Annotated in this window: 200 protein-coding genes, 4 tRNA genes, 2 pseudogenes and 1 riboswitch (1 of these 207 only partly in view); of the genes and pseudogenes, 150 read left to right on the top strand and 56 right to left on the bottom strand. The window is 62.4% G+C overall.

Features of this window, described 5'->3' with window-relative positions; all coding sequences use genetic code 11:
* Nucleotides 1-476: 476 nt before the first annotated feature.
* From birA to bfr, 50 genes are all read left to right on the top strand, one after another.
* Nucleotides 477-1,436 carry a bifunctional biotin--[acetyl-CoA-carboxylase] ligase/biotin operon repressor BirA gene (birA, locus tag FB481_RS15730; protein ID WP_093507717.1) on the top strand — a complete coding sequence of 320 codons (960 nt, stop codon included), beginning with the start codon at nt 477-479 and terminating at the stop codon, nt 1,434-1,436.
* A complete protein-coding gene (locus FB481_RS15725) occupies nt 1,426-2,187 on the top strand; it encodes a pantothenate kinase (RefSeq protein ID WP_147176964.1) in 762 nt (253 codons plus the stop codon). Before birA ends, FB481_RS15725 begins: the two co-directional genes overlap by 11 nt.
* Complete coding sequence (locus FB481_RS15720) at nt 2,187-2,876, top strand: SPOR domain-containing protein (RefSeq protein WP_093507719.1); 690 nt, start codon at nt 2,187-2,189, stop codon at nt 2,874-2,876. Before FB481_RS15725 ends, FB481_RS15720 begins: the two co-directional genes overlap by 1 nt.
* Nucleotides 2,877-3,021: 145 nt before the next feature.
* Nucleotides 3,022-3,106 (top strand) — tRNA-Tyr (locus FB481_RS15715).
* 25 nt (nt 3,107-3,131) lie between these two features.
* Nucleotides 3,132-3,205: transfer RNA gene (locus tag FB481_RS15710), tRNA-Gly, on the top strand.
* 27 nt (nt 3,206-3,232) lie between these two features.
* Nucleotides 3,233-3,308, top strand: a tRNA-Thr gene (locus FB481_RS15705).
* Nucleotides 3,309-3,392: 84 nt separating this feature from the next.
* Nucleotides 3,393-4,586, top strand: a complete 1,194-nt coding sequence (gene tuf / locus FB481_RS15700) for an elongation factor Tu (RefSeq protein WP_013789746.1) — start codon at nt 3,393-3,395, stop codon at nt 4,584-4,586.
* A 54-nt stretch (nt 4,587-4,640) separates the two neighbouring features.
* Nucleotides 4,641-4,716: transfer RNA gene (locus FB481_RS15695), tRNA-Trp, on the top strand.
* 43 nt (nt 4,717-4,759) lie between these two features.
* A complete protein-coding gene (secE, locus tag FB481_RS15690; protein ID WP_013789747.1) occupies nt 4,760-5,128 on the top strand; it encodes a preprotein translocase subunit SecE in 369 nt (122 codons plus the stop codon).
* Between the two features lie 13 nt (nt 5,129-5,141).
* Entirely contained in the window at nt 5,142-5,675 is a 534-nt protein-coding gene (gene nusG, locus FB481_RS15685) for a transcription termination/antitermination protein NusG (RefSeq protein ID WP_013789748.1), read from the top strand.
* 116 nt (nt 5,676-5,791) lie between these two features.
* Nucleotides 5,792-6,223, top strand: coding sequence for a 50S ribosomal protein L11 (gene rplK / locus FB481_RS15680; RefSeq protein WP_013789749.1), 432 nt, complete (start codon nt 5,792-5,794; stop codon nt 6,221-6,223).
* The gene (rplA, locus tag FB481_RS15675; RefSeq protein WP_013789750.1) at nt 6,223-6,918 is read left to right on the top strand and encodes a 50S ribosomal protein L1; all 696 of its coding nucleotides are present in this window, start codon (nt 6,223-6,225) and stop codon (nt 6,916-6,918) included. Before rplK ends, rplA begins: the two co-directional genes overlap by 1 nt.
* A gap of 213 nt (nt 6,919-7,131) precedes the next feature.
* Nucleotides 7,132-7,632: a 50S ribosomal protein L10 gene (gene rplJ, locus FB481_RS15670; RefSeq protein WP_147176962.1), complete on the top strand. Its 501-nt coding sequence runs from the start codon at nt 7,132-7,134 to the stop codon at nt 7,630-7,632.
* Between the two features lie 80 nt (nt 7,633-7,712).
* Nucleotides 7,713-8,084 (top strand): 50S ribosomal protein L7/L12, encoded by a 372-nt coding sequence (rplL, locus tag FB481_RS15665; RefSeq protein WP_027904610.1) that lies wholly within the window; start codon nt 7,713-7,715, stop codon nt 8,082-8,084.
* Between the two features lie 220 nt (nt 8,085-8,304).
* Complete coding sequence (gene rpoB / locus FB481_RS15660) at nt 8,305-12,378, top strand: DNA-directed RNA polymerase subunit beta (RefSeq protein ID WP_013789753.1); 4,074 nt, start codon at nt 8,305-8,307, stop codon at nt 12,376-12,378.
* Between the two features lie 61 nt (nt 12,379-12,439).
* The gene (gene rpoC / locus FB481_RS15655) at nt 12,440-16,639 is read left to right on the top strand and encodes a DNA-directed RNA polymerase subunit beta' (protein ID WP_093507699.1); all 4,200 of its coding nucleotides are present in this window, start codon (nt 12,440-12,442) and stop codon (nt 16,637-16,639) included.
* 158 nt (nt 16,640-16,797) lie between these two features.
* Nucleotides 16,798-17,169 carry a 30S ribosomal protein S12 gene (gene rpsL, locus FB481_RS15650; RefSeq protein ID WP_003186084.1) on the top strand — a complete coding sequence of 124 codons (372 nt, stop codon included), beginning with the start codon at nt 16,798-16,800 and terminating at the stop codon, nt 17,167-17,169.
* A 117-nt stretch (nt 17,170-17,286) separates the two neighbouring features.
* Nucleotides 17,287-17,757, top strand: coding sequence for a 30S ribosomal protein S7 (gene rpsG, locus FB481_RS15645; RefSeq protein ID WP_002555493.1), 471 nt, complete (start codon nt 17,287-17,289; stop codon nt 17,755-17,757).
* A gap of 30 nt (nt 17,758-17,787) precedes the next feature.
* Nucleotides 17,788-19,917: an elongation factor G gene (gene fusA / locus FB481_RS15640; RefSeq protein ID WP_074890258.1), complete on the top strand. Its 2,130-nt coding sequence runs from the start codon at nt 17,788-17,790 to the stop codon at nt 19,915-19,917.
* A gap of 30 nt (nt 19,918-19,947) precedes the next feature.
* Entirely contained in the window at nt 19,948-21,141 is a 1,194-nt protein-coding gene (gene tuf / locus FB481_RS15635) for an elongation factor Tu (RefSeq protein ID WP_013789746.1), read from the top strand.
* Between the two features lie 182 nt (nt 21,142-21,323).
* Nucleotides 21,324-21,635, top strand: coding sequence for a 30S ribosomal protein S10 (rpsJ, locus tag FB481_RS15630; RefSeq protein WP_013789756.1), 312 nt, complete (start codon nt 21,324-21,326; stop codon nt 21,633-21,635).
* Nucleotides 21,636-21,717: 82 nt separating this feature from the next.
* The gene (rplC, locus tag FB481_RS15625; protein WP_013789757.1) at nt 21,718-22,353 is read left to right on the top strand and encodes a 50S ribosomal protein L3; all 636 of its coding nucleotides are present in this window, start codon (nt 21,718-21,720) and stop codon (nt 22,351-22,353) included.
* Between the two features lie 12 nt (nt 22,354-22,365).
* Nucleotides 22,366-22,968 (top strand): 50S ribosomal protein L4, encoded by a 603-nt coding sequence (gene rplD / locus FB481_RS15620; protein ID WP_013789758.1) that lies wholly within the window; start codon nt 22,366-22,368, stop codon nt 22,966-22,968.
* Nucleotides 22,965-23,267 (top strand): 50S ribosomal protein L23, encoded by a 303-nt coding sequence (gene rplW / locus FB481_RS15615; RefSeq protein WP_013789759.1) that lies wholly within the window; start codon nt 22,965-22,967, stop codon nt 23,265-23,267. Before rplD ends, rplW begins: the two co-directional genes overlap by 4 nt.
* A 14-nt stretch (nt 23,268-23,281) precedes the next feature.
* Nucleotides 23,282-24,106, top strand: a complete 825-nt coding sequence (gene rplB, locus FB481_RS15610) for a 50S ribosomal protein L2 (RefSeq protein WP_013789760.1) — start codon at nt 23,282-23,284, stop codon at nt 24,104-24,106.
* Nucleotides 24,107-24,122: 16 nt separating this feature from the next.
* Complete coding sequence (rpsS, locus tag FB481_RS15605; protein WP_013789761.1) at nt 24,123-24,398, top strand: 30S ribosomal protein S19; 276 nt, start codon at nt 24,123-24,125, stop codon at nt 24,396-24,398.
* Nucleotides 24,399-24,409: 11 nt separating this feature from the next.
* Nucleotides 24,410-24,742 (top strand): 50S ribosomal protein L22, encoded by a 333-nt coding sequence (rplV, locus tag FB481_RS15600; protein ID WP_003103908.1) that lies wholly within the window; start codon nt 24,410-24,412, stop codon nt 24,740-24,742.
* A gap of 13 nt (nt 24,743-24,755) precedes the next feature.
* Nucleotides 24,756-25,442 (top strand): 30S ribosomal protein S3, encoded by a 687-nt coding sequence (gene rpsC / locus FB481_RS15595; protein WP_013789762.1) that lies wholly within the window; start codon nt 24,756-24,758, stop codon nt 25,440-25,442.
* Nucleotides 25,443-25,454: 12 nt separating this feature from the next.
* Nucleotides 25,455-25,868: a 50S ribosomal protein L16 gene (gene rplP / locus FB481_RS15590; RefSeq protein WP_003243901.1), complete on the top strand. Its 414-nt coding sequence runs from the start codon at nt 25,455-25,457 to the stop codon at nt 25,866-25,868.
* Nucleotides 25,868-26,059 (top strand): 50S ribosomal protein L29, encoded by a 192-nt coding sequence (gene rpmC, locus FB481_RS15585; RefSeq protein WP_013789763.1) that lies wholly within the window; start codon nt 25,868-25,870, stop codon nt 26,057-26,059. The genes rplP and rpmC overlap by 1 nt, the downstream gene beginning before the upstream one ends.
* A 2-nt stretch (nt 26,060-26,061) precedes the next feature.
* Nucleotides 26,062-26,328, top strand: coding sequence for a 30S ribosomal protein S17 (rpsQ, locus tag FB481_RS15580; RefSeq protein ID WP_003243904.1), 267 nt, complete (start codon nt 26,062-26,064; stop codon nt 26,326-26,328).
* Nucleotides 26,329-26,351: 23 nt separating this feature from the next.
* A complete protein-coding gene (gene rplN, locus FB481_RS15575; protein WP_002555479.1) occupies nt 26,352-26,720 on the top strand; it encodes a 50S ribosomal protein L14 in 369 nt (122 codons plus the stop codon).
* An 11-nt stretch (nt 26,721-26,731) separates the two neighbouring features.
* The gene (gene rplX, locus FB481_RS15570; protein WP_003463290.1) at nt 26,732-27,046 is read left to right on the top strand and encodes a 50S ribosomal protein L24; all 315 of its coding nucleotides are present in this window, start codon (nt 26,732-26,734) and stop codon (nt 27,044-27,046) included.
* 19 nt (nt 27,047-27,065) lie between these two features.
* On the top strand, nt 27,066-27,605 hold the full coding sequence (gene rplE / locus FB481_RS15565; RefSeq protein ID WP_013789764.1) for a 50S ribosomal protein L5: 540 nt from the start codon (nt 27,066-27,068) through the stop codon (nt 27,603-27,605).
* A 13-nt stretch (nt 27,606-27,618) separates the two neighbouring features.
* Nucleotides 27,619-27,924 (top strand): 30S ribosomal protein S14, encoded by a 306-nt coding sequence (rpsN, locus tag FB481_RS15560; protein WP_013789765.1) that lies wholly within the window; start codon nt 27,619-27,621, stop codon nt 27,922-27,924.
* A 185-nt stretch (nt 27,925-28,109) separates the two neighbouring features.
* On the top strand, nt 28,110-28,502 hold the full coding sequence (gene rpsH / locus FB481_RS15555) for a 30S ribosomal protein S8 (RefSeq protein ID WP_013789766.1): 393 nt from the start codon (nt 28,110-28,112) through the stop codon (nt 28,500-28,502).
* Nucleotides 28,503-28,514: 12 nt separating this feature from the next.
* Nucleotides 28,515-29,048 (top strand): 50S ribosomal protein L6, encoded by a 534-nt coding sequence (gene rplF / locus FB481_RS15550; RefSeq protein ID WP_013789767.1) that lies wholly within the window; start codon nt 28,515-28,517, stop codon nt 29,046-29,048.
* Between the two features lie 11 nt (nt 29,049-29,059).
* Nucleotides 29,060-29,410 (top strand): 50S ribosomal protein L18, encoded by a 351-nt coding sequence (gene rplR / locus FB481_RS15545; RefSeq protein WP_003293038.1) that lies wholly within the window; start codon nt 29,060-29,062, stop codon nt 29,408-29,410.
* A gap of 3 nt (nt 29,411-29,413) precedes the next feature.
* Complete coding sequence (rpsE, locus tag FB481_RS15540; protein WP_013789768.1) at nt 29,414-29,914, top strand: 30S ribosomal protein S5; 501 nt, start codon at nt 29,414-29,416, stop codon at nt 29,912-29,914.
* Between the two features lie 2 nt (nt 29,915-29,916).
* Nucleotides 29,917-30,096 (top strand): 50S ribosomal protein L30, encoded by a 180-nt coding sequence (gene rpmD / locus FB481_RS15535; protein ID WP_013789769.1) that lies wholly within the window; start codon nt 29,917-29,919, stop codon nt 30,094-30,096.
* 3 nt (nt 30,097-30,099) lie between these two features.
* Complete coding sequence (gene rplO, locus FB481_RS15530; RefSeq protein ID WP_013789770.1) at nt 30,100-30,534, top strand: 50S ribosomal protein L15; 435 nt, start codon at nt 30,100-30,102, stop codon at nt 30,532-30,534.
* Nucleotides 30,535-31,863, top strand: a complete 1,329-nt coding sequence (gene secY / locus FB481_RS15525) for a preprotein translocase subunit SecY (RefSeq protein WP_013789771.1) — start codon at nt 30,535-30,537, stop codon at nt 31,861-31,863.
* A 28-nt stretch (nt 31,864-31,891) separates the two neighbouring features.
* Complete coding sequence (rpmJ, locus tag FB481_RS15520) at nt 31,892-32,008, top strand: 50S ribosomal protein L36 (protein WP_002555468.1); 117 nt, start codon at nt 31,892-31,894, stop codon at nt 32,006-32,008.
* Between the two features lie 131 nt (nt 32,009-32,139).
* The gene (rpsM, locus tag FB481_RS15515; protein WP_074890145.1) at nt 32,140-32,496 is read left to right on the top strand and encodes a 30S ribosomal protein S13; all 357 of its coding nucleotides are present in this window, start codon (nt 32,140-32,142) and stop codon (nt 32,494-32,496) included.
* A gap of 30 nt (nt 32,497-32,526) precedes the next feature.
* Nucleotides 32,527-32,916: a 30S ribosomal protein S11 gene (gene rpsK, locus FB481_RS15510; RefSeq protein ID WP_013789773.1), complete on the top strand. Its 390-nt coding sequence runs from the start codon at nt 32,527-32,529 to the stop codon at nt 32,914-32,916.
* Nucleotides 32,917-32,933: 17 nt separating this feature from the next.
* Nucleotides 32,934-33,554 (top strand): 30S ribosomal protein S4, encoded by a 621-nt coding sequence (rpsD, locus tag FB481_RS15505; protein ID WP_013789774.1) that lies wholly within the window; start codon nt 32,934-32,936, stop codon nt 33,552-33,554.
* A 22-nt stretch (nt 33,555-33,576) separates the two neighbouring features.
* Nucleotides 33,577-34,578 (top strand): DNA-directed RNA polymerase subunit alpha, encoded by a 1,002-nt coding sequence (gene rpoA, locus FB481_RS15500; RefSeq protein ID WP_013789775.1) that lies wholly within the window; start codon nt 33,577-33,579, stop codon nt 34,576-34,578.
* 43 nt (nt 34,579-34,621) lie between these two features.
* Nucleotides 34,622-35,008, top strand: a complete 387-nt coding sequence (gene rplQ / locus FB481_RS15495; protein WP_013789776.1) for a 50S ribosomal protein L17 — start codon at nt 34,622-34,624, stop codon at nt 35,006-35,008.
* Between the two features lie 171 nt (nt 35,009-35,179).
* Nucleotides 35,180-37,471: a catalase/peroxidase HPI gene (katG, locus tag FB481_RS15490; protein WP_093505556.1), complete on the top strand. Its 2,292-nt coding sequence runs from the start codon at nt 35,180-35,182 to the stop codon at nt 37,469-37,471.
* Between the two features lie 142 nt (nt 37,472-37,613).
* A complete protein-coding gene (gene bfr, locus FB481_RS15485; protein WP_093505554.1) occupies nt 37,614-38,078 on the top strand; it encodes a bacterioferritin in 465 nt (154 codons plus the stop codon).
* 57 nt (nt 38,079-38,135) lie between these two features.
* On the opposite strand, the gene uvrA is transcribed toward bfr, so the two are convergent.
* Complete coding sequence (gene uvrA, locus FB481_RS15480; protein ID WP_013789779.1) at nt 38,136-40,970, bottom strand: excinuclease ABC subunit UvrA; 2,835 nt, start codon at nt 40,968-40,970, stop codon at nt 38,136-38,138.
* 132 nt (nt 40,971-41,102) lie between these two features.
* Here uvrA and FB481_RS15475 point away from each other — a divergent pair, with 132 nt between their 5' ends.
* Nucleotides 41,103-42,491 carry an MFS transporter gene (locus FB481_RS15475; RefSeq protein ID WP_093505552.1) on the top strand — a complete coding sequence of 463 codons (1,389 nt, stop codon included), beginning with the start codon at nt 41,103-41,105 and terminating at the stop codon, nt 42,489-42,491.
* Between the two features lie 15 nt (nt 42,492-42,506).
* Nucleotides 42,507-43,001 (top strand): single-stranded DNA-binding protein, encoded by a 495-nt coding sequence (locus FB481_RS15470; RefSeq protein WP_013789781.1) that lies wholly within the window; start codon nt 42,507-42,509, stop codon nt 42,999-43,001.
* Between the two features lie 54 nt (nt 43,002-43,055).
* On the opposite strand, the gene FB481_RS15465 is transcribed toward FB481_RS15470, so the two are convergent.
* On the bottom strand, nt 43,056-43,403 hold the full coding sequence (locus FB481_RS15465; protein WP_093505550.1) for a hypothetical protein: 348 nt from the start codon (nt 43,401-43,403) through the stop codon (nt 43,056-43,058).
* A 240-nt stretch (nt 43,404-43,643) separates the two neighbouring features.
* Here FB481_RS15465 and FB481_RS15460 point away from each other — a divergent pair, with 240 nt between their 5' ends.
* Both FB481_RS15460 and FB481_RS15455 read left to right on the top strand, forming a co-directional pair.
* Nucleotides 43,644-44,528, top strand: a complete 885-nt coding sequence (locus FB481_RS15460; protein ID WP_093505548.1) for a sugar nucleotide-binding protein — start codon at nt 43,644-43,646, stop codon at nt 44,526-44,528.
* The gene (locus FB481_RS15455) at nt 44,521-45,450 is read left to right on the top strand and encodes an NAD-dependent epimerase/dehydratase family protein (RefSeq protein WP_147176961.1); all 930 of its coding nucleotides are present in this window, start codon (nt 44,521-44,523) and stop codon (nt 45,448-45,450) included. Before FB481_RS15460 ends, FB481_RS15455 begins: the two co-directional genes overlap by 8 nt.
* Before the next feature lie 179 nt (nt 45,451-45,629).
* On the opposite strand, the gene FB481_RS15450 is transcribed toward FB481_RS15455, so the two are convergent.
* From FB481_RS15450 to FB481_RS15430, 5 genes are all read right to left on the bottom strand, one after another.
* A complete protein-coding gene (locus FB481_RS15450) occupies nt 45,630-46,322 on the bottom strand; it encodes an OmpW family protein (protein ID WP_147176960.1) in 693 nt (230 codons plus the stop codon).
* A 179-nt stretch (nt 46,323-46,501) separates the two neighbouring features.
* The gene (locus FB481_RS15445; protein ID WP_075931528.1) at nt 46,502-47,023 is read right to left on the bottom strand and encodes a DUF3299 domain-containing protein; all 522 of its coding nucleotides are present in this window, start codon (nt 47,021-47,023) and stop codon (nt 46,502-46,504) included.
* 56 nt (nt 47,024-47,079) lie between these two features.
* Nucleotides 47,080-48,342 carry an ABC transporter permease gene (locus FB481_RS15440; protein WP_147176959.1) on the bottom strand — a complete coding sequence of 421 codons (1,263 nt, stop codon included), beginning with the start codon at nt 48,340-48,342 and terminating at the stop codon, nt 47,080-47,082.
* A gap of 1 nt (nt 48,343) precedes the next feature.
* Nucleotides 48,344-49,051: an ABC transporter ATP-binding protein gene (locus FB481_RS15435; protein ID WP_147176958.1), complete on the bottom strand. Its 708-nt coding sequence runs from the start codon at nt 49,049-49,051 to the stop codon at nt 48,344-48,346.
* Nucleotides 49,052-49,179: 128 nt separating this feature from the next.
* Nucleotides 49,180-49,746, bottom strand: coding sequence for a DUF2796 domain-containing protein (locus tag FB481_RS15430; protein WP_147176957.1), 567 nt, complete (start codon nt 49,744-49,746; stop codon nt 49,180-49,182).
* A gap of 131 nt (nt 49,747-49,877) precedes the next feature.
* On the opposite strand from FB481_RS15430, the gene FB481_RS15425 reads away from it, so the two are divergent.
* Nucleotides 49,878-50,231 (top strand): hypothetical protein, encoded by a 354-nt coding sequence (locus FB481_RS15425; RefSeq protein WP_147176956.1) that lies wholly within the window; start codon nt 49,878-49,880, stop codon nt 50,229-50,231.
* 241 nt (nt 50,232-50,472) lie between these two features.
* Here the strand turns inward: FB481_RS15425 and trxA are convergent, their stop codons facing one another.
* Genes trxA through FB481_RS15410 form a run of 3 tightly spaced genes read right to left on the bottom strand, consistent with a single transcriptional unit; the run spans nt 50,473 to nt 52,504 of the window.
* Nucleotides 50,473-51,345 carry a thioredoxin gene (gene trxA / locus FB481_RS15420; protein WP_093505532.1) on the bottom strand — a complete coding sequence of 291 codons (873 nt, stop codon included), beginning with the start codon at nt 51,343-51,345 and terminating at the stop codon, nt 50,473-50,475.
* A gap of 59 nt (nt 51,346-51,404) precedes the next feature.
* Nucleotides 51,405-52,067, bottom strand: coding sequence for a 50S ribosomal protein L11 methyltransferase (locus FB481_RS15415; RefSeq protein WP_093505530.1), 663 nt, complete (start codon nt 52,065-52,067; stop codon nt 51,405-51,407).
* Nucleotides 52,064-52,504 carry a YbaY family lipoprotein gene (locus FB481_RS15410; protein WP_093505528.1) on the bottom strand — a complete coding sequence of 147 codons (441 nt, stop codon included), beginning with the start codon at nt 52,502-52,504 and terminating at the stop codon, nt 52,064-52,066. The genes FB481_RS15415 and FB481_RS15410 overlap by 4 nt, the downstream gene beginning before the upstream one ends.
* A gap of 148 nt (nt 52,505-52,652) precedes the next feature.
* Between FB481_RS15410 and nrdR the strand changes: the two genes are divergently transcribed.
* From nrdR to FB481_RS15355, 11 genes are all read left to right on the top strand, one after another.
* The gene (gene nrdR, locus FB481_RS15405) at nt 52,653-53,117 is read left to right on the top strand and encodes a transcriptional regulator NrdR (protein ID WP_013789794.1); all 465 of its coding nucleotides are present in this window, start codon (nt 52,653-52,655) and stop codon (nt 53,115-53,117) included.
* A gap of 1 nt (nt 53,118) precedes the next feature.
* Entirely contained in the window at nt 53,119-54,237 is a 1,119-nt protein-coding gene (gene ribD / locus FB481_RS15400) for a bifunctional diaminohydroxyphosphoribosylaminopyrimidine deaminase/5-amino-6-(5-phosphoribosylamino)uracil reductase RibD (protein ID WP_147176955.1), read from the top strand.
* Nucleotides 54,238-54,460: 223 nt separating this feature from the next.
* Nucleotides 54,461-54,755, top strand: a riboswitch (FMN riboswitch).
* 92 nt (nt 54,756-54,847) lie between these two features.
* Nucleotides 54,848-55,309 (top strand): 6,7-dimethyl-8-ribityllumazine synthase, encoded by a 462-nt coding sequence (locus tag FB481_RS15395; RefSeq protein WP_013789796.1) that lies wholly within the window; start codon nt 54,848-54,850, stop codon nt 55,307-55,309.
* Between the two features lie 12 nt (nt 55,310-55,321).
* Entirely contained in the window at nt 55,322-55,984 is a 663-nt protein-coding gene (locus tag FB481_RS15390) for a riboflavin synthase (protein WP_147176954.1), read from the top strand.
* 13 nt (nt 55,985-55,997) lie between these two features.
* Entirely contained in the window at nt 55,998-57,089 is a 1,092-nt protein-coding gene (gene ribBA, locus FB481_RS15385; protein ID WP_147176953.1) for a bifunctional 3,4-dihydroxy-2-butanone-4-phosphate synthase/GTP cyclohydrolase II, read from the top strand.
* A gap of 98 nt (nt 57,090-57,187) precedes the next feature.
* Nucleotides 57,188-57,664: a 6,7-dimethyl-8-ribityllumazine synthase gene (gene ribE, locus FB481_RS15380; protein ID WP_013789799.1), complete on the top strand. Its 477-nt coding sequence runs from the start codon at nt 57,188-57,190 to the stop codon at nt 57,662-57,664.
* Nucleotides 57,661-58,140 carry a transcription antitermination factor NusB gene (gene nusB / locus FB481_RS15375; RefSeq protein WP_013789800.1) on the top strand — a complete coding sequence of 160 codons (480 nt, stop codon included), beginning with the start codon at nt 57,661-57,663 and terminating at the stop codon, nt 58,138-58,140. Before ribE ends, nusB begins: the two co-directional genes overlap by 4 nt.
* 5 nt (nt 58,141-58,145) lie before the next feature.
* Nucleotides 58,146-59,111: a thiamine-phosphate kinase gene (gene thiL, locus FB481_RS15370; RefSeq protein WP_147176952.1), complete on the top strand. Its 966-nt coding sequence runs from the start codon at nt 58,146-58,148 to the stop codon at nt 59,109-59,111.
* Complete coding sequence (locus tag FB481_RS15365; protein ID WP_093505516.1) at nt 59,104-59,637, top strand: phosphatidylglycerophosphatase A; 534 nt, start codon at nt 59,104-59,106, stop codon at nt 59,635-59,637. The genes thiL and FB481_RS15365 overlap by 8 nt, the downstream gene beginning before the upstream one ends.
* Nucleotides 59,638-59,645: 8 nt before the next feature.
* Nucleotides 59,646-60,374 carry a transporter substrate-binding domain-containing protein gene (locus FB481_RS15360; RefSeq protein WP_093505514.1) on the top strand — a complete coding sequence of 243 codons (729 nt, stop codon included), beginning with the start codon at nt 59,646-59,648 and terminating at the stop codon, nt 60,372-60,374.
* A 15-nt stretch (nt 60,375-60,389) separates the two neighbouring features.
* Nucleotides 60,390-61,034 carry a TIGR02281 family clan AA aspartic protease gene (locus FB481_RS15355; RefSeq protein ID WP_147176951.1) on the top strand — a complete coding sequence of 215 codons (645 nt, stop codon included), beginning with the start codon at nt 60,390-60,392 and terminating at the stop codon, nt 61,032-61,034.
* 33 nt (nt 61,035-61,067) lie between these two features.
* On the opposite strand, the gene FB481_RS15350 is transcribed toward FB481_RS15355, so the two are convergent.
* The gene (locus FB481_RS15350) at nt 61,068-62,342 is read right to left on the bottom strand and encodes a sodium:proton antiporter (RefSeq protein WP_147176950.1); all 1,275 of its coding nucleotides are present in this window, start codon (nt 62,340-62,342) and stop codon (nt 61,068-61,070) included.
* Between the two features lie 308 nt (nt 62,343-62,650).
* On the opposite strand from FB481_RS15350, the gene FB481_RS15345 reads away from it, so the two are divergent.
* From FB481_RS15345 to FB481_RS15330, 4 genes are read left to right on the top strand one after another with little or no spacing between them, the layout of a single operon-like run.
* A complete protein-coding gene (locus tag FB481_RS15345; RefSeq protein ID WP_093505508.1) occupies nt 62,651-63,364 on the top strand; it encodes an ABC transporter permease in 714 nt (237 codons plus the stop codon).
* A gap of 11 nt (nt 63,365-63,375) precedes the next feature.
* Nucleotides 63,376-64,266 carry a glycine betaine ABC transporter substrate-binding protein gene (locus tag FB481_RS15340; RefSeq protein WP_093505506.1) on the top strand — a complete coding sequence of 297 codons (891 nt, stop codon included), beginning with the start codon at nt 63,376-63,378 and terminating at the stop codon, nt 64,264-64,266.
* 1 nt (nt 64,267) lies between these two features.
* On the top strand, nt 64,268-64,927 hold the full coding sequence (locus tag FB481_RS15335) for an ABC transporter permease (RefSeq protein WP_093505504.1): 660 nt from the start codon (nt 64,268-64,270) through the stop codon (nt 64,925-64,927).
* Nucleotides 64,928-64,937: 10 nt separating this feature from the next.
* Nucleotides 64,938-66,092 (top strand): ABC transporter ATP-binding protein, encoded by a 1,155-nt coding sequence (locus FB481_RS15330; protein ID WP_093505502.1) that lies wholly within the window; start codon nt 64,938-64,940, stop codon nt 66,090-66,092.
* A 45-nt stretch (nt 66,093-66,137) separates the two neighbouring features.
* Here the strand turns inward: FB481_RS15330 and FB481_RS15325 are convergent, their stop codons facing one another.
* Complete coding sequence (locus tag FB481_RS15325) at nt 66,138-66,497, bottom strand: cupin domain-containing protein (RefSeq protein ID WP_093505500.1); 360 nt, start codon at nt 66,495-66,497, stop codon at nt 66,138-66,140.
* A gap of 247 nt (nt 66,498-66,744) precedes the next feature.
* On the opposite strand from FB481_RS15325, the gene FB481_RS15320 reads away from it, so the two are divergent.
* Nucleotides 66,745-68,238: an aldehyde dehydrogenase gene (locus FB481_RS15320; protein WP_147176949.1), complete on the top strand. Its 1,494-nt coding sequence runs from the start codon at nt 66,745-66,747 to the stop codon at nt 68,236-68,238.
* A gap of 93 nt (nt 68,239-68,331) precedes the next feature.
* Nucleotides 68,332-69,474, top strand: coding sequence for an MFS transporter (locus FB481_RS15315; protein WP_093505496.1), 1,143 nt, complete (start codon nt 68,332-68,334; stop codon nt 69,472-69,474).
* Here FB481_RS15315 and FB481_RS15310 read toward each other — a convergent pair.
* Both FB481_RS15310 and FB481_RS15305 read right to left on the bottom strand, forming a co-directional pair.
* Complete coding sequence (locus tag FB481_RS15310; RefSeq protein ID WP_147176948.1) at nt 69,469-71,037, bottom strand: phospholipase D family protein; 1,569 nt, start codon at nt 71,035-71,037, stop codon at nt 69,469-69,471. The genes FB481_RS15315 and FB481_RS15310 overlap by 6 nt on opposite strands.
* A 47-nt stretch (nt 71,038-71,084) precedes the next feature.
* Nucleotides 71,085-72,518 carry a PLP-dependent aminotransferase family protein gene (locus FB481_RS15305; protein WP_147176947.1) on the bottom strand — a complete coding sequence of 478 codons (1,434 nt, stop codon included), beginning with the start codon at nt 72,516-72,518 and terminating at the stop codon, nt 71,085-71,087.
* 177 nt (nt 72,519-72,695) lie between these two features.
* On the opposite strand from FB481_RS15305, the gene FB481_RS15300 reads away from it, so the two are divergent.
* Complete coding sequence (locus tag FB481_RS15300; protein WP_147176946.1) at nt 72,696-72,935, top strand: DUF1127 domain-containing protein; 240 nt, start codon at nt 72,696-72,698, stop codon at nt 72,933-72,935.
* A gap of 99 nt (nt 72,936-73,034) precedes the next feature.
* Here the strand turns inward: FB481_RS15300 and FB481_RS15295 are convergent, their stop codons facing one another.
* Entirely contained in the window at nt 73,035-74,348 is a 1,314-nt protein-coding gene (locus FB481_RS15295) for an FAD-binding oxidoreductase (protein ID WP_147176945.1), read from the bottom strand.
* A gap of 152 nt (nt 74,349-74,500) precedes the next feature.
* Here FB481_RS15295 and FB481_RS15290 point away from each other — a divergent pair, with 152 nt between their 5' ends.
* A complete protein-coding gene (locus FB481_RS15290) occupies nt 74,501-74,854 on the top strand; it encodes a YkgJ family cysteine cluster protein (protein ID WP_093505486.1) in 354 nt (117 codons plus the stop codon).
* A 1-nt stretch (nt 74,855) separates the two neighbouring features.
* Here the strand turns inward: FB481_RS15290 and dadR are convergent, their stop codons facing one another.
* On the bottom strand, nt 74,856-75,344 hold the full coding sequence (dadR, locus tag FB481_RS15285; protein WP_013789818.1) for a transcriptional regulator DadR: 489 nt from the start codon (nt 75,342-75,344) through the stop codon (nt 74,856-74,858).
* Nucleotides 75,345-75,500: 156 nt separating this feature from the next.
* Here dadR and dadA point away from each other — a divergent pair, with 156 nt between their 5' ends.
* From dadA to FB481_RS15255, 6 genes are all read left to right on the top strand, one after another.
* On the top strand, nt 75,501-76,799 hold the full coding sequence (gene dadA, locus FB481_RS15280) for a D-amino acid dehydrogenase (protein WP_147176944.1): 1,299 nt from the start codon (nt 75,501-75,503) through the stop codon (nt 76,797-76,799).
* Nucleotides 76,774-77,124, top strand: coding sequence for a RidA family protein (locus tag FB481_RS15275; RefSeq protein WP_075931558.1), 351 nt, complete (start codon nt 76,774-76,776; stop codon nt 77,122-77,124). Before dadA ends, FB481_RS15275 begins: the two co-directional genes overlap by 26 nt.
* A 134-nt stretch (nt 77,125-77,258) precedes the next feature.
* A complete protein-coding gene (gene alr / locus FB481_RS15270; protein ID WP_147176943.1) occupies nt 77,259-78,332 on the top strand; it encodes an alanine racemase in 1,074 nt (357 codons plus the stop codon).
* 97 nt (nt 78,333-78,429) lie between these two features.
* The gene (locus tag FB481_RS15265) at nt 78,430-78,978 is read left to right on the top strand and encodes a cupin domain-containing protein (RefSeq protein ID WP_013789822.1); all 549 of its coding nucleotides are present in this window, start codon (nt 78,430-78,432) and stop codon (nt 78,976-78,978) included.
* 137 nt (nt 78,979-79,115) lie between these two features.
* Nucleotides 79,116-79,538, top strand: coding sequence for a cytochrome c5 family protein (locus tag FB481_RS15260; protein ID WP_147176942.1), 423 nt, complete (start codon nt 79,116-79,118; stop codon nt 79,536-79,538).
* 129 nt (nt 79,539-79,667) lie between these two features.
* Nucleotides 79,668-81,800, top strand: coding sequence for an acetyl-CoA hydrolase/transferase C-terminal domain-containing protein (locus tag FB481_RS15255; protein ID WP_147176941.1), 2,133 nt, complete (start codon nt 79,668-79,670; stop codon nt 81,798-81,800).
* Here FB481_RS15255 and FB481_RS15250 read toward each other — a convergent pair.
* The 3 genes from FB481_RS15250 to rep all read right to left on the bottom strand — a co-directional run bounded on the left by FB481_RS15250 (nt 81,784) and on the right by rep (nt 85,154).
* Nucleotides 81,784-82,356 carry a xanthine phosphoribosyltransferase gene (locus FB481_RS15250; RefSeq protein ID WP_013789825.1) on the bottom strand — a complete coding sequence of 191 codons (573 nt, stop codon included), beginning with the start codon at nt 82,354-82,356 and terminating at the stop codon, nt 81,784-81,786. The two genes, FB481_RS15255 and FB481_RS15250, sit on opposite strands and share 17 nt — an antisense overlap.
* 117 nt (nt 82,357-82,473) lie before the next feature.
* The gene (locus FB481_RS15245; protein ID WP_147176940.1) at nt 82,474-82,944 is read right to left on the bottom strand and encodes a UPF0158 family protein; all 471 of its coding nucleotides are present in this window, start codon (nt 82,942-82,944) and stop codon (nt 82,474-82,476) included.
* A gap of 200 nt (nt 82,945-83,144) precedes the next feature.
* Entirely contained in the window at nt 83,145-85,154 is a 2,010-nt protein-coding gene (gene rep / locus FB481_RS15240; RefSeq protein WP_147176939.1) for a DNA helicase Rep, read from the bottom strand.
* A gap of 256 nt (nt 85,155-85,410) precedes the next feature.
* Here rep and FB481_RS15235 point away from each other — a divergent pair, with 256 nt between their 5' ends.
* Complete coding sequence (locus FB481_RS15235) at nt 85,411-87,081, top strand: bifunctional diguanylate cyclase/phosphodiesterase (RefSeq protein ID WP_093505468.1); 1,671 nt, start codon at nt 85,411-85,413, stop codon at nt 87,079-87,081.
* 18 nt (nt 87,082-87,099) lie between these two features.
* Here FB481_RS15235 and FB481_RS15230 read toward each other — a convergent pair whose 3' ends face one another.
* Nucleotides 87,100-88,476 carry a NorM family multidrug efflux MATE transporter gene (locus tag FB481_RS15230; protein WP_147176938.1) on the bottom strand — a complete coding sequence of 459 codons (1,377 nt, stop codon included), beginning with the start codon at nt 88,474-88,476 and terminating at the stop codon, nt 87,100-87,102.
* Nucleotides 88,477-88,615: 139 nt separating this feature from the next.
* Between FB481_RS15230 and FB481_RS15225 the strand changes: the two genes are divergently transcribed.
* The 9 genes and pseudogenes from FB481_RS15225 to FB481_RS15190 all read left to right on the top strand — a co-directional run bounded on the left by FB481_RS15225 (nt 88,616) and on the right by FB481_RS15190 (nt 98,418).
* Nucleotides 88,616-89,536, top strand: a complete 921-nt coding sequence (locus FB481_RS15225) for a LysR substrate-binding domain-containing protein (RefSeq protein ID WP_093505464.1) — start codon at nt 88,616-88,618, stop codon at nt 89,534-89,536.
* Between the two features lie 184 nt (nt 89,537-89,720).
* A pseudogene (locus tag FB481_RS23635) lies at nt 89,721-90,842 on the top strand (Cache 3/Cache 2 fusion domain-containing protein); the annotation flags it as partial.
* Complete coding sequence (locus tag FB481_RS23630) at nt 90,837-91,697, top strand: methyl-accepting chemotaxis protein (RefSeq protein ID WP_372239573.1); 861 nt, start codon at nt 90,837-90,839, stop codon at nt 91,695-91,697. The pseudogene FB481_RS23635 and the gene FB481_RS23630, both read left to right, overlap by 6 nt.
* Before the next feature lie 523 nt (nt 91,698-92,220).
* Entirely contained in the window at nt 92,221-93,384 is a 1,164-nt protein-coding gene (locus FB481_RS15215; RefSeq protein WP_093505460.1) for a type III PLP-dependent enzyme, read from the top strand.
* Between the two features lie 133 nt (nt 93,385-93,517).
* Entirely contained in the window at nt 93,518-95,986 is a 2,469-nt protein-coding gene (locus FB481_RS15210; protein ID WP_093505458.1) for a Lon protease family protein, read from the top strand.
* Nucleotides 95,987-96,166: 180 nt separating this feature from the next.
* Complete coding sequence (locus FB481_RS15205; RefSeq protein ID WP_093505456.1) at nt 96,167-96,508, top strand: hypothetical protein; 342 nt, start codon at nt 96,167-96,169, stop codon at nt 96,506-96,508.
* A gap of 182 nt (nt 96,509-96,690) precedes the next feature.
* Complete coding sequence (locus FB481_RS15200) at nt 96,691-97,179, top strand: TIGR00645 family protein (RefSeq protein ID WP_013789835.1); 489 nt, start codon at nt 96,691-96,693, stop codon at nt 97,177-97,179.
* 106 nt (nt 97,180-97,285) lie between these two features.
* Nucleotides 97,286-97,591: a DUF6482 family protein gene (locus tag FB481_RS15195; protein ID WP_093505454.1), complete on the top strand. Its 306-nt coding sequence runs from the start codon at nt 97,286-97,288 to the stop codon at nt 97,589-97,591.
* A gap of 209 nt (nt 97,592-97,800) precedes the next feature.
* Complete coding sequence (locus FB481_RS15190; protein WP_093505452.1) at nt 97,801-98,418, top strand: FKBP-type peptidyl-prolyl cis-trans isomerase; 618 nt, start codon at nt 97,801-97,803, stop codon at nt 98,416-98,418.
* Nucleotides 98,419-98,582: 164 nt separating this feature from the next.
* Here FB481_RS15190 and FB481_RS15185 read toward each other — a convergent pair whose 3' ends face one another.
* Together FB481_RS15185 and FB481_RS15180 are read right to left on the bottom strand one after the other, a co-directional pair.
* Nucleotides 98,583-98,810, bottom strand: a complete 228-nt coding sequence (locus tag FB481_RS15185; protein ID WP_070887188.1) for a hypothetical protein — start codon at nt 98,808-98,810, stop codon at nt 98,583-98,585.
* A 167-nt stretch (nt 98,811-98,977) separates the two neighbouring features.
* Nucleotides 98,978-99,946 (bottom strand): polyprenyl synthetase family protein, encoded by a 969-nt coding sequence (locus FB481_RS15180; protein WP_093505583.1) that lies wholly within the window; start codon nt 99,944-99,946, stop codon nt 98,978-98,980.
* Between the two features lie 273 nt (nt 99,947-100,219).
* On the opposite strand from FB481_RS15180, the gene rplU reads away from it, so the two are divergent.
* From rplU to FB481_RS15150, 5 genes are all read left to right on the top strand, one after another.
* Nucleotides 100,220-100,531: a 50S ribosomal protein L21 gene (gene rplU, locus FB481_RS15170; RefSeq protein WP_013789840.1), complete on the top strand. Its 312-nt coding sequence runs from the start codon at nt 100,220-100,222 to the stop codon at nt 100,529-100,531.
* A 38-nt stretch (nt 100,532-100,569) separates the two neighbouring features.
* A complete protein-coding gene (rpmA, locus tag FB481_RS15165) occupies nt 100,570-100,827 on the top strand; it encodes a 50S ribosomal protein L27 (RefSeq protein WP_013789841.1) in 258 nt (85 codons plus the stop codon).
* A 224-nt stretch (nt 100,828-101,051) separates the two neighbouring features.
* The gene (cgtA, locus tag FB481_RS15160; RefSeq protein ID WP_027909436.1) at nt 101,052-102,275 is read left to right on the top strand and encodes an Obg family GTPase CgtA; all 1,224 of its coding nucleotides are present in this window, start codon (nt 101,052-101,054) and stop codon (nt 102,273-102,275) included.
* A 99-nt stretch (nt 102,276-102,374) separates the two neighbouring features.
* The gene (proB, locus tag FB481_RS15155) at nt 102,375-103,493 is read left to right on the top strand and encodes a glutamate 5-kinase (RefSeq protein WP_093505581.1); all 1,119 of its coding nucleotides are present in this window, start codon (nt 102,375-102,377) and stop codon (nt 103,491-103,493) included.
* Between the two features lie 17 nt (nt 103,494-103,510).
* Nucleotides 103,511-103,975, top strand: coding sequence for a CreA family protein (locus tag FB481_RS15150; protein ID WP_147176936.1), 465 nt, complete (start codon nt 103,511-103,513; stop codon nt 103,973-103,975).
* Between the two features lie 24 nt (nt 103,976-103,999).
* Here FB481_RS15150 and FB481_RS23625 read toward each other — a convergent pair whose 3' ends face one another.
* From FB481_RS23625 to rpsT, 3 genes and pseudogenes are all read right to left on the bottom strand, one after another.
* On the bottom strand, nt 104,000-104,863 hold the full coding sequence (locus tag FB481_RS23625; RefSeq protein WP_372239572.1) for a methyl-accepting chemotaxis protein: 864 nt from the start codon (nt 104,861-104,863) through the stop codon (nt 104,000-104,002).
* Nucleotides 104,858-105,625: pseudogene (locus FB481_RS23620) on the bottom strand (MCP four helix bundle domain-containing protein); the annotation flags it as partial. The pseudogene FB481_RS23620 and the gene FB481_RS23625, both read right to left, overlap by 6 nt.
* A gap of 171 nt (nt 105,626-105,796) precedes the next feature.
* Nucleotides 105,797-106,075, bottom strand: a complete 279-nt coding sequence (gene rpsT / locus FB481_RS15140; protein WP_070882692.1) for a 30S ribosomal protein S20 — start codon at nt 106,073-106,075, stop codon at nt 105,797-105,799.
* Between the two features lie 259 nt (nt 106,076-106,334).
* On the opposite strand from rpsT, the gene murJ reads away from it, so the two are divergent.
* From murJ to FB481_RS15045, 19 genes are all read left to right on the top strand, one after another.
* Entirely contained in the window at nt 106,335-107,879 is a 1,545-nt protein-coding gene (gene murJ, locus FB481_RS15135) for a murein biosynthesis integral membrane protein MurJ (RefSeq protein WP_093505446.1), read from the top strand.
* A 107-nt stretch (nt 107,880-107,986) separates the two neighbouring features.
* On the top strand, nt 107,987-108,937 hold the full coding sequence (gene ribF / locus FB481_RS15130) for a bifunctional riboflavin kinase/FAD synthetase (RefSeq protein WP_093505444.1): 951 nt from the start codon (nt 107,987-107,989) through the stop codon (nt 108,935-108,937).
* On the top strand, nt 108,934-111,768 hold the full coding sequence (gene ileS, locus FB481_RS15125; RefSeq protein ID WP_147176934.1) for an isoleucine--tRNA ligase: 2,835 nt from the start codon (nt 108,934-108,936) through the stop codon (nt 111,766-111,768). The genes ribF and ileS overlap by 4 nt, the downstream gene beginning before the upstream one ends.
* 30 nt (nt 111,769-111,798) lie before the next feature.
* Nucleotides 111,799-112,305 (top strand): signal peptidase II, encoded by a 507-nt coding sequence (gene lspA / locus FB481_RS15120; RefSeq protein ID WP_093505440.1) that lies wholly within the window; start codon nt 111,799-111,801, stop codon nt 112,303-112,305.
* A complete protein-coding gene (locus FB481_RS15115) occupies nt 112,298-112,735 on the top strand; it encodes a peptidylprolyl isomerase (protein ID WP_093505438.1) in 438 nt (145 codons plus the stop codon). Before lspA ends, FB481_RS15115 begins: the two co-directional genes overlap by 8 nt.
* Before the next feature lie 111 nt (nt 112,736-112,846).
* Nucleotides 112,847-113,791 carry a 4-hydroxy-3-methylbut-2-enyl diphosphate reductase gene (gene ispH / locus FB481_RS15110; RefSeq protein ID WP_147176933.1) on the top strand — a complete coding sequence of 315 codons (945 nt, stop codon included), beginning with the start codon at nt 112,847-112,849 and terminating at the stop codon, nt 113,789-113,791.
* A 1,297-nt stretch (nt 113,792-115,088) separates the two neighbouring features.
* On the top strand, nt 115,089-115,964 hold the full coding sequence (locus tag FB481_RS15105) for a sigma 54-interacting transcriptional regulator (RefSeq protein ID WP_256662756.1): 876 nt from the start codon (nt 115,089-115,091) through the stop codon (nt 115,962-115,964).
* A 40-nt stretch (nt 115,965-116,004) separates the two neighbouring features.
* Complete coding sequence (locus FB481_RS15100) at nt 116,005-116,901, top strand: sigma 54-interacting transcriptional regulator (RefSeq protein ID WP_075931585.1); 897 nt, start codon at nt 116,005-116,007, stop codon at nt 116,899-116,901.
* Nucleotides 116,902-117,025: 124 nt separating this feature from the next.
* Nucleotides 117,026-117,334 carry a hypothetical protein gene (locus FB481_RS15095; protein WP_093505432.1) on the top strand — a complete coding sequence of 103 codons (309 nt, stop codon included), beginning with the start codon at nt 117,026-117,028 and terminating at the stop codon, nt 117,332-117,334.
* A 46-nt stretch (nt 117,335-117,380) separates the two neighbouring features.
* Entirely contained in the window at nt 117,381-118,337 is a 957-nt protein-coding gene (locus tag FB481_RS15090) for a DNA-binding protein (protein ID WP_147176930.1), read from the top strand.
* A gap of 91 nt (nt 118,338-118,428) precedes the next feature.
* The gene (gene sctI, locus FB481_RS15085; RefSeq protein WP_147176929.1) at nt 118,429-118,803 is read left to right on the top strand and encodes a type III secretion system inner rod subunit SctI; all 375 of its coding nucleotides are present in this window, start codon (nt 118,429-118,431) and stop codon (nt 118,801-118,803) included.
* A 23-nt stretch (nt 118,804-118,826) separates the two neighbouring features.
* On the top strand, nt 118,827-119,612 hold the full coding sequence (sctJ, locus tag FB481_RS15080) for a type III secretion system inner membrane ring lipoprotein SctJ (RefSeq protein WP_372239571.1): 786 nt from the start codon (nt 118,827-118,829) through the stop codon (nt 119,610-119,612).
* A 528-nt stretch (nt 119,613-120,140) separates the two neighbouring features.
* Complete coding sequence (gene sctL, locus FB481_RS15075; protein WP_143103609.1) at nt 120,141-120,761, top strand: type III secretion system stator protein SctL; 621 nt, start codon at nt 120,141-120,143, stop codon at nt 120,759-120,761.
* A complete protein-coding gene (locus FB481_RS15070; RefSeq protein WP_093505422.1) occupies nt 120,758-120,982 on the top strand; it encodes a type III secretion protein in 225 nt (74 codons plus the stop codon). The genes sctL and FB481_RS15070 overlap by 4 nt, the downstream gene beginning before the upstream one ends.
* Nucleotides 120,969-121,382 carry a type III secretion protein gene (locus tag FB481_RS15065; RefSeq protein ID WP_147176928.1) on the top strand — a complete coding sequence of 138 codons (414 nt, stop codon included), beginning with the start codon at nt 120,969-120,971 and terminating at the stop codon, nt 121,380-121,382. The genes FB481_RS15070 and FB481_RS15065 overlap by 14 nt, the downstream gene beginning before the upstream one ends.
* Nucleotides 121,383-121,394: 12 nt before the next feature.
* Nucleotides 121,395-123,494: a type III secretion system outer membrane ring subunit SctC gene (gene sctC, locus FB481_RS15060; RefSeq protein ID WP_147176927.1), complete on the top strand. Its 2,100-nt coding sequence runs from the start codon at nt 121,395-121,397 to the stop codon at nt 123,492-123,494.
* Nucleotides 123,494-123,703 (top strand): HrpT family type III secretion system protein, encoded by a 210-nt coding sequence (gene hrpT, locus FB481_RS15055; protein ID WP_075931594.1) that lies wholly within the window; start codon nt 123,494-123,496, stop codon nt 123,701-123,703. The genes sctC and hrpT overlap by 1 nt, the downstream gene beginning before the upstream one ends.
* 2 nt (nt 123,704-123,705) lie before the next feature.
* Nucleotides 123,706-124,053: a type III secretion protein HrpV gene (locus FB481_RS15050; RefSeq protein ID WP_075931595.1), complete on the top strand. Its 348-nt coding sequence runs from the start codon at nt 123,706-123,708 to the stop codon at nt 124,051-124,053.
* 240 nt (nt 124,054-124,293) lie between these two features.
* Nucleotides 124,294-124,950, top strand: a complete 657-nt coding sequence (locus FB481_RS15045) for a hypothetical protein (RefSeq protein WP_093505416.1) — start codon at nt 124,294-124,296, stop codon at nt 124,948-124,950.
* A 57-nt stretch (nt 124,951-125,007) separates the two neighbouring features.
* On the opposite strand, the gene sctU is transcribed toward FB481_RS15045, so the two are convergent.
* The 12 genes from sctU to FB481_RS14985 are packed head-to-tail and all read right to left on the bottom strand — an operon-like array spanning nt 125,008 to nt 135,437.
* On the bottom strand, nt 125,008-126,084 hold the full coding sequence (sctU, locus tag FB481_RS15040) for a type III secretion system export apparatus subunit SctU (RefSeq protein WP_075931596.1): 1,077 nt from the start codon (nt 126,082-126,084) through the stop codon (nt 125,008-125,010).
* Complete coding sequence (sctT, locus tag FB481_RS15035; protein ID WP_093505414.1) at nt 126,081-126,881, bottom strand: type III secretion system export apparatus subunit SctT; 801 nt, start codon at nt 126,879-126,881, stop codon at nt 126,081-126,083. The genes sctU and sctT overlap by 4 nt, the downstream gene beginning before the upstream one ends.
* Entirely contained in the window at nt 126,882-127,148 is a 267-nt protein-coding gene (sctS, locus tag FB481_RS15030) for a type III secretion system export apparatus subunit SctS (RefSeq protein WP_075931598.1), read from the bottom strand.
* Nucleotides 127,149-127,155: 7 nt separating this feature from the next.
* Nucleotides 127,156-127,809, bottom strand: coding sequence for a type III secretion system export apparatus subunit SctR (gene sctR, locus FB481_RS15025; RefSeq protein WP_093505412.1), 654 nt, complete (start codon nt 127,807-127,809; stop codon nt 127,156-127,158).
* Nucleotides 127,806-128,270 (bottom strand): FliM/FliN family flagellar motor switch protein, encoded by a 465-nt coding sequence (locus tag FB481_RS15020; protein ID WP_075931685.1) that lies wholly within the window; start codon nt 128,268-128,270, stop codon nt 127,806-127,808. The genes sctR and FB481_RS15020 overlap by 4 nt, the downstream gene beginning before the upstream one ends.
* Nucleotides 128,257-128,973 carry a type III secretion system protein gene (locus tag FB481_RS15015; RefSeq protein WP_147176926.1) on the bottom strand — a complete coding sequence of 239 codons (717 nt, stop codon included), beginning with the start codon at nt 128,971-128,973 and terminating at the stop codon, nt 128,257-128,259. Before FB481_RS15015 ends, FB481_RS15020 begins: the two co-directional genes overlap by 14 nt.
* Nucleotides 128,970-129,527 (bottom strand): type III secretion system HrpP C-terminal domain-containing protein, encoded by a 558-nt coding sequence (locus FB481_RS15010; RefSeq protein ID WP_256662755.1) that lies wholly within the window; start codon nt 129,525-129,527, stop codon nt 128,970-128,972. The genes FB481_RS15015 and FB481_RS15010 overlap by 4 nt, the downstream gene beginning before the upstream one ends.
* Nucleotides 129,517-129,963: a type III secretion protein gene (locus tag FB481_RS15005; protein ID WP_075931602.1), complete on the bottom strand. Its 447-nt coding sequence runs from the start codon at nt 129,961-129,963 to the stop codon at nt 129,517-129,519. The genes FB481_RS15010 and FB481_RS15005 overlap by 11 nt, the downstream gene beginning before the upstream one ends.
* Nucleotides 129,964-129,965: 2 nt before the next feature.
* Nucleotides 129,966-131,315: a FliI/YscN family ATPase gene (locus FB481_RS15000; RefSeq protein ID WP_093505572.1), complete on the bottom strand. Its 1,350-nt coding sequence runs from the start codon at nt 131,313-131,315 to the stop codon at nt 129,966-129,968.
* A gap of 5 nt (nt 131,316-131,320) precedes the next feature.
* Entirely contained in the window at nt 131,321-132,265 is a 945-nt protein-coding gene (locus FB481_RS14995) for an FHA domain-containing protein (RefSeq protein WP_256662754.1), read from the bottom strand.
* Nucleotides 132,262-134,358 carry a type III secretion system export apparatus subunit SctV gene (sctV, locus tag FB481_RS14990; protein ID WP_147176925.1) on the bottom strand — a complete coding sequence of 699 codons (2,097 nt, stop codon included), beginning with the start codon at nt 134,356-134,358 and terminating at the stop codon, nt 132,262-132,264. Before sctV ends, FB481_RS14995 begins: the two co-directional genes overlap by 4 nt.
* Complete coding sequence (locus tag FB481_RS14985) at nt 134,358-135,437, bottom strand: TyeA family type III secretion system gatekeeper subunit (protein WP_147176924.1); 1,080 nt, start codon at nt 135,435-135,437, stop codon at nt 134,358-134,360. Before FB481_RS14985 ends, sctV begins: the two co-directional genes overlap by 1 nt.
* 228 nt (nt 135,438-135,665) lie before the next feature.
* Between FB481_RS14985 and FB481_RS14980 the strand changes: the two genes are divergently transcribed.
* Nucleotides 135,666-136,220, top strand: a complete 555-nt coding sequence (locus FB481_RS14980) for an RNA polymerase sigma factor (RefSeq protein ID WP_147176923.1) — start codon at nt 135,666-135,668, stop codon at nt 136,218-136,220.
* Nucleotides 136,221-136,354: 134 nt separating this feature from the next.
* Here the strand turns inward: FB481_RS14980 and FB481_RS14975 are convergent, their stop codons facing one another.
* From FB481_RS14975 to FB481_RS14965, 4 genes are all read right to left on the bottom strand, one after another.
* Entirely contained in the window at nt 136,355-137,689 is a 1,335-nt protein-coding gene (locus FB481_RS14975; protein WP_256662753.1) for an HrpF/NolX family T3SS translocon protein, read from the bottom strand.
* 466 nt (nt 137,690-138,155) lie between these two features.
* Entirely contained in the window at nt 138,156-138,320 is a 165-nt protein-coding gene (locus tag FB481_RS23210) for a hypothetical protein (RefSeq protein ID WP_178109888.1), read from the bottom strand.
* A gap of 781 nt (nt 138,321-139,101) precedes the next feature.
* Nucleotides 139,102-141,366, bottom strand: coding sequence for a hypothetical protein (locus FB481_RS14970; protein ID WP_147176921.1), 2,265 nt, complete (start codon nt 141,364-141,366; stop codon nt 139,102-139,104).
* Complete coding sequence (locus FB481_RS14965) at nt 141,366-141,845, bottom strand: CesT family type III secretion system chaperone (RefSeq protein WP_178109887.1); 480 nt, start codon at nt 141,843-141,845, stop codon at nt 141,366-141,368. The genes FB481_RS14970 and FB481_RS14965 overlap by 1 nt, the downstream gene beginning before the upstream one ends.
* Nucleotides 141,846-142,083: 238 nt before the next feature.
* Here FB481_RS14965 and FB481_RS14960 point away from each other — a divergent pair, with 238 nt between their 5' ends.
* Complete coding sequence (locus tag FB481_RS14960) at nt 142,084-143,118, top strand: hypothetical protein (protein WP_147176919.1); 1,035 nt, start codon at nt 142,084-142,086, stop codon at nt 143,116-143,118.
* Nucleotides 143,119-143,185: 67 nt separating this feature from the next.
* On the opposite strand, the gene FB481_RS14955 is transcribed toward FB481_RS14960, so the two are convergent.
* The gene (locus FB481_RS14955; RefSeq protein WP_147176918.1) at nt 143,186-145,378 is read right to left on the bottom strand and encodes a type III effector HopM1; all 2,193 of its coding nucleotides are present in this window, start codon (nt 145,376-145,378) and stop codon (nt 143,186-143,188) included.
* 10 nt (nt 145,379-145,388) lie between these two features.
* The gene (locus FB481_RS14950; protein ID WP_147176917.1) at nt 145,389-145,856 is read right to left on the bottom strand and encodes a CesT family type III secretion system chaperone; all 468 of its coding nucleotides are present in this window, start codon (nt 145,854-145,856) and stop codon (nt 145,389-145,391) included.
* A gap of 310 nt (nt 145,857-146,166) precedes the next feature.
* Between FB481_RS14950 and FB481_RS14945 the strand changes: the two genes are divergently transcribed.
* Together FB481_RS14945 and FB481_RS14940 are read left to right on the top strand one after the other, a co-directional pair.
* A complete protein-coding gene (locus tag FB481_RS14945) occupies nt 146,167-146,913 on the top strand; it encodes a dienelactone hydrolase family protein (RefSeq protein ID WP_147176916.1) in 747 nt (248 codons plus the stop codon).
* Nucleotides 146,914-147,164: 251 nt separating this feature from the next.
* The gene (locus tag FB481_RS14940) at nt 147,165-147,926 is read left to right on the top strand and encodes an SDR family NAD(P)-dependent oxidoreductase (protein WP_093505385.1); all 762 of its coding nucleotides are present in this window, start codon (nt 147,165-147,167) and stop codon (nt 147,924-147,926) included.
* Nucleotides 147,927-147,987: 61 nt separating this feature from the next.
* Here the strand turns inward: FB481_RS14940 and ppa are convergent, their stop codons facing one another.
* The 3 genes from ppa to FB481_RS14925 all read right to left on the bottom strand — a co-directional run bounded on the left by ppa (nt 147,988) and on the right by FB481_RS14925 (nt 149,946).
* Nucleotides 147,988-148,515 (bottom strand): inorganic diphosphatase, encoded by a 528-nt coding sequence (gene ppa, locus FB481_RS14935; RefSeq protein ID WP_013789856.1) that lies wholly within the window; start codon nt 148,513-148,515, stop codon nt 147,988-147,990.
* 38 nt (nt 148,516-148,553) lie between these two features.
* Nucleotides 148,554-149,423 (bottom strand): zinc-dependent peptidase, encoded by an 870-nt coding sequence (locus FB481_RS14930; protein WP_147176915.1) that lies wholly within the window; start codon nt 149,421-149,423, stop codon nt 148,554-148,556.
* 67 nt (nt 149,424-149,490) lie between these two features.
* The gene (locus FB481_RS14925) at nt 149,491-149,946 is read right to left on the bottom strand and encodes a GNAT family N-acetyltransferase (protein ID WP_075931613.1); all 456 of its coding nucleotides are present in this window, start codon (nt 149,944-149,946) and stop codon (nt 149,491-149,493) included.
* 229 nt (nt 149,947-150,175) lie between these two features.
* Between FB481_RS14925 and mpl the strand changes: the two genes are divergently transcribed.
* The 4 genes from mpl to FB481_RS14905 are packed head-to-tail and all read left to right on the top strand — an operon-like array spanning nt 150,176 to nt 152,897.
* Nucleotides 150,176-151,537 (top strand): UDP-N-acetylmuramate:L-alanyl-gamma-D-glutamyl-meso-diaminopimelate ligase, encoded by a 1,362-nt coding sequence (mpl, locus tag FB481_RS14920; RefSeq protein WP_093505381.1) that lies wholly within the window; start codon nt 150,176-150,178, stop codon nt 151,535-151,537.
* Nucleotides 151,538-151,542: 5 nt separating this feature from the next.
* A complete protein-coding gene (locus tag FB481_RS14915; protein ID WP_147176914.1) occupies nt 151,543-151,992 on the top strand; it encodes a hypothetical protein in 450 nt (149 codons plus the stop codon).
* Nucleotides 151,979-152,611, top strand: a complete 633-nt coding sequence (gene ubiX, locus FB481_RS14910) for a flavin prenyltransferase UbiX (RefSeq protein ID WP_093505377.1) — start codon at nt 151,979-151,981, stop codon at nt 152,609-152,611. The genes FB481_RS14915 and ubiX overlap by 14 nt, the downstream gene beginning before the upstream one ends.
* Nucleotides 152,604-152,897 carry a YceK/YidQ family lipoprotein gene (locus FB481_RS14905; RefSeq protein ID WP_093505375.1) on the top strand — a complete coding sequence of 98 codons (294 nt, stop codon included), beginning with the start codon at nt 152,604-152,606 and terminating at the stop codon, nt 152,895-152,897. Before ubiX ends, FB481_RS14905 begins: the two co-directional genes overlap by 8 nt.
* A gap of 181 nt (nt 152,898-153,078) precedes the next feature.
* Here the strand turns inward: FB481_RS14905 and FB481_RS14900 are convergent, their stop codons facing one another.
* The 4 genes from FB481_RS14900 to FB481_RS14885 all read right to left on the bottom strand — a co-directional run bounded on the left by FB481_RS14900 (nt 153,079) and on the right by FB481_RS14885 (nt 156,317).
* Nucleotides 153,079-154,011 (bottom strand): 2-hydroxyacid dehydrogenase, encoded by a 933-nt coding sequence (locus tag FB481_RS14900; RefSeq protein WP_147176913.1) that lies wholly within the window; start codon nt 154,009-154,011, stop codon nt 153,079-153,081.
* Nucleotides 154,012-154,038: 27 nt separating this feature from the next.
* Entirely contained in the window at nt 154,039-154,626 is a 588-nt protein-coding gene (locus tag FB481_RS14895; RefSeq protein ID WP_147176912.1) for a YigZ family protein, read from the bottom strand.
* The gene (locus FB481_RS14890) at nt 154,626-155,285 is read right to left on the bottom strand and encodes a TetR/AcrR family transcriptional regulator (RefSeq protein ID WP_147176911.1); all 660 of its coding nucleotides are present in this window, start codon (nt 155,283-155,285) and stop codon (nt 154,626-154,628) included. The genes FB481_RS14895 and FB481_RS14890 overlap by 1 nt, the downstream gene beginning before the upstream one ends.
* 108 nt (nt 155,286-155,393) lie before the next feature.
* Complete coding sequence (locus FB481_RS14885) at nt 155,394-156,317, bottom strand: aldo/keto reductase (RefSeq protein WP_147176910.1); 924 nt, start codon at nt 156,315-156,317, stop codon at nt 155,394-155,396.
* Nucleotides 156,318-156,514: 197 nt separating this feature from the next.
* On the opposite strand from FB481_RS14885, the gene FB481_RS14880 reads away from it, so the two are divergent.
* Together FB481_RS14880 and FB481_RS14875 are read left to right on the top strand one after the other, a co-directional pair.
* The gene (locus FB481_RS14880) at nt 156,515-157,033 is read left to right on the top strand and encodes a hypothetical protein (protein WP_093505365.1); all 519 of its coding nucleotides are present in this window, start codon (nt 156,515-156,517) and stop codon (nt 157,031-157,033) included.
* On the top strand, nt 157,030-157,398 hold the full coding sequence (locus FB481_RS14875; RefSeq protein WP_147176909.1) for a DUF3140 domain-containing protein: 369 nt from the start codon (nt 157,030-157,032) through the stop codon (nt 157,396-157,398). Before FB481_RS14880 ends, FB481_RS14875 begins: the two co-directional genes overlap by 4 nt.
* 25 nt (nt 157,399-157,423) lie before the next feature.
* Here FB481_RS14875 and FB481_RS14870 read toward each other — a convergent pair whose 3' ends face one another.
* A complete protein-coding gene (locus tag FB481_RS14870; protein ID WP_147176908.1) occupies nt 157,424-158,344 on the bottom strand; it encodes a LysR family transcriptional regulator in 921 nt (306 codons plus the stop codon).
* A 186-nt stretch (nt 158,345-158,530) separates the two neighbouring features.
* Here FB481_RS14870 and FB481_RS14865 point away from each other — a divergent pair, with 186 nt between their 5' ends.
* The 5 genes from FB481_RS14865 to FB481_RS14845 all read left to right on the top strand — a co-directional run bounded on the left by FB481_RS14865 (nt 158,531) and on the right by FB481_RS14845 (nt 163,693).
* A complete protein-coding gene (locus FB481_RS14865) occupies nt 158,531-159,877 on the top strand; it encodes an aspartate aminotransferase family protein (RefSeq protein ID WP_093505359.1) in 1,347 nt (448 codons plus the stop codon).
* Nucleotides 159,877-160,164 (top strand): cupin domain-containing protein, encoded by a 288-nt coding sequence (locus FB481_RS14860; RefSeq protein WP_093505357.1) that lies wholly within the window; start codon nt 159,877-159,879, stop codon nt 160,162-160,164. Before FB481_RS14865 ends, FB481_RS14860 begins: the two co-directional genes overlap by 1 nt.
* A gap of 67 nt (nt 160,165-160,231) precedes the next feature.
* A complete protein-coding gene (locus FB481_RS14855; protein ID WP_093505355.1) occupies nt 160,232-161,731 on the top strand; it encodes a CoA-acylating methylmalonate-semialdehyde dehydrogenase in 1,500 nt (499 codons plus the stop codon).
* Nucleotides 161,732-162,198: 467 nt separating this feature from the next.
* Complete coding sequence (locus FB481_RS14850) at nt 162,199-162,762, top strand: hypothetical protein (protein WP_147176907.1); 564 nt, start codon at nt 162,199-162,201, stop codon at nt 162,760-162,762.
* Between the two features lies 1 nt (nt 162,763).
* Nucleotides 162,764-163,693: a hypothetical protein gene (locus tag FB481_RS14845; RefSeq protein WP_147176906.1), complete on the top strand. Its 930-nt coding sequence runs from the start codon at nt 162,764-162,766 to the stop codon at nt 163,691-163,693.
* Nucleotides 163,694-163,729: 36 nt separating this feature from the next.
* Here FB481_RS14845 and FB481_RS14840 read toward each other — a convergent pair whose 3' ends face one another.
* Nucleotides 163,730-164,554, bottom strand: coding sequence for an NYN domain-containing protein (locus FB481_RS14840; RefSeq protein WP_147176905.1), 825 nt, complete (start codon nt 164,552-164,554; stop codon nt 163,730-163,732).
* 214 nt (nt 164,555-164,768) lie between these two features.
* Between FB481_RS14840 and FB481_RS14835 the strand changes: the two genes are divergently transcribed.
* The 7 genes from FB481_RS14835 to azu all read left to right on the top strand — a co-directional run bounded on the left by FB481_RS14835 (nt 164,769) and on the right by azu (nt 172,167).
* Nucleotides 164,769-165,659, top strand: coding sequence for an MBL fold metallo-hydrolase (locus FB481_RS14835; protein WP_147176904.1), 891 nt, complete (start codon nt 164,769-164,771; stop codon nt 165,657-165,659).
* A 418-nt stretch (nt 165,660-166,077) separates the two neighbouring features.
* Nucleotides 166,078-167,199 carry a branched-chain amino acid ABC transporter substrate-binding protein gene (locus FB481_RS14830; protein ID WP_147176903.1) on the top strand — a complete coding sequence of 374 codons (1,122 nt, stop codon included), beginning with the start codon at nt 166,078-166,080 and terminating at the stop codon, nt 167,197-167,199.
* Nucleotides 167,200-167,536: 337 nt separating this feature from the next.
* Nucleotides 167,537-168,451, top strand: a complete 915-nt coding sequence (locus FB481_RS14825; protein ID WP_147176902.1) for a branched-chain amino acid ABC transporter permease LivH — start codon at nt 167,537-167,539, stop codon at nt 168,449-168,451.
* A gap of 4 nt (nt 168,452-168,455) precedes the next feature.
* Entirely contained in the window at nt 168,456-169,730 is a 1,275-nt protein-coding gene (livM, locus tag FB481_RS14820; protein ID WP_147176901.1) for a high-affinity branched-chain amino acid ABC transporter permease LivM, read from the top strand.
* Nucleotides 169,727-170,599, top strand: a complete 873-nt coding sequence (locus tag FB481_RS14815) for an ABC transporter ATP-binding protein (protein ID WP_027904479.1) — start codon at nt 169,727-169,729, stop codon at nt 170,597-170,599. The genes livM and FB481_RS14815 overlap by 4 nt, the downstream gene beginning before the upstream one ends.
* Nucleotides 170,596-171,324, top strand: coding sequence for an ABC transporter ATP-binding protein (locus FB481_RS14810; RefSeq protein ID WP_147176900.1), 729 nt, complete (start codon nt 170,596-170,598; stop codon nt 171,322-171,324). The genes FB481_RS14815 and FB481_RS14810 overlap by 4 nt, the downstream gene beginning before the upstream one ends.
* Before the next feature lie 393 nt (nt 171,325-171,717).
* Entirely contained in the window at nt 171,718-172,167 is a 450-nt protein-coding gene (gene azu / locus FB481_RS14805; protein WP_013789880.1) for an azurin, read from the top strand.
* A gap of 525 nt (nt 172,168-172,692) precedes the next feature.
* Here azu and FB481_RS14800 read toward each other — a convergent pair.
* Both FB481_RS14800 and FB481_RS14795 read right to left on the bottom strand, forming a co-directional pair.
* Nucleotides 172,693-173,328: a TetR family transcriptional regulator gene (locus FB481_RS14800; RefSeq protein WP_147176899.1), complete on the bottom strand. Its 636-nt coding sequence runs from the start codon at nt 173,326-173,328 to the stop codon at nt 172,693-172,695.
* Nucleotides 173,329-173,415: 87 nt separating this feature from the next.
* The gene (locus FB481_RS14795) at nt 173,416-173,856 is read right to left on the bottom strand and encodes a YhcB family protein (RefSeq protein WP_147176898.1); all 441 of its coding nucleotides are present in this window, start codon (nt 173,854-173,856) and stop codon (nt 173,416-173,418) included.
* A 173-nt stretch (nt 173,857-174,029) separates the two neighbouring features.
* Between FB481_RS14795 and FB481_RS14790 the strand changes: the two genes are divergently transcribed.
* The 3 genes from FB481_RS14790 (at nt 174,030) to zapE (ending at nt 177,343) form a co-directional block, all read left to right on the top strand.
* Nucleotides 174,030-174,659: an alpha/beta hydrolase gene (locus tag FB481_RS14790; RefSeq protein WP_147176897.1), complete on the top strand. Its 630-nt coding sequence runs from the start codon at nt 174,030-174,032 to the stop codon at nt 174,657-174,659.
* Nucleotides 174,660-174,721: 62 nt separating this feature from the next.
* Nucleotides 174,722-176,071: a tryptophan--tRNA ligase gene (locus FB481_RS14785; protein ID WP_147176896.1), complete on the top strand. Its 1,350-nt coding sequence runs from the start codon at nt 174,722-174,724 to the stop codon at nt 176,069-176,071.
* Between the two features lie 177 nt (nt 176,072-176,248).
* The gene (gene zapE / locus FB481_RS14780) at nt 176,249-177,343 is read left to right on the top strand and encodes a cell division protein ZapE (protein WP_027904474.1); all 1,095 of its coding nucleotides are present in this window, start codon (nt 176,249-176,251) and stop codon (nt 177,341-177,343) included.
* A gap of 72 nt (nt 177,344-177,415) precedes the next feature.
* Here the strand turns inward: zapE and FB481_RS14775 are convergent, their stop codons facing one another.
* Nucleotides 177,416-178,327 carry a GlxA family transcriptional regulator gene (locus FB481_RS14775; protein ID WP_178109889.1) on the bottom strand — a complete coding sequence of 304 codons (912 nt, stop codon included), beginning with the start codon at nt 178,325-178,327 and terminating at the stop codon, nt 177,416-177,418.
* A 489-nt stretch (nt 178,328-178,816) separates the two neighbouring features.
* Here FB481_RS14775 and nfi point away from each other — a divergent pair, with 489 nt between their 5' ends.
* Nucleotides 178,817-179,524, top strand: a complete 708-nt coding sequence (nfi, locus tag FB481_RS14770; RefSeq protein WP_147176894.1) for a deoxyribonuclease V — start codon at nt 178,817-178,819, stop codon at nt 179,522-179,524.
* A 218-nt stretch (nt 179,525-179,742) separates the two neighbouring features.
* Here the strand turns inward: nfi and FB481_RS14765 are convergent, their stop codons facing one another.
* The gene (locus tag FB481_RS14765; RefSeq protein WP_147176893.1) at nt 179,743-180,780 is read right to left on the bottom strand and encodes an NADP(H)-dependent aldo-keto reductase; all 1,038 of its coding nucleotides are present in this window, start codon (nt 180,778-180,780) and stop codon (nt 179,743-179,745) included.
* Between the two features lie 246 nt (nt 180,781-181,026).
* Between FB481_RS14765 and rplM the strand changes: the two genes are divergently transcribed.
* The 10 genes from rplM to FB481_RS14715 all read left to right on the top strand — a co-directional run.
* Nucleotides 181,027-181,455, top strand: a complete 429-nt coding sequence (gene rplM, locus FB481_RS14760) for a 50S ribosomal protein L13 (protein WP_013789889.1) — start codon at nt 181,027-181,029, stop codon at nt 181,453-181,455.
* A 14-nt stretch (nt 181,456-181,469) separates the two neighbouring features.
* Nucleotides 181,470-181,862, top strand: a complete 393-nt coding sequence (rpsI, locus tag FB481_RS14755; protein WP_013789890.1) for a 30S ribosomal protein S9 — start codon at nt 181,470-181,472, stop codon at nt 181,860-181,862.
* A gap of 476 nt (nt 181,863-182,338) precedes the next feature.
* A complete protein-coding gene (gene petA, locus FB481_RS14750; protein WP_093505321.1) occupies nt 182,339-182,932 on the top strand; it encodes a ubiquinol-cytochrome c reductase iron-sulfur subunit in 594 nt (197 codons plus the stop codon).
* Nucleotides 182,932-184,158 carry a cytochrome bc complex cytochrome b subunit gene (locus tag FB481_RS14745; RefSeq protein ID WP_013789892.1) on the top strand — a complete coding sequence of 409 codons (1,227 nt, stop codon included), beginning with the start codon at nt 182,932-182,934 and terminating at the stop codon, nt 184,156-184,158. The genes petA and FB481_RS14745 overlap by 1 nt, the downstream gene beginning before the upstream one ends.
* Nucleotides 184,158-184,940, top strand: coding sequence for a cytochrome c1 (locus tag FB481_RS14740; protein WP_147176892.1), 783 nt, complete (start codon nt 184,158-184,160; stop codon nt 184,938-184,940). The genes FB481_RS14745 and FB481_RS14740 overlap by 1 nt, the downstream gene beginning before the upstream one ends.
* A gap of 263 nt (nt 184,941-185,203) precedes the next feature.
* Nucleotides 185,204-185,821 (top strand): glutathione S-transferase N-terminal domain-containing protein, encoded by a 618-nt coding sequence (locus tag FB481_RS14735; protein WP_013789894.1) that lies wholly within the window; start codon nt 185,204-185,206, stop codon nt 185,819-185,821.
* A gap of 48 nt (nt 185,822-185,869) precedes the next feature.
* The gene (locus FB481_RS14730) at nt 185,870-186,280 is read left to right on the top strand and encodes a ClpXP protease specificity-enhancing factor (protein ID WP_147176891.1); all 411 of its coding nucleotides are present in this window, start codon (nt 185,870-185,872) and stop codon (nt 186,278-186,280) included.
* 295 nt (nt 186,281-186,575) lie between these two features.
* A complete protein-coding gene (locus FB481_RS14725; RefSeq protein ID WP_147176890.1) occupies nt 186,576-186,941 on the top strand; it encodes a BON domain-containing protein in 366 nt (121 codons plus the stop codon).
* A 53-nt stretch (nt 186,942-186,994) separates the two neighbouring features.
* Entirely contained in the window at nt 186,995-187,192 is a 198-nt protein-coding gene (locus FB481_RS14720; RefSeq protein WP_093505313.1) for a CsbD family protein, read from the top strand.
* 149 nt (nt 187,193-187,341) lie between these two features.
* Nucleotides 187,342-187,987, top strand: partial view of a hypothetical protein gene (locus FB481_RS14715; RefSeq protein ID WP_147176889.1) — the 5' portion only. 254 nt of this gene lie beyond the right edge of the window; the window shows 646 of its 900 coding nt (coding positions 1-646); it begins with the start codon at nt 187,342-187,344; its stop codon lies off the right edge, out of view.

The following is a 187,987-nucleotide window of genomic DNA, read 5'->3' as shown; positions in this document are numbered from 1 at the left end:
CGAACTCAGTAGTGAAACGACGCATCGCCGATGGTAGTGTGGAGCTTCTCCATGTGAGAGTAGGTCATCGTCAAGCTTCTATAAGAAACCCCAGACCTCGACAGAGGTCTGGGGTTTCGTCTTTTCGCGCTGGAAAATACCATTGCCCACTAGTCAGTGGCGCCAGGCAGGCGCGCACGCACATGCAACACGCTATCGCCTCGCTCAACTGCAGGCTACGCATTTGGGCTTTTGGTGGGCTGCGAATGCAGCGGTGGAAGGGGAAGCGTCTTCCGCCCTACGGTGATTCGCGAGCTCTTTTAGCCTGGGTTAGCCGAAGGCGTAACCCGGGGGCTGGTCGGGGCATTGAACCGTCTAACTATCCCTTGCCTAAGCGCAACGACACGTAATTCCCATCATGGTGAATGCTCTTGGTCTTGTAGGCAGCGGCCGAGTGCATCGCTATCATGCGCTCCTTAAGGCAGGGCAGGTTAGGCATGCAGTCATTATTGCGACTTCTACAGGACGGGCAGTTTCACTCTGGTGAAGAGTTGGGGGCGGCTGTCGGTGTCAGCCGGGCGGCGATCTGGAAGCGCCTGCAGGCACTTGAGGCCGAATACGACCTGCAGATCCACAAGGTTCGTGGGCGTGGATATCGGCTCAAGACGCCTTTATCCCTGTTGAGCCGTGAGGCGCTTAACGATTGCTCTCCCTATCCAATCACGCTGCAGCAGCAGGTCGACTCCACTAACGCCGAGGCATTGCGTCATCTGGCGTCAGGTGCAGTTCCGCCGTTCCTGGTTGTCGCCGAGCAGCAGACTGCCGGGCGTGGGCGGCGAGGACGGAGTTGGACGAGCCCTTTCGGTGAGAATCTTTATTACAGCCTGGTGCTGCGGGTGAGTGGCGGAATGCGTCAGCTCGAAGGTCTTAGCCTGGTTGTCGGGCTTGCGCTGCTGCAGGCGCTGCGCGATGGGGGCATCACAGATGCCGGTTTGAAGTGGCCCAACGATTTGTTGGTTGGCGGTCGCAAGATCGCCGGTATCCTTCTGGAGCTTTCCGGTGACCCAGCTGATGTATGCCATGTGGTGATCGGCATTGGTGTGAACATCAATATGCGCAATGCGCCTCAGGGTGAGGCCATCAGCCAGCCCTGGACATCCATGCGCCGGGTTCTGGGGCAGCAGGTTGATCGCAACCGGTTCGTTACCGCTCTCAGTGGCCAGCTTGAGCGCTATCTTCAACTGCATCAGGCGCAGGGCTTTGCCTCTCTGCGTGAGCTATGGGAAGCCAGTCATCTCTGGCAGGGACGAATGGTGGAGCTTGCTGCTGGGGCGCAGGCCATTCATGGGCGTGTTCTAGGCGTAGACGAGACAGGGGCTTTGCGGCTGGAAGTCGACGGCCAGGAAAAAGTGTTCAGTGGTGGTGAGCTCAGTCTGAGGTTGCATGATGATTCTTGAGCTTGACTGCGGTAACAGCTTTATCAAGTGGCGTGTTCTGCCGCGGGCGGGCACGGGTGCGGCGGTTGCCAGTGGTGTTGCCGATAACGTTGACGAGCTTATCGCTGCATTGGCAGATCGGTTTTCGCGGCAGCTGTCGGCCTGTCGTCTGGTAAGTGTGCGCGCCGATGATGAAACGCGTCTGCTTTGCACGACCTTGTCCGAGCGGTTCGCAATCGAGTGCCAGGTGGCAAGGCCGGCCCAGGAGCTGGCGGGTGTGCAGAACGGCTACGAGGATTACCAGCGCCTCGGGCTCGACCGATGGCTTGCCGCGGTCGGAGCCTACAGCCTGGAGCAGGGCGCTTGTCTGATTCTAGATCTCGGTACGGCCATTACTTCGGATTTCGTGAGTGCCGATGGTGCTCACTTGGGCGGTTTCATATGCCCCGGTATGCCACTGATGCGCAATCAGTTGCTTACCCATACCCGGCGTATCCGATATGACAGCGCTGCTGCTGAGCAGGCGGGCGATAGCCTGGTGCCAGGGCGCTCCACTGCTGAGGCGGTCGAACGTGGTTGTCGGCTGATGCTGCGCGGCTTTGTCGCGACGCAGCTTGAGCAGGCGCGGCAGCAGTGCGGAGCGGATGTGGCCGTATTTCTGACCGGGGGCGATGCAGCAATGGCTGCCGAATGGGTGCCGGCAGCGCGCGTGGTACCCGATCTGGTGTTCATCGGGTTGGCGATCGCCTGTCCTGTGACGGGGGAGAAGTGATGCGTTGGATCTTCATGTTGTTGGTCGTGCTCAACGCCTTCTATTACGTGTGGCATCAACAGCAGGCGCCAATGCAGGCCAAAGAGGTCGCGCCGCTGTCCCTGTATCAGGACAGTCGGCGGGATATCCAACTGCTAAGTGAGTCCAAGCCCCAGGAGCGCCGCACCTCTGCTGCCAAGGATGAGACGAAGGAAGAGGTGCCAGAGCAGGCGGTGTGTCTTTTTCTGGGGCGTTTCGATGACGAGGCGCAGGCTCAGCAGGTGGAGCAGCGCTTGCTGAGTCTGGATATCCGCTCGCAGGTTCAGGTTGTCGAGTCGGCCGGCTCGGTCGATTACTGGGTCTATCTGCCTCCACTGGCATCACGGCAGGCGTCGCTTCGCCAGTTGCGTGAACTGCAGGCGCGCAAGATCGACAGCTACATCATCAGTCAGGGCGATCTTGCCAATGGCATCTCCCTAGGGATTTTTCCCCGCCATGATTCGGCCGATAGCGTGATATCCCGCCTGCGCCGCGCCGGTTACGAGCCATTGCTGCGTGAATTGCCGCGTGCCAACCGTAGCCATTGGGTGCGTATCGCCCCGGAAAGCCGCCGTTTGGTCGATGATTCGCTGCTTGAACGTTTGTCTTTGGACTTCAATGGCTTACAACATCAATTAATGCCATGCGAGGGGGTTGCAAGCGTTCGATAGAATGCATAGAATGGCGCCCGCTTCGCAGGGTGGACATCTCAAGAGATGAAATGCGAAGTTGCTGTTAGTGACGCTAAGCTCAGGTTTTTAAATGAGAAAGTGCTTGACAGTAGGGTGGCAGATAAAGAGAATGCCGCCTCCTTATGGAGGGATTCCCGAGCGGCCAAAGGGATCAGACTGTAAATCTGACGTCATAGACTTCGAAGGTTCGAATCCTTCTCCCTCCACCAGATTTAAGCGCGAGCTGCTAGCTCCGCGGGCATAGTTCAGTGGTAGAACCTCAGCCTTCCAAGCTGATGATGCGGGTTCGATTCCCGCTGCCCGCTCCAGCTTTTGTTGTTCGCGCAATGTGTTTCGCTCATGTAGCTCAGTTGGTAGAGCACACCCTTGGTAAGGGTGAGGTCAGCGGTTCAAATCCGCTCATGAGCTCCATTTAATAGAGGCAGATATGAAAATATCTGCCTTTGTTTTAATGGCGGTATCGCTAGCTGAATTCTTCGTTCGGGGACGGTCAAAATGGCTAAAGAAAAGTTTGAACGTAACAAACCGCACGTCAACGTTGGCACCATTGGTCACGTTGATCATGGCAAAACCACTCTGACCGCTGCTCTGACTCGCGTCTGCTCCGAAGTATTCGGCTCGGCTCGCGTCGACTTCGACAAGATCGACAGCGCTCCGGAAGAGAAGGCTCGTGGTATCACCATCAACACTGCACACGTAGAGTACGATTCCAACATTCGTCACTACGCGCACGTTGACTGCCCGGGTCACGCTGACTACGTCAAGAACATGATCACCGGTGCTGCCCAGATGGACGGCGCGATCCTGGTTTGCTCGGCCGCTGATGGCCCGATGCCGCAAACCCGTGAGCACATCCTGCTGTCCCGTCAGGTAGGCGTTCCGTACATCGTTGTCTTCCTGAACAAGGCTGACATGGTTGACGACGCTGAGCTGCTGGAACTGGTCGAGATGGAAGTTCGTGACCTGCTGAGCACCTACGACTTCCCAGGCGACGACACTCCGATCATCATCGGTTCAGCGCTGATGGCTCTGAACGGCCAAGACGACAACGAGATGGGCACCACTGCCGTCAAAAAGCTCGTCGAGACTCTGGATACCTACATCCCTGAGCCGGTTCGTGCCATCGATCGTCCGTTCCTGATGCCGATCGAAGACGTATTCTCGATCTCCGGCCGCGGTACTGTAGTGACCGGTCGTGTAGAGCGCGGTATCGTCAAGATCCAGGAAGAAATCGAGATCGTTGGTCTGCGTGCTACCACCAAGACCACCTGCACCGGTGTCGAGATGTTCCGCAAGCTGCTCGACGAAGGTCGTGCTGGTGAGAACTGTGGCGTTCTGCTGCGCGGCACCAAGCGTGACGACGTAGAGCGTGGTCAGGTTCTGGCCAAGCCGGGCACCATCAAGCCGCACACCAAGTTCGAAGCTGAAGTGTACGTTCTGTCCAAAGAAGAAGGTGGTCGTCACACCCCGTTCTTCAAGGGCTACCGTCCGCAGTTCTACTTCCGTACCACTGACGTCACCGGTTCGTGCGAGCTGCCGGAAGGCGTTGAGATGGTAATGCCGGGCGACAACATCAAAATGGTTGTCACCCTGATCAAGCCGATCGCCATGGAAGACGGCCTGCGCTTCGCCATTCGCGAAGGTGGTCGTACCGTTGGTGCCGGTGTTGTAGCAAAGATCGTCGAATAATCGATTGATCTGTCCCCGTCAGGTCGGCATAATGGTCGGCCTGATTTTAGTTCTAGGTCAGTAGCTCAATTGGCAGAGCGGCGGTCTCCAAAACCGCAGGTTGGGGGTTCGATTCCCTCCTGACCTGCCATTTTCTAACGAATTTGGCGTGTCTTCTCACAGGATCCTTGTTCATGAATGTTAAGGCTGAAGCCAAAGACTCTCGTTTTGATCTGCTTAAGTGGATCGCGGTGGCCCTGCTTGTGGTCGCTGGAGTGGTCGGTAATCAGTACTTTTCGGGTGAGCCGATTCTGTACCGTGTGGTGGGTGTTCTGGTGCTGGCAGTCGTTGCCGCGCTGATCGCTCTGCAAACCACTAAGGGTCAGTCCTTCTTTGGGCTGGCGAAGGAAGCTCGCGTCGAGATTCGCAAGGTTGTCTGGCCGACCCGTCAGGAAACCACGCAAACCACGCTGATCGTCGTCCTGGTCGTGCTCGTCATGGCTCTGGTGCTTTGGGGGCTCGATTCGCTCCTCGGTTGGCTTGTGTCGTTTATTGTAAGTTGAGATAGGGTGTCCCGTGGCTAAGCGTTGGTACGTTGTGCATGCTTACTCGGGTTACGAGAAGCATGTAATGCGTTCGCTGATCGAGCGCGTAAAGTTCGCCGGAATGGAAGATGAGTTCGGCGAGATTCTGGTCCCCACCGAAGAGGTGGTGGAAATGCGTAACGGCCAGAAGCGCAAGAGTGAGCGCAAGTTCTTTCCAGGCTACGTGCTGGTGCAGATGGAAATGAACGAGGCGACTTGGCACTTGATCAAGGATACGCCGCGGGTGATGGGCTTTATTGGTGGTACCGCCGATAAGCCTGCCCCGATTACCGAAAAAGAGGCTGACGCCATTCTGCGTCGCGTCGCCGATAGCGGTGACAAGCCCAAGCCCAAGACGCTGTTCGAGCCGGGCGAGATGGTTCGTGTTATCGATGGTCCGTTCGCTGATTTCAGTGGCGTCGTCGAAGAAGTGAATTACGAGAAGAGCCGCATCCAGGTGGCAGTGACCATTTTTGGTCGTGCCACTCCGGTCGAGCTGGAGTTCAGTCAGGTCGAGAAGTCGTAACTGACACACGCATCCCATACCCCGCAGTCATAGGCTGCGGGGTTTTGTTGTCACTGGGATAAACAGGCAATAGTCGGGGAGCTGAAAGGCGCTAGAACCCGTAACTGGAGTAGCTAATGGCTAAGAAAATCACGGCTTATATCAAGCTGCAAGTAAAGGCCGGTCAGGCCAACCCGTCGCCACCCGTTGGTCCCGCTCTGGGCCAGCACGGCGTCAACATCATGGAATTCTGCAAGGCGTTCAACGCCAAGACCCAGGGCATGGAACCTGGTCTGCCGACTCCAGTGATCATCACTGTTTACAGTGACCGTAGCTTCACTTTCGAAACCAAGAGCACCCCGGCTTCCGTGCTGCTGAAGAAAGCGGCCGGTCTGACCAGCGGTTCGGCTCGTCCGAACACTGTCAAAGTCGGCACCGTTACCCGTGCCCAGCTCGAAGAGATCGCCAAGACCAAGCAGGCCGATCTGACTGCAGCTGATATGGATGCAGCCGTGCGTACCATCGCCGGTTCTGCTCGTAGCATGGGCCTCAACGTGGAGGGTGTGTAATGGCTAAGCTGACCAAGCGCCAAAAGGCTATCGCAGCCAAGATCGAGCCGGGCAAAGCCTACAGCTTCAACGATGCTGCTGCGCTGCTGGCCGAGATCTCCGCTGTCAAGTTCTCCGAGTCCGTTGATGTTTCCATCAACCTCGGCGTTGACCCGCGTAAGTCCGACCAGGTTGTTCGTGGTGCTACCGTTCTGCCTAACGGCAGCGGCAAAACCGTTCGCGTTGCTGTCTTCACCCAAGGTCCCGCAGCTGAAGCTGCTCTGGCTGCTGGTGCTGACCGCGTAGGCATGGACGATCTGGCTGCTGAAATGAAAGGTGGCGACCTGAACTATGACGTCGTCATCGCTTCCCCGGACGCCATGCGCGTTGTTGGCCAGCTGGGCCAGGTACTCGGCCCGCGCGGCCTGATGCCTAACCCGAAAGTCGGCACCGTAACTCCGGACGTAGCCACTGCAGTCAAGAATGCCAAGGCTGGTCAGGTACGTTTCCGTACCGACAAGAACGGCATCATCCACGGTTCCGTCGGCAAGGTTGGCTTCGAAGCCGACAAGCTGAAGCAGAACGTGGAAGCCCTGCTGGCCGATCTGAAGCGCCTGAAGCCGTCGACCTCGAAAGGTGTCTACGTCAAGCGCGTGACTCTGAGCACCACCATGGGCCCGGGTCTGCTGATCGACCAAGGTTCGCTGGACGCTTAATGCATGATGGCAGGCGCACTTGGTGCGTCTGCCGCGAAAAAATTGGGGTCCCTGCCTGGCGGGGGCTATCCAAGACCGTAGGGGGCGCAAGCCTCAAACCAGAAGAGCGATCTTCCACCCTACGCAGATGGTGCTCCCGATTCTTACCGAATCAGACACCAAAACGCCGTCCGGCCTAGGTCGGGCGAAACGGTAACATCCAGGAGTAAACCCGTGGCAATTAAACTCGAAGACAAGAAGGCCATCGTCGCTGAAGTCAACGAGGCTGCCAAAGCTGCCCTGTCCGCTGTCGTGGCTGATGCCCGTGGCGTGACCGTAGGTGCTATGACCGGACTCCGTAAAGAGGCCCGCGAAGCTGGCGTATACGTACGTGTCGTACGTAACACCCTGCTCAAGCGCGCCGTTGAAGGCACTCAGTACGACGTGCTCAACGACGTGTTCAAAGGCCCGACCCTGATCGCATTCTCCAACGAACACCCGGGCGCTGCTGCTCGTCTGTTCAAGGAGTTCGCCAAGGGTCAGGACAAGTTCGAGATCAAAGCAGCTGCGTTCGAGGGCAAGTACCTTGCAGCCAATCAGATCGACGTACTGGCAAGCCTGCCGACCCGCGACGAGGGTATCGCACAGCTGATGAGCGTTATCCAAGGCGCCACCAGCAAGCTCGCTCGCACGCTGGCAGCCATTCGCGACCAGAAAGAAGCCGCTGCAGCCTAAGGCCGCATAAGCACTTTCGAAATCACATGTTTAATTTGATGGTCGCGTAGGCCGTCACCCCAATACAGGAATTCATAGTCATGTCTCTGACTAACGAGCAAATCATCGAAGCGATCGGCCAGAAATCCGTTATGGAAATCGTCGAGCTGATCAAGGCGATGGAAGAAACCTTCGGCGTTACCGCTGCTGCCGCTGTTGCCGCTGGCCCGGCTGCCGGTGCTGCTGCCGCTGCTGAAGAGCAAACCGAGTTCACCGTTGTTCTGGCTGAAGCTGGCGACAAGAAAGTGAACGTGATCAAGGCAGTTCGCGAACTGACCGGTCTGGGTCTGAAAGAAGCCAAAGCAGTGGTTGACGGCGCTCCTGGCGTGGTCAAAGAAGGCGTGTCGAAAGACGAAGCCGAAGCTGCCAAAAAAGCTCTGGAAGAAGCAGGCGCCAAAGTCGAGCTCAAGTAAGCGACGACCTTGCGTCTACAGCCCGCGCGACTCGCATAAGGCTGACGGCTGGTGGCTCTTGCCACCGGCCTTTTTCCGTTCTAGCTCGGCTGTTCCACAGCCCTGGGCCGGAACGTGAAAAACCCACCAACGAGGTGGCGCAAACCTAGGGTTTGCACGAGTTTCTGGCTGCTCCCGTCGGAGAAGCCAAATAAGCAGGTGACCAAGCTGGGGAACGCTGATGGCTTACTCATACACTGAGAAAAAACGTATCCGCAAGGACTTTAGCAAGTTGCCGGATGTCATGGATGTGCCTTACCTCCTGGCCATCCAGCTGGATTCGTACCGCGAATTCCTGCAGCAAGGCGCGAGCAAGGAACAGTTCCGCGACATCGGCCTGCATGCGGCCTTCAAATCTGTATTCCCGATCATCAGCTACTCCGGCAACGCTGCTCTGGAATACGTCGGCTACCGCCTGGGTGAGCCGGCGTTCGACGTCAAAGAGTGCGTGCTGCGTGGTGTGACCTTCGCAGTGCCGCTGCGCGTGAAAGTGCGCCTGATCATTTTCGACAAAGAGTCGTCGAACAAAGCGATCAAGGACATCAAAGAGCAGGAAGTGTACATGGGCGAAATTCCGCTCATGACCGAGAACGGTACCTTCGTCATCAACGGTACCGAGCGTGTAATCGTTTCCCAGCTGCACCGTTCCCCAGGTGTGTTCTTCGACCACGACCGTGGCAAGACCCACAGCTCGGGCAAGCTGCTGTACTCCGCACGCATCATTCCTTACCGTGGTTCCTGGCTGGACTTCGAGTTCGACCCGAAGGACGCGGTATTCGTGCGTATCGACCGTCGCCGCAAACTGCCGGCCTCGGTACTGCTGCGCGCGCTGGGCTACAGCACCGAAGAAGTGCTCGATGCCTTCTACACCACCAACGTTTTCCATGTGAAAGCCGAAGGCCTGAGCCTGGAGCTGGTACCGCAGCGTCTGCGCGGTGAAATCGCCAGCCAGGACATCAAGGATGGCAGCGGCAAGGTGATCGTCGAGCAGGGGCGTCGTATTACCGCTCGCCACATCAACCAGCTGGACAAGGCTGGCATCAAGGAGCTGGACGTACCGTTCGACTACCTGATCGGCCGTACCACCGCCAAGGCGATCGTGCACCCGGCTACCGGTGAAATCCTCGCCGAGTGCAACACCGAGCTGAGCGTCGAGCTGCTGGCCAAGATTGCCAAGGCTCAGGTCGTTCGCATCGAGACCCTGTACACCAACGATATCGATTGTGGTCCGTTCATCAGCGACACGCTGAAGATCGACAGCACCACCAACCAGCTCGAAGCGCTGGTCGAGATCTATCGCATGATGCGTCCTGGCGAGCCACCCACCAAGGATGCCGCCGAGACCCTGTTCAACAACCTGTTCTTCAGCGCCGAGCGTTACGACCTGTCCGCCGTTGGCCGCATGAAGTTCAACCGTCGTATCGGTCGTACCGAGATCGAAGGTTCGGGCGTGCTGAGCCGCGAAGACATCGTCGAAGTGCTCAAGACCCTGGTCGACATCCGTAACGGCAAAGGCATCGTCGATGACATCGACCACCTGGGTAACCGCCGTGTACGTTGCGTTGGCGAGATGGCCGAGAACCAGTTCCGCGTTGGCCTGGTGCGTGTAGAGCGCGCGGTCAAGGAACGTCTGTCGATGGCCGAAAGCGAAGGCCTGATGCCGCAGGACCTGATCAACGCCAAGCCGGTTGCGGCGGCGGTGAAGGAGTTCTTCGGTTCCAGCCAGCTCTCGCAGTTCATGGACCAGAACAACCCGCTCTCCGAGATCACCCACAAGCGCCGTGTCTCCGCACTCGGCCCGGGCGGTCTGACCCGTGAGCGCGCCGGCTTCGAAGTCCGTGACGTACACCCGACCCACTACGGCCGCGTGTGCCCGATCGAAACGCCGGAAGGTCCGAACATCGGTCTGATCAACTCCCTGGCGGCCTACGCCCGCACCAACCAGTACGGCTTCCTGGAAAGCCCGTACCGCGTGGTCAAGGAAGGTCAGGTCACCGACGAGATCGTGTTCCTGTCCGCCATCGAAGAAGCCGACCACGTTATCGCTCAGGCGTCCGCGACCCTGAACGACAAAGGTCAGCTGATCGACGAACTGGTTGCCGTACGTCACCTGAACGAGTTCACCGTCAAGGCGCCGGAAGACGTCACCCTGATGGACGTTTCGCCGAAGCAGGTCGTTTCCGTCGCTGCCTCGCTGATTCCGTTCCTCGAGCACGACGACGCCAACCGTGCACTCATGGGTTCGAACATGCAGCGTCAGGCGGTACCGACCCTGCGTTCGGACAAGCCGCTGGTCGGTACCGGCATGGAGCGCAACGTCGCCCGTGACTCCGGTGTCTGCGTGGTCGCTCGTCGTGGCGGTGTGATCGACTCGGTCGACGCCAGCCGTATCGTGGTTCGTGTTGCCGATGACGAAGTCGAAACCGGTGAAGCCGGTGTGGACATCTACAACCTGACCAAATACACCCGCTCCAACCAGAACACCTGCATCAATCAGCGCCCTCTGGTACAGAAAGGTGACGTGGTTGCGCGTGGCGACATCATGGCCGACGGCCCGTCCACCGACATGGGTGAACTGGCGCTGGGTCAGAACATGCGCGTCGCGTTCATGCCGTGGAACGGTTACAACTTCGAAGACTCCATCCTGCTCTCCGAGCGCGTGGTTCAGGAAGACCGCTTCACCACGATCCACATCCAGGAACTGACCTGTGTGGCCCGTGACACCAAGCTCGGCCCAGAGGAAATCTCTGCGGACATCCCGAACGTGGGTGAAGCTGCACTGAACAAGCTCGACGAAGCCGGTATCGTCTACGTCGGCGCCGAAGTCGGCCCGGGCGACATCCTGGTCGGCAAGGTCACCCCGAAAGGCGAGACCCAGCTGACGCCGGAAGAGAAGCTGCTGCGCGCGATCTTCGGTGAGAAGGCCAGCGACGTTAAGGACACCTCCCTGCGGGTGCCGACCGGCACCAAGGGTACCGTCATCGACGTACAGGTCTTCACCCGTGACGGCGTCGAGCGTGATGCACGTGCGCTGTCGATCGAGAAGAGCCAGCTGGACGAGATCCGCAAGGACCTCAACGAAGAGTTCCGCATCGTCGAAGGCGCGACCTTCGAGCGTCTGCGTTCGGCTCTGGTCGGCAAGATCGCCGAAGGCGGCGCTGGTCTGAAGAAAGGCACCGAGATCACTGACGAAGTGCTCGACGGTCTGGAGCGCGGCCAGTGGTTCAAGCTGCGCATGGCCGACGACGCCCTGAACGAGCAGCTGGAAAAGGCCCAGGCCTACATCTCCGACCGCCGTCAGCTGCTCGACGACAAGTTCGAAGACAAGAAGCGCAAGCTGCAGCAGGGCGATGACCTGGCACCGGGCGTACTGAAGATCGTCAAGGTCTACCTGGCCATCCGCCGTCGCATCCAGCCGGGTGACAAGATGGCCGGTCGTCACGGTAACAAGGGTGTGGTCTCGGTGATCATGCCGGTCGAAGACATGCCGCACGATGCCAATGGCACGCCGGTGGACATCGTCCTCAACCCGCTGGGCGTACCGTCGCGTATGAACGTCGGTCAGATCCTAGAAACCCACCTGGGCCTGGCGGCCAAGGGGCTGGGCGAGAAGATCAACCTGATGCTCGAAGAGCAGCGCAAGATCGCTGAACTGCGTGGCTTCCTGAACGAGATCTACAACGAGATCGGTGGTCGTCAGGAAAACCTCGACGAGCTGAGCGATCAGGAAGTGCTGGCTCTGGCCAACAACCTGCGCAAGGGCGTTCCGATGGCCACGCCGGTGTTCGACGGTGCCAAGGAAAAAGAGATCAAGGCCATGCTGAAGCTGGCTGATCTGCCGGAGAGCGGCCAGATGCGCCTGTTCGACGGCCGTACCGGCAACCAGTTCGAGCGCCCGACCACGGTCGGTTACATGTACATGCTGAAACTGAACCACCTGGTGGACGACAAGATGCACGCTCGTTCTACCGGTTCCTACAGCCTGGTTACCCAGCAGCCGCTGGGTGGTAAGGCGCAGTTCGGTGGTCAGCGCTTCGGGGAGATGGAGGTCTGGGCGCTGGAAGCCTACGGCGCCGCCTACACCCTGCAGGAGATGTTGACCGTCAAGTCGGACGACGTGAACGGCCGTACCAAGATGTACAAGAACATCGTGGATGGCGATCACCGCATGGAGCCGGGCATGCCCGAGTCCTTCAACGTGTTGATCAAAGAGATCCGTTCGCTCGGTATCGACATCGATCTGGAAACCGAATAACACGACGTGAATCGGCAGCGGGGCTTCAATCCCGCTGCCTGCTCCGCCAGGAGGAAAGGCCTTGAAAGACCTACTGAATTTGCTGAAAAACCAGGGTCAAGTCGAAGAGTTCGATGCCATTCGCATCGGCCTTGCTTCGCCTGAGATGATCCGTTCGTGGTCGTTCGGTGAAGTTAAAAAGCCGGAAACCATCAACTACCGTACGTTCAAGCCTGAGCGTGACGGCCTGTTCTGCGCCAAGATCTTTGGCCCGGTCAAGGATTACGAGTGCCTGTGCGGTAAGTACAAGCGCCTCAAGCACCGTGGTGTGATCTGTGAGAAATGCGGCGTCGAAGTCGCCCTGGCCAAGGTTCGTCGTGAGCGCATGGCGCACATCGAACTGGCTTCTCCCGTTGCCCACATCTGGTTCCTGAAGTCCCTGCCGAGCCGTATCGGCCTGCTGATGGACATGACCCTGCGTGATATCGAGCGCGTGCTCTACTTCGAGAGCTACGTGGTGATCGATCCGGGCATGACCACCCTCGAGAAGGGCCAACTGCTCAACGACGAGCAGTACTTCGAAGCGCTGGAAGAGTTCGGTGACGACTTCGACGCCCGCATGGGTGCCGAGGCCGTTCGCGAGCTGCTGCACGCTATCGACCTGGAGCACGAGATCGGCCGCCTGCGCGAAGAGATTCCGCAGACCAACTCGGAAACCAAGATCAAGAAGCTGTCCAAGCGTCTGAAGTTGATGGAAGCCTTCCAGGGTTCCGGCAACCTGCCAGAGTGGATGGTGCTGACCGTTCTGCCGGTTCTGCCGCCAGATCTGCGCCCGCTCGTTCCGCTGGACGGTGGCCGCTTCGCCACTTCCGACCTGAACGACCTGTATCGCCGCGTCATCAACCGTAACAACCGTCTCAAGCGCCTGCTCGATCTGTCCGCGCCGGACATCATCGTGCGCAACGAAAAGCGCATGCTGCAGGAAGCGGTCGATGCCCTGCTCGACAACGGTCGTCGCGGTCGCGCCATCACCGGTTCGAACAAGCGTCCTCTGAAATCCCTGGCCGACATGATCAAGGGTAAGCAGGGTCGTTTCCGTCAGAACCTGCTCGGTAAGCGCGTTGACTACTCCGGCCGTTCGGTAATTACCGTAGGTCCGGCCCTGCGCTTGCACCAGTGCGGTCTGCCGAAGAAGATGGCGCTCGAGCTGTTCAAACCGTTCATTTTCGGCAAGCTGGAAATGCGTGGTCTGGCGACCACCATCAAGGCTGCCAAGAAGATGGTCGAGCGCGAGTTGCCGGAAGTGTGGGACGTTCTCGCCGAAGTGATTCGCGAACACCCCGTACTGCTCAACCGTGCACCGACTCTGCACCGTCTGGGTATCCAGGCGTTCGAGCCAGTATTGATCGAAGGTAAGGCGATCCAGCTGCACCCGCTGGTCTGCGCCGCGTACAACGCCGACTTCGACGGCGACCAGATGGCCGTTCACGTGCCGCTGACGCTGGAAGCCCAGCTCGAAGCGCGCGCGCTGATGATGTCGACCAACAACATCCTGTCGCCCGCCAACGGTGAGCCAATCATCGTTCCGTCGCAGGACGTGGTACTGGGTCTGTACTACATGACCCGTGAAGCCATCAACGCCAAGGGCGAAGGTCGCGTGTTCGCCGACCTGCAGGAAGTCGACCGCGTATTCCGCGCCGGCGAAGCCTCGCTGCATGCCAAGGTCAAGGTGCGCATCAACGAGACCGTCAAGCAGAAGGACGGCAGCCTGGTCAAGAACACCCGCATCGTCGACACCACCGTCGGCCGCGCGCTGCTGTTCCAGGTCGTGCCGGCTGGCCTGTCGTTCGACGTGGTCAACCAGTCGATGAAGAAGAAGGCGATCTCCCGTCTGATCAACCAGTGCTACCGCACCGTGGGTCTGAAGGACACCGTCATCTTCGCCGACCAGCTGATGTACACCGGTTTCGCCTACTCGACGATCTCCGGTGTGTCGATCGGCGTGAACGACTTCGTCATCCCGGATGAGAAGGCGCGCATCATCGACGCCGCCACCGAGGAAGTGAAGGAAATCGAATCGCAGTACGCCTCCGGCCTGGTAACCCAGGGCGAGAAGTACAACAAGGTGATCGACCTCTGGTCGAAGGCCAACGACGAAGTCTCCAAGGCGATGATGGCCAACCTCTCGAAAGAGAAGGTCATCGACCGCGAAGGTAACGAAGTCGATCAGGAGTCCTTCAACTCCATGTATATGATGGCCGACTCCGGTGCGCGTGGTTCCGCTGCGCAGATCCGTCAGCTGGCTGGTATGCGTGGTCTGATGGCCAAGCCGGACGGCTCGATCATCGAGACGCCGATCACCGCGAACTTCCGTGAAGGCCTGTCGGTACTGCAGTACTTCATCTCCACTCACGGTGCTCGTAAAGGTCTGGCGGATACCGCACTGAAGACCGCGAACTCCGGTTACCTGACTCGTCGTCTGGTCGACGTCGCCCAGGATCTGGTAGTGACCGAGATCGATTGCGGCACCGACCAGGGTCTGCACATGACCCCGCACATCGAAGGCGGCGACGTTGTAGAGCCGCTGGGTGAGCGCGTACTGGGCCGTGTCATCGCCCGTGACGTGTTCAAGCCGGGCACCGAGGACGTCATCGTTCCGGCCGGTACTCTGGTCGACGAGCAGTGGGTCGAGTTCATCGAGCTCAACAGCATCGACGAAGTGGTCGTACGTTCGCCGATCAGCTGCGAAACCCGCTACGGCATCTGCGCCAAGTGCTACGGTCGCGACCTGGCTCGTGGTCACCAGATCAACATCGGTGAAGCTGTCGGCGTTATCGCGGCACAGTCGATCGGTGAGCCGGGTACCCAGCTGACCATGCGTACGTTCCACATCGGTGGTGCGGCAAGCCGTACTTCGGCTGCCGACAGCGTCCAGGTGAAGAACGGTGGTGCGATCCGTCTGCACAACCTCAAGCACGTCGAGCGTCTGGACGGCAACCTGATCGCGGTATCGCGTTCCGGTGAGCTGGCCGTTGCCGACGAGTTCGGTCGCGAGCGCGAGCGCTACAAGCTGCCGTACGGTGCGGTCATCTCCGTGAAGGAAGGTGACAAGGTCGAAGCCGGCGCCATCGTCGCCAAGTGGGACCCGCACACCCACCCGATCGTGACCGAAATGAAGGGTACCGTGACCTTCGTCGGCATGGAGGAGGGCATCACCATCAAGCGCCAGACCGACGAACTGACCGGTCTGACCAACATCGAGGTTCTCGATCCGAAGGATCGTCCTGCTGCTGGCAAGGACATTCGTCCGGCCATCAAGATGGTCGATGCCAACGGCAAGGAACTGCTGCTGCCGGGTACCGACGTTCCTGCCCAGTACTTCCTGCCCGCCAACGCCCTGGTCGGCGTGGCGGATGGTGCGCAGATCGCGGTCGGTGACGTTATCGCCCGTATCCCGCAGGAAACCTCGAAGACCCGTGACATCACCGGTGGTCTGCCACGCGTTGCCGACCTGTTCGAAGCCCGTCGTCCGAAGGAAGCTTCGATCCTGGCGGAAATCAGCGGCACCATCTCGTTCGGTAAGGAGACCAAGGGCAAGCGCCGTCTGGTCATCACCCCGACTGATGGTAGCGATCCGTACGAAGAGCTGATCCCGAAATGGCGTCACCTCAACGTGTTCGAGGGAGAGCAGGTCAACAAGGGTGAAGTCATCTCCGACGGTCCGAGCGATCCGCACGATATCCTGCGTCTGCTGGGCGTCAGCGCGCTGGCCAAGTACATCGTCAACGAGATCCAGGACGTTTACCGTCTGCAGGGCGTGAAGATCAACGACAAGCACATCGAGACCATCCTGCGTCAGATGCTGCGTAAGGTCGAAGTGTCCGAGTCCGGCGACTCCAGCTTCATCAAGGGTGATCAGGTTGAACTGACTCAGGTACTGGGCGAGAACGAGCGCCTGGTCGAAGAGGACAAGTTCATCGCCAAATACACCCGCGTGCTGCTGGGTATCACCAAGGCGTCGCTGTCCACCGAGTCGTTCATCTCGGCGGCATCCTTCCAGGAAACCACCCGCGTCCTCACCGAAGCGGCGGTCACTGGCAAGCGCGACTTCCTGCGTGGCCTGAAGGAGAACGTGGTCGTGGGTCGTCTGATCCCGGCGGGTACCGGTCTGGCCTATCACAGCGAGCGCAAGCGCAAGCGTGATGCCGAGAAGCCGATGCGCGTCAGCGCCAGTGAAGTGGAAGCAGCGCTTACCGAAGCGCTGAACTCCAGCGAAAATTGAGAGCGCGTCCCGGCTGCCTGGCAGCCGGGGCACGTGTCTTGACTAGGGGGGCGAGTCTCTTTAGACTCATGCACCCCTAAATATGGCAGGGCTTCAGCCCTGCCATTTATTTATGGTGTAAATAAATAGCGTCGAAAGACGGACAGTGGAGCTAGTAGATGGCAACTATCAACCAGCTGGTGCGTCAGCCGCGCAAGCGTATCGTCGAGAAATCCGACGTACCTGCGCTGCAGAACTGCCCCCAGCGTCGTGGCGTGTGCACTCGCGTGTATACCACCACGCCGAAAAAACCTAACTCGGCACTGCGTAAAGTTTGCCGTGTACGCCTGACCAACGGTTTCGAGGTTTCCTCGTACATCGGTGGTGAAGGTCACAACCTGCAAGAGCACAGCGTCGTGCTGATCCGTGGCGGTCGTGTAAAAGACTTGCCAGGTGTGCGTTACCACACCGTTCGCGGCTCGCTGGACACCTCGGGTGTCAAAGGCCGTAACCAGGGTCGTTCGAAGTACGGTACCAAGCGTCCGAAGTGATCGGTCGTCGGTACTGAATGCAGTTTCTAATTTTATTGAGTCGATAAGAGTAAGGTCGGGCGTAACCAAATGGTTGCAGTTCCGGGCTAACCTGAAGACCGTTTGAGGGCTTATCAAATGCCAAGACGTCGTGTAGCAGCCAAGCGCGAAGTGCTTGACGATCCAAAATACGGAAGCCAAATCCTGGCCAAGTTCATGAACCACGTGATGGAAAGCGGCAAGAAAGCCGTTGCCGAGCGTATCGTTTATGGCGCCCTGGAGAAGGTTAAAGAGCGTAAGAACAGCGATCCCCTGGAAATCTTCGAGAAAGCTCTCGACGCCATCGCTCCGCTGGTCGAAGTGAAGTCGCGCCGTGTAGGCGGTGCTACTTACCAGGTTCCGGTCGAAGTTCGTCCGTCCCGTCGTAACGCTCTGGCCATGCGCTGGCTGGTGGATTTCGCCCGTAAGCGTGGCGAAAAATCCATGGCTCTGCGCCTCGCTGGTGAACTGCTGGACGCCGCCGAAGGCAAAGGCGCCGCAGTCAAGAAGCGTGAAGACGTGCACCGTATGGCCGAGGCCAACAAAGCGTTCTCGCACTACCGTTTCTAAATCCGGCATCACTCAATTTGCGAGGGCTTTATGGCTCGTAATACAGCAATTAACCGCTACCGTAACATTGGTATTTGCGCGCACGTCGATGCGGGCAAGACCACGACTACCGAGCGGATCCTGTTCTACACAGGTCTCAGCCACAAGATGGGTGAGGTGCATGACGGTGCAGCCACTACCGACTGGATGGTGCAGGAGCAGGAGCGTGGTATCACCATTACTTCCGCTGCGGTTACCACTTTCTGGAAGGGTTCGCGTGGTCAGTATGACAACTACCGCGTAAACGTCATCGATACCCCCGGCCACGTTGACTTCACCATCGAAGTAGAGCGTTCGCTGCGTGTACTCGACGGCGCTGTCGTCGTGTTCTGTGGTACTTCCGGCGTTGAGCCGCAGTCGGAAACCGTATGGCGTCAGGCCAACAAGTACGGTGTACCGCGCGTTGTCTACGTCAACAAGATGGACCGTGCAGGCGCCAACTTCCTGCGCGTCGTCGGTCAGATCAAGAACCGTCTGGGCCACACTCCGGTGCCGATCCAGCTGGCCATTGGTGCAGAAGAGAACTTCGAAGGTCAGGTCGATCTGATCAAGATGAAGGCTATCTACTGGAACGATGACGACAAGGGCACCACCTACCGCGAGGAAGAAATTCCGGCGGAGATGCTCGAGCTGGCCAACGAGTGGCGCAGCAACATGGTCGAAGCTGCTGCCGAAGCCAACGAAGAGCTGATGAACAAGTACCTCGAAGAGGGCGAGCTCTCCGTCGAGGAAATCAAAGCCGGGCTGCGCCTGCGCACCCTGGCCAGCGAAATCGTTCCGGCCGTCTGTGGTTCCTCGTTCAAGAACAAGGGCGTTCCCCTGGTTCTCGACGCGGTCATCGACTTCCTGCCTGCTCCTACCGAAATCCCGGCGATCAAGGGTATCCACCCTGATCTGATCGAGAAGCCAAAGGAAGAGCTGGTCGACGCCGATTTCGACGAGCGTCACGCTTCCGACGACGAGCCGTTCTCGGCTCTGGCGTTCAAGATCGCGACTGACCCGTTCGTGGGTACTCTGACCTTCGTCCGCGTTTACTCGGGCTTCCTGACCTCCGGTGACTCCGTCATCAACTCGGTCAAGGGCAAGAAAGAGCGCGTTGGCCGTATGGTGCAGATGCACGCCAACCAGCGTGAAGAGATCAAGGAAGTGCGCGCTGGCGACATCGCTGCATTGATCGGCATGAAGGACGTCACCACTGGTGACACCCTGTGCAACGCCGACAAGCCAATCATCCTCGAGCGTATGGACTTCCCGGAGCCGGTTATCTCGGTAGCCGTTGAGCCGAAGACCAAGGCTGACCAGGAGAAGATGGGTATCGCACTGGGCAAGCTCGCTCAGGAAGACCCGTCGTTCCGCGTCAAGACCGACGAAGAGACTGGCCAGACCATCATCTCCGGTATGGGTGAGCTGCACCTGGATATCCTCGTTGACCGCATGAAGCGCGAGTTCAACGTCGAAGCCAACATCGGCAAGCCGCAGGTTTCCTACCGCGAGAAGATCACCAAGAACTGCGAAATCGAAGGCAAGTTCGTTCGTCAGTCCGGTGGTCGTGGTCAGTTCGGTCACTGCTGGATTCGCTTTGCTCCGGCAGACGAAGGTCAGGAAGGTCTGGTATTCGTCAACGAAGTCGTGGGCGGTGTGGTTCCGAAGGAATACATCCCGGCCATCCAGAAGGGTATCGAAGAGCAGATGAAGAACGGCGTCGTTGCCGGCTATCCGCTGATCGGCCTGAAGGCGACCGTGTTTGACGGTTCCTACCATGACGTCGACTCCAACGAGATGGCGTTCAAGGTGGCAGCTTCCATGGCGACCAAGCAGCTGGCCCAGAAGGGCGGCGGTGTTGTGCTTGAGCCGATCATGAAAGTAGAAGTGGTAACCCCTGAGGACTACATGGGTGACGTGATGGGTGACCTGAACCGTCGTCGTGGTCTGATCCAGGGTATGGAAGACTCGGTTTCCGGTAAGGTTATCCGTGCCGAGGTTCCGCTGGGTGAGATGTTCGGTTACGCAACCGACGTTCGCTCCATGTCCCAGGGTCGCGCAAGCTACTCCATGGAATTCTCCAAGTACTCCGAGGCTCCGGCGAACATCGTCGAGGCTCTGGTTAAAAAACAAGGCTGATTCAGCCCTTTAGGCAAGAGGTTCACTGTCGTGGCTAAAGAAAAATTCGAACGTAACAAACCGCACGTCAACGTTGGCACCATTGGTCACGTTGACCATGGCAAAACCACTCTGACCGCTGCTCTGACTCGCGTCTGCTCCGAAGTATTCGGCTCGGCTCGCGTCGACTTCGACAAGATCGACAGCGCTCCGGAAGAGAAGGCTCGTGGTATCACCATCAACACTGCACACGTAGAGTACGATTCCAACATTCGTCACTACGCGCACGTTGACTGCCCGGGTCACGCTGACTACGTCAAGAACATGATCACCGGTGCTGCTCAGATGGACGGCGCGATCCTGGTTTGCTCGGCCGCTGATGGTCCGATGCCGCAAACCCGTGAGCACATCCTGCTGTCCCGTCAGGTAGGCGTTCCGTACATCGTTGTCTTCCTGAACAAGGCTGACATGGTTGACGACGCTGAGCTGCTGGAACTGGTCGAGATGGAAGTTCGTGACCTGCTGAGCACCTACGACTTCCCGGGCGACGACACTCCGATCATCATTGGTTCGGCGCTGATGGCTCTGAACGGCCAAGACGACAACGAGATGGGCACTACTGCCGTCAAGAAACTCGTCGAGACTCTGGATACCTACATCCCTGAGCCGGTTCGTGCCATCGATCGTCCGTTCCTGATGCCGATCGAAGACGTATTCTCGATCTCCGGCCGCGGTACTGTAGTTACCGGTCGTGTAGAGCGCGGTATCGTCAAGATCCAGGAAGAAATCGAGATCGTTGGTCTGCGTGCTACCACCAAGACCACCTGCACCGGTGTCGAGATGTTCCGCAAGCTGCTCGACGAAGGTCGTGCTGGTGAGAACTGTGGCGTTCTGCTGCGCGGCACCAAGCGTGACGACGTAGAGCGTGGTCAGGTTCTGGCCAAGCCGGGCACCATCAAGCCGCACACCAAGTTCGAAGCTGAAGTGTACGTTCTGTCCAAAGAAGAAGGTGGTCGTCACACCCCGTTCTTCAAGGGCTACCGTCCGCAGTTCTACTTCCGTACCACTGACGTAACCGGTTCGTGCGAACTGCCGGAAGGCGTTGAGATGGTAATGCCGGGCGACAACATCAAAATGGTTGTCACCCTGATCAAGCCGATCGCCATGGAAGACGGCCTGCGCTTCGCAATTCGCGAAGGTGGTCGTACCGTTGGTGCTGGCGTGGTTGCCAAGATCGTCGAGTAATCGATTGATCTGATCCAAAAAAGCCCCCGCCCAGCGGGGGCTTTTTTATGGGTGGAAGATATCTGCTGGTTATTTTCTAACCGGGTTGACACTCCCTGGGGGCGTCTATAGAATCACGCCTCCTTTTAACGGGCGTATTGCGTCCGTTAACTGGGAATCGCAGCTTGGAATCTGAGGTCAAAATGCAAAACCAACAAATCCGTATACGGTTGAAGGCTTTTGACCATCGCCTGATCGATCAATCAACCCAGGAAATCGTGGAAACCGCGAAACGTACTGGTGCTCAGGTGCGTGGTCCGATTCCTCTGCCAACTCGCAAAGAGCGGTTCACCGTTCTGACTTCGCCACACGTCAACAAAGACGCTCGCGATCAGTACGAAATCCGCACTCATAAGCGCGTACTGGACATCGTCCAGCCAACGGATAAAACCGTTGATGCTCTTATGAAGCTCGATCTTGCGGCTGGCGTGGAAGTGCAGATCAGCCTCGGCTAAAACCTGACGGTTTTAGTCGTGTAACGCTCTGAAATGGGCGGCCATAGCGGGTGAAAGCCCCGTACACTCATGAGGTTACAACATGACTATTGGTGTAGTCGGTCGTAAGTGCGGCATGACCCGCATTTTCACCGAAGAAGGTGTCTCCATTCCGGTTACGGTCATTGAGATCGAGCCGAATCGCGTCACCCAGTTCAAAACTGAGGAGTCCGATGGCTATCGTGCAGTGCAAGTCACTGTCGGCGAGCGTCGCGTTTCTCGTGTCAGCAAGGCTCAAGCCGGTCACTTCGCCAAGGCGAACGTCGCGGCAGGTCGTACCGTTCTGGAATTCCGTCTTGAAGAAGGCGACTACCAGGCTGGCGATCTGATCAACGCTGAAATCTTCCAAGCTGGTCAACTGGTCGACGTGACCGGTCAGTCCAAAGGTAAAGGCTTCGCCGGTACCATCAAGCGTTGGAACTTCCGCGGCCAAGACAATACCCACGGTAACTCCGTGTCCCACCGCGTTCCGGGTTCGATTGGCCAGTGCCAGACGCCGGGCCGTGTATTCAAGGGCAAGAAAATGTCCGGTCACATGGGTGCTGAGCGCGTGACTGTGCAGTCCCTGGAAGTAGTGCGCGTGGATGCTGAACGCAACCTGCTGCTGGTCAAGGGTGCCGTTCCTGGCGCTACTGGCGGCAACCTGGTTGTGCGTCCGGCTGCCAAGGCTCGCGGTTAAGGGGAAGCTGACATGCAATTAAATGTAAATGGCGCTCAAGCGATCGAAGTCTCCGATGCGACTTTCGGTGGCGACTACAACGAGACCCTGGTTCACCAAGCTGTCGTCGCCTACATGGCTGGCGGCCGTCAGGGCAGCAAGCAGCAGAAGACTCGTTCCGACGTTTCCGGTGGCGGTAAGCGCCCGTGGCGTCAGAAGGGTACTGGCCGCGCGCGTGCTGGTACTTCCCGTGGTCCGATCTGGCGTGGCGGTGGTGTGACCTTCGCAGCACGTCCGCAGAACCATGATCAGAAGCTGAACAAGAAGATGTATCGCGCTGCGATCCGTTCGATTCTTGCTGAGCTGGTCCGTAGCGACCGTCTGGTAGTGGTTGAAGACTTCGCTGTCGAAGCTCCGAAAACCAAAGAGCTGCTGGGCAAGCTGAATGGTCTGGGTCTGAGCGACGTTCTGATCGTCTCCGACGCCGTAGATCAAAATCTGTACCTGGCTGCTCGCAACCTGCCACACGTCGACGTTCGTGACGTGCAAGGTTCCGATCCGGTCAGTCTGATCGCGTATGAAAAGGTACTGGTTACCGTTTCTGCCGTGAAGAAATTCGAGGAGCTGCTGGGATGAACCAGGAACGCGTATTCAAAGTGCTGCTTGGCCCGCACATCTCCGAGAAGGCCACGACTCTGGCAGACAAGAAAAGCCAGTTCGTTTTCAAAGTTGCGACTGACGCAACCAAGCTGGAAATCAAGAAGGCCGTCGAAAGCCTGTTCAGCGTGAAGGTTCAGCATGTCACTACCCAGAACGTTCTGGGCAAGAGCAAGCGCACCGCTCGCGGTCTGGGCAAGCGTAACGACTGGAAGAAGGCGATCATCTCCCTTCAGCCAGGCCAAGATCTCGATTTCGCCACCAGCAGTGCTGAGTAAGGAAGGGGTGCATCATGGCAATCGTTAAATGCAAACCGACTTCCGCGGGCCGCCGTTTTGTGGTCAAGGTGGTCAATCAGGAGCTGCACAAAGGCGCTCCTCATGCTCCACTGCTCGAGAAGAAGTCGAAGTCTGGCGGTCGTAACAACAACGGCCGTATCACCACCCGTCATATCGGTGGTGGTCACAAGCAGCACTACCGTCTGGTCGATTTTCGTCGCAACGACAAAGATGGCATTCCTGCCACTGTCGAGCGCGTTGAATATGACCCGAACCGTACCGCGCACATCGCTCTGCTGAAATACGCCGACGGTGAGCGTCGTTACATCATCGCGCCGAAAGGTGTGAGCGCCGGCGATCAGCTGGTTGCAGGTTCGATGGCGCCGATCAAGGCCGGCAACAGCCTGCCGCTGCGTAACATTCCGGTAGGTTCGACCGTTCACGGTATCGAGCTAAAGCCGGGCAAAGGTGCTCAGATCGCTCGTTCCGCTGGTGCTTCGGCTCAGCTGATCGCTCGTGAAGGCGTCTACGTCACCCTGCGTCTGCGCAGCGGTGAAATGCGTAAAGTGCTGGCCGAATGCCGCGCGACCCTGGGCGAAGTCTCGAACTCCGAGCACAGCCTGCGTTCGCTGGGTAAAGCTGGTGCCAAGCGCTGGCGTGGCGTTCGCCCGACCGTTCGTGGTGTTGCCATGAACCCGGTCGACCACCCACACGGTGGTGGTGAAGGTCGTACCTCTGGTGGTCGTCATCCGGTGTCTCCATGGGGCTTCCCGACTAAGGGCGCGAAGACTCGTGGTAACAAACGCACCGACAACATGATCGTCCGTCGTCGCAAGTAACTAGAGGGATACGACAGTGCCACGTTCTCTGAAAAAAGGTCCTTTTATCGATCTTCACCTACTGAAGAAGGTCGAAGTGGCAGCAGAAAAGAACGATCGCAAGCCGGTTAAAACCTGGTCGCGTCGTTCGATGATTCTGCCGCAGATGGTCGGTCTGACCATCGCCGTGCATAACGGTCGTCAACACGTCCCCGTTCTGGTGAACGAAGACATGGTCGGCCACAAACTGGGCGAGTTCGCCGGTACCCGCACTTATCGTGGGCACGTGGCTGACAAGAAAGCCAAGCGTTAAGGGGTAAGGAAATGGAAGTAGCCGCTAAGTTGTCGGGCGCTCGCATCTCCGCCCAGAAAGCCCGCTTGGTCGCCGACCAGATCCGCGGGAAGAAGGTGGGCGAAGCGCTCAACCTGCTGGCTTTCAGCAGTAAGAAAGCCGCGGAAATCATGAAGAAAGTGCTGGAGTCGGCTGTGGCCAACGCCGAGCACAACGAAGGCGCCGACGTTGATGACCTGAAGGTCAGCACCGTTTTCGTCAACGAAGGGCGTTCGCTGAAGCGCATCATGCCGCGTGCCAAAGGCCGCGCTGATCGCATCGTCAAGCGGTCTTGCCATATCACTGTCAAGGTTGCGGACAAGTAACGGAGTCGATCAGATGGGTCAGAAAGTACATCCCACTGGCATTCGCCTGGGAATCGTCAAGGATCACACCTCCGTCTGGTACGCAGACGGCCGGACTTATGCGGACTACCTGTTCGCTGATCTGAAGGTGCGTGAGTATCTCCTCGACAAACTAAAAAGCGCGTCCGTAAGCCGTGTCGACATCGCTCGTCCGGCCCAAACCGCACGCATCACCATCCACACCGCTCGTCCCGGCATCGTGATCGGCAAGAAAGGTGAAGATGTTGAGAAGCTGCGTCAGGACCTGACCAAGCAAATGGGTGTGCCAGTGCACATCAATATCGAAGAGATCCGCAAGCCGGAGCTCGACGGTATGCTGGTTGCGCAGAGCGTAGCTCAGCAGCTGGAGCGTCGCGTTATGTTCCGTCGCGCCATGAAGCGCGCTGTACAGAACGCCATGCGTATTGGTGCCAAGGGCATCAAGATCCAGGTGAGTGGTCGTCTCGGCGGTGCGGAAATCGCACGTACCGAGTGGTACCGCGAAGGTCGTGTGCCGTTGCACACCCTGCGCGCTGACATTGACTATGCCACCTACGAAGCGCACACCACTTACGGTGTGATCGGTGTGAAGGTTTGGATCTTCAAGGGCGAGGTCATCGGTGGCCGCCATGAAGAGCTGAAGCCGCAAGCACCTGCGCCTCGTAAAGCTGCTAAGAAATAAGGAGTACGCATCATGTTGCAACCAAAGCGTACGAAGTTCCGCAAGCAGATGACCGGCCACAACCGTGGTCTGGCTCAGCGCGGTAGCAAGGTCAGCTTCGGCGAGTTCGCGCTGAAGTCCGTTGCCCGCGGTCGTCTCACCGCCCGTCAGATCGAGTCCGCTCGTCGTGCTCTGACTCGTCACGTTAAGCGTGGCGGGAAGATCTGGATTCGCGTTTTCCCGGACAAGCCGGTTACCAAGAAGCCTCTCGAGGTGCGTATGGGTAAAGGTAAGGGTGGCGTTGAATATTGGGTAGCCCAGATCCAGCCAGGCAAGGTCCTGTATGAGATCGAAGGCGTTTCCGAAGAGCTGGCGCGTGAGGCTTTCGCCCTGGCTGCTGCAAAGCTGCCGCTCGCCACCACCTTTGTTAAACGGACGGTGATGTGATGAAAGCGAAAGAACTTCGTGAAAAAAACGCAGAGCAGCTGAACGAGCAACTGCTCGGCCTGCTGCGCGACCAGTTCAATCTGCGCATGCAGAAAGCAACTGGCCAGTTGGGGCAGTCTCACCTGCTCTCGCAAGTTAAGCGCGACATCGCTCGTGTGAAAACTGTGCTCAACCAGCAGGCAGGTAAGTGATCATGGCCGAAGTTGAAAAAACAGTCCGTACGCTGACCGGCCGCGTCGTCAGCGACAAGATGGACAAGACCATCACCGTTCTGATCGAGCGTCGCGTCAAGCACCCGATCTACGGTAAATACGTCAAGCGTTCGACCAAGCTGCACGCTCACGACGAATCCAACCAGTGCAAGATCGGCGACAAGGTTTCCATCCGTGAAACCCGTCCGCAGTCCAAGACCAAGTCCTGGGCTCTGGTTGAAGTCGTCGAACGCGCCGTCGAAGTCTAAGAGCTAAGGGTCGGAGAAATTTTATGATTCAGACTCAATCCATGCTCGATGTGGCTGACAACAGCGGTGCACGTCGTGTCATGTGCATCAAGGTGTTGGGCGGTTCGCATCGTCGCTACGCCGGCATCGGCGACATCATCAAGGTCACCGTCAAGGAAGCAATTCCGCGCGGTAAAGTGAAGAAAGGTCAGGTCATGACCGCAGTGGTCGTTCGTACCCGTCACGGCGTTCGCCGTGCCGACGGTTCGATCATCCGCTTCGACGGCAACGCTGCTGTTCTGCTGAACAACAAGCAAGAGCCGATCGGTACCCGCATCTTCGGGCCAGTGACCCGTGAACTGCGTACCGAGAAGTTCATGAAGATCGTCTCGCTCGCCCCTGAAGTGCTTTAAGGAGATCCGACATGCAAAAGATTCGTCGTGACGACGAGATCATCGTGATCGCCGGCAAAGACAAAGGTAAGCGCGGTAAGGTGCTCAAGGTTCTCGCTGACGACCGTCTGGTCGTCGGTGGCATCAACCTGGTGAAGCGTCATACCAAGCCGAACCCGATGTCGGGCGTTCAAGGCGGTATCGTCGAGAAAGAAGCGCCACTGCACGCTTCCAACGTTGCCATCTTCAACAGCGAAACCAACAAGGCTGATCGCGTTGGTTTCAAAGTCGAAGACGGCAAGAAAATTCGTGTCTTCAAGTCCACCCAGAAGCCGGTTGGCGCTTGAGAATCCGTAGGTAAATACCATGGCACGACTGAAAGAGATTTACCGGAAGGAAATCGCGCCCAAGCTGAAGGAAGAACTGAAGCTGGCGAACGTGATGGAAGTTCCGCGCATCACCAAGATCACCCTGAACATGGGCCTGGGCGAAGCGATCGGTGACAAGAAGGTCATCGAGAACGCCGTTGCCGACCTCGAGAAGATCACCGGTCAGAAAGTCGTTGTGACTCATGCCCGCAAGTCGATCGCAGGTTTCAAGGTTCGTGAAGGTTGGCCGATTGGCGTCAAGGTCACTCTGCGTCGCGAGCGTATGTACGAGTTCCTGGATCGTCTGCTGTCCATCTCCCTGCCGCGCGTGCGTGACTTCCGCGGCCTGAATGCCAAGTCCTTCGACGGCCGCGGCAACTACAGCATGGGCGTGAAAGAGCAGATCATCTTCCCGGAAATCGATTACGACAAGATCGATGCGCTGCGTGGTCTGGACATCACCCTGACCACCACTGCCCGTACGGATGATGAAGGTCGCGCTCTGCTGCGTGCTTTCAAATTCCCGTTCCGCAACTGATTGGAGTAGGAACATGGCCAAGACGAGCATGAAAAACCGCGAGCTGAAGCGTCAGCGCACGGTTGCCAAGTACGCCAAAAAGCGTGCCGAGCTGAAAGCCATCATCGTGGATCAGAACGCAACTCCAGAAGCGCGTTGGGAAGCCAGCGTCGCCCTGCAGAAGCAACCTCGTGATGCCAGCGCTTCGCGTCTGCGTAACCGCTGCCGCATCACCGGTCGTCCGCACGGTGTATTCCGCAAGTTCGGTTTGTCGCGTATCAAGCTGCGTGAAGCAGCCATGCGTGGCGACGTACCAGGTCTGGTCAAAGCCAGCTGGTAAGCCGACGCGGCAAACGCCGGGGCTAGCTCCGGCGTTCAAGCAATATGAATCAAGCCCCTTTTGGGGCTTGATTCATTTTTGATCAGTCTCTAGAATGCCCGGCTCTCCTGAGCCCGGATTTCCGTGAGCTCTGGTGATTCTTTAGCCGAGAGGCTAATTCTTTTTGTATCAGGAGCGTCTAGCCCATGAGTATGCAGGACCCGTTAGCGGACATGCTAACTCGTATCCGTAATGCCCAGATGGCTGAAAAGTCCGTCGTAAGCATGCCTTCTTCTACCCTGAAGGTGGCTGTAGCCAAAGTTCTCAAAGACGAAGGTTATATTGCGGGTTATCAGATCAGCGGCGAAGCAAAGCCGCAGCTGTCCATCGAGCTGAAGTACTTCGAAGGCCGTCCGGTTATCGAAGAAGTCAAGCGCGTCAGCCGTCCCGGCCTTCGCCAGTACAAATCCGTCGATGATCTGCCGAAAGTTCGCGGCGGTCTCGGTGTTTCCATCGTCTCCACCAACAAAGGTGTGATGACGGACCGCGCTGCGCGCGCTGCCGGTGTCGGCGGCGAAGTGCTTTGCACTGTGTTCTAAGGGGGGATAAGCATGTCTCGCGTTGCTAAGAACCCCGTCAAGCTGCCTGCTGGTGTAGAGATCAAGCTCGCCGGTCAGCAGCTTTCGGTGAAGGGTGCCAAGGGCACTCTGGAACTGAACGTTCACTCGTCCGTTGAAGTGCTGCAGGAATCCGGTGAGCTGCGTTTCGCTGCTCGCAATGGCGACCAGCAGACTCGTGCGATGGCCGGTACTACCCGCGCTCTGGTTAACAACATGGTCATCGGCGTAAGCCAAGGCTTCGAGCGCAAGCTCCAGCTGATCGGTGTTGGTTACAAGGCGCAGGCCAAGGGTCAGGTGCTGAACCTGGCGTTGGGCTTCTCTCACCCTATCGACTACCAACTGCCGGAAGGCGTTGTGGCCGAAACCCCGAACCAGACCGAGATCCTGATCAAGGGTGTCGACAAGCAGCTGGTTGGTCAGGTTGCCGCGGAGATTCGTGACTTCCGCCGTCCTGAACCTTACAAGGGCAAAGGTGTTCGTTACGCTGACGAAGTCGTCCGCCGTAAAGAAGCCAAGAAGAAGTAAGGGGCTAGGAAATGACCGACAAAAAAGTTACTCGTCTGCGTCGCGCTCGCAAAGCACGCCTGAAAATGCACGAGCTCGAAGCCGTGCGTCTGTGCGTGTATCGCTCTTCGCAGCACATCTACGCCCAGGTCATCTCGGCCGACGGCAGCAAGGTTCTGGCCAGCGCCTCTACCTTGGACAAAGCACTGCGTGACGGCGCCACCGGCAACGTCGACGCGGCCAAGAAAGTTGGTGAGCTGGTTGCCGAGCGCGCGAAAGCCGCTGGTGTGACCCAGGTTGCATTCGACCGTTCTGGCTTCAAGTACCACGGCCGCGTCAAGGCGCTGGCTGATGCTGCTCGTGAAGGCGGGCTGGAGTTCTAAGTTATGGCAAATAACGACCAAAAGCGCGACGAAGGCTATATCGAGAAGCTGGTTCAGGTGAACCGCGTTGCCAAGACCGTAAAAGGCGGCCGTATCTTCACCTTCACCGCGCTGACCGTGGTAGGTGATGGCAAGGGCCGTGTAGGTTTCGGCCGTGGCAAATCCCGTGAAGTGCCGGCTGCCATCCAGAAGGCGATGGAAGCTGCTCGTCGCAACATGATCCAAGTTGATCTGAACGGCACCACTCTGCAGTACGCCATGAAGTCCGCCCACGGCGCTTCGAAGGTTTACATGCAGCCTGCTTCCGAAGGTACCGGCATCATCGCTGGTGGCGCCATGCGTGCCGTCCTGGAAGTTGCTGGTGTTCAGAACGTTCTGGCCAAGTGCTACGGCTCTACCAACCCTGTGAACGTGGTTCATGCCACTTTCAAAGGTCTGAAGGCTATGCAGTCTCCGGATTCGGTTGCAGCCAAGCGTGGCAAGAGTGTCGAGGAGATTCTCTAACCATGGCTAACACCGTCAAAGTGACTCTGATCAAGAGCACCAATGGCCGTCTGGCCAATCACAAAGCCTGCGTCAAAGGCCTCGGCCTGCGTCGCATCAATCATACCGTTGAAGTTCTGGATACTCCGGAAAACCGCGGCATGATCAACAAGGCTTATTACCTTCTCCGTGTGGAGGGTTGATCCATGTACCTGAACGATTTGAGTCCAGCGCCGGGTTCCCGTCGCGAGAAGCACCGTCCGGGCCGTGGTATCGGTAGTGGTTTGGGCAAGACCGGTGGCCGTGGTCACAAAGGTCAGACCTCCCGCTCCGGTGGCACCATTGCTCCGGGTTTCGAAGGCGGCCAGCAGCCTCTGCACCGTCGTCTTCCCAAGTTCGGTTTCGTGTCTCTGAAAGCTATGGATCGCGCAGAAGTGCGTACTTCCGAGCTGAACAAGATCGAAGGCGACGTAGTTACTCTGCAGGCGCTGAAGGATGCCAACCTGATTAATCAAAACGTACAGCGTGTGAAAGTCATGCTGTCCGGTGAGATTACTCGCGCGGTCACCCTCAAAGGTATCGCTGCCACCAAAGGTGCGCGTGCGGCTATCGAAGCAGCTGGCGGTAAGTTCGAGGAATAAATGGCTAAGCAAGGTGCTCTCTCTGCTCTGGCTGGTGGCGGGTTGTCCGAACTCTGGGCTCGTCTGCGCTTTCTGTTCATGGCGATCATCGTCTATCGAATCGGCGCGCATATCCCAGTTCCCGGTATAAACCCTGACCGTCTGGCCGATCTGTTTCGACAGAATGAGGGGACCATTCTTAGCTTGTTCAACATGTTTTCCGGCGGCGCGCTGGAACGGATGAGTATCTTTGCACTGGGGATCATGCCGTACATCTCGGCATCGATCATCATGCAGCTGATGACCGCCGTGAGCCCGCAGCTGGAGCAGTTGAAGAAGGAAGGTGAGGCTGGTCGTCGCAAGATCAGTCAGTACACCCGCTACGGCACCTTGGTTCTGGCGTTCGTCCAGGCTATCGGCATGTCCGTTGGCCTGGCGAGCCAGGGCGTAGCGTTCTCGGTCGATTTCGGCTTCCACTTCGTTGCAGTCACCACCTTTGTGGCGGGTGCGATGTTCATGATGTGGCTGGGCGAGCAGATCACCGAGCGCGGTGTTGGCAACGGTATTTCGATGCTGATTTTTGCGGGCATCGTAGCCGGTCTGCCGTCGGCGATCGGGCAGTCTTTCGAGTCTGCACGGCAGGGCGATATCAACATTTTCGCTCTCATCGCCATCGGTTTGCTGGCAGTAGCGATCATCGGTTTTGTGGTGTTCATTGAGCGTGGCCAGCGTCGTATCGCGGTGCACTACGCCAAGCGTCAGCAGGGCCGCAAGGTCTTCGCTGCGCAGACCAGCCACCTGCCGTTGAAGGTGAACATGGCGGGCGTAATCCCGGCCATCTTCGCCAGCAGCCTTCTGTTATTCCCGGCCTCGCTGGGTGCCTGGTTTGGTCAGTCCGAAGGTATGGGCTGGCTGCAGGATATTTCACAGGCTATCGCTCCTGGTCAGCCGTTGAACATTTTGCTGTTTAGTGCAGGGATCATTTTCTTCTGCTTCTTCTATACAGCGCTGATGTTCAACCCGAAAGACGTAGCGGAAAACCTGAAGAAGTCCGGTGCCTTTATTCCGGGTATCCGTCCCGGTGAGCAGTCTGCACGCTATATCGATGGCGTTCTGACTCGCTTGACCATGTTCGGTGCTCTGTACATGACGGCCGTATGCTTGTTGCCCCAGTTCCTGGTGGTGGCGGCCAACGTACCGTTCTACCTTGGCGGGACCTCGTTGCTGATCGTGGTAGTGGTTGTGATGGACTTTATGTCGCAAGTACAATCGCACCTCGTTTCGCACCAGTACGAATCCCTGATGAAGAAAGCCAACCTGAAGGGCTACGGCAGCGGCATGCTCCGCTGAAGTGTCCATAAGGTTCGAGGAGTTGGTGATGAAAGTTCGTGCATCGGTGAAAAAGCTGTGCCGCAACTGCAAGATTATTCGCCGTGAAGGTGTAGTGCGAGTGATCTGCAGCGCGGAACCGCGTCACAAACAGCGCCAAGGCTGAATGTGATCGACGCTATAAGCCCGGCAGCTAGTGCGCTGCCGGGTTGATTATTTGTTTTTACAGCGATAATATCTCGCGCCCCATTTCTTGGCTTCCGGGGCGTAGGTAGCTGTCAATTGGAGTTCCACTGAATGGCCCGTATTGCAGGCGTTAACATTCCGGATAACAAGCACGCTGTTATCTCGCTGACCTACATCTTTGGTGTTGGTCGCACTACTGCACAGAAAATCTGTGCCGCTACCGGTGTAAACCCGGCAGCAAAGATCAAGGATCTCTCTGACGAGCAGATCGAGCAGCTGCGTGGTGAAGTCGCCAAGGTGAATACCGAGGGTGATCTGCGCCGTGAAGTGAACATGAAAATCAAACGCTTGATGGATCTGGGTTGCTACCGCGGCCTGCGTCATCGTAAAGGTCTGCCGGTTCGCGGTCAGCGCACCAAGACCAACGCACGCACCCGTAAGGGCCCGCGTAAGCCGATCCGCAAGTAATCGCGTTCGCGAATCGACAGGAATTTAGTCATGGCAAAACCTGCTGCTCGTACTCGTAAGAAAGTCAAAAAGACGGTGGTTGATGGCATCGCCCACATCCACGCTTCTTTCAACAATACCATCGTGACCATCACCGACCGTCAAGGTAACGCCCTGTCCTGGGCTACTTCCGGTGGTTCGGGTTTCCGCGGTTCCCGCAAGTCCACCCCGTTCGCTGCCCAGGTGGCTGCTGAGCGTGCTGGTCAAGCTGCGCTGGAATACGGCCTGAAGAACCTCGACGTCAACGTCAAGGGCCCAGGTCCGGGTCGTGAGTCCGCTGTCCGTGCTCTTAACGGCTGCGGTTACAAGATCGCCAGCATCACCGATGTGACGCCTATCCCGCATAACGGGTGCCGTCCTTCGAAGAAGCGTCGCGTGTAATCAGGAGACAGTGAGAAATGGCTCGTTACATTGGTCCCAAATGCAAACTGTCTCGTCGTGAAGGCACTGATCTGTTCCTGAAGAGTGGCGTCCGCGCTCTGGAATCGAAGTGCAACATCGAAGCAGCCCCAGGTATTCACGGCCAGCGCCGTGGCCGTCAGTCCGACTACGGCACCCAGCTGCGTGAGAAGCAAAAAGTTCGTCGTATCTACGGTGTACTGGAGCGTCAGTTCAGCGGTTACTACAAGCAGGCAGCCAGCCAGAAAGGCGCTACCGGCGAGAACCTGCTGCAACTGCTCGAGTGCCGTCTGGATAACGTCGTTTACCGTATGGGTTTCGGCGCTACTCGTGCCGAGTCCCGTCAGCTGGTTTCGCACAAAGCGATCAGCGTAAACGGCAAGACTGTCAACGTACCGTCCTACCAGGTCAAAGCTGGTGACGTGGTTGCAGTTCGCGAGAAGTCGAAGAATCAGCTGCGCATCGTTCAGGCTCTTGAGCTGTGTGCTCAGCGTGGCCGTGTTGAGTGGGTAGATGTAGACACCGAGAAGAAATCCGGCGTGTTCAAAAGCGTTCCGGTTCGTGGTGATCTCTCCGCTGACATCAACGAGAGCCTGATTGTCGAGCTCTACTCCAAGTAAGGGCTAGAAAATAGGTGCATCCATGCAGATTTCGGTAAATGAGTTCCTGACCCCCCGCCATATCGATGTGCAGGTGGTCAGTCAGACCCGCGCCAAGATCACTCTCGAGCCTCTCGAGCGTGGTTTCGGCCATACCCTGGGCAACGCGCTGCGTCGCATCCTGTTGTCCTCCATGCCTGGCTGTGCAGTAGTCGAGGCCGAGATTGACGGTGTACTCCATGAGTACAGCGCCATTGAAGGTGTTCAGGAAGACGTCATTGAAATCCTGCTCAACCTCAAAGGTCTGGCCATCAAACTGCACGGTCGAGACGAAGTTACACTGACTCTGGCGAAGAAGGGCTCTGGCGTCGTAACCGCTGCCGACATTCAGCTGGATCATGATGTTGAAATCGTCAACGGCGACCACGTAATCGCCAATCTGGCCGCTAATGGCGCGCTGAACATGAAGCTCGTTGTAGCTCGTGGTCGCGGCTATGAGCCGGCCGATTCGCGCCAGAGCGATGAAGACGAGAGCCGCAGCATTGGTCGCTTGCAGCTCGATTCTTCCTTCAGCCCGGTGCGTCGCGTGTCTTACGTGGTGGAAAACGCTCGCGTCGAGCAGCGCACCAACCTGGACAAGCTGGTTATCGATCTCGAAACCAACGGTACCCTGGATCCTGAAGAGGCCATCCGTCGTGCCGCTACCATCCTGCAACAGCAACTGGCTGCATTCGTCGACCTGAAGGGCGACAGCGAGCCGGTTGTGATCGAGCAGGAAGACGAGATCGACCCGATCCTGCTGCGTCCGGTTGATGACCTTGAACTGACCGTCCGTTCGGCCAACTGCCTGAAGGCAGAGAACATCTACTACATCGGTGACCTGATCCAGCGCACCGAAGTAGAGCTGCTCAAAACGCCGAACCTGGGTAAGAAGTCCCTGACTGAAATCAAGGACGTTCTGGCTTCCCGTGGTCTGTCCCTCGGTATGCGCCTCGACAACTGGCCGCCGGCAAGTCTGAAGAAAGACGACAAGGCGACTGCCTGATCGTCATCATCACCGAACGTGTAGTTTGGTAAGGAATTGAACCATGCGTCATCGTAAAAGTGGCCGTCACCTCAGCCGCACCAGCGCTCACCGCAAGGCCATGTTTCAGAACATGGCGGTATCGCTGTTCGAGCATGAGCTGATCAAAACTACTCTGCCGAAAGCCAAGGAACTGCGTCGCGTTGCCGAGCCGCTGATCACCCTGGCTAAGGAAGACAGCGTTGCTAACCGTCGTCTGGCTTTCGACCGTACTCGTTCGAAAGCTATCGTTGGCAAACTGTTCAACGATCTGGGCAAGCGCTACGCCACCCGTCAGGGCGGTTACCTGCGTATCCTCAAGTGCGGTTTCCGCGCTGGTGACAATGCCCCGATGGCTTATGTCGAGCTGGTCGACCGTCCGGTCGGCGGCAAGGTAGAAGCTGCCGAGTAAGGCATCGTTGCAAGAAGAACCGGGCTCAGGCCCGGTTTTTTTATGCCTCTCGTTTAGCCAAAATCTATCGCACTGTAAGTTGTTATTCATTTGTCGCTTCGCTTGTGCTCGTCAATACTCAACGCCAATCCCGCTCAGTCGGGAACGATCAGGCCAGGTAAGGAGAGAGACATGAGTGACAAGACCGAAGGCAAATGCCCATTCTCGGGTAAAGCCTCTCCAGAAACCCCGAAGCATGCCGCTGGCGGCGGTACAGGCAACCGTGATTGGTGGCCCAATCAGCTGCGCGTCGATTTGCTGCACCAGCATTCCTCCAAGTCCAACCCGTTGGGTGAGGACTTCAATTACGCCGAAGCCTTCAACTCGCTGGACTACGAAGCCCTGAAGAAAGACTTGCGTGCGCTGATGACCGACTCGCAGGACTGGTGGCCCGCCGACTTCGGCCATTACGGCCCGCAGTTCATCCGCATGGCCTGGCACGCCGCTGGTACCTACCGCACGGGCGACGGTCGTGGCGGTGCTGGTCGTGGCCAGCAGCGTTTCGCACCGCTTAACAGCTGGCCGGACAACGTTAACATCGACAAGTCGCGCCGCCTGCTGTGGCCGATCAAGCAGAAGTACGGCCAGAAGATTTCCTGGGCCGACCTGCTGGTGCTGACCGGTAACGTCGCCCTGGAAACCATGGGCTTCCGAACCTTCGGTTTCGCCGGTGGCCGTGAGGACACCTGGGAACCGGATCAGGATGTTTACTGGGGCACCGAGAAGACCTGGCTGGGTGGCGATGAGCGCTATGGCAAAGGCGCTGCCGGCCGTGAAGACGACCAGGGCGTGCTGGTCGCCGATGCCGAGCTGCATGGCCAGGAGCAGGACCGTACCGACAGCCAGGGGCGTAACCTGGAGAACCCGCTTGCCGCCGTGCAGATGGGCCTGATTTACGTGAACCCGGAAGGCCCGGAAGGCAACCCTGATCCGCTGGCTGCCGCCCATGACATCCGCGAAACCTTCGCGCGCATGGCGATGAACGATGAGGAAACCGTTGCTCTTATCGCGGGTGGTCACACCTTTGGCAAGACCCACGGTGCCGGCCCGGCTGACCACGTAGGCGCTGAGCCGGAAGCGGCTGGCCTGGAAGAGCAGGGCCTGGGCTGGGCCAGCTCGTTCGGTAGCGGCAAGGCTGGCGACACCATCACCAGCGGGCTGGAGGTGACCTGGACCACCACGCCTGCGCAGTGGAGCAACAACTTCTTCGAGAACCTGTTCAAGTTCGAGTGGGAGCTGACCAAGAGCCCCGCCGGCGCCCACCAGTGGATCGCCAAGAACGCCGACGCGATCATCCCCGATGCACACGACCCGTCGAAGAAGCATGTGCCTACCATGCTGACCACCGACCTGTCGCTGCGCTTCGATCCGGCTTACGAGAAGATCTCCCGTCGCTTCCTGGAAAATCCTCAGGCTTTCGCCGAAGCATTCGCCCGCGCCTGGTTCAAATTGACCCACCGTGACTTGGGCCCACGTTCGCGCTACCTCGGCCCGGAAGTGCCGAAAGAAGAGCTGCTGTGGCAGGACCCGCTGCCGGCGGTACATCACCCGCTGATTGACGACGCGGACGTGGCCACCCTCAAGTCCCAAGTGCTGGCTTCCGGGCTGTCGGTATCCGAGCTGGTGGGCACCGCCTGGGCCTCGGCCTCGACCTTCCGCGGCTCCGACAAGCGCGGTGGTGCCAATGGTGCGCGTATTCGCCTGGCCCCGCAGAAGGATTGGGCCGCCAATCAGCCCGAGCAACTGGCCAAGGTGCTGGCGAAGCTGGAAGGCATTCGCGCCGAGTTCAACCGCGCAGCCACTGGTGGCAAGCAGGTGAGCCTGGCCGACCTGATCGTGCTGGCCGGTAACGCCGGTATTGAGCAGGCTGCCAGCAAGGCTGGGCGTACCGTGAAGGTGCCGTTCTCGGCAGGGCGTAGTGACGCCTCCCAGGCGCAGACCGATGTGGAGTCCTTCGCCGTGCTTGAGCCGATCGCCGACGGCTTCCGCAACTACCTCAAGGGTCGTTACAGCGTGCCAGCCGAGGCGCTGCTGATCGACAAGGCGCAGCTGCTGACCCTGACCGCGCCAGAACTGACGGTGCTGGTCGGTGGCCTGCGGGCGATCAATATCAACGTCGGCGGCGCGAGTCATGGTGTGCTCACCGACAAGCCGGGCGCGCTGAGCAACGACTTCTTCGTCAACCTGCTCGACATGGGCACGGCGTGGAAGGCGGTGGCCGGTGACTCCAACCTGTTTGAGGGGCGTGACCGCAAGACTGGCAAGGTCAAGTGGACCGGGACCCGTGTCGACTTGGTGTTCGGCTCCAATGCGATCCTGCGTGCCCAGGCCGAAGTCTACGCCAGCGCCGATGCGCGTTTTATCGACGACTTCGTAGCGGCCTGGACCAAGGTTATGAACCTCGACCGTTTCGATCTCGCCTGATCCATGATCGGGCGCTTGCGCCCGGTCGGCGAGCTGCTCCAACACAACGCCTCCGTTATGGGGGCGTTGTGCTTTTTGCTTGACCCGGCCGGGTGATGGGTCGAGCATTCACCCATTCATTCGCAGCACCAAGGATTTCCCCATGAAGGGCCATATCGAAGTCATCGACTACCTCAAGTTCCTGCTTAAAGGGGAGCTGGCCGCGCGCGATCAGTACTTCATCCACTCGCGTCAGTACGAAGACTGGGGCTTCAACAAGCTCTACGAGCGCATCAACCACGAGATGGAGGAGGAGACCGAGCACGCCGACGCGTTGCTCAAGCGCATTCTTTTCCTCGAAGGTGTGCCGGACATGGTGCCGGATGCCTTCACCTTCGGGCAGACCGTGCCGGAGGCGCTGAAGCTGGACCTGGCGCTGGAGTACCAGGTACGCGCTGCGCTGAGCAAGGGCATCGAGCTGTGCGAGCGCCATCAGGATTACCAGACCCGCGACATCCTGCTGCTGCAGCTCAAGGACACCGAGGAAGATCACGCTTATTGGCTGGAAATCCAGCTGCAGCTGATCGACAAGCTGGGTCTGGAGAAGTATCTGCAAAGCCAGATGTAACTCACCACCCAAGAAAAAGCCCCGCATTCGCGGGGCTTTCTCGTTTCAGCGCGGCGCTCAGGCGCGATCACGTTCCAGCAGCGGCTTGAGGAAGTGCCCCGTGTGGGACTGCGGCATCTCGGCCACTTCCTCCGGCGTGCCGCAGGCGATGATCTGACCGCCCTTGGAGCCACCTTCCGGGCCGAGGTCCACCAGCCAGTCGGCGGTCTTGATCACGTCCAGGTTGTGTTCGATCACCACCACCGTGTTGCCGTGGTCGCGCAGGCGGTGCAGCACGTCGAGCAGTTGCTGGATATCCGCGAAGTGCAGACCGGTAGTCGGCTCGTCGAGGATGTACAGGGTCTTGCCGGTGTCACGCTTGGAGAGCTCGCGGGACAACTTGACCCGCTGCGCCTCGCCCCCGGACAGGGTGGTCGCCGACTGGCCGAGCTTGATGTACGAAAGGCCAACGTCCATCAGCGTCTGCAGCTTGCGCGCCAATGCCGGCACGGCATCGAAGAACGCGCGGGCATCCTCGATGGTCATTTCCAGCACCTCGTGGATGCTCTTGCCCTTGTACTTGATCTCCAGAGTTTCACGGTTGTAGCGCTTGCTCTTGCAGACGTCGCAAGGCACGTAGATGTCCGGCAAAAAATGCATCTCCACCTTGATCAGACCGTCGCCCTGGCACGCCTCGCAGCGGCCACCCTTGACGTTGAACGAGAAGCGCCCCGGGCCGTAGCCGCGGGAGCGAGCTTCCGGCACACCGGCGAACAGCTCGCGGATCGGCGTGAACAGCCCGGTGTAGGTCGCCGGGTTGGAGCGCGGCGTGCGGCCAATGGGGCTTTGGTCGATGTCCACCACCTTGTCCAGATGCTGCAGGCCGTCGATGCTGTCGTGGGCGGCGGCTTCCAGGGTCGTGGCGCCGTTCAATGCCGTGGCACTGAGCGGAAACAGGGTGTTATTGATCAGTGTGGACTTGCCCGAGCCAGACACACCGGTCACGCAGGTCAGCAGGCCGATGGGGATTTCCAGGTTGACGTTCTGCAGGTTGTTGCCACGAGCACCCTTGATCTTCAACGACAGCTTTTTGTTACGCGGTGTGCGCTTGGCCGGCACGACGATCTTGGTGCGGCCGGACAGGTACTTGCCGGTCAGCGAGTCCGGATGGGCCATGACTTCCTCGGCCGTGCCCTCGGCGACGATCTGCCCGCCGTGTACGCCAGCACCCGGGCCGATGTCGACCACGTAGTCAGCCATGCGGATGGCGTCCTCGTCGTGCTCGACCACGATCACCGTGTTGCCGATGTCGCGCAGGTGACGCAGGGTGCCGAGCAGGCGTTCGTTGTCGCGCTGGTGCAGGCCGATGGACGGCTCGTCGAGGATGTACATGACGCCCACCAGGCCGGCGCCGATCTGGCTGGCCAGGCGGATTCGCTGGGCCTCGCCGCCGGACAGCGTGTCGGCGCTGCGGTCCAGAGTCAGGTAGTCGAGGCCGACGTTGACCAGGAACTGCAGGCGTTCGCAGATCTCCTTGAGAATCTTGCTGGCGATCTCGCCGCGGCGACCGTCCAGGGTCAGGCCACCGAAGTAGTCGCTGGCTGCGCCAATCGGCAGGCCGGTGACGGCCGGCAGGGTCTTCTCGCCCACCCACACATGGCGGGCCTCGCGACGCAGGCGGGTGCCGCGACAGTCAGGGCAGGGCTGGGTGCTGAGAAACTTGGCCAGTTCCTCACGCACGCTGGTCGACTCGGTCTCGCGGTAGCGGCGCTCGAGGTTGGGCACGATGCCTTCGAACGGGTGCGAGCGCTTGACGATGTCGCCACGGTCGTTGAGGTATTTGAAGTCGACGTTCTGCGAACCGCTGCCGCCGAGGATGACTTTCTGGTGCTCGGCGTCGAGTTCGGCGAATGGTTTGTCGAGGCTGAAGCCATAGTGCGACGACAGTGAGCCGAGCATCTGGAAATAGTAAACGTTGCGCCGGTCCCAGCCGCGGATGGCGCCTTCGGCCAGGGTCAGCTCACCGTTGACCAGGCGCTTGGCGTCGAAATACTGCTTCACGCCCAGGCCGTCGCAGGTCGGGCAGGCGCCAGCCGGGTTGTTGAAGGAGAACAGCTTGGGCTCCAGCTCGCTGATCGAATGGCCGCACACCGGGCAGGCGAAGCGCGCGGAGAAAATGATTTCTTCGCCTTCTTCCCCTTCCATGGGCGCGATCAGCGCCAGGCCGTCGGCCAGCTTGAGCGCGGTCTCGAAGGATTCGGCCAGGCGCTGTTGCAGATCGCCGCGGGCCTTGAAGCGATCTACCACGGCGTCGATGCTGTGCTTCTTCTGCTTGTCGAGCTTGGGCAACTCGTCCAGCTCATACAGTTTGCCGTCGACCCGCACGCGCACGAAACCCTGGGCGCGCAGCTCGTCGAACACCGCCAGGTGCTCGCCCTTGCGCTCGCGAATCACCGGAGCCAGCAGCATCAACTTGCTGCCCTCCGGCATGGCCAGCACCTGGTCGACCATCTGGCTGACCGTCTGGGCTTCCAGCGGCAGGTCATGGTCGGGGCAGCGCGGCGTACCGGCGCGGGCGTAGAGCAGGCGCAGGTAGTCGTAGATCTCGGTAATGGTGCCGACCGTCGAGCGCGGGTTGTGCGAGGTGGACTTCTGCTCGATGGAAATCGCCGGCGACAGGCCTTCGATGGTGTCGACATCGGGCTTTTCCATCATCGACAGGAACTGTCGGGCGTAGGCCGACAGCGACTCCACGTAGCGGCGCTGGCCTTCTGCGTACAGCGTGTCGAAGGCCAGAGACGACTTGCCCGAGCCGGACAGGCCGGTGATCACGATCAGCTTGTCGCGGGGCAGGGTGAGGTCGATATTTTTCAGATTGTGGGTGCGGGCACCCCGGATCAGGATCTTGTCCAAAACAGCCTCGCGTGGCGGGCGGATAAACCGCCGAGTATAAGGGGGGCAACGGGCGTGCGGCAAAGCGCCGCTGCTGTGCCAGTAGGGTTTCGACTGGTAGAATCGTCGGCTTGTTTCAACAGGTTACTGACGATGGGCGATTCGCACAGCGAACGCATGAGTGGCGCGGAAACTCGTGCAGCCGGTGGGCTGGCGTTGGTGTTCGCATTCCGCATGCTGGGCATGTTCATGGTGTTGCCGGTATTGGCTACCTATGGGCAGGAGCTCGCCGGTTCAACCCCGGCGCTGATCGGTCTGGCGATCGGCGCCTACGGCCTGACCCAGGCCTTTCTACAGATTCCCTTCGGCGTGATCTCCGACCGCATCGGCCGGCGGCCGGTGATCTACTTCGGCCTGGTGATCTTCGCCGCCGGTAGTCTCTTGGCAGCCAATGCCGATTCCATCTGGGGCGTGATCGCCGGACGCGTGCTGCAGGGCGCCGGGGCGATCTCCGCGGCGGTGATGGCGCTGCTGTCCGACCTGACCCGCGAACAACACCGCACCAAGGCTATGGCGCTGATCGGCATGAGCATCGGCCTGTCGTTCGCTATCGCCATGGTGGTTGGCCCGCTGCTGACACGCGCCTTCGGCCTGTCCGGCCTGTTCCTGGCCACCGGTGCCATGGCGCTGCTGGGGATTGTCATTGTCGCGGGGCTGGTGCCGTCCAGTGCCGGACCGCTGCAGCACCGTGAGTCGGGGGTGGCCAAGCAGGCCTTGTGGCCGACCTTGAAAAACCCGGATCTGCTGCGCCTGGACTTCGCCATCTTCGCCCTGCACGCGACCCTCATGGCCAGCTTCATCGCCTTGCCGCTGGCGCTGGTGGAGCAGGGCGGGCTGCCCAAGGAGCAGCATTGGTGGGTGTACCTCACCGCGCTGCTCGGCGGTTTCTTCCTGATGGTGCCGTTCATCATCTATGGCGAGAAGAAGCGCCGCATGCGCCGTGTGCTGATAGGCTCGGTCGTCGTGCTACTCGCCTGCGAGCTGTTCTTCTGGCTGTTCGGCCATGGCCTGCGCAACCTGATGCTGGGCATCGTGGTGTTCTTCACCGCGTTCAACCTGCTCGAAGCCTCGCTGCCTTCGCTGATCAGCAAGGTGGCGCCGGCCGGTGGCAAGGGCACGGCGATGGGCGTTTACTCGACCAGTCAGTTCCTAGGCTCGGCGCTGGGCGGCATTCTCGGCGGCTGGCTGTATCAGCACTTCGCCCTGGCCGGCGTGTTCGGCGGCTGTGCGTTGTTAACGGTTCTCTGGCTGGCCATAGCTGTTACTATGCGCGAACCGCCGTATGTGACCAGCCTGCGGTTGCCGCTCTCCAGTGCGGCGTTGCAGGAAGCAGGTCTGGCCGAGCGAATTCAGGCGGCGCCGGGAGTAGCGGATGCCGTTGTGGTGGTCGAAGAGGCCGCCCTCTATGTGAAAGTGGATACCCAACAATTGGATCGCACGTCGCTGCAGCGCTTGATCGAAGCGGCGCCGGGGACGTGCTGAAAGTAGGAGAGCGTTATGGCCCGTGGGGTTAACAAAGTCATTCTGGTCGGTACCTGCGGACAGGATCCGGAAACGCGCTATCTGCCCAGCGGCAATGCCGTGACCAACCTGAGCCTGGCAACCAGCGAGCAGTGGACGGACAAGCAGACCGGTCAGCGCGTCGAGAAGACCGAATGGCACCGTGTGTCGCTGTTCGGCAAGGTTGCCGAGATCGCCGGCGAGTACCTGCGCAAGGGCTCCCAGGTGTACATCGAGGGCAAGCTGCAGACCCGCGAGTGGGAAAAGGACGGCATCAAGCGCTACACCACCGAGATCATCGTCGACATGCAGGGCACCATGCAGCTGCTCGGCGGCCGTCCTGACGGCGCCGGTGGTGGTGAGCAGCGTCAGTCGCGTCCGGCACCGCAGCGCGAGCCGCAGCAGCAGGCGCCACGTCAGTCCGCCCCGCAGCAACAGAAGCCGCAGCCGGCCCAGGACTACGACAGCTTCGACGACGACATTCCGTTCTGATCGAGCGCTGACTGCAAAAGGCCCCGCACTGCGGGGCCTTTTCGTTTGTGCCGCTCAGGCTGTGCTGAACAGCCGCTTGCGCAACAGGTCCTGGCAGACCCAGAACAGCAGGGCGAGCGCGATGCCGCAGAAGTTGGCCAGTACGTCCATGGTGCTGAATTCACGGGTCGGCTGCAGCAGGTGCTGCAGCCATTCCGAGAGCGGCGCCTGAATGAAAAGTAGCGGCCAGAGCAACCAACCGGGCGTACCGGGGAAGGCGAAGCGGGTGACCAGCGACAGACCGCCAAAGGCGATCAGGTGCAGGAATTTGTCCGACTCATTGAACAGGTCCGGCGGCGGCTCGGGGCGAAACAGGCCATAGGCGAGTAGCGCGCAGCAGGCCAGGAACAGCAATTTTTTCACGTGGTTTTCCTTGGTTTCTATCGGCTCTACATCAGGTCATTACTGCCCTGTAGGTTGCCAGGAGTGTGCTCTGACAAGGGCCAGGCGCGTCAGGATAAAGCCCGGTGATGACGCCGAGGGGTAAAAACAGCAAAATGCAGGCCATGGGGCTGAACCATTCGGGCTCTGCCAAGAGCCGGCTGGCCGTGCAGCATTGCCGGGCGTCGGCTCAAATCTGATTGTGGAGCTTCTAGTTTCGTTATGCGCATGCGCCTGTTGTTGCTGGGTGGTGGCAGTACGCTGGGCCGGGCGTTGATTCGCCTGGGCGCCGAGGAAGATATCGGCTTTCTCGCCCCGCGCCCGCCGACCCAGGGTTGGGATGCCGCCAGCCTGACTCAGTTGGTCGACGATACCCGCCCTGATGCGGTGATCAACCTCGCCTACTATTTCGATTGGTTTCAGGCCTCCAAGGTCAGCGTCGAGCGTTTCGCTGCTCAGGAACGCGCCGTCGAGCGCCTGGCCGAACTCTGCCAGCACCATGATATTCGCCTGCTACAGCCTTCCAGCTATCGGGTGTTCGATGGCGCCCGCGCCACGGCCTACAACGAGAAGGACGAAACCCAGCCACTGAGCACGCGTGGCCAGGTGTTGGTGCGCATGGAACAGAGCGTGCGCGCGCTGTGCCCACGCCATGTGCTGCTGCGCTTCGGCTGGATTCTCGATGACAGTCCGGACGGCCTGCTGGCGCGTTTTCTGGTGCGTGCCGAGCGCGACAAGGCGCTGTTCCTGGCCGATGATCGGCGGGGCAACCCGACGCCGGTGGACGATGCCGCGCGGGTGATTCTCGCCGTACTCAAGCAGCTCGATTGCGCCGCCCCGCTATGGGGTACCTACCATTACGGCGGCCACGAGGCGACCACCGCCCTGGCGCTGGGTCAGGCGATTCTCAGCGAAGCCCGTCACCTGCGGGAAAACCTGCTGGAAGAAATTTGCGGCCAGGCCCATGCCGCCCGCGGCGATGCCTCCGATGAACCGCAGCACGGCGTACTGGCGTGCAAGAAAATCCTTCACACCTTCGGCGTCAAGCCGCGCGCCTGGCGTGCTGGCCTGCCGAGCCTGCTGGAGCAGTATTACCGCCATGTCTGATCAACCCGTTCTCGTCACCGGCGGCGCCGGCTTTATCGGCTCCAATCTGGTCGACGCCCTGTTGGCGCGCGGGCACAGCGTGCGCGTGCTGGACAACCTGTCCATGGGCAAGCTGAGTAATCTGCCGCTCGATGATGCTCGTCTGACCTTCATCGAAGGCGACGTGGCCGATGCCGCGCTGGTCAGTCGCGCGGTGGCCGGCTGCAGCGCCGTGGTGCACCTGGCCGCGGTGGCGTCGGTGCAGGCCTCGGTGGACGATCCGGTCAGCACCCACCAGAGCAACTTCATCGGCACCCTGAACATCTGCGAAGCGATGCGCGAGCATGGTGTGCGTCGTGTGGTCTTTGCCTCCAGCGCCGCGGTTTACGGCAACAACGGCGAAGGCGTGGCCATCGACGAGGATACCGCCAAGGCGCCGCTGACACCCTACGCTTCGGACAAGCTGGCCAGCGAACATTACCTGGAATTCTACGCGCGGCAGCACGGGCTGGAACCGGCGATTTTTCGCTTCTTCAACGTGTTCGGCCCGCGCCAGGATCCATCCTCGCCGTATTCCGGTGTGATCAGCATCTTCACCCAGCGCGCCCAGCAGGGCCTGCCGATCAGCGTGTTCGGTGACGGCGAGCAGACCCGCGACTTCTTCTATGTCGCCGATCTGGTCGAGCTGCTGCTGCAAGCACTGGACGCCAGGCAGCCGCCACCCGGTGCGGTTAACGTCGGCTGGAACCAGGCGGTGAGCCTCAAAGAGTTGCTGACGCAGATCGGTCAGCTGCTCGGCGGCCTGCCGCCGGTGACGCATCTGGACGCACGAGCCGGCGATATCCGCCATTCCCGTGCCGACAATGGCCGCCTGGCGAACGAGTACCGGCTGCCGGTGCAGACCTCGCTGCGTGATGGATTGGCGGCGTTGCTCAATAGCTGAGTCGTTAAGCGCTGCATAGCAAAAAGCCGGCGATGCCGGCTTTTTGCGTCTTGGAGTTGGTGAGCCTAGCGCTGAACCTGTGAGAGCGCGCCGTGCGCGCGAATCGCGGGCATCGACTAGGCGTCCCCGGCCGCTCCCACAAAAGCAGATCGCTGTCAGCCCGCTTCTTCGAGCTGTCCTTAGAACTTGTAACCCAACCCCACCATGTACACGAACGGATCCACATCCACGTCGACCTTGGCGCGCACGCCCAGGGCGGTGTTGTCCACATAGGCGGTGGTGTCGATGTCGATGTAGCGAGCCTGGGCGTTGATCATCAGGTTGTCGGTGAGCATGTAGTCGGCACCGATCTGCCAGGCCAGGCCCCAGGAGTTCTTGGCGCGGAAGTTGTCGAAACCGGCTGACGAGGCGCCGCTGCCCACGTGTTCGTCGTAGATCCAGGTGTAGTTGATGCCGCCGCCGACGTAGGGCTGGAAGGCCGACTTGGCGTCGAGCGGGTAGTACACCAGGCTCAGGGTCGGCGGCAGGTGCTTGAGGGTACCGAGTTTGCCGTTGGCGGCGTCCAGCACGGTGCCCTTGATCTTCACGTCATGCTCGAACGGCGTGGCGGCGAGCAGTTCGACGCCCAAGTGGTCGGTCAGCATGTAGGCGAAGTTCAGGCCCAGCTGGGTGTCGCTGCTCATGGTCGCCTTGCCGCCCAGGTCGGTGCCCGCCAGGCCGCCGCGGTCGACCTTGACCGAGGAGCTGTCCGCATCGGGGTTGACGGTGATGGCGCCGGCGCGCACGAGAATGTCACCGGCCTGATGCGCCTGGGCAACGGGGGCCGCCAGCGCCAGGGCGATCAGTGAGGCAGAGAACAGCGACTTGTACATGGTGAGCTCCTAACGGTCATTCGAATCATCTCGGATGGCGTCAGGGTACGGCGCTGGGCGAAGCGCCTGTTGACTCAGCTCAATAGCTGGCTAAGCAAGGGTGCGACGGTTTGTCGCGATGCAGGGGCTGTCGAGGCTTCAGCGCAACCCGTGGGCCCATGCTGACGCGTCAACAGACCCTAATTGGCCGGTAGTTCGTAGGGATAGATTTTGTCCGCCGCCAGCTGATAGCCGACCTCGGCCAGTTCGCTGCTGCTGTGCTCGACCTTGAGCGGGCCTTCGACCCAGAAGGGCTGGTACAGCGCGTCGAGCAGCACGCCCAGTTCGGTGTTGACGTGGATGATCTGGTTGGACGGCGGTGGCGGCACATGGATGCAGGCGCCGAAGTAGGGCACCAGCAGGAACTCGGTCACGCGGCCTTCTTCGGTGACGTCCAGCGGTACGATGTAGCCGGGGATCTTGACGTTCTGGCCGTCCATCTCCTTGACCACCGGCGCCGACGGGAACTGCTGCAACGAGGCCGCGCCGCCCTCGGACAACGCGTCGCCCAACTGCGACATGTCGTGCATCGGTGTCATCTGCGGAACCTGTGGCGGTGCGTCCTTGGGGATCAGTTCCTGCCAGTTCAGCGTACGCAATTCGGCAGCCCAGAGCGGTGAGGCCAGGGTGAGGAGCAGAGCGGTAAGCAGGGCGCGACGCATGACACTACCTTCGGGTTGGAAAACGAAGCCGGGCTGATTGGCCCGGCTTCGTTTAGTCACAGTCGAATGGAGAGCCCATCCGCTAACGACTGCCGATACGCGCGCCAGGCCGGCACACAGCCCATCAGCAGGGCGGCCGCCAGAATAGCGCCAAGCAGTGTCCACTCATAGGGCGTTGGTGCGCTGAGCGGCAAATACAGGCCATAGTTGGCCTGCACGTAGCCTTGCGCACCGGCGATGCCGGCATACAGCAGCGCCGTGCCGGCCACCACGCCAGCCACCGCCAGCGAGAACGCCTCGAGAACCAGCAGGCTGGCGACATGCCACGGCCGCGCGCCGACCGAACGGAGGATGGCCATCTCCCGACGACGCTCGTTAAGGCTGGTGAGAATCGCCGTGAGCATGCCGATCAGCCCGGTCAGTACCACGAACAGCGAAACCACGAACAGCGCCTTTTCCGCCGTGCCCATCAGGCTCCACAGCTCCTGCAGGGCGACACCGGGGAGAATCGCCAGCAACGGCTCGCCGCGATATTCGTTGACCTCGCGCTGCACGGCGAAGGTGGCGATCTTGCTCTTCAGGCCGAGCATCGCCGCGGTGATCGCCTTGGGCTGCAGGTCCATGTGCCGCGCCTGTTCGGCGCTGACCTTGCCGGCGCCGCGGGCGGGTACGCCGTTCTGCCAGTCGACGTGCAGCGCTTCCATGCCTTCCAGGGAAATGTGCAGGGTGCGATCCACCGGGGTACCGGTACGGGCCAGAATTCCGCTGACCACGAACGGCTTGTCGTCGTGCTGCTGCAGGCTGACCGTCGCCACACCGTGGGACAGCACCAGCTCGTCGCCGAGCTTGTAGTTCAGCGCCTTGGCCACCTCGGCGCCGAGCACCACGTCGAACAGGTCGTGAAAGCGCTCGCCCTGGGCCAGCTGAAGGGATTGCCCGCGGCCGTAATGGTAATGGTCGAAGTAGCCCTCGTTGGTGCCCATCACCCGATAACCGCGGTGCGAGTCGCCCAGGGAAATAGGGATCGCCCAGTCGACCTGGCGATGCGCGGCGAGTTTCTCGAAGCTGTCCCAGCGGATGTTGTTGGTGGCGTTGCCGATGCGGAACACCGAGTAGAGCAGCAGGTTGACGCTGCCGGAGCGGGCGCCGACGATCAGGTCGGTGCCGCTGATGGTGTTGGCGAAGCTGGCACGCGCTTCGGTGCGCACCCGCTCCACCGCGAGCAGCAGGCACACCGACAGGGCGATGGCGAATACCGTGAGCAGGGCGGTAAAACGGCGGTTGGCCAGGCTGGCCAGGGCGAGTCGTAACAGGAACACCTCAGACCTCCTGGGGCTTGCTGGCGCGGTTGAGTTCACCCAGCGACAGGCTGCGGTCGAACAGCGCGGCCAGGCTCTGGTCATGGCTGACGAACAGCAGGCTGGCGCCGACGTCGCGGCATTCGCCGAACAGCAGTTCGAGAAACGCCTGGCGAGCATCGGCATCCAGCGCCGAGGTCGGCTCGTCGGCGATCACCAGCTCCGGTTGGCCGATCAGCGCGCGGGCGGCAGCGACACGTTGCTGCTGGCCGATGGACAGCGAATCGGCGCGGCGTTCGAGCAGCTCGGGGTGCAGGCCCAGGTGCTCCAGCAGCTTGCCGGCGGCCTCGCTGACGCTGCCGTAGCGCTGTGCGGCGCGCTCGGCCCGCAGGCGCGAAAAGCGGCACGGCAGCTCGACGTTGTCGCGCACGCTCAGGAATGGCAGCAGGTTGAACTGTTGGAAGATGTAGCCGGTGTGGTCGACGCGAAAGCGATCGCGGCGGGCCGCCGAGAGCGTGGCGAGGTCTTCGCCCAGCAGGCGAATGCGGCCGCGGCCGGGTTTCTGTACGCCGCCGAGCAGGCCGAGTAGGGTGGTTTTGCCACTGCCACTGGGGCCCTTGAGAAACAGGGTCTCGCCGCGTTGCAGGTGAAAATGGGGGATGTCCAGAAGCTCGTCCTGGCCGGGCCAGGCGAAGCCGAGGTCAGTGAGTTCGATCAGTGCTGTGGTCATGGGGACTGCTGGCGCTGGAGAGAAAAACAGCAAGTGTGCCAGTCATGGCCACGAAATGCTGAGCCAGAGGGTGTTGCCGAACGTGTGCAACAGCCGATGCCGCCTGGTGACGGCATCGGCATGGTCGGTCAGAAGCTCAGGCGCGGGTTGGCCGGGGTCGACTCGACGCCCTGCTGTCCGCTCGGGCCGATCAGTTGCACGTTGATCTTCTGGGTGGCCGGGAATTGCTTGTAGAACGCCGACAGGTCGAGGGTCTTCAGCTCACCCGGCTGTTTGCAGGTGAAGCTGTAGTCGGCATCGATGTCGCTGTGCTCGTGGTGATGTTCGTCGCCATCGGCATGCTCGTCGTGGTCAGCTTCGGCATTGCCGAAAAGCGGGCTGCGCACTTCGTTTTCGCTCAGACTGCAACCCGCCGCGGCGGGCAAGCTAAACAGGGTTTGCGGTTTTTCAAGTACCGCGCGGGCGGCGGCGACGGTCTTCTTGTCGGCATCGCTGGTCGCGGCATGCTCGAAGCCGACGATATTCATGGCCGGGCTTTCCAGTTTGATTTCCAGGGTGCTGCCTTCCAGCGCCATGTTCAGCGTGGCGACGCCGTGTTCGTGTTTCCCGAGGCTGCCGTGTTCATGTTCATCGTGGGCCTGGGCGGCGGCCAGGGGCAGCAGGGCGAAGGGCAGGGCAAGCAGCAGGTGGCGCATGGATAGCTCCGAGGCAGGAAGGGTTTACAGGAATTGATACGTTATAACAAATTTATGCGCTGTGGTAGAGCCGCCTTGGTTTACTTGCCTGCTCGTGGGAGCATGGCGAATCGATTTGGTTGGAGGCAGATATGGTGCGTATTCGCGGACGGATCGGTGATTGGCCGGTGGACCTGACAGTGGAGCTGGATCCCCAGGATTGGGCACAGTTGGCAGCGGCCGTGTCGGTGGCGCCTGCGCAGAGTCCGGCGACAGCCGCGTCAGCTTCGGCGCCGGCCGATCAGGATGCTCAGTGGCAGACGGTGTTGGAGCTGCTGCGCCGTGCCGGGCGTATCGAGGGGCCGCAGCTCATGGCGCAACTGGCGGCGCTGGCCGGCGGTGAAGTGGCTGGCAAGCGCCTGCTGGTTCGCCTGCGCCATTGTGATCAGGTGCGCATGGAAACCGGCACCGATGCGCCGGTTTATTGCTGGGTAGGAGAGGCGTAGTTCAGGCTGCCTGGGTGATCTGGGCATGCCTATGGGCAACTACTAGGCAGAAGCGGACATCCAGCGATCTCGTAGGAGGGGCTTCAGCCCCGAGCTTTTTATCAAGGCCGACAAAGAGCTCGCGGCTAAAGCGGGTCGCCGCCCGGCCCCTCCTACAAAAGTAGCAGCGCTCTATGTCCGCTTCCGCCGCGTTGCAGTCAAAATAGCTAAAGCCCGGCACGAAGATCGTGGACAGGTGTCCTCAGTACAGCGCCTGATACACCCGACGACGGTAGGTGGTGACCAGCGGATTGTCGTTGCCGAGCAGGTCGAATACCTGCAGCAGGGTCTTGTGTGGCAGGCCGTCGGCGTAATTGCGATTGCGCATGAACAGCTTCAGCAGACCGTCCAGCGCCGGCTCGTATTGCTGGCGGGCGAGTTGCTGGATGGCCAGCTGATAGGCCGCTTCGTCATCTTCGCCGTTCTGGGCGAGGCGGCTTTTCAGGGTGGCAGCGTCCGGCAGGTCGGCGGCCTGGCGCAGGAAGGTGATCTGCGCACGGGCACCGGCAAGTGCCTGCTTGTGCTCATCACCTTTCACGGCGCCCAGCACCTGCTCGGCCTCGTTCAGCTCGCCACGTTCGGCCACGCAGCGGGCGTAGAGAATCAGCGCGGCGGCGTTCTCGTTGTTTTCCGTCAGCAGTTCCTTGAGCGCGGCTTCGGCTTCACCGATGCGGCCGTCGGCGAAAGCGTTTTGTGCCACTTCCAGCAGGTCGGCCTGGGGCGCCGGTGGCTCAGCGATGTGGGGCTGCAGCAGGGCGCGAATCGCCGACTCCGGTTGAGCGCCCTGGAAGCCGTCGACCGGCTGGCCGTTCTTGAACAGCACCACGGTCGGCAGGCTGCGAATGCCGAAGCGCGCGACGATGTCCTGCTCGATATCGCAGTTGACCTTGGCCAGCAGCAGCTCGCCCGCGTAGCCCTCGGTGATCTGCGCCAGTACCGGCATCAGCGCCTTGCAGGGTGCGCACCACTCGGCCCAGAAATCGACGAGCACCGGTTTGTTGAACGAGTTCTCGATCACCAGTTGCTCAAATTGGGCGGCGCCATTGATATCGAAGATGTAGGGGGAGTCGCTCATGGTCGGTCTCTGTCCGGGCGAAAATGGGTGTGACTATAAATGTGGGCGCCGCTGCAAGGCTACAAGGGGGCTGTGGCAGCGTGATACAGGCTGACGTGACGGAAGGTTTCCGGCTCGGCCAGGTCGGGCCAGGTACACCCCTCCAGCCCGGCGATGCGCCGATAGCGCGGATGATTGAAATCGCGCACTCGGGAGTCGGCTACCAGCACTTCGCGGGCATGTTCCAGCGCGCGGTCGAGCAGGGGCAGGTTACTGCGGTCGTAAAGCACGTCGGCGACGATGGCCAGGTCATAGTCGCGCGGCTCGCTGAACAGGTCGCTCGAATAGGCCAGCTCCACGCCGTTGAGCGCGGCGTTGGCGCGGCAGGCCGCCAGCGCCAGTGGGTCCAGGTCGCAGGCCACCACTTGGGCAGCGCCGGCGCGGGCGGCCGCGATCGCGGCGACGCCCGAGCCTGTGCCCAGGTCCAGCACCCGCTTGCCGCGCACCCACTCGGGGTGGCGCGCCAGCCAGTCGACCAGCACCAGGCCACTGGCCCAGCAGAAGCACCAGTACGGCGGTTCTTCGAGAATGCGCCGGGTTTCCTCGGGACTGAAGCAGCGGTCCATATTGGCCGGGTCGATCAGCCACAGGCGTAGGTCGCTGCCCGGCAGCGTGGTGGTAGTCAGCCGGGCATCGCCGAGCAGTTCACCCAGCGCGGCCTGCAGGTGTGGTGGTGGGGTCACAGCGCCGGCGTCACGCGGATCTCGCCGAGCGACTGGCTTTGCGGCTCACGGATCAGCTGGTTGGGCATGTGCAGCACCAGCTTGGCGGATTGATGCACGCGCCCACGCAGCTCCACGCGGATGCCCTGATTGAAGTTCTCCGGATTAAACGGCAGGCTGAACGGCAACGGCGCGCCGGTGCCACGCAGCTGGATATTGCCGAGCAGCTTGTGGGGCAGGCCGCGATCGTTGATGGTCAGCAGCGCTAGTTCCACCTCGGCGCCGGCGGGCACGTCCAGCAGGGTGCCGGTGAGTTCGCGCAGATGGGCCGGCAGTGGCGCGGGCTCTTCCTTCTTCACCACTGGCGGTACCGGGGCAGGAGCAGGCGGTGGTGCTTCGCCTGCGCAGGCGGCGAGCAGGGCGGCAAGGCAGAGCGGGGCGAGCGGGCGCAGTGGCATCGGATGATCCTGAAGGGCGGGCAATGCCCCGGATTCTCGCTAGAGCCGGCGGTGAATGCAAAGGAAAGCGCCCGCTCTGGTGCGCTTGGCGCCAGAAGGTGTTGATGCGCTACCATGCGGGCTTTCCTGCCAGTGACCGTTTCCCGCCATGCACTGCCCGTTCTGCTCCGCCAACGACACCAAAGTCATCGATTCGCGTCTGGTCGCCGAGGGTGATCAGGTGCGTCGCCGCCGCGAATGCTTGGCCTGCGGCGAGCGCTTCACCACCTTCGAAACCGCCGAGCTGGTGATGCCGCGCCTGATCAAGCAGGACGGCAGCCGCCAGCCCTTCGACGAAGACAAGCTGCGTGCCGGCATGCAGCGTGCACTGGAAAAACGCCCGGTGAGCGTCGAGCGGCTGGAAGCGGCCATCGCCCATATCAAGCATCGGTTGCGCGCCACCGGCGAGCGCGAAGTCAAGTCACTGGTGCTCGGCGAGCTGGTGATGACCGAACTGCAGAAGCTTGATGAAGTGGCCTATATCCGCTTCGCCTCGGTGTACCGCCGCTTCCAGGACCTCAACGAATTCCGCGAGGAAATCGACCGTCTTTCCCGCGAGCCGAATCAGGATTGAGATGAGCAACAGCGATCACGCCTACATGGCGCGCGCCCTCGAACTTGCGCGCAAGGGTCTGTATTCCACCCACCCCAATCCCCGTGTCGGCTGCGTGATCGTGCGCGACGGCAAGATCGTCGGCGACGGCTGGCACGCCAAGGCCGGCGAGCCCCATGCCGAGGTTCATGCGCTGCGCCAGGCCGGTGACAAGGCCCGTGGTGCTACCGCCTACGTGACCTTGGAGCCGTGCAGCCACCACGGGCGTACGCCGCCGTGCGCCGATGCACTGATCGCCGCCGGCATCACCCGCGTGGTCGCCGCCATGCAGGACCCTAATCCGGAAGTCGCCGGGCGCGGCCTGCTGCGCTTGATGAATGCCGGCATCGCCGTGCAGGGCGGCGTGCTGGAGGCCGAGGCGCGGGCGCTGAACGCGGGCTTTATCAAGCGTATGGAAACCGGCCTGCCGCTGGTGCGTGTGAAATTGGCGATGAGCCTGGACGGGCGCACCGCCATGGCCAGTGGCGAAAGCCAATGGATCACCGGGCCGGCGGCGCGTGCCGCGGTGCAGCGCCTGCGTGCGCGTTCCAGCGTGGTGCTCAGCGGCGCCGATACCCTGCTGGCCGATGGCGCGCGGCTGACCGTACGCCCGGACGAACTGGGCCTGGGCGCCGAGCTGACTGCACTGGCCCAGGCGCGGCCGCCGCTGCGCGTGCTGGTCGATGGGCGCCTGCGGGTGCCGCTCAGCGCGCCGTTCTTCCAGGCAGGCCCGGCGCTGGTCGCCACCTGCGCAGCGGCCACCTCGCGCTGCCGTTATCTGGATGACGGCCACGAGCTGCTGGCCATGCCCGGCAGCAACGGTCATGTCGATCTGCGTAAGTTGCTGCTGGAGCTGGCATCGCGTGGCGCCAACGAAGTGCTGGTCGAGGCCGGGCCGAAACTGGCGGGCGCCTTTGCCCGGCTGGGGCTGGTCGACGAGTACCAACTGTTCGTTGCGCCCAAGTTCCTCGGCTCCAGCGCGCGGCCGCTGCTCGACCTGCCGCTGGCGCGTATGGCCGAAGCGCCAGCCCTGAAGATCGTCGACATGCGTGCCGTGGACGACGACTGGCGCATCATCGCCGTGCCTGATCGCGCGAGCTGAACGCACAGCTTGTAGCCTGTTCGCGATCTTTCTGGGCATACGTACGGGCTGCTACGAGGCAAAAGCGGCCATCGGCGCAGTATCTGTGGGAGCGCCCGTTCTGCCGCATTGCCGTCAAATAGATAAAGCCCGGCGCGAAGGTCGTGAACAGCCTCTTGGGCATGGCCGCCGTGCGCTGGCGCGGCAACTGTGGTAAAACGCCTGTCGGCTGCGACAAGCAGCCACACGTTCTCAGGGCGGGGTGTAATTCCCCACCGGCGGTAATGGTGCCAAGAACCTGTTTTAGATCTGCTGCGCGTCGGCCATACGGCGTTGAAATTGGGCTCGGGCTGCTCATTTACAGCCTGTAAACTCCGCGCCCTCGCCCAATTTCGCCTTGTCTGGCGCTAGCTCGCGAGATCTAAACTCAGGTTCTACCTAGCCCGCGAGCGCCCGGTACGGCACCAGCCGCCCGGGGACGAGCAGATCCGGTGTGATTCCGGAGCCGACGGTATAGTCCGGATGAAGAGAGAGCGGGATTGCCTGGTCAGGTGGCCTTTCGGTCGCTGCATGTCCGTACCATCCCTATCGATCCAAGCTGCCCTGTTTTAACCATAAACAGGAGTCGAACATGTCCATCTCTAACAGCGTACGCCGGGTCGCCTTCGTGCAGGCCTGCTGGCACCGCGAAATCGTCGATCAGTCTCGTCACGCCTTTATCGAAGAAATGCAGCGCCAGGGTTACGCGGCCAGCGAAATCGATTGCTTCGAAGTCGGCGGCGCCTTCGAAATCCCTCTGCACGCCAAGCGCCTGGCCAAAAGCGGCCGCTACGCCGGTATCGTCGCCGCCGGGTTGGTGGTCGACGGTGGTATCTACCGCCACGAGTTCGTCGCCCAGGCGGTGATCGAGGGCCTGATGCAGGTGCAACTGGACACCGACGTGCCGGTGTTCTCGGCGGTGCTCACGCCTCATCATTTCCATGCCGGCGAAGAGCATCAGACGTTCTTCCGCGAGCATTTTCTGGTCAAGGGCGCCGAAGCGGCGCGCACTTGCGCCGACACGCTGCGCAAGCTCAAAGAATTGCCGGTCTGACGAGGAGCCTTTATGTTCACCGGAATCATCGCATCCATCGGCAGCATTGCCGCCATCACCCCCAAGGGCGGTGACGTACGCGTATACGTGAAGACCGGCAAGCTGGATCTGGGTGACGTCGTCCTGGGCGACAGCATCGCGGTCAACGGCGTGTGCCTGACCGCCGTCGAGCTGCCGGGCGACGGCTTCTGGGCCGATGTCAGCCGCGAAACCCTGGCGCGTACCGCCTTCGTCGACCTGAAGACCGGCAGCCGGGTCAACCTGGAAAAGGCCCTGACACCGACCACGCGCCTGGGTGGCCACCTGGTCAGCGGGCACGTCGACGGCGTTGGCGAGATCGTCTCCCGTGAGGAGAACGCCCGTGCCATCCAGTTCAAGGTGCGCGCGCCGCGCGAGCTGGCCAAGTACATCGCCCACAAGGGTTCGATCACCGTCGACGGCACCAGCCTGACGGTCAACGCCGTCGATGGCGCCGAGTTCGAGCTGACCATCGTGCCGCACACCCTGGCCGAAACCATCATGGCCGACTACCACGCCGGGCGTCGGGTCAATCTGGAGGTCGATCTGCTGGCCCGTTACCTAGAGCGCCTGCTGCTCGGTGACAAGGCCGCCGAGCCGAGCAGCTCCGGGCTGACCGAAGGTTTTCTCGCCGAACACGGCTACCTGAAGCATTAAGGACACCGCCACCATGGCACTCAACAGTATCGAAGAGCTGGTCGAAGACATCCGCGCCGGCAAGATGGTCATCCTCATGGATGACGAAGACCGCGAGAACGAAGGCGACCTGATCATCGCCTCCGAGTGCGTCACCGCCGAGCACATCAACTTCATGGCCCGCTTCGCCCGCGGCCTGATCTGCATGCCGATGACGCGCGAACGCTGCGAAACCCTCAAGCTGCCGCTGATGGCACCGCGCAACGGTTCCGGCTTCGGCACCAAATTCACCGTGTCCATTGAAGCGGCCGAGGGTGTGACCACCGGCATTTCCGCCGCCGACCGCGCGCGCACCGTGCAGGCCGCGGCGGCCAAGAACGCGGTGGCCGAAGACATCGTCAGTCCCGGCCACATCTTCCCGCTGATGGCCCAGCCCGGCGGCGTGCTGGCTCGTGCCGGCCACACCGAAGCGGCCTGCGATCTGGCGCGCATGGGTGGTTATGAGCCGAGCGGGGTGATCTGCGAGATCATGAACGACGACGGCACCATGGCCCGCCGTCCGGAACTGGAAGAGTTCGCCGCCAAGCACGGTATCAAGATCGGTACCATCGCCGACCTGATCCACTACCGCATGCTCCACGAGCGCACCGTGCAGCGCATCGCCGAGCAGCCGCTGGACAGTGAGGTAGGCCACTTCAACCTGGTGACCTACCGCGACTCGGTGGAAGGCGACGTGCACATGGCCGTGACCCTGGGCACCATCTGCGCCGAAGAGCCGACCCTGGTGCGCGTGCACAACATGGACCCGATGCGCGACCTTCTGATGGTTCGTCAGCCGGGCCGCTGGAGCCTGCGTGCGGCGATGACCGAAGTGGCCGAGGCCGGCAGTGGCGTGGTGCTGTTGCTCGGCCATTCCCTGGGCGGCGACGAAGTGCTGGCGCATATCCGCGAAGCGGACGGCAGCACTACCGCTAAGGTGCCGAGTACCTATAGCACCGTGGGCGCAGGTTCGCAGATTCTGCGTGACTTGGGCGTGCGCAAGATGCGCCTGATGAGTGCACCGATGAAGTTCAACGCGATATCCGGTTTCGACCTGGAAGTTGTAGAATACCTGCCCCCCAAATAATGGGGCGACCGCGATGGGCCGATTCCGCCCCATCGCCTATATTTTCGGGGCCTGCAGCGGCGGGCCCTGGCTCTTTAAAGACAGCTCGAGAACTCGCTATGACACTCAAGACCATCGAAGGTACTTTCATCGCTCCCAAGGGTCGCTTCGCCCTGGTGGTTGGCCGCTTCAACAGCTTCGTGGTCGAAAGCCTGGTCAGCGGCGCGGTCGACGCCCTGGTTCGCCACGGCATCAGCGAAGACGACATCACCATCATCCGCGCACCGGGTGCCTTCGAAATCCCTCTGGTTGCCCAGAAAGTCGCCCAGCGTGGCGAGTTCAACGCCATCATCGCCCTCGGCGCAGTGATCCGTGGCGGCACCCCGCACTTCGAGTACGTGGCCGGTGAGTGCACCAAGGGTCTGTCCCAGGTGTCCATGGAGTTCGGCGTACCGGTCGCCTTCGGCGTTCTGACCGTCGATTCCATCGAGCAGGCCATCGAGCGTTCCGGCACCAAGGCCGGCAACAAGGGCGCCGAAGCTGCCCTGTCCGCTCTGGAAATGGTCAGCCTGCTGGCGCAGTTGGAGGCCAAGTGAGCCAGAACGACAACAAGCCAGCCAAGAAAGGCCCGAGCCCCAAGCTGCTGGCTCGCCGTCAGGCGCGCACCCTGGCCATGCAGGCCCTGTACTCCTGGCACATCGCGGGCCAGGCACTCAACGAGATCGAAGCGCAGTTTCGGGTCGACAACGACTTCAGCGCGGTCGACGGCGCCTACTTCCACGAGATCCTGCACGGCGTGCCGCGCCAGAAGAGCGAGATCGACGCCCTGTTCGAACCGCTGCTCGACCGTCCGCTGGACGAGATCGACCCGGTCGAGCTGTCCATCCTGCGTCTGTCCACCTACGAGCTGCGTAACCGCATCGACGTGCCGTACCGCGTAGTGATCAACGAAGGCATCGAGCTCGCCAAGGTGTTCGGCGCCACCGACGGTCACAAGTTCGTCAACGGCGTGCTCGACAAGCTGGCGCCGACTCTGCGCGCCGACGAAGTCCGCGACTTCAACAAGCGCTGAGTGTCTTGGGCGAGTTCGAGCTGATTCGTCACTACTTCGCCGCAGCCGCCTGTGCGCAGGCGGCCGATGGTGTGGTGCTGGGAATCGGCGATGACTGCGCCCTGCTCGAAATGCCGGCCGGCGAGCAGCTGGCAGTGTCCACCGACACCCTGGTAGCCGGCGTGCATTTCCCGGTCGACGCGCCAGGTGAGCTGCTTGGCCAGCGCGCCCTGGCCGTTTCGGTCAGTGACCTGGCCGCCATGGGCGCAACGCCCCTGGCCTTTACGCTGGCACTGACCCTTCCCGAGGTTTCCCCCGACTGGCTGGCCGACTTCACGGCCGGGCTGGAGCGCATGGCGCGTCAATGTGGCGTGCGCCTGGTTGGTGGCGACACCACCCGTGGGCCGCTGAGCCTGACCCTCACCGTATTCGGCCGTGTGCCCGTCGGCCTGGCGCTGACCCGCGCCGGCGCGCGCCCGGGTGATCTGCTCTGTGTGGGCGGTACCCTTGGCAATGGCGCCGGCGCGCTGCCGTTCGTGCTCGGTGAGCGGGCCGAGCAGGTGCATAGTGCCGAGCTGCTGGCCCACTACTGGTCGCCGGCGCCGCAGCTACAGATCGGCCAGGCCCTACGTGGCATGGCCACGGCTGCGCTGGATATCTCCGACGGCCTGCTCGCCGACTGCGGGCACATCGCCCGGGCGTCCGGCGTCGCGCTGTTCGTCGAGCAGCAGCACCTGCCGCTGTCGGCCGCTCTACTGGCCTGCGTGGATGATGAAAGCGCGCGCCAGCTGGCGCTCGGTGGTGGCGACGACTACGTGCTTGCCTTTACCCTGCCTGCCGAGAAACTGGACGCGCTGCGCGCCATGGGCCAGCCTGTATGGGTGATCGGTCGCGTCGAGGCCGGACAGGGCGTGCATCTTCTGGACGCCGACGGCCGCGTCATCAAGCCACGGTACAGTGGCTACCAACATTTCGGATCGAACCGTGACTGATCATCCCAAGCAAGTCCCCGCCGAATTCGTACCACCTTCCGTGTGGCGCAACCCCTGGCATTTCCTGGCCTTCGGCTTCGGTACCGGGACCATGGCCAAGGCCCCGGGCACCTGGGGCTCGCTGGCTGCGGTGCCGTTCATCCCGCTGTGGCAGATGCTGCCAGACTGGGGCTACTGGCTGATGTTGGGCGTGACCATGCTGTTCGGCGTGTGGCTGTGCGGCAAGGTGGCCGACGACCTGCGCGTGCATGACCACGAGGGCATCGTCTGGGACGAGATGGTCGGCATGTGGATCACCCTGTGGCTGGTGCCCGAAGGCTGGGGCTGGGTGTTTGTGGGCTTTCTGATGTTCCGCTTCTTCGACATTCTCAAGCCCTGGCCGATCCGCTGGATCGACCGCCACGTGCACGGCGGCTTCGGCATCATGCTCGACGACGTGCTGGCCGGGGTGTTCGCCTGGCTGTCCATGCAACTGCTGGTCTGGGGCTGGGCCAATGGCCTGGCGGCCAGCCTGGGTTTCGCCTGAGCGGAGGCATGACGATGCGCGCGATGCTGCTGGCCCTGCTGTTGTCGATTGGCGTCTGCGCCCAGGCGAGCAGCGAGGTGCCGACATCCATTCGCATGGCCAGCGACGTGTGGGTCGACCGCATCAACCCGGACGGCACCGGGCTTTCCTGGGACGTGCTGCGCAAGGTCTTCGAGCCCGCTGGTGTCAGGCTCGACATGCAGATCGTGCCCTACACCCGTTCCATCGGTCTGGTGAAGCGCGGCGAAGCCGACGCTTGGGTAGCGTCGTACCAGAACGAAGTCAGCGGCGGCGTGGTGTACCCGACCTGGCATTACGACTCGGACCTGATCAGCGCCCTGAGCCTTGCCAGCAAGCCTGAGCCCGATCAGGCCCAGCTCGGCCGCTCGCGCCTGGTGTGGATGCGCGGCTACGAGTATCAGCGCTATATTCCCGGCCTGACCCACTACAACGAATTGCAGCGGCGCAGTGGCATCCTGTCGATGCTCGATCAGGGCCACGCCGACTACTACATCGACGCACGCCCCGAGGTCGAACAGGTGCTTGCCGGCGCCGAGCAGCCCGGTAAATACCGTGCCACCGACCTGCTGCGCCTGCCGCTGTATATCGGCTTTTCCGACACACCACGTGGCCGCGCGCTGGCCCAATTGTTCGATCAGCGCATGGCCGAGCTGGTCGAGAAAGACGAGCTGCGCGCGATTTTCGAGCGCTGGGGCCAGCATTACCCCTTCGAATAGCCGGGAGAGGCACGGATGCGTCGAGTGATGATGGTCATGGCAGGCCTGTTGGTCGCGCCGCTACTGCTGGCTGCTACGCCGGTTCAGGTGGTCGGGTTGTTCCCCGGTGCGGCGGTGCTGTCGGTGGACGGCCAGCGCAAGCTGGTGCGCGTCGGCCAGGCCGGCCCAGGCGGCGTGCAGGTGGTCAGTGTCGACAGCCGCAGCGCCGTGCTGCGCGTCGACGGTGTGGAGCGCAGTTACGGCCTGAGCCGCGAATACAACACCTCAGGCGTCGCCGCGCCGCAGAAACAGACCCTCAGCATCGCTCGCAGCAACGGCGGCCACTACTGGCCCGAAGGCGCGATCAATGGCCGCGCCCAGCAGTTTCTGGTCGATACCGGCGCCACCTCCGTGGCCCTCAATGAAAATCATGCCCGCCGCCTGGGCATCGACTATCGCACCCGCGGCCAGCCGATTCAGGTCAACACCGCCAGCGGCACGGCCAAGGGCTGGCGGGTGACCCTCGACAAGGTCAGCGTCGGCTCGCTGCAGGTGCTGGGTGTCGAGGCGGTGGTGCTCGAAGGCGCCTCGCCGAGCGAGGCGCTGCTGGGCATGAGCTTTCTCAATCGCGTCGGCTGGCGGGTGGAAAACAACCTGCTGGTGCTCGAGTCGCGCATCTGAATCGGGGCGCCAGTCAAATGCGCCCCGGTTTTCTCAGTGATGATCGTCCACCGCGACCTGGGGCTGGCCACGGTACAGCCGGCTGACCAGTGGGCCGATGGACAAGCCCTGCAGCAGGATCGAGGTGAGCACGACGATATAGGTCAGGCTCAGCAGCAGATCGCGTTCCTCGCCCAGTGGCAATGACAACGCCAGGGCCACCGACACACCACCGCGCAGCCCGCCCCAGGTGAGGATGCGGATCGCCCCGTGGGATACCTGGCGGCGCCCGCCGGCACGCCGGCGCATCACGAACACCGCTGGCGCCACGGTCAGCAGGCGTGCTACCAGCACCGCGCCACCGAGCACGAAGGCGGCGATGATGTGCAGCCAGGAGAACGGCAGGAGCAGCAGTTCCAGGCCGATCAGGGCGAATAGCAGGGCGTTGAGAATCTCGTCGATCAGCTCCCAGAAACCGTCCACGTAGCGGCGTGATTCGTCCGACATGGCGTGCTTGCGACCCAGGTTGCCGATGATCAGGCCAGCCACCACCATGGCGATCGGCCCGGAGACGTGCAGCCGCGCCGCCAGTGCCGCGCCGCCGAATACCAGCGCCAGGGTCAGCATCACCTCGACCTGGTACTGGTCGATGCTGCGCAGCATCAGCAGCACACCATAGCCCAGCGCGGCGCCGACCAGCACACCGCCCACCGCCTCGTGAACGAACAGCCAGCTCACCGTACCCAGGGTCGGCGTGCTGCCCAGTTGCAGGATGCCGAGCAGGATGGTGAACACCACCACTGCGGTGCCATCGTTGAACAGCGATTCGCCGACGATGGTGGTGGCCAGCGGCTTGGGCGCGCCGGCCGACTTGAGGATGCCCATCACCGCAATCGGGTCGGTGGGCGAGATCAGCGCGCCGAACAGCAGGCAGTAGATGAAGTCCACGTGCCAGCCGAACAGGGCGAAGATGTAGAACGCCAGGGTGCCGATCACACTGGTGGCGATCAGCACGCCGACGGTGGCCAGCAGGCCTATGGGCCATTTGTAGCTGCGCAGATCGCTCAGGTCGACGTGCAAGGCGCCGGCGAACAGCAGGGCCGGCAGGAACCAGGTCATCAGGATATCGGAGAAGTCGATGCGGCGGATGATCTGCTGCGCCTCGATTTCGATCAGCGGGTAACCGAGCTGGCTCAGGCCCTGGGCGATCAACGAGAAGATCATCGCCGTGGCCATCACGCCGATGGTGGGCGGCAGGCGGATAAAGCGATAGTTGACGTAGGTGAGCAGCGTGGTGAGGACGATAAAGGCGGCAACGAGGTCGAGCACGGGGTCTCCTTTGAAGGCTGATGTTCGCCATCCCGGCGAACACCCTGGAGCCCCGATGATACCTGGCTTGTAACCAGATGTGTGGCAGTGGATGACCGTCTGCCCATGGCAGAACGATAGCAAAAGAGGGGAACCGAAGCGGCGCAACATGGGTCGATCAAGCGTGGGTCGGAGGGCTGCAGGGCGCCTGAGCCTTGATATGCGGGACATCGCCGACCGATGTCCCAGCCTCCGGCATGAAGAGACCGACGCGCAATGCGTCCGGTCGGATCGATACGCCAACGGCGGTCGTTTAATGGAGTCGCAATATGCTGAAAAGCTTCGGCAAGGTGCTGCTGGGCGCTGTTGCGCTGATCGCGGTACTGGCCTTGCTGGTCCACTGGATCACCCCGGCGGTGCTCGCGCAGCACCGTGAAGATCTCATTTTCTATCTGCAGGCACACCTGTACCTGGTGTTCGTGTCGATGCTGGCGGCACTGGCGGTCGGCATCCCCGCCGGCATCCTGCTCAGTCGGCCCGGCCGCGAGCACAGTGCCGAGCGCTTCATGCAGGTTTTCAACGTCGGTAACACCGTGCCGCCCCTGGCGGTGCTGGCCATTGCCCTTTCCATCGTCGGCATCGGTAACGGCCCGGCGATCCTGGCGCTGTTCCTGGCCTCGCTGCTGCCCATCGTGCGCAACACCTACGAAGGCCTGCGCAACGTGCCGAGCTCGCTGACGGAAGCCGCCACCGGCATCGGCATGACGCCGCGCCAGTCACTGTGGAAGGTCGAGCTGCCCAATGCGGTGCCGATCATCGTCGGCGGTATTCGCGTGGCGCTGGCGCTGAACGTCGGCACTGCGCCGCTGGTGTTCCTGATCGGCGCCAACAGCCTGGGCAGCCTGATCTTTCCCGCCATTGCCCTCGAAGACCAGCCCTTGCTGATTCTCGGCGCTGCCGCCACCGCCTTGCTGGCGCTGCTGCTCGATGGTCTGGTGGCGGCCGTCAGCCGCTTCTGGTTCGAGCGGGGGGTGGTCCGTTGAAGGAAACGATAATGAAGTCTCTCGTTCTTTGCCTCGGCCTGCTGCTGGCAGCGACCAGCCAGGCTGCGGAAATTCGTATCGGTGCCAAGGTGTTCACCGAGCAGGTGATCCTCTCCGAACTCACCGCACAGTACCTACGCCCTCACGGCTATCAGGCGCGCATCGTCGGTAACCTGGGCAGCACCATCGCCTGGAACGGCATGAAGAGCGGCCAGCTGGACCTGACCTGGGAATACACCGGCACCTCGCTGGTGGCCTACAACAAGGTCACCGAACGCCTAGACAAGGAAGCCGCCTATCAGCGTGTCAAGGAGCTGGACGCCAAAGAGGGCGCGATCTGGCTGGCGCCCTCGAACTTCAACAACACTTACGCTCTGGCGCTGCCGGAAAAGGTCGCAGAGGAACACCCGGATATCCATACCATCAGCGACCTGGCCGCCGCCCTGAAAACCCCAGGTAAGGGTAGCCGTCTGCTGGCGCTGGACATCGAGTTCGCCAACCGTTCCGATGGCCTGAAAGGGCTGGTCCAGGAATACGGCCTGACCTTCACCCGTAACGAAATTCGCCAGATGGACCCGGGCCTGGTCTACACCGCGCTGCGCAACGGTCAGGTGTTCGTCGGCCTGGTGTACACCACCGACGGCCGCCTGGATTCCTTCGGCTTGCGTCTGCTCGAGGATGACCGCAAGTACTTCCCGGATTACACAGCCGCGCCGGTGGTCAATGCCGACTACCTCAAGCAGCACCCGGAGCTCGAAGCGTTGCTCAAGCCGCTGGCCGAGCGCCTGGACGACGCCACCATGCGTCGCCTCAACGCCCGCGTCGACGTGGATCGCGAGACGCCTGCCGCAGTGGCGGCAGATTTCCTGCGTCAGGAAAAACTGATCGGGGAGGGCAACTGATATGGATTTCATGACCGCTTTCCAGCATATCGACTGGGCCGAGGTGGCCAGCCTGACCGTCGAACACATCTCCCTGGTTGGTATCGCCGTGGGCTTGGCGATCCTCATCGGTGTGCCGCTGGGTATCCTGATGACCCGCTTTCCATGGCTAGCCGGGCCGCTGCAGGGCCTGGCCACCGTGGTACTGACCTTGCCGGCCATCGCCATATTCGGCCTGTTGCTGCCGTTCTACTCGCAGTTCGGCCAGGGCCTTGGCCCGCTGCCGGCGGTGACTGCGGTGTTCCTCTATTCGCTGCTGCCGATTCTGCGTAACACCTACCTGGCGCTGACCAGCGTCGAGCCGGGCATTCGCGAGGCGGGTAAAGGCATTGGCATGAGTTTCTGGCAGCGCCTGCGCATGGTCGACCTGCCGATTGCTGTGCCAGTGATCCTGGCGGGCGTGCGCACCGCCGTGGTGATGAACATCGGTGTGATGACCATTGCCGCCACCATCGGCGCCGGCGGCCTCGGCGTGCTGATTCTCACCGCCATCAGCCGCAGCGATATGGCGACCCTGTTCGTTGGCGCCGTGCTGGTGAGCCTGCTCGCCATCGTCGCCGACCTGTTTTTGCAGTGGCTGCAGAAAACGCTCACTCCCCGTGGCCTGAAAGCCGCCCACTGAGGATTCGAACATGATTCAACTCGACAAATTGACCAAGAAATTCCAGCAGAAAGGCAAAGATGTCGTCGCCGTCAACGAAGTCAGCCTGACCGTCGACGAAGGCCAGATCTGCGTATTTCTCGGCCCATCGGGCTGCGGCAAGAGCACCACGCTGAAGATGATCAACCGGCTGATCGAGCCGACCTCCGGGCGTGTACTGATCAACGGTGAGGACACCACCGGCATCGATGAGGTGACCCTGCGCCGCAACATTGGCTACGTGATCCAGCAGATCGGTCTGTTCCCCAACATGACCATCGAGGAAAACATCACCGTGGTGCCCAAGTTGCTCGGCTGGGACAAGAAGCGCTGCCACGACCGCGCCGTGGAGCTGATGAGCATGGTGCAGCTGGAGCCCAAGCAGTATCTGTCGCGTTACCCACGCGAACTGTCCGGTGGCCAGCAGCAGCGGATCGGCGTGATCCGCGCCCTGGCGGCCGACGCCCCAGTATTGCTGATGGACGAGCCGTTCGGCGCGGTCGACCCGGTCAACCGCGACGCCATCCAGAATGAGTTCTTCCAGATGCAACGCGCGCTGAACAAGACCGTGATTATGGTCAGCCACGACATCGATGAAGCCATCAAACTGGGGGACAAGATTGCCATCTTTAAGGATGGGACGCTGCTCCAGTTCGACCACCCGGATACCCTTCTGGCGCACCCTGCCGATGATTTCGTCAGCGGTTTCGTCGGCCAGGACAGCACCCTCAAGCGCCTGCTGCTTATCCGCGCCGAAGATGCCGCTGACGATGCGCCGTCGGTGTTGGCCGAGGCGAGCATCGCCGATGCAGTCGAACTGATGGAAGAACACGACCGTCGCCACCTGGTGGTGACCGACGCCGGCAAGAAGGCCCTTGGCTTCATTCGTCGCCGTGACCTGCGTGGTCAGGGCGGTGCGGTGCAGCCGTTCGTGCAGCCGTTCAACGCCACCGCCGCCCACGACGAGCACCTGCGCATCCTGTTGTCGCGCATGTACGAGTTCAACCGCTCGTGGCTGCCGGTGCTCAGCGCGGAAAATGACTTCCTTGGTGAAGTCACCCAGGAATCCATCGCCGATTACCTGAGTTCCGGGCGCTCGCGGGGCAAGAGCAGCATCGTCTCGCCGGCGGAGCAGGTCGCCAGCTGATGCTTCGCCCCGGGCCGGTTACCGTAACCGGCCCGGGGCCTGGCCTTAGGCCTGTTCGAAGATCACGTAGACCTTGCGGCAGGTCTCCAGCACTTCCCACGTGCCGGTAAAGCCAGCCGGTATCACGAAGCGGTCACCGGCGCGCACGGTCTTGGCATTGCCGTCGTGATCACGCAGCACCGACACGCCCTGCAGGATCTCGCAGTATTCGTGCTCGGTGTAATTCACCGTCCACTGGCCGACCTCACCCTCCCAGATCCCCGTATTGAATTGCCCGCAGGGGCTCAAGTAATGGTTGCGCACCTGCTGCTGCGGGTCGCCCTTGAGGATCTTCTCGGCGGCGGGGCGGTAGCTTTCGGCGCTACCAGCGCTGTGGGCGAAATCGACGATCTGCTGGATGTTCATCTGCACGTTCCATGGTTATTCAGAGGACGTTGGCGATCATGCCGCGTGCGGCGAAAGGGCTGAATGCCGCGGCAGGCACGGGCCGAGTCTATGTTTAAAAAAATGAACGCAGCAAGGCGTTTGGCCACCAAGTGTCAAGAATATTGAAAATCCTGCGAGCGCTGGTTTAGTGTGGCTCGCAGTTTCCGAGGCCCTTGGGGCCACCGCAGGCGCCCGCGCGCCTTCACCGACGAAAGAGGATGATCAGATGACCCGTTTGACCCGTACCGACTGGGAGCAGCGTGCAAAGGATCTGAAAATCGAGACCCGCGCCTTCGTGCAGGGCGAGTACCAGTCTGCGCAGAGCGGTGAAACCTTCGAATGCATCAGCCCGGTCGATGGCCGGGTGCTGGGCCAGGTCGCTAGTTGCGACCTGGCGGACGCCGAACTGGCGGTGAAGTCGGCGCGCGCCGCCTTCGATTCCGGCGTGTGGTCGCGTATCGCCCCGGCCAAGCGCAAGTCCAAGATGATCCGCTTCGCCGAGCTGCTGATGGCCAACGCCGAAGAGCTGGCGCTGCTGGAAACCCTCGACATGGGCAAGCCGATCAGCGATTCGCTGGGCATCGATATTCCGGCGGCGGCCAATGCCATCCGTTGGAGCGCCGAGGCGATCGACAAGGTTTACGACGAAGTCGCGCCGACGCCCCATGACCAGCTCGGTCTTGTGACCCGCGAGCCGGTCGGCGTTGTGGCAGCCATCGTGCCTTGGAACTTCCCGCTGCTGATGTCCAGCTGGAAGCTCGGCCCGGCCCTGGCCACCGGTAATTCGGTGATCCTTAAACCGTCCGAGAAGTCGCCGCTGACCGCCATCCGCGTCGCCCAATTGGCCATCGAAGCCGGAATCCCGGCCGGTGTGTTCAACGTGCTGCCCGGTTATGGCCACACCGTCGGCAAGGCCCTGGCCCTGCATATGGATGTCGACACCATCGTGTTCACCGGCTCGACCAAGATCGCCAAGCAGCTGATGATCTACGCCGGCGAATCGAACATGAAGCGCGTATGGCTGGAGGCCGGTGGCAAGAGCCCCAACATCGTCTTCGCCGATGCGCCGGACCTCAAGGCGGCCGCCGAGTCCGCCGCCAGCGCCATCGCCTTCAACCAGGGCGAGGTGTGCACCGCCGGCTCGCGCCTGCTGGTGGAGAACGCCATCAAGGAGCGCTTCCTGCCCATGGTGGTCGAGGCCCTGAAAGGCTGGAAGGCCGGCAACCCGCTGGACCCGGACACCAACGTCGGCGCGCTGGTCGATACCCAGCAGATGGATACCGTGTTGCGCTACATCGAAGCCGGGCACAAGGATGGCGCCAAGCTGCTGATCGGCGGCAAGCGCACCCTGGAGGAGAGCGGCGGCACCTATGTCGAGCCGACCATCTTCGATGGCGTGACCAATGCCATGACCATCGCCCGCGAGGAAATCTTCGGGCCGGTGCTCTCGGTGATCGGCTTCGACAGCGCCGAGCAAGCCGTGCAGATCGCCAACGACACCGTGTATGGCCTGGCCGCCGCGGTGTGGACCGCGGATATCTCCAAGGCGCACCTGACCGCCCGCGCCTTGCGCGCCGGCAGCGTGTGGGTCAACCAGTACGACGGCGGCGACATGACCGCGCCGTTCGGTGGCTTCAAGCAGTCGGGCAACGGCCGTGACAAGTCTCTGCACGCCTTCGATAAGTACACCGAACTGAAAGCGACCTGGATCAAACTCTGATCCTGCACGGATGAGGCCCGCCAGTCGGCGGGCCTGAGCAAGCCGGCGGCCGGGCTCCCAGAGCCCGGCCGCTGTGTTTCGAGGGAGTCAGTAATGCGTTGGGGAACCTACTTCGCCGTCTGCCTGGCGGTGATCAGTATCGGTCTGGCCATGGGCGTGACCATGCCGCTGGTGTCGCTGCGCCTGGAGAGTTGGGGCTACGGCTCGTTCGCCATCGGCATCATGGCGGCCACGCCGGCCATCGGCGTGCTGCTGGGTGCCTCGCTGGCTGGCGGGCTGGCCGCGCGCTGCCCGACGCCACGGCTGATGCAATTCTGTCTGCTGGCCGGCGCGCTGTCGGTCACTGGCCTGGCGCTGCTGCAGAGCTATCCCGTCTGGATTGTGCTGCGCCTATTGTTGGGCGTGACCCTGACCGTGGTGTTCATTCTCGGCGAGAGCTGGATCAACCAACTGGCGGTGGAGAAGTGGCGCGGCCGGCTGGTGGCGCTGTATGGCACCGGCTACGCCCTGAGCCAGCTGTGCGGGCCGCTGCTGCTTAGCGTGCTGGGCACCGATACCGACCTGGGCTTCTGGTTTGGCGTGTCGCTGTTGGTCGGCGGCTCGCTGCTGCTGATCGGCCGCACCGGCGCACCGGTGGTCGATGCCCACAGCGCGTCCGGGCGTGGCCTCTTGGTGTTCTGCCAGCGCATGCCGGCCATCGCCTGGGCAGTGATGCTGTTCGCCGCCTTCGAGGCGATGATGCTAACCCTGTTGCCGATCTACGGGCTGCGCCAGGGCTTTACCCAGGAAGTGGCGCTGTTCATGGCCAGCGTGGTGGTGGTGGGTGATGCGGTGCTGCAGCTGCCCATCGGCCTGCTTGCCGACCGCATCTCGCGGGTGACGCTATTCCGCCTGTGCGGCGTGGTGCTGCTGCTCTCAAGCCTGGGCATTCCGCTGCTGTTGCATACGCCGGTGATCTGGCCGGTGCTGGTGCTATTCGGCGCCAGTGCGGGTGGTCTGTTCACCCTGTCGCTGATTCTCATCGGCGAACGTTTTCGTGACGATCAGCTGGTGCGCGCCAATGCCCATGTGGCGCAGCTGTGGGGCATTGGCTGCCTGGTCGGGCCGCTGGCTACCGGCGCGGTCAGCCAATGGATCAGCGGACATGCATTGCCGATGCTGATGGCGGTCGGCGCGGCAGCCTTTATCTGGTTGGCCTGGCGGCCCCACGCCTTCGACGAGCGCGTCGCGCTATAGCATTTTCTCCAGGCCGATGGCCCGTGCGAACCAGGCATTGAAGCGCCGCCAGCGGCTGCCGGGTTCCTCGGTGAGGACGAATTTTTTGCCGTCGTCCTCGCCGATCCAGACCATCCGCGTTGCGCCGTTGGCGTCTTGCTGCAGGCGCACTTCGTAGCTCACCGACGGTTTCATGCCCTGCAGGGCCAGCTCGCGCAGGTAGGCGGCCAGCTTCGGGCTGTCGACCAGTACGCCGACCTCGGTATTCCACAGCACCGAGCGCGGGTCGACGTTGAAGGAGCCGACGAAGGATTTCTGCTTGTCGATGACGATGGCCTTGCTGTGCAGGCTGGAATTGGAGCTGCCACTGAGGCTGTAGGCCGGCGGCGAATCGGCGCCTGGTTCGCTGCGTAACTCGTACAGACGCATGCCATGTTCGAGCATTTCCTGGCGATAGGGCGCGTAACCGCCGTGTACCGCCGGCACATCGGTGGCTTCCAGGGCATTGGTCAGCAGACGGATCTCCACGCCGTTGTCGGCCAGGCCGATCAGGTACTCCAGGCCGGCCGGCGCTGGCACGAAGTAGGCGGAGACCATCACCAGATCGCTCTTGGCCGCCTGGATGTGCGGCGCGAGCTGCGTTGTGAGCAGCAGATGCGGGTCTGGTTCGCCGCTGGCCAGCACCTTGCTCGGTGCGTCCCACAGGGCGATGCCGGGTGCCCAGATCAGCTCGTCGAGCCAGACGTTCAGCTTCGGCGTGTGCTGATAGGCGAGCAGGCGTTCGTAGAGTTCGGGCTGCTCGACGCGGGCGGTGTCGAGGTATTCGCGCAGGCCCTTGCGTGCCTTGTCGAGGGTTTTCAGCGAGGGCTGGCGCCAGACGAATTCCTCGATAGGCTGGCTCAGCCGGCTGTTCCAGTACTGGTCGAAACTCTGCGCCAGGTCGTGGGCCACCGGGCCGACGGCGAGCATGTCGATGTCGGTGAAGTTCATGTTCGGCTCGGCATCGAAATACTCATCGCCCAGGTTGCGCCCGCCGACGATGGCCGCCGCGCTGTCGGCCAGCCACAGCTTGTTGTGCATGCGCCGGTGCTGCTGGGAGAGATTCAGGCCGCGGCCGATCACTCGCGTCACGCCGGTCAGGCGCCCCAGGTGCAGCGGGTTGAACACGCGGATTTCGATATTTGGATGGGCGGCCAACAGGGCGATCTTGTAGTCCTCGCCGTCGCTGGTAGTGTCGTCGAGCAGGATGCGGATGCGCACACCACGGTCGGCGGCTTGCAGCAGCTCCTTGACCAGTGCGCGGGTGCTCAGGCCGTCGTGCACGATGTAGTACTGCAGATCGAGGCTGTGCTGCGCGGCGCGAATCAGTTCGGCACGGGCGGCGAAGGCTTCGTTGCTGGCCGGCAGCAGGCGAAAGCCGGAGTGCCCCTGATGCTCGGCGGCACGCGCTTCGAGCCCGGCGCCGAATGACGACTCGGCCGCGGGAATGGCCTGGCTGGGCACGATGGGCACCTGGTTGGTACAGCCGCCGAGCATCAGCAGAAGGATAAAGAGCACGCGCAAGGGCACTGTTGCAGCCTCCATCGGCTGTCTGGTGGGTGCTGATAGGACGCCGCTGCGCTGGGAAAGATTCAGTCTCTCGGCGCGGGCAGTTCGGCGAGCATCTCCGCCACGGTTTCCCCCACGATGCGCACCGCCGTCTCGATGGCCGGGCTGGGGCGCGTGGCGTAGTTCATGCGCAAGCAATTACGGTACTTGCCGGCGGCGGAAAAGATGCTGCCCGGTGCGACCTGGATCTTTTGCGCGGCCAGTTCGCGGTTCAGGCGCTGGCTGTCGAAACCCTCGGGCATCTCGACCCACAGCATGAAGCTGCCCTGGGGGCGGCTGACCCGCACCGAGGGCGGGAAGTAACGGCTGACCCAGTCGCTCATCTGTTCCAGGTTGCGCGCATACTGACCACGCATGCGGCGCAGGTGCGGTTCGTAGTGGCCGCCTTCGATGTATTCGGCCAGCGCCAGTTGCGGCAGCTGTGCGGTGGCGCCGGTGCCCAGGTATTTCATGTGCAGCACCTTGTCGAGGTAGCGGCCTGGCGCGATCCAGCCGACACGGAAGCCGGGCGCCAGGGTCTTGGAAAACGAGCTGCACAACAGCACGCGGCCGTCGTCATCGTAGGATTTGATGGTGCGTGGGCGCGGGTAGTGAAAGGCCAGCTCGCCGTACACGTCGTCCTCGATGATCGCCACGTCGTGGCGCTGGGCGAGGGCGAGCAGGGCGCGCTTGTTGGCCTCCGGCATGATGTAGCCCAGCGGGTTGTTGCAGTTGGGGGTGAGCTGAATGGCTTTGATCGGCCATTGTTCCAGGGCCAGCTCCAGCGCCTCGAGGCTGATGCCGGTGAGCGGGTCGGTGGGCAACTCCAGAGCCTTCATGCCGAAGCCTTTGAGTGCCTGCATCACGCCGTGGAAGCTCGGCGAATCGACGGCGACGATATCGCCCGGCACGCAGATCGCCCGGATCGCCGCCGACAGCGCCTCGTGGCATCCGGTGGTGATGACTATGTCCTCATAGGTCAGCTGGCAGCCGGAGTCCAGGGTCAGGCGGGCGACCTGTTCGCGCAGGCGCACGTCGCCGTAGATGCTGCCGTAGGTCAGGGTGTGCAGGTCCTGCTTGCGGCTCAGCCGCGACAACGCACGCAACAGGGGCTTGAGCGTCGGGCTGTCGATGTCCGGGCGGCCGCGGCCCAGCTGGACGAAATCATTGCGTGGCGAAGGGGCGATCTGTTCCAGCACCTGATCCCACTGCGAGACGTCCACGGGGCGTTGCGGCGCCCGGCTGATCTTCGGCAGCGCCGGCTTGTCGCGGCCTTGCGGCACGAAGTAGCCGGATTTCGGTTTCGGTAGCGCCAGGCCGCGGTCTTCCAGGTGGCGGTAGGCCTGCTGCACGGTACTCAGGCTGACTCCGTGCTCCTGGCTCAGGGCGCGCACCGAGGGCAGGCGGTCGCCCGGCCGGTAAAGGCCCTGCTCGATGCGTTCGCCAATCAGGTCGGCCAGGTTGGTATAGAGGGTCATGTTCACGCACCTGTATGCAAGGGAGCCAGTTGAACCATACAGATGGCTCTTCGCGGAACCATTCAGTTCACTCGATGGTTAATCTGTATGGATTTAATTCCCTTTCTTTGCATCTGTCATGCTTTTTCGCTGACCGCCATCATGATCTCCCATGACCTCAATGCGCAGGAGAGCGACATGAACGGGCTGAGCGATGTGCGATTGACTTTGAAGGGCCGCGAGCTGGAAAGCGGTAACGGCCTGCGACTGACCGAAGTGCCGGCGCATGCGGCGCTGACCGATCGCTGGCAGCGTTTCATCCGCCGCCTGACCACCCGGCGCGCACTGCTCAGGCTCAACGAGGCTCAGCTTGAGGACATCGGTTTGAGCCGCGAGCAGGCCGAGTGCGAAGCCAACCTGCCGTTCTGGAAGCTCTGAGCCGGCGCTGTAGCCCGGCGTTGAGTGCAGCGATACCTGGGACTTCTTTTCCTGGGTATCGCTGCGCTCAACCACAGGCTACGGAGAGCATTGGCGCTATCAGGCCAGTTCCTTGAATCGGTGCCAGAGCATGCCCAGTGCCAGCAGCGGCGAGCGCAGATGGCGACCGCCGGGAAAGGTCATGTGCGGCACCTTGGCGAACAGCTCGAAGCCGCCGCCGGCTTGCCCGGCGATGGCTTCTGCGAGCAGCTTGCCGGCCAGGTGCGTGGCATTCACGCCATGGCCCGCATAGGCCTGGGCGTAGAACACGTTGGGCTGATCTTTGAGGCGGCCGATCTGCGGTAGGCGGTTGGCGCCGATGCCGATCATCCCGCCCCACTGGTAGTCGATACGCACGTCCTGCAACTGCGGGAATACCGCGAGCATCTTTGGCCGCATATAGGCGGCGATATCGGACGGATCGGTGCCGGAGTAGCGGCAGGCACCGCCGAACAGCAGGCGGCGGTCGGCTGAAAGCCGATAATAGTCAACGGCCACCCGCTGGTCGCAAAGCGCCATGTTCTGCGGGATCAGCGCGCTGGCCTGCTCCTCGCTCAGCGGCTCGGTGGCGATGATGTAGCTGCCGGCGGGCAGCACTTTGCCGCCCAGTGTCGGGTTCAGGTCGCGGATGTAGGCGTTGCAGGCCAGCACCAGTTGAGGGGCGCGTACCACACCCTCGGCGGTGTGCACGCGGATCTCGCTGCCATAGTCGATGCGCATGGCCGGCGAATGCTCGAAAAGGCGCACGCCCAGGCTCCGCGCAGCAGCGGCTTCGCCGAGTGCCAGGTTGAGGGGGTGCAGATGCCCGGAGCCCATGTCGATCATGCCGCCGACATAGCGCTGTGAGCCGACCACCTCGTGCATCTGTTCCGGTTGTAGCAGGCGCAGCTCGTGGCGATAGCCGAGGCCCTGCAGTTCTGCGGCATCCTCGGCGAAGCCGGCCAGGTCGCGCGGCTTGTTGGCCAGGTCGCAGTAGCCCCAGGTCAGGTCGCAGGCGATCTCGAACTGGGCGACTCGCCGGCGCACCAGCTCCACCGCTTCCAGGCCCATCAGTTTCAGCTCGCGCACCCCGTCCTTGCCGATCACCGATTCGAACTGCTCGACGCCATGGCCGACGCCGCGAATCAGTTGCCCACCGTTGCGCCCGCTGGCGCCCCAACCGATGCGATGCGCTTCGACCAGTACCACCGACAGGCCTTTTTGAGCCAGCTCGATGGCCGTGTTCAGGCCCGAGAACCCGCCGCCGACGATGCACACGTCGGCGCGCTGCTCGCCTTGCAGAACCGGCAGGTCGAGCTGCTGGTTGACGCTGGCGGCGTAGTAGGAGGGCGCATGCTCGGCGCTATGAACCGGCGGGTGGGCACGGGCGGTCATGTGCGAAATCCTGATTTCGGTGTGGGTAAAAATTGACGAAGCATAAGCGCGCAATCCGCTGCGAGCCAACCGCCGATTACCGAGCAGGCCGAGCTTTGCCTGGCCTGGGCTCGGCTGTACCATGCCCGCCTGCCGTTCCAGAGCCTCTGAGCATGAGTTGTACCAGCCGCAAGATCGACCTGTTGCGCCGCCAGATTCCACGCTTCGACTGTGTGCCTGGCTGTCACGATTGCTGCGGCCCGGTCACCGCTTCCTCCGAGGAAATGGCGCGCCTGCCGCGCAAGACCCGCGCCGAGCAGGACGCCGCCCTGGCCGAGTACAACTGCGTGCACCTGGGGCCGAATGGCTGCCAGGTGTACGACCAGCGCCCGCTGATCTGCCGGCTGTTCGGCACCACGCCGAACCTGCCGTGCCCCCATGGTCGCGGGCCCGAGCAGCCGATCGAAGCGCGTGTCGAACAGCAGGTGCACCAGCTGATCGCCTCGACGCGACAGGTGCTCGTCTAGGTCACTCCGGCACGGGCAGCGCCAGGCTCTCCTTGACCTCTTCCATCACGATGTAGCTCTTCGACTCGCGTACGTGGGGTAGCTTGAGCAGGATGTCGCCGAGCAATTTACGGTAGCTGGCCATCTCGTTGATGCGCGCCTTCACCAGGTAGTCGAAGTCGCCGGACACCAGGTGGCATTCCAGCACGTGGGGCAGCTTGAGCACGGCGCGGCGGAAATCCTCGAAGGTATCGCCGGACTTGTAGTCCAGGCTGATCTCCACGAACACCAGCAGGCTGGCCTTGAGGTTCTGCGGGTTGAGGCGGGCGTGGTAGCCCATGATGATGCCTTCGCGCTCCAGGCGGCGGACCCGCTCGGTGCAGGGCGTGGTCGACAGGCCGACCCGTTCGCCCAGCTCGGTGAAGGAGATGCGCCCGTCCTCCTGGAGGATGCGCAGGATGTTGCGATCGATCTTATCCAACTCGCGGCGGCTCTGATGTTGCGTACGCATGCTCGGCACCCCTCCGTGAAAGGCTCGTAAAGCCAGAATTCCCTTCGAATATACGGTTGTATACAGTGAAAAGCACTGCCATTCACTTTCTATACTGTACGCATCGACTTCTCAAATCGTAATACGCCAGTGCATCGTCGCGGCGAGGAGAACAACATGCGGGTTCTGGTGCTTGGTAGCGGTGTGATCGGTACGGCCAGTGCGTATTACCTGGCCCGCCAGGGCTTCGAGGTGGTCGTCGTGGATCGCCAGGACGGCCCGGCCATGGAAACCAGCTTCGCCAACGCCGGCCAGGTATCGCCGGGTTATGCCTCGCCCTGGGCGGCACCGGGCATCCCGCTGAAGGCGATGAAGTGGCTGCTGCAAAAGCACGCGCCGCTGGCCATCAAGCTGACCGGCGATGTCGATCAGTACCTGTGGATGGCGCAGATGCTGCGCAACTGCACCGCCGCCCGCTACGCGGTGAACAAGGAGCGCATGGTGCGCCTGTCCGAGTACAGCCGCGACTGCCTCGATGAGCTGCGCGCCGAAACCGGCATTGGCTACGAAGCACGCCAGCTTGGTACCACCCAGCTGTTCCGCACTCAGGCGCAGCTGGACAACGCCGCCAAGGATATCTCGGTGCTCGAGCAATCCGGCGTGCCCTACGAGCTGCTCGATCGCGCCGGCATCGCCAAGGTCGAACCGGCCCTGGCCAGCGTCACCGACAAACTCGCTGGCGCCCTGCGTCTGCCCAATGACCAGACCGGTGACTGCCAGCTGTTCACCCGCAAACTGGCCGAGATGGCCACCGCGCTGGGCGTGCAGTTCCGTTTCGGCAAGAACATCCAGCGCCTGGATGTCGCCGGTGACCGTATCAACGGCGTGTGGATCGACGGCAAGCTGGAAACCGCCGACCGCTACGTACTCGCCCTGGGCAGCTACAGCCCGCAACTGCTCAAGCCGCTCGGCATTCGCGCGCCGGTCTATCCGCTCAAGGGTTACTCGCTGACGGTGCCGATCACCAACCCGGACATGGCGCCGACCTCGACCATTCTCGACGAAACCTACAAGGTCGCCATCACCCGTTTCGACCAGCGCATCCGCGTGGGCGGCATGGCCGAAATCGCCGGCTTCGATCTGAGCCTCAACCCGCGTCGTCGCGAAACTTTGGAAATGATCGTCGGTGATCTGTATCCCCAGGGCGGTGACCTGAGCCAGGCGGATTTCTGGACCGGTTTGCGCCCGGCGACCCCTGATGGCACGCCCATCGTTGGCGCCACCCCCTATCGAAACCTGTTTCTGAACACCGGACACGGTACCCTAGGTTGGACCATGGCCTGCGGCTCCGGTCGCCTGCTGGCCGACCTGATCGCCAAGAAGCGCCCGCAGATCAGCAGCGAAGGCCTGGATATTTCCCGTTACGGTAGCCCCAAGGAGTTGAACAAGCATGTCCATACAGCGCCTGCGAACTGAGCCGCGTCTGAGCGAAATCGTCATTCACAACGGTACCGTCTACCTGGCTGGCCAGTTGGATGAAAACCACAGCGACGGCATCGAAGCGCAGACCAAGGCGACTCTGGACAGTATCGATGCCTTCCTGGCCGAGGCGGGCACCGACAAGACGCGCATCCTGTCGATCACCATATTCCTCAAAGACATCGACGACCGCGATGGCATGAACAAGGTCTGGGACGCCTGGGTGCCGGCTGGCCATTCGCCGGCGCGCGCCTGCGTCGAGGCCAAGCTGTATTCGCCCGATGTGCTGGTGGAAATGACGGTGATCGCTGCGCTGCCCTGAGGCCCGTAGCACGCCTGGCCTGAGAACTGGCCGACTTGTGGGAGCCGGAGGGCGCTTCGTCCTTACCCGCTCCCACGAAAGCACTCCACTGACCGTTCACCTTGCTCCGTGATTTTCCGCCCTTCGAGATAACCATGCGTCCCGCCCGTGCCCTGATCGACCTGCAAGCCCTGCGTCACAATTACCAACTGGCCCGTGAACTGGCTGGCGCCCGCTCGCTGGCAGTGGTCAAGGCCGATGCCTATGGGCATGGTGCGGTACGTTGCGCCCAGGCGCTGCAGGCGGATGCCGACGGCTTCGCCGTGGCCTGTATCGAAGAAGCGCTGCAGCTGCGCGCCGAGGGCATCAGCGCGCCGATCCTGTTGCTCGAAGGGTTCTTCGAGGCCAGCGAGCTGGCGCTGATCGACGAGCATGACCTGTGGTGCGTGGTGCACGCCGAGTGGCAGTTGGAAGCCATCGAGCAGGCGGACCTGAAGCGCCCGCTGAACGTCTGGCTCAAGCTGGACAGCGGCATGCATCGCGTCGGTTTCCACCCGGCCGACTATCAGGCCGCCTACCGGCGCCTGCTGGCCAGCGGCAAGGTGGTGAAGATCGTGCTGATGAGCCACTTCTCCCGCGCCGACGAGCTCGACTGCCCGCGCAGTAATGAACAACTGGCGGTGTTTCAGCAGGCCCGCGAAGGCCTTGCCGCCGAGGTCAGCCTGCGCAATTCGCCGGCCCTGCTGGGCTGGCCGAGTATCCCCAGTGACTGGTCGCGGCCCGGCATCATGCTCTACGGCGCCACGCCGTTCGAGCGGGCCCAGGACGTCGCCGCCCGGCTGCAGCCGGTGATGACCCTGGAGTCGCGCGTCATCAGCGTGCGTGACCTGCCGGCCGGCGAGCCGGTCGGCTACGGCGCGCGTTTCGTCAGCGAGCGTGCCACCCGTGTCGGTGTGGTCGCCATGGGTTACGCCGACGGTTATCCGCGTCACGCGCCGACCGGCACCCCGGTGCTGATCGACGGCCAGCCCTCGCGGATCATCGGTCGTGTTTCCATGGACATGCTCACCGTCGACCTCAGCGACCTGCCGGGCGCTGGTTTGGGCAGCCGCGTCGAGTTCTGGGGGCGCGGCGTGCTGGCCAGCGACGTCGCCCTGGCCGCCGGCACCATTCCCTATCAGCTGTTCTGCAATGTGCGGCGGGTGCCGCTGATCTACAGCGAAGCCTAGGCGCGATGGAACCCCGGGTGTTCGGGCTGTTGTAAATACTGAACACTGTCGCCATGATAAGGCCACTTTTCATGGCTTCACCTGGGGGTATCCAACATTGGACGTCGGTCTTCGCCTGCAATCTATCCGCAAGCAAAAGGGGCTTTCCCAGCGCGAACTCGCCAAGCGGGCGGGGGTTACCAACAGCACCATTTCGATGATCGAGAAGAACAGCGTGAGCCCCTCGATCAGCTCGCTCAAGAAGGTTCTAGCCGGCATCCCGATGTCGCTGGTGGAGTTCTTCTCCCTGGAAGCGGAACAGGACAGCCAGGTGCAGGTGGTCTACCGGGCCAGTGAGCTGACCGATATCCACAGCGGCGCGATCACCATGAAGTTGATCGGCAAAGCCCACCCCAGCCGCGCCATTTCCTTTCTTGATGAAACCTACCCGCCACACAGCGACACCGGCCTGGAGATGTACGCCCACGAAGGCGAAGAGACCGGCATGCTGGTGGAAGGGCGCCTGGAGCTGACCGTCGGTGACGAGGTGTTCATCCTCGAGAGCGGTGACAGCTACTACTTCGAGAGCAGCCGGCCGCACCGTTTCCGCAATCCCTTCGATCAGCCGGCGCGGCTGATCAGCGCCACCACGCCCGCTAACTTCTAAACCGGCGCGAGCAATCTGCGCCGTCGTTGATCTGCGTCATGGGGTCACGCATCCTGCCACTCGGGCCAGTCGGTATACTTTGCCGGCTTGCCAAACCCTGGCCGCGAGCGTGATTAGTCATCCATGAGGGCATCTGAGTGAACCCAATTAGCAGCATGCTGGTAGCGCCGGCCATCGCCCTGGCGCTGTGGGCCGTGACGGCTCAGGCGAACACCGACGAGGCGATCGCCGAGCGGATCAAACCCGTCGGGCAAGTGTGCATCGCCGGTCAGGAATGCAAAGGCGTTGAAACCGTGGCGACTGCCGCCGCCGGTGCCACGCGTAGCGCCGATGACATCATTGCCAAACACTGCACGGCCTGCCACACCAGCGGCCTGCTCGGCGCACCGAAGATCGGCGACACGGCAGCCTGGAAAGACCGTGCCGACCACCAGGGCGGGCTGGACGGCATTCTTGCCGCGGCCATCAACGGCATCAACGCCATGCCGCCGAAGGGCACCTGTGGCGACTGCTCGGATGACGAGTTGCGTGCGGCCATCCAGAAGATGTCCGGCCTCTAAGCTCTGCATCATCCCCCACAAAGCCGCCGCCAGGCGGCTTTGTTGTTTCAGACTGATGACGACATGCAGCAAAAGGCGCAACGGGGGAGTCCAAAGACGACGATCCCGACCGTTGGCCTGGAGAACCGCATGCCCCAATCCCGTACCCTCGAGCAAGCTGTCGACCATGTGCTGAGCACCATCGACGGGCCGATTCATCTCGGTCTGCCCCTCGGCCTGGGCAAGCCCAACCGCTGGGTCAACGCGCTGTATGCGCGGCTGCGCGAGATGCCCGAACGGGAGCTGACCATCTACACGGCGTTGTGCCTGGGGCGCCCGCGGGCCGAGCAGGAACTGCAGCAGCGCTTTCTCGACCCCTTCGTCGAGCGGGTCTACGGCGATTACCTGGAGCTGGATTTTCTCGCCGACCTGCAGGCCGACAGGTTGCCGCCCAACGTGCGTATCGAGCAGTTCTTCCTGCAGCCCGGCACCCTGCTCGACAGCGCACCGACCCAGCAGGACTACACCAGCAGCAACTACAGCCACGCCGCCCGTGACCTGAACGCCAAGGGCGTTAACGTGGTGGCCCAGCTGGTCGCAGTCGACGCCGCGCGCCCCCAGCATTACAGCCTCAGCTGCAACCCTGACATCACCCTCGACCTGCTGCCGATGCTGCAGGAGCGGCGCGCCCGCGGCGAAACCATCCTCTGCGTGGCCCAGGTTCACGAGCAGTTGCCGTACATGGCGGGCGATGCCGAGCTATCCCGTGAGGTCTTCGACATTCAGCTGCAGGAGAGCGAAGCCAGCACGCTGTTTTCCACGCCGAACATGCCCGTCACGGTGCAGGATCATTGCATCGGCCTCTATGCCAGCACCCTGGTCCGCGATGGCGGCAGTTTGCAAATCGGCATCGGCGCGATGGGTGATGCGGTCAGCGCCGCGCTGCTGCAGCGCCATCGCGACAACCCGGCGTACCGAGCGGCACTTGATGATCTGCAGGGCGGTCAGGTGCATCCGCTCTGCAATGCGCTGGGTGATCTGCAGCCGTTTCAAACCGGGCTGTACGGCTGCAGCGAAATGTTCGTCAACGGCCTGCTGGATCTGGCCGAGGCCGGGGTGATCCGCCGTGTCGTCTACCCGGACGTACGTGTGCAGCGCCTGGCCAGTGCTGGCGCGCTGGATGCCAATGGCCAGCCGCGCAGTATTCAGGCGATGCTCGATGCCGGCCTGCCCACGCGCCTGGACGACGCTGCGCTGGCCTGGATGCAGGAGGGCGGCCTGCTGGATGCCAACCTGAAGATGCAGGGCGAGAACCTGCTGCTGCCCACCGATCAGCAATGCTCGACTGACCTGGCCGATCCCCTCAGCCAGGCGGCACTGCGTGATTACCTGACGCCCGCCGCGCACGGCGTGGTGGTGCACGGCGGCTTCTTTCTCGGGCCGCAATCCTTCTACCAGCGCCTCAATGCCATGACGACGGAGCAGCGCAGCCGTTTCGGCATGACCGGTATCGGCTTCATCAACGAGCTGTACGGGCAGGAAGAGCTCAAGCGCCTGCATCGCGTGGATGCCCGCTTCATCAACAGTGCCTTCACCGTCACCCTGCTCGGCGCGGCGGTAGCCGATCAGCTCGAGGATGGCAGGGTGCTCAGCGGCGTGGGCGGGCAGTACAACTTCGTTGCCCAGGGCCACGCGTTGCCGGGCGCTCGCTCGATTCTGCTGCTGCGCAGCTGGCGCGAGTCGGCCGGCGAGGTCAGCTCCAACATCGTCTGGGAGTACGGCCACGTGACCATTCCACGCCACCTGCGTGACGTGGTGATCACCGAGTACGGCATCGCCGACCTGCGCGGCAAGACCGACTCCCAGGTGATCGAGGCGCTGTTGGCGGTGAGTGATTCACGCTTTCAGGGTGAGCTGATGGAGCAGGCCATCGAGGCCGGTAAGCTGCCGAAGAATTTTCGCCTAGACGCGCGCTACGCCGACAACACGCCCGAGCGCCTCGAACGGATCGCCGCAGGCCACCGGCCGGTGTTCGCCGAGTACCCGTTGGGCAGCGATTTCAGCGATGAGGAGCAAGCGCTGTTGCGGGCGCTGACCTGGCTTAAAGGGAAGTTTCGCCTGAGCGAAGTGCTGGAGCTGGGCAAGGCGGCGTTCGATGCGCCGCCTGCCGAGGCGTTTCCAGAAGCCCTGCAGCGCATGGGCCTGGAGCGGCCCGAGGGTTTGCGCGAGGAGCTGTACCAGCGTCTGGTGCTGGCCGGACTACAGGCTACTCGAGAAAGGTGACCTTGCCGCCTTCCAGAGACTTGATGCGCGCCAGGGATTCGATCCGGTAACCCTGGGCGTCCAGGGTGCTGCGACCGCTCTGGAAGGACTTCTCGATCACCACGCCGATACCGGCGATGCTGGCGCCGGCCTGGCCGACCAGGTCGATCAGCGCCTTGGCGGCGTGGCCGTTGGCCAGGAAGTCGTCGACCAGCAGCACGTGATCATTGGCGTTCAGGTGCTTGGAGGAAATCGCCAGGGTGCTCTCGGTCTGCTTGGTGAAGGAGAACACCTTGGAAATATACAGGTTGTCCTTCAGCGTCAGCGACTGGTACTTGCGGGCGAAGATCACCGGCACGCCCAGTTCCAGGCCGGCCATCACGGCCGGTGCAATGCCCGAGGCTTCGATGGTGACGATCTTGGTGATGCCCTGACCCTTGAAGCGCTCGGCGAACTCGTGGCCGATCTCTTGCATCAGCTTGGGATCGATCTGGTGGTTGAGAAAGGCATCGACCTTGAGCACCTGCTCGGAGAGGACGGTACCTTCACTGCATATCTTCTGTTTCAACGACTCCACGATCGATCCTCTGTGCTCACGAGCAAAGCGGCGGATTTTCGCTCAAAACGCTGATCATTTGTAGCGAAAACGCAGCGCGCCCGCTCCGCTCGTCAGTGGCCTGGCCCAGCCGAGCGCTCAGGCGCTGCGCGTCAGACGGCGCAGAATGTCCCGCGGGTCCAGCGGCAGCTTATCCGGTGCCGGCTCCAGGCCCAGCTCGAACAGCCAGTTGAGGGCGTATTCGCGCAGTTGCTTCTGCTCGTACTCTTGCCATTGCTGGCGCAGGGCAGGGAAGTAGTCGATCTCGTAATCGAAGGCCTTGAGCGGCTTGCGGCCGGTCAGCGCGGCGCTGAGCAGCGGATGGGCATTGAGGTCGTTGAGGGTGAACAGAAAGGATTCGCGCATCGCCACGCGCTGGGCCATGTCGAGATTCGGCACCCGGGCGTAGCGGTCGGGGTTGAGCTGCACCTGCTGGCGCTCGTCGCTGCCCTGGTCTTCCGGCGACAGGCTCAGCACCGTGCCGGCTTCCATGTCGAGCCAGTGTTCGAGGGTTTCACGGCCGTTGATCAACTGGGTCAGGGTGTCGAGGTCGAGAGTGAGCGTGCGCATGGTGCCGGGCCTCTGCAAGGGGAGCTGACGATAACGGAGCCGACTGCTGGAGCCGGCCTTTCACTCTGACTACGAAATATTGCACTGGTGCCCGTCCGGATGGTGGGCTTGATGAAAAGGTCGCCTATATTGAGCCGCGCGATACCGAGGTCAATTTCCCGGGTGTCGCTGCGCTCGACCCGGGCTACGGTGCTGCGCAGTTAGCGCTTGAGCATCGCCCGCATGCTGGCCAGGGCGTCGTTGCCGCGAGCGGCCTTGACCTCGACCGGGGCTTCTTCCTGACCTTCCCAGACCAGATCCTCCGGGGGCAGCTCGTCGAGGAAGCGGCTTGGCGAGCATTCGACGATTTCGCCGTACTGCTTGCGCTTGGCGGCGAAGGTCAGCGCCAGGTTGCGCTTGGCGCGGGTGATGCCCACGTAGGCCAGGCGGCGCTCTTCCTCGATGGTGTCGGATTCGATGCTGGAGCGGTGCGGCAGGATCTCCTCCTCGAAACCGATGATGTACACCGACGGAAACTCCAGACCCTTGGAGGCGTGCATGGTCATCATCTGCACGCCGTCGGCGCCTTCTTCCTCTTCCTGCTGGCGCTCGAGCATGTCGCGCAGCACCAGCTTGCCGATGGCGTCCTCGATGGTCATATCGCCTTCCTCGTCCTTGTCGAGGGTGTTTTTCAGCGCATCGACGAGGAACCACACGTTGCCCATGCGCGCCTCGGCGACCTTGTCGCTGGAGGCGTTCTGGCGCAGCCAGTTCTCGTAGTCGATGTCCATGACCATGCTGCGGATCGCGGCGATCGGCTCGTTGACCACGCACTGCTCGCGCACGCCGTCCATCCAGCGCTTGAAGCGCGCCAGGCGCTCGGTATAACGGCTGTCCAGGTGCTCGCCCAGGCCGATCTCGTCGCTGGCCGCGTACATGCTGATCTTGCGCTCGTTGGCATAGTTGCCGAGCTTTTCCAGGGTCGTGGAACCGATCTCCCGGCGCGGCACGTTGATCACGCGCAGGAAGGCGTTGTCGTCGTCCGGGTTGACCAGCAGGCGGAAGTAACTCATCAGGTCCTTCACTTCCTGGCGGGCGAAGAAGCTGGTACCGCCGGACAGCCGATAAGGGATCTGGTGGTGCTGCAGCTTCAGCTCCATCAGCTTGGCCTGGTAGTTGCCGCGGTAGAGGATGGCGAAATCGCTGTATGGGCGCTGGGTGCGCAGGTGCTCGGTGAGAATCTCCAGCGCCACCCGCTCGCACTCGGCGTCTTCGTTGCGGGTGCGGATCACACGGATCTCGTCGCCCATGCCCATCTCGCTCCACAGCTGCTTCTCGAAGGCGTGGGGGTTGTTGGCGATCAGCACGTTGGCGCATTTGAGAATGCGGCTGGTGGAGCGGTAGTTCTGCTCGAGCATCACCACCTTGAGCGACGGGTAGTCTTCCTTGAGCAGATTGAGGTTCTCTGGCCGCGCGCCGCGCCAGGCGTAGATCGACTGGTCGTCGTCGCCGACCACGGTGATCTGGTTGCGCATGCCTACCAAGAGCTTCACCAGCAGGTACTGGCTGGAGTTGGTGTCCTGGTATTCGTCGACGAGCAGATAGCGGATGCGGTTCTGCCACTTCTCCAGAATGTCCTGGTGCTCTTGGAACAGCTTGACCGGCAGCAGGATCAGGTCGTTGAAATCCACCGCGTTGTAAGCCTTGAGCGTGCGCTGGTAATGCAGGTAGACGATGGCGGCGGTCTGCTCCTTGGGGTTGCGCGCGTTGGCCAGGGCCTCGTCGGGCAGGATGAGGTCGTTCTTCCAGCTGTCGATGTAGTTCTTGACCTCATCGGCGCCGTCGTCGCCGGCGTACTCCTTCTGCATGATGTCGGTGAGCAGCGCCTTGATGTCGCCGTCATCGAAGATCGAGAAGCCAGGCTTGTAGCCCAGGCGTGCGTACTCCTTGCGGATGATGTTCATGCCCAGGTTGTGGAAGGTCGACACCGTCAAACCGCGGGCTTCGGAGCCTTTGAGCAGGGTGCCGACGCGCTCTTTCATTTCGCGCGCGGCCTTGTTGGTGAAGGTCATGGCGACGATGTGCTGGGCGCGGATGCCGCAGTTCTGCACCAGGTGGGCGATCTTGCGGGTAATTACGCTGGTCTTGCCGGAGCCTGCACCGGCGAGCACCAAAAGAGGGCCGCCGACGTAGTTCACGGCTTCCTGTTGCCGGGGGTTGAGTCGGGACATCGTGTCTATCGCAGAGGAAAATGGCCGCGCATTTTAGCCGAAAGTCGCCGGCCATTTCGTGGCTTTGCGGTACTAGCCGACAACCGTGCAATGGGGCATGTTCTGCGCACTCGTTGCGCGGGCGGGCTTGTCGATTGCCCGGGTTTTATCGCAGGATGTCCGGCGACTTACACGGAAGTGATTGATTTGACGCCGGAACCGGCGCATTCAGCAGCGCCGCAGGCGCTCATCTTTTTCGTGCATCGGGGGATTTTTCTTGAGCGCATTCGTCGAGCCGTTGCGCCTGGTATTGCTGGCCGAGACGCCGCAGTGGAGCGAGCTGTTGCGTGAGCGTCTGGACGCCGCGGACGCTCCACTGCCGTTAAGCTGCGCCTCTAGCTGGCCGGACGCCCGGCAACTGCTCGACGACGCCGGCGACGCGGTGCTGCTCACCACCCCCGCGCACCTGCCCGACTCGCGGCGCTGTACGGCGCCGATCATCCTTTTGCTGGAACAGGAACCGGACGATACGCCACCCCAGGTCTGCGACTGGCTGGTGCGCGATCAGCTCAGCGCCGATGTCCTGCGCCGTAGCCTGCGCTACGTACGTGAGCAGGGCCGTCTGCGCCTCACCTTGCAGCGCCTTACCGAGCGGGACGCACTGACCGGCATCGCCAACCGTCAGGGCTTTCACACGCTTTTAGCCGCACGTCTGGATAAGCCGAGCCGCGGCGGTCTGGCGCTGGTGCAGCTGGATCTGGACAACTTTCGCCAGGCCAACGATGCCCTGGGCGACCACGCCGGCGACCTGCTGATCCAGCAAGTGGTGGCGCGTCTCAAACAATATCTGGTGCGAGGCGATCAACTGGCGCGCCTGGGCGGCGACGAATTCGCCCTGCTGGTCGACAGTCAGGACGAACCTGCGCGGCTGCTCACCTGGGTGCAACACCTGCTCGAGGCGCTGGGTGAACCGTACTGGGTCGAAGGCGAGAGCCTGCTGCTTGGCTGCAGCCTCGGTGTGGCGCTGGCCAAGCCGGCAAGCACCGCGGACACGCTGATGTGGCACGCGCATATCGCCATGCAACAGGCTAAAGGCCGCCAGGGCTGCACCTTTCATCTGTATGACGAGCGCCTCGATCAGGGCATGCGCTGCCAGATCGACCTGCAGCGCGAGCTGCGCCGGGCGTTGCGCAAGAGCGAACTGCAACTGCATTACCAGCCCAGGTTGTGCCTCAAGAGCGGGCGTATTGTCGGCCTGGAAGCGCTGGTGCGTTGGCAGCACGAAACCCACGGTCTGTTGCTGCCGGGCGAATTCGTGCCGCTGGCTGAAGAGTGTGGGCTGATCGTACCGTTGGGCTACTGGGTGATCGACCGGGCGATGCGTGACATGCAATTGTTGCGCGAGCGCGGCCACCCGGCGCTGCACATGGCGGTCAACCTATCGTTCCGCCAGTTCCAGGACAGTCAGTTGCTACCGACTCTGGAGCGGCTGATCGACAGCTGTGGCATCGACAGTCATTGGCTGGAGTTCGAACTCACCGAAACCGCAGTGATGCGCCGCAGCGACTACGTGCTGCAGACCATGCGCCGCTTGGGGCATCTGGGGGTGCGCTTCTCTCTGGACGACTTCGGCACCGGCTTCTCGTCCTTCGAGCACCTGAGCAACCTGCCCATCGCCCTGCTGAAGATCGACCGCAGCTTCGTCACCGGCATGGAAACGCGTCCGCAGAGCCAGCAACTGGTGCAGGCGATGATCAGCCTGGCCCACAACCTGGATCTGCAGGTGGTCGCCGAAGGTGTGGAAACCGAGGAGCAGCTGCAGCTACTGCGTGAATTCGGCTGTGATCAGGCCCAGGGCTACCTGATCAGCAGAGCCATGCCGTTGACCGAGCTGGGGCACTTTCTGTCGGCTGGTGTGCGGGAGCCGCTGCTTGGTGGTCGCTGTTAAACGCTGCTAGTTAGCCGATCAGGACAGGCAAGTCTGCATCGCCTTGGGCTTTTGCAGGCGCGCAGTCTTCCACTGAAAACCCAGCACCAGGCCACTTGCCGTTACCGCCAGGCCGGCAGCCAGGCCCCACCACACGCCATGGGCGCCCCAACCGAACGGGAAGGCCAGCAGCCAGGCCAGCGGTGCGCCAATGCACCAGTAACCGGTCAGGCCGATCACCAGGGTCAGGCGACCGTCGTTGAGGCCACGAATCGCCCCCATGGCGATGCTCTGCAGGCCATCGAACAGCTCGAACCAGGCGGCAATCGCCAGCAGGCTTACCGCCAAGGTGACGATATTGGCGAACGCCGGATCGTGGCGGTCGAGGAACAGGCCGATGATCCATTCCGGCAGCAGCCAGAACGCCAGGGCGAACAGCAGCATAAGCGCGGCGCCCATGGCCATGCCCAGGTGGCCAGCCAGGCGCGACAGGTGCAGCTGGCCTGCGCCGTAATGCAGACCCACGCGGAAAGTCACCGCGTAGGACAGGCCGTGGGGAACGATGAAGGCCAGGGCGACCGATTGCATGGCGATCTGGTGCGCCGCCAATTGCACGCTGCCCAGGGCGCCCATGCACAGGGTGGCGAAGGTGAACAGCCCTTGCTCGGCGGCGTAGGTGCCGCCAATCGGCAGACCGAGGCGCAGTAGGGCGCGGAGTTCGGCGCGCTGCGGGCGACCCAGGCCGCCGCGTAGCTTGTAGCGCTGATAGGTCGGCGAGATCAGGATGTACAGCCCCAGTGCCAGCGCCATGGCGCTGCTGACCAGTGCGGTGGTCAGGCCGATCCCGCTCAGGCCGAGGTCTACGCCGAACCAGCCCTTGATCAGCGCGTAGTTGATAATGAAATTGGCGATGGTGCCGACGATGCTGATGGTCATCACTGGGCCGGGATGGCCAATGGCGCTGGTGAAGCCGCGCAGCGCCATGAAGCATAGGTAGGCGGGCAGGCCCAGGGATAGCGGTCGCAGGAAGTGCATGGCCTGGCTGGATGCTGCCGGGTCCTGACCCAGGTGCGGTAGTAGCGGGCCGAGGCCATTGAGGCACAGCGCACTGATGATGCCCAGCAGGATGGCCAGCCACAGGCCGTTGCGCAGCAGGCGGGTGACGCCCTGCGGGTCGCCGGCGCCGTGGCGGATGGCGATCATGCTGCCGACGGCGGCGATCACCCCGGTGCAGAAGATCGAGAAGATGAAGTAGCAGGTCGCGCCCAGAGCGCCGCCGGCCAGTTGCCCTGGACCGAGCATGGCCATCATCAGCGTGTCAGTGAAGATCATCAGCGCATGGGCCAACTGCGCGGAGATCAGCGGGCCGGCGAGGCGCAGCAGGGCGCTCAGTTCGTGACCAAGGGGACTTTTCATGATGAGTAAAACTTCGGCTGGATAATTACTCCCGGGCTGTCGGGAGATAAGCATTGCCGGCTATTCTCGGGTTTATAGCTCAAGCCCACAAAAGGAAAATAGCGATGCCAGGCATGATTAAAACTCATGGTGAAGGTCGTTGAACCGGTACTTGCCGCCTTTATATGCGTTGCGCGCCTTCGAGGCTGCGGCGCGGCATTTGTCCTTTACCCGCGCTGCCGATGAGCTAGCGATCACTCAGAGTGCGGTCAGCCGGCACATTCGTACCCTGGAAGAACACTTTGCCTGCCGGCTGTTCGAGCGCCGTGGTCGCGCGCTGCACCTGACCGAGCCGGCGAGTCTGTTGCTGCCGGGCGTGCGCGAGGGCTTCGAGTCCCTGGAGCGGGCCTGCGCGCCCTTGCGGGTGGAGGAGGGCACCCTGCGTCTCAAGGCGCCCTCGACCTTGACCATGCGTTGGCTGCTGGCGCGCCTGTCGCTGTTTCGCGCCCGCCATGACGACCTCGAGGTGCAGCTCACCAGCGCCTGGATGGATCTCGATCGGGTGGACTTTCTCCATGAGCCTTTCGATTGCGCCGTGTTGCTCGGCACCGGCACCTTCAGCAACGAATGGCACAGCGTGCGGCTGTTCGAGGAATGGCTGATTCCCGTCTGTGCGCCTGGAGCTCTGGGCGAAAAGCCTTGGGATGTGGGGCGCCTGCAACAGGCCGAGCTGGTGCACCCCACACCTGACCGTCGTGACTGGCGCCGCTGGCTGCAGGCCATGGGCTTGAGCGACCAGGTGTCGCTCAAGGGCGGCCAGGTGTTCGACACCCTGGAGCTGGGCATCGTCGCCGCCGCCCGTGGGTATGGCGTGTCGATCGGCGACCTGGCCATGGTCGCCGAGGACGTGTTGTTGGACCGCCTGGCGTTGCCCTGGCCGACCGCCGTGTTCAGCGGCGAAAGCTATTACCTGGTTTGGCCCAAGGCGCGCCGTGGCCAGGAGCGTTTCGAGCGGCTGGCCGAGTTCCTGCTCGCGGAGGTCGCAGCCATGCAGTTACCCAAGGTCGAGTTACGCCGCTAGAAAAACAATAAAAAATCTCAGAAACGAGACTTTTTCATTACCCCACGTAAAAAATGTGGTGATAGCGTCATGATGGCCATTGACGCACTAAAACTCTCAAGTATTCTCCGCGCTCGCCGAATTACAGGCTGATCATTATTTATTCAATTTCTCCATACAGGGACGATGGAGCTCGGAGATTTTCATGAACCAACCCCGTTCCCGTATCGCCTGGCAATTGGCGACGGCCCTCGCTGCCATGCTGGTGCTGCTGATCAGTGTTAGTACCGTATTCGCCCTGCGCTCACTGAGCAGCGCCAACCTGGTGACCCGCGAAGAGCACCTGGGCAGCGAAGCGCGCCTGCTGGCCGACCAGCTGAGCACCTTCCACGAAAGCCTGCGTGAAAGCACCCAACGCCTGGCCGGCCTGTTCGAGCGCCGCTTCAGTGGCGGCCTGCGCGTCAGCCCGGACGAACGCGTGACCGTCGGCGCTCTGCAGGCGCCTGCCCTGTACTTGGGCAACACCCAGCTGAACAACGATTTCAGCGAAGTCGATGAATTTCGCCGCCTGACCGCCGGCGTGGCGACCATCTTCGTGCGTGATGGCGACGACTTCGTACGCGTGACCACCTCGCTTACCAAACAGGACGGTGGCCGCGCCATCGGCACCGTGCTCGACCGCAACCATCCGGCCTACGCCCGCCTGCTGGCCGGCGACAACTACGTCGGCCGCGCGCTGCTGTTCGAGCGCTTCTACATGACCCAGTACACGCCGGTACGCGACAGCGCGGGCCGGGTGATCGCCGTGTTGTTCGTCGGCTTCGATTACACCGACGCGCAGAACGCCCAGTTCGCCAACCTGCAGCGCTTCCGTATCGGCAGCACCGGCTCCCTGGCGCTGCTCGACGATCAGAACAAATGGCTGGTGGCGCCCTACAGCGCCAAGAATCCCGAGCAACTGACGGGCAACATGACCAAGGTGCTTGGTACTCCGGGCAAGGGCGGTTTCTGGAGCGATGGCGAGCAACAGTTCTACAGCGTTGCTGTGCCCTTCGCCGGCGGCCCGTGGACCGTGGTGGCTAGCATGCCAGAACAAGAGATCCAGGCGGTGACCTGGAGCGTCGGCAGCCAGTTGGCTATCGGCAGCCTGGTGACCCTGGTTCTGGCCGTGCTGGCGGTGATCTGGCTGCTGCGCCGCAAGCTGCGCCCGCTGGGTGATCTGGTCGAGCAGGCCCAGGCCCTCGGCGCCGGTGATCTGAGCGTGCGCCTGCAGGTCAAGAGTCACGACGAGATCGGCGAGCTGTCGCGCAGCTTCAACCAGATGAGCGAGGCGCTGTCGACCATGGTCGCGCGCATCCGCGGCGCCGCCGGCAACGTCAGCCAGCGCGCCGAAGCGCTGTCCGGCCTGTCGCGTGGTGCCTATGAAGGCATCGAGCAGCAGTCCGGCGAGATCAGCAGCATGGCCGGCGCGGTAGAGGAATTCAGCGCCACTTCGCTGAACATCGCCGACAACATGCGCAGCACCGAGCGCATGGCCAGCGAGAACGCCAGCCAGACTCGCATCGGCCGTACCTCGATGGAAGAAGCGTCTGCTGCCTTGGAGCAGATTTCCCAGTCGGTCAACAGTGCCGCCAAGGTCATCGACAGCCTTGGCCAGCGTTCCCAGGAAATCGGCGGCATTCTCAGCGTGATCACCTCGATTGCCGACCAGACCAACCTGCTGGCGCTCAATGCGGCCATCGAGGCAGCGCGTGCCGGCGAGCAGGGCCGCGGTTTCGCCGTGGTCGCCGACGAGGTGCGCAGCCTGGCCGGTCGGACCCGCGAGGCGACCACCGAAATTTCCAGCATGATCAGCAGTATCCAGGGCGAGACCAGCAGTGCGATCAGCACCATGGAGCAGGGCCGCCAGCTGATGCAGAACGGCCTGGAACTCAATGCCAAGGTCGCCGCGGCGCTGACCCATATCGCCGAGCAGACCAGCGCTGCCGGCGAGCAGTTCGCCGCCATCACGACCGCCACCGCCGAGCAGAGCAGCACCGCCACGGTGCTGAGCAGCAACCTGCAGAGCATCGCCCTGGCCAACGGCGAGCAGCGCGAAGTGATCGCCAATCTGGCGCACACTTCCAAAGAGCTGGAAACCCTGGCTACCGATCTGCACCGCGAAGTCGAGCGCTTCCGCTAAGCCCGCCCTCCATAGGCTGGCGCTGCCTACTGGCGCCAGCCGTCTTGCGAGCCCCGATTCCGGGGCTCGTCTACGCTTGAAGTCATCATCCTGAAAAGCCTCGGTGCAAGGCTGTCGCCCCGGTGTGCTGAGTGCTCGTGCAGCCCGCGGCTGTGCAGCATTTCGCCGCGATTCGTGTGGAATCCGAAACGCCTGGAAAATCAGTTTCCGTCACGGGCAATTTTTGATTGATCTGAGCGAGTCATGGTCTTAAAGTCCGCGCCCGAACGTCCATGCTGGCAACGATCCATTCGGCTCAAGTACTGACGACGAGAGGTTGTTCGACCTGTTTTCAGGTCAGGCAATTCTCGGCGACATGCCTTGGGAAGTAGGCGAACCAAAGTGGGGAAACTGATCAGACGTTCCTGGCCTGGCAACAGGCTTTCCGGCCGATTGCAGAAATCGGTCGCCCCCGACGTTGAACCTGTGCCCGGTTCAACTGCCCGAATCCTAGTGTTCATGGTTTAGCCATTTGGAGACCCGCATGTCGATCAAGGTCGAAGACTACTACCCACGCGAAACCTTCAACAAAATGAAGGCCTTCGCCGACCAGCAGGAAACCCCGTTCGTGGTGATCGACACCGCGATCATCAGTCAGGCCTACGACGACCTGCGCGCCGGTTTCGAATTCGCCAAGGTGTACTACGCCGTCAAGGCCAACCCGGCCATCGAAATCATCGAGTTGCTGCGCGACAAGGGTTCGAGCTTCGACATCGCCTCGATCTACGAGCTCGACAAGGTGATGTCCGCCGGCGTGGGCCCGGAGCGCATCAGCTACGGCAATACCATCAAGAAAGCCCGCGACGTCCGGTACTTCTACGAGAAGGGTGTGCGCCTGTTCGCCACCGACTCCGAAGCCGACCTGCGCAACATCGCCAAGGCCGCGCCGGGCTCGAAGATCTACGTGCGCATCCTCACCGAAGGCTCGACCTCGGCCGACTGGCCGCTAAGCCGCAAGTTCGGCTGCCAGCCGGACATGGCCCTGGATCTGCTGATTCTTGCCAAACAGCTCGGCCTGGTGCCCTACGGCATTTCCTTCCACGTAGGCAGCCAGCAGCGCGACATTGATGTGTGGGACGCGGCCATCGCCAAGGTCAAGGTGATCTTCGAGCGTCTGAAAGAAGAAGACGGCATCGAGCTGCAGATGATCAACATGGGCGGCGGCTTCCCGGCCAACTACATCACCCGCACCAACAGCCTGGAAACCTACGCCGAGGAAATCATCCGCTTCCTCAAGGAAGATTTCGGCGACGAGCTGCCGGAAATCATCCTCGAGCCGGGCCGTTCGCTGATTGCCAACGCCGGCGTGCTGGTCAGTGAAGTGGTGCTGGTGGCGCGCAAGTCGCGTACCGCCGTCGAGCGCTGGGTGTACACCGACGTGGGCAAGTTCAGCGGCCTGATCGAAACCATGGATGAGTCCATCAAGTTCCCGATCTGGACCGAGAAGAAGGGCGAGATGGAAGAGGTGGTGATCGCCGGCCCGACCTGCGACAGCGCTGACATCATGTACGAGCATTACAAGTACGGCCTGCCCTTGAACCTGGCTAGCGGTGACCGCCTCTACTGGTTCTCCACCGGTGCCTACACCACCAGCTACAGCGCGGTGGAATTCAACGGATTCCCGCCGCTGAAAGCCTTCTACCTGTAAGCCTCGCTGCACCGCCAAGCGCCCGCACCCGTTGCGGGCGTTTTGCTTTGCACCTGTTGGTATTGCGCCTTGCCAGCGGGAAGTGGGCGGCGCGAGAATGCAGGCAACTCTCCGCGGTATTTAAGGATCCCCGATGCCCGATCCCGTTGCAGCCGGCCTGCGCCTGGCGCCCGATGCACTCACCCGTCCCTTCTCGCCCAAGCAGTTCGCCTTCACTACCACCGATGACCTGGAACCCTTCCGTGGCGTACTCGGCCAGGAGCGCGCCGTGCAGGCCCTGCAGTTCGGCGTGGCCATGCCGCGCCCCGGCTACAACGTATTCGTCATGGGCGAGCCGGGCACCGGCCGCTTCTCGTTCGTCAAACGTTACCTGCAGGCCGAGGGCAAACGCCTGGAAACGCCGCCGGATCGGGTTTACGTCAACCACTTCGACGAGCCCCGCGAGCCGCGCGCGGTGGAGCTGGCGCCCGGCACAGCCAGCGAGTTCATCGCCGACATCAACGCATTGATCGACAACCTGCTGGCCACCTTTCCGGCGGTCTTCGAGCATCCGTCGTTCCAGCAGAAGAAGAGCGCCATCGACCGCGCTTTCAACAAGCGCTACGACCAGGCGCTGGACGTCATCGAGCGTCTGTCCCTGGAGCGCGGCATCGCCCTGTACCGCGACAGCACCAACATCGCCTTCACGCCGATGCTCGACGGCAAGGCCCTGGACGAGGCCGAATTCGCCCAACTGCCGGAAACCGAGCGCGAGCGCTTCCACGCTGATATCGCTGCCCTGGAAGAGCGCCTCAACGAGGAGCTGGCCAGCCTGCCGCAGTGGAAGCGCGAGTCGAGCAACCAGTTGCGCCAGCTCAATGAGGAAACCATCACCGTGGCGCTGCAGCCGCTTTTGGCGCCGCTGTCGGAGAAGTACGCCGAGAACGCCGGTGTGTGCGCCTACCTGCAGGCCATGCAGGTGGATCTGCTGAAAAGCGTGATCGACCTGCTGATCGAGGTGGAAAAGCCCGATGCCCAGACCCGCAAGCTGCTCGAAGAGCTGTATTGCCCGAGCCTGATCGTCGGCCACCACGTCGATGGCGGCGCGCCGGTGGTGTTCGAGCCGCACCCGACCTACGACAACCTGTTCGGCCGCATCGAATACAACACCGACCAGGGCGCGCTCTACACCAGTTATCGCCAGCTGCGCCCCGGTGCGCTGCATCGCGCCAATGGCGGTTTCCTGATCCTCGAGGCTGAGAAATTCCTCAGCGAGCCGTTCGTCTGGGAGGCGCTCAAGCGCGCTCTGCAGTCGCGCAAGCTGAAGATGGAATCGCCGCTGGCCGACCTCGGTCGCATCGCCACCGTGACCCTGAATCCGGAAACCGTGCCGCTGCAGCTCAAGGTGGTGATCATCGGTTCGCGCCAGCTGTACTACGCGTTGCAGGACGCCGATCCGGACTTCCAGGAGATGTTCCGGGTGCTGGTCGACTTCGACGAGGACATCCCGCTGGCCGACGACAGTCTGGAGCAGTTCGCCCAGCTGATGAAGACCCGCACCACTGAAGAGGGCATGGCGCCGCTCACCGCTGCTGCGGTGGCTCGCCTAGCCACCTACAGCGCGCGCCTGGCCGAACACCAGGGGCGGTTGTCGGCGCGCATCGGCGACCTGTTCCAGCTGGTCAGCGAGGCGGACTTCATTCGCAATCTGGCCGGCGAGGCAGTGACCGACGCCGACCATATCGAGCGTGCGCTCAAGGCCAAGGCCACCCGCACCGGGCGCGTCTCGGCGCGGATCATCGATGACATGCTCGCCGGCATCATCCTCATCGACACCGTCGGCGCGGCCATCGGCAAGTGCAACGGCCTGACCGTGCTGGAAGTCGGCGACTCGGCCTTTGGCGTGCCGGCGCGCATCTCCGCCACGGTTTATCCGGGCGGTTCGGGCATCGTCGACATCGAACGCGAGGTCAACCTCGGCCAGCCGATCCACTCCAAGGGCGTGATGATCCTCACCGGTTTCCTCGGCAGCCGCTACGCCCAGGAATTCCCCCTGGAAATCTCCGCGAGCATCGCCCTGGAGCAGTCCTACGGCTACGTGGATGGCGACAGCGCCTCGCTCGGCGAGGTGTGCACGCTGATCTCGGCGCTGTCGCGCACGCCGCTCAAGCAGTGCTTCGCCATCACCGGGTCGATCAACCAGTTCGGTGAGGTGCAGGCGGTCGGTGGCGTCAACGAGAAGATCGAAGGCTTCTTCCGCCTCTGCGAGGCCCGCGGGCTGACCGGCGAGCAGGGCGCGATCATCCCGCATTCCAACGTGTCCACCCTGATGCTCGACGAGCGTGTGTTGCAGGCCGTGCGCGCCGGACAGTTCCATATCTACGCCGTGCGCCATGTGGATGAGGCGCTGAGCCTGCTTGTCGGTGAGGATGCCGGCACGCCGAACGACAAGGGCCATTTCCCCAAGGGCAGCGTGAACGCGCGGGTGGTCGAGCGCTTGCGCGAGATCGCCGAGATCGGCATGGGTGAGGAAGAAAAGCCCGAACAGGCCAAGGAAGCGCTCACCGCGGCGCTGCCGGAGAAGCCCAAAAAACCCCGGACGAAAAAGCCGACCGCGGAGTAGGGCCGTTGGCGGGCTGATCACTCGCCGATCGGCTCGCCCGCCACCCTTCAATCGGCGGCATGGGGTTGTTTGCACACCTGTCATGCACAAGGTTATCCACAGTTTGTGTGTATAAACCTGTCTTTGCCAGCGGGCGCTACAGGTGTAGGCTGCAGGTCTGTCTCTGCGAGGATCGCCGCCATGTCGCGTAGCCTCTGCCTGACCCGTGATTGCCTCGGCGTGACCACGCGCATCGAGTGTGTGGCGCTGCCCCTGGCGGGCGATCAAGGGCTGTGGACGCTGATCTGCGTCGCCGGCCTGACTGCCCGACAACCCTCCGCTGTCAAGGCGCAAGGCCCATTCCACGGGCCTCTGGTGGTCGAGCGCCTGCTCGATGACATTGCCGAAAGCCTCGCCGCCCAAGGTTATGGCCCCTGCCACGAACCGCTGATCTGGCGCCTGCACGCCCAGGCTCAGCTGCGCCGTTTGAATGGTGCTCACGGCGCGTCCCGGCCCGTATCGCTGTCGTGGCCCGAGAGCTGAAGCGGCAGTGTGGAACCGTTCGTAGGGCGACCGGCTGGTCAGCCCGGAAACGCACGGCAGAAAATCTTATCCACAATCACCGATAGGCCTTGAGCTTGGCCGTATTCAGCCCATGCGCCGCGGCTTGCCTGTACTTGAGCGCTGGGTATACTCGCTCGCCTGTTCACCACCTGTGAGAGCCCATGGAACGCTTTATCGAGAACGCGATGTACGCATCGCGCTGGCTGCTGGCCCCCATCTATTTCGGTCTGTCACTGGGCCTGCTGGCGCTGGCCCTGAAGTTCTTCCAGGAAATCTTCCACATCCTGCCCGGCATTTTCAGCATGGCCGAGGCCGATCTGATCCTGGTGCTGCTGTCGCTGGTCGACATGGCCTTGGTCGGCGGCCTGCTGGTGATGGTGATGATGTCCGGCTACGAGAACTTCGTTTCCCAGCTGGATATCGACGACAGCAAGGAAAAGCTCGCCTGGCTCGGCAAGATGGATTCCAGCTCGCTGAAGATGAAGGTCGCGGCGTCCATCGTGGCGATTTCCTCGATCCACCTGTTGCGGGTGTTCATGGACGCGCGCAATCATGATCCCGAGCACCTGAAGTGGTACGTGATCATCCACATGACCTTCGTGGTCTCGGCCTTTGCCATGGGTTACCTGGACAAGTTGACCAAGCACTGATCCCGTTGCCTGCGCAACGCCCGGCCTTCCCTGTGGAACGCCGGGCGTTTTGTTATCGGCGTGGTGACAATCGTATAGTGGTACTTCTTGCCTGGGAGGACATGCCATGACTCTGCCCGAATTGCTGCGAGCGGCTCGCGATGGTGCGGTGAGCGAACTCGAATTGATTTCCCTGGAAGGCGGCATCTACCTGCTGCAGATTCTCGGCGTCGAGCAACGCGCCTACCTGCGCGACGAGGCGGGGCGCAACCTGCACCTGCGCTCGGTGGAACATGCTCGTGACCTGCTCGAAGAGCTGCCGGACGTGCCGCTGTTTCTGGTGCATGCCTCGGCCTACGACGAGATGTGCGGCTTGCCGAGCGGCACTCGCGACGCCCTGCGTGTGCCGGTCGGCCTGCGCAGCCGCTGGTAAGAACCTGTTCACGATCTGCTGCGCGTCGGCCCTACGGCGTTAAAAACAGTCTCAGAATGCTCATTTACAGCACGTAAACTCCGCTTCCTCGCCTGTTTTTGCCTTGTATGGCTCTAGCTCGCTAGATCGTGAACAGGTTCTAAGGCACAGGCGACGGCGGGAGCCGTGATAGGCTAGCCGGCCTTTTTTCCTACTAGCGGAGCGGCGATATGTCCGAACTCGATCTTTCCACTGACGAAGCACGCGTCAGCTACGGCATTGGCCGTCAACTTGGTGGCCAGCTGCGCGACAACCCGCCGCCGGGCGTGAGCCTGGATGCCATTCTGGCTGGTCTGCGCGATGCTTTCGCCGGCCAGGAGAGCCGCGTCGGCGAGGCCGAACTGTCGGCCAGCTTCAAGGTAATCCGCGACGTCATGCAGGCCGAAGCCAAGGCCAAGGCCGACGCGGCTGCCGGCGCCGGCCTGGCCTTCCTGGCCGAGAATGCCAAGCGCGAAGGCGTCACCGTGCTGGCCTCCGGCCTGCAGTACGAAGTGCTGACCGCAGGCGAGGGCGCCAAGCCATCGCGTGAGGACAGCGTGCGCACCCACTACCATGGCACCCTGATCGACGGCAGCGTATTCGACAGCTCCTACGAACGTGGCCAGCCGGCGGAATTCCCGGTCGGCGGCGTGATCGCCGGCTGGACCGAGGCCCTGCAACTGATGGGTACCGGCAGCAAATGGCGCCTGTACGTGCCGAGCGAGCTTGCCTATGGCGCCCAGGGCGTTGGCAGCATCCCGCCGCACAGCGTGCTGGTGTTTGATGTCGAGCTGCTCGACATCCTGTAAGCACCTGCGAAGACTGCTGCGCGTCGGCCGTGCGGCGTTTAAAAATAGGCGAGAAGCTCATGTACGACAGTACAGTCGGTCGCGACCCCGGCCACTTCTTCGCCTATTTTCGTGGGGACGCATAGGCATTGCAGGGCTCTAGCTTGCGAGCCTTCGGATAAGTATCACGGGCGCAAGGCCCGGGCATAGCAATACAGGAACAGGCTGCGCACCAGTTCCTTGAGGATCAGCGGCTCGCTCGAGCTCAGCTCGTGCAGATCCAGGTCACCCTGTTTACGCAATTCGTCCAGTGCCTCCTCTTCGAGTACGGCGCAGACTTCGCCGGTCTCGCGGTGCAGGATGCGCAGGTAGGGATGAGGGCGGTCCAGCCAGGCGTCGATTAGATAGGTCATGCTCGCATCTCCCTGAGTGATTGGTAGATATGAGAATAATTCTTATTACTTTAATAGCAAGGTTTAATCGCACCGCTCGTCGATGGCGTGGCTGACGGAGTGGAAAGGGGCGGGCATAAAAAAGCCCGTCGCGGGGGCGGGCTTCTTGTGATGCGGTGCCTGAGTGGTCAGTGCGTGCGGGCCACGGCGAAGTGGCTCAGCTCGACCAGGGCGTCGCGGTAGACGCTGGCCGGCAGCACTTCCAGGCAGGCGATGGCACGCTCGGCGTACTGGCGTGCCTGATTGGCGGTGTAGTCCAGAGCGCCGGCGGCCTGCACGGCTTCGCGGATGCTTTCCAGGTCTTCCAGGCCACCTTTCTGAATCGCCTTGCGCACCAGGGCAGCCTGCTCGGCGTTGCCTTCGCGCATGGTGTAGATCAGCGGCAGGGTGGGTTTGCCTTCGGCCAAATCGTCGCCGACGTTCTTGCCCAGGGTGGCGGCATCGCCCTTGTAGTCGAGCAGGTCGTCGACCAGCTGGAAGGCCACACCCAGGTGATCACCGAACAGGCGCAGCGCTTCGTTCTGCTCGGCGCTCGCTTCGGCCAGTGCCGCGGCGCTCTGGGTCGAAGCTTCGAACAGCATGGCGGTCTTGGCGCGGATGACTTCCATGTAGGTTTCTTCGGTCGTGCTGGCGTCGCGAATCTTTGATAGCTGCAGCACTTCGCCTTCGGCGATCACCCGGGTGGCCTTGGAGAGAATCCGCATCACCGGCATCGAGTCGAGTTCGACCATCATTTCGAACGAGCGCGAATAGAGGAAGTCGCCGACCAGCACGCTCGGTGCGTTGCCCCACTGGGCATTGGCGGTGCTACGGCCACGGCGCATGTCGGACATGTCGACCACGTCGTCGTGCAGCAGGGTGGCGGTGTGCAGGAATTCGATGGTGGCAGCCAGCAGGCGCAGGCGTTCGTCGTTCAGGCCCAGCGCCTTGCCACTGAGCAGTACCAGCAGCGGGCGCAGGCGCTTGCCGCCAGCGGAGATGATGTAGTCGCCGATCTTCTCGACCAGCGGGACGCGGGACACCACTTGCTGACGGATAATGCCGTCAACAGCGGCGAAATCATCCGCTACCACACTGTAGAAAGTCTGGGGTTGCATCAGCGACATAAGCTCCTTGGACAGGCACTATCGGCCTTAATAGGCCCTAGTTTGCGCGGCATGCTAGGGGGCAGGGTGGGGGCTGTCAAGGCGACGGCAGGCGGCGCTTGCGCTGCTGAAGAGGCTTGCGTACAATCGCGCACCCTGAACTTCCCCCTGGGTATTTCCCTGCCTTACGCAATTGCACGGGTGTCCATCCGGCCCCGAGCAGCCATGCCAGCCAACAGTTATTCCTATAAAGCGCTGGGTGAGCAGGATCAACGGAGATTTACCATGTACGCAGTAATTGTTACTGGTGGCAAGCAATACAAAGTCACCGAAGGCGAATTCCTCAAGGTCGAGAAACTGGAGCTGGCCGCTGGCGAAGCTCTGACTTTCGATCGCGTGTTGCTGGTTGGCAACGGTGATGACGTCACCATCGGCGCTCCTGTCGTCGAAGGTGCCAAGGTTTCGGCTGAAGTCGTTTCCCAAGGCCGTCACGATAAAGTGACCATCATCAAGTTCCGTCGCCGCAAGCACCACATGAAGCGTCAGGGCCACCGTCAGTGGTTCACTGAGATCAAAATCACCGGTATTCAGGCCTGATTCATTTCGCTTGAGCCCTTTATAGGAGTATTGAACTCATGGCACACAAAAAAGCTGGCGGTAGTACCCGCAACGGTCGCGACTCAGAAGCCAAACGCCTTGGCGTGAAGATGTATGGCGGCCAGAAAATCGTTCCTGGCAACATCATCGTGCGTCAGCGCGGCACCCAGTTCCACGCTGGCTACGGCGTTGGCATGGGCAAGGATCACACCCTGTTCGCGAAAATCGAAGGCGTGATCAAGTTCGAAGTAAAAGGTGCCTTCGGTCGCCGTTACGTAAGCGTCGTCGCGGCCTAATCGCGAAGTTGCTGGAAAAGCCCCGTCCTGCGACGGGGCTTTTTTGTTTCTGTATCCTGTTGCGCCCGGTTTACCGCTTCGTCCGATTCGGCTTGCAGCAGGCGTACAGGGTTGTGGGTTCTTGCCAAACTGTCCTGGGTTGATGCGGGTGGTTTCAGGGCAATTTCGCAAGCACCCGGTGTTTCCTGTTTCAGTAACCCGCGATTATGGCGGGAGGTGTACCCATGAAATTCGTCGATGAAGTATCGATTTCTGTAAAGGCCGGCGATGGTGGCAACGGCATGATGAGCTTCCGTCGCGAGAAGTTCATCGAGAACGGCGGCCCCAACGGCGGTGATGGTGGTGATGGCGGCTCGATCTACATCGAGGCCATGGCCAACCTCAATACCCTGGTGGATTACCGCTATACCCGCCGTTTCCAGGCGCCCAATGGCGAGAAGGGTGGCAGCACCGACTGCACTGGCGCCAAGGGCGAAGATCTGATCCTGCCGGTGCCGATCGGCACCACGGTGATCGATGCCGGTACCCAGGAAGTGATTGGTGACCTGACCCAGGCCGGTCAGCGCCTGATGGTCGCCCAGGGCGGCTGGCACGGTCTGGGCAACACCCGCTTCAAGTCCAGCACCAATCGTGCACCGCGTCAGACCACGCCGGGCAAGCCGGGCGAGGCTCGTGATCTCAAGCTGGAACTGAAGGTACTGGCCGACGTCGGCCTGCTCGGTCTGCCGAACGCTGGCAAGAGTACCTTCATTCGTGCGGTGTCGGCTGCCAAGCCGAAGGTTGCCGACTACCCGTTCACCACTCTGGTGCCGAACCTGGGTGTGGTCAGCGTTGATCGCTACAAGAGTTTCGTGGTCGCCGACATTCCGGGGCTGATCGAAGGTGCTTCCGAAGGTGCTGGCCTGGGTATTCGCTTCCTCAAGCACCTGGCGCGTACCCGCCTGCTGCTGCACCTCGTGGATATGGCGCCGCTGGATCAGACCGATCCGGCCGAGGCTGCGGCTACCATTGTCGCGGAGCTGACCAAGTTCAGCCCGGCGCTGGCCGATCGTGAGCGCTGGCTGGTGCTCAATAAGGCCGACCAGATCCTCGATGAGGAGAAGGAGCAGCGCATCGCCGAGATCGTCGCGCGGCTGGAGTGGGAAGGCCCGGTCTACGTGGTTTCCGCTCTGGCGCGAGAAGGCACCGAGCAGCTGTGCTACGACATCATGGATTTCCTCGAAGCGCGCGCCGAGCGTATTCAGGAGAACCCCGAATACGCCGCCGAGCTTGCCGAGCTCGACCAGCGCATCGAAGATGAGGCGCGTGCCCAGCTGCAGGCGCTGGACGACAAGCGTGCGCTGCGCCGCTCCGGTGTGCGGGCAGTGGGCGATGTCGACGAGGACGACAGCTTCTGGGACGAGGAAGACGACGAGGACGGACCGGAAATCATTTACGTCCGGGATTGATGGACGACAGACGCCGCTTTTTAGCGGCGTTTTTGTAGGTTTGGCCGTTGCCGCCGGTGACGGCTTGCGAAAATGTGCTTCTGGCTGGGGTTGGAAAACATGCGTGACAAGGTAAGCGGTGCGCAGCGCTGGGTCGTGAAGATTGGTAGTGCCTTGCTGACCGCCGATGGCAAGGGGCTCGACCGTGGCGCCATGGCGGTGTGGGTCGAGCAGATGGTCGCGCTGCGGGCGCAGGGCGTCGAGCTGGTGCTGGTTTCCTCCGGTGCCGTGGCGGCGGGCATGAGCCGTCTGGGCTGGACGGCGCGCCCGAGTGCCGTTCACGAGCTGCAGGCGGCCGCCGCGATTGGCCAGATGGGCCTGGTGCAGGCCTGGGAGTCGAGCTTCGGCGAGCATGGTCGACGTACCGCGCAGATCCTCCTGACCCATGACGACCTGTCCGACCGCAAGCGCTACCTCAATGCGCGCAGCACCCTGCGTACCCTGATCGACCTCGATGTGGTGCCGGTGATCAACGAGAACGACACCGTGGTCACCGAGGGCATCCGTTTCGGTGACAACGACACCCTGGCCGCATTGGTGGCCAACCTGGTGGAAGCCGATCTGCTGGTGATTCTTACCGACCGCGACGGCATGTTCGATGCCGACCCGCGTAACAACCCCGATGCCCAGCTGATCCACGAAGCCCGTGCCGACGACCCGACGCTCGACGCCGTGGCCGGTGGCGTGGGTGGTGCCCTGGGGCGTGGCGGCATGCAGACCAAGCTGCGCGCGGCGCGCCTGGCTGCTCGTTCCGGTGCTCACACGGTGATCGTTGGTGGCGCCATCGAGCAGGTGCTGGCACGCCTCAAGGCGGGCGAGCTGCTCGGCACCCTGCTGGTGCCCGAGCGCGGCATGCTGGCGGCGCGCAAGCAGTGGCTGGCCGGGCACCTGCAGACCCGCGGCACCCTGGTGCTGGACGATGGCGCGGTCAAGGCGCTGGTCTCCGACCGCAAGAGCCTGCTGCCGGTTGGCGTGAAGGCCGTGCAGGGCAGCTTCCGTCGCGGCGAAATGGTGGTCTGCGTGGCGCCGGATGGTCGTGAGGTGGCGCGCGGTCTGGTCAACTACAGTGCCCTGGAGGCGCAGAAGATCATCGGTCGCCCGTCGGACGAGATCGAGCGCCTGCTCGGCTATGTCGATGAGCCGGAGCTGGTACACCGCGACAATCTGATTCTGGTCTGATCTTCTGGGAGGTGGCGATGCGTAAGCTTCTGCTGGTTGCTGTGACGCTGATAGCGCTGCCGCTGGGCGCCATGGCCGAGGAGATCGGCCAGGTTTCCACGGTATTCAAGTGGCTGGGCCCCAATGACAAGATCGTCGTTGAGGCCTTCGATGATCCCAAGGTTTCAGGGGTTACCTGCTACCTGTCGCGCGCCAAGACCGGTGGCGTGAAGGGTGGTCTCGGCTTGGCCGAGGATCGCGCCGAAGCTTCTATCGCCTGCCGTCAGGTCGGCCCGATCAGCTTTGCTGGTGAGCTCAAGGATGGCGATGAGGTCTTTCGTGAGCGTACCTCGCTGGTGTTCAAGACCATGCAAGTCGTGCGCTTCTTCGATCAGAAGCGCAACACTCTGGTGTACCTGGTCTATAGCGACCGCATCATCGAAGGCAGTCCGCAGAACGCAGTAACTGCTATTCCGATCCTGCCCTGGCCGAAAGGTAGCTGAGTCGAGGGCCTTCGCCGCCGATCATCAGATCTTGAAGCGCGTCACCAGTGCATTGAGGTCCACCGCCAGGCGCGACAGCTCCTGGCTGGAGGCGCTGGTCTGGTTGGCGCCGGCCGAGGTCTGTAGCGACAGGTCGCGGATGTTCGCCAGATTGCGGTCGACCTCCCGCGCCACCTGAGCCTGCTCTTCCGAGGCGCTGGCGATCACCAGGTTGCGCTCGTTGATCATGGCGATGGCTTTGGTGATCTGCTCCAGGGCGCTGCCGGCGGCCTTGGCGACCTCAAGGGTCGAATGGGCGCGCTGATTACTGTGCTGCATGGCAGTCACGGTTTTCTCGGTGCCGCTCTGAATGCCGCCGATCATGCCTTCGATTTCCTGGGTCGACTGCTGCGTGCGGTGGGCGAGGGCGCGTACTTCGTCGGCAACCACCGCAAAGCCACGGCCGGCTTCCCCGGCGCGTGCTGCTTCGATGGCTGCGTTGAGGGCTAGCAGATTGGTCTGCTCGGCAATCGAGCGGATCACGTCGAGCACCTTGCTGATTTCGCGAATCTGTTCGGCCAGGCGTTCCACTTCCCCGGACGTGTCGGTCACGTCGCGGGCCAGCTGGCTGATCGAGTCGACGGTTTCGCGCACCTGCTCGCGGCCGCGTAGTGCGGTGGTGTTGGACTCCTTCGAGGCTTCCGAGGTGCTCACCGCATTGCGCGCCACTTCCTCCACGGCGGCAGTCATCTCATTGACCGCTGTGGCGGCCTGATCGATTTCGGTGCTCTGCTGGTGCAGGCCGCGGGTGGAGTCTTCGGTTACCGCGTGCAGTTCCTCGGAAGCAGAGGCCAACTGGTTGGAGGAGTCGGCGATGCTCTGGATCGCCCCGTGCAGATTCTTCTGCATGGTCTGCAGGGCGCCCATCAGGCGTGCCGGCTCGTCGCTGCCGCGGATCTGGATACGTTGGGTCAGGTCGCCAGAGGCGATAACGTCGGCAGCATTGAGGGCCTCGCCCAGTGGCCGCACGATGCTCCGGGTGAGTACCAGGGCCAGAATGATAGTGACGACAAGACTGGCAACCAGGGTGGCGATGACCATCGCCACTGCGCTGTTGAAGGCGCTCTGGCTGGTGTCGGTCGATTGCTTCGCGCCCGCGTTGTTGAAGTTGGCGAGTTGGGTGATGGACGCTGCCAGTTCGTCGGCGAGGCCCACCAGTGGCCCGTTGATCAGGCTCACGGCATCGCCTGGGCGGTCGTTGCGCACGGCATTCACGACCTGTTGTTGCACATTGGCGTAGCTTTCGTAGGCGCTTCGCAGCTGGTCGTACAGTTGTCGCTCGTTGGGGCCGCTGATCAGTGGGACGTAAGCATCGAATTGGCTCGGTATGGTTTTGGCGAGCTCGTCGAGGAGGGTGAGTGTGCTCTGCCGGTCGCCTTCATTGCTCAGTATTGTCACCCGTAGGGTGAGGGCGCGCAGGCGGCTGATGCCGTTGCTGATTTCCTCGGCGGCCATTAGCGAGGGCAGCCAGTTGTCGCGCAGATCGTCCGAGGCATCGTCCATACGATTCATCTGCGACAGCGAGAAAATTCCGAGCCCCAGCACGATTGCTGCAAGCAGTGCGAACGCCAGGCTGGCACGTTTGCCAATGTCCAAACCTCTCAACCACATGACTCGTTTCCTTCCGGTCGCGCGCAGGTGTTTGCGCTATCGGTCTGGATATCGGCCGCTTCGCTTGTGGCTTGAATGGCTCTGGTGGGTTGGGCGGTTTGGGCGTGGAGGTGCTTTTCTGCAGGCAATAAAAAACCGGCCCTGAGGCCGGTTTCTCATGAAGCGGTACGCTTAGGCAGCTGCAGCTTGGCTCAGTGCTTTGACGTGACCGTTCAGGCGGCTCTTGTGACGAGCGGCCTTGTTCTTGTGGATGATGCCTTTGTCGGCCATACGGTCGATAACAGGCACAGCCAGAACGTAAGCAGCTTGTGCTTTCTCGTGGTCTTTGGCGTCGATAGCCTTGACTACGTTCTTGATGTAGGTACGAACCATGGAGCGCAGGCTGGCGTTATGGCTACGACGCTTCTCAGCCTGTTTTGCGCGTTTTTTGGCAGAAGGTGTATTGGCCACCGTCAAGCTCCTCGAAAACTAGGGGTTACTGACAAATAAGGCCGCGAATCATGCAGGCGAGCGCGGCACTTGTCAAGGTCGATACTGCGTCAGTCGTCGTCGGGCATGCGACGCGAAGGATGCTTTATCGCGTCGGCGATTCTACACTCCCGGCCGCACTGGCGTCGTCGCACCTTCGTGTGTCGGCGCGGTCTGTTGCTGGCGTGTGCTGCGCGCGCCGAATTCGATCCCGTAATTGCCGATTGAGCATCCCTGCCGAATGAATCTTCTCAAGTCGCTGGCCGCCGTCAGTTCCATCACCATGTTGTCGCGGGTTCTGGGTTTCGTGCGCGACACCATCATGGCCCGGATCTTCGGTGCGGGGATCGCCTCGGATGCCTTCGTGGTGGCCTTCAAGCTGCCCAACCTGCTGCGCCGCATTTTCGCCGAGGGCGCCTTTTCCCAGGCATTCGTACCGATTCTGGCGGAGTACAAGACGCAGAAGGGTGAAGAAGCAACCCGCACCTTCGTGGCTTATGTCGCCGGTCAGTTGACGCTGATTCTCGCCCTGGTGACCCTGCTCGGCGTGCTGGCCGCGCCCTGGATCGTCTGGGCCTCGGCACCCGGTTTCAGCGACAACCCCGAGCGCTTCGAGCTGACCAGCGATCTGCTGCGGGTGACCTTTCCTTATATTCTGCTGATCTCCCTGTCGTCGTTCGCCAGCGCGCTGCTCAATACCTGGAACCGTTTCGCCGTGCCGGCTTTCGTGCCGACCCTGCTGAACGTCAGCATGATCATTTTCGCGCTGTTCCTGACCCCGTATTTCGACCCGCCGATAATGGCCATGGGCTGGGCCGTGCTGGTCGGCGGCCTGTTGCAGCTGCTCTATCAACTGCCTCACCTGCGCAAGATCGGCCTCTTGGTGTTGCCGCGCCTGAATCTTCGCGACAGTGGCGTGTGGCGCGTGCTGCGGCAGATGGGCCCGGCGATCCTCGGTGTGTCGGTGGCGCAGATCTCGCTGATCATCAACACCATCTTCGCCTCCTTTCTGGTCGCCGGTTCCGTGTCGTGGATGTACTACGCCGACCGCCTGATGGAGCTGCCGTCCGGGGTGCTAGGCGTCGCTCTGGGTACCATTCTGCTGCCTTCGCTGGCCAAGACCCACGCCGCCGAGGACCCGGCCGCCTACTCGAAACTGCTCGATTGGGGCCTGCGCCTGTGCATCCTGCTGGCGCTGCCCTGCGCCCTGGCGCTGGCGCTGCTGTCCGAGCCGCTAGTGGTGTCGCTGTTCCAGTACGGCAACTTCACCGCCACCGACGCCGAGATGACTCAGCGTGCTCTGCTGGCGTACTCGCTGGGCCTGTTGGGCATGCTGCTGGTCAAGGTGCTGGCGCCGGCCTTCTATGCGCGCCAGGACATTCGCACGCCGGTGCGCATCGCCATGTTCACCCTGCTGATGACCCAGGTGATGAATGTGCTGTTCATCTTCGTCATCCCCCTGGCCCATGCTGGCCTGGCGCTGTCCATTGGCCTGGCGGCCTGCATCAACGCCGGCCTGCTGTTCTGGAAGCTACGCGCCCGCGGCTTCTACCAGCCGCAACCGGGCTGGGCGATGTTCGCCAGCAAGCTGCTGGCGGCGGTGCTGGTGATGGTCGTGGTGCTGGTCGGCATGCTCTGGCTGATGCCGGACTGGAGCGAGGGCAGCATGCTGGCCCGCCTGCTGCGCCTTGCTGCGCTGGTCGCAGCCGGTGCGCTGAGCTATTTCGCTGTGCTGGGTATCCTGGGGTTCCGTCTGCGCGACTTCTCCCGCCGTTCGATTGCCTGATGGGCAGTACGGCGCTGACTGGCAGCGCCAAATGAGCGCGGCGTATCCGCTACCCGGCGCCGGCCGCTGTGCGTATAATTGGCCACTTTGTGAGCAAGAAGCGCGTTATGCAGCTGGTTCGAGGCCTTCATAATCTGCGGCCCCAGCATCGGGGCTGTGTCGCCACCATCGGTAATTTCGACGGCGTTCACCGTGGCCACCAGGCGATTCTGGCGCGTTTGCGTGAGCGCGCGTCAGAGCTGGGCGTGCCGAGCTGCGTGGTGCTGTTCGAGCCGCAGCCGCGTGAATACTTCGATCCCGAAGGCGCTCCGGCACGTCTGAGCCGGCTGCGCGACAAGCTCGCCTTGCTGGCCGCCGAAGGTGTTGATCGGGTGCTGTGCCTGACCTTCAACCCGCGCCTGCGTGAGCTCAGCGCTGCGGAGTTCGTGCAGCGTGCGCTGATTGATGGGCTCGGTGTATTGCACTTGGAAGTAGGCGACGATTTCCGCTTCGGCTGCGACCGCGCCGGTGACTTTGCTTTTCTGGCCGAGGCCGCGCAGCGTGAAGGCTTCACTGTCGAAGCGGCCAAGACCGTGGAGATCGATGGGCAACGGGTAAGCAGCACGCGAGTGCGCGAGGCCCTGGCCAGCGGCGATTTCATCGTCGCCGAACGCATGCTCGGCCGGCCCTTTCGCATCGTCGGGCGGGTGCTGCACGGCCAGAAGCTCGGTCGTCAGCTCAATGCGCCGACCGCCAACGTGCAGCTCAAGCGCAAACGTGTACCGCTGACCGGGGTGTACCTGGTCAGTGTCGAGATAGACGGCCAGCCATGGCCGGGCGTTGCCAATATCGGTGTGCGCCCCAGCGTGGCCGGTGACGGGAGCGCCCACCTCGAGGTGCACCTGCTGGATTTTGCCGGTGACCTGTATGGCCGGCGTTTGACGGTGGCTTTCCACCACAAGCTGCGCGATGAGCAGCGTTTCGCCTCGCTCGAGGCATTGAAGACGGCCATTGCGGCCGACATTGCCGCTGCCCGCGACCACTGGCAGCGCCAACCGCTGATGAAGAGCCCGACATGACCGATTACAAAGCCACGCTGAACCTGCCCGATACTCCCTTCCCGATGAAGGCTGGCCTGCCGCAACGCGAGCCGCAGACCCTGCAGCGCTGGATTGATATTGGTCTCTACGAAAAGCTGCGCAAGGCCGGCGAAGGCCGCCCGAAATTCCTGCTGCATGACGGCCCGCCCTATGCCAACGGCAGCATTCACATCGGTCACGCGCTGAACAAGATCCTCAAGGACATCATCACCCGTTCCAAGACCCTGGCCGGCTATGACGCGCCGTACGTGCCGGGTTGGGATTGCCACGGCCTGCCGATCGAGCACAAGGTCGAGACCACCTTTGGCAAGAACCAGCCGGCCGACCTGACCCGCGAGCGTTGCCGCACCTATGCGGCCGAGCAGGTCGAGGAGCAGAAGGCCAACTTCATCCGCCTCGGTGTGCTGGGTGACTGGAACAACCCGTACCTGACGATGAACTTCGCCAACGAGGCCGGCGAGATCCGCGCCCTGGCGGAAATGGTCAAGAACGGCTTCGTGTTCAAGGGCCTTAAGCCGGTCAACTTCTGCTTCGACTGCGGTTCGGCGCTGGCCGAGGCCGAGGTCGAGTACCAGGACAAGAAATCCGAAGCCATCGACGTGGCTTTCCCGGTCGAAGACGCAGGCAAGCTGGCTGCCGCCTTCGGCCTGGCCAGCCTGAGCAAGCCGACAGCCATCGTCATCTGGACCACCACGCCCTGGACCATCCCGGCCAACCAGGCGCTGAACGTGCACCCGGAATTCACCTACGCGCTGGTGGACGTGGGCGACCGCCTGCTGCTGCTCGCCGAGGAAATGGTCGAGAGCTGCCTGCAGCGCTTCGGCCTCGAAGGCCAGGTGGTCGCCACCGCCCAGGGCTCGGCACTGGAGCTGATCAACTTCCGTCATCCGTTCTATGACCGCCTGTCGCCGCTGTACCTGGCCGAGTACGTCGAGCTGGGCGCCGGTACTGGTGTCGTCCACTCCGCGCCGGCCTATGGCGAGGACGACTTCCAGAGCTGCAAGCGCTACGGCATGAGCAATGACGAAATCCTCAACCCGGTGCAGAGCAACGGTGTGTACGTGGACTCGCTGCCGTTCTTCGGCGGCCAGTTCATCTGGAAAGCCACGCCGGCGATCGTCGCCAAGCTCGAAGAAGTTGGCGCGCTGCTCAAGCACGCCACCATCAGCCACAGCTACATGCACTGCTGGCGTCACAAGACGCCGCTGATCTACCGCGCCACCGCGCAGTGGTTCGTCGGCATGGACAGCAAGCCGAAGGAGGGCGGCACTTTGCGTGAGCGCTCCCTGGCGGCCATCGAAGACACCAAGTTCGTTCCGGCCTGGGGCCAGGCCCGCCTGCACAGCATGATCGCCGGGCGTCCGGACTGGTGCATCTCACGTCAGCGCAACTGGGGCGTGCCGATCCCGTTCTTCACCCACAAGGAGAGCGGCGAGCTGCACCCGCGCACCGTCGAGCTGATGGAAGAAGTCGCCAAGCGCGTCGAGCAAGAGGGCATCGAAGCCTGGTTCAAGCTGGATGCTGCCGAGCTGCTCGGTGCCGAGGCCGACCAGTACGACAAGAGCCGCGACACCCTGGACGTTTGGTTCGATTCCGGTACCACCCACTGGCATGTGCTGCGCGGCTCCCACGCCGAGCTGGCGCACAGCAGCGGCCCGGTTGCCGATCTGTACCTGGAAGGCTCCGACCAGCACCGCGGTTGGTTCCACTCGTCCCTGCTGACCGGCTGCGCCATAGACGGCCACGCGCCGTACAAGGAACTGCTGACCCACGGCTTCACCGTCGACGAGCAGGGCCGCAAGCAGTCCAAGTCCCTCGGCAACGTGGTCGCGCCGCAGAAGGTGATCGACAGCATGGGCGCCGACATCCTGCGCCTGTGGGTGGCTTCCACCGACTACTCCGGCGAGATGGCGGTTTCCGACCAGATCCTGCAGCGCAGCGCCGACGCCTACCGGCGCATCCGCAATACTGCGCGTTTCATGCTGGCCAACCTCAATGGTTTCAACCCGGCTACCGACCTGCTGCCGGTCGAGCAGATGCTCGATCTCGACCGCTGGGCCGTCGACGCCACCGCGCGTCTGCAGGACGAGCTGACCGAAGCCTACGGCGAATACCGCTTCTGGAACGTCTACTCCAAGGTGCACAACTTCTGCGTGCAGGAGCTGGGCGGCTTCTACCTGGACATCATCAAGGACCGCCAGTACACCACCGCGCCGGACAGCGTCGCCCGCCGTTCCTGCCAGAGCGCGCTGTTCCACATCTGCGAAGCGCTGGTGCGCTGGATCGCGCCGATCCTGTCGTTCACCGCCGAGGAAATCTGGCAGTTCCTGCCGGGCGAGCGCGCCGAGTCGGTGATGCTGGCCACCTGGTACGAGAACCTGGCCCGTCTGCCGGAAGGCTTCGAACTGGACAACGCCTATTGGGAGCGCGTCATGGCGGTCAAGGGCGCGGTCAACAAGGAGCTGGAGAACCTGCGCGCGAGCAAGGCCATCGGCGCCAGCCTGCAGGCCGAAGTGACTCTGTTCGGTGACGACGCCCTGCGTGATGACCTGGCCAAGCTCGGCGACGAACTGCGGTTCGCGCTGATCACCTCCGCTGCCGCCACCGCACCGCTGAGCGATGCGCCGGCCGATGCGGTGGTCACCGAAGTCGAAGGCCTGAAGCTGAAGATCGTCAAATCTGCCCACGCCAAGTGCGGTCGTTGCTGGCACCTGCGAGCTGATGTCGGTACTCACGCCGAGCATCCGGAGCTGTGCGGCCGTTGCATCAGCAACATCGAAGGTTCGGGTGAGGTGCGCCACCATGCGTAACGCCCTGGCCCGCTTCGCGGAGATGAATCAATGAGCGCCCGTTTCGGCAAGCTCGGCTGGGTGTGGCTCAGCGTCGTGGTGTTCGTGATCGACCAGGTCACCAAGTTCTGGTTCGACAACAACCTGCAGATGTGGGAACGCATCACCGTGATCCCCAATGTGCTGGACTGGACCCTGGCCTACAACACCGGTGCAGCTTTCAGCTTCCTGGCCGGTGCGTCTGGCTGGCAGCGCTGGCTGTTCACCCTGATCGCCGTAGCGGTCAGCGTGGTACTGGTGGTATGGATGAAACGCCTCAAGGCCGATGAAACCTGGCTGGCCGTCGGCCTGGCCCTGGTGCTCGGTGGTGCGCTGGGCAATCTGGTTGATCGAGTGATCTTCGGCCACGTGGTCGACTTCATTCTGGTGCACTGGCAGAGCAGCTGGTACTTCCCGGCGTTCAACATCGCCGACAGCGCCATCACAGTAGGCGCTGTCCTGCTGGCGCTGGATATGTTCAAGAGCAAGAAGCCCGAAGAAGAGGTGGCACGTGACTGATGTACGTATCGGCCCGGATCGGCAGGTGACCCTGCACTTCGCGCTGAAGCTGGATAACGGCGATGTGGTCGACAGCACTTTCGACAAGCAGCCGGCGACCTTCAAGGTCGGAGATGGCAACCTGCTGCCGGGCTTCGAAGCCGCGCTCTACGGTTTCAAGGCGGGCGACAAGCGCAGCCTGACCGTCGAGCCTGAGCAGGGCTTCGGCCAGCACAACCCGCAGAACGTGCAGGTGATGCCGCGCTCGCAGTTCCAGGACATGGAACTGTCCGAAGGCCTGCTGGTGATCTTCAACGACGCCGCCAACACCGAGCTGCCAGGCGTGGTCAAGGTGTTCGACGACGCCCAGGTGACCATCGACTTCAACCACCCGCTGGCCGGCAAGACGCTGACCTTCGACGTCGAGATCATCGACGTGCAGGCGATCTGACCGGGCGTCAGTCGCAGGCGGACATTACTCGTGAACGCGCTGTCTATCCCCTGAGCCCATCGCGGCTCGTGGGATAGACTCTCCACTCAAGCTTTCCGTGCCGAGCGTGCCATGCAAATCAAACTCGCCAATCCCCGCGGTTTCTGCGCCGGTGTCGACCGCGCCATCGAGATCGTCAACCGCGCCCTTGAGGTGTTCGGCCCGCCGATCTACGTGCGCCACGAAGTGGTGCACAACAAGTTCGTGGTCGAGGACCTGCGCAACCGTGGCGCGGTGTTCGTCGAAGAGCTGGATCAGGTGCCCGATGACGTGATCGTCATCTTCAGCGCCCACGGCGTGTCCCAGGCGGTGCGCAACGAAGCCGCCAACCGCGGCTTGAAGGTGTTCGACGCCACCTGCCCGCTGGTCACCAAGGTGCATCTGGAAGTGGTGCGCTACAGCCGTGACGGCCGCGAGTGCATCCTGATCGGCCACGAAGGCCACCCGGAAGTTGAAGGCACCATGGGCCAGTACGACGCCAGCAATGGCGGCGCCATCTACCTGGTCGAGGACGAGGATGACGTCGCCAAACTGCAGGTGCGCGATCCCGACAACCTGGCCTTCGTCACCCAGACCACCTTGTCGATGGACGACACCAGCAAGGTCATCGACGCCCTGCGCGCGCGCTTCCCGAGCATCGGCGGGCCGCGCAAGGACGACATCTGCTACGCCACCCAGAACCGCCAGGATGCGGTCAAGCAACTGGCCGACGAGTGCGACGTCCTGCTGGTGGTCGGCAGCCCGAACAGCTCCAACTCCAATCGCCTGCGCGAGCTTGCCGAGCGTATGGGCACCCCGGCCTATCTGATCGACGGCGCCGAGGATCTCAAGCGCGAGTGGTTCGACGGCGCCAATGGCATCGGCATCACCGCCGGCGCCTCAGCACCGGAAGTGCTGGTGCGCGGGGTGATCGACAAACTGGGCGAGTGGGGAGCCGGCAACGTTCAGGAGCTGGACGGCCGCCCGGAGAACGTAACCTTCTCCATGCCCAAGGAGCTGCGGCTCAAGGCGGTTTAACACGCCCCTTAATTGCGTTCATAGATCGGGCCCGGCGCACTCGCATGAGGCGCCGCGTCGACACAGTAGATGCCTGCTTGCATATGGCCGCCAGCGAGTTTGAATGACTCGGGCCGCTGCTGTGTCGGTACATGCGTGGCTCATCCAGCGTTTTCTAGCAAGATTCCGCCAGCTTGCGACTCTCGCAGGCAATTTCCCGCCAGCTAGTACCTTTCTTGGGCGGGTGCTGATGCTCTATATAGGGCACTTGGCTTTCTGGCACAGCATCTGCAAAGAGATGACACTCAGCGCCCTTCGTGGCGTACAACTATAATGACAAGCGTGAGGTTCCGTCATGGGAAGCACCAGCACGTGGTCTGTCTCTTTGCCTATAGGCACTGCGCCCCGGCGTATCTGCTCGATCTTGAACGGTATGGCTAGGCAAGCTGGCTGGAAGGCGCCACCTATCTCCACACCATTTCCCTATGAATAAGTGCCCGCCTGACGGCCACTCGCGGCCATAAATCGAATAGCCATTTATAGGTGCTGATCGCGGCGTCGCAATAGACATTGCTCGGAGAGGCGTGCTTGTAAGCATATGTATCAATTTATTTCTGCTGGGGAGGCGCTTTTCATTTGCGAACTTTGGCGATCGAGGAGATATGTACTTTTTTGCTTTGCTATCGCTTGAAACCAAGATGCAACAGTAATTCTCTAAGCTCTAATATGTATTTAATTGATTGAGAGGGAGTGTACGTCTGGCTGCTCAGCAGTTTTGCTAGACGAATTAATAATTATCCGAGTTAAGTATTTTATACTGGCTAATTGATCTCTCGCTGGGAGGCATTGTGTTGTCGACGATAATGCCCGGTCTTCGTCGAAAGCCTCGCGGCAGAGCGCATGGTACTTGCTAATGGGTGTCACGGTAGTTTGGTTGTTTGGGATTGGCTGCATTGAAAGAATGGATTAAAAAGACAAACGGTATGGCATTACGTCGGAGCGGTGTTTTTTTAAACCGCCATTGAACTGATCCTTTTGTGGGTAGTCACTACTTCGGGCAAAAGCGTTCCAAAGGCGGTTATCACTGCAGCTGAGCGTTGCAAGGTTCCCGCCGAGAAAATAATCATAATGTCGATACTGATCGCTCTTCAAAAGTTAGCGGCTGAGAGGCTTATTGTCTGTTCGACATACCTCTCGAGAGCGCGCCACGTATCGGCGGGAACTGTTGAGAGGCTTTTTGATGGTTGAAACAATCTCCAATTGCCAGGGACCATGCAAGTGCCTGAGTGACACTCTGAAACTGGGCGTTTCCCTACCGATGATCAGTCAGAATGTCGATATTCTCGTTTGCGGGGAAACCGGCACGGGGAAAGACATGCTGGCGCAGCTCATTCACAAACATTCTGGGCGGCCTGGTGCCTTTGTAGGGATTAACTGTGCAGCCATCCCGGAGTCGCTCGCCGAAAGTCAGCTGTTCGGTGCTGCCAGTGGTGCCTATACCGGGGCTTTGCGCGCGCGGTCAGGCTATATCGAGGCCTCCGACAAGGGCACCTTGTACCTTGATGAGATCGACAGCATGCCCCTGGCGCTCCAGGCCAAGCTCCTACGTGTGCTGGAAGAGCGCGGCGTGGGTCGGCTCGGCAGTACGGACTTTATTCCCCTTGATCTAAGAGTCATCGCTTCCGCCCAACGACCATTGGCGAAGTTGGTGAAGCAAGGAAGTTTTCGCAGTGATCTGTTCTTTCGTCTCAATGAGGTGACTGTTCGACTTCCGCCGTTGCGCGAGCGACGCGGCGAAATATTGCCATTGTTTGAAAATTTCGCGCGCACGGCGGCAACTCGTCTGAAGCGAGAAGTACCTGTTCTCGAGTCTCCCGTTGCGATGCTGTTACTCGGTCATTCCTGGCCTGGTAATGTTCGTGAACTGCAAGCGGCGGCCAAGCGTTTTGTGATGGGTGTCTCTTTACTGAATTCTGAAGCATTAGCAATGGAACATGTCAGCACTCATGCCGGTTTGAGAGTGCAGATGAAGCGAATTGAAAAAGCACTTATCACCGATGCATTGCACCGCCATGAGGGGCGCCTGGAAGCGGTAGCCAAAGAGCTGAGTGTTCCCAGGCGAACCCTGCATTTTCGTATCAGGGAACTGGCGTGTACTACCGGTGCGCTCAAGGAGCAATCACTTCAGGGTTGACTAGTCGCATAGGTAATATTCCAGTGGTCGGGGATGAAGTATGGAGTCTGCTCTAGATCTGTTGGTGCTCGAGAATGGAATTTCGAGTTTGGACGTATTAGGACAGAGTATTTCCGAATTGGGTATTGATGTGCTGCTGTTGGGTGAAACGGGCACTGGCAAGGATACGGTCGCGCGACATCTACACAAACTTTCAAGGCCCAAGGGGCCCTTCGTCGCGGTGAATTGCGCGGCCATCCCGGAGACCTTGTTCGAGAGCGAACTATTCGGTGTCAATGCCGGGGCTTTCACCGGGGCGGATAGAGACCGCAGCGGGTATTTCGAAGCGGCACACAGGGGCACGCTTTATCTCGACGAGATCGACAGCATGCCCCTCAATCTGCAGGTCAAGCTCCTGAGGGTCTTGGAGAGCCGCCAGGTTGAGCGCTTGGGATCGACTCGGGTCATACCCCTGGATATAGGTGTAGTGGCCTCCGCCCAGCGTTCGCTCGATCTGCTGATGGAGGGGGGGCTGTTTCGCCGCGATCTGTATTACCGGCTTAGTGTGATGAGTCTAAGCCTGCCGCCGCTGCGTCAGCGTCCCGGTCATATCGTGTCGGTTTTCAGGCATTTCGTTGCCACCGCCGAGGTCGAGCTCAACATGCCTGCCCCGGTGATCGACGAGCGGGTCGAAGTGCTGCTGCTCAGCCATGGTTGGCCTGGCAATTACCGCGAGCTCAAATCCGCCGCTCGACGCCACGTACTCGGCATGCCTCTGATCGACGACGACCCGGACGAGTCCTCGGAAACTGGCCTCAAGAACCAGTTGCGGCTGATCGAGAAGACCCTCATCCAGCAGTCGCTCAAGCGCAATGACCACTGCATTGCCGCGGTCACCAGTGAGCTGGATATCCCTCGCCGCACCCTCTACCAGCGGATGAAGGATCTCGATGTGTGAGCCCGCCGACCATTGCCGGGGGCGAGAACGCTCTGCGGATTGTTTGGAACCGATCTTCGGGTCCTTGCCACCCATCCAACGCAACCACCGAGCGTTGCCATCAATCATCGAGAGGATAGAACCAATGGATCCGATTAAAGGCGTGCAGAACGCTTACAACACCACCGCTCAATATCTCGGCCAAACCACGGCGCGTCAGGACAGTGCCAACGGGCTCCGGGATACCTCCACCGACAGTGCCGCCCTCGATGCCATCCGCAGCGAGAACAAGAAAAACGATGCGCATTCTGCCGAGCTGCAGAAGATCCAGGGCGAGGCCAATCGCAACGTGCAAAGCCAGAACGTGGCCTCTTCCATCAATTCGGCGCAGCAGGATGCCTCGAACAAGGCGATCAGTTCCTCGGCGCAGAACGCCAAGGGTATCAGCTACTGATTGATGCCCTCTCCGGCAGAGGGCGCCTGATGAAGGAGGCATTGACATGAACATGGTTATCAACAGACCGGCCGCGGAGCAAAGTAGCCTGGTTGGCTTCACAGACAGGCCGCTGCAGGGAAAGAACGGTGCGCAGGGGCTGGAAGACGTCATCAAGCAACTGGTTCAGGCACTGCTCAAGGCTGGCGGTAACGCCGATTCCGGCCTGGGGCAGATGGTCAAGGACAAGATGTCCGGTGGCAGCGGCGGCGGCAACGGCGCTGGTGGGCTCGGTGGCCAGGCCGGCGGCCTGGGCGGGGGCATCGAGCAACTGCTGACTAAGATCCTGGAGCAGTTGATCTCCGACAAGCTGGGCAAGGATTTCGGTCAGTCGCCAGCCGGCGGCGGTGGTCCTGGCGCAGCGGGTGGCACGGAGGGCGGTGGTGCGCCCGGCATGGGGCAGCAGGGAGGTGGTGATCTGCTCGACCGTGTTCTCAGCGGCCTGGCCAAGTCTTCGCTGGACGGCATGCTCAAGCCTGATGGCGAGGGTAGTAAGTTCGAGCAGAAAGACGCCGGCATGATGATGGAAGTCGCCAAGTTCATGGATGCCAATCCTCAGCAGTTTCCGCCGCCCGATGCGGGGTCCTGGGGCAAGGAGCTGATCGAGGACAAGCACTTCAACAAGAGCGAAGCCGAGTCGTTTCAGTCGGCCATCGACATGATCGGCTCTCAGCTCGATGCCAGGGCATCGGGGCAGCAGGTACCCGGTGGTGCTTCTGCATCAGGCGCAGCGCCCGGTCAGGATTCGCTGGGCGGCTCCGGTGGTCTGGGCAGCCCGGAGGGCAATCCCGGTCAGGCGCAGGGCGACATTCTCAAGGAGCTGACGCAACTGCTGGGTGGTGTGGTGAACGAGTTGCAGAACCTCACCAGCAAGCTCGAGTCGCGCAATGTCGAACAGGGCGCCAGGGATGCGGCCGACGCGATAGTCAATCTGATGCTGCCGGGTGGCAAGCAGCAGGCCTGATGGGCGGCGCCTGGCCCCATGCCACTGGCGTGGGGTCGAGCACCTCGGGTGCGCCGTATTCAATCGATCACCTTTGCTGGAGTTGAGTGGCATGAGCATTTCTGCAATGGACGACCTCAAGAAGGTGGTCAAGAACGGGGGCCTGGAGCTTGAGCAGGGCCTGGTCAACGAGCCGTCGCGAGCCGATATCGAACTGTTCAACTCGCTGATGCGTGGGGCGGCCGTCGAGGAGCCGAGTCAGAGTGGCGCCTTCCTGGCCGAGGCGGTGGGCGGGCGCATGGGCTCGGTGGATCGGCTCTCGGACGATGCCATGCGCAGCATGAAACATGCGGTGATGGACAACGACCCGACCTCGATAGCGAAGATGAGCAGGGCGCTGTCGCAGTACTCGCTGGAAATGGCCATCACCACCAAGGCAATCAGCAAGGGTGGCCAGGCCATCGAAAAGCTGACCAACATGCAGTAGGCCGCACTGTGAAAAGATGTCTAGTGGTAGGGCTCTGTGTACTGCTGCTTGCAGGTTGCAGCGAGCAGACCGACCTGTTCAGCGGGCTGTCCGAACAGGATGCCAATGACGTGATCGCCTCCCTGGGCGATTACCGGATCGACACCGGCAAGCGCACGGAAAAAAGTGGCATCGTCGTCTCCGTGGATCGCGCCGATACCAACCGCGCCATTCGTATCCTGGAGTCCGCCGGCCTGCCGCGCCGTGCCCGTACCAGCATCGGTGAAATCTTCAAGAAAGAGGGCGTCATCTCTACGCCGCTGGAGGAACGGGCGCGTTACATCTATGCCCTGTCCCAGGAACTCGAGTCAACGCTGTCGCAGATCGATGGCGTCATTGTCGCCCGTGTACACGTGGTGTTGCCGGAGCGGGTCGCGCCCGGTGAGCCCGTACAGCCGGCGTCGGCCGCGGTATTCATCAAGCACTCGGAACGGCTGGAGCCGGATGCCGTGCGTCAGCGCATCCAGATGATGGTGTCCAGCAGCATTCCCGGCATGGCCGACACGGTCAGTGCCGACTCCGGAAAGTTTTCCATCGTTTTCGTTCCGGCAGCGGCCTTCGACGACGCCGAGCCCCTTGTCAGGTTCGGGCCCTTCCTGCTCGAGGAGCACCAACTGGGCTTTTGGCAGCGGGTTCTATGGGGCGCGCCAGCGTTTCTCATTCTGCTGTTGCTGGTCATCGTTCTGGCCGCGCGTGCCGACTGGCGGCAGGCATTGCTTTCGCGCCTTGCGCCGCGGCGCTCCACCACCACCTTGCCGAGCCGTACCTGATGGACGGGCTGGCAGCCGGCTGGATTCGCTGGTGGTATGCGGCCGGCGACCCCGCTTCCCCGGGATGGCCCGTCGGTGCCAATGCCGAGCACATGGCCCTGGCCCTTCGCTCACCCATCAGCCGCCATGCGTGCATCGCAGAAAGCCGCGCGGTGCGACTGGCGCAACCCCCGGAGCCTCACCAGGGGCTGTTACGCTGGATCGGTTTGTCCGAAGCCGAACAGGTTTTCACGCTGCATCTTGTAGAAGGCGTATGCGCCTTGTCGCGTTCTTGTGACGCACTGCCGAGTGTCGACGAGCGTTGGTGCCGCAGCCTGGCGAAAGCGTTACGCCCTGGGCTCTGGCTACCCGCTGGGCCGGTCGACGCGCGTCTTCTGCTGGGCGCCTGGGTCGGGCCGCAGCGCTGGGCGAGGGTACGGCTGCAGTGGCCGTCGGCGGCGTTCGACGGGCTTCCGCCCGGGCTGCCTGGCCATCGCCTGGATACGCTCTGGTCAGCGGTGCTCTGGCGCGTGGCGCGGGGAGGTGAGCATGCTGGTCAAGCGTAGGTTGGCGGTGCCCGAGCAGGTGCTGCACGAGCCGCTGCTGCGCCGTGAGACCCTCGACGAGGTGCGGCGCGCCGAGCAGTTGCTCGAGCAGGCCAGGCAACAGGCGGATGAACTACTTCAGGCTGCAGAACAGCAGTGTCAGCAGTACCTGCAGGATGCCCAGGCGGCTTTCTGGGAGCAGGCGAATCTCCAGCTGCAGGCCTTCGCCGACGAGCACGCGGCACTTCAGCACGAGGTGCTGGGCAGTCTCGACCGCCTGCTGAGCCAGGCCCTGAGTCGCCTGCTCGATGAGACGGATCTGCCCCAGCGTATCCACGCCGTGCTGCGCAATCTGGGCGCCAGTCCGGCTGCCCAGGCCGCGGCTACGCTCAGTTGTCATCCGCAGCAGGCGCAAGCGGTACGGGCCTGGCTGGACGCTTCGCCATTCGCCAGCCTGTGGACCGTGCACGAGAGCTCCCAGCTCGGGTTGCAGGCGCTACGCCTGAGCCACGCCCAGGGGGCGCTGGAACTCGATTGGGACGGCTTGCGCAGCGCGCTCGCCGGCCAGGCGCCGCCGCTGCAGCACTCGCAGGTATTTCCCCATCAACAAGGAGAACAGGCATGACCAGTATCAATGCGTTGCGCAACAGTCTGGACCGGGCACACCAGAACGCCAAGAGCGGTCTGGAGGATGCCCTGGGGCAGGTGGTCGATACCGGCAGCCTCGAAGACTTCGAGGCCTATACCGATGCCGCCCGCCGAGCCCAGTTGACCGGCACGGTAGTGGGCGAGGAACTGCGTGCGCAGCATGGCCTGACCAAGGCCATCATCGATGGCATTCAGTGAATTCACCCAGGCGTTCGCGGCATGGTGCGACGAAGGATATCCGGCCAGCCTCGAGTGCTGGGTCGATGACGCTCCGTTCCAGGTAAGCCCGCATGGCGCAGGCTTGCGCTGCAGCCTGGAGATCTGTCAGGGCTGGGACCTTGCGCGCATTGCCGTCTTGCTGGGCGAGGCGGGCGCTGGCCTAGCCTGTGGCTGCCGGGGCGCCCTGGCTTTCGACCCCCAGGCGCATGCCCTGGTTCTGGTGGAGTGGTTCCCACTGCCCGTCCAGGCCTCGCAGATCCTGACGTCCCTGGAAAACCTGGCCAACCAGCGGGCCGCAATGCTCAGCCTGGCCAGTGCTCGCCCGTTCGATTTTACCGATTCCACCCCGTTCAACCCGAAGGGCATTGACGCCCGCTGACAGGAGTAACCGATGCTCAAGGCCCTGAGATGGCTACCGTGGTTGTATTTCGTTGTCGCGATGCCTGCACTCGCGCTCCCGCCGGAAAGCTGGAAGCGTACGGCCTACGCCTATGACGCTCAGCAGGCGGAATTGATGACCGCGCTGGGCGACTTCGCCCGCGAGTTCGGCCTGGCGCTCGATATGCCACCCATGGACGGCGTGGTCGACGGGCGCATTCGCGCCGACAATCCCCAGGGGTTTCTCGATCGGCTGGGGCGCGAGTACCACTTCCAGTGGTTCGTCTTCAACGACACCCTGTACATCAGCCCGACCCAGGAGCAGACCTCCGCGCGAATCGAGGTTTCTGCGGAGGCGGTGGACGATCTTGAAGCGGCGCTCGGCAGCATCGGCCTGCTCGATCCCCGCTTCGGTTGGGGGCTGCTGGCGGATGAGGGGGCGGTGCTGGTACGCGGCCCAGCCAAGTACGTGCAATTGATCCGTGACTACAGCGAAAAGGTCGAAGAGCCGGAGGAGGCGGAGAAGCAGGATGTCATCGTCTTTCCCCTGAAGTACGCCAACGCGGCCGACCGCACCATCAGCTACCGCGACCAGCAACTGCAGGTCGCCGGGGTGGCCCGCATCCTCCAGGAGTTGCTGGAGTCACGCTCTCGAACCAGCGGTCAGAGCGGCGCGCAAGGCGCCTCGAGCATCAGTGGACTCGCCGGAGGCGCCGGGGGCTCCAACTCGATATCCCTGGCCTACGACGCCCTGGCCAATATGGACGGTCCCGTCCTCGGCACCGGCATAGAGCGCGGCCTGGGGATGACGCCTGCGTCGGGATCGAACAGCCGAAGCGCCAGCTCGCGCACCAGTGGCAAGATCCGCGTCAGCGCCGATGTACGCAACAACGCGGTGCTGATCTACGACCTGCCGGCGCGCAAGGCCATGTACCAGGGGCTGATTGCCCAGCTGGACGTGCCGCGCAATGTGATCGAGATCGATGCGGTGATTCTCGACATCGATCGCAACGAGCTGGCTGAACTGTCCAGCCGCTGGTCGCTCACGGCCGGCAGTGTGACGGGCGGTGCCAACCTCCTCCAGCCAGGCGCGCCCTCGACGCTGTTTATCCAGGATGCCGGGCGATTCTCCGCCGACCTCCGAGCGCTTGAAGGCAATGGCGCCGCCTCGATCGTCGGCAACCCGTCGATCCTGACGCTGGAAAACCAGCCGGCCGTCATCGATTTCAGCCGCACCGAGTACCTCACCGCACTGGCCGAGCGTGTCGCCAATATCGCACCCATCACCGCTGGCACCAGCCTGCAGGTAATTCCACGTTCGTTGAATCACAACGGTCGCTCCCAGGTTCAGTTGATTGTCGATATCGAAGATGGACAGATCGTCGAATCGCAGATCAAGGACGAACAGCCGTCCGTGCGTCGTGGCAACGTCAGCACCCAGGCGGTGATCGCCGAACACGGCTCCCTGGTGATCGGCGGTTTTCATGGCGTGGAGGCCAATGACCGGCTCAACAAGATTCCGCTGCTGGGCGATATTCCCGTCATCGGCAAGCTGCTGTTCCAGTCGCGCAGCCGTGAATACACCCAGCGCGAGCGGCTGTTCATCCTCACCCCGCGGTTGATCGGTGACCAGGTCAATCCAGCGCGCTACGTGCAACACGCCAATCCCCATGACCTCGATCGCCAGCTCAAGGAAGTTCAGGCGCGTCGCGGTGTCACCGACCGGCCGACGCGCAACGATGTTCGCGAGGCATTCGAAAACCTGGTCGCCGGCACGCTGCCGCAGGGCTTCAGTGCTGCCAGGGCCTCGTTCCAGCACAACACCCTGTGCCGGTTCGACCCGGGGCTGACGGTCAATGCCGAGCACTCCCAGTGGTTCGCCCGCAAGGACTGGGGCGTGGCAGTGGTGGCTGTGCGCAATGATTCGGCTATGCCCATGCGTATCGACGAGAGCCAGTGTGGCGGTCGCTGGGTCTTGGGCGTGAGCGCCTGGCCGCAAGCCTGGCTGCAGCCCGGCGAGCAGAGCGAGGTTTTCATCGCCATGCGCCAGGCCAAGGCCCTGGACCCTTCCCTCGAACTTCGCCCCTCGCTGCTAGGCGATAAGGAGCCATGATGATGTTTCGCGTATTGGCCGTTGTGTCGATAGTCGGTGTGCTGGCCGGTTGTGCCAGCCCCAAAGGTTGTTCAGGTCAGGCGTGCAAGCGTCCTGACTCCACCCCTAGGAGCCTGGTGATCTGGTGGCCTGACGACATGCGCCAGGGGCTCAATGAGCAGGATCGCCAGCGCGACCTGGACTACACCGTCACGCCGCTGGAGAACTGAGCATGATGCAGACCTCGGAAAAGCGCACCTTCCTCGAACACGCCGCTGCCGAGCGCGGCGCGGTTTGGCCGCTTGCTTCCGGGGTGGCATTCATCAGTCGCCGCGATCACCGATGCTGGGGCATTGCGTTGCACGTGGAGGTGGAGGCCCTGGGCCCCGATCAACTGCGTGCCACCCTGGCGCGGCGTTTTTGCGAGGCGGATCGCTACGATCAGTTCTTCCTGTTTCTCAATCTGCAGCGAGAGTTGGTGGTCTGGCATGCGGCGCCCATACAGGACACCGACATCGTCTCCCTCGACCATATCTGCCAGGAGCAACTCGCCCTTGTAGGGCTGGAGCACCTGCCATGATGGCCCTCGCGTCGCTCACTCACCGAGGCTTAATTGACTATGCGCATCCCCCCTCAGTGCCTCACGATCCCCGTGTCACCACCCACCGCTCAAGTCAGTGATCTGCAGGCCAGCGCACACATCGGCATCGATCATGGCCAGGCCTCTCGGTCATCAGGCGCCAGTCGACCGAGCCATGAGCGAGTGGTCGTCCACAGGCCACACGTACCGAGTCACGGCAACTCGTCTCAAGCCAGAACGATGCTCAACAGCGTGTTAATAGGGCTCGGGCGAGGTGCTGAAAACGCCGAAACCAGCGGATCTGATTTACGGCAGGAGGCCAGGGCGAATCTGGATAAAATCGCCAACGACCGCCTACAGATCGTCGAGTCACGCGAGATACCAAAATGGAACAAGTTCCTTATTCAAAAGAATCGGCTTGAGCTCGACCAAGCCAGGAAGTTTGCAGATTTTTACCATCCGTTGTTTTCGCGGATAACGGCGTTCGAGTCATCCATGGATCTTTTGGCGCAGCTGGCTCGCGAAAATCAAACGCTTCAGTTGCTTTCCTACCACGCCGATGTCAAGCGAGACCCCTTCGATATGGTGACGACGCCACAGGGAGACTGTGAGACGTTTTCGACCGTCTTTGAAATGCTGGCGCAAGCGGCGGGCAGTCACGATCTTGCACGCCATGAGTTCTCAACGCCCATGAGTTTCTCCGTTGCCGATGTTCCAGGCGCTTCCGTTCGGCAGGCGACCGATACGGTCGATTTCATGCGGCATACCATTCTTTCCTGTCGGGATAACGAAGGCCGCCTCGCTCATTTCGATCCCGTGTTTGGGCGGCAGGTGAATCCTGATTTTTACGGCAAGGACGTTGATCGATACCTGATGCGCAATCCTCGCGCCGCCTGACCCGAGACTTTGTCCGGTGCCCGAACAGCACGCCGGGGGCTGCTGTTCAGGGCGTACTCATAGGTGATCGGTACGAATCACCTGGTCGTCGACCTCGTCGAGCTGCTTCACCAACTGGTAGATCTGCGCCACCATTTCCAGGGTGGCCCTGGGGATGTAGCGGCCGGTCCGGGTCTTGTACAGGGTGCGTGCCAGCCACACGCTCTGCACCACCGGCACCTTGGCGACCTTGGCCTGGGCGATCAGTGCCAGGGCGTCGTCGTCTTCGCCCTTGCAGTGGATCATCGGCAGGGGCGTTTTGCCGGGCCGGTAGAACAGCGCGACGGCGTAGTGGGTCGGGTTGACCACCAATACGTCGGCTTCCTGCACCGGGCGCGGCGCGGCTTCGGGTTCCTGATTGAGAATCTCGAAGGCGAACTGGCGCCGCTGGCCCTTGACGTGGGGGTCGCCCTCGGACTGTTTGTATTCCTTCTTGATATCGTCGTGGCTCATGCGCAGTCGCTTGGCATGGAAGAATTTCTGCAGGCCGAAGTCGATGGCCGCCAGCACCAGCAGCAACCCCAGGGTGATGCGCAGGATGTGGCGGAACACCTGCAGCAGCGACTGCCAGTAGGTGTCGAGATCGGAGTTGGCCAGCAGGATCAGCGTTCCCAGTTCCGGCTCCAGCAACAGGTAGAGGGTGTAGCCAATGACGATGGCCTTGAGCACGCTCATCAACAGGTTGGAGAGGTTCTGCCCGGAGAACATCTGCTTGAGCTGGGCGAAGGGGTTGAGCTTGTTGAAGTCGACTTTGAGCGCCTTGGGCGCGAACAGGAAACCGAATTGCCCCCAGCCGGCCGCCAGGCGCATCAGCATCGCCAGGCCGACGCTCAAGGCGAGAAAGGGCAGCATCACCGCGATGGCTTCGGTGACCAGTTGCTCGACGATCCGCTCGAAGGGTTGCTGGGTTGCATTGACCGACAACTCCATCAGTTGCTTGAGACTGTCCATGCTGCTGTTCGCCAGGCCCAGCGTCACCTCGCTGACCAGAAGCAGGATCAGCAGCTTGCTGACGTCCTGGCTCTGCGCGATCTGCCCCTTCTCACGGGCATCGCGCAACTGTTTGGGCGTGGCTTTTTCGGTCTTCTCACTCACGGCTCCGGTACCCCTACGATGTGCTGGAGCAGATCGCTGATCACCCTCAGGTGCTGCAGCTCACCGCTGCCCAGCTCCAGCAGCGTCGGCAGATAGATCAGCAGGAAGGCGATGCCGGCGATGCTTTTGGCGGGCATGGCGAGGATGAACACATTGAGCTGTTGTGCGTACAGGCTGATGATCGCCATCACCGCTTCGATCAGCAGCAGTACCGCGATGAAGGGCGCGGCGTACAGCAGCATGTGGTGCAGCGTACGGCTCAGTTGTTCGAGCAGGATGATCAGGCCATCCTGGGTAAGAGTCGGCAGCCAGGCCGTGGGTGGCCAGATCAGGTAGCTGTCCCAGATCACCTGCAGGATCAGCGGTAGCCCGCCAATCACCATCAGCAGCATGATCATCGCCTCCTGAAACAGCATGCCCATGGGGGTCACGTCCGGCCCTAGTGCGGGGTTGATCTGCCCGCCGCTCAGGGCGCCGCGCTGGCTGTCGAGCAGGGCGCCCACCGAGGCGAACATCCAGAACGGCATGTACAGCAGCACGCCCAGCAGTGCGCCCAGAGCCACCTCTTTGAACAGCAGGCCAATTATCCAGCCCAGGTTCGAGTCCTGGCCGTCCAGCGCCGCGCTGATCGACGGTGCCGGGATCAGGGCCACGGCAATGACCACCGCGTAGCGCAGGGGGCCCTTCAGGTATTTGAAGCAGAACGCGGGTACCAGAAACATGCAGGGCACCAGGCGCGCCGCGGCCAGGCCGATGCCTTGCAGCAGCTCGAAGGCGCTTTGCGTGTCCCAGGGCATCTAACGGGGGCCGCCTGTTCGGGCGATCAGGTCGAAGGCCATGTTGATGAACTGGATCAGTTCCAGGCCGACCCAGCGGCCGGTCATGGCCAGGGTGAGGCCGACGGCGGCCAGCTTGAGGCCGAACGGCAGGGTCTGATCCTGCATCTGCATCAGGGCCTGCAGCAGCGAGGTGACCACCCCTACCAGTACCGCCACGGCCAGCGGCGGGGCGGTGAGGATGACGACCAGGAACATGCCTTGCTTGAACAGTGCCAACGCTTCCATGGTGACCTCACAGGTAGGAAAGGAACAGGCTGTCGATCAGCTTCGTCCAGCCATCCACCAGCACGAACAGCAGCAGCTTGAGTGGCAGCGAGATGGTCATCGGCGACACCATCTGCATGCCCAGTGCCAGCAGCAGGTTGGAAACGATCAGGTCGATCACGATGAAGGGGATGTAGATCAGGAAGCCGATCTTGAAGGCGGCCTGCAGTTCGGACAGCACGAACGCCGGGATGGCCAACAGCAGGTCGCTCTTGCTGGCGCTTTCGGCCATCTCCTTGGGCCACATGCGGTGGGTGTTTTCCAGCAGGTGGGTGAGCACGTCCGGGTCGGTGTTATGGGTCATGAACTGTTGCAGCGGGTCGATGATGCCGCCAGCGCTTTCCTGCAGGTTCTGGGTGGTGGACATGTCCAGGGGGTTCTGTTCCAGGCGCTTCTGGATCTCATGGGCCACCGGGGCCATGACGAACATGGTGGCGGCGAGGGCGATACCATAGATGGCCATGTTCGGCGGCACCTGCTGCACGCCGATGGCGTTGCGGGTGATCATCAGGGTCATGGCGATCTTCAGGAACGCGGTGCAGACGATCAGCAGGAAGGGCACCAGCGACAGTGCGCCCAGGAACAGCGCCAGGAGGACCGGGTTCATCCCGTCCAGAATCATGTCAGCGACGCCATGCGAGTGATCTGCAGGCCCAGGCGGCCGCCCACGTCGACCAATTCGCCTTCGGCGACCACCTGCTCGCCGCTGCATAGCCAGGCCTGCCCTGGCGTGACGCCCTGCACCTCGAGCACCGCGCCATGGTCGAGCCGTTGCAATTGCTCCAGGCTCAGGCTCAGTGAGCCACAGCGCAGCGTCAGGGCCAGGGGCAGATGCGCGAGAGGCGAGAGAGGCTGCCGGTCAGCCAGATCCTCGGGGGGCGTGTCCGTCGACGGCTGCGCCGCTGCCCAGGCCTGCTGCTCGTCATCGGCCCCGTCGACTGCCACCTCGCCCGTATCGTCGGGCGTGATAGGCGTTTGCTGGGCGTCGGGTTGCACCGCCGGGTCTGGCCGCTCATCGAGGTAGGCGGTCTCGCTGGCTTCATTGGCGTAGGGTGTTTCCAGGGTCGGGTCAGTGGTCGTCATGCTCATGGCCGTCGATTTCCAGGTTCAATAGGAGGCGTGTTCCGCATGCCGTTGTCTGCGCGCGCCAGCGCTGCCCGGCAAGCGCCAGCACACCCTGGCCGTCGCAGTCGAAGTGCGGGTCGCTTGGCACCACCACGTCCCCCGGGCGCAGTGAGGCGAGTTGTTCCAGGGTCAGCTCGCAACGGCCCAGGATCAGCGGCTCGTGCACCTGCAGGGCGGCCGGAAAGGGGCGGTGAAGCGGGTGCCAGAACGGCGCCTGCAACAGCTGGAGCAGGGTGCCCGCGGCGGCCGTCAATTGGCCGTGGGCGACTTCCTCGCCCAGCGTCACGCACAGGGCGCAGCGCATCTGCAGGTCCCCCGACGGGGCGCTTTCACGCATCGATAACGGAGCCAGGCAGGTGCTTATCAGCGGACTAAGCTGCTGACTGATCACCTGCCAGTACCAGGCCTGGGGGGCGCCCGCGACGCTGACCGGCAGCTCACCCAGCAGGCTGAGCAGGGCGCCGGCATCGCTCAGGTGCAAGGCCCCCAGGGCGCTGTCGAACCAGGTGCCGGGGGCGGCCTGCGTCTCGGCTGGCAGCGGCGTCACGCGCAGCTCGCCGCTTAGCCCTCGGGCCTGAAAGGTCGCGCTCAGCCCAACGCCCAGGGCCCGGCTGGCCTGGGCCTGCAGCGGCGTCAACTGGCGAAGACTCAGCGCGCTCATGCCAGCGCCTCATCGACCAGGGCCAGGCGAACCGGGCTGCCCATGGCCTCGGCCAGCGCTGCCTCGCAGGCGCCGCGCTGGCCACGCAGGCGCTCGAAGGTTTCCCGGCGCGCGCAACCCAGCTCCACCTCCCATTGATCGTCGCGTTTGCCGGCGCGTACCTGAATCCGGCCCAGGTTGGGCATCAGCAGGGTAGCCGTGAACGCGCCTGGGGGCGCGATGGGCAACCGTTGCGCCAATTCGTCGACCAGCTGGCTCGCGGCAGCATCGGGCTTGCCGGCCGCGGCGGTCTGGCCGCCTCCCAGGCCCGAGCCTTCGTCCGATACCGCTTGCGCCGGCTGGATCAGTTGGGCGAACACCAGCCCGTCGGCCATCAACGCCGAGGGCGACAGGTCTACGCCCTGAGTGAGCATGCGCAGGTCGATGTCGCCACGCCGTAGCGTACCGCCTTGCGGGAGCCCGGCGGCGGCAGGTTGCGTTTGGGCCGGGGTGGGGGCTGCCGGCGGGCTGGGCGGCTGCGGCCGTCGAGGCGCCGCGGCGGTTTCAGCTTTCATCGTTCAGGGCCTCGGTAAGGCAGGCGAGTTTTTCCACGGCGCGCTGCGCCTGTCTGGCCTGGTCGCTGGCCTGCTGCAACTGGGCCTGATGGGTTTCGAGAAGGGCCTGCTGCTGGTGGACCTCGTGGCGCAGCGTGGCCAGGTGATCGAGCATGCGGCGCTCGCGATCATGCCAGCGGCCGACCTCCTCGAACCCCATGCACTGCTGCAGGTGCTGGCTGGCCAATTGCGCGCGGCGGGTGTGCTGCTCCTCGGTCTGTCGCGTGAGCCGCGCCTCGACGTGCTGCAGCTGTTCGTGACTGTTTTCCAGGGTTTGCTGCGCCTCGCGCTGCTGGCGCTCGGCCCGTGCCTGGCGGTGCTGGCGCAAGGGTTTGAGCAGGGCGATGGCCTGCTCCAGCGAGGCGCGTTGCGGATCGATTTCCAGATCGTTTTCCATGCTCACTCCGGTAAGGCATCGGTCAACTGGTTCAACGCCGCCAGCGTGTCTTCCAGGGGCCATGGGCCGCGCAGATCCTGCTGCAGGAACTGGTCGATGGCGCCGTTGAGCTGCACGGCACAATCGGTGACCGGATCGGCCCCGGCCTGGTATTCGCCCAGGCGCAACAGCATCTCGACCTGGCGGTAGGCGGCCATGAGTCGGCGCAGCCGGTTGTTGGCGCGCTGATGCTCGCGGCTGGCCACGTTGCTCAACACCCGGCTGATGCTGGCCGGCACGTCGATCGCCGGGTAGTGGCCACGCTCGGCCAGCTTGCGCGACAACACGATGTGGCCATCGAGCAGCGAGCGCACCTCGTCGGCCACCGGGTCGTTCATCGAGTCCTGTTCGATAAGTACGGTGTACAGGGCCGTGATCGAACCGACTTCACTCATTCCCGCCCGCTCCACCAGTTGCGGCAGCAGGGTGTACACCGAGGGCGGCAGTCCACCACGGCCCAGGGGTTCGCCGGCGGCGATGCCGATTTCGCGCTGGGCGCGGGCGAATCGGGTCAGGGAATCGATCAACAGCAATACCTTCATACCGCGAGCTCGGAACGCCTCGGCAATGGCCGTGGCCGTGAAGGCTGCGCGTGCCCGTTCCATGCTGGACCTGTCGGAGGTGGCGCAGACCAGCACCGAGCGCTTGCGCAGCGTCTCGTCCAGTTCGTGGTCGAGGAACTCGCGCAGTTCCCTGCCGCGTTCGCCAATCAGCCCGAACACGATCACGTCGCACCCCATGTTGCGCGCCAGCTCGGCCATCAGGGTGGTCTTGCCGCAGCCCGCGCCCGCGAACAGGCCCACGCGCTGACCTTCGCCAAGCAGCAGGGCACTGTCGATGGCGCGGATACCGGTGGTCAGCGGCCGGCTGATTCGCGGGCGCTGGGTGGGCGGCAGGGCATCGCTGATGACCGGTAGCGTCTGGCGGGTGTCGCTGGGGCCGGCGAAGGCGCCCAGGGCGTCGCCCAGCAAGGGCCGGCCGAAACCATCGAGCACGCAGCCCAGCAGGGTTTCGTCGACGCCGATGCGGTGGGCGATCCCCAGCGGCCGGATGGCGGCTCCGACCTGAATGCCCTCCGGGGTGCCCAGGGCGCTGAGCAAGGTGCAGTCCGGCGTGAAACCGACGATCTCGGCGAGAATGTGGCTGCCATCCGCCTTGATCACCTCGCACAGATCTCCCACCTTGGCCGCAGGTACCTGGCACTCGAGCAGGATGCCGCTGACCGCCGTGACCTTGCCACTCACGCGCACGGCGCTGAAATCGTTCAGACGCGCCGCCTGGCGCTGCTCCCACTGTTGCAGGGCCGGCAGCAGGGCACTCACCAGCTCACCTCCAGGCGTTGCTCGCCATCGAACTGGATGCGGCCGTTGTCGATCTGTACCAGGCGGATACCATCGATGCGGTCGCCGATGTACATGCGTCGCCCATCGGCCATCACCAAATGGCCATTGCTGCCGCCGATGATCTGGGTGATCGCGAAGGGCAGACCGCCGTTGCCATTGAACACCCGGTCGTCGATGCGAAAGTCCACCCGGTGATCCTGTTTGAAGCGCTGCAGCATGCGTTGGTAAACCTGCATGCTCTCGCCCTTCAGGCTACCGCTGAGTACCAGCCCCTGATCGTCGTGTTCCAGGCTGACAGCACCGAGCATGCGCTCGCTGAGCATGGTCTTGAGCAGCCGGGCAGCGCTCTGCTGATCAAGGGCTGCCCGCTGATCTTGTGCAGGGGGGGGCGCGGGCGTGGCGAGTGGCGAGGCGGCTGGGGAGGCACTCGGCGTCAGCGTCGCGCTGCTCAGGCTCCAGGCACTGCCCACCACGCCCAGCAGCACCCCCAGCGTGATGCAGGCGCCGCGGCTGAGTAGGGTGCTGCGGGGCGACGATGTAGTGGGGCCTGGTGTCTCGTTGCCCTGAGCGCCTTGCGCGCCATCGTCGGGGGCGATGATCGGCAGGTTGGTCCAGGGCGCCTCGGCAGGCGCGAGGCTCAGCCACACCGAACCCAGGGCGAACTGGGCATGGGGCTGCAGGTCGGCCAGCGGATGGCCCTCGATATCCAGGGGGTGGCCGTCGGCCGCCTCCAGGCGCCAGCCGTCGCCGTCGCGCCGTAGCTGACAGTGGCAAGGGTGCACGCCTGCATCGTGCAGCGCGAGGTCCAGCTCGTCGTCGGCGCCGATAGCCCAGTGATCGCCAATCAGCGGCAGTGCCGCGCCCTGGTGAAGGCCGTTCAGCACCCGTAGTTCAAACAGGTCGTTACCGGATTCGTTCATGCGTATTGCTCGCTCTCTAGGGCCGCTGTTTCCTCCAGTTCGAAGCGGCCGAGGACCTTGACCTGTGCCGAGCTGCTGATCTCCGCGAAGGACAGCACGGGCACGTGATAGAACTCCTCTTGCAGAAGAATGCGCAGGGGGCTGCGCAGATCCTGGGGGACCAGCAGCACGGCGCGCTTCCTGGCACGCTGTGGAAAGGCCATGTGCAGGTGCTGGAGCAGCAACTGGCTGGTCGCATCACTGAGTGCGAAGAAGGTTTCGGTTTGCGTCTGGCGCAGGCCGTCGCGCAGAACACCCTCGCTCTCGGGGGTCAGCAGCCAGACCTCCAGGCCTTCTGCAGTGGCGTACTGGTGGTAGATCTGCGACTTCAGGGCGATGCGTACGTAATTCACCAGCATGGCGATGTCGCGTTCGTACTGGCCGTGCTCGACCAACGTTTCGGCGATCACCCGTACCGAGCGCAGTGGCACGCACTCGGCGGCCAGCCCCTGCAGCACCGCTGCAAAGCGCGCCAGTGGCAGCACCCGGAGCATTTCCTGGGCGAGTTCGGGCTGCTCGGACTCCAGCCAGCCAAGGATCGCCTTGGTCTCCTGCAGGCCGATGAACTGCGGTGCGCAGGCATGCAGGGTGCGCTCCATGCGCTCGATGATCAGGGTGGCGGCGCTGATCTGTTCCAGCTCCGCGTTGTGCAGAACCGGCGAATCGGCGGGCATCCAGACCCACTGGCCCTCCTGACGCTCGACGCTGCCAGGGATCAGCTCGTCGAGTTCGAGCTCGTCAAGGGCCTGGGCATCGACGGCCACATGGCTGTGGCTGAGCGTGGCGCGCATCATCGGCACTTCGTACACCGAGAAGCGGAATTCGTCCTCGGGGATGTGCTCCGACTGCTCGATGATGAACGAGGGCAGGGTCAGGCCGTACTGCACCACCAGGCGATTGCGGCGTTGGCGGATCTCGCTGACGATCGTGGCGATCTGCTGCGGGTCCTGATTGGGGTGGAACTGCAAGACGAACTGGCGGCTGGGGTTGAAGGTGCGCAAGTCTTCGTCGCCGTTGAGCTCCGGCGCCACCCACTGGGCTTGCTCGTCCTCCGGTTGCGGTTTGTCGCGGTAAATCTGCAGCACGCCGCCGCACCCGCAGATCAGGGCGATGGTGATGAATACCCCGGTCGGCATGCCGGGCAGCGCGGCGAAACCGAGCATGGCCACCGCCGAGATGATCCACACCTTGGGCTGGCTGGTCAGCTGCTCGGCGATTTCACGGCCGATGTTCGATTGCGGCGTCGGGTTGCCGTCCGGCACCCGAGTGATCACGATGCCGGCGGTGACCGAGATCATCAGGGCGGGAATCTGCGAGATGAGGCCGTCGCCGATGGTCAGGATGGTGTAGATGTGCAGGGCGTCGCCGGCACTCATGTTCATCTGCATCACGCCGATGCTGATGCCGCCGATCATGTTGATGGCGATGATGATCAGCCCGGCGATGGCGTCGCCCTTGACGAACTTCATGGCGCCATCCATCGCCCCGAACAGCTGGCTTTCCTTGGCCAGTTCCTCGCGTCGGGCCCGGGCATCCTGCACGGTGATCAGGTTGGCGCGCAGGTCGCTGTCGATGGACATCTGCTTGCCGGGCATGGCATCCAGGGTGAAGCGCGCGCCGACTTCGGCGACCCGTTCCGAGCCCTTGGTGATGACCATGAAGTTGACCACCGTGATGATCAGGAAGATCACCGTGCCCACCGCCAGGTTGCCGCCGACCACGAATTCGCCGAAGGCTTCGACGATGTGGCCGGCGTCCTGATCCAGGAGAATCAGGCGTGTGGTCGAGATCGACAGGGCCAGGCGGAACATGGTGGTGATCAGCAGCACCGCCGGGAAGGTGGAGAAGGCCAGTGGCCGCGGCAGGTTCATCGCCAGCATGATCAGCAGGCAGGAAATGCAGATGTTGATGGCGATCAGCACGTCGATCAGCCAGGTCGGCATGGGGGTGATCATCATGAAGATGATCGCCAGCACCACGAAGGCCCCGACGATTTCCGAGCGGCGCATGGCCGCCAGGGCGAGCTGGTTGGCGACATGGATGAGGTACGTCATCAGGCCATCGCCTCCTGCAAGCGGCGCTGTTCTTCATTGACCAGCGCAGTGGACAACAGCAGCAGGTTATCGAGGGCTTTTTGCCGGCTCTTGTTGTCGTTCCAGTTCATGTACTTCAGCTCCTTGAGCAGGGCCAGCAGGCGATTGACCAACGCCAGCTGATGTTCGAGCTGGCGGCCGCCGACTTCCTGCACCAGTTGCAGGGTTTCCTTGGGTTGCATGCCGTCGCTGATGAGTTGCTGCAGGACCTTCACGAATGCCGAGGTCTTCATCTCGAATCCCGGGTTCTTGGCCAGCATTTCGTTACGCATGTGGGCGCAGCTGCCATAGAACTGTTTCAGGAAGGTGGTGCGCTCGATGTTCTTCAGCGCTTCGTGTTGCTGCTTGGGCCTAGCGGTGGTCACCAAGTGGTTGGTTTCCACCAGCAGGTCGCTGAGCTGGGCGTCGAAGCCGTGGTCGCCGTCGCTGTCTTGGTCTTCCCGTTCGCTGATCATCCGGGTCAGTTCCAGCAGGTTCACCTGGCCGTTTCCTGACAGGCTGCGTGCGCTCTCGCGGCGCCGCGGATCGGCGACTGCCGAGGCGAACGGTACCCGGGCGCGCAGTAACCGAGCCTGCTGCTTGTGCTGTGCAGCGAACTGCAGCCGCAATGCCTGCAGCTTCCTGGCTTCCTCGAACGAGCGCTCCTGTTGCGCTCGTCGTTCGGCAATGCGCAGCAGGCTCAGCGCCTGGCCGAGGTCGTGCCGCGAGCTATCGAAAACCTGCCGGAAACCGCCGTCGCTGCGGGCGCTCTGGCGCAACTGGTCGGCCTTCGACTCCAGGGTCGTGAGCAGCTGTTTGTACAGTTTGTACTGCAGGACTTTCTGCGACTGCAGTTGCAGGGCCTTGAAGCGCAGGTTGCGCTTGTGTAGGCGGATGCTGACCTGACTCAGCTCGGCATTGAAGCTGGAAACCTGCTGCGCCGTGGTGCCTGCCGCCTGCGCGCCACCCTGTTGCCCAGGCGTGCCTGAGGGCCCCGCCGATCCCGGTGTGGTCGGCGGCAGGCGCGTGGGCGCAGTGGTGGATTGAGCACGGTTGATCATGGCGCAGCCTGGAAGAACGAATGCTCAATGAGTGGCGTGGGAGCCGAACCGGTTCCCCCAGGTTGCCGTGTGCAGAAATTCGTTCAGGAAACTGTCCGCTAGAGCAGGATCTTGCTCAAGATGACACGATGGTTAATTAGTATTTACTTATAAATCATTGGCTTATAGCGGATAATTGAGATGGCATGCATGTAGCTATAGCTCCTGGTCCCTACACAGGAGAATCCCATGTCCGCTAATCTCGCCCTTCGCCATGCCACGCCTCTGCCCGTTAGCCGCACACCCAGCGCCATTCGCCAGTTGACCCAGGCCCAGGTGCAGAAGCTTCGTGCCTTTGTGCACAAGCGCGTGATGAACCCCGACGATGCCGATGACATCCTGCAGTGCACGTTCTTCGAAGCGTTGCGCAACGAGCATAAGTTTCAGCACGCCAGCAAACCGGAGACCTGGCTGTGCGGCATCGCCCTGAACCTGATCCGCAACCATTTCCGGCGCACCTACAACCAGCCTTATCAGGAGAGCCTCGACGACCAGACCAATGTGGCGCACGAGCAGCACATCGACATTGGTCAGTGCGTTGACGGAAGCCGGCAGTTGCAGCGCACGGTGGAGGCCATCCAGACATTGCCCGCGGCCATGCGCCAGGTGATCCATGTCAGCCTGGTGATGGACGGCAATTATCAGGAAACGGCGCAGAGCCTTGGCGTACCGATTGGCACCGTGCGCTCGCGGCTGTCGAGGGCGCGGGAGCAGTTGCGTCGCTCGATTGATCCGTTTGCCTGAGAGGAGCTGTCAGGCGTTGATATGTGGCGGGCTCAAACCCCTTGAGTCGGGGCCCGCCGAACCGCCAGCGCTGCTGGCTGTCTGGCACTGAAGAAATACAGGGCCAGAAAACCGTTGGCTTGCGGGTGAGGCTATCAGCTTTGTGCCCAGACTCGAGGTTGTTCCAGGTTGGGGTTGCCCGGTGCCGGCTCCTCATTGCGATCTCGGTAACGATTCAAGCCTTCCTTGCCTAGGTCCTTGGCCATGTCGATCCCGGCATCCCGAACCCCATCCTTTAGGCCCTCTCTGCCACCCTGCCGTGCGCTCTCGCTGAGCGCCTGGCGTGTGGTCTGCGTACCGGCCTGGGTCACGGCTTCGCGTGTAGCCGAGGTGGCCACGGAGCGTCCCACCACGGTGCCGATCATGCGACCCGCGGCGGCCGCTGCCCCCGCCATGCCGATGCCGGGAATGAACATAGTCAGGTAGCTTAGCGCCTCGAGCAGTTTGGTGAAGCCGCCGCCCTTTTCCTTTTTCGGGTCGGGCTGACTTTCCTGCCCCTGGACCATGGCTCGCTGGGCCGATTCCACTGGTCGCATCGAGGCCCGAGGCGGTTCGGCCACCTGGTTGCTACCCTTCTTGAGAAAGGCATCGAGATCGCCCGTGCTGATGTTGCGGTCATTGGCCTTGTTGAAGAAGTTTCCACCCGCGCCATGCTTGGCGTTATCGAGCATGGAGAACAGCATCGAATTGGGTTGAGCCAGCAGGTTAGCGGCGTCGCGTACCTCCTTGCTGTTCTCCTTGTTGTTGGCGATCGACTCCAGCTTGTCGGTCTTGATGCCACCGCCCTTGAAGAAGATGTCACGGTTGGCGTCCAGCGTGTCTAGCGCCTTGCGCTCCTGAGGGGACAGCTTGACGTTGAAGGACGCCAGGTCGCATAGCCGATCACGGGAGACGCTGTGGGTAGGGTTGTCCTTGCCGGAGAACGCCTGCCACTGGTCCGGGTTCTGCACAAAGAACTTGGCCGCGGCCGCCAGCTGTGGCGGGCACTTGTCCATTTTCTCAGAGCCGTCGGCGATGTTCTGCAGGGTTTCCAGGCTGATGTTCTTGGGCAGGCTCTCCGAGTAGCGGAACAGCTCGCGCATGGCGTCGTTGGCCGTCATGGCCCGTGCCGGCGAGTTAGGCGGCGCATCGGACGGTACGTAGTTGTCGGTGAACTGAGCCGCCTTGAAGTCGGCATAGACACGCATCTCCGGACGCTCCTGCAGCTTTTGCACGTCCTTGGCGCTGATCTTGCCGTCCGTTTTTCCTTCTTTGGCGCCATCGAATGCGGCGAAGTAAGCTTTGTTATCCAGCAAAGCGCTGAGGGCCTGTTTAGCGTCGCTCGGCGTCTTGTCGTCATCGCGAAGTTTTTCCAGGCCCTCACGATCCTGGGGGTCTTTAAGCAGACCCTCGTGACGGCCGAGAATCGATATCACCTCCTCGAAGGGCATCTGTTGCTCGCCTTCTCCGCTCGGTGCGGTCGTTTGGCAATTGGCGGCCGGCGGGTGACCACATTTCTCGTTCACGGCGTTGCCCTGCTTGGGCATCAGCCAGCCGATCAGGGTTTGCGCCAGCGAGCCTGCTCCCCCCTGTGTATTGTCCCGCCGCTGTGCACCCGCGGAGGGTAAGTCCGACGGTCGTTGCTGATGCGTCGCGGGCGAGCCTGACCACGTGATGCTGCCTTGGCTATTGGGTCTTGCAGCCGCCGGCTGCTGTTGTGGGGGTAGCGGGGGAGGCATGCCATGGTTGGCTGGTGGGTTCGGTGATGGAGAATTCGATAGCCGCATGGTCGGTCCCCTTGCTGGTGGTGTGGTTTAGAGGGATGAGTGGTGGCCGGTCGCAGGCGGTTCCATATCGGAGCCGATGGTGCACACGGGCCCGGGTAAGCCTGATCGCTTGCCCGGGCCACTGGCGTCGTTATCGGTTGGTGCTGTGAGCCTGGCTGTCTGGCTCGGCGGTGTGGAAGCTGTCGGTGTCCGAGTCCGCTTCGTCGCTGGCGGCGCGGCTATGTGCGTTGACGCCGCTGTCTCTGCTTGAAGCGTTGCCGGTACTGCCGGTGACTTGCTGAAGGGCGTCCGGCATGGCGGCGGCCGAGCTTGGCTCGGCAGTATGCCCCCGGTTGATCAGGCCGCTGCTCCAGCCGCCCAGCGAAGTTCTGGGCTCCGGGGTGGTTTGCTGCTGAGCATTGGAGTTGGCCTCAAGATCCAGTTGCCGGACGACATGGATAGACGGCTGGGGCAGAAACGAGAAGTCCGAATCCGGGCTCGCGAAAAAAGGGGGCGGTACGCGAAATGACCGGCTAACGTGGGACGCTTGGCCTGAAGGCCCAAGGCGGGATCTTGTTTTCTGTGGCCCGTTGGCACACCACCGTCAAAACACCTCCCAGCGGTTTTGGCGTTCCACATGCTCTTGCAACAAACCGCCTGCGTTGTCAGCCGAGGCGATTTTCTGCACGTCGTGTCTCAAGACGGTTGGGCAGTTGGCTGCATTCGGTTCTCGATCATGCGGGCCGGTTCAGCAGGCACCAGGCGCTGCAGGGAGCACACGGTCGCCGTTTAGACGGCGCAACGGCACTGGGCGCTCTGCCTGCGTGAAATTCTGCTGCGATGCTTTTATGGGGGGCGAAGTGCTTCTGGTTCTGCTGCTGAACTGGCGCAGTAGTGCCTGTGTTGAGACCCAGCTTTCGATGGAGCATGGGCTGTCTAATTTGCAAGGCACGCGGCCACAAGAGCAGGCTTGTTTAAGCGGCTGAAGTCAGGGGGCGCTGTGAGACGAGGAGGGGCATGACGGGGTTAACGGAACAACCTCGGACCCTTTTACCGGCCCGAGGCGTGCAGCCTGAGGTAGCCTTCAGGCCAGCCGATCAGACCCTGTCCGATGCATCGTGGGACGGATTGGTTCTTTTTGGAGACGTCTGCATTTCGATTTCCTCGGCCGGCTGTTGCTCGCTCGCACGAGGTTGAGTAGTTTCGGCTTCCGGCTTCGCCTTCAGATGCTCAATGCCAGCACGCACTTTGCCCGCGATGTATTGGTTGACCGGCTCGACGAGGGTTTCACTCACTACCATGGCCGGAATATTGAGTGCCGCCTGCGCACTGTCGAGGGCATTCGTCACAAGGCGGGCGGCGCTTCCTTGGGCAGCCGTCTGCTTGTTAGCCGGTTGGTTGGGGTTGGCCGCTGCATGCGCCAGGCCTCTGGTCCTCTCGTACATTTTTGACGCGCCTCGTTCTTGCGCTCCATCTGCAGGTGGTGCGCTTTCGGCCGCTTTGGCGTAGGCACTCATACGGGTCGAGATCCAGAACATGGCCAGATTGAGTGGGGATTGCGTGGCAATAGCCGCCGCTTGACCCACCAGCTTGCCTGCGGGGGAGCTATCCTCCAAGGCCTTGATGGCTGGCTCCATTACCTGTTTCAGGGCCCATCCTGTTGTGAGGCCTGCTCGCTTGGAGTCGACAGCTTTGCGTTTTGCATCATCCAGATAGTTGAGGTTTTCCATCGCTTTGCTACCCACCCCTTTCAACCGTGTGGAGAGCGACATATCTTCAGTGGCTTTCTTGTCCCTTTGCTCCTGCGTCAGGTCATAGAGGTTGTTACTCATGGTAAAGGCCGGGATGCGGCGTCCTTCTTGATCGAGCATGCCGTCTCGCAATCCTCCCGCACCTTGCCATCCACCCATTGCTGCCCCCCCAGCCATCGAACTGACTGTCGCCCCGCCCGGATGATCAGCATTTATGCTGGAAAATGTGAGCGCGCGAGTGCCTTGGGCGATAAAGAACATCAGATAAGACTTGAAGTCTCCCTTTGCACTGCCAAGTGCATGGCCGTTTTGGATTTCTTTCAACTGAGTGAGCATTTTCTTGTTGTTCTCACGTTCGAGCTCCATCTCTTGCTCGTTTCGCGGGCGCACCGTGCCGTTCTCACTGACGTATTTGTTCGGTGCGGGAAAAACCTCCGATCCTTTGACCGGTTTAGTGGCGCCTCCAAATACCTCAAGGATTGCGGCAGCAAGGGTATGGGTTCCGATGTCATGTGCGAGCGCAGTGGCAGCCGGCGTCACGACTAATTGAGCAGCAGGCCACTTCGATAATGCATAGTCGGTAAAGGAGTTCACGGCTCCCAGTGCAAGACCTGAGAGCGCCATTTGGCGAAACGCTTGCACAGTAAACGCGTGGACCTGATTGGTAACGCTACCACTGCTCTCATTCAGCTCATCAATGACTTTGCCGAGTTTGGCCTGGGCAACTGAGTTCTCGAATTCGGGGAGCAACTCGGCCTGCAATTTTTCCAGCCCTTCCAGGGTCTTCTCCCATTGCGCAAGTTCGCTTGGCTTTGCGTCACGGCTTGAGGAGGCCTGGGCTGGTTCAGGCTGTTCCTGCTTCATCTTATCGATGATCGCTTCAGCGGACGTGATGGCGAAATTGAGGGCGTTGGGAATGTGTGACGCGAGGCGGGTGGCATATAACGAAAAATTCAGCTCACTCTTCAGAACGGCTTCGCGATCCTCTTTGGAGAGAGGCGGGCTTTGATTCAACACTTCTTCGTAATGTGCCACCCGCTTGGCGAACAGGTCGGTCTGCAGCTGCATTGATTCTTTGAGTTCGGGTGCCACTGCAAGAATGCCACGCTCAAGCCCCTGGTCTTGTCCATTTTTCTGCATCACCTCTTCAAGCGCGGATGTAAGCTTGTCAAAGCTGGATTGAACCTGCTCGAACAGCGCGCTTTGCAGATTGGTCTGCCGCCCCACTTCTTCGAACGTTGGTAGCGATTCAGAGGATTTTGTGCGCTTAACGTGCTCCGCATGTTCTTGCAGGAACTGGCCCTCGATCACCATACGTCGAGTGGCCTGATCTAGGTTCGCTGGCCTTTTGAGATCCGCGTTGTGCGCAAGCATTTCCTGATGCAAAGCGCTGGCCTTACGCATTAGCGTAGCAGACGGGCTAAAGGTTTCGGTTGGTTGCCCTGATGCAGGTGGTGACGTTCTTGGAAGCTGGCTGGGCTCGACAACGCCTTGGCGTTGTCCCGAGACATTCTGTACGGCGGCTTGCTGAACGCGCTGTTCCCGACTGGCTTGTTGGGCCTGTTGAGCAGCTTGTGTACGGTGGAGGCTGTCCTGCGATGAAGTACGCATCAGAAGGCCCTCCCTGTGCTGGCGGTGCGAGGCAGTTGGCCGGTAGTGGAGGACGGGCTAGTTGGTGCCTGCTTGCCGAGGAAGAAAGTTTGCCGCCAGGCGGTCGCATAGTCGGCCAGCGCACCCATCTGATCGAGTAGCGATTGCCCCGAGAGGTTCGCCAGCGGTTGTGCCAGACTCAGCATCATGCGGCCGCTGTGCTCGTTTCGGCAGAAGGCAGCCGTTTGAGCGGTACTCACCAACTGGAAATTGGTATCGAGCAGGCGCAGCAGCGCCTCTTCGCGGCGCTTGTCAGGCAGGGCTCCGAGATCGCAGTGAAGGGCTACATGGCCTTCGTCCTCGTTGCCAACCGGGTGCATGGAAAAGTCCACGCCCCTTACATTCAGGTGGGTCAGCTCGGGGGACAGCAGGGCTTCAGGCACAAGAGTCAGCTGCTGGATTTCGTCCAGCAACCGGCGGTACTGATGAGGTACGGCCATGGTTATTGTTCTCCATCGACGTGAGGGGAGTGGCGCGGCGGGGCTCGTCGCGCCGGGCAGGTCCGCAAGGTGAGTGGTGATTGCCCCGGGCCGGTTCCATGCCGGTGTCATCGTCCTGTCACCTGTCTCCCCTGAGCGTGGCCGGCGGCGTCAGTCAAGGGAACCGGTCGGTGCGGGCTTGCCACCTATTGGGTTCAGCCAGGGCTCAAGGCCCCAAATCGAATGAGGTATCCATCCGGTGATTTCCAGTCTGGGTTCAGCCGCCAGAACCAATGCCGTCGCCCCATCCGCGCCGGAGCAGGCGCGTGGCGCCGTCTCCGATCAACTGAAGGTCGCGTCGCACATCGCTGGGAAGCACGACACCGTGTTTTCCAGTGGAGTGCTCGACCAACGCTCGGCTTCACTGACGCCGTTACAACGTCAGTGGCTCGATCGGGCGCGTGCCGCCTTGGCCGGCGATTCCGGGGTTGCGGTGATCAAGGCCGAGGCCAACGAGCGCGGTGGGCGTTTCGAATTCGCGCAGATCCTCCATGGTGCCCAGCATGTCGCGTTCCAGCGCGATCCGGCGGGGCGCGGCAGCGAGCTGGCCGTGCTCGACGCGCAGGGTGCTCCGCTGGTGCAACTGACCGATCTCCTGGCGCATGCCGGGCAAGCCCACGCGACATCGTCGACCTCCGCGCAGGCGCCAGCCGAGGCGCAGCGGCGTACTTCTCTGGCCCAGGCGCGCGTCGAGCAGAGCGCCGCGCAATCGTCGACCGCGATGAAGCGCACCGCCGAGGCTGCCGCGATCACGGACGATGAGCCTGCCCGGCGTGGGTTCACCCCCGTGCGGCTCAAGGTGCAAACGCAGCAGCACGCCCTGGGCTTGCCGGGTGGAGTGGGGCCGATGGAGGTTCGGCTGGCGAAAAGAACGCGCGAGTTGCATGGCGAGAACGGCGCGCCGAAGAACGATGCCATCGTTGCCAACCAGGCTCCCGACGGCAGTTGGATCCGTAACGGCGACGTCACGGACAAGCTGCACGGTTCGTTCATCTTCGTCAGGTTGCTCGACGGTACCCGGCGCGTCGGCAACGCGGGCAATGGCCAGAATGCGCACTTCCAATTGGCCGGTAGGGCCGAGGCAGTCATGTACGCGGGGCGCGTCGAATTTATCGCGGGCCGGGTGAGCCACTACGACAACCAGTCAGGAACCTACGTGCCACCCGGCGAGCTCTGCGCCCAGGCCGGTTTTGAGGATGCGCGTTTCGAGGATGAGGCGCTGAAGAAAACCTGAAGGCGCGGTGAGCGAGTGGTTGAGAGCCTGATGGCACGCGAAAACACGCCCAGGCACTCGCTCGCACTCAATTCTCCCGTTCCCGTTGGCCCCCGACATTCTCGCCCATCTCGATGTCCACTGGTGCAGGGCGTTCGCGACGTGTGTTGACCTGGCGTGCCACCTGTTCGCCCAGGCTGGCGAGCCCGCTCAGGGTTTTGCTTACCAGCGCCTCGGTCGCCACTACCCCGGCCTGTGGGAGCGCTTGCTGCAGGCCTCGCAGGCGGTGATAGGCATTCTCCACCGTCCGGGCGTTGGTCGCGGGGCGAGTGCCATGGGGCAGGTGCTCGCGATCAGGGTGGCGAATGTTCTCGACGGCACTGGCAAGCCGCGAGCTGTCATCGAGCCCGGCTTCATCGCGTGACTGCTTGTTGGCATAGAAGGGCGCCAGAAAACCGACCGCCTGGATACCTGTCATCAGTACCGAGCCGGCCTTGGCTGCCGTCGTGTCGACGCCGGCCCGGCTGATCGCCTTGCCCATGCCGTTGAAGAACATCATCGCTGCCGATGCGCTATAGACCTTGCTGGTATAGGCTTCGCGGCTGCTGGGCAGACGGGGATCCGCGCTGCTCAGGCCCTTGCTCCACACCGATGCCAACCGTGCGTCGAGATTCGCCTCGGGAGGGCGTTCGGGCACATGGGTGGGCAGACTGCGACCGTCGTGATCGAAGTGCTTGTTTTGCTGGCCCAAGGCCTGCAGTCCGGACATCGCCGCGCCGCCCATGAACGAGGATGCCATGCCCGCCGCCACACCGGCAGCGGGCAGGGTCGTGGTCAGCTCCAGCAGCCGGCGTACGACCTGGGCACCGCCTTGGGTGGCGAAGGTGATGCCGTCACCCATGAGCGTGCCGTTGTAATAATCCTGCTGCGCGTTGATGAAGCCTTTTCGCGCCTGCTCCAGCGGCTGGGACGCGGCCTGCAGTTCGGCATCGTTGAACTCGCGATAGCGCCCGCCCTCGGTCGTGGCGCGGTGTGGGCCGGGAATCACTTCCCGTGGGTCGACCTTGCGCAATTCGTGGGCGCCGACGCTGGCGAGCATTTCCCGGGCTGCCGGCTTGATGAAATTGTCCAGTGTTTCGTGCACCGCGCCTACGGCGGCGCCGCTCGCGGCGGACTGCCTGGCCAGGTCGAACAACGACAGGCGTGGGTCGACATAGGCCCTGGCCAGTACGAATTGCAGGCACGAGGCCAAACCTTGTGGAATGGCCGCGGCGATGAATACCTGGGCGCTGGTGAACAGGCCGCGATTCTGCTCGTCGAGCGTTTGCAGGTGCTGTTCCAGATCCATGCGGTAGAGGCTGTCCTGCAGGGCACTGTCGTGCACGGAAGCGAACGCATCCTGAAAGTGCGCCTGCACCTGCCGCCATTGTTCGACCTGCGCCTTGGCGTGCGCGGTTTGCGTGTCACGCTCGGCCTTGTCCGGCATCTTGCGGGCGCGGCGCAGATCTCGTTCAGCGGCTTGCAGACTGGCGTCTGCCAATGCCTGGCAGGTCGCCAGGATGCGTTCCTTGATGTCCGCCGACCAGCGCTGGGCCAAGGCCTGGAAGGCTTCACGGCCCGCGATCACCTGACGGCGCTCCTCGGCGTTGAGCGAGCAATGCTCCAGCACTTCGTTGTACAGCGCGGCCTGCCCATCCAGATGCCTGGCGATGCGTGGGAGCGCGATGTCCAGAAGCGCCTGCAAGCCTTCGCCGCAGACCGCCTGACCGGCGGGCATGGGCTGGCTGTAGTGCCGATCGATTTCGCCGAGCAGGTGCTCCACGCTGTCTCCATAGGGAATGCCGGTGGTGAGTTGGCCCGGCTGGTCGGCATGCAGCAACGTACTCATGCGTTCGAAATCGAGCTGTGGATCGAGCAGCAGTACACGGCCTTCCAGAATCATGCGCTGGCGGTTCAACTGCAGCGGATCCTGGGCAATCCGCTGTGCGTCGCGAGCCTGGGGCGTGATCGGCCGGGAGAAATTCAGCGGCCGCTGGCCCTGGACCAACCGGGCAAACTCGGCGCGCAGCGACCGCAACTCGGGGTGCAGGGTCTCGAACAACTGGGCCTGGCTACGGGGCGGCGGTTGTTGAGCTTGCAGCCGTTGTTGGGTGGTAAGAGGCGGCTGGTTCGAGGGCTTCGCTCGCGCAGGGCGCGCGTCGGGGCGCTGGAGCTGCTCCCGTGTCGTGGCGCTGAGCGCTGTGGTGGTTTGCGGGCCGGTGCTGGAGCGGATGATTTCCATCACAGTGGCCTCAGGAGCTACGCAGCGCAGAGCGCGTCAAATCCGCCATGGGGCGCTCGCTGGGCGGCCGCTCCAGAAAGCAGTCACGACGCCATGCCCTGGCCAGGTCGGCCAGCTCCGCGAGCAACTCCACCAGTCGTTCCGCATGCAGCCCCGGCAGGGGCAGGTTGACCCCAAGGGTGACGCGCCGGCTTTGCGGGTTGAGCGTAAAAACCGGCCCGGCGTGGCCGTCGAACAGATGGAAGTTCATCTCCAGCAGCCGCTGGGCCGCCGCTGCCGTTGCCAGGTCCCCGGCAGGCAGGTTCCCCAGGTCGCCGTGCAGCAGTATCCGGCCGCCACTGGGGGTGTCCTGATGCAACAGGGTGAAATCGATACCGTTGAACTCTACGGCGGTGTGTTCGTAAAGGCTGTGAGGGTTGCTCAGTCGCGTCAGGCTGCAAAAGCTGTCGATCAGGGAACGATAGGCGGGCGTACTCATAAGCACCTTCAAGTCAGGGTGAAGAATGCGCCATGGGTGGGGCGACGGCGTCGGCTGGTTCCTTGGTTTTTTTGGAAAAATCCAATTAAATCAATTATTAAGGATTTATTTAAAATCTGTGAATGCTTGATGAATTTATCGCCGGGCCACCGCTGGTGGCGCACCGATACTTACGCGATCAGCCTGTCAGGCGCGCTGTCGGAAAATCGCCGGGCACTAGGTTGCCATCCTGTTGACCAATACCTAACCTCGCCCATTCATGCCGGCCATCGCCTGGCATTGGCGGCAAGCATCCAACCGGAGGATCAATATGGCTCACGAGCAAATCGTCATCACCACGCCGGACGGCCAGTGCCCGGCCCACGTGTTCACCCCCGCCAGCGGGCAGGGCGGCCCGGCGGTCATCTTCTACATGGATGCTGTCGGCATCCGTCCGGGTGTGCTGGGCATGGCCGAGCGCCTGGCCAACGCCGGCTACGTGGTGCTGCTGCCGGATATGTATTACCGCTATGGCGCCTACGGGCCGTTCGATCCCAAGGAAGTGTTCAAGGGAGACTTCCGTACCGTCGTCGGGCCGCTGATGGCCACCACCGGCAACGCCAAGGCTGCGGCCGACATCGATGCCTACATCGGCTACCTCGATAGTCGTGGCGATGTGCAGGGCAAGCGCATCGGCGCGGTGGGTTTCTGCATGGGCGGCGGCATGGCCATCGCCGCGGCGGGTGCACGCCCCGAGCGTTTCGCGGCCATCGCCAGCTACCACGGCGGCAACCTGGCCACCGACGCCGCCGACAGTCCGCACCGCGCGGCGCCGGTATTGCAGGCCGAGGTGTATATCGCCGCGGCCGAGAACGACGGCAGCTACCCGCCGGAAATGGCCGAACGTTTCGAGAAAGCGCTGGGTGATGCCGGCGTGCCCTTCAGCTCGGAAACCTACCCGGCCAAGCACGGCTGGATGAAGCCGGACTTTCCGGTTTACGACGAACAAGCCGCCGAGCACGGCTGGAAGCAGATGCTGGCGTTCTTCGGCCGTACCCTGGGCGACAAGAACGCCTGACCTGCTGCACTCACGTTCACTATCGCCTTCGCGGCGGTGGTGAACGCCTGCCTTCGGCACCGATCGGCGCCGCGTCCATTTTTTCTGATTTCGCTTGCTGGCAATCACTCGTTTACAAGTAGATCAGCTTTTTAAATCACATTTAAATCACAGATTTGGTTATTCGCTTGCAAAGCGCCATGGCATGAAGTTCACTGGGTTGATCAGTTTTAAAGGCTATCTCAGCCAAATCACAGAGCCAGGAAATAACCATGACCACACAATCTGTCCCCGTCGTGCTGGTAACCGGTGCTTCACGCGGCATTGGCCGGGCCATTGCCGAACTGCTGCTGCGCGATGGCTACGATCTGCACGCCACCTACGCCAGTGATGCAAAAGCTGCAGAGGGCCTGCTCGGTTTTGCCGAACAGCTCGGCCGCCGCGTGACCCTGCACCGCTACGATGCCGGCTCGCGTGACGATCAGACGCGGCTGGCCGAGGAGCTGCAGGGCGTTCGTCTGCACGGCATCGTGCACAACGCCGGGATGATCGAGTTTGAGAACTTCGCCGCTTACGAGATGACCACCTGGGATCGCACCCTAGAAGTCAACGTCACCTCGACCCTGCGCCTGACCCTGGCCCTGCAATCGCAGATTGAGTCTGGCGGCTCCATTGTGCTGATCTCCTCGACCGACGCCTTCTCCGGCGCCTACGCGAGCATGGCTTACGCGGCCTCCAAGGCGGCGATGGTCAACCTGGCCAAGAGCCTGGCCTGCAACTTCGGCCCGCGTAACATCCGCGCCAACGCCGTGGCGCCGGGCTGGATCCAGACCGACATGACCACCGGCGCGTCGTCCGGCTCGGCGGCAGTCACGCCCCTGGGGCGCGATGGCAAGCCTGAGGAAGTAGCCGGCGTGGTCGCCTTCCTGTTGTCGGACCGCGCCAGTTTCGTGTCCGGCACCAGCATCGCGGTGGACGGCGCCTACACCGCCTCCGACGCCATCATGCTCAACGAAGCCCGAGAACTGGGCTGAGGCTTTTCTACAGGCAATAAAAAAGCCGGCTTGTGGCCGGCTTTCCTTAGGCAGGTTGTGCTTACTTTTGATAAGCAGCAGCCGCCTTGGTGATCTCGGCGCGGGCCGCGTCAGCGTTGCCCCAGCCTTCGACCTTGACCCACTTGCCCTTCTCGAGATCCTTGTAGTTCTCGAAGAAGTGCTTGATCTGCTCGATCAGCAGCGGGGGCAGGTCGGTGTATTCCTGAACGTCTTTGTAGATGGTGGTCAGCTTGTCGTGCGGTACGGCGATCAGCTTGGCGTCGCCACCGGCTTCGTCGGTCATGTGCAGGATGCCGACCGGACGGGCGCGGATCACCGAGCCTGGGGCGACCGGGTACGGAGTCACGACCAGCACGTCGAGGGGGTCACCGTCGTCGGCCAGGGTGTGCGGGATGAAACCGTAGTTGGCCGGGTAGAACATCGGGGTGGCCATGAAACGGTCGACGAACAGGCAGTCGGTGTCGTGATCGATTTCGTATTTGATCGGCGCGTGGTTGGCCGGGATTTCGATAGCGACGTAGATGTCGTTCGGCAGGTCTTTACCAGCCGGAACCTTGCTGTAGCTCATGGGTGACTCCCTGATGTGCGCCAAAAAAAGTGGCGCGATTATAGGTGGATTCCCGCGTCGTTGCCATTACAGCCATCTGGCGTATCGGCGGGTGCGGGCGTGGCTTGCTGATAGTCCGGGTGTTCGACCTGCAGGCGGCGCAAACGTGCCAATGGGTCTTGCCGATAGAACAGGCGCAGTTGCTCGTAGACGGCCGGGAAGGCCTCGTCGAGCAGGTCGGGGGCGTTGAAGAAGTATTCGCTGGTGACCGCGAAGAACTCCGCCGGGTTTTCCGCGGCGTAGGGGTCGATGGCGGTTTGCGCCTGCTCGTCGGCATCCAGCTCGGCATTCAGGCTGTCGAAGGCCTTTTGCATGGCGTTGGCCCACTGCTTCACGTCCATGTTGCTGTGCAGCGGCGGCAGGCCGTTGGCATCGCCGCCGAGCATGTCCAGTTTGTGGGCCAGCTCGTGGATCACCAGGTTGTAGCCTTCCCAGCCGCCACTGGCCTGCACGCCCGGCCAGGCGAGAATCACCGGGCCCTGCTGCCAGGCTTCACCGCTGTGTTCGCCGTCCCATTCGTGTTCGATGCCGCCGGAGTCGCGGTGGCGCTGCGGGCTGACGAAGTCATCCGGGTAGAGGATCACCTCGTGGAAGCCCTGGTACCAGTTCAGGTCGGCCAGGCCCAGCAGCGGCAGCTCGGCGAGTGTCGCCAGGGCCAGGCGGTCTTCGGCGTCCAGTTCGAGGCCGGGCAGGGTGGTCAGGTGCTTGGCGTGCAGAAACAGCACGGCGCGCTCGCGCAGCAACTGCTCTTCTTCTGCACTGAGGCCATCGAGAATCGGCAGGCGCTGGCGCACCGTGGCCCAGCTGCTGGCGCTGACGGGGTGACGGGAGAGGAGGCGACGACGGCGCCAGGCGCTAAACGACCACATGGAAACGGCTCGGTGGGAGAGTGGCCGTCACCATAACAGGCCGCCCGCCGACCGCAAGCAGCGGACGTTACTCGCTGTTGATGGGCAATACGTAGTTCTTGAACTGCTCGTCCTCGACGAAGCCGATCGACTCGTAGACCTTCTGCGCCACCTCGTTATCGCGGCTGGTGGCCACGCGCATGCGCACGGCCTGGGTCTGCTTGGCCATCTTCTTGGCGGTCTGCAGCAGGCGATCGGCGACCAGTTGGCGGCGCGCATCTTCGGCCACGAAGATGTCGTTGAGGATCCACACGCGCTTGAGCGACAGCGACGAATAGCTCGGGTACAGCTGGCAGAAGCCCAGCAGCTTGTCATCGTCGTCGGCCAGGGCCAGGTAGATCACCGATTCGTCGCGCTTGAGGCGGGTTTCCAGAAACTTGCGCGAGGAGTCGGGGAACGGCCTTTCGCCATAGAACTCGCGGTAGCGAACGAACAACGGGGTGAGTAGATCCAAGTGCTCCAGGGTGGCTTGCACGATGCGCATGGGCGAGGGCCTCGTTTGGCTGTCGGGTGGAGACGGCAGGCGTTTCGATTAAAGTGCAGTTTTCGCCCTAAAGCCAGCGGGGCAGAGCCTTTACCGTGCGGCGGTGTGCCATCCGCGGCGCTCGTTTCGCCCTACCGGGCAGGCACGGCGAAAGGCGCCGCTGTGCTAATCTGCGGCCATGTTTTAACGCGGCTCGCCGCCTCCAGGCGCGCCTGTTCTCGAGGTTTTCATGCATATCCACATTCTCGGCATCTGCGGCACCTTCATGGGCTCGCTCGCGGTGCTGGCCAAGGAGCTTGGCCATCGCGTCACCGGCTCCGATGCCAACGTCTACCCGCCGATGAGCACCCAGCTCGAAGCCCAGGGTATCGAGCTGATGCAGGGCTACGATCCGGCGCACCTGCAGCCGGCGCCCGATCTGGTGGTGGTCGGCAACGCCATGAGCCGTGGCAATCCGGCGGTGGAATACGTGCTCAACAAGGGCCTGCCCTATGTGTCCGGCCCGCAGTGGCTGGCCGACCACGTGCTGCAGGGCCGCTGGGTGATGGCGGTGGCCGGCACCCATGGTAAGACCAGCAGTTCGAGCATGCTGGCCTGGGTGCTTGAGCACGCCGGCATGGCGCCAGGCTTCCTGATCGGTGGCGTACCGCAGAACTTCGGGATTTCCGCACGCCTGGGCGACACGCCGTTCTTCGTGGTCGAGGCCGACGAGTACGACAGCGCCTTCTTCGATAAGCGCAGCAAGTTCGTCCACTACCGCCCGCGCACTGCGATCCTCAACAACCTGGAATTCGATCACGCCGATATCTTCCCGGACCTGGCCGCCATCGAACGGCAGTTCCATCACCTGGTGCGGATCATCCCCAGCGAAGGCCTGGTCATCCATCCGGCCAGCGAAACCGCTCTGGCACGGGTGATCCAGATGGGCTGCTGGACGCCCGTGCAGACCACGGGTGAAGGCGGGCAATGGCAGGCGCGCCTGCTCAGCGCCGATGGCTCGCGCTTCGAAGTGAGCTTCGACGGCAAGGTCGAAGGCGTGGTGGACTGGCAACTGACCGGCCAGCACAACGTCGCCAACGCCCTGGCCGTGCTGGCGGCGGCGCGCCATGTCGGCGTGGTGCCGGCGCTGGGCATCGAGGCGCTGGGCAAATTCATCAACGCCAAGCGGCGCATGGAAAAGGTCGCCGAAGTGAATGGCGTGACCGTCTATGACGATTTCGCCCACCACCCGACCGCCATCGCCACCACCCTCGACGGCCTGCGTAAGCGGGTCGGCGACGAACAGGTCATCGCGATCATCGAGCCGCGCTCCAATTCCATGAAGCTCGGCGCACACCGTGATGGCCTGGCCGAGTCAGCCGTGCAGGCCGATGCAGTGTTCTGGTACGCGCCGCCGAACCTGGGCTGGGACCTGGCGGCCACCGTTGCCGGCGCCACCAACCCCACCCAGGTGTGCGACTCCCTGGAAGCGATCATCGATGGCGTGAAGGCGCGGGTACGCCCCGGCACCCAGGTGGTGATCATGAGCAACGGTGGTTTTGGCGGCTTGCACGGCAAGCTGGCCACGGCGCTGGCGGCTGAGCCGAGCTAGTGGACATGAGCGACTTCAATCCCTATCGCCCGCCCAGCAGTTCGACTGTTGCAGAGGCAATGCCCGGGACTCGCGGTCTGCGTTGGTTTTATCAGCTGCCCAATCTGCTCTATACGGGTTTTGTCGTGCTCAGCACGTTCGGCCTTGTGATCATGAAACCGGATATGTTCCTGGAGGCGATCGCGATTCCCGCCTTGCTTATCATTTATGCCCCCATATTGTGTTTCTTGCTGGTGCGCTGGGGCACGCCTCGGTTGGTGCGCTTTTGCTTGTGGCTGCAAGGTGGCGTGGTCTTATGGGTCATCTATCTGCTGATCGACAGCCTGCGTGACCATAGTGAAGACGTACTCGGGGGGAGTATCTACCTGGGCATCAACCTGTTTGCTTTGTTTGGCGGCCTGCTGCAAGCCAGAGCCCGATCCCTTCCCAAGGAGCTTATAGATGAGCGGCCCTGAACGTATCACCCTTGCTATGACCGGCGCCTCGGGCGCCCAGTACGGCCTGCGCCTGCTCGATTGCCTGGTGCGCGAGGATCGGGAAGTGCACTTTCTGATCTCCAAGGCTGCGCAACTGGTGATGGCCACCGAGACGGACGTCAACCTGCCCGCCAAGCCCCAGGCCATGCAGGCCTTTCTGACCGAATACACCGGCGCCACCGACGGGCAGATTCGCGTCTACGGCAAAGAGGACTGGATGGCGCCGGTGGCTTCCGGCTCCGGCGCGCCGTCGGCCATGGTGGTGGTGCCGTGCAGCACCGGCACCCTGTCGGCCATTGCCACCGGTGCCTGCAACAACCTCATCGAGCGCGCCGCCGATGTGGCCCTCAAGGAGCGCCGCCAACTGATTGTGGTGCCGCGCGAGGCGCCCTATTCGAGCATTCATCTGGAGCACATGCTCAAACTCTCCAACTTGGGCGTGACCATCCTGCCGGCCTCGCCGGGCTTCTATCACCAGCCGCAAACTGTGGATGACCTGGTCGACTTCATCGTCGCGCGCATCCTCAACTGCCTGAATATCCCCCAGGACATGCTGCCGCGCTGGGGCGAGCATCATCTCAACAGTGGCGATGAATAAGTACGCCGGCTGGCTCCTGCTGCTCGCCTGCCTGCAACTCGGCGGCTGCGCCACCGCGCGCACGCTGGATGCCAACAAGCCCGGCGCACCCGTGGTGTACGCCGGCACTCGGCTGGACTGGTACGCGCTGCAGGGCGGCTGCTGCCCAGTGGAGCGCTTCGGTGCCGAGGCGCCGCGCTACGCCGGCGTCGATCTGCCGGCCAGCGCCTTGCTCGATACCTTGCTGTTGCCGCTATCCCTGGCCAAGGCGCTGGGAATTGGGTTGCAGGTGAGTGGTGGCGGTTAAGGCGTCGTGATCGGGCACGGGTGGTTTGGATGGGCTAGCGCCATCCTGCCATCTGAAGCGTATTGCCCGTGGGAACGGGCCATGCCCGTGACTTTTCGCGGGCATGGACTGGGCGTCCCCGCCCGCTCCCACAGAAGCAGGCCGATGTCCGCCTTGCTTCTCTTTTCTCGCCATAACTCTTTCAAATCGGCGTCAGCAACGCCTCTCCCCGAAAATGCCGACCAATATTGTCGAGAAACTGCGACAGCGACTGCTCCAGCGCCTGGGGTGAGTTGCCGCCGACGTGCGGGGTGATGGTCAGGTTATCGAGGTCGAGTAGTTCAGTGGGCGGCAGCGGCTCGCTTTCGTACACGTCCAGCGCCGCGGCGCGGATGCGTTTTTCGCGCAGTGCGGTGCCCAATGCAGCGGTGTCCACCACGCTGCCGCGCGCCACGTTGACCAGATAACCCTGCGACCCCAGCGCATCCAGCACTTCGGCATTCACCAGGTGATGAGTCGCGGCGCCGCCGGGGATGGCGACCACCAGACAGTCGCACCACTCGGCCAATTCCCGCACGCTGGCGAAGTAGCGGTGCGGGCTGTCCGCTTTTGGTGAGCGATTGTGGTAACCCACCGGCATATCGAATGCCGCGGCGCGGCGGGCGAGCTGTTCGCCGATGGCGCCGAGGCCAAGGATGCCCAGGCGTTTGCCGCTGACGCCGTCGGTCATCGGCAGGGCATCACGCCAGACGCCCGCGCGGCAGGCGTTGTCTAGCCGGCGTACGTCGCGGATCGCCGCCAGCAGCAGGGCCATGGCGTGGTCGGCAACGCACACCGCATTGCTTCCTGCACCGTTGCTCAGGGCGATGCCACGAGCGCGGGCGGCTTCTATATCGACCTTCTCGTAACCCACACCGAGCGTACCGACGAAACCGAGCTTTGGCAGGCGGGCGATTTCCTCGCCGGTCAGGCCGATGGTGCCGATGGTCAGCACCGCTTCGATGCTCGCGCCGTGCTCGACGATGGCCGCCTCGCGGGCCTCGGCATTCGGGGCGTGGGTGACCTGATACTGCTCGGCGATACGCGCCAGGCTGGCGTCACTAAGCGGGTTGAGAATCAGCAGATGCGGCTTCATGGCGGCTCCATGGCAAGTGGTCGATGGTCACTCGATAATGCGCAGTCTACTGCGCCCGCGGCTGATGTCGGCAAGCAGACGTTGCAGGCCTTCGATCTGCGCTTGTGGCACGGCTAGCTGCAGTTCGGCGCCTTCGGCATCGAAACTTTCCTGCTCCAGCACGGCGTCGAATTCGGCCAGGCGCGACTTGAGCAGGGCCAGTTCGGCAAAGCCGCAATGGCAGACGCAGGCGGTGCGCGGCACCTGTTCCTGGCGCTCAGCGTTCTGCAGGCATTTGTTGGCGCTGCCGCCATAGGCGCGGGCCAGGCCGCCGGTGCCGAGCTGGATGCCGCCGTACCAACGCGTCACCACCACGGCCACGGCGTCGAAGCCCTGGCCCTCGATGGCGGCGAGAATCGGCCGGCCGGCGGTGCCGCCGGGTTCGCCGTCGTCACTGAAACGATATTGCTGGCCGAGCTTCCAGGCCCAGCAGTTGTGCGAGGCGGCCGGGTCGCTGACTTCGTCGATGAACGCTTGGGCATCCGCCGCGCTGCTGATGGCGCGGGCCTGGGCGAGAAAGCGGCTCTTGCGGATATCCTCGCGGTAGTCACAAGGGGCGAGTAGCAGGTAAGGCATCAGACGCTCGGCTTCAGCCCGCAACCCTTGAGGATGATGCGCACCATATTGTCCGCCGCGGCCTGGTAATCGGGCTTGGTCAGGCGCGAACGGCCGGTGACCCGGCAGATCTCCGAGGCGAAATCGGCGTGGTACTGGGTGCTGCTCCAGATCATGAAGATCAGGTTGGTAGGGTCGACGGCGTCCATCTTGCCGGCCGCGATCCACTGCTCGAAGATCGCCGCGCGGTCGCGGAACCAGTTCTGCTGATCCTCGACGAGATGCTGGGACAGGAAGGCGCCGCCGCTGATCACTTCCATGGCGAACACCCGCGAGGCTTTCGGGTAACGGCGCGAGAATTCCAGTTTGGCGCGGATATAGCGCTCCAGCGCCTCGGCCGGGTCGTCATCGACGCTCATGCTGTCGAAGGCGCTGTCCCACATCTCCAGGATGTTGCTTAGCACGGCCAGGTACAGACCCTGCTTGCTGCTGAAGTAGTAATGCAGGTTGGCCTTGGGCAGGCCTACCGCCTGGGCGATGGTGTTCATGCTGGTGCCCTTGAAGCCGTGGCAGGCAAACTGGTCCACGGCGGCGGCGATGATCGCTTCTTCGTTCTTTTGCCGGATGCGGCCAGTCGGTTTGCCAGTGGTGGCGCGTGGAGCGGTGACGTCGGGGGGCATCAAAGGGCTTCCGTGGTATCGAGGACTCAGCGGGTGAGAAATACTCCACCGTAGCGGGTGTGACAAGCGCCGTGGAAACCCAGTGTATGTCCGCGCAAACCCTGCGGATCAGCTGAACGCCTGGACGATGCGCTCGCGCTGCTCGGCATTGGGCAGGCGACCCTGGCCGGCCTTGAGGTTGTCGACCATGTAGCGCGGGTTGGAGGTGGCAGGAATCACCGCCGTCACGGCCTCGTCGGCGAGGATGAACTTGAGCAGCAACTGCGCCCAGGAGGTCGCGTCGATCTCGTTGGCCCATTCCGGCAGCGGTTTGCCCTTGACCTTGCCGAGCAGCTGCGCGCGCTGGAACGGCCGGTTGATAAGCGTGGCGATGCCGTTGTCGCGGCAGTAGGGCAACAGGCGTTTCTCGGCATTGCGCTCGCCCACCGAATAATTGAGCTGCACGAAGTCGACCTTCTCCTTGGCCAGCACGGCGAGCAGATCGTCATGGGCCGACTCGATGTAATGGGTGATGCCGATGTAGCGCACCTTGCCCTGTTCACGCAGCTCGCGGGCCAGGGCCAACTGGGTGTTGGTGTCCTGCAGATTGTGCACTTGCAGCAGGTCCATCTTGTCGGTCTGCAGCGCCTTGAGGCTGGCCTCGAACTGCGCCAGACCGCGCTCGCGCCCGGTGCTCGACAGCTTGGAGGCGAGAAACGCCTTGCCCTGGGTTTTGGTGCGCTTGAGCAGCTCGCCGGTCACTGCCTCGGCCCGGCCATAGCTGGGTGCGGTATCGATCAGCGTGCCGCCACCGTTGATAAAGGCGCGCACTACCTCGTCGAGCGGTTTCAGGCTGGCGTTGTCGAGGCTCACGTTGAAGGTTTGCGAGGTGCCGAGGCCGATCACCGGCAGGCTCTCGCCGCTGGACGGGATCTTGCGCTGCAGCACCGCGGCAGGGTTGGCGGCGAAGGCGAAACCGGGCAGCAGTTGGCTGCTGGCCGCGAGCGTCATCAGGGCAGCGCTGCCCTGCAGGAAATGGCGACGGCTGGGCATGGCGGGCTCCATACGAAAAGGGGTAGGCAGATGAGACTAGTCGTCCACCTCGACCGACCGGCCCCTAGCCCCGGGTTACTTGTTACCTGGTGTGTCCTCAGAGCGCTGCGCGGCGGCTGGCGTTCCGTCTGTCCGTCAGGGGCAACGGTGTTCGCAGTGCGGCGGTCATCTATCAGGACAGTCATCGAGGACGCCCCATGAGCAGCACCGCGAAGAAGACCGATCCGAAGCTGTGGGACAAGGTGAAAAAACGCGTCACCAACGGCGACAAGGGCGGCAAGCCCGGCCAGTGGTCGGCACGCAAGGCGCAGCTCGCCGTGCAGCTCTACCAGCAAGAGGGCGGCGGTTACGAGGGCGGCAAGGATGCCGACAACCACCTGCACCAGTGGACCGAGCAGGACTGGGACACCAAGTCCGGCAAGCCCTCTGGCGAAACCGGCGAACGCTACCTGCCCAAGAACGCCCGCGATGAACTGAGCAACAAGGACTACGCGCGCAGCACCCGCAAGAAACGTGCGGACAGCCGCGCCGGGCGCCAGCACTCCAAGCAGCCGAAAGATGTCGCCGAGAAGGCCGCCAACCACCGCACGCCAGCGCTGAGCGGGCTGACCAAGGCCGAACTGATGAAGCGCGCCGCGAGCAAGAACATTCGTGGCCGCTCACGGATGAAGAAGGATGAGCTGGTCAAAGCGCTGGAAAAGGAGGGCGGCAAATGAGCGAGTTGAACGAGGCGCAGAAGAAAGCCATCCGCAGTGATTTCAAGGCGGCGGTGAACATGCCGCCGTCACGCCTGCGCCGCTGGTTGCAGGCCGCGGACAGCAAGCGCGTGGGCATGACCAAGGGCGGGCACAAGGTGGAGTCCAGCCGCGACGGCAAGTCGGTCGGCCACCAGATGGGCGAGCGCATTCTGCAGATCAAGGGCAAACGCGTCGCCCAATTGGAGGCGGACGACTACCAGGCGATGCGCAAGGTGATCGGCTACGTGCACCGCCATCTCAAACAGCGCCCGGACGGCGATGTGAAGGACAGCCGCTGGCGCCAGTCGCTGATGAACTGGGGGCACGACCCGCTCAAGGGCTGAAGCACCACTCGGGCCTGAGCGCGCTTCAAGCGCTGGCCGCCAATTCCTGCAGGAAACTCTCCAGCACCAGATGGGGCCGGCGGCCCTTGCGGGTCACCGAAGCCAGGCTTATGTCGTAGAAGCGCGTGCTGGCCTTCAGTGCGCGCAGGCGGCCCTCCTTGATCCATGCCTCGGCATAGTGATCCGGCAGGTAGCCGATATAGCGCCCGGTGAGGATCAGAAACGCCATGCCTTCGCGGTCCGAGGCGCTGGCCGTACAGTTGAGCACGCCGTAGTGGTTCTGGATCTCCGGCGGCAGGCGGAAGGTTGGCGCGATGGCGTCCTGGGCGTTGAGGCGCTCGTCCGGCAACTCGCGATCATCGACGTAGAACAGCGGGTGGCCGACCGCGCAGTAGAGCAGCGAACGCTCATCGTACAGCGGCTGGTAATCCAGACCGGAAAGCCCGCCGACCACCGGCACCACGCCGACATGCAGGCGCCCGTCGAGCACGCCTTGCTCGACCTCGCTGGGCGGCGTCATGCGGATGTTCACCCGCACGTCCGGCCCCAGCGCCTTGAGGCGGGCGAGGGCGCCGGTGATGCGCATGTGCGGCACCGTCACCAGGTTGTCGGTCAGGCCGATGTTCAGCTCGCCGCGCAGGTGCTGGTGGAGGCCATTGACCTCGGTGCGGAAGCTCTCCAGCGCCGCCAGCAATTGCTGGGTCGACTGGTACACCTCGCGGCCTTCCTCGGTCAGCGCGAAGCCGGCGCGGCCACGTTGGCACAGGCGCAGGCCGAGGCGCTGTTCCAGGTCGCTCATCTGCTGGCTGATCGCCGAACGGCCAATGCCCAGCACGCTCTCCGCGGCAGAGAAACCGCCGCATTCGACCACGCTGCGAAACAGCTTGAGCAGGCGGATATCGAAGTCGCTGACCTGGGCGAGGGGCTCGGGGCGTCGGGCGCTCATTGTTTAGTCACCATTGAACTGAGGATTCGAAGAGTCAGGTTTGAGTGACTTTATGCCTGTGGCACCTTGGCTGACAACCGACCTATACCTGTGGGAGCGGCTTTAGCCGCGATTGCTGCTGATTCTCGCGGCTAAAGCCGCTCCCACGTTGTCCCTGATCACGCCGCCAATGCCGAGGCCATCGCCATGAACATGCCGCAAACCGCTACGCCGCCCCTGGCCAGCCAGCTGAAGCTGGACGCCCACTGGATGCCGTTTTCCGCCAACCGCAGCTTCCAGCGCGACCCGCGGATCATCGTCGCCGGCGAAGGCGCCTGGCTGACCGACGATTCCGGCCGCAAGGTCTACGACAGCCTGTCTGGCCTGTGGACCTGCGGCGCCGGCCATTGCCGCAAGGAGATCCAGGAAGCGGTCGCCAAGCAGCTCGGCACCCTCGACTATTCGCCGGGCTTCCAGTACGCCCACCCGCTGTCGTTCAAGCTGGCCGAGCAGATGGCCGACCTGATGCCGGGCGAGCTCAACCATGTGTTCTTCACCGGTTCGGGCTCCGAATGCGCCGACACCGCGGTGAAGATGGCCAAGGCCTACTGGCGCCTCAAGGGCCAGGCCAGCAAGACCAAGTTCATCGGCCGCGCCCGTGGCTACCACGGCGTCAACATCGCCGGCACCAGCCTCGGTGGCATCAGTGGCAACCGCAAGATGTACGGCCAGTTGATGGACGTCGACCACCTGCCGCACACCCTGCAGCCGGGCATGGCGTTCACCAAGGGTGCAGCCGAGACCGGCGGCGTCGAGCTGGCCAACGAGCTGCTCAAGCTGATCGAACTGCACGATGCTTCGAACATCGCCGCGGTGATCGTCGAGCCGATGTCTGGCTCGGCTGGCGTCATCGTGCCGCCGGCAGGCTACCTGCAGCGCCTGCGCGAGATCTGCACCCAGCACAACATCCTGCTGATCTTCGACGAAGTGATCACCGCCTTCGGGCGCATGGGCAAGTGGACCGGCGCCGAGTATTTCGGCGTGACGCCGGACATCCTCAACGTCGCCAAGCAGATCACCAACGGCGCCATCCCCCTGGGCGCGGTGATCGCCAGCCGCGAGATCTACCAGACCTTCATGGGCCAGCCGACGCCCGAGCACATGATCGAATTCACCCACGGCTATACCTACTCGGCTCACCCGGTGGCCTGCGCCGCCGGCCTGGCCTCGCTGGAGCTGCTCAAGCGCGAGAACCTGATTCAGCAGGCCGCGGAGCTGGCGCCCAAGTTCGAGAACGCCATCCATGGGCTCAAGGGCGCCAAGCACGTGGTCGACATCCGCAACTGCGGTCTGGCCGGCGCGATCCAGCTGGCGCCCCGTGACGGCGACCCGACCATCCGCCCATACGAGGCCGGCATCGCCCTGTGGAAAGCCGGTTTCTACGTGCGCTTCGGCGGCGACGGCCTGCAGTTCGGGCCGATGTTCAACGCCAAAATCGAAGACCTCGACCGCGTGTTCAGCGCCGTCGGCGACGCCCTGCAGGGTATCGCCTGATGGCTGCCAGGCAGCAGGCCGTGGCCACCGTGCAGGTGGACAACGACGAGGTGATCGTCACCGAGTGGCGCTTCGCACCGGGCGCCGAAACCGGCCGCCACCGCCATGGCTACGACTACGTGGTGGTGCCGATGACCGACGGCACGCTGCTGCTGGAAACCCCGGAAGGCGACAAGCACGCGCCTCTGGTCGCCGGGCAGAGCTACTTCCGCAAGGCGGGCGTCGAGCACAACGTGATCAACGCCAGCGACCACGAAGTGGTCTTCGTCGAAACCGAACTCAAGTGACAACCCCTTTCCCGGCAGCCGCGGCGCGCGTCGCGGCCAGCCAAGCGAGCAGCATTTGGAGGACTCAATGAGCAGCATCCAGCACCTGATTCACGGCCAACTCACCGACGGCCAGGGCGGCCGCAGCGCCGACGTGTTCAACCCGGCCACCGGCGAAGCGGTTCGCCGCGTCGCCCTGGCCGATGTGGCCACCGTGCAGCAGGCCATCGATTCGGCCAAACAGGCCTTCCCGGCTTGGCGCAACACCCCGGCGGCCAAGCGCGCCCAGGTGATGTTCCGCTTCAAGCAACTGCTCGAGCAGCACGAAGACGCCATCGCCAAGCTGATCGCCGAAGAGCACGGCAAGACCCTCGAAGACGCCGCCGGCGAGCTCAAGCGCGGTATCGAGAACGTCGAATACGCCTGCGCTGCGCCGGAAATTCTCAAGGGTGAATACACCCGCAACGTCGGCCCCAACATCGACGCCTGGAGCGACTTCCAGCCGGTCGGCGTGGTCGCCGGCATCACCCCGTTCAACTTCCCGGCCATGGTGCCGCTGTGGATGTACCCGCTGGCCATCGTCTGCGGCAACTGCTTCATCCTCAAGCCATCCGAGCGCGACCCGAGCTCCACCCTGTACATCGCCCAGTTACTCCACGAAGCCGGCCTGCCCAATGGCGTGCTCAACGTGGTGCACGGCGACAAGAGCGCCGTGGACGCGCTGATCCAGGCGCCGGAAGTCAAAGCCCTGAGCTTCGTCGGCTCCACGCCGATTGCCGAATACATCTACGCCGAAGGCACCAAGCGCGGCAAACGCGTGCAGGCCCTGGGCGGCGCCAAGAACCACGCGGTGCTGATGCCCGATGCCGACCTCGACAACGCCGTCAGCGCGCTGATGGGCGCCGCCTATGGCTCCTGCGGCGAGCGCTGCATGGCCATCTCGGTGGCCGTGTGCGTGGGCGACCAGATCGCCGACGCGCTGGTCGAGCGCATCGTCCCGCAGATCAAGGCCCTGAAGATCGGCGCCGGTACCCAGTGCGGCCTCGACATGGGCCCGCTGGTCACTGCGGCGGCGAAGGACAAGGTCACCGGCTATATCGACGCCGGCGTGGCTGCTGGCGCCCAACTGGTGGTCGACGGCCGTGGCCTGAGCGTGGCCGGTAACGAGAGCGGCTTCTTCCTCGGCGGCAGCCTGTTCGACCGGGTTACCGCGGATATGAGCATCTACACCGACGAGATTTTCGGCCCTGTGCTGTGCATCGTCCGCGTCGATAGCCTGGAAACCGCCATGCAACTGATCAACGATCACGAGTACGGCAACGGCACCTGCATCTTCACCCGTGACGGTGAAGCGGCGCGGCTGTTCTGCGACGAGATCGAAGTGGGCATGGTCGGCGTCAACGTGCCGCTGCCGGTGCCGGTGGCCTACCACAGCTTCGGCGGCTGGAAGCGCTCGCTGTTCGGCGACCTGCACGCCTACGGCCCGGACGGTGTGCGCTTCTACACCCGTCGCAAGTCGATCACCCAGCGCTGGCCGCAGCGCAAGACCCACGAGGCGGCGCAGTTTGCGTTTCCCAGCAATAGTTGAGGTGGGGTGAGGGAGCGAAAAGGCCGATCAGTTGATCGGCCTTTTTATTGGTGCTCAGGAGGTCGGCGTACGCCCGTCTCTGTGTAGGGTCGCAACCTGTGGGAGCGGGCCATGCCCGCGAATCGATATCGGCATCGACACATCTCTTGCGGTTGCACTCATTCTGGTTGTGATCGCACTCCGACGCCGCCCATCCATAGCCTCACAAACCGGTTTCGCCCTTACGGCGACTCACTTTTTTCAAACGCCAAAAAAGTAAGCAAAAACGCTGTGCCCCATCATCCGGGTCTCGCTACGCTCGACTCCCCTCACTCCATCCTTGCTCCGAGGGCCCGCCGCGAAGGGCCATCCCTGGCCCATCGCGGCTCTCGCGGCATCCATGCCGCTCAACCCTCTACACAACGATTGCGTTCGGCCTCCTGAAGGGGCGATTGGCGTATGTCTGATGTATCGCGTCGAGCCTAATGGTGGACAAGCTTCGCGTTGTCCACCCTACGGATCTGGAGGCGACGCAGGATATTGTTTACCGAACCAGTTCCGGCAAGCCTTTGCCTAGCTATCCGCGCCGGGTGGATATCGTGCTGGGCGACGCTACCAACCAAGAGTGGTTCGAGGTCAAATCACTGCTCACTCGCTACGTGCCCAGTAACTTCGGCTCTGCTAGCGGCTACCACCGTGAGTTCTATGCCGATCTGATGGCGTCCTACGGGCTGCTGGTACCAGAGAAGAAGGTCAAGGCCTCGTGGCGGTTCCATTCCTTCAAAACCAAGGATGGCAGCGCCAGCCCGACGCCAGCACAGTTCAATAGCTTCAACCCGCGCAAGCACTTGTACGAAGCCATGAAGGATGTCTCACCGGCAAAAACATTGAGAGACGTCAAATGGACAGATTCAAACTTGGAAGCAGCTTGTAAGGTTTCGCAGAATGTCGCCTTGATGGCCAACCGAGTCATCATTGTTGATATTCTCAAATCCAAAGAATTTACTGACCAGTTCAGAAAGGTTGTAGAAGAAGTCGGGGACCTGGATTGATATGATTGACAAAACAGCATTAACAGCCGAAGAACGCAAAGCCACATGGGATGATATTAAGTTCCGCCTGGAATACGCGAAACAGAAGGTTGCCTTCAAAACCTTCGAAGCTTATTTCATGAAAGGTAAAGAGCCCAATCTCGACCCGATGAAGGATGACCCCATCCCATTGGTTTACCGCCTTTGGCTTTCCCACGATCGGAGCCTCGATGCCTGGGTGGCGCTCACCGAGCGTTTCCTGGCCGGGCCCGAAGCCTGGACGACCCAGGTCAGTATCGAGCCCACCGGTGATGGCCGGTCCTGGAAAGAGTTGAACAAAGGACATGCCTGGGGCTGGCAGATCGAAAGAAGTCTGGCCGACTCCTACAAGATTCTGGTGCAGCAGGCTGGTGCCCGGCATTACGACGGTAGCGAGCCTTATGCAGGGTCAGATGTACTTCCACCCATGGGTTTTATGGGCGGCAGTGAAAAACGTATCTACCAATTCCTCAATGGCCAGATTCCAGGTAGCGAACACTTGCTCTACAACGGCAAGAAACTGTTCGATCCGGCATTCAACTTCGGGCACATCTATTACGACGACACCTGTCGTTGGCTGGATGGCACCACTCCTTCGAATATCTATTGCCTGTACAACTACATTGGACCTGTCTGGTTTAGCAGCATGACGGCCGATTACATGCGTGAAATCCAGCAGAGCGAGGTATTGCAGTTCTACTTGAATTGCTTTCTGGTGTTGCTGGCACGCTACCCCGAGCAGGGAGCCGATCCTGAGCGTGCGGCCTATTGCAGCGAGCTGCGTCAGTTGTTGAACGCCGGCCCTCTGCTGGAACCACTGAAAACCATGTGGGACCAGGCCAAGGGCAGTTGCGAGCGGGTTGATCTGAATGCCTATATGCAGGATGAGCCGTTCTATATCGGCGAGTTTTAGCCCGTAGGGTGGACAACGCGAAGCTTGTCCGCCATTTCATTGTTTAACGGCGGGCTTTCGGTTTCGCACGTACAGCACCTTCCCTCCAGTTGCAGTAACGCCCCGTTCATGCATTTCAAACTGCCCATTTCGCGCTTTGATTAGATCGGTAAGTTTCTTGAAGCCATAGAGGCGTGGGTCGAAGTCGGATTTTATTTTGCGTAAGTTCTCACCTAGGGAGGCCATGTGGGCCCAACCGTCTTCGTCTGAAATGTCGTCAATAACTTTGGTTATGAGTGCTACCGGGACTTTCGGCCGGTTGGCCTCCGCGGGCGTAGTTTCAGCAGGCTTTATGGTGCCTTGGGTTGGTTTTGGCTCTGGAGTTTCAGGAGATTGTGCGGCAGGGCTATCGGACTCGTTTACGTCGTCACGAAGCAGCTCGGTATAAATGAACTTGTCGCACGCCTTCACGAAGGGCTGGGGCGTTTTCTGCTCACCAAAACCGATCACCTCCAATCCTTCCTCACGAATCCGGGCGGCCAGTCGAGTGAAGTCGCTATCGCTGGATACTAGGCAAAACCCATCGAATCGACGCGTATAAAGCAGATCCATAGCATCGATGATTAACGAGCTGTCGGTGGCGTTTTTGCCTTTGGTGTAGGCGAACTGCTGGATTGGCTGGATGGAGTGGTCGAGCAGCACCGTTTTCCAGCTGCCTAGATTGGGCAGTGTCCAGTCGCCGTAGATACGCTTGACGCTGGCGACGCCGTATTTGGCGATTTCTTCGAAGAGGCCTTCGACGATGGCGGCGGGGGCGTTGTCGGCGTCGATGAGGACGGCAAGATGTTTTTGATGGGCGGCAGGCGCGTTCTTGCTGGCCATGGTTCTTCCTTGAAAGGCGATGGCCGACCTTACTGCGAAATACTGGCGGTGCGCCACCAGGTGTAGATGGCTTTTAGTCGCATGGGCGAGCTCGCCGCCAGAACAGAGCAGCTATTTGCGCCAAAACGCGCAACAAAGCATTGCGCGTTAGGCCGTATTTCGAACCTATCTGTCTCTCTATGATGGCTCGCACTTTCCCTTGCGAGGCCATGCCATGAAAGCTCTCCGTCTGTTACGTCCTTTGTTGTTAGGCAGTGCCGTGCTGGCTGTGGCCGGTCAGGTGGTGGCGGCTGAGCCGCTGCAGCTGGAGGTTTACAACCCCGGTGCGAAGTCGATTTTTCCGGTGTCGGCGCAGATCGTCTCCGGGCCTACCGAGGCGGTGCTGATCGATGCGCAGTTCCAGCGTGACGATGCCCAGGCGCTGGTCGACAAGGTACGTGCCACCGGCAAGAAGCTGACCACCGTGTATATCAGTCACAGCGACCCGGATTATTACTTCGGGCTGGATGTGATTCACCGCGCCTTCCCGGACGCGAAGATCGTCGCCACTGCCGAGACGGTGGCTGCCATCGAGGCGAGCAAGGACGGCAAGCTGGCCCACTGGGGGCCGATCATGGAGGGCAATGCGCCGCAGGCGCTGGTGGTGCCCGAAGCGCTGAAGGCGCCGAAGCTGACCGTGGATGGTCAGGTGCTGGAAATTCGTGGGCCGGAGCCGGCGAGTACCTTCGTATGGATTCCGTCTTTGAAGACGGTGGTCGGCGGCATCCCGGTGTCGGCGAATATCCATGTGTGGATGGCCGATACCCAGACCGTGCAATCGCGTCGCGACTGGCTGGCTACCCTGGCGGCCATCGACGCGCTGAAGCCGAGCCGCGTCGTGCCCGGCCATTACCTGCCCAACGCCGGTGGCAGCCTGCCGGATTCGCCGCAGACCGTCGCCGCCACCCGCGAGTACCTGCAGGCGTTCGAGCAGGAGGCCAGCAAGGCCAAGAATTCGGTGCAGCTGATCGCCGCCATGCGCAAGCGCTATCCGAACCTGGCCGATGAGTCGTCCCTGGAGCTGGGTGCCCAGGTGATCAAGGGCGAGGTGAAGTGGCCGCAATAAGGTGGCAAGAGGCATCGCCCTGGTATCGCTGATGCCAGGGCGGGGTTGTTACCGGTTACAACGCAGGCGATCAGCCGTTAGGCCAATCCGAAAGGTGAATAGGCCGCTCTGGAATAAGCTTTGGCCGGCAAAACGGCAGCCATTCACAAGCCTACAAGCAGCTTGTCCAAGGTTGTGCAGTGTTTCTCTCGGTTGCACCAGCATGGACGGTGCGCTGCTCGGTCGCGGTGCGTCTGTGGCGGCGATTTGGCGTGATCGTGGCGCCTTTTCTATCGAAAGTGACGCATTGAGCCATGACACCTGCGGTTACATCGCCGTCAACCTCGACTTTCGTCTAGAAGTTTCAAACGGTCGTGCGAATGGCATAGCGCTTGCTCAAGCAGGCGGGCCAATCCTAAAACTCCTCAGGAGCACGTCCATGCCTCACACGTCTTTCAAGAAAGGTTTCTTGGCGCTCGCGATCACTGGCGCACTGGGTTTTTCCTCGCTGACTCACGCGGACATCACCATTGGTGTCGGCGCGCCGATGACCGGCGGCAACGCGGCGTTCGGTGACCAGTTGTGGCGCGGTGCCGAGCAGGCTGCGGCGGATATCAACGCGGCGGGCGGTATCAATGGCGAGAAGATCAAGCTGGTGAAGGGCGATGACGCCTGTGAGCCGAAGCAGGCTGTTTCGGTGGCCAACCGTATGGTCGATGCGGACAAGGTGGTGGCGGTGATCGGGCACTTCTGCTCGTCGTCGACCATGCCGGCGTCGGAGGTGTATGACGAGGCGGGCATTCTGGCGATCACCCCGGCGTCCACCAACCCGCAGGTTACCGAGCGCGGCCTGACCGCGATGTTCCGCATGTGCGGCCGTGACGACCAGCAGGGCATCGTTGCCGGCGATTACATCGTCGACGTGCTCAAGGCCAAGAAGGTTGCCGTGGTGCACGACAAGGACACCTACGGCCAGGGCCTGGCTGACGCCACCCGTGCGCAGCTCAACAAGCGCGGCGTGAAGGAAGTGATGTACGAAGGTCTGACCCGCGGCGAGAAGGACTTCAACGCCCTGGTCACCAAGATCCGCGCCAGCGGCGCCGAGGTGGTCTACTTCGGTGGTCTGCATGCCGAGGCCGGCCCGCTGGTTCGCCAGATGCGCGAGCAGGGCGTGACCGCCAAGTTCATCTCCGGCGACGGCATCGTCACCGACGAGATGGTCGGCACCGCCGGCGGCCCGCAATACGTCGATGGCGTGCTGATGACCTTTGGCGCCGACCCGCGCCTGATCCCGGACGGCAAGGCGGTGATCGAGAAATTCCGCGCCAATGGCTACGAGCCGGAAGGCTACACCCTGTACTCCTACGCCTCGATGCAGGTGGTGGCTGCCGCGTTCGGCGCCATCAAGGGTACCGACGGTGCCAAGGCTGCTGAGTGGCTGAAGGCGCATCCGGTGCAGACGGTGATGGGCAAGAAGGAGTTCGACGAGAAGGGCGACCTGAAAGTCTCCGACTACGTGATGTACCAGTGGGGCGCTGACGGCAAGTACAAGCAGCTTTAAGAGAAGGGTTTAAGAGAGGCGGGTAGAAGTGGTGTATCGCCTGTGTGGGAGTGGCTTTAGCCGCGAGCTTTTCAGTTTGTAGGGTGGACGGCGCTTTATCCGTCCACCGTGCTGTAACCGCCATGGTGGACAAAAAGAGCATTGCCCACCCTACAACTGATTTCGCGCGCTGTGCGCGCGAATCGCGGGCATGGCCCGCTCCCACAAATTACTGCTCCATCTCAACCCTGCCACTCGTGAACAAACCTCCAAACCCGGCGGGCCATGACCTGCCGGGGCTGCTGGAGTCGCCTGGCGACCCTGCGCTTCTTTCCGTCACGGACTCAGAGATTTTTCAATGGACGGTATCTTCCTGCAGCAACTGGTCAACGGCCTGACTCTAGGTTCGGTCTACGGCCTGATCGCCATCGGCTACACCATGGTTTACGGCATCATCGGCATGATCAACTTCGCCCACGGCGAGGTGTACATGGTCTCGGCCTACCTCGCCGCCATCGCCATCGCCGTACTGGCCTTCTTTGGTGTGCATTCCTTCCCGCTGGTGATTCTCGGCACGCTGGTGTTCACCATCGTGGTCACCGGGGTGTACGGCTTCGCCATCGAGCGCATCGCCTACAAGCCGCTGCGCAACTCCACGCGCCTGGCGCCGCTGATCAGTGCGATCGGCATGTCGCTGATCCTGCAGAACTACGTGCAGCTCAGCCAGGGTGCGCGGCAGCAGGGCATCCCGACCATGCTCGAAGGCGCGCTGCGCCTGCACGTGGGCGATGGCTTCGTGATGATCACCTACACCAAGCTGTTCATCATCGCCGCGGCCATCATCGGCATGCTGGCGCTGACCTTCATCATCCAGAAGACCCGCCTGGGGCGCATGTGCCGCGCCACCCAGCAGGACCGCAAGATGGCGCAGATCCTCGGCATCAATACCGACCGGGTGATCTCCTACGTGTTCGTCATCGGCGCCTCCATGGGCGCGCTGGCCGGGGTGCTGATCACCCTCAACTACGGCACCTTCGACTTCTATGCCGGCTTCATCATCGGCATCAAGGCCTTCACCGCGGCGGTGCTCGGCGGCATCGGTTCGCTGCCCGGCGCGATGCTCGGCGGGCTGATCCTCGGCGTGGCCGAAGCGCAGTTCTCCGGGATGGTCAATTCCGACTACAAGGACGTGTTCAGTTTCTCGCTCTTGGTGCTGATTCTGATCTTCCGTCCCCAGGGCCTGCTGGGCCGTCCTCAGGTAACCAAGGTGTGATGCCGTGAGTACGACTTCTATCGATGTGAAAAAGAGCCTGGTCGATGCGCTGATGGCCGGGTTGATCGCCCTGATCGTGTTCGGCCCGGTGGTGGGCGTGGTGCTCAAGGGTTACGACTTCACCCCGCAATTCGACCGCGTGGCCTGGATGGTCGGCGTGGTGATGGTGGGCCGCTTCGTGCTCAGCCTGTTCCTGCAAACCCCGAAAGGCCGCGTGGTGCTGGAGGGCTTCGAGCGCTCCGGTGGCGGCGTCGGCGTGCAGCCGCCGGGCTACGTGTCGCGCATGCGCTGGATCATTCCGGGGCTGATCGTGCTGGCTTTCATCTTCCCGTTCTTCGCCAACAAGTACCTGTTGACGGTGATCATCCTCGGCCTGATCTACGTGCTGCTCGGCCTTGGCCTGAACATCGTGGTCGGCCTGGCCGGTTTGCTCGACCTGGGCTTCGTGGGCTTCTACGCCATCGGCGCCTATGGCCTGACCATGGGCTACGAATACCTGGGCCTGGGCTTCTGGAGCCTGTTGCCGCTGGCGGCGGTCATGGCAGCGTTCGCCGGGATGATCCTGGGCTTTCCGGTACTCAGGATGCACGGCGACTACCTGGCCATCGTCACCCTGGGCTTCGGCGAAATCATCCGTCTGGTGCTGACCAACTGGCTGGAAGTCACCGGCGGGCCCAACGGCATGAGCGCGCCGTCGCCGACCTTCTTCGGCCTGGAGTTCGCCCGCCGTGCCAAGGACGGTGGCGTGCCGTACCACGAGTTCTTCGGCATCGCCTATAACCCCAACATGAAGTTCCTGTTCATCTACACCGTGCTGGTGTTGGTGGTGCTGCTGGTGCTGTACGTCAAGCATCGCCTGACCCGCATGCCGGTCGGCCGCGCCTGGGAAGCGTTGCGTGAGGACGAGATCGCCTGCCGCTCCATGGGCCTAAACCACGTACTGGTCAAACTCTCGGCCTTCATGCTCGGCGCCTCGACGGCAGGCATCGCCGGGGTGTTCTTCGCCACCTACCAGGGCTTCGTCAACCCGACCTCGTTCACCTTCTTCGAGTCGGCGCTGATCCTCGCCATCGTGGTGCTCGGCGGCATGGGCTCGACCGTGGGCGTGGTGATCGCCGCGTTCGTGCTGACCATCGCCCCGGAGCTGCTGCGCAGCTTCGCCGACTACCGTGTGCTGCTGTTCGGCATGCTGATGGTACTGATGATGATCTGGCGACCACGCGGGCTGATTCGCATCAACCGCATCGGCATCGCCCCGCGTAAAGGAGTCGCGCCATGAGTGACAACATCCTCTCGGTCGACGGCCTGATGATGCATTTTGGCGGCATCAAGGCGCTCAGCGACGTCAACTTCTCGATCAAACGCCACTCCATCTCGGCGCTGATCGGCCCCAACGGCGCCGGCAAGACCACGGTGTTCAACTGCCTGACCGGCTTCTACTCGGCCACCGGCGGCAAGATCATGCTCAATGCCCAGGGTCGGCAGACCGACGTCATCCAGATTCTCGGCGAGCCGTTCCAGGCCGACGATTTCGTGAAGCCGGCGCAGTTCGGCTCACGGCTCTGGTACAAGATGTTCGGCGGCACCCATCTGGTGAACCGTGCAGGTCTGGCGCGCACCTTCCAGAACATTCGCCTGTTCAAGGAAATGACCGTGCTGGAAAACCTGCTGGTGGCCCAGCACATGCTCGCCGAGCGCAGCATGATTAAGGGCATTCTCAACACGCCCGGTTACCGGCGTGCCGAGAACAAGCTGCTGGACACCGCCTTCTACTGGCTGGAAGTGGTCGACCTGGTCGAGCAGGCCAACCACCTGGCCGGCGAGCTTTCCTACGGCCAGCAGCGCCGCCTGGAAATCGCCCGCGCCATGTGCACCGGCCCCGAGCTGATCTGCCTGGACGAACCCGCCGCCGGCCTCAACCCGTCGGAAACCCACGCCCTGAGCAAGATCATCCGCCTGCTGCGCGACGAGCACGGCATGACCGTGCTGCTGATCGAGCACGATATGGGCATGGTGATGAGCATCAGCGACCACATCATCGTCCTCGACCACGGGCTGGTGATCGCCCAGGGCGGCCCGGACGCCATCAAGAACGACCCGAAAGTGATCGCTGCCTACCTCGGCGCGGAAGAGGAGGAAGTGGCATGAGCGACGTGAATACGGCACCGCTGCTGGCGTTCAAGGACGTCGACGTGCATTACGGGCAGATTCAGGCGCTGAAGAAGGTCAACCTGCACATCAACGCCGGTGAAACGGTGAGCCTGATCGGCGCCAACGGCGCGGGCAAGTCCACGTTGCTGATGTCGATCTTCGGCCAGCCGCGGGCCAGCGGTGGGCAGATTCTCTACCGCGGCGAGGACATCACCCGCAAGAGCACCCACTTCGTGGCGTCCAACGGCATCGCCCAGTCGCCGGAAGGGCGCCGGGTGTTCCCGGACATGAGCGTGGAAGAGAACCTGCTGATGGGCACCATCCCCATCGGCGCCAAGCATGCCGACGAAGATATGCAGCGCATGTTCGACCTGTTCCCGCGGCTCAAGGAGCGACGCAACCAGCGGGCGATGACCATGTCCGGCGGTGAGCAGCAGATGCTGGCCATCGCCCGAGCGTTGATGAGCAGGCCCAAGCTGCTGCTGCTCGACGAGCCGTCGCTGGGCCTGGCGCCCATCGTGGTCAAGCAGATCTTCGCCACCTTGCGCGAGCTGGCGCAGACCGGCATGACCATCTTCCTGGTCGAGCAGAACGCCAACCATGCGCTGCGCCTGAGTGATCGGGCCTACGTGATGGTCACCGGAGAAATCCGCATGACCGGCACCGGCCAGGAGCTCTTGGGCAACCAGGATGTGCGCAACGCCTATCTGGGCGGGCATTGAGGCGCTGATACCGTTTAACGCACGGCTCGCGTTGAAACGGCAACAGACCCAGGCAACACAACGGCCGCTGCAGAGCGATGCCCTGCAGTGGCCGTTGTATTTCCGGTCGATTTAACTGGCGCTGCCGCTGGCTGCCTGTGCGTAAGCGGCGAACCAGTGCTGCAGGTTCTCGATGACGGTCATGATCGTTCTCCTTGCGATTCTGAGCTTTAGCCTACGCCCCGCCTAATCATTCGGCTGCTTGCTTGTCCGGATCGTTTCGATAGTTTTTCTGGATGGCCTTTCAGGTGGCGATGTGGCTGGCCTGCGGTCTGTTGCCTCAGGTCATGGGAAATGCCCGCCCGATAGGGCACCCTGCAGGCTGTGAACGTTTTTACTGCCAAGGAGACTCCCATGATTCGCAAGTTTGCCGTCGCCTCCGTGCTGGCTCTGCTCAGTGCGCCGCTGTTGGCTGCCGAGTGCTCGGTGGAGGTGCATTCCACCGACCAGATGACCTTCGATACCAAGGAGATCAAGGTCAGCAAGAGTTGCAAGACCTTCACCATCGACCTCAAGCACGTCGGCAACCTGCCCAAGCACGTGATGGGTCATAACCTGGTGGTGGCCAAGACCGCCGACGTGCAGGCGATCAGCGCCGACGGCATCGCGGCTGGAGTCGACAAGGATTACCTGAAGCCCGATGACGCCCGGGTGATCGCCCACACCAAATTGATCGGCGGTGGCGAATCCGACTCGGTGACCTTCGATGTCAGCAAGCTGGACGCTGCAGACTCGTACCAGTTCTTCTGCTCCTTCCCCGGCCATGCCGCGCTGATGAAGGGCGCGTTGACCCTGGTCGACTGACTCCCGTCTTCCTATCAAGGCCGCTGCTAGTCAGCGGCCTTTTTATTTGTGCATGAAAATCAGCGAGTTGTACGGGTTACCCACAGGGCCTGTTGATAAGCCTGTATCGATCATGTGAATAAGGCCCTGAAGCGCTCTGGCGACGTGGTCTGCCGCGCATAGCGCTATTTTTGATCAGCGCTGATAACGCTTTGCAAACAAGATGTTAGTTGAGTGAAGAGCGTGGTTATCAACTTTTCCCCGGTTGCTGTGCGCAGTACTGTGGATAAGGTGAGCATGCCCGGCTGCAGGCCTCTGGATGTGAGGCTTACAGGCGATTGATCGTTATTTGATCAGTCCGTCGGGAGGCGAAAAAACACTGCCACGTCAACAATTACTTCAACGATTTCAGTGCGTTGAAGGCGACTTACAGCAAGCTTGTCCACGGAAGGTGTGGAGCACGCTGTGGATAAGGTGCGCGCATTGTCTTCCAGGCCAAGAGCCGTGGGTGCTGGCGCGGGCTGGTCGTTTTTTGCTCAGTGCGGTTCAGCGCTTGTCGCTGGCACTCAGGCCGCGCCAGCGTTTGGCGCCGATCAGGATAAAACGCAGCTGCTCGATCATCTTGGTTTCCGGCCGGCGGTGGGCGGGCAGGGCGGTGGCCTGCGGGTCGATCAGCTCGGGCAGGGTGGCGAACACGGTCTTCACCACCAGGTCGGCCAGCATGCTGCGCGCCGCTTCGTCGAGGTGCTGCAGCTTGGGCATCAGGCTCAGGTCGCTGGTCAGGTCGGCGGCGATGTCATCACGAAAGGTCGCCAGTGCCTGGCGTACCGGCAGCGAGCCACCGTACTGCTCGCGGGCCAGAAACAGGAACTGGCCGCGGTGCTGCTCCACGGCGCGCAGGAAGATCTGCACCGAGGCATCGATGATGCCGCCCAGCTCGAACTCGTTGCGGCGCACCTGGCGCAGGGTGGTGCGGAAGGTTTCGCCGACCTCGGCCACCAGGGCCAGGCCCAGGGCGTCCATGTCCTTGAAGTGGCGGTAGAAACCGGTAGGCACGATACCGGCGGCCCGCGCCACTTCACGCAGGCTCAGGCTGCTGAAGGCCCGGCCGCTGTCCAGCAGCTCACGCGCGGCGTCCATCAGCGCCTGGCGGGTGGGGTGGTGGGACTGGCGTGCTGGCATGAATCACGTCCTTGTCGGTGTCGATGCTCCATCCTAAAACAAAAAACCCCGCCAAGGGGCGGGGTTCGGGTATCGCAGGCTAACGGCTCAGTAGCGATTTTTCAGGCCGTAGCTCTCGTCGAGCATGCCCGGCACGTCGCCGGTCTTGGGTGCATAGTCCTTGGGGATTTCCATGTCGCGCGGCGGCGTAAGGCGTTCGCGCTTTTCGCTGCTCGGCTCGGCGTGCAGGGTGGCGAGCAGGCGCTGGCGGGTCACTTCGTCGAGCGCCAGGCGGTCGGCACCATGAGACAGGTGCTCCTGAACGTCGTGATAGCTCTGGGTCAGTTTCTTGACCAGATTGGCGGTGGTGTTGAAGTGGGTGACCACTTCGTTCTGATAGGCCTCGAAACGTTCCTGCATCTCGTCCAGCTGGCGCTGCGTGCGGCCGGGGGCGGCATTGGGCGCGAGACGGGCGATCAGGAAACCGATGGCGATGCCAGCGACCAGGGTAAGTGCCGGTAGCAACCAGGCGGTGAGCGTCTGTTCCACGAGTCCTTCCTCTCTAAACGGCTTTGCTTTACGTTAACGGCTGGAACCTGCGCTGTACACCGCTAAGTGCGTGTAGGCGAAGGTGTTTTAAGGTGTTTACCCGGCAACGCGCAGACGCGGTGCGGGTACATCGTTCGACGAGTCGACCCGATTGAAGGTCACGGAGTTCACTGTTGCTGATCCGCGAAACCCCCACGATGATCGACGGCCCGAGCGGCCAGCTGGAAGCCCTTTGCCTGGAAGTCGCCGACGCCCGCGGCGTCGCGCTGATCTGCCACCCCAACCCGGTACAGGGCGGCACCATGCTCAACAAGGTGGTGTCGACCCTGCAGCGCACCGCCCGCGATGCCGGCTATCACACCCTGCGTTTCAACTACCGCGGCGTGGGCGCCAGTACCGGCAGTCACGACATGGGCACCGGTGAAGTCGACGACGCCGAAGCCGTCGCCAACTGGCTGCGCGAGCGCTACCCGGATCTGCCGATCACCCTGATGGGCTTTTCCTTCGGCGGCTTCGTGGCTGCCGCCCTGGGCGGTCGCCTGGAACAACAGGGCGTCGAGCCGGCGAAGCTGTTCATGATCGCCCCGGCCGTTACCCGCCTGACCGCCGAAACACCGCCGGCCAAGCGCTGCCCGTTGGTGGTGATTCAGCCGGACGCCGATGAGGTGATCGAGCCGCAGCGCGTCTACGACTGGTCAGCCGACCTCGGGCGTGCCCACGAACTGCTGAAAGTGGCAGAATGCGGCCACTTTTTTCACGGCAAGCTGACCGATCTCAAGGATCTGCTGCTGCCTCGCCTCTGATCTGCCATGTGCCGCCCTGGCACGGCATATCCCAAGATGGTCCACGTAAAGCGAACCTGAACATGACCACTCGTATCCTTACCGGCATCACCACCACCGGCACGCCGCACCTGGGCAACTATGCCGGCGCGATTCGCCCGGCCATCGTCGCCAGCCGCCGCGCCGACATGGATTCCTTCTACTTCCTGGCCGACTACCACGCGCTGATCAAGTGCGATGACCCAGCACGCATCCAGCGCTCGCGCCTGGAGATCGCCGCCACCTGGCTGGCGCTGGGCCTGGACACCGACAAGGCGACCTTCTATCGCCAGTCCGACATTCCGGAAATCCCCGAGCTGTGCTGGCTGCTGACCTGCGTGGCCGGCAAGGGCCTGCTCAACCGCGCCCACGCCTACAAGGCCTCGGTGGACAAGAACGTGGAAGCCGGCGAAGACCCGGACGCCGGTGTGACCATGGGCCTGTTCAGCTACCCGGTGCTGATGGCCGCGGACATCCTGATGTTCAACGCCCAGAAGGTGCCGGTCGGCCGCGACCAGATCCAGCATGTGGAAATGGCCCGCGACATCGGCCAGCGCTTCAACCACCTGTTCGGTCAGGGCAAGGACCTGTTCAAGCTGCCCGAAGTGGTGATCGAGGAAGACGTCGCCACTCTGCCGGGCCTCGACGGCCGCAAGATGAGCAAGAGCTACGACAACACCATCCCGCTGTTCGGCAGCTCCAAGCAGCTCAAGGACGCCGTGGCGCGCATCGTCACCGACTCCCGCCAGCCGGGCGAGGCGAAGGATCCGGACAACTCGCACCTGTTCACCATCTACCAGGCCTTTGCCGCGCCGACCCAGCAGGCGGATTTCCGTGCCGCGCTGCTCGGCGGTCTGGCCTGGGGCGAAGCCAAGCAGGCGCTCTATGAACTGCTGGAAGCCGAACTGGGCGAGGCCCGCGAGCGCTACCACGCCCTGATCGCCCGCCCGGCCGATCTGGAAGACATCCTGCTGGCCGGCGCCGCCAAGGCGCGCAAGATCGCCACGCCGTTCCTCGGTGAGCTGCGCGAAGCGGTGGGCCTGCGCTCGTTCCGCGAGCAGGTGCAGGTGGCCGCTGATACCAAGAAGAAGGCTGCCAAGCGCGCCCGCTTCGTCAGCTTCCGCGACGAGGATGGCAGCTTCCGTTTCCGCCTGCTCGATGCCGACGGCGAGCAGCTGCTGCTGTCGCCATCCTTCGCCGACGGCAAGGCAGCCGGGCAGGCGAGCAAGCGCCTGCAAAGCGGCGAGCCGCTGGACATCCGCGTCCAGGGCGAGGCCTTTGGCGTGTGGCTGGACGACCAACTGGTCGGCGAAAGCCCGGCCTTCGCCGACACCGCGGCTCTCGAGGCTGCCATCGCCCGGCTGCGTGACGCCCTGGCGCCGGAAGAAGCCTGAGACCATTGGCGCGCGCCGCGGTCTGAGCCTGCGCGCCGGCGGATGCCGAATCCGCCCGGCGCCTGCGCTGCCCAGGGGGGGCGAGGCTAAAACCTCGCCAGCCATAGGGCCTATTTGCCAATCCCCGGGGGCGTCGTTAAAGTGTCGCCCCCGCTTCACTTGCCCGGTTTTCGCACTATGACTCCGCTCGAACGCTACCAGGCCGACCTCAAACGTCCGGACTTCTTTCACGATGCCGCCCAGGAAAAGGCCGTGCGCCACCTGCAGCGCCTGTATGACGAGTTGATCGCTGACGAGCGCAACAAGCCCGGCGTGCTCGGCAAGCTGTTCGGCAAGAAGTCCGTCACCCCGGTCAAGGGCCTGTATTTCTGGGGCGGCGTCGGCCGTGGCAAGACCTACCTGGTCGACACGTTCTTCGATGCCCTGCCGTTCAAGGAAAAGGAACGCACGCACTTTCACCGCTTCATGAAGCGTGTGCACGAGGAAATGCGTTCGCTCAAGGACGTCAAGAACCCGCTGACGGTGATCGGCAAGCGCTTCTCCGAGCAGTTCCGGGTGATCTGCTTCGACGAGTTCTTCGTCTCCGACATCACCGACGCGATGATCCTGGCGACCCTGCTCGAAGAGCTGTTCAAGAACGGCGTGACCCTGGTGGCCACCTCCAACATCGTGCCCGACGGCCTCTACAAGGACGGCCTGCAGCGCGCGCGCTTCCTGCCGGCGATCGAGCTCTTGAAGGTGCACACCGAGATCGTCAACGTCGACAGCGGCATCGACTACCGCCTGCGCGCCCTAGAGCAGGCCGAGCTGTTCCACTTCCCGCTGGGCGAGGCGGCCGAGCAGAGCCTGGAAAAGAGCTTCAAGAGCCTGCTGCACGAGAACACCGGCGTGCAGGAAAACGAATCGCTGATGATCGAGAACCGCGCCATCGTCGCGCGCAAGGTCGGCGGTGACGTGGGCTGGTTCGATTTCCGCGAGCTGTGCGACGGCCCGCGCAGTCAGAACGACTACATCGAGCTGGGCAAGATCTTCCACTCGGTGATCCTTTCCAACGTCGAGCAGATGAGCGTGGCCAAGGAAGACATGGCGCGGCGCTTCATCAACCTGGTCGACGAGTTCTACGACCGCAACGTCAAGCTGATCATCTCCGCCGAAGTGGAGCTCAAGGATCTGTACACCGGCGGGCGCCTGAGCTTCGAGTTCCAGCGTACCCTGAGCCGCTTGCTGGAAATGCAGTCCCACGAGTTCCTGTCGCGCCCGCACAAGCCCTGACCGGTACGCCGCGACGGCAAAGGCCGCATGCCCGCTTCCACATCGGAAGCACGGCGTGCGGCCTTTTTTGTTTCAGCCGGCGGGCTGCACCTGCTGCTGGAACTGCTGGCGGTAGTGGTTGGGCGACAGCCCCGTGTGCTGGCGGAACAGGCGGGCGAAGAAGCTGGCGTCGTCGTAGCCGATTTCATAGCTGACCGCCTTGATGCTTTTCGCCGATGACGACAGCAGCCCCTTGGCGGTTTCGATGCGCAGGCGCTGCAGGTAGTACAGCGGCTTGTCGCCGGTGGCGGCGTGGAAACGGCGCATGAAGTTGCGGATGCTCATGCCGTGGTCGCGGGCCACGTCCTCGAAGCGAAAACGTTCGGCGAAGTGCTCCTCGAGCCACTGCTGGATCTGCAGGATCTTGGTGTCCTGATGCTGCTTCTGGCCGCCGAAACCGATACGCCCCGGCGTGTAGCTGCGGCGCACTTCGTAGAGGATGTCGCGGGCCACGCTCTGCGCCACGCTGGTGCCGCAGAAACGCTCGATCAGGTAGATGTACAGATCGCATGCCGAGGTCGGGCCAGCCACGCAGTAGAGGTTGTCGGCGTCGGTCAGGTGCTTGTCCTGATTCAGCACCACCTGCGGAAAGCGCGTGGCGAATTCGCTGAAGAAGCGCCAGCAGGTGGTCGCCTCCTTGCCATCGAGCAGGCCGGCGGCGGCCAGCCAGTACACCCCATTGGCCTCGCCGCACAGGCTGGCGCCAGCGGCGTGGCGGTCGCGCAGCCAGTCGAACACCTGCGGGTAGCGGCTGCACAGGGCGTCGTAGTCGTCCCAGAAGGCCGGCAGGATGATCAGCTGAGCTTGGTCATCGAGGGGGCCGTCGACCGGTAGCTGTACGCCGCTGAAGCTGGTGACGGGCAGGCCGTCCGGGCTGACCAGGCGCACTTCGAAGGTCGGCACCAGGCCGAGGCCCTGCTGCTTGCCATGGCGCAGGCCGGCCATATGGAAGAAATCTCTGGCCTGCATAAGGGTCGAAGCGAATACGCCGGGCGTGGCGAGGATGCTCACGCGCGTGAGCGGGGACGGGCTGGGCATGGCTGTTGTTCTTGTTCGAGTGATAGGGTCGGCCTAGGGTCTGTTCCCGTTTCAGCGCAAGCCGCGTTGCCGCGAGAAATGGCCTCCGGTTAGGCGCAGGACGCAGGGAATGGTTGCCCCCTTGCCAAGTCCTGTAACGACAGCGGAGGCCATTTCCCGCGCAACCCGAAGGGCCGGGCCAGTTTTTGTGCGATGCGGCGTTACTCGATGGCTCATTTGGCCAGCCAAACTTCGCATCTCGTGCCTTGCCTCGCGCAAAAACTGGCTCCGGCGCGGCCGTGCGTGAAACGGGAACAGACCCTGTGGTAAAGCCGTCAGGTTCCGGCTGAATCGTCTTCTTTTATCCGGGCTGCGTCCAGCCCGGTCTTGCAATGCCGTGATGGGGGATAGGTTGTCATGCTGAGTTTTGCCGAGTTGGCCGCATCGCCATTCGCCGAGTGGGACGGCACACCCGCCGCCGCGAGAGTCCTGCAGAAGGAGCTGGCCGCACAGGTGCGGCTGGAGGACGACTTTGCGCCGTTGCGTCTGCTGGCCGGCGTGGATGTGGGCTTCGAGGAGGGCGGCGAGATCACCCGCGCCGCCGCCATCCTGCTGGATGCCGAAACCTTGCAGCCGGTCGCCGAATGCGTGGCGCGCATCCCCACCAGCATGCCGTACGTGCCGGGGCTGTTGTCGTTTCGCGAATTGCCGGCGTTGCTGTCGGCGTTGGCGGGGCTTCCCCAGGAGCCTGACCTGATCGTCGTCGACGGCCATGGCATCGCCCATCCCCGTGGGCTGGGCATTGCCGCGCACCTGGGCGTGGTCACCGGCCGGCCGACCATCGGCGTGGCGAAGAAGATCCTCACCGGCCACCACTGCGAGCTGGGCGAGGAACGCGGTGACAAGGTGGAGTTGCTCGACCGCCAGAACCGGCAGATCGGCTGGGTGCTGCGCAGCAAGCGCAAGGTACGGCCGCTGATCGTCTCGCCGGGGAACCGTGTGAGCATGCACAAGGCGGCGGAGTTGGTGTTGAGTTGGGATCGGGGCTATCGGCTGCCGGAGCCGACTCGGCTGGCGGATCGTTTGGCTTCGCGGCGCGATGCCAAAGGGCCGAATTTGCTTTAGGTAGGAGGAGGGCGTGGCGAGGTGATGGGTTGTCACCTACGCGGCACGACCCATCCTACGGTCTGCTCTTGTGGGAGCGGGCCATGCCCGCGATTCGCGCGCATGGCCCGCTCCCACAGGGAGATGTGATGGGTTATCACCTACGCGGCCCGACCCATCCTACAGTCGGCATCCCGTAGGGTGGGTGCGAACTTACCACCATACTTAATCCTGAAAGATCAGGGCGCCGGGTTGGGCTGCGCCTTGTGGATCGCCTCGATGCCTTTGAGCACGTCATCGCTGAGGGTCAGCTCGCTGCTGGTCAGGTTGGCCTCCAGTTGCTCCAGCGAGGTGGCGCCGATGATGTTGCTGGTCACGAACTGGCGGCTGGTCACGAAGGCCAGGGCCATTTGCGCCGGGTCCAGGCCATGTTCGCGGGCCAGGGCCACGTAGCGGGAGCAGGCGGCCACGGTTTCCGGAGCGTTGTAACGCTGGAAGCGCTCGAACAGGCTCAGGCGCGCATTCGCCGGGCGGGCGCCGTTCTCGTACTTGCCCGAGAGCATGCCGAAGGCCATGGGCGAGTAGGCCAGCAGGCCGCATTGCTCACGGATCGAGACTTCGGCCATGCCCACTTCGTAGCTGCGGTTGAGCAGGTTGTAGGGGTTCTGCACCGACACCACGCGGGACATGCCGCGGGCTTCGGCCAGCTGCAGGAGTTTCATGGTGCCCCACGGCGTTTCGTTGGAGAGGCCGATGTGGCGGATCTTGCCGGCCTTGACCTGCTCGTCCAGCGCTTCGAGGATTTCCTCGATGGGCGTGGAGTCGCTTTCCTGATGCTGGTAGCCGAGCTGGCCGAAGAAGTTGGTCGGGCGCTCCGGCCAGTGCAGCTGATAGAGATCGATCCAGTCGGTTTGCAGGCGTTTGAGGCTGGCATCCAGGGCGGCGACGATGTGCTGGCGGTTGTGCTTGAGCTGGCCGTCGCGGATGTGGGTGATGCCGTTGCCGGGGCCGGCGACCTTGCTGGCCAGGATCCAGTCGGCGCGGTCGCCGCGCTGCTTGAAGTACTCGCCGATTATCTGTTCGGTCTTGCTGTAGGTCTCGGCGCGCGGCGGCACCGGGTACATTTCGGCGGTGTCCATGAAGTTGATGCCGTAGGCCTTGGCGCGGTCGATCTGCGCGAAAGCTTCGGCGGCAGTGTTCTGCTCACCCCAGGTCATGGTGCCCAGGCACAGGGCGCTGACATTGAGATCGGTGCGGCCGAGCTGGCGGTATTGCATGGGAGCCTCCTCTGACAAAAGGCCCATACAAGCAGGTTGAAATTTTTTTCGCAATCAGGATAATCCGCGTCCTCTTTCTGCGGTGGAAGTGATGCGCCGCCTGCCGAAGAATCTTGCCGTACGCGGACGCGCTGACCCGAGCCCCCGATAGCGCCCGCATCCGGCTGCCTTTGACTTGTCAAAGTACGCACTATTCAGTAAGATCCGCCGTCTATTTTTGCTGGGCGGCCCCTGAGGCTATAAAGAATGAAAACTTTTACCGCTAAACCGGAAACAGTAAAACGCGACTGGTTCGTCGTTGACGCTGCTGGTCAGACCCTGGGTCGTCTGGCTACAGAAATCGCGAGCCGTCTGCGTGGCAAGCACAAGCCTGAGTACACCCCTCACGTTGACACCGGCGACTACATCGTCGTTATCAATGCCGAGCAGGTACGTGTAACTGGCGCTAAAACCAGCGACAAAATGTACTACTCCCACTCCGGTTTCCCGGGCGGCATCAAGTCGATCAACTTCGAGAAGCTGATCGCCAAGGCCCCTGAGCGCGTGATCGAGACCGCGGTTAAAGGCATGCTGCCGAAGAACCCGCTGGGCCGCGACATGTACCGTAAGCTGAAAGTGTATGCGGGCGCTGCTCACCCTCACACTGCTCAGCAGCCTCAAGAACTGAAGATTTAACGGAATAGTTCATTATGTCGGCGACTCAAAATTACGGCACTGGCCGTCGCAAGACTGCAACCGCACGCGTTTTCCTGCGTCCGGGCACTGGCAAGATCTCCATCAACAACCGCACCCTGGACACCTTCTTCGGTCGTGAAACTGCCCGCATGGTAGTTCGCCAGCCGCTGGAGCTGACCGAGACTGTCGAGAAATTCGACATCTACGTTACCGTCATCGGCGGTGGTGTGAGCGGTCAAGCTGGTGCGATCCGCCACGGCATCACCCGCGCTCTGATGGACTACGACGAGACTCTGCGTCCGGCTCTGCGTAAAGCAGGCTACGTGACCCGCGATGCTCGTGAAGTCGAGCGTAAGAAAGTCGGTCTGCGTAAAGCGCGTAAGCGTCCTCAGTACTCCAAGCGTTAATTCGCTGCTGTACTCGAAAACGCCCAGTTTCCTCACGGAGCTGGGCGTTTTTTATGGCAGGTCATTTTTGCTGGCCAGCCTCTGGGCATTCGCCCGTGATGTTTTTCATTGCTGCTCCAGGCTACATCGTTACCTGTCTGCTCTGCCCGAGCGCTGACGTGCGCCGGCTACCCACCGCTTCGTTGATGCGCGTCATGAGTCGCCCGGCTGGCCTATGCGAATCTCGCGCCGGATTGCAGTAGCGCCGCTTTAGGCGCACGGCCACGACCTTCTACCTGTGCATGCCGCCGATCAAACGGCTGGGCCGTATGGCCGGGGCAATGGATTAAAGTCGCCGATGAACGTCGAATGGATGCGCCTCCGGCCGAACGAGCAGGGTAGGCGCCGCGCCTGCGCCGGCCGCTGCTGCGCGCTGACCAACACGTACTAATTAGAGGCCTGCACAACAGGCCGGAAAGCCGATGGGAGACGACTGAATGAGCAATGACGGCGTGAATGCGGGCCGGCGTCGCTTTCTGGTGGCAGCCACTTCGGTGGTTGGGGCCGCCGGGGCGGTGGGGGCTGCAGTTCCGTTTGTAGGGTCGTGGTACCCGAGTGCCAAGGCCAAGGCCGCCGGCGCGCCGGTCAAGGTGAACGTCGCCAAGATCGAGCCGGGCCAGCAGATGGTGGCCGAATGGCGGGGCCAGCCAGTGTTCATCATGCGGCGTACCGAAACGATCCTCGCGAACCTCACGAAGATCGAAGGGCAGCTGGCTGATGCCGACTCCCAGCACTCGGTGCAGCCGGGTTACGTCGACCCGAAAACGCGCTCGATCAAGCCGGAAATCCTCCTCTTGGTCGGGCTGTGCACGCACCTGGGTTGCTCGCCGTCGTTCCGCCCCGAGGTGGCTCCGACGGATCTTGGCGAGAACTGGGTAGGCGGCTACTTCTGCCCCTGCCACGGCTCGCGCTACGACCTTGCCGGGCGCGTGTACAAGTCGCAGCCGGCGCCGCTGAATCTGCCGGTGCCGCCGCACCGCTACGAGTCGGCTGAGGTGATCATCATCGGCGTGGATCAGGAGCAAGCATGATGAGCAAATTCATGGACTGGGTGGACGCGCGCTTTCCCGCCACCAAGATGTGGAACGACCACCTCGCCAAGTACTACGCGCCGAAGAACTTCAACTTCCTGTACTTCTTCGGCTCCCTGGCCCTGCTGGTGCTGGTCAACCAGCTGCTCACCGGCGTGTGGCTGACCATGAGCTACAACCCGACTGCCGAAGGTGCCTTCGCCTCGGTCGAAGGGCTGATGCGCGATGTGCGCACCGGCGATACGCCCCACGGCGCGATCCTGCGCTACATGCACTCGACCGGCGCTTCGGCGTTCTTCATCGTCGTCTACCTGCACATGTTCCGCGGCCTGCTCTATGGCTCGTACCAGAAGCCCCGCGAGCTGGTGTGGATCTTCGGCATGCTGATCTACCTGATGCTGATGGCCGAAGCCTTCATGGGCTATCTGTTGCCGTGGGGACAGATGTCCTATTGGGGCGCCCAGGTGATCATCTCGCTGTTCGGCGCCATTCCCTATATCGGCGATGCGCTGACCGAGTGGATTCGCGGCGACTACCTGATCTCCGGCATCACCCTCAACCGCTTCTTCGCCTTGCACGTGGTGGCGCTGCCGATCGTCATCCTCGGCCTAGTGGTGCTGCACATCCTGGCGCTGCACGAGGTCGGCTCGAACAACCCGGACGGCATCGACATCAAGAAGTACAAGGACGAGAACGGCATTCCCCTCGACGGCATTCCCTTCCACCCTTACTACACGGTCAAGGATATCGTCGGCGTAGTGGTGTTCCTGTTCGTGTTCTGCTTCGTGGTGTTCTTCTTCCCGGAGATGGGCGGCTACTTCCTCGAAAAGCCCAACTTCGAGCAGGCCAACCCGTTCAAGACCCCCGAGCACATCGCCCCGGTGTGGTACTTCACGCCGTTCTACGCGATCTTGCGCGCCATCCCCGACAAGCTGATGGGCGTGATCGCCATGGGCGCCGCCATTGCCGTGCTGTTCGTGCTGCCCTGGCTGGACCGCAGCCCGGTGCGCTCGATGCGCTACAAGGGCTGGCTGAGCAAGCTGTGGCTGCTGGTGTTCTGCGTGTCCTTCGTCATCCTCGGCGTGCTCGGCGTCCTGCCGCCCACGCCGGGCCGTACGCTGCTGTCGCAACTGTGCACGGCGCTGTATTTCGCGTACTTCATCCTGATGCCTTTCTACACCAGGATGGAAAAGACCAAACCCGTTCCTGAAAGGGTGACCGGCTGATGAGAAAGCTATTCGCTGCATGTGTGGTCGCGCTGTTGCCTGCCTTCGCCCTGGCCGCCGGTGGCCACGGCGTGGCCCTGAACAAGGCCGATATCGACCTGACCGACAAGGCCGCGCTGCAGGACGGCGCACGGACCTTCGCCAACTACTGCATGGGCTGCCACAGCGCCAAGTTCCAGCGTTACGAGCGCGTCGCCGCCGATATCGGCGTATCCGAACAGCAGATGCTGGACAACCTGGTGTTCACCGGCGCCAAGATCGGCGACCACATGAACATCGGCATGAAGCCCGAGGACGCCAAGCGCTGGTTCGGCGCCGCACCGCCGGACCTGACCCTGGTCGCCCGGGTGCGTGGCAACGACTGGCTGTACACCTACCTGCGCACCTTCTACGACGACCCGGCGCGGCCCCTGGGCGCCAACAACCTGGTGTTCCCCAACGTCGGCATGCCCAACGTGCTGGGCCGCCTGCAGGGCCGCCAGTACATGGGCTGCAAGCAGGTGCAGGTGGTCGATGGCGGCAAGAAGCAGTACGACCCGCTGACCGGCACGCCGCTGACCCAGGAGGCTTGTGATCAGTTGGTGCTCGAGCCCAACAGCGGCCAACTGAGCCCTGAGGCCTTCGATGACAAGGTGCGCAACCTGGTGACCTTCCTGGCCTACTCGGCGGACCCCAACAAGCTGCACATGCAGCGCATCGGTACCTACGTGCTGATCTACCTGGCGTTCTTCTTCGTCTTTGCCTACCTGCTCAAGTGCGAATACTGGAAGGATGTGCATTAAAAACTACCTGCGTTGCCATCGCAGCGTTAAAAACAGGCGAAAAATGCTCATGTACTACTCGTACACTCCGCTTTTTCGCCTGTTTTTGCCTCGCGCTGGCTGCCTCGCCTACGTTTTTAAACTGTTCGTCCGGTATCATGCTCAGCCCGCGTATCCCGCGGGCTTTTTTATGCCCTGAACATTCATCTCAGGGACTGCCGGGAACCGTCGCTAACAATAGCGCTTCCCGGTGCGTTCACGTTTCACGAATCTGGAGGATCGCCTTGGCTGCGACCAACCGGTTGGCCTGTTATTCCGACCCTGCCGACCACTACTCTCACCGCGTCCGCATCGTGCTTGCCGAAAAGAGCGTGGTTGTGGAAATCATCGATGTGGAGCAGGGCCGCTTCCCCAACAAGCTGCTGGAAGCCAACCCCTACGGCACCTTGCCGACCCTGGTCGACCGTGACCTGGCGCTCTACGAGCCAACGGTGATCATGGAGTACCTGGAGGAGCGCTACCCCCATCCGCCTCTGATGCCGGTGTATCCGGTAGCGCGCGGCAACACCCGCCTGCTGATGCACCGCATCCAGCGCGACTGGTGCTCGCTGGTCGACCTGATTCTCGACCCGCGCAGCAAGGAGCCGGCCCGGGTGCAGGCGCGCAAGGAATTGCGCGAAAGCCTCACGGGGGTGTCGCCGCTGTTTGCTGAGAAACCATTTTTTCTCAGCGACGAGCTGAGCTTGGTAGACTGCTGCCTGTTGCCGATCCTCTGGCGCCTGCCGCTGCTGGGGATCGAACTGCCAAGGCCGGCCAAACCGCTGCTCGATTACATGGACCGGCAGTTCGCGCGCGAAAGTTTTCGCCAGAGCCTGTCGTCCGTCGAACGAGCCATGCGCTGATCCATTTTTCCGGTGCGCCGCCGTTGCGCGCCACGTTCAGGAGGTTTGATGAACTCCAGTCGTCCTTATCTGATTCGCGCGCTCTACGAGTGGATCGTCGACAACGATTGCACCCCGCATCTGCTGGTCAATGCCGAGTATCCGGGCGTTCAGGTACCGAGCAAGTTCGTCAGCGACGGGCAGATCGTACTCAATGTATCACCCACCGCTGTGCGCGAACTATCGTTGGGGCTCGATGCGGTCAGCTTCGAAGGTCGCTTCGGTGGCGTCGCCCACAGCCTGTTCGTGCCGTCTGCCGCGGTTCTGGCGATCTATGCACGCGAGAATGGCCAGGGCATGGTCTTCGATCAGGAGCCGCCTCCGGTGGAGAGCGAAATCGAGGAGGTCGAGGACGAGCCGACCCCCGATGACGAGCCGCCGCGGCCCAGTGGACGACCGAGCCTGAAGGTCGTCAAATAAGGCCTGCGCTGCGTCGCCAACCAAAAATGCCGGTCTTCTGACCGGCATTTTGCGTTTCAGGCGATCAAAAAGCTGCTTGCATGATGGCATTAAGTCACTTCGTGCAATCTGCCTGAGCCGTTGCGCTTGGTTTTGCAGTTTGCACGGAGTCAGAGAATGTCAGTATTAAATAAGTTATTGATATTTAAGTGTTATTTTTATTTTAAAAACCTGGCACAGCGCTTGCGATATTCATGGGGAAGCCACAATCCTGAAGTTGGATGTGGCGAACTTGAACGAAACAGGAGTGTTGCCCATGAAACTGCCAGTCAATAAGTTCGCTTTTGCCGCTATCACTGCGACCGCTCTGAGCTTGTCCGTTGCGGGTACCGCTTTCGCTGACACCTACAACAGCACCCAGCCGACCATGCTGGCTGCCAATTCCATGGACAAGGCTGAAGAAGCTGTTTCCGATACCTGGATCACCAGCAAGGTCAAATCGTCCTTCCTGGCTGACGACGGCCTCAGCGCTCTGGACATCAAGGTCGAGACCAACAAAGGCGTGGTTTCCCTGTCCGGCGTAGTCAAGACCGAAGCCGAGCGTGATCTGGCTGTTGCCAAGGCCAAGGAAATCAAAGGCGTTCAAGCGGTTTCCGCTGACGGCCTGAAAGCTGCCGACTAATCATGCCTAGCCGGCAGGCCATTGCGGCCTGCCGCTCTCCTTGGAGAATGATCATGAATTCCGACATCATCAAAGGTAAGTGGAAGCAACTCAGTGGCGACATGAAAGCGCGCTGGGGCAAGCTGACCAACGACGACGTGGATGTCGCCGAGGGCCATAGTGAATACCTGGCGGGTAAACTGCAGGAGCGCTATGGCTGGACCAAGGAAAAGGCCGAGGAAGAACTGCGCGATTTTCGTAGCAAGTACTGACCTCGCTGCTGGTCGCTACCAGCGTGATACGCGAAGCCCCGGCCCATGCCGGGGCTTCGTGCTTTCTGCCTGCCGCTCGGCAGCAGGGCTTCAAGATGTCGTCTGGCGAGCCGATACTCTGTGCACATTCGCCAGGCACAGGACGTAGCATGTCGGCCATCACCCCCTCGGGCGCAAGCTCCGCGCCACCGGTTAGAACCACAGCTGCAACCACTGCGAAGCCAGGCAAAGGCGAAGCCGGGAAGGCGGCCAGCGAGCCGGAGCAGCAGCCCTCGGTAACCGTCACCCTCAGCGAATACGCCCAGAAGCGTGCGAAGAGCATGCGCGATGCCTTTGGCAAGCTGCGCGAGATGCAGGCCAGGCAGGACGAGTCTCGCAAGGATGCCGCGCGCCAGCGCCTGGAAGACATCAAGCGCCGTATTGAAATGCTCAAGCAGCTGGTCGTGGCGCTCGGGCCCTCTGCTGCCAAAGGCGCGCTGCGGCAGATCAAGCAACTGGCACAGGAACTGGGGCAGGCTGCAGCGGTGCTCAAGGAACCCTCTGGTGGCACAGCCTCATCGGTCGGTATGGGCGCCAAGGCCGGCGAGGGCGAAAGTACGGCGGCGCAGGAGACGGTCACGGCCGAGGCGGTGAGCGAGGCAGAGCCGACTGCCGAGGTGGTGGTCGAGCCTGAGGCAGTAGCTGAAAGCTCCGAGGTGAATGCCGAGACGGCCGAATTGGCGGCCGGTGAAGAGGCCGAGCAGGAAGACGAACCGGAGCAGGATGCCGAAGAGCAGGCCCAGGCCGCGATCAGCC

Origin of the sequence: Pseudomonas sp. AG1028 (assembly GCF_007993955.1) — a bacterium.
GTDB classification, from domain to species: Bacteria; Pseudomonadota; Gammaproteobacteria; order Pseudomonadales; family Pseudomonadaceae; genus Aquipseudomonas; species Aquipseudomonas straminea.
This window is presented reverse-complemented; position numbering and strand designations above follow the sequence as displayed.

Excerpts from the sequence above, each read along its gene's own strand:
- birA (WP_093507717.1), top strand. The coding sequence starts at position 477 with ATGCAGTCATTATTGCGACTTCTACAGGACGGGCAGTTTCACTCTGGT.
- FB481_RS15725 (WP_147176964.1), top strand. The coding sequence starts at position 1,426 with ATGATTCTTGAGCTTGACTGCGGTAACAGCTTTATCAAGTGGCGTGTT.
- FB481_RS15720 (WP_093507719.1), top strand. The coding sequence starts at position 2,187 with ATGCGTTGGATCTTCATGTTGTTGGTCGTGCTCAACGCCTTCTATTAC.
- tuf (WP_013789746.1), top strand. The coding sequence starts at position 3,393 with ATGGCTAAAGAAAAGTTTGAACGTAACAAACCGCACGTCAACGTTGGC.
- secE (WP_013789747.1), top strand. The coding sequence starts at position 4,760 with ATGAATGTTAAGGCTGAAGCCAAAGACTCTCGTTTTGATCTGCTTAAG.
- rplK (WP_013789749.1), top strand. The coding sequence starts at position 5,792 with ATGGCTAAGAAAATCACGGCTTATATCAAGCTGCAAGTAAAGGCCGGT.
- rplA (WP_013789750.1), top strand. The coding sequence starts at position 6,223 with ATGGCTAAGCTGACCAAGCGCCAAAAGGCTATCGCAGCCAAGATCGAG.
- rplL (WP_027904610.1), top strand. The coding sequence starts at position 7,713 with ATGTCTCTGACTAACGAGCAAATCATCGAAGCGATCGGCCAGAAATCC.
- rpoB (WP_013789753.1), top strand. The coding sequence starts at position 8,305 with ATGGCTTACTCATACACTGAGAAAAAACGTATCCGCAAGGACTTTAGC.
- rpsL (WP_003186084.1), top strand. The coding sequence starts at position 16,798 with ATGGCAACTATCAACCAGCTGGTGCGTCAGCCGCGCAAGCGTATCGTC.
- rpsG (WP_002555493.1), top strand. The coding sequence starts at position 17,287 with ATGCCAAGACGTCGTGTAGCAGCCAAGCGCGAAGTGCTTGACGATCCA.
- fusA (WP_074890258.1), top strand. The coding sequence starts at position 17,788 with ATGGCTCGTAATACAGCAATTAACCGCTACCGTAACATTGGTATTTGC.
- rpsJ (WP_013789756.1), top strand. The coding sequence starts at position 21,324 with ATGCAAAACCAACAAATCCGTATACGGTTGAAGGCTTTTGACCATCGC.
- rplC (WP_013789757.1), top strand. The coding sequence starts at position 21,718 with ATGACTATTGGTGTAGTCGGTCGTAAGTGCGGCATGACCCGCATTTTC.
- rplD (WP_013789758.1), top strand. The coding sequence starts at position 22,366 with ATGCAATTAAATGTAAATGGCGCTCAAGCGATCGAAGTCTCCGATGCG.
- rplW (WP_013789759.1), top strand. The coding sequence starts at position 22,965 with ATGAACCAGGAACGCGTATTCAAAGTGCTGCTTGGCCCGCACATCTCC.
- rplB (WP_013789760.1), top strand. The coding sequence starts at position 23,282 with ATGGCAATCGTTAAATGCAAACCGACTTCCGCGGGCCGCCGTTTTGTG.
- rplV (WP_003103908.1), top strand. The coding sequence starts at position 24,410 with ATGGAAGTAGCCGCTAAGTTGTCGGGCGCTCGCATCTCCGCCCAGAAA.
- rpsC (WP_013789762.1), top strand. The coding sequence starts at position 24,756 with ATGGGTCAGAAAGTACATCCCACTGGCATTCGCCTGGGAATCGTCAAG.
- rplP (WP_003243901.1), top strand. The coding sequence starts at position 25,455 with ATGTTGCAACCAAAGCGTACGAAGTTCCGCAAGCAGATGACCGGCCAC.
- rpmC (WP_013789763.1), top strand. The coding sequence starts at position 25,868 with ATGAAAGCGAAAGAACTTCGTGAAAAAAACGCAGAGCAGCTGAACGAG.
- rpsQ (WP_003243904.1), top strand. The coding sequence starts at position 26,062 with ATGGCCGAAGTTGAAAAAACAGTCCGTACGCTGACCGGCCGCGTCGTC.
- rplN (WP_002555479.1), top strand. The coding sequence starts at position 26,352 with ATGATTCAGACTCAATCCATGCTCGATGTGGCTGACAACAGCGGTGCA.
- rplX (WP_003463290.1), top strand. The coding sequence starts at position 26,732 with ATGCAAAAGATTCGTCGTGACGACGAGATCATCGTGATCGCCGGCAAA.
- rplE (WP_013789764.1), top strand. The coding sequence starts at position 27,066 with ATGGCACGACTGAAAGAGATTTACCGGAAGGAAATCGCGCCCAAGCTG.
- rpsN (WP_013789765.1), top strand. The coding sequence starts at position 27,619 with ATGGCCAAGACGAGCATGAAAAACCGCGAGCTGAAGCGTCAGCGCACG.
- rpsH (WP_013789766.1), top strand. The coding sequence starts at position 28,110 with ATGAGTATGCAGGACCCGTTAGCGGACATGCTAACTCGTATCCGTAAT.
- rplF (WP_013789767.1), top strand. The coding sequence starts at position 28,515 with ATGTCTCGCGTTGCTAAGAACCCCGTCAAGCTGCCTGCTGGTGTAGAG.
- rplR (WP_003293038.1), top strand. The coding sequence starts at position 29,060 with ATGACCGACAAAAAAGTTACTCGTCTGCGTCGCGCTCGCAAAGCACGC.
- rpsE (WP_013789768.1), top strand. The coding sequence starts at position 29,414 with ATGGCAAATAACGACCAAAAGCGCGACGAAGGCTATATCGAGAAGCTG.
- rpmD (WP_013789769.1), top strand. The coding sequence starts at position 29,917 with ATGGCTAACACCGTCAAAGTGACTCTGATCAAGAGCACCAATGGCCGT.
- rplO (WP_013789770.1), top strand. The coding sequence starts at position 30,100 with ATGTACCTGAACGATTTGAGTCCAGCGCCGGGTTCCCGTCGCGAGAAG.
- secY (WP_013789771.1), top strand. The coding sequence starts at position 30,535 with ATGGCTAAGCAAGGTGCTCTCTCTGCTCTGGCTGGTGGCGGGTTGTCC.
- rpmJ (WP_002555468.1), top strand. The coding sequence starts at position 31,892 with ATGAAAGTTCGTGCATCGGTGAAAAAGCTGTGCCGCAACTGCAAGATT.
- rpsM (WP_074890145.1), top strand. The coding sequence starts at position 32,140 with ATGGCCCGTATTGCAGGCGTTAACATTCCGGATAACAAGCACGCTGTT.
- rpsK (WP_013789773.1), top strand. The coding sequence starts at position 32,527 with ATGGCAAAACCTGCTGCTCGTACTCGTAAGAAAGTCAAAAAGACGGTG.
- rpsD (WP_013789774.1), top strand. The coding sequence starts at position 32,934 with ATGGCTCGTTACATTGGTCCCAAATGCAAACTGTCTCGTCGTGAAGGC.
- rpoA (WP_013789775.1), top strand. The coding sequence starts at position 33,577 with ATGCAGATTTCGGTAAATGAGTTCCTGACCCCCCGCCATATCGATGTG.
- rplQ (WP_013789776.1), top strand. The coding sequence starts at position 34,622 with ATGCGTCATCGTAAAAGTGGCCGTCACCTCAGCCGCACCAGCGCTCAC.
- katG (WP_093505556.1), top strand. The coding sequence starts at position 35,180 with ATGAGTGACAAGACCGAAGGCAAATGCCCATTCTCGGGTAAAGCCTCT.
- bfr (WP_093505554.1), top strand. The coding sequence starts at position 37,614 with ATGAAGGGCCATATCGAAGTCATCGACTACCTCAAGTTCCTGCTTAAA.
- FB481_RS15475 (WP_093505552.1), top strand. The coding sequence starts at position 41,103 with ATGGGCGATTCGCACAGCGAACGCATGAGTGGCGCGGAAACTCGTGCA.
- FB481_RS15470 (WP_013789781.1), top strand. The coding sequence starts at position 42,507 with ATGGCCCGTGGGGTTAACAAAGTCATTCTGGTCGGTACCTGCGGACAG.
- FB481_RS15460 (WP_093505548.1), top strand. The coding sequence starts at position 43,644 with ATGCGCATGCGCCTGTTGTTGCTGGGTGGTGGCAGTACGCTGGGCCGG.
- FB481_RS15455 (WP_147176961.1), top strand. The coding sequence starts at position 44,521 with ATGTCTGATCAACCCGTTCTCGTCACCGGCGGCGCCGGCTTTATCGGC.
- FB481_RS15450 (WP_147176960.1), bottom strand. The coding sequence starts at position 46,322 with ATGTACAAGTCGCTGTTCTCTGCCTCACTGATCGCCCTGGCGCTGGCG.
- FB481_RS15445 (WP_075931528.1), bottom strand. The coding sequence starts at position 47,023 with ATGCGTCGCGCCCTGCTTACCGCTCTGCTCCTCACCCTGGCCTCACCG.
- FB481_RS15435 (WP_147176958.1), bottom strand. The coding sequence starts at position 49,051 with ATGACCACAGCACTGATCGAACTCACTGACCTCGGCTTCGCCTGGCCC.
- FB481_RS15430 (WP_147176957.1), bottom strand. The coding sequence starts at position 49,746 with ATGCGCCACCTGCTGCTTGCCCTGCCCTTCGCCCTGCTGCCCCTGGCC.
- FB481_RS15425 (WP_147176956.1), top strand. The coding sequence starts at position 49,878 with ATGGTGCGTATTCGCGGACGGATCGGTGATTGGCCGGTGGACCTGACA.
- trxA (WP_093505532.1), bottom strand. The coding sequence starts at position 51,345 with ATGAGCGACTCCCCCTACATCTTCGATATCAATGGCGCCGCCCAATTT.
- FB481_RS15410 (WP_093505528.1), bottom strand. The coding sequence starts at position 52,504 with ATGCCACTGCGCCCGCTCGCCCCGCTCTGCCTTGCCGCCCTGCTCGCC.
- nrdR (WP_013789794.1), top strand. The coding sequence starts at position 52,653 with ATGCACTGCCCGTTCTGCTCCGCCAACGACACCAAAGTCATCGATTCG.
- ribD (WP_147176955.1), top strand. The coding sequence starts at position 53,119 with ATGAGCAACAGCGATCACGCCTACATGGCGCGCGCCCTCGAACTTGCG.
- FB481_RS15395 (WP_013789796.1), top strand. The coding sequence starts at position 54,848 with ATGTCCATCTCTAACAGCGTACGCCGGGTCGCCTTCGTGCAGGCCTGC.
- FB481_RS15390 (WP_147176954.1), top strand. The coding sequence starts at position 55,322 with ATGTTCACCGGAATCATCGCATCCATCGGCAGCATTGCCGCCATCACC.
- ribBA (WP_147176953.1), top strand. The coding sequence starts at position 55,998 with ATGGCACTCAACAGTATCGAAGAGCTGGTCGAAGACATCCGCGCCGGC.
- ribE (WP_013789799.1), top strand. The coding sequence starts at position 57,188 with ATGACACTCAAGACCATCGAAGGTACTTTCATCGCTCCCAAGGGTCGC.
- FB481_RS15360 (WP_093505514.1), top strand. The coding sequence starts at position 59,646 with ATGACGATGCGCGCGATGCTGCTGGCCCTGCTGTTGTCGATTGGCGTC.
- FB481_RS15355 (WP_147176951.1), top strand. The coding sequence starts at position 60,390 with ATGCGTCGAGTGATGATGGTCATGGCAGGCCTGTTGGTCGCGCCGCTA.
- FB481_RS15345 (WP_093505508.1), top strand. The coding sequence starts at position 62,651 with ATGCTGAAAAGCTTCGGCAAGGTGCTGCTGGGCGCTGTTGCGCTGATC.
- FB481_RS15340 (WP_093505506.1), top strand. The coding sequence starts at position 63,376 with ATGAAGTCTCTCGTTCTTTGCCTCGGCCTGCTGCTGGCAGCGACCAGC.
- FB481_RS15335 (WP_093505504.1), top strand. The coding sequence starts at position 64,268 with ATGGATTTCATGACCGCTTTCCAGCATATCGACTGGGCCGAGGTGGCC.
- FB481_RS15330 (WP_093505502.1), top strand. The coding sequence starts at position 64,938 with ATGATTCAACTCGACAAATTGACCAAGAAATTCCAGCAGAAAGGCAAA.
- FB481_RS15325 (WP_093505500.1), bottom strand. The coding sequence starts at position 66,497 with ATGAACATCCAGCAGATCGTCGATTTCGCCCACAGCGCTGGTAGCGCC.
- FB481_RS15320 (WP_147176949.1), top strand. The coding sequence starts at position 66,745 with ATGACCCGTTTGACCCGTACCGACTGGGAGCAGCGTGCAAAGGATCTG.
- FB481_RS15315 (WP_093505496.1), top strand. The coding sequence starts at position 68,332 with ATGCGTTGGGGAACCTACTTCGCCGTCTGCCTGGCGGTGATCAGTATC.
- FB481_RS15310 (WP_147176948.1), bottom strand. The coding sequence starts at position 71,037 with ATGGAGGCTGCAACAGTGCCCTTGCGCGTGCTCTTTATCCTTCTGCTG.
- FB481_RS15305 (WP_147176947.1), bottom strand. The coding sequence starts at position 72,518 with ATGACCCTCTATACCAACCTGGCCGACCTGATTGGCGAACGCATCGAG.
- FB481_RS15300 (WP_147176946.1), top strand. The coding sequence starts at position 72,696 with ATGAACGGGCTGAGCGATGTGCGATTGACTTTGAAGGGCCGCGAGCTG.
- FB481_RS15295 (WP_147176945.1), bottom strand. The coding sequence starts at position 74,348 with ATGACCGCCCGTGCCCACCCGCCGGTTCATAGCGCCGAGCATGCGCCC.
- FB481_RS15290 (WP_093505486.1), top strand. The coding sequence starts at position 74,501 with ATGAGTTGTACCAGCCGCAAGATCGACCTGTTGCGCCGCCAGATTCCA.
- dadR (WP_013789818.1), bottom strand. The coding sequence starts at position 75,344 with ATGCGTACGCAACATCAGAGCCGCCGCGAGTTGGATAAGATCGATCGC.
- dadA (WP_147176944.1), top strand. The coding sequence starts at position 75,501 with ATGCGGGTTCTGGTGCTTGGTAGCGGTGTGATCGGTACGGCCAGTGCG.
- FB481_RS15275 (WP_075931558.1), top strand. The coding sequence starts at position 76,774 with ATGTCCATACAGCGCCTGCGAACTGAGCCGCGTCTGAGCGAAATCGTC.
- alr (WP_147176943.1), top strand. The coding sequence starts at position 77,259 with ATGCGTCCCGCCCGTGCCCTGATCGACCTGCAAGCCCTGCGTCACAAT.
- FB481_RS15255 (WP_147176941.1), top strand. The coding sequence starts at position 79,668 with ATGCCCCAATCCCGTACCCTCGAGCAAGCTGTCGACCATGTGCTGAGC.
- FB481_RS15245 (WP_147176940.1), bottom strand. The coding sequence starts at position 82,944 with ATGCGCACGCTCACTCTCGACCTCGACACCCTGACCCAGTTGATCAAC.
- rep (WP_147176939.1), bottom strand. The coding sequence starts at position 85,154 with ATGTCCCGACTCAACCCCCGGCAACAGGAAGCCGTGAACTACGTCGGC.
- FB481_RS15230 (WP_147176938.1), bottom strand. The coding sequence starts at position 88,476 with ATGAAAAGTCCCCTTGGTCACGAACTGAGCGCCCTGCTGCGCCTCGCC.
- FB481_RS23630 (WP_372239573.1), top strand. The coding sequence starts at position 90,837 with ATGAGCGAGGCGCTGTCGACCATGGTCGCGCGCATCCGCGGCGCCGCC.
- FB481_RS15215 (WP_093505460.1), top strand. The coding sequence starts at position 92,221 with ATGTCGATCAAGGTCGAAGACTACTACCCACGCGAAACCTTCAACAAA.
- FB481_RS15210 (WP_093505458.1), top strand. The coding sequence starts at position 93,518 with ATGCCCGATCCCGTTGCAGCCGGCCTGCGCCTGGCGCCCGATGCACTC.
- FB481_RS15205 (WP_093505456.1), top strand. The coding sequence starts at position 96,167 with ATGTCGCGTAGCCTCTGCCTGACCCGTGATTGCCTCGGCGTGACCACG.
- FB481_RS15200 (WP_013789835.1), top strand. The coding sequence starts at position 96,691 with ATGGAACGCTTTATCGAGAACGCGATGTACGCATCGCGCTGGCTGCTG.
- FB481_RS15195 (WP_093505454.1), top strand. The coding sequence starts at position 97,286 with ATGACTCTGCCCGAATTGCTGCGAGCGGCTCGCGATGGTGCGGTGAGC.
- FB481_RS15190 (WP_093505452.1), top strand. The coding sequence starts at position 97,801 with ATGTCCGAACTCGATCTTTCCACTGACGAAGCACGCGTCAGCTACGGC.
- FB481_RS15185 (WP_070887188.1), bottom strand. The coding sequence starts at position 98,810 with ATGACCTATCTAATCGACGCCTGGCTGGACCGCCCTCATCCCTACCTG.
- FB481_RS15180 (WP_093505583.1), bottom strand. The coding sequence starts at position 99,946 with ATGCAACCCCAGACTTTCTACAGTGTGGTAGCGGATGATTTCGCCGCT.
- rplU (WP_013789840.1), top strand. The coding sequence starts at position 100,220 with ATGTACGCAGTAATTGTTACTGGTGGCAAGCAATACAAAGTCACCGAA.
- rpmA (WP_013789841.1), top strand. The coding sequence starts at position 100,570 with ATGGCACACAAAAAAGCTGGCGGTAGTACCCGCAACGGTCGCGACTCA.
- cgtA (WP_027909436.1), top strand. The coding sequence starts at position 101,052 with ATGAAATTCGTCGATGAAGTATCGATTTCTGTAAAGGCCGGCGATGGT.
- proB (WP_093505581.1), top strand. The coding sequence starts at position 102,375 with ATGCGTGACAAGGTAAGCGGTGCGCAGCGCTGGGTCGTGAAGATTGGT.
- FB481_RS15150 (WP_147176936.1), top strand. The coding sequence starts at position 103,511 with ATGCGTAAGCTTCTGCTGGTTGCTGTGACGCTGATAGCGCTGCCGCTG.
- FB481_RS23625 (WP_372239572.1), bottom strand. The coding sequence starts at position 104,863 with ATGCAGAAGAATCTGCACGGGGCGATCCAGAGCATCGCCGACTCCTCC.
- murJ (WP_093505446.1), top strand. The coding sequence starts at position 106,335 with ATGAATCTTCTCAAGTCGCTGGCCGCCGTCAGTTCCATCACCATGTTG.
- ribF (WP_093505444.1), top strand. The coding sequence starts at position 107,987 with ATGCAGCTGGTTCGAGGCCTTCATAATCTGCGGCCCCAGCATCGGGGC.
- ileS (WP_147176934.1), top strand. The coding sequence starts at position 108,934 with ATGACCGATTACAAAGCCACGCTGAACCTGCCCGATACTCCCTTCCCG.
- lspA (WP_093505440.1), top strand. The coding sequence starts at position 111,799 with ATGAGCGCCCGTTTCGGCAAGCTCGGCTGGGTGTGGCTCAGCGTCGTG.
- ispH (WP_147176933.1), top strand. The coding sequence starts at position 112,847 with ATGCAAATCAAACTCGCCAATCCCCGCGGTTTCTGCGCCGGTGTCGAC.
- FB481_RS15105 (WP_256662756.1), top strand. The coding sequence starts at position 115,089 with ATGATCAGTCAGAATGTCGATATTCTCGTTTGCGGGGAAACCGGCACG.
- FB481_RS15100 (WP_075931585.1), top strand. The coding sequence starts at position 116,005 with ATGGAGTCTGCTCTAGATCTGTTGGTGCTCGAGAATGGAATTTCGAGT.
- FB481_RS15095 (WP_093505432.1), top strand. The coding sequence starts at position 117,026 with ATGGATCCGATTAAAGGCGTGCAGAACGCTTACAACACCACCGCTCAA.
- FB481_RS15090 (WP_147176930.1), top strand. The coding sequence starts at position 117,381 with ATGAACATGGTTATCAACAGACCGGCCGCGGAGCAAAGTAGCCTGGTT.
- sctI (WP_147176929.1), top strand. The coding sequence starts at position 118,429 with ATGAGCATTTCTGCAATGGACGACCTCAAGAAGGTGGTCAAGAACGGG.
- sctL (WP_143103609.1), top strand. The coding sequence starts at position 120,141 with ATGCTGGTCAAGCGTAGGTTGGCGGTGCCCGAGCAGGTGCTGCACGAG.
- FB481_RS15070 (WP_093505422.1), top strand. The coding sequence starts at position 120,758 with ATGACCAGTATCAATGCGTTGCGCAACAGTCTGGACCGGGCACACCAG.
- FB481_RS15065 (WP_147176928.1), top strand. The coding sequence starts at position 120,969 with ATGGCATTCAGTGAATTCACCCAGGCGTTCGCGGCATGGTGCGACGAA.
- sctC (WP_147176927.1), top strand. The coding sequence starts at position 121,395 with ATGCTCAAGGCCCTGAGATGGCTACCGTGGTTGTATTTCGTTGTCGCG.
- hrpT (WP_075931594.1), top strand. The coding sequence starts at position 123,494 with ATGATGTTTCGCGTATTGGCCGTTGTGTCGATAGTCGGTGTGCTGGCC.
- FB481_RS15050 (WP_075931595.1), top strand. The coding sequence starts at position 123,706 with ATGATGCAGACCTCGGAAAAGCGCACCTTCCTCGAACACGCCGCTGCC.
- FB481_RS15045 (WP_093505416.1), top strand. The coding sequence starts at position 124,294 with ATGCTCAACAGCGTGTTAATAGGGCTCGGGCGAGGTGCTGAAAACGCC.
- sctT (WP_093505414.1), bottom strand. The coding sequence starts at position 126,881 with ATGCCCTGGGACACGCAAAGCGCCTTCGAGCTGCTGCAAGGCATCGGC.
- sctS (WP_075931598.1), bottom strand. The coding sequence starts at position 127,148 with ATGGAAGCGTTGGCACTGTTCAAGCAAGGCATGTTCCTGGTCGTCATC.
- sctR (WP_093505412.1), bottom strand. The coding sequence starts at position 127,809 with ATGATTCTGGACGGGATGAACCCGGTCCTCCTGGCGCTGTTCCTGGGC.
- FB481_RS15020 (WP_075931685.1), bottom strand. The coding sequence starts at position 128,270 with ATGACGACCACTGACCCGACCCTGGAAACACCCTACGCCAATGAAGCC.
- FB481_RS15015 (WP_147176926.1), bottom strand. The coding sequence starts at position 128,973 with ATGAGCGCGCTGAGTCTTCGCCAGTTGACGCCGCTGCAGGCCCAGGCC.
- FB481_RS15010 (WP_256662755.1), bottom strand. The coding sequence starts at position 129,527 with ATGAAAGCTGAAACCGCCGCGGCGCCTCGACGGCCGCAGCCGCCCAGC.
- FB481_RS15005 (WP_075931602.1), bottom strand. The coding sequence starts at position 129,963 with ATGGAAAACGATCTGGAAATCGATCCGCAACGCGCCTCGCTGGAGCAG.
- FB481_RS14995 (WP_256662754.1), bottom strand. The coding sequence starts at position 132,265 with ATGAACGAATCCGGTAACGACCTGTTTGAACTACGGGTGCTGAACGGC.
- sctV (WP_147176925.1), bottom strand. The coding sequence starts at position 134,358 with ATGACGTACCTCATCCATGTCGCCAACCAGCTCGCCCTGGCGGCCATG.
- FB481_RS14985 (WP_147176924.1), bottom strand. The coding sequence starts at position 135,437 with ATGATCAACCGTGCTCAATCCACCACTGCGCCCACGCGCCTGCCGCCG.
- FB481_RS14980 (WP_147176923.1), top strand. The coding sequence starts at position 135,666 with ATGTCCGCTAATCTCGCCCTTCGCCATGCCACGCCTCTGCCCGTTAGC.
- FB481_RS14975 (WP_256662753.1), bottom strand. The coding sequence starts at position 137,689 with ATGCCCTTCGAGGAGGTGATATCGATTCTCGGCCGTCACGAGGGTCTG.
- FB481_RS23210 (WP_178109888.1), bottom strand. The coding sequence starts at position 138,320 with ATGCCGGACGCCCTTCAGCAAGTCACCGGCAGTACCGGCAACGCTTCA.
- FB481_RS14970 (WP_147176921.1), bottom strand. The coding sequence starts at position 141,366 with ATGCGTACTTCATCGCAGGACAGCCTCCACCGTACACAAGCTGCTCAA.
- FB481_RS14965 (WP_178109887.1), bottom strand. The coding sequence starts at position 141,845 with ATGGCCGTACCTCATCAGTACCGCCGGTTGCTGGACGAAATCCAGCAG.
- FB481_RS14955 (WP_147176918.1), bottom strand. The coding sequence starts at position 145,378 with ATGGAAATCATCCGCTCCAGCACCGGCCCGCAAACCACCACAGCGCTC.
- FB481_RS14950 (WP_147176917.1), bottom strand. The coding sequence starts at position 145,856 with ATGAGTACGCCCGCCTATCGTTCCCTGATCGACAGCTTTTGCAGCCTG.
- FB481_RS14945 (WP_147176916.1), top strand. The coding sequence starts at position 146,167 with ATGGCTCACGAGCAAATCGTCATCACCACGCCGGACGGCCAGTGCCCG.
- FB481_RS14940 (WP_093505385.1), top strand. The coding sequence starts at position 147,165 with ATGACCACACAATCTGTCCCCGTCGTGCTGGTAACCGGTGCTTCACGC.
- ppa (WP_013789856.1), bottom strand. The coding sequence starts at position 148,515 with ATGAGCTACAGCAAGGTTCCGGCTGGTAAAGACCTGCCGAACGACATC.
- FB481_RS14930 (WP_147176915.1), bottom strand. The coding sequence starts at position 149,423 with ATGTGGTCGTTTAGCGCCTGGCGCCGTCGTCGCCTCCTCTCCCGTCAC.
- FB481_RS14925 (WP_075931613.1), bottom strand. The coding sequence starts at position 149,946 with ATGCGCATCGTGCAAGCCACCCTGGAGCACTTGGATCTACTCACCCCG.
- mpl (WP_093505381.1), top strand. The coding sequence starts at position 150,176 with ATGCATATCCACATTCTCGGCATCTGCGGCACCTTCATGGGCTCGCTC.
- FB481_RS14915 (WP_147176914.1), top strand. The coding sequence starts at position 151,543 with ATGAGCGACTTCAATCCCTATCGCCCGCCCAGCAGTTCGACTGTTGCA.
- ubiX (WP_093505377.1), top strand. The coding sequence starts at position 151,979 with ATGAGCGGCCCTGAACGTATCACCCTTGCTATGACCGGCGCCTCGGGC.
- FB481_RS14905 (WP_093505375.1), top strand. The coding sequence starts at position 152,604 with ATGAATAAGTACGCCGGCTGGCTCCTGCTGCTCGCCTGCCTGCAACTC.
- FB481_RS14900 (WP_147176913.1), bottom strand. The coding sequence starts at position 154,011 with ATGAAGCCGCATCTGCTGATTCTCAACCCGCTTAGTGACGCCAGCCTG.
- FB481_RS14895 (WP_147176912.1), bottom strand. The coding sequence starts at position 154,626 with ATGCCTTACCTGCTACTCGCCCCTTGTGACTACCGCGAGGATATCCGC.
- FB481_RS14890 (WP_147176911.1), bottom strand. The coding sequence starts at position 155,285 with ATGCCCCCCGACGTCACCGCTCCACGCGCCACCACTGGCAAACCGACT.
- FB481_RS14885 (WP_147176910.1), bottom strand. The coding sequence starts at position 156,317 with ATGCCCAGCCGTCGCCATTTCCTGCAGGGCAGCGCTGCCCTGATGACG.
- FB481_RS14880 (WP_093505365.1), top strand. The coding sequence starts at position 156,515 with ATGAGCAGCACCGCGAAGAAGACCGATCCGAAGCTGTGGGACAAGGTG.
- FB481_RS14875 (WP_147176909.1), top strand. The coding sequence starts at position 157,030 with ATGAGCGAGTTGAACGAGGCGCAGAAGAAAGCCATCCGCAGTGATTTC.
- FB481_RS14870 (WP_147176908.1), bottom strand. The coding sequence starts at position 158,344 with ATGAGCGCCCGACGCCCCGAGCCCCTCGCCCAGGTCAGCGACTTCGAT.
- FB481_RS14865 (WP_093505359.1), top strand. The coding sequence starts at position 158,531 with ATGAACATGCCGCAAACCGCTACGCCGCCCCTGGCCAGCCAGCTGAAG.
- FB481_RS14860 (WP_093505357.1), top strand. The coding sequence starts at position 159,877 with ATGGCTGCCAGGCAGCAGGCCGTGGCCACCGTGCAGGTGGACAACGAC.
- FB481_RS14855 (WP_093505355.1), top strand. The coding sequence starts at position 160,232 with ATGAGCAGCATCCAGCACCTGATTCACGGCCAACTCACCGACGGCCAG.
- FB481_RS14845 (WP_147176906.1), top strand. The coding sequence starts at position 162,764 with ATGATTGACAAAACAGCATTAACAGCCGAAGAACGCAAAGCCACATGG.
- FB481_RS14840 (WP_147176905.1), bottom strand. The coding sequence starts at position 164,554 with ATGGCCAGCAAGAACGCGCCTGCCGCCCATCAAAAACATCTTGCCGTC.
- FB481_RS14835 (WP_147176904.1), top strand. The coding sequence starts at position 164,769 with ATGAAAGCTCTCCGTCTGTTACGTCCTTTGTTGTTAGGCAGTGCCGTG.
- FB481_RS14830 (WP_147176903.1), top strand. The coding sequence starts at position 166,078 with ATGCCTCACACGTCTTTCAAGAAAGGTTTCTTGGCGCTCGCGATCACT.
- FB481_RS14825 (WP_147176902.1), top strand. The coding sequence starts at position 167,537 with ATGGACGGTATCTTCCTGCAGCAACTGGTCAACGGCCTGACTCTAGGT.
- FB481_RS14815 (WP_027904479.1), top strand. The coding sequence starts at position 169,727 with ATGAGTGACAACATCCTCTCGGTCGACGGCCTGATGATGCATTTTGGC.
- FB481_RS14810 (WP_147176900.1), top strand. The coding sequence starts at position 170,596 with ATGAGCGACGTGAATACGGCACCGCTGCTGGCGTTCAAGGACGTCGAC.
- azu (WP_013789880.1), top strand. The coding sequence starts at position 171,718 with ATGATTCGCAAGTTTGCCGTCGCCTCCGTGCTGGCTCTGCTCAGTGCG.
- FB481_RS14800 (WP_147176899.1), bottom strand. The coding sequence starts at position 173,328 with ATGCCAGCACGCCAGTCCCACCACCCCACCCGCCAGGCGCTGATGGAC.
- FB481_RS14785 (WP_147176896.1), top strand. The coding sequence starts at position 174,722 with ATGACCACTCGTATCCTTACCGGCATCACCACCACCGGCACGCCGCAC.
- zapE (WP_027904474.1), top strand. The coding sequence starts at position 176,249 with ATGACTCCGCTCGAACGCTACCAGGCCGACCTCAAACGTCCGGACTTC.
- FB481_RS14775 (WP_178109889.1), bottom strand. The coding sequence starts at position 178,327 with ATGGCCGGCCTGCGCCATGGCAAGCAGCAGGGCCTCGGCCTGGTGCCG.
- nfi (WP_147176894.1), top strand. The coding sequence starts at position 178,817 with ATGCTGAGTTTTGCCGAGTTGGCCGCATCGCCATTCGCCGAGTGGGAC.
- FB481_RS14765 (WP_147176893.1), bottom strand. The coding sequence starts at position 180,780 with ATGCAATACCGCCAGCTCGGCCGCACCGATCTCAATGTCAGCGCCCTG.
- rplM (WP_013789889.1), top strand. The coding sequence starts at position 181,027 with ATGAAAACTTTTACCGCTAAACCGGAAACAGTAAAACGCGACTGGTTC.
- rpsI (WP_013789890.1), top strand. The coding sequence starts at position 181,470 with ATGTCGGCGACTCAAAATTACGGCACTGGCCGTCGCAAGACTGCAACC.
- petA (WP_093505321.1), top strand. The coding sequence starts at position 182,339 with ATGAGCAATGACGGCGTGAATGCGGGCCGGCGTCGCTTTCTGGTGGCA.
- FB481_RS14745 (WP_013789892.1), top strand. The coding sequence starts at position 182,932 with ATGAGCAAATTCATGGACTGGGTGGACGCGCGCTTTCCCGCCACCAAG.
- FB481_RS14740 (WP_147176892.1), top strand. The coding sequence starts at position 184,158 with ATGAGAAAGCTATTCGCTGCATGTGTGGTCGCGCTGTTGCCTGCCTTC.
- FB481_RS14730 (WP_147176891.1), top strand. The coding sequence starts at position 185,870 with ATGAACTCCAGTCGTCCTTATCTGATTCGCGCGCTCTACGAGTGGATC.
- FB481_RS14725 (WP_147176890.1), top strand. The coding sequence starts at position 186,576 with ATGAAACTGCCAGTCAATAAGTTCGCTTTTGCCGCTATCACTGCGACC.
- FB481_RS14720 (WP_093505313.1), top strand. The coding sequence starts at position 186,995 with ATGAATTCCGACATCATCAAAGGTAAGTGGAAGCAACTCAGTGGCGAC.